The 230,686-nt window shown below is 38.5% G+C and carries 217 protein-coding genes, 5 tRNA genes and 1 pseudogene (2 of these 223 only partly in view); 175 read left to right on the top strand and 48 right to left on the bottom strand.

Features of this window, described 5'->3' with window-relative positions; translation table 11 throughout:
• From CEQ83_RS25665 to rlmH, 17 genes are all read left to right on the top strand, one after another.
• Positions 1-30, top strand: partial view of a YybS family protein gene (locus tag CEQ83_RS25665; protein ID WP_033580875.1) — the final stretch only. The gene continues 915 nt to the left of window position 1, outside the view; only the last 30 of its 945 coding nucleotides appear in the window; its start codon lies off the left edge, out of view; it ends in the stop codon at positions 28-30.
• A gap of 36 nt (positions 31-66) precedes the next feature.
• Positions 67-2,040 (top strand): DHH family phosphoesterase, encoded by a 1,974-nt coding sequence (locus tag CEQ83_RS25660; protein ID WP_025752414.1) that lies wholly within the window; start codon positions 67-69, stop codon positions 2,038-2,040.
• Positions 2,037-2,486, top strand: a complete 450-nt coding sequence (gene rplI / locus CEQ83_RS25655) for a 50S ribosomal protein L9 (protein WP_013059910.1) — start codon at positions 2,037-2,039, stop codon at positions 2,484-2,486. Before CEQ83_RS25660 ends, rplI begins: the two co-directional genes overlap by 4 nt.
• 116 nt (positions 2,487-2,602) lie before the next feature.
• Positions 2,603-3,967, top strand: coding sequence for a replicative DNA helicase (dnaB, locus tag CEQ83_RS25650; RefSeq protein WP_013059909.1), 1,365 nt, complete (start codon positions 2,603-2,605; stop codon positions 3,965-3,967).
• Between the two features lie 187 nt (positions 3,968-4,154).
• Positions 4,155-5,441, top strand: a complete 1,287-nt coding sequence (locus CEQ83_RS25645) for an adenylosuccinate synthase (protein ID WP_013085553.1) — start codon at positions 4,155-4,157, stop codon at positions 5,439-5,441.
• A gap of 167 nt (positions 5,442-5,608) precedes the next feature.
• Positions 5,609-5,681 (top strand) — tRNA-Lys (locus CEQ83_RS25640).
• A gap of 15 nt (positions 5,682-5,696) precedes the next feature.
• A tRNA-Glu gene (locus tag CEQ83_RS25635) sits at positions 5,697-5,768 on the top strand.
• A gap of 35 nt (positions 5,769-5,803) precedes the next feature.
• Positions 5,804-5,879 (top strand) — tRNA-Asp (locus CEQ83_RS25630).
• A gap of 4 nt (positions 5,880-5,883) precedes the next feature.
• A tRNA-Phe gene (locus CEQ83_RS25625) sits at positions 5,884-5,956 on the top strand.
• Positions 5,957-6,218: 262 nt separating this feature from the next.
• Complete coding sequence (yycF, locus tag CEQ83_RS25620; RefSeq protein ID WP_013085552.1) at positions 6,219-6,926, top strand: response regulator YycF; 708 nt, start codon at positions 6,219-6,221, stop codon at positions 6,924-6,926.
• Between the two features lie 6 nt (positions 6,927-6,932).
• Positions 6,933-8,840 (top strand): cell wall metabolism sensor histidine kinase WalK, encoded by a 1,908-nt coding sequence (gene walK / locus CEQ83_RS25615; protein WP_014457685.1) that lies wholly within the window; start codon positions 6,933-6,935, stop codon positions 8,838-8,840.
• Complete coding sequence (locus tag CEQ83_RS25610) at positions 8,837-10,198, top strand: YycH family regulatory protein (RefSeq protein ID WP_224357631.1); 1,362 nt, start codon at positions 8,837-8,839, stop codon at positions 10,196-10,198. The genes walK and CEQ83_RS25610 overlap by 4 nt, the downstream gene beginning before the upstream one ends.
• Positions 10,185-10,964 carry a two-component system regulatory protein YycI gene (locus tag CEQ83_RS25605; RefSeq protein ID WP_028411921.1) on the top strand — a complete coding sequence of 260 codons (780 nt, stop codon included), beginning with the start codon at positions 10,185-10,187 and terminating at the stop codon, positions 10,962-10,964. The genes CEQ83_RS25610 and CEQ83_RS25605 overlap by 14 nt, the downstream gene beginning before the upstream one ends.
• Before the next feature lie 18 nt (positions 10,965-10,982).
• Positions 10,983-11,777, top strand: a complete 795-nt coding sequence (locus tag CEQ83_RS25600; RefSeq protein WP_014457688.1) for an MBL fold metallo-hydrolase — start codon at positions 10,983-10,985, stop codon at positions 11,775-11,777.
• Between the two features lie 57 nt (positions 11,778-11,834).
• Entirely contained in the window at positions 11,835-13,067 is a 1,233-nt protein-coding gene (locus CEQ83_RS25595) for a S1C family serine protease (RefSeq protein WP_033580481.1), read from the top strand.
• Between the two features lie 73 nt (positions 13,068-13,140).
• Positions 13,141-13,299 (top strand): CxxH/CxxC protein, encoded by a 159-nt coding sequence (locus tag CEQ83_RS25590; protein WP_016765983.1) that lies wholly within the window; start codon positions 13,141-13,143, stop codon positions 13,297-13,299.
• 83 nt (positions 13,300-13,382) lie between these two features.
• Entirely contained in the window at positions 13,383-13,862 is a 480-nt protein-coding gene (gene rlmH / locus CEQ83_RS25585) for a 23S rRNA (pseudouridine(1915)-N(3))-methyltransferase RlmH (protein WP_028411923.1), read from the top strand.
• Positions 13,863-13,998: 136 nt separating this feature from the next.
• On the opposite strand, the gene CEQ83_RS25580 is transcribed toward rlmH, so the two are convergent.
• Together CEQ83_RS25580 and CEQ83_RS25575 are read right to left on the bottom strand one after the other, a co-directional pair.
• Positions 13,999-14,997, bottom strand: a complete 999-nt coding sequence (locus tag CEQ83_RS25580) for a tRNA dihydrouridine synthase (protein ID WP_028411924.1) — start codon at positions 14,995-14,997, stop codon at positions 13,999-14,001.
• Positions 14,998-15,389: 392 nt separating this feature from the next.
• Positions 15,390-17,288 carry a PhoX family protein gene (locus tag CEQ83_RS25575; protein WP_155017561.1) on the bottom strand — a complete coding sequence of 633 codons (1,899 nt, stop codon included), beginning with the start codon at positions 17,286-17,288 and terminating at the stop codon, positions 15,390-15,392.
• Between the two features lie 381 nt (positions 17,289-17,669).
• Here CEQ83_RS25575 and CEQ83_RS25570 point away from each other — a divergent pair, with 381 nt between their 5' ends.
• Entirely contained in the window at positions 17,670-18,512 is an 843-nt protein-coding gene (locus CEQ83_RS25570; protein ID WP_028411926.1) for a PepSY domain-containing protein, read from the top strand.
• Between the two features lie 40 nt (positions 18,513-18,552).
• On the opposite strand, the gene CEQ83_RS25565 is transcribed toward CEQ83_RS25570, so the two are convergent.
• Positions 18,553-20,001: a sensor histidine kinase gene (locus CEQ83_RS25565; protein ID WP_028411927.1), complete on the bottom strand. Its 1,449-nt coding sequence runs from the start codon at positions 19,999-20,001 to the stop codon at positions 18,553-18,555.
• A complete protein-coding gene (locus CEQ83_RS25560) occupies positions 19,998-20,681 on the bottom strand; it encodes a response regulator transcription factor (protein WP_028409748.1) in 684 nt (227 codons plus the stop codon). Before CEQ83_RS25560 ends, CEQ83_RS25565 begins: the two co-directional genes overlap by 4 nt.
• 228 nt (positions 20,682-20,909) lie before the next feature.
• Here CEQ83_RS25560 and CEQ83_RS25555 point away from each other — a divergent pair, with 228 nt between their 5' ends.
• From CEQ83_RS25555 to CEQ83_RS25545, 3 genes are all read left to right on the top strand, one after another.
• Positions 20,910-21,947 carry a PepSY domain-containing protein gene (locus CEQ83_RS25555; protein WP_098112272.1) on the top strand — a complete coding sequence of 346 codons (1,038 nt, stop codon included), beginning with the start codon at positions 20,910-20,912 and terminating at the stop codon, positions 21,945-21,947.
• Between the two features lie 193 nt (positions 21,948-22,140).
• Entirely contained in the window at positions 22,141-23,340 is a 1,200-nt protein-coding gene (locus CEQ83_RS25550; protein WP_098112271.1) for a class I SAM-dependent rRNA methyltransferase, read from the top strand.
• A 278-nt stretch (positions 23,341-23,618) separates the two neighbouring features.
• Positions 23,619-25,052: an anion permease gene (locus CEQ83_RS25545; protein ID WP_028411930.1), complete on the top strand. Its 1,434-nt coding sequence runs from the start codon at positions 23,619-23,621 to the stop codon at positions 25,050-25,052.
• A 28-nt stretch (positions 25,053-25,080) separates the two neighbouring features.
• Here the strand turns inward: CEQ83_RS25545 and CEQ83_RS25540 are convergent, their stop codons facing one another.
• Positions 25,081-26,532, bottom strand: a complete 1,452-nt coding sequence (locus tag CEQ83_RS25540; protein WP_028411931.1) for an alpha-amylase — start codon at positions 26,530-26,532, stop codon at positions 25,081-25,083.
• A gap of 238 nt (positions 26,533-26,770) precedes the next feature.
• Between CEQ83_RS25540 and CEQ83_RS25535 the strand changes: the two are divergent.
• Positions 26,771-26,971: pseudogene (locus CEQ83_RS25535) on the top strand (ATP-binding protein); the annotation flags it as partial.
• A gap of 325 nt (positions 26,972-27,296) precedes the next feature.
• Here CEQ83_RS25535 and katA read toward each other — a convergent pair.
• Together katA and cstA are read right to left on the bottom strand one after the other, a co-directional pair.
• Positions 27,297-28,757: a catalase KatA gene (gene katA, locus CEQ83_RS25530; protein WP_154974078.1), complete on the bottom strand. Its 1,461-nt coding sequence runs from the start codon at positions 28,755-28,757 to the stop codon at positions 27,297-27,299.
• A gap of 271 nt (positions 28,758-29,028) precedes the next feature.
• Positions 29,029-30,837, bottom strand: coding sequence for a carbon starvation protein CstA (cstA, locus tag CEQ83_RS25525; protein ID WP_014457699.1), 1,809 nt, complete (start codon positions 30,835-30,837; stop codon positions 29,029-29,031).
• Positions 30,838-31,090: 253 nt separating this feature from the next.
• Here cstA and proB point away from each other — a divergent pair, with 253 nt between their 5' ends.
• Both proB and CEQ83_RS25515 read left to right on the top strand, forming a co-directional pair.
• The gene (proB, locus tag CEQ83_RS25520) at positions 31,091-31,915 is read left to right on the top strand and encodes a glutamate 5-kinase (protein WP_013085533.1); all 825 of its coding nucleotides are present in this window, start codon (positions 31,091-31,093) and stop codon (positions 31,913-31,915) included.
• A complete protein-coding gene (locus tag CEQ83_RS25515) occupies positions 31,912-33,156 on the top strand; it encodes a glutamate-5-semialdehyde dehydrogenase (RefSeq protein ID WP_155017560.1) in 1,245 nt (414 codons plus the stop codon). The genes proB and CEQ83_RS25515 overlap by 4 nt, the downstream gene beginning before the upstream one ends.
• 273 nt (positions 33,157-33,429) lie before the next feature.
• On the opposite strand, the gene CEQ83_RS25510 is transcribed toward CEQ83_RS25515, so the two are convergent.
• On the bottom strand, positions 33,430-34,815 hold the full coding sequence (locus CEQ83_RS25510) for a sugar porter family MFS transporter (RefSeq protein WP_049166315.1): 1,386 nt from the start codon (positions 34,813-34,815) through the stop codon (positions 33,430-33,432).
• A gap of 191 nt (positions 34,816-35,006) precedes the next feature.
• Between CEQ83_RS25510 and CEQ83_RS25505 the strand changes: the two genes are divergently transcribed.
• From CEQ83_RS25505 to CEQ83_RS25465, 9 genes are all read left to right on the top strand, one after another.
• Positions 35,007-35,783, top strand: a complete 777-nt coding sequence (locus CEQ83_RS25505; RefSeq protein WP_033580373.1) for an alpha/beta hydrolase — start codon at positions 35,007-35,009, stop codon at positions 35,781-35,783.
• Positions 35,784-35,878: 95 nt separating this feature from the next.
• A complete protein-coding gene (locus tag CEQ83_RS25500) occupies positions 35,879-36,889 on the top strand; it encodes a LacI family DNA-binding transcriptional regulator (protein ID WP_033580374.1) in 1,011 nt (336 codons plus the stop codon).
• Positions 36,890-37,033: 144 nt separating this feature from the next.
• Positions 37,034-37,795, top strand: coding sequence for a threonine/serine exporter family protein (locus CEQ83_RS25495; RefSeq protein ID WP_013085528.1), 762 nt, complete (start codon positions 37,034-37,036; stop codon positions 37,793-37,795).
• Positions 37,796-37,809: 14 nt separating this feature from the next.
• Entirely contained in the window at positions 37,810-38,265 is a 456-nt protein-coding gene (locus CEQ83_RS25490) for a threonine/serine exporter family protein (RefSeq protein WP_013059882.1), read from the top strand.
• A gap of 300 nt (positions 38,266-38,565) precedes the next feature.
• Positions 38,566-39,972 (top strand): cytochrome ubiquinol oxidase subunit I, encoded by a 1,407-nt coding sequence (locus tag CEQ83_RS25485; RefSeq protein WP_028411940.1) that lies wholly within the window; start codon positions 38,566-38,568, stop codon positions 39,970-39,972.
• On the top strand, positions 39,959-40,975 hold the full coding sequence (cydB, locus tag CEQ83_RS25480; RefSeq protein ID WP_028411941.1) for a cytochrome d ubiquinol oxidase subunit II: 1,017 nt from the start codon (positions 39,959-39,961) through the stop codon (positions 40,973-40,975). The genes CEQ83_RS25485 and cydB overlap by 14 nt, the downstream gene beginning before the upstream one ends.
• Complete coding sequence (gene cydD, locus CEQ83_RS25475; protein WP_033580376.1) at positions 40,975-42,687, top strand: thiol reductant ABC exporter subunit CydD; 1,713 nt, start codon at positions 40,975-40,977, stop codon at positions 42,685-42,687. Before cydB ends, cydD begins: the two co-directional genes overlap by 1 nt.
• Positions 42,687-44,432, top strand: coding sequence for a thiol reductant ABC exporter subunit CydC (cydC, locus tag CEQ83_RS25470; RefSeq protein ID WP_033580377.1), 1,746 nt, complete (start codon positions 42,687-42,689; stop codon positions 44,430-44,432). Before cydD ends, cydC begins: the two co-directional genes overlap by 1 nt.
• Before the next feature lie 225 nt (positions 44,433-44,657).
• Positions 44,658-46,457 carry a cation:proton antiporter gene (locus CEQ83_RS25465; protein ID WP_028411944.1) on the top strand — a complete coding sequence of 600 codons (1,800 nt, stop codon included), beginning with the start codon at positions 44,658-44,660 and terminating at the stop codon, positions 46,455-46,457.
• A gap of 29 nt (positions 46,458-46,486) precedes the next feature.
• On the opposite strand, the gene CEQ83_RS25460 is transcribed toward CEQ83_RS25465, so the two are convergent.
• From CEQ83_RS25460 to CEQ83_RS25420, 9 genes are all read right to left on the bottom strand, one after another.
• Positions 46,487-47,863: an O-antigen ligase family protein gene (locus CEQ83_RS25460; protein WP_028411945.1), complete on the bottom strand. Its 1,377-nt coding sequence runs from the start codon at positions 47,861-47,863 to the stop codon at positions 46,487-46,489.
• 25 nt (positions 47,864-47,888) lie between these two features.
• The gene (gene murJ / locus CEQ83_RS25455; RefSeq protein ID WP_155017559.1) at positions 47,889-49,391 is read right to left on the bottom strand and encodes a murein biosynthesis integral membrane protein MurJ; all 1,503 of its coding nucleotides are present in this window, start codon (positions 49,389-49,391) and stop codon (positions 47,889-47,891) included.
• A 30-nt stretch (positions 49,392-49,421) separates the two neighbouring features.
• A complete protein-coding gene (locus tag CEQ83_RS25450) occupies positions 49,422-49,754 on the bottom strand; it encodes an EamA family transporter (RefSeq protein ID WP_014457712.1) in 333 nt (110 codons plus the stop codon).
• Complete coding sequence (locus CEQ83_RS25445; protein ID WP_013059873.1) at positions 49,747-50,082, bottom strand: EamA family transporter; 336 nt, start codon at positions 50,080-50,082, stop codon at positions 49,747-49,749. Before CEQ83_RS25445 ends, CEQ83_RS25450 begins: the two co-directional genes overlap by 8 nt.
• Positions 50,082-51,800: a DUF6020 family protein gene (locus CEQ83_RS25440; RefSeq protein WP_033580378.1), complete on the bottom strand. Its 1,719-nt coding sequence runs from the start codon at positions 51,798-51,800 to the stop codon at positions 50,082-50,084. The genes CEQ83_RS25445 and CEQ83_RS25440 overlap by 1 nt, the downstream gene beginning before the upstream one ends.
• Before the next feature lie 2 nt (positions 51,801-51,802).
• Positions 51,803-52,741 (bottom strand): glycosyltransferase family 2 protein, encoded by a 939-nt coding sequence (locus CEQ83_RS25435; RefSeq protein ID WP_028411948.1) that lies wholly within the window; start codon positions 52,739-52,741, stop codon positions 51,803-51,805.
• On the bottom strand, positions 52,738-53,838 hold the full coding sequence (locus CEQ83_RS25430; protein WP_098112260.1) for a glycosyltransferase family 4 protein: 1,101 nt from the start codon (positions 53,836-53,838) through the stop codon (positions 52,738-52,740). Before CEQ83_RS25430 ends, CEQ83_RS25435 begins: the two co-directional genes overlap by 4 nt.
• 290 nt (positions 53,839-54,128) lie before the next feature.
• Entirely contained in the window at positions 54,129-54,914 is a 786-nt protein-coding gene (locus CEQ83_RS25425; RefSeq protein WP_028411950.1) for an endonuclease/exonuclease/phosphatase family protein, read from the bottom strand.
• A 4-nt stretch (positions 54,915-54,918) separates the two neighbouring features.
• A complete protein-coding gene (locus CEQ83_RS25420) occupies positions 54,919-56,556 on the bottom strand; it encodes a PTS transporter subunit IIBC (protein ID WP_025752447.1) in 1,638 nt (545 codons plus the stop codon).
• A 275-nt stretch (positions 56,557-56,831) separates the two neighbouring features.
• On the opposite strand from CEQ83_RS25420, the gene pgmB reads away from it, so the two are divergent.
• Both pgmB and CEQ83_RS25410 read left to right on the top strand, forming a co-directional pair.
• Complete coding sequence (pgmB, locus tag CEQ83_RS25415; RefSeq protein ID WP_028411951.1) at positions 56,832-57,539, top strand: beta-phosphoglucomutase; 708 nt, start codon at positions 56,832-56,834, stop codon at positions 57,537-57,539.
• Positions 57,540-57,627: 88 nt separating this feature from the next.
• Positions 57,628-58,497 carry a Cof-type HAD-IIB family hydrolase gene (locus CEQ83_RS25410; RefSeq protein WP_155017558.1) on the top strand — a complete coding sequence of 290 codons (870 nt, stop codon included), beginning with the start codon at positions 57,628-57,630 and terminating at the stop codon, positions 58,495-58,497.
• Between the two features lie 33 nt (positions 58,498-58,530).
• Here the strand turns inward: CEQ83_RS25410 and pdxK are convergent, their stop codons facing one another.
• Positions 58,531-59,355: a pyridoxine/pyridoxal/pyridoxamine kinase gene (gene pdxK, locus CEQ83_RS25405; RefSeq protein ID WP_047749570.1), complete on the bottom strand. Its 825-nt coding sequence runs from the start codon at positions 59,353-59,355 to the stop codon at positions 58,531-58,533.
• A 793-nt stretch (positions 59,356-60,148) separates the two neighbouring features.
• On the opposite strand from pdxK, the gene CEQ83_RS27505 reads away from it, so the two are divergent.
• Positions 60,149-60,535 (top strand): hypothetical protein, encoded by a 387-nt coding sequence (locus CEQ83_RS27505; protein ID WP_224980621.1) that lies wholly within the window; start codon positions 60,149-60,151, stop codon positions 60,533-60,535.
• Between the two features lie 62 nt (positions 60,536-60,597).
• Here the strand turns inward: CEQ83_RS27505 and ald are convergent, their stop codons facing one another.
• The gene (gene ald, locus CEQ83_RS25395; RefSeq protein ID WP_013059863.1) at positions 60,598-61,731 is read right to left on the bottom strand and encodes an alanine dehydrogenase; all 1,134 of its coding nucleotides are present in this window, start codon (positions 61,729-61,731) and stop codon (positions 60,598-60,600) included.
• Positions 61,732-61,983: 252 nt separating this feature from the next.
• Positions 61,984-63,219 (bottom strand): PucR family transcriptional regulator, encoded by a 1,236-nt coding sequence (locus CEQ83_RS25390; RefSeq protein ID WP_028411954.1) that lies wholly within the window; start codon positions 63,217-63,219, stop codon positions 61,984-61,986.
• 396 nt (positions 63,220-63,615) lie between these two features.
• Here CEQ83_RS25390 and gndA point away from each other — a divergent pair, with 396 nt between their 5' ends.
• Positions 63,616-65,028, top strand: coding sequence for an NADP-dependent phosphogluconate dehydrogenase (gene gndA / locus CEQ83_RS25385; protein ID WP_013059861.1), 1,413 nt, complete (start codon positions 63,616-63,618; stop codon positions 65,026-65,028).
• 42 nt (positions 65,029-65,070) lie between these two features.
• On the opposite strand, the gene zwf is transcribed toward gndA, so the two are convergent.
• Positions 65,071-66,573 carry a glucose-6-phosphate dehydrogenase gene (zwf, locus tag CEQ83_RS25380; RefSeq protein WP_155017557.1) on the bottom strand — a complete coding sequence of 501 codons (1,503 nt, stop codon included), beginning with the start codon at positions 66,571-66,573 and terminating at the stop codon, positions 65,071-65,073.
• A 305-nt stretch (positions 66,574-66,878) separates the two neighbouring features.
• A complete protein-coding gene (locus CEQ83_RS25375; protein WP_013085507.1) occupies positions 66,879-67,325 on the bottom strand; it encodes a staygreen family protein in 447 nt (148 codons plus the stop codon).
• 177 nt (positions 67,326-67,502) lie between these two features.
• On the opposite strand from CEQ83_RS25375, the gene CEQ83_RS25370 reads away from it, so the two are divergent.
• The 3 genes from CEQ83_RS25370 (at position 67,503) to CEQ83_RS25360 (ending at position 68,985) form a co-directional block, all read left to right on the top strand.
• Positions 67,503-68,177 (top strand): uracil-DNA glycosylase, encoded by a 675-nt coding sequence (locus tag CEQ83_RS25370; RefSeq protein ID WP_028411955.1) that lies wholly within the window; start codon positions 67,503-67,505, stop codon positions 68,175-68,177.
• A gap of 103 nt (positions 68,178-68,280) precedes the next feature.
• Positions 68,281-68,598, top strand: coding sequence for a YwdI family protein (locus CEQ83_RS25365; RefSeq protein WP_028411956.1), 318 nt, complete (start codon positions 68,281-68,283; stop codon positions 68,596-68,598).
• 15 nt (positions 68,599-68,613) lie between these two features.
• Positions 68,614-68,985 (top strand): DUF423 domain-containing protein, encoded by a 372-nt coding sequence (locus CEQ83_RS25360; RefSeq protein ID WP_013059856.1) that lies wholly within the window; start codon positions 68,614-68,616, stop codon positions 68,983-68,985.
• A 24-nt stretch (positions 68,986-69,009) separates the two neighbouring features.
• On the opposite strand, the gene gerQ is transcribed toward CEQ83_RS25360, so the two are convergent.
• The 3 genes from gerQ to hemQ all read right to left on the bottom strand — a co-directional run bounded on the left by gerQ (position 69,010) and on the right by hemQ (position 70,841).
• The gene (gerQ, locus tag CEQ83_RS25355) at positions 69,010-69,492 is read right to left on the bottom strand and encodes a spore coat protein GerQ (RefSeq protein ID WP_028411957.1); all 483 of its coding nucleotides are present in this window, start codon (positions 69,490-69,492) and stop codon (positions 69,010-69,012) included.
• Positions 69,493-69,518: 26 nt separating this feature from the next.
• The gene (locus CEQ83_RS25350; RefSeq protein WP_016765947.1) at positions 69,519-69,941 is read right to left on the bottom strand and encodes a cell wall hydrolase; all 423 of its coding nucleotides are present in this window, start codon (positions 69,939-69,941) and stop codon (positions 69,519-69,521) included.
• A 156-nt stretch (positions 69,942-70,097) separates the two neighbouring features.
• Entirely contained in the window at positions 70,098-70,841 is a 744-nt protein-coding gene (hemQ, locus tag CEQ83_RS25345) for a hydrogen peroxide-dependent heme synthase (RefSeq protein WP_013059854.1), read from the bottom strand.
• A gap of 276 nt (positions 70,842-71,117) precedes the next feature.
• Here hemQ and pta point away from each other — a divergent pair, with 276 nt between their 5' ends.
• Positions 71,118-72,089, top strand: a complete 972-nt coding sequence (gene pta / locus CEQ83_RS25340) for a phosphate acetyltransferase (RefSeq protein ID WP_013059853.1) — start codon at positions 71,118-71,120, stop codon at positions 72,087-72,089.
• A gap of 31 nt (positions 72,090-72,120) precedes the next feature.
• On the opposite strand, the gene CEQ83_RS25335 is transcribed toward pta, so the two are convergent.
• Both CEQ83_RS25335 and CEQ83_RS25330 read right to left on the bottom strand, forming a co-directional pair.
• Entirely contained in the window at positions 72,121-72,972 is an 852-nt protein-coding gene (locus CEQ83_RS25335; protein ID WP_028411958.1) for an octanoyl-[GcvH]:protein N-octanoyltransferase, read from the bottom strand.
• Positions 72,973-73,100: 128 nt separating this feature from the next.
• Positions 73,101-73,775, bottom strand: coding sequence for an RsfA family transcriptional regulator (locus CEQ83_RS25330; protein WP_033580385.1), 675 nt, complete (start codon positions 73,773-73,775; stop codon positions 73,101-73,103).
• A gap of 201 nt (positions 73,776-73,976) precedes the next feature.
• On the opposite strand from CEQ83_RS25330, the gene CEQ83_RS25325 reads away from it, so the two are divergent.
• The 3 genes from CEQ83_RS25325 (at position 73,977) to CEQ83_RS25315 (ending at position 76,235) form a co-directional block, all read left to right on the top strand.
• Positions 73,977-74,201 (top strand): YuzB family protein, encoded by a 225-nt coding sequence (locus tag CEQ83_RS25325; protein ID WP_013059850.1) that lies wholly within the window; start codon positions 73,977-73,979, stop codon positions 74,199-74,201.
• A 193-nt stretch (positions 74,202-74,394) separates the two neighbouring features.
• Positions 74,395-75,702, top strand: a complete 1,308-nt coding sequence (locus tag CEQ83_RS25320) for an HD domain-containing protein (RefSeq protein WP_013059849.1) — start codon at positions 74,395-74,397, stop codon at positions 75,700-75,702.
• Positions 75,703-75,725: 23 nt separating this feature from the next.
• Complete coding sequence (locus CEQ83_RS25315; protein WP_013085498.1) at positions 75,726-76,235, top strand: YwgA family protein; 510 nt, start codon at positions 75,726-75,728, stop codon at positions 76,233-76,235.
• Between the two features lie 46 nt (positions 76,236-76,281).
• On the opposite strand, the gene CEQ83_RS25310 is transcribed toward CEQ83_RS25315, so the two are convergent.
• A complete protein-coding gene (locus CEQ83_RS25310; RefSeq protein WP_013085497.1) occupies positions 76,282-76,467 on the bottom strand; it encodes a 2-hydroxymuconate tautomerase in 186 nt (61 codons plus the stop codon).
• A 273-nt stretch (positions 76,468-76,740) separates the two neighbouring features.
• On the opposite strand from CEQ83_RS25310, the gene CEQ83_RS25305 reads away from it, so the two are divergent.
• Positions 76,741-77,388, top strand: a complete 648-nt coding sequence (locus CEQ83_RS25305; protein ID WP_155017556.1) for a site-2 protease family protein — start codon at positions 76,741-76,743, stop codon at positions 77,386-77,388.
• Between the two features lie 16 nt (positions 77,389-77,404).
• A complete protein-coding gene (locus CEQ83_RS25300) occupies positions 77,405-77,917 on the top strand; it encodes a YwhD family protein (protein ID WP_013085495.1) in 513 nt (170 codons plus the stop codon).
• A 38-nt stretch (positions 77,918-77,955) separates the two neighbouring features.
• Here CEQ83_RS25300 and CEQ83_RS25295 read toward each other — a convergent pair whose 3' ends face one another.
• The gene (locus tag CEQ83_RS25295; RefSeq protein WP_155017555.1) at positions 77,956-80,022 is read right to left on the bottom strand and encodes a transglycosylase domain-containing protein; all 2,067 of its coding nucleotides are present in this window, start codon (positions 80,020-80,022) and stop codon (positions 77,956-77,958) included.
• A gap of 266 nt (positions 80,023-80,288) precedes the next feature.
• On the opposite strand from CEQ83_RS25295, the gene speE reads away from it, so the two are divergent.
• From speE to argS, 4 genes are all read left to right on the top strand, one after another.
• On the top strand, positions 80,289-81,116 hold the full coding sequence (speE, locus tag CEQ83_RS25290) for a spermidine synthase (RefSeq protein ID WP_013059843.1): 828 nt from the start codon (positions 80,289-80,291) through the stop codon (positions 81,114-81,116).
• 75 nt (positions 81,117-81,191) lie between these two features.
• Entirely contained in the window at positions 81,192-82,070 is an 879-nt protein-coding gene (gene speB / locus CEQ83_RS25285; protein WP_155017554.1) for an agmatinase, read from the top strand.
• 189 nt (positions 82,071-82,259) lie between these two features.
• Positions 82,260-82,700: a YwiB family protein gene (locus CEQ83_RS25280; protein WP_014457736.1), complete on the top strand. Its 441-nt coding sequence runs from the start codon at positions 82,260-82,262 to the stop codon at positions 82,698-82,700.
• Entirely contained in the window at positions 82,697-84,367 is a 1,671-nt protein-coding gene (argS, locus tag CEQ83_RS25275; RefSeq protein WP_033580387.1) for an arginine--tRNA ligase, read from the top strand. Before CEQ83_RS25280 ends, argS begins: the two co-directional genes overlap by 4 nt.
• Positions 84,368-84,399: 32 nt before the next feature.
• Here argS and uvsE read toward each other — a convergent pair whose 3' ends face one another.
• Entirely contained in the window at positions 84,400-85,353 is a 954-nt protein-coding gene (uvsE, locus tag CEQ83_RS25270) for a UV DNA damage repair endonuclease UvsE (RefSeq protein WP_155017553.1), read from the bottom strand.
• 24 nt (positions 85,354-85,377) lie between these two features.
• Positions 85,378-86,571, bottom strand: a complete 1,194-nt coding sequence (cls, locus tag CEQ83_RS25265) for a cardiolipin synthase (RefSeq protein ID WP_155017552.1) — start codon at positions 86,569-86,571, stop codon at positions 85,378-85,380.
• A 198-nt stretch (positions 86,572-86,769) separates the two neighbouring features.
• On the opposite strand from cls, the gene CEQ83_RS25260 reads away from it, so the two are divergent.
• The 9 genes from CEQ83_RS25260 to CEQ83_RS25220 all read left to right on the top strand — a co-directional run bounded on the left by CEQ83_RS25260 (position 86,770) and on the right by CEQ83_RS25220 (position 100,029).
• Positions 86,770-88,881, top strand: coding sequence for a (Fe-S)-binding protein (locus CEQ83_RS25260; protein WP_155017551.1), 2,112 nt, complete (start codon positions 86,770-86,772; stop codon positions 88,879-88,881).
• Positions 88,882-88,985: 104 nt separating this feature from the next.
• On the top strand, positions 88,986-90,149 hold the full coding sequence (locus tag CEQ83_RS25255) for an acetyl-CoA C-acetyltransferase (RefSeq protein ID WP_155017550.1): 1,164 nt from the start codon (positions 88,986-88,988) through the stop codon (positions 90,147-90,149).
• Between the two features lie 15 nt (positions 90,150-90,164).
• Positions 90,165-91,019 carry a 3-hydroxybutyryl-CoA dehydrogenase gene (locus CEQ83_RS25250; protein ID WP_033580390.1) on the top strand — a complete coding sequence of 285 codons (855 nt, stop codon included), beginning with the start codon at positions 90,165-90,167 and terminating at the stop codon, positions 91,017-91,019.
• 12 nt (positions 91,020-91,031) lie between these two features.
• The gene (locus CEQ83_RS25245; protein WP_155017549.1) at positions 91,032-92,159 is read left to right on the top strand and encodes an acyl-CoA dehydrogenase; all 1,128 of its coding nucleotides are present in this window, start codon (positions 91,032-91,034) and stop codon (positions 92,157-92,159) included.
• 11 nt (positions 92,160-92,170) lie between these two features.
• Entirely contained in the window at positions 92,171-93,304 is a 1,134-nt protein-coding gene (locus tag CEQ83_RS25240; protein WP_048021714.1) for an acyl-CoA dehydrogenase, read from the top strand.
• Between the two features lie 27 nt (positions 93,305-93,331).
• Positions 93,332-93,976 (top strand): TetR/AcrR family transcriptional regulator, encoded by a 645-nt coding sequence (locus tag CEQ83_RS25235; RefSeq protein ID WP_014457745.1) that lies wholly within the window; start codon positions 93,332-93,334, stop codon positions 93,974-93,976.
• Complete coding sequence (icmF, locus tag CEQ83_RS25230) at positions 93,973-97,215, top strand: fused isobutyryl-CoA mutase/GTPase IcmF (RefSeq protein WP_155017548.1); 3,243 nt, start codon at positions 93,973-93,975, stop codon at positions 97,213-97,215. The genes CEQ83_RS25235 and icmF overlap by 4 nt, the downstream gene beginning before the upstream one ends.
• A 349-nt stretch (positions 97,216-97,564) precedes the next feature.
• The gene (gene rpoE / locus CEQ83_RS25225; RefSeq protein WP_033580392.1) at positions 97,565-98,101 is read left to right on the top strand and encodes a DNA-directed RNA polymerase subunit delta; all 537 of its coding nucleotides are present in this window, start codon (positions 97,565-97,567) and stop codon (positions 98,099-98,101) included.
• A gap of 320 nt (positions 98,102-98,421) precedes the next feature.
• The gene (locus CEQ83_RS25220) at positions 98,422-100,029 is read left to right on the top strand and encodes a CTP synthase (protein ID WP_048021718.1); all 1,608 of its coding nucleotides are present in this window, start codon (positions 98,422-98,424) and stop codon (positions 100,027-100,029) included.
• Between the two features lie 38 nt (positions 100,030-100,067).
• Here the strand turns inward: CEQ83_RS25220 and CEQ83_RS25215 are convergent, their stop codons facing one another.
• Positions 100,068-100,598 (bottom strand): DUF2529 family protein, encoded by a 531-nt coding sequence (locus CEQ83_RS25215; protein WP_033580394.1) that lies wholly within the window; start codon positions 100,596-100,598, stop codon positions 100,068-100,070.
• A 237-nt stretch (positions 100,599-100,835) separates the two neighbouring features.
• Here CEQ83_RS25215 and CEQ83_RS25210 point away from each other — a divergent pair, with 237 nt between their 5' ends.
• From CEQ83_RS25210 to fabZ, 40 genes are all read left to right on the top strand, one after another.
• Positions 100,836-101,210 carry a response regulator gene (locus CEQ83_RS25210; protein ID WP_087944205.1) on the top strand — a complete coding sequence of 125 codons (375 nt, stop codon included), beginning with the start codon at positions 100,836-100,838 and terminating at the stop codon, positions 101,208-101,210.
• A gap of 224 nt (positions 101,211-101,434) precedes the next feature.
• The gene (locus CEQ83_RS25205) at positions 101,435-102,292 is read left to right on the top strand and encodes a class II fructose-bisphosphate aldolase (protein WP_013059826.1); all 858 of its coding nucleotides are present in this window, start codon (positions 101,435-101,437) and stop codon (positions 102,290-102,292) included.
• 137 nt (positions 102,293-102,429) lie between these two features.
• Positions 102,430-103,074, top strand: a complete 645-nt coding sequence (fsa, locus tag CEQ83_RS25200; protein WP_013059825.1) for a fructose-6-phosphate aldolase — start codon at positions 102,430-102,432, stop codon at positions 103,072-103,074.
• A gap of 207 nt (positions 103,075-103,281) precedes the next feature.
• The gene (locus CEQ83_RS25195) at positions 103,282-104,568 is read left to right on the top strand and encodes a UDP-N-acetylglucosamine 1-carboxyvinyltransferase (protein WP_028411974.1); all 1,287 of its coding nucleotides are present in this window, start codon (positions 103,282-103,284) and stop codon (positions 104,566-104,568) included.
• Positions 104,569-105,093: 525 nt separating this feature from the next.
• The gene (gene rho / locus CEQ83_RS25190; RefSeq protein ID WP_014457752.1) at positions 105,094-106,368 is read left to right on the top strand and encodes a transcription termination factor Rho; all 1,275 of its coding nucleotides are present in this window, start codon (positions 105,094-105,096) and stop codon (positions 106,366-106,368) included.
• Positions 106,369-106,522: 154 nt separating this feature from the next.
• Complete coding sequence (gene rpmE, locus CEQ83_RS25185) at positions 106,523-106,723, top strand: 50S ribosomal protein L31 (RefSeq protein ID WP_013085477.1); 201 nt, start codon at positions 106,523-106,525, stop codon at positions 106,721-106,723.
• 204 nt (positions 106,724-106,927) lie between these two features.
• On the top strand, positions 106,928-107,542 hold the full coding sequence (locus CEQ83_RS25180; protein WP_153252841.1) for a thymidine kinase: 615 nt from the start codon (positions 106,928-106,930) through the stop codon (positions 107,540-107,542).
• Positions 107,543-107,680: 138 nt separating this feature from the next.
• Complete coding sequence (prfA, locus tag CEQ83_RS25175; RefSeq protein WP_013059820.1) at positions 107,681-108,748, top strand: peptide chain release factor 1; 1,068 nt, start codon at positions 107,681-107,683, stop codon at positions 108,746-108,748.
• Positions 108,748-109,599, top strand: a complete 852-nt coding sequence (gene prmC, locus CEQ83_RS25170) for a peptide chain release factor N(5)-glutamine methyltransferase (protein WP_028411975.1) — start codon at positions 108,748-108,750, stop codon at positions 109,597-109,599. Before prfA ends, prmC begins: the two co-directional genes overlap by 1 nt.
• Positions 109,600-109,720: 121 nt before the next feature.
• On the top strand, positions 109,721-110,614 hold the full coding sequence (spoIIR, locus tag CEQ83_RS25165) for a stage II sporulation protein R (protein ID WP_033580396.1): 894 nt from the start codon (positions 109,721-109,723) through the stop codon (positions 110,612-110,614).
• A gap of 85 nt (positions 110,615-110,699) precedes the next feature.
• A complete protein-coding gene (locus tag CEQ83_RS25160) occupies positions 110,700-111,146 on the top strand; it encodes a GNAT family N-acetyltransferase (protein WP_047749577.1) in 447 nt (148 codons plus the stop codon).
• A 193-nt stretch (positions 111,147-111,339) separates the two neighbouring features.
• Positions 111,340-112,380, top strand: a complete 1,041-nt coding sequence (locus CEQ83_RS25155) for an L-threonylcarbamoyladenylate synthase (RefSeq protein ID WP_028411978.1) — start codon at positions 111,340-111,342, stop codon at positions 112,378-112,380.
• Positions 112,381-112,447: 67 nt separating this feature from the next.
• On the top strand, positions 112,448-113,008 hold the full coding sequence (locus CEQ83_RS25150; RefSeq protein WP_028411979.1) for a manganese efflux pump MntP: 561 nt from the start codon (positions 112,448-112,450) through the stop codon (positions 113,006-113,008).
• Positions 113,009-113,239: 231 nt separating this feature from the next.
• Entirely contained in the window at positions 113,240-113,668 is a 429-nt protein-coding gene (locus CEQ83_RS25145; protein ID WP_028411980.1) for a low molecular weight protein arginine phosphatase, read from the top strand.
• Between the two features lie 79 nt (positions 113,669-113,747).
• Positions 113,748-114,209, top strand: coding sequence for a ribose 5-phosphate isomerase B (rpiB, locus tag CEQ83_RS25140; protein ID WP_028411981.1), 462 nt, complete (start codon positions 113,748-113,750; stop codon positions 114,207-114,209).
• A gap of 35 nt (positions 114,210-114,244) precedes the next feature.
• Positions 114,245-114,796, top strand: coding sequence for a TIGR01440 family protein (locus tag CEQ83_RS25135; protein ID WP_028411982.1), 552 nt, complete (start codon positions 114,245-114,247; stop codon positions 114,794-114,796).
• Between the two features lie 117 nt (positions 114,797-114,913).
• Positions 114,914-116,158 carry a serine hydroxymethyltransferase gene (locus CEQ83_RS25130; protein ID WP_013059811.1) on the top strand — a complete coding sequence of 415 codons (1,245 nt, stop codon included), beginning with the start codon at positions 114,914-114,916 and terminating at the stop codon, positions 116,156-116,158.
• Positions 116,159-116,372: 214 nt separating this feature from the next.
• Positions 116,373-117,002, top strand: coding sequence for a uracil phosphoribosyltransferase (gene upp / locus CEQ83_RS25125; RefSeq protein ID WP_013059810.1), 630 nt, complete (start codon positions 116,373-116,375; stop codon positions 117,000-117,002).
• 22 nt (positions 117,003-117,024) lie between these two features.
• Positions 117,025-118,176: a non-hydrolyzing UDP-N-acetylglucosamine 2-epimerase gene (gene wecB, locus CEQ83_RS25120; RefSeq protein WP_028411983.1), complete on the top strand. Its 1,152-nt coding sequence runs from the start codon at positions 117,025-117,027 to the stop codon at positions 118,174-118,176.
• 67 nt (positions 118,177-118,243) lie between these two features.
• Positions 118,244-120,436: a S8 family serine peptidase gene (locus tag CEQ83_RS25115; RefSeq protein WP_155017547.1), complete on the top strand. Its 2,193-nt coding sequence runs from the start codon at positions 118,244-118,246 to the stop codon at positions 120,434-120,436.
• Between the two features lie 297 nt (positions 120,437-120,733).
• Positions 120,734-120,955: an AtpZ/AtpI family protein gene (locus CEQ83_RS25110; protein WP_013085464.1), complete on the top strand. Its 222-nt coding sequence runs from the start codon at positions 120,734-120,736 to the stop codon at positions 120,953-120,955.
• 6 nt (positions 120,956-120,961) lie between these two features.
• Complete coding sequence (locus tag CEQ83_RS25105; protein ID WP_013059806.1) at positions 120,962-121,333, top strand: ATP synthase subunit I; 372 nt, start codon at positions 120,962-120,964, stop codon at positions 121,331-121,333.
• Positions 121,334-121,351: 18 nt separating this feature from the next.
• Positions 121,352-122,062: a F0F1 ATP synthase subunit A gene (atpB, locus tag CEQ83_RS25100; RefSeq protein ID WP_013059805.1), complete on the top strand. Its 711-nt coding sequence runs from the start codon at positions 121,352-121,354 to the stop codon at positions 122,060-122,062.
• 90 nt (positions 122,063-122,152) lie between these two features.
• Positions 122,153-122,365 carry a F0F1 ATP synthase subunit C gene (atpE, locus tag CEQ83_RS25095; protein ID WP_013059804.1) on the top strand — a complete coding sequence of 71 codons (213 nt, stop codon included), beginning with the start codon at positions 122,153-122,155 and terminating at the stop codon, positions 122,363-122,365.
• 102 nt (positions 122,366-122,467) lie between these two features.
• A complete protein-coding gene (locus tag CEQ83_RS25090) occupies positions 122,468-122,986 on the top strand; it encodes a F0F1 ATP synthase subunit B (protein ID WP_013085463.1) in 519 nt (172 codons plus the stop codon).
• Positions 122,983-123,528, top strand: coding sequence for a F0F1 ATP synthase subunit delta (locus tag CEQ83_RS25085; protein ID WP_028411987.1), 546 nt, complete (start codon positions 122,983-122,985; stop codon positions 123,526-123,528). The genes CEQ83_RS25090 and CEQ83_RS25085 overlap by 4 nt, the downstream gene beginning before the upstream one ends.
• A 15-nt stretch (positions 123,529-123,543) precedes the next feature.
• Positions 123,544-125,052: a F0F1 ATP synthase subunit alpha gene (gene atpA, locus CEQ83_RS25080; protein ID WP_013085461.1), complete on the top strand. Its 1,509-nt coding sequence runs from the start codon at positions 123,544-123,546 to the stop codon at positions 125,050-125,052.
• Between the two features lie 105 nt (positions 125,053-125,157).
• Positions 125,158-126,015: a F0F1 ATP synthase subunit gamma gene (locus CEQ83_RS25075; RefSeq protein ID WP_013059800.1), complete on the top strand. Its 858-nt coding sequence runs from the start codon at positions 125,158-125,160 to the stop codon at positions 126,013-126,015.
• 36 nt (positions 126,016-126,051) lie between these two features.
• A complete protein-coding gene (atpD, locus tag CEQ83_RS25070) occupies positions 126,052-127,473 on the top strand; it encodes a F0F1 ATP synthase subunit beta (protein WP_013059799.1) in 1,422 nt (473 codons plus the stop codon).
• A gap of 26 nt (positions 127,474-127,499) precedes the next feature.
• Entirely contained in the window at positions 127,500-127,904 is a 405-nt protein-coding gene (locus CEQ83_RS25065; RefSeq protein ID WP_028411988.1) for a F0F1 ATP synthase subunit epsilon, read from the top strand.
• 274 nt (positions 127,905-128,178) lie between these two features.
• Positions 128,179-128,415, top strand: coding sequence for a DUF1146 family protein (locus CEQ83_RS25060; RefSeq protein WP_013059797.1), 237 nt, complete (start codon positions 128,179-128,181; stop codon positions 128,413-128,415).
• 160 nt (positions 128,416-128,575) lie between these two features.
• Positions 128,576-129,316 carry a YwmB family TATA-box binding protein gene (locus CEQ83_RS25055; RefSeq protein WP_028411989.1) on the top strand — a complete coding sequence of 247 codons (741 nt, stop codon included), beginning with the start codon at positions 128,576-128,578 and terminating at the stop codon, positions 129,314-129,316.
• 31 nt (positions 129,317-129,347) lie between these two features.
• Positions 129,348-130,652 (top strand): UDP-N-acetylglucosamine 1-carboxyvinyltransferase, encoded by a 1,305-nt coding sequence (gene murA, locus CEQ83_RS25050; protein WP_028411990.1) that lies wholly within the window; start codon positions 129,348-129,350, stop codon positions 130,650-130,652.
• A gap of 161 nt (positions 130,653-130,813) precedes the next feature.
• Positions 130,814-131,836, top strand: coding sequence for a stage II sporulation protein D (gene spoIID / locus CEQ83_RS25045; RefSeq protein WP_028411991.1), 1,023 nt, complete (start codon positions 130,814-130,816; stop codon positions 131,834-131,836).
• Between the two features lie 160 nt (positions 131,837-131,996).
• Positions 131,997-132,827, top strand: coding sequence for a stage II sporulation protein SpoIIQ (locus tag CEQ83_RS25040; protein WP_028411992.1), 831 nt, complete (start codon positions 131,997-131,999; stop codon positions 132,825-132,827).
• 275 nt (positions 132,828-133,102) lie between these two features.
• Positions 133,103-133,366: a sporulation transcriptional regulator SpoIIID gene (gene spoIIID / locus CEQ83_RS25035; protein WP_013059792.1), complete on the top strand. Its 264-nt coding sequence runs from the start codon at positions 133,103-133,105 to the stop codon at positions 133,364-133,366.
• Positions 133,367-133,552: 186 nt separating this feature from the next.
• Complete coding sequence (mreB, locus tag CEQ83_RS25030; RefSeq protein WP_013059791.1) at positions 133,553-134,554, top strand: rod shape-determining protein; 1,002 nt, start codon at positions 133,553-133,555, stop codon at positions 134,552-134,554.
• 114 nt (positions 134,555-134,668) lie between these two features.
• Positions 134,669-135,493, top strand: a complete 825-nt coding sequence (locus CEQ83_RS25025) for a flagellar hook-basal body protein (protein ID WP_033580401.1) — start codon at positions 134,669-134,671, stop codon at positions 135,491-135,493.
• A gap of 23 nt (positions 135,494-135,516) precedes the next feature.
• A complete protein-coding gene (locus CEQ83_RS25020) occupies positions 135,517-136,338 on the top strand; it encodes a flagellar hook-basal body protein (RefSeq protein WP_028411994.1) in 822 nt (273 codons plus the stop codon).
• Between the two features lie 83 nt (positions 136,339-136,421).
• Positions 136,422-136,856 (top strand): 3-hydroxyacyl-ACP dehydratase FabZ, encoded by a 435-nt coding sequence (gene fabZ / locus CEQ83_RS25015; RefSeq protein WP_013059788.1) that lies wholly within the window; start codon positions 136,422-136,424, stop codon positions 136,854-136,856.
• A gap of 28 nt (positions 136,857-136,884) precedes the next feature.
• On the opposite strand, the gene CEQ83_RS25010 is transcribed toward fabZ, so the two are convergent.
• The gene (locus CEQ83_RS25010; protein WP_028411995.1) at positions 136,885-137,307 is read right to left on the bottom strand and encodes a helix-turn-helix domain-containing protein; all 423 of its coding nucleotides are present in this window, start codon (positions 137,305-137,307) and stop codon (positions 136,885-136,887) included.
• 523 nt (positions 137,308-137,830) lie between these two features.
• Positions 137,831-138,268 (bottom strand): YwpF-like family protein, encoded by a 438-nt coding sequence (locus CEQ83_RS25005; RefSeq protein ID WP_028411996.1) that lies wholly within the window; start codon positions 138,266-138,268, stop codon positions 137,831-137,833.
• Positions 138,269-138,364: 96 nt separating this feature from the next.
• On the opposite strand from CEQ83_RS25005, the gene ssb reads away from it, so the two are divergent.
• Positions 138,365-138,727, top strand: a complete 363-nt coding sequence (gene ssb, locus CEQ83_RS25000; protein ID WP_028411997.1) for a single-stranded DNA-binding protein — start codon at positions 138,365-138,367, stop codon at positions 138,725-138,727.
• A 282-nt stretch (positions 138,728-139,009) separates the two neighbouring features.
• Here the strand turns inward: ssb and CEQ83_RS24995 are convergent, their stop codons facing one another.
• The 3 genes from CEQ83_RS24995 to CEQ83_RS24985 form a co-directional block, all read right to left on the bottom strand.
• Entirely contained in the window at positions 139,010-140,056 is a 1,047-nt protein-coding gene (locus CEQ83_RS24995; RefSeq protein WP_028411998.1) for a C40 family peptidase, read from the bottom strand.
• 297 nt (positions 140,057-140,353) lie between these two features.
• A complete protein-coding gene (locus CEQ83_RS24990) occupies positions 140,354-142,984 on the bottom strand; it encodes a DEAD/DEAH box helicase (protein ID WP_028411999.1) in 2,631 nt (876 codons plus the stop codon).
• Positions 142,977-144,539, bottom strand: coding sequence for a hypothetical protein (locus CEQ83_RS24985; protein WP_028412000.1), 1,563 nt, complete (start codon positions 144,537-144,539; stop codon positions 142,977-142,979). Before CEQ83_RS24985 ends, CEQ83_RS24990 begins: the two co-directional genes overlap by 8 nt.
• Before the next feature lie 241 nt (positions 144,540-144,780).
• Between CEQ83_RS24985 and galU the strand changes: the two genes are divergently transcribed.
• The 3 genes from galU to CEQ83_RS24970 all read left to right on the top strand — a co-directional run bounded on the left by galU (position 144,781) and on the right by CEQ83_RS24970 (position 147,969).
• On the top strand, positions 144,781-145,665 hold the full coding sequence (galU, locus tag CEQ83_RS24980) for a UTP--glucose-1-phosphate uridylyltransferase GalU (RefSeq protein ID WP_028412001.1): 885 nt from the start codon (positions 144,781-144,783) through the stop codon (positions 145,663-145,665).
• Positions 145,666-145,911: 246 nt separating this feature from the next.
• Positions 145,912-147,195, top strand: coding sequence for a nucleotide sugar dehydrogenase (locus CEQ83_RS24975; RefSeq protein ID WP_028412002.1), 1,284 nt, complete (start codon positions 145,912-145,914; stop codon positions 147,193-147,195).
• 66 nt (positions 147,196-147,261) lie between these two features.
• Positions 147,262-147,969: a WecB/TagA/CpsF family glycosyltransferase gene (locus tag CEQ83_RS24970; protein ID WP_028412003.1), complete on the top strand. Its 708-nt coding sequence runs from the start codon at positions 147,262-147,264 to the stop codon at positions 147,967-147,969.
• Between the two features lie 36 nt (positions 147,970-148,005).
• On the opposite strand, the gene CEQ83_RS24965 is transcribed toward CEQ83_RS24970, so the two are convergent.
• The gene (locus CEQ83_RS24965; protein ID WP_028412004.1) at positions 148,006-149,535 is read right to left on the bottom strand and encodes a flotillin lipid rafts scaffold protein FloT; all 1,530 of its coding nucleotides are present in this window, start codon (positions 149,533-149,535) and stop codon (positions 148,006-148,008) included.
• A gap of 20 nt (positions 149,536-149,555) precedes the next feature.
• Entirely contained in the window at positions 149,556-150,089 is a 534-nt protein-coding gene (locus CEQ83_RS24960; protein ID WP_013059777.1) for an NfeD family membrane protein, read from the bottom strand.
• Between the two features lie 629 nt (positions 150,090-150,718).
• On the opposite strand from CEQ83_RS24960, the gene CEQ83_RS24955 reads away from it, so the two are divergent.
• On the top strand, positions 150,719-151,771 hold the full coding sequence (locus CEQ83_RS24955) for a glycosyltransferase family 4 protein (protein WP_013059776.1): 1,053 nt from the start codon (positions 150,719-150,721) through the stop codon (positions 151,769-151,771).
• Positions 151,772-151,809: 38 nt separating this feature from the next.
• Here the strand turns inward: CEQ83_RS24955 and CEQ83_RS24950 are convergent, their stop codons facing one another.
• A complete protein-coding gene (locus CEQ83_RS24950) occupies positions 151,810-152,808 on the bottom strand; it encodes an LCP family protein (RefSeq protein ID WP_028412005.1) in 999 nt (332 codons plus the stop codon).
• Positions 152,809-153,003: 195 nt separating this feature from the next.
• A complete protein-coding gene (locus tag CEQ83_RS24945; protein WP_028412006.1) occupies positions 153,004-153,639 on the bottom strand; it encodes a YigZ family protein in 636 nt (211 codons plus the stop codon).
• A 438-nt stretch (positions 153,640-154,077) separates the two neighbouring features.
• Here CEQ83_RS24945 and CEQ83_RS24940 point away from each other — a divergent pair, with 438 nt between their 5' ends.
• The 15 genes from CEQ83_RS24940 to cudC all read left to right on the top strand — a co-directional run bounded on the left by CEQ83_RS24940 (position 154,078) and on the right by cudC (position 165,923).
• Positions 154,078-155,226 carry a sensor histidine kinase gene (locus tag CEQ83_RS24940; protein WP_013059773.1) on the top strand — a complete coding sequence of 383 codons (1,149 nt, stop codon included), beginning with the start codon at positions 154,078-154,080 and terminating at the stop codon, positions 155,224-155,226.
• Positions 155,227-155,303: 77 nt separating this feature from the next.
• On the top strand, positions 155,304-155,987 hold the full coding sequence (locus CEQ83_RS24935; protein ID WP_013059772.1) for a response regulator: 684 nt from the start codon (positions 155,304-155,306) through the stop codon (positions 155,985-155,987).
• Positions 155,988-156,366: 379 nt separating this feature from the next.
• Entirely contained in the window at positions 156,367-156,798 is a 432-nt protein-coding gene (gene fliS / locus CEQ83_RS24930; RefSeq protein ID WP_081732844.1) for a flagellar export chaperone FliS, read from the top strand.
• Positions 156,799-156,918: 120 nt separating this feature from the next.
• Positions 156,919-157,356 carry a YaaR family protein gene (locus tag CEQ83_RS24925; protein ID WP_028412008.1) on the top strand — a complete coding sequence of 146 codons (438 nt, stop codon included), beginning with the start codon at positions 156,919-156,921 and terminating at the stop codon, positions 157,354-157,356.
• A 106-nt stretch (positions 157,357-157,462) separates the two neighbouring features.
• The gene (locus CEQ83_RS24920) at positions 157,463-158,308 is read left to right on the top strand and encodes a DegV family protein (RefSeq protein ID WP_028412009.1); all 846 of its coding nucleotides are present in this window, start codon (positions 157,463-157,465) and stop codon (positions 158,306-158,308) included.
• 97 nt (positions 158,309-158,405) lie between these two features.
• A complete protein-coding gene (locus CEQ83_RS24915; protein WP_028412010.1) occupies positions 158,406-159,896 on the top strand; it encodes an ATP-dependent helicase ComFA in 1,491 nt (496 codons plus the stop codon).
• Between the two features lie 95 nt (positions 159,897-159,991).
• On the top strand, positions 159,992-160,585 hold the full coding sequence (locus CEQ83_RS24910; RefSeq protein ID WP_224980623.1) for a ComF family protein: 594 nt from the start codon (positions 159,992-159,994) through the stop codon (positions 160,583-160,585).
• 61 nt (positions 160,586-160,646) lie between these two features.
• A complete protein-coding gene (locus CEQ83_RS24905) occupies positions 160,647-161,060 on the top strand; it encodes a TIGR03826 family flagellar region protein (protein ID WP_028412012.1) in 414 nt (137 codons plus the stop codon).
• Positions 161,061-161,219: 159 nt separating this feature from the next.
• The gene (gene flgM, locus CEQ83_RS24900; RefSeq protein ID WP_014457790.1) at positions 161,220-161,474 is read left to right on the top strand and encodes a flagellar biosynthesis anti-sigma factor FlgM; all 255 of its coding nucleotides are present in this window, start codon (positions 161,220-161,222) and stop codon (positions 161,472-161,474) included.
• 21 nt (positions 161,475-161,495) lie between these two features.
• Positions 161,496-161,957, top strand: coding sequence for a flagellar protein FlgN (locus CEQ83_RS24895; RefSeq protein ID WP_223546706.1), 462 nt, complete (start codon positions 161,496-161,498; stop codon positions 161,955-161,957).
• A gap of 18 nt (positions 161,958-161,975) precedes the next feature.
• Positions 161,976-163,499: a flagellar hook-associated protein FlgK gene (gene flgK / locus CEQ83_RS24890; RefSeq protein WP_028412014.1), complete on the top strand. Its 1,524-nt coding sequence runs from the start codon at positions 161,976-161,978 to the stop codon at positions 163,497-163,499.
• A gap of 2 nt (positions 163,500-163,501) precedes the next feature.
• A complete protein-coding gene (gene flgL / locus CEQ83_RS24885) occupies positions 163,502-164,383 on the top strand; it encodes a flagellar hook-associated protein FlgL (protein ID WP_028412015.1) in 882 nt (293 codons plus the stop codon).
• A gap of 81 nt (positions 164,384-164,464) precedes the next feature.
• On the top strand, positions 164,465-164,887 hold the full coding sequence (fliW, locus tag CEQ83_RS24880) for a flagellar assembly protein FliW (RefSeq protein WP_155017546.1): 423 nt from the start codon (positions 164,465-164,467) through the stop codon (positions 164,885-164,887).
• A 24-nt stretch (positions 164,888-164,911) separates the two neighbouring features.
• Complete coding sequence (csrA, locus tag CEQ83_RS24875) at positions 164,912-165,142, top strand: carbon storage regulator CsrA (RefSeq protein WP_028412017.1); 231 nt, start codon at positions 164,912-164,914, stop codon at positions 165,140-165,142.
• Between the two features lie 226 nt (positions 165,143-165,368).
• Positions 165,369-165,923: a choline uptake/conversion transcriptional regulator CudC gene (gene cudC, locus CEQ83_RS24870; protein WP_028409671.1), complete on the top strand. Its 555-nt coding sequence runs from the start codon at positions 165,369-165,371 to the stop codon at positions 165,921-165,923.
• Between the two features lie 42 nt (positions 165,924-165,965).
• Here cudC and CEQ83_RS24865 read toward each other — a convergent pair whose 3' ends face one another.
• A complete protein-coding gene (locus CEQ83_RS24865) occupies positions 165,966-167,168 on the bottom strand; it encodes a choline dehydrogenase (protein WP_016765895.1) in 1,203 nt (400 codons plus the stop codon).
• Between the two features lie 21 nt (positions 167,169-167,189).
• Complete coding sequence (betB, locus tag CEQ83_RS24860) at positions 167,190-168,680, bottom strand: betaine-aldehyde dehydrogenase (protein ID WP_176521382.1); 1,491 nt, start codon at positions 168,678-168,680, stop codon at positions 167,190-167,192.
• Positions 168,681-169,310: 630 nt separating this feature from the next.
• Here betB and CEQ83_RS24855 point away from each other — a divergent pair.
• Entirely contained in the window at positions 169,311-171,023 is a 1,713-nt protein-coding gene (locus CEQ83_RS24855) for a high affinity choline transporter 1 (protein ID WP_028412019.1), read from the top strand.
• Positions 171,024-171,062: 39 nt separating this feature from the next.
• Here CEQ83_RS24855 and CEQ83_RS24850 read toward each other — a convergent pair whose 3' ends face one another.
• Positions 171,063-172,460 (bottom strand): amino acid permease, encoded by a 1,398-nt coding sequence (locus CEQ83_RS24850; protein WP_028412020.1) that lies wholly within the window; start codon positions 172,458-172,460, stop codon positions 171,063-171,065.
• A 331-nt stretch (positions 172,461-172,791) separates the two neighbouring features.
• On the opposite strand from CEQ83_RS24850, the gene CEQ83_RS24845 reads away from it, so the two are divergent.
• The 5 genes from CEQ83_RS24845 to hpf all read left to right on the top strand — a co-directional run bounded on the left by CEQ83_RS24845 (position 172,792) and on the right by hpf (position 176,979).
• A complete protein-coding gene (locus tag CEQ83_RS24845) occupies positions 172,792-173,472 on the top strand; it encodes a hypothetical protein (protein WP_028412021.1) in 681 nt (226 codons plus the stop codon).
• Between the two features lie 202 nt (positions 173,473-173,674).
• On the top strand, positions 173,675-175,480 hold the full coding sequence (gene fliD / locus CEQ83_RS24840) for a flagellar filament capping protein FliD (protein ID WP_028412022.1): 1,806 nt from the start codon (positions 173,675-173,677) through the stop codon (positions 175,478-175,480).
• 16 nt (positions 175,481-175,496) lie between these two features.
• A complete protein-coding gene (fliS, locus tag CEQ83_RS24835) occupies positions 175,497-175,898 on the top strand; it encodes a flagellar export chaperone FliS (RefSeq protein WP_028412023.1) in 402 nt (133 codons plus the stop codon).
• A gap of 2 nt (positions 175,899-175,900) precedes the next feature.
• Positions 175,901-176,239 carry a flagellar protein FliT gene (locus CEQ83_RS24830; RefSeq protein ID WP_028412024.1) on the top strand — a complete coding sequence of 113 codons (339 nt, stop codon included), beginning with the start codon at positions 175,901-175,903 and terminating at the stop codon, positions 176,237-176,239.
• 188 nt (positions 176,240-176,427) lie between these two features.
• Positions 176,428-176,979 (top strand): ribosome hibernation-promoting factor, HPF/YfiA family, encoded by a 552-nt coding sequence (gene hpf / locus CEQ83_RS24825; RefSeq protein ID WP_013059750.1) that lies wholly within the window; start codon positions 176,428-176,430, stop codon positions 176,977-176,979.
• Between the two features lie 73 nt (positions 176,980-177,052).
• On the opposite strand, the gene CEQ83_RS24820 is transcribed toward hpf, so the two are convergent.
• Positions 177,053-177,457, bottom strand: coding sequence for a GNAT family N-acetyltransferase (locus CEQ83_RS24820; protein WP_028412025.1), 405 nt, complete (start codon positions 177,455-177,457; stop codon positions 177,053-177,055).
• Positions 177,458-177,683: 226 nt separating this feature from the next.
• Here CEQ83_RS24820 and secA point away from each other — a divergent pair, with 226 nt between their 5' ends.
• The 6 genes from secA (at position 177,684) to cccB (ending at position 184,897) form a co-directional block, all read left to right on the top strand.
• A complete protein-coding gene (secA, locus tag CEQ83_RS24815) occupies positions 177,684-180,200 on the top strand; it encodes a preprotein translocase subunit SecA (RefSeq protein WP_013059748.1) in 2,517 nt (838 codons plus the stop codon).
• 99 nt (positions 180,201-180,299) lie between these two features.
• Positions 180,300-181,398, top strand: a protein-coding gene (gene prfB / locus CEQ83_RS24810; RefSeq protein ID WP_114896991.1) for a peptide chain release factor 2 whose coding sequence is annotated in 2 segments (ribosomal slippage) — positions 180,300-180,362 and positions 180,364-181,398 — 1,098 coding nt in all. Because the reading frame shifts where the segments join, the coding sequence is not laid out codon by codon here.
• Between the two features lie 305 nt (positions 181,399-181,703).
• Positions 181,704-183,437: an alkaline phosphatase D family protein gene (locus CEQ83_RS24805; RefSeq protein WP_372454542.1), complete on the top strand. Its 1,734-nt coding sequence runs from the start codon at positions 181,704-181,706 to the stop codon at positions 183,435-183,437.
• Positions 183,438-183,463: 26 nt separating this feature from the next.
• Complete coding sequence (locus CEQ83_RS24800) at positions 183,464-183,682, top strand: twin-arginine translocase TatA/TatE family subunit (protein ID WP_028412028.1); 219 nt, start codon at positions 183,464-183,466, stop codon at positions 183,680-183,682.
• Between the two features lie 59 nt (positions 183,683-183,741).
• Positions 183,742-184,458: a twin-arginine translocase subunit TatC gene (gene tatC, locus CEQ83_RS24795; RefSeq protein ID WP_155017544.1), complete on the top strand. Its 717-nt coding sequence runs from the start codon at positions 183,742-183,744 to the stop codon at positions 184,456-184,458.
• A 124-nt stretch (positions 184,459-184,582) separates the two neighbouring features.
• Positions 184,583-184,897: a cytochrome c551 gene (cccB, locus tag CEQ83_RS24790; protein ID WP_013059743.1), complete on the top strand. Its 315-nt coding sequence runs from the start codon at positions 184,583-184,585 to the stop codon at positions 184,895-184,897.
• Positions 184,898-184,922: 25 nt separating this feature from the next.
• Here the strand turns inward: cccB and CEQ83_RS24785 are convergent, their stop codons facing one another.
• Positions 184,923-185,459 (bottom strand): flavodoxin family protein, encoded by a 537-nt coding sequence (locus CEQ83_RS24785; RefSeq protein ID WP_155017543.1) that lies wholly within the window; start codon positions 185,457-185,459, stop codon positions 184,923-184,925.
• Positions 185,460-185,797: 338 nt separating this feature from the next.
• Here CEQ83_RS24785 and ftsE point away from each other — a divergent pair, with 338 nt between their 5' ends.
• The 7 genes from ftsE to CEQ83_RS24750 all read left to right on the top strand — a co-directional run bounded on the left by ftsE (position 185,798) and on the right by CEQ83_RS24750 (position 193,185).
• A complete protein-coding gene (gene ftsE, locus CEQ83_RS24780; RefSeq protein ID WP_013085414.1) occupies positions 185,798-186,484 on the top strand; it encodes a cell division ATP-binding protein FtsE in 687 nt (228 codons plus the stop codon).
• Positions 186,474-187,364 (top strand): permease-like cell division protein FtsX, encoded by an 891-nt coding sequence (ftsX, locus tag CEQ83_RS24775; protein ID WP_014457813.1) that lies wholly within the window; start codon positions 186,474-186,476, stop codon positions 187,362-187,364. Before ftsE ends, ftsX begins: the two co-directional genes overlap by 11 nt.
• 160 nt (positions 187,365-187,524) lie before the next feature.
• Positions 187,525-188,733 carry a murein hydrolase activator EnvC family protein gene (locus tag CEQ83_RS24770; protein ID WP_033580413.1) on the top strand — a complete coding sequence of 403 codons (1,209 nt, stop codon included), beginning with the start codon at positions 187,525-187,527 and terminating at the stop codon, positions 188,731-188,733.
• A 173-nt stretch (positions 188,734-188,906) separates the two neighbouring features.
• Positions 188,907-190,346 (top strand): S41 family peptidase, encoded by a 1,440-nt coding sequence (locus CEQ83_RS24765; protein ID WP_028412032.1) that lies wholly within the window; start codon positions 188,907-188,909, stop codon positions 190,344-190,346.
• Between the two features lie 163 nt (positions 190,347-190,509).
• The gene (locus CEQ83_RS24760; RefSeq protein ID WP_028412033.1) at positions 190,510-191,700 is read left to right on the top strand and encodes a PDZ domain-containing protein; all 1,191 of its coding nucleotides are present in this window, start codon (positions 190,510-190,512) and stop codon (positions 191,698-191,700) included.
• A 24-nt stretch (positions 191,701-191,724) separates the two neighbouring features.
• Positions 191,725-191,955 carry a DUF2198 family protein gene (locus tag CEQ83_RS24755; protein WP_155017542.1) on the top strand — a complete coding sequence of 77 codons (231 nt, stop codon included), beginning with the start codon at positions 191,725-191,727 and terminating at the stop codon, positions 191,953-191,955.
• 315 nt (positions 191,956-192,270) lie between these two features.
• Positions 192,271-193,185 carry a proline dehydrogenase family protein gene (locus tag CEQ83_RS24750; protein WP_155017541.1) on the top strand — a complete coding sequence of 305 codons (915 nt, stop codon included), beginning with the start codon at positions 192,271-192,273 and terminating at the stop codon, positions 193,183-193,185.
• Between the two features lie 64 nt (positions 193,186-193,249).
• On the opposite strand, the gene CEQ83_RS24745 is transcribed toward CEQ83_RS24750, so the two are convergent.
• Positions 193,250-194,911 carry a sigma-54 interaction domain-containing protein gene (locus CEQ83_RS24745; RefSeq protein ID WP_155017540.1) on the bottom strand — a complete coding sequence of 554 codons (1,662 nt, stop codon included), beginning with the start codon at positions 194,909-194,911 and terminating at the stop codon, positions 193,250-193,252.
• A 335-nt stretch (positions 194,912-195,246) separates the two neighbouring features.
• Here CEQ83_RS24745 and uvrB point away from each other — a divergent pair, with 335 nt between their 5' ends.
• The 25 genes from uvrB (at position 195,247) to CEQ83_RS24620 (ending at position 218,827) form a co-directional block, all read left to right on the top strand.
• Complete coding sequence (gene uvrB / locus CEQ83_RS24740; protein WP_033580416.1) at positions 195,247-197,226, top strand: excinuclease ABC subunit UvrB; 1,980 nt, start codon at positions 195,247-195,249, stop codon at positions 197,224-197,226.
• A 6-nt stretch (positions 197,227-197,232) separates the two neighbouring features.
• The gene (uvrA, locus tag CEQ83_RS24735) at positions 197,233-200,109 is read left to right on the top strand and encodes an excinuclease ABC subunit UvrA (RefSeq protein ID WP_028412038.1); all 2,877 of its coding nucleotides are present in this window, start codon (positions 197,233-197,235) and stop codon (positions 200,107-200,109) included.
• A gap of 87 nt (positions 200,110-200,196) precedes the next feature.
• Positions 200,197-200,508: a hypothetical protein gene (locus CEQ83_RS24730; protein ID WP_013059730.1), complete on the top strand. Its 312-nt coding sequence runs from the start codon at positions 200,197-200,199 to the stop codon at positions 200,506-200,508.
• Between the two features lie 38 nt (positions 200,509-200,546).
• Entirely contained in the window at positions 200,547-201,638 is a 1,092-nt protein-coding gene (locus CEQ83_RS24725) for a DUF4097 family beta strand repeat-containing protein (RefSeq protein ID WP_028412039.1), read from the top strand.
• Positions 201,639-201,679: 41 nt separating this feature from the next.
• The gene (locus tag CEQ83_RS24720) at positions 201,680-201,874 is read left to right on the top strand and encodes a PspC domain-containing protein (protein WP_013059728.1); all 195 of its coding nucleotides are present in this window, start codon (positions 201,680-201,682) and stop codon (positions 201,872-201,874) included.
• 2 nt (positions 201,875-201,876) lie between these two features.
• Positions 201,877-202,242 carry a phage holin family protein gene (locus CEQ83_RS24715; protein ID WP_013059727.1) on the top strand — a complete coding sequence of 122 codons (366 nt, stop codon included), beginning with the start codon at positions 201,877-201,879 and terminating at the stop codon, positions 202,240-202,242.
• 191 nt (positions 202,243-202,433) lie between these two features.
• The gene (hprK, locus tag CEQ83_RS24710; RefSeq protein WP_028412040.1) at positions 202,434-203,369 is read left to right on the top strand and encodes an HPr(Ser) kinase/phosphatase; all 936 of its coding nucleotides are present in this window, start codon (positions 202,434-202,436) and stop codon (positions 203,367-203,369) included.
• A 16-nt stretch (positions 203,370-203,385) separates the two neighbouring features.
• Positions 203,386-204,219 (top strand): prolipoprotein diacylglyceryl transferase, encoded by an 834-nt coding sequence (gene lgt, locus CEQ83_RS24705; RefSeq protein WP_028412041.1) that lies wholly within the window; start codon positions 203,386-203,388, stop codon positions 204,217-204,219.
• A 60-nt stretch (positions 204,220-204,279) separates the two neighbouring features.
• Positions 204,280-204,927 (top strand): pyrophosphatase PpaX, encoded by a 648-nt coding sequence (gene ppaX / locus CEQ83_RS24700; protein ID WP_033580418.1) that lies wholly within the window; start codon positions 204,280-204,282, stop codon positions 204,925-204,927.
• Positions 204,924-205,451: an acyltransferase gene (locus CEQ83_RS24695; protein WP_013059723.1), complete on the top strand. Its 528-nt coding sequence runs from the start codon at positions 204,924-204,926 to the stop codon at positions 205,449-205,451. Before ppaX ends, CEQ83_RS24695 begins: the two co-directional genes overlap by 4 nt.
• A 183-nt stretch (positions 205,452-205,634) precedes the next feature.
• Complete coding sequence (locus CEQ83_RS24690) at positions 205,635-206,816, top strand: ATP phosphoribosyltransferase regulatory subunit (protein ID WP_028412043.1); 1,182 nt, start codon at positions 205,635-205,637, stop codon at positions 206,814-206,816.
• Positions 206,816-207,448, top strand: coding sequence for an ATP phosphoribosyltransferase (gene hisG, locus CEQ83_RS24685; protein WP_013059721.1), 633 nt, complete (start codon positions 206,816-206,818; stop codon positions 207,446-207,448). Before CEQ83_RS24690 ends, hisG begins: the two co-directional genes overlap by 1 nt.
• A 15-nt stretch (positions 207,449-207,463) precedes the next feature.
• Positions 207,464-208,732 carry a histidinol dehydrogenase gene (gene hisD / locus CEQ83_RS24680; protein WP_028412044.1) on the top strand — a complete coding sequence of 423 codons (1,269 nt, stop codon included), beginning with the start codon at positions 207,464-207,466 and terminating at the stop codon, positions 208,730-208,732.
• Positions 208,733-208,805: 73 nt separating this feature from the next.
• A complete protein-coding gene (hisB, locus tag CEQ83_RS24675; RefSeq protein WP_013059719.1) occupies positions 208,806-209,390 on the top strand; it encodes an imidazoleglycerol-phosphate dehydratase HisB in 585 nt (194 codons plus the stop codon).
• Entirely contained in the window at positions 209,391-210,038 is a 648-nt protein-coding gene (gene hisH, locus CEQ83_RS24670; protein WP_034264272.1) for an imidazole glycerol phosphate synthase subunit HisH, read from the top strand. It begins immediately after the preceding gene.
• Positions 210,025-210,759, top strand: a complete 735-nt coding sequence (gene hisA, locus CEQ83_RS24665; RefSeq protein WP_025752584.1) for a 1-(5-phosphoribosyl)-5-[(5-phosphoribosylamino)methylideneamino]imidazole-4-carboxamide isomerase — start codon at positions 210,025-210,027, stop codon at positions 210,757-210,759. Before hisH ends, hisA begins: the two co-directional genes overlap by 14 nt.
• The gene (hisF, locus tag CEQ83_RS24660; RefSeq protein WP_025752585.1) at positions 210,759-211,517 is read left to right on the top strand and encodes an imidazole glycerol phosphate synthase subunit HisF; all 759 of its coding nucleotides are present in this window, start codon (positions 210,759-210,761) and stop codon (positions 211,515-211,517) included. Before hisA ends, hisF begins: the two co-directional genes overlap by 1 nt.
• Positions 211,514-212,137 (top strand): bifunctional phosphoribosyl-AMP cyclohydrolase/phosphoribosyl-ATP diphosphatase HisIE, encoded by a 624-nt coding sequence (gene hisIE / locus CEQ83_RS24655; protein WP_013059715.1) that lies wholly within the window; start codon positions 211,514-211,516, stop codon positions 212,135-212,137. Before hisF ends, hisIE begins: the two co-directional genes overlap by 4 nt.
• Positions 212,138-212,318: 181 nt before the next feature.
• On the top strand, positions 212,319-213,821 hold the full coding sequence (locus CEQ83_RS24650) for a tetratricopeptide repeat protein (protein WP_099000234.1): 1,503 nt from the start codon (positions 212,319-212,321) through the stop codon (positions 213,819-213,821).
• Between the two features lie 111 nt (positions 213,822-213,932).
• Positions 213,933-214,886 carry a thioredoxin-disulfide reductase gene (gene trxB, locus CEQ83_RS24645; RefSeq protein WP_013059713.1) on the top strand — a complete coding sequence of 318 codons (954 nt, stop codon included), beginning with the start codon at positions 213,933-213,935 and terminating at the stop codon, positions 214,884-214,886.
• Positions 214,887-215,189: 303 nt separating this feature from the next.
• A complete protein-coding gene (locus tag CEQ83_RS24640) occupies positions 215,190-215,648 on the top strand; it encodes an 8-oxo-dGTP diphosphatase (RefSeq protein WP_013059712.1) in 459 nt (152 codons plus the stop codon).
• Between the two features lie 41 nt (positions 215,649-215,689).
• On the top strand, positions 215,690-216,583 hold the full coding sequence (gene rapZ, locus CEQ83_RS24635; protein ID WP_013059711.1) for an RNase adapter RapZ: 894 nt from the start codon (positions 215,690-215,692) through the stop codon (positions 216,581-216,583).
• The gene (locus tag CEQ83_RS24630) at positions 216,580-217,566 is read left to right on the top strand and encodes a gluconeogenesis factor YvcK family protein (protein ID WP_155017539.1); all 987 of its coding nucleotides are present in this window, start codon (positions 216,580-216,582) and stop codon (positions 217,564-217,566) included. Before rapZ ends, CEQ83_RS24630 begins: the two co-directional genes overlap by 4 nt.
• Positions 217,567-217,599: 33 nt before the next feature.
• The gene (gene whiA / locus CEQ83_RS24625) at positions 217,600-218,544 is read left to right on the top strand and encodes a DNA-binding protein WhiA (protein WP_013085390.1); all 945 of its coding nucleotides are present in this window, start codon (positions 217,600-217,602) and stop codon (positions 218,542-218,544) included.
• A 28-nt stretch (positions 218,545-218,572) separates the two neighbouring features.
• The gene (locus tag CEQ83_RS24620; protein WP_013059708.1) at positions 218,573-218,827 is read left to right on the top strand and encodes an HPr family phosphocarrier protein; all 255 of its coding nucleotides are present in this window, start codon (positions 218,573-218,575) and stop codon (positions 218,825-218,827) included.
• Between the two features lie 34 nt (positions 218,828-218,861).
• Here the strand turns inward: CEQ83_RS24620 and clpP are convergent, their stop codons facing one another.
• The gene (clpP, locus tag CEQ83_RS24615; protein ID WP_013059707.1) at positions 218,862-219,449 is read right to left on the bottom strand and encodes an ATP-dependent Clp endopeptidase proteolytic subunit ClpP; all 588 of its coding nucleotides are present in this window, start codon (positions 219,447-219,449) and stop codon (positions 218,862-218,864) included.
• Between the two features lie 220 nt (positions 219,450-219,669).
• On the opposite strand from clpP, the gene CEQ83_RS24610 reads away from it, so the two are divergent.
• The 12 genes from CEQ83_RS24610 to CEQ83_RS24555 form a co-directional block, all read left to right on the top strand.
• Positions 219,670-219,741 (top strand) — tRNA-Arg (locus CEQ83_RS24610).
• A gap of 201 nt (positions 219,742-219,942) precedes the next feature.
• Positions 219,943-220,617, top strand: coding sequence for a hypothetical protein (locus CEQ83_RS24605; protein WP_155017538.1), 675 nt, complete (start codon positions 219,943-219,945; stop codon positions 220,615-220,617).
• A 286-nt stretch (positions 220,618-220,903) separates the two neighbouring features.
• Entirely contained in the window at positions 220,904-222,214 is a 1,311-nt protein-coding gene (rpoN, locus tag CEQ83_RS24600; RefSeq protein WP_028412050.1) for an RNA polymerase factor sigma-54, read from the top strand.
• 12 nt (positions 222,215-222,226) lie between these two features.
• A complete protein-coding gene (locus tag CEQ83_RS24595) occupies positions 222,227-222,475 on the top strand; it encodes a glutaredoxin family protein (RefSeq protein WP_033580423.1) in 249 nt (82 codons plus the stop codon).
• Positions 222,476-222,607: 132 nt separating this feature from the next.
• Positions 222,608-223,636 carry a sugar-binding transcriptional regulator gene (locus CEQ83_RS24590; protein ID WP_014457838.1) on the top strand — a complete coding sequence of 343 codons (1,029 nt, stop codon included), beginning with the start codon at positions 222,608-222,610 and terminating at the stop codon, positions 223,634-223,636.
• Positions 223,637-223,681: 45 nt separating this feature from the next.
• A complete protein-coding gene (gene gap / locus CEQ83_RS24585) occupies positions 223,682-224,689 on the top strand; it encodes a type I glyceraldehyde-3-phosphate dehydrogenase (protein WP_014457839.1) in 1,008 nt (335 codons plus the stop codon).
• A 309-nt stretch (positions 224,690-224,998) separates the two neighbouring features.
• Positions 224,999-226,183: a phosphoglycerate kinase gene (locus CEQ83_RS24580; protein ID WP_028412053.1), complete on the top strand. Its 1,185-nt coding sequence runs from the start codon at positions 224,999-225,001 to the stop codon at positions 226,181-226,183.
• A 175-nt stretch (positions 226,184-226,358) separates the two neighbouring features.
• A complete protein-coding gene (gene tpiA, locus CEQ83_RS24575) occupies positions 226,359-227,114 on the top strand; it encodes a triose-phosphate isomerase (protein WP_013085385.1) in 756 nt (251 codons plus the stop codon).
• Positions 227,114-228,646 carry a 2,3-bisphosphoglycerate-independent phosphoglycerate mutase gene (gene gpmI / locus CEQ83_RS24570; RefSeq protein ID WP_098627040.1) on the top strand — a complete coding sequence of 511 codons (1,533 nt, stop codon included), beginning with the start codon at positions 227,114-227,116 and terminating at the stop codon, positions 228,644-228,646. The genes tpiA and gpmI overlap by 1 nt, the downstream gene beginning before the upstream one ends.
• A gap of 24 nt (positions 228,647-228,670) precedes the next feature.
• Positions 228,671-229,966: a phosphopyruvate hydratase gene (gene eno / locus CEQ83_RS24565; protein WP_028412055.1), complete on the top strand. Its 1,296-nt coding sequence runs from the start codon at positions 228,671-228,673 to the stop codon at positions 229,964-229,966.
• Between the two features lie 208 nt (positions 229,967-230,174).
• The gene (gene secG / locus CEQ83_RS24560) at positions 230,175-230,408 is read left to right on the top strand and encodes a preprotein translocase subunit SecG (protein WP_014457843.1); all 234 of its coding nucleotides are present in this window, start codon (positions 230,175-230,177) and stop codon (positions 230,406-230,408) included.
• A gap of 268 nt (positions 230,409-230,676) precedes the next feature.
• Positions 230,677-230,686, top strand: the beginning of a protein-coding gene (locus tag CEQ83_RS24555; protein ID WP_028412056.1) for an alpha/beta hydrolase. The gene runs 731 nt beyond the window's last position; 10 of the gene's 741 nt are visible here — the first part of the coding sequence; its start codon is at positions 230,677-230,679; the stop codon falls past the right edge of the window.

The following is a 230,686-nucleotide window of genomic DNA, read 5'->3' as shown; positions in this document are numbered from 1 at the left end:
TTAAGAAAACAATTAGACACAAAAAAGTAGATATTGTGGAACTTAAAAAAGTAGGAGCTGAAATGGATGCCTGTCTTTACAAAAAAGAATGTCATTCGCTATCCATTTTACTCATTGTATAGTATAGCCCTGATTTTAGTAGGTATCGTGACCTATCATAATTGGATCATAGGAATGATAGGCTTTATATTACTATTAGCCTGTCTTTTTCTATACATGAGAATGGAGCGAATGCTGTCCGATGAGTTTGAAACCTATATTTCAATGCTGTCTCATCGGTTGAAAAAAGTAGGCGAAGAGGCATTAATGGAAATGCCGATTGGGATTATGCTATTTAATGATGAATATCAAATTGAATGGACCAATCCTTTTCTAGCATCTTGTCTGGGTGAAGACACACTAGTGGGAAGATCATTATACGATGTGGCAGAGAGTATTATTCCACTGATCAAACAAGAAGTGGAAACAGAAGTTGTCACGTTGCATGATCGGAAATTCAAAGTGGTGATTAAACGAGACGAGCGCTTACTGTACTTCTTTGATATTACAGAGCAAATAGAAATCGAAAAATTGTATGAGGAAGAACGAACAAGTTTAGGCATTATCTTTTTAGATAATTATGATGAACTAACGCAAGGAATGGATGATCAAGTTAAAAGTAACTTGAATAGCCAAGTAACTTCTATGTTAAATAGTTGGGCTCAAGAATACGGTATTTTTATTAAACGTACGTCTTCTGAGAAATTTATTGCGATTATGAATGAACAAATCTTAATTCATTTAGAGCGAAGCAAATTTTCTATCTTAGACCAAGTTCGAGAAGAGACGTCTAAACAAAATATACCGCTTACATTGAGCATTGGTATCGGAGCTGGTGCTGCTGATTTACCTGAGCTGGGTGCTTTAGCTCAATCTAGCTTGGATTTGGCCTTAGGCCGAGGTGGAGATCAAGTAGCGATTAAACAGCCGAATGGAAAAGTGAAATTCTTTGGCGGCAAGACTAATCCAATGGAAAAACGGACGCGCGTGCGTGCCAGAGTTATTTCTCACGCGTTAAAAGAGCTCATTACAGAGAGTGGAAAAGTGATTATCATGGGTCATAAGTATCCGGATATGGATGCTGTAGGAGCTGCTATTGGGATATTAAAAGTAGCGCAAGTAAATCAGAAAGACGGTTTTATCGTATTAGATCCTGATCATATTGATACAGGTGTTCAGCGAATGCTAGAAGAGATTAAAAAGAAAGAAGGCCTGTGGGAACGATTTATTACGCCTGAAGAAGCCTTAAATCTTGTGAGTGATGATACTCTTTTAGTAGTAGTAGATACGCATAAGCCGTCGCTCGTTATTGAAGAAAGGTTATTAAATCGTATTGAAAATGTCGTGGTCATTGATCATCATAGACGAGGAGAAGACTTTATCGAAGACCCTCTTCTTGTCTATATGGAGCCATATGCTTCCTCGACAGCAGAACTCGTTACTGAGCTTCTTGAATACCAGCCAAAACGATTTAAAATTGATATGCTAGAAGCAACAGCACTTTTAGCCGGTATTATTGTCGATACAAAAAGCTTTACATTACGCACGGGATCTCGTACGTTTGATGCAGCGTCCTTTTTACGTTCTCAAGGCGCAGATACGGTTCTTGTTCAAAAGTTTTTAAAAGAAGATATTACGCAATATGTACAGCGAGCACGCTTCATTGAACATGCAGAGATTTATACAGCGGGTATTGCCATTTCACGCGCTGAACCGAACAAAATGTATGATCAAGTGTTAATCGCGCAAGCTGCAGATACGCTGCTTTCAATCAGCGGAGTGGTTGCTTCGTTTGTTATTTCTAAGCGACGGGATAATCTAATTGGCATTAGTGCTAGATCGCTTGGAGATATCAATGTACAAGTTATTATGGAAAGTCTCCAAGGCGGAGGCCACTTAACGAATGCTGCTACTCAGCTTCAAGACATTAGTTTGGATGAAGCTGAAGAAAGGCTTAAACAAGCAATTGATGAGTACTTAGATGGAGGTAAAAAATCATGAAAGTAATTTTCTTAAAAGATGTAAAAGGAAAAGGCAAAAAAGGTGAAGTGAAAAATGTTTCAGATGGTTATGCACATAACTTCTTATTAAAAAATGGTTATGCTGTTGAAGCTACAGGCGGTAATGTGAAAGTATTAGAAGCACAAAAAAATAGAGAGCAAAAAGATGCAGCTGCAGAACTTCAAGCAAACAAAGAGTTAAAAGCAACTCTTGAAGAACTGACAGTTGAATTAACAGCAAAATCTGGTGAAGGTGGCCGTTTATTCGGTTCTATCACAAGCAAACAAATTGCTGAAGAATTAAAGAAAAAACACAAAATTAAAGTAGATAAGCGTAAAATTGAATTAAATGATGCCATTCGCGCATTAGGCTACACAAATGTACCGGTTAAATTACATCCGGAAGTAACGGCTACTGTAAAGGTACACGTGACTGAACAAAAATAAACGTACGATTGAGAAATAAGTAAATAATATAAAGGGTTGGCGCGGACTTGTATTTGTTCGCGCCAACATTTATGATGAAAGAAAATACTGAAAGAATATAAGAGGGGCATAGAAATATGAGTGATCTTTTTGCTGATCGTCTTCCGCCTCAGAATATTGAAGCAGAGCAAGCGCTATTAGGGGCCATTTTCTTAGAGCCTTCTTCTTTAACCTTAGCATCTGAACTGCTGATACCTGAAGATTTTTATCGGGCATCGCACCAGAAAATCTTTACATGTATGCTGAAACTTTCTGACCAAGGTGAACCGGTTGATTTGGTAACGGTAACGTCTGAATTAGCTGACCAAAAAATCCTAGAAGAAGTTGGCGGCGTATCGTATTTAAGTGATTTAGCTAACTCTGTTCCAACGGCTGCAAACGTAGAATATTACGGTAAAATTGTAGAAGAGAAGTCGATTTTACGCCGTCTAATTCGTACTGCAACGCATATTGCTTCAGAAGGATATGCAAGGGAAGACGAAGTGGAAGTTTTATTAAATGAAGCGGAAAAAAACATTTTAGAAGTAGCACAGCGTAAAAACAGCGGTGTGTTTCAAAATATCAAAGATGTACTTGTACAAACGTACGATGATATCGAAGTTCTTCACAATCGAAAAGGTGACATTACAGGTATCCCAACTGGGTTTAGTGATTTAGATAGAATGACAGCAGGGTTCCAGCGAAATGATTTAATCATTGTAGCGGCGCGTCCATCGGTAGGTAAAACGGCTTTTGCCTTAAATATTGCGCAAAACGTTGCAACGAAAACGGATGAGAACGTAGCAATCTTCAGTTTAGAGATGGGTGCTCAGCAGCTTGTTATGAGGATGCTGTGTGCCGAAGGAAATATTGATGCACAAAGGCTGCGTACAGGCTCGCTTACAGCCGATGACTGGGGAAAGCTCACGATGGCAATGGGATCTTTGTCCAATGCAGGGATTTATATTGATGATACACCGGGTATTCGAGTAGGTGAAATTCGTTCTAAGTGTCGTCGCTTGAAACAAGAAGGCGGACTTGGGATGATTTTAATTGACTACTTACAGCTTATTCAAGGTAATGGACGAAGCGGAGAAAACCGACAGCAGGAAGTATCTGAAATTTCGCGTGCGTTAAAAGCTTTAGCCCGTGAATTAGAAGTTCCTGTTATCGCCTTATCACAGCTTTCCCGTGGCGTAGAGCAGAGACAAGATAAGCGACCGATGATGTCTGATATCCGTGAATCCGGAAGTATTGAGCAGGATGCCGATATCGTAGCTTTCTTATATCGTGAAGACTATTATGAAAAAGACACAGAAAATCAAAATATTATCGAGATTATTATAGCCAAGCAGCGTAACGGTCCAGTTGGAACCGTACAGCTTGCCTTTGTAAAAGAATACAATAAATTCGTTAATCTCGAGCGGCGCTTTGATGACGCAGGAGTGCCGCCTGGTGCATAAAACCTCTCAATATGAGAGGTTTTATTTTATTGTTATCGCATTCGTTCCGCAAAATACGATATATTTGTAATAACTTTTGTTAAATCGTTCGGATTTAATTGACTTTAGTGTGATAAATTGATACACTTATCCATGGTTAAATTATGTCGTAGTGAGCTGTTGCTTACTAAGCGGAGGTGCTTAAGATATGTCTTCAGTCGTTGTAGTAGGAACACAATGGGGAGATGAAGGAAAAGGGAAGATTACAGACTTCCTATCAGAAAATGCAGAAGTGATTGCACGTTACCAAGGTGGGAACAATGCAGGTCACACAATTAAGTTTAATGGTGAAACTTATAAGTTACATTTAATTCCTTCAGGTATTTTTTATAATGACAAAACGTGTGTAATTGGAAACGGTATGGTTGTTGATCCAAAAGCACTTGTTCAAGAATTAAAATACTTACATGATCGCGGTGTAACAACAGAAAACTTACGTATTAGTAACCGAGCTCATGTGATTCTTCCATATCATTTAAAATTAGATGAAGTTGAAGAAGAACGTAAAGGTGAAAATAAGATTGGTACAACGAAAAAAGGTATTGGACCAGCTTATATGGATAAAGCAGCACGTGTTGGTATTCGAATTGCCGATTTACTAGACCGTGAAGTATTTGAAGCAAAATTAACACAAAACTTAGCTGAAAAGAATCGCCTTCTTGAAAAAATGTATGAAGTAGAAGGCTTTACATTAGAAGAAATTTTAGATGAGTACTATGAGTATGGTCAACAAGTTGCAAAATATGTTGTTGATACATCAGTAGTATTAAATGATGCGTTAGACGAAGGACGTCGTGTACTATTTGAAGGCGCACAAGGTGTTATGTTAGATATCGACCAAGGAACATATCCATTTGTTACATCTTCAAACCCAGTAGCGGGTGGAGTAACAATTGGTTCTGGTGTAGGTCCATCTAAAATCAAACACGTTGTAGGTGTATCAAAAGCGTATACAACTCGTGTTGGTGACGGTCCTTTCCCAACTGAATTAACAAACGAAATCGGTGATCAAATCCGTGAAGTAGGACGTGAATATGGTACAACGACTGGTCGTCCTCGCCGTGTAGGTTGGTTTGACAGTGTAGTTGTACGTCATGCTCGCCGCGTTAGCGGAATCACAGACTTATCTTTAAACTCAATTGATGTATTAACGGGAATTGAGACATTAAAGATTTGTGTAGCTTACCGTTATAAAGGGGAAGTTATGGAAGAATTCCCTGCTAGCTTAAAAACACTTGCAGAATGCGAACCTGTATATGAAGAGCTTCCAGGTTGGACAGAAGATATTACGGGTGTGAAAACATTAGATGAGTTACCTGATAACGCTCGCCACTACTTAGAGCGCGTGTCTCAATTAACAGGTATTCCTTTATCTATTTTCTCTGTAGGTCCAGATCGTACACAAACAAATGTATTACGTGGTGTATATAGCTAAATAAAAAGAGTTAGCTCTTCGTGAGCTAACCTTTTTTATTTATAATTGGTGCTTTTTTAACAAGATTTTTAAAAAAGCTCAATAATAAAAAGAAAGTTTTAAAAAAACTATTGCATTCATATGAAATATCATGTTATTATAATAAGCGTCGCTAAGAGATATAACATGAGCCATTAGCTCAGTTGGTAGAGCATCTGACTTTTAATCAGAGGGTCGAAGGTTCGAGTCCTTCATGGCTCACTTTTGTTACAACGTGGCCCGTTGGTCAAGCGGTTAAGACACCGCCCTTTCACGGCGGTAACACGGGTTCGAATCCCGTACGGGTCATTTTTAATATTTTTAATACATAGCATATAGACTGAGGTCCCGTGGTGTAGCGGTTAACATGCCTGCCTGTCACGCAGGAGATCGCGGGTTCGATTCCCGTCGGGACCGCCATTTTGGCTCGGTAGCTCAGTTGGTAGAGCAAAGGACTGAAAATCCTTGTGTCGGCGGTTCGATTCCGTCCCGAGCCATCAAAAAGCATGACTTTATTTAAAGTCATGCTTTTTTCTTTTATTTACATTTAAAAGAAAACGTTATTTGCTTTGCATTTCTTTTATGGTAATATATTACTTTTGTATTTAGAGATGGTTGAAAATCATATATCTTCATGTATAGTAGAGGATGAACTTGTGACGTTTCAAGGGTTATCAAGTATAATAAAACTACGGTATTCAAACAGTATGAATACTATCTTTTATATTTTGCTTCAACTAATAAAGGAGAACGATGATCATGGATAAACGTATTTTAGTCGTAGATGACGAAAAGCCGATTGCAGATATTTTAAAGTTTAATTTGCAAAAAGAAGGTTACGAAGTATTTTGTGCTTATGATGGCGTAGAAGCACTTGAAAAAGTGGAAGAAGTACAGCCTGAAATGATTTTATTAGATATTATGCTTCCTCAGAAAGATGGAATGGAAGTTTGCCGAGAAGTGCGCAAAAAATATGATATGCCTATTATCATGTTAACAGCAAAAGACTCTGAAATTGACAAGGTTTTAGGTCTAGAATTAGGTGCAGATGATTATGTAACTAAGCCGTTCAGTACGCGTGAATTATTAGCACGTGTAAAAGCTAATTTACGTAGACATCAGCAGGTAGCTGTTCCAACAGAAGAAAGTGAAACGAATGAAATTACGATTGGAGCACTTGTTATTCATCCAGATGCTTATATTGTGTCTAAGCGCGGAGAAACGATTGAACTGACTCATCGTGAATTTGAGCTGCTGCATTATTTAGCGAAGCACATTGGACAAGTCATGACGCGTGAACACTTGCTTCAAACTGTATGGGGTTATGACTATTTTGGTGATGTGCGTACGGTAGATGTAACAGTTCGAAGATTACGTGAAAAAATTGAAGATAATCCAAGCCATCCAATGTGGATTGTAACAAGACGTGGAGTAGGCTATTATTTACGCAGCCCAGAGCAGGAGTAATTTTAGATGAAGAAAGTAAGGCTCCTGCAATCTATTCATTTAAAGTTTGTATTGATTTATGTGCTGCTTATTTTAATTGCGATGCAAATTATTGGGGTCTATTTTGCTCGACAATTAGAAAAAGAATTAGTTAACAACTTTCGAACGTCTCTTCAAGAGCGGACAGACTTGCTGACGTATAACATTGGACAAGAAATGGTGAAAAATCGTGATGATGATTCACCCACTCTTGAGGAAGACTTAAAGACTATTTTACGAGATTTTGCTTCAAGACCCAATTTAGCTTCAAATGATATGAATGACATCTCTGAAGTAAGAGTCATTGACCAAAATAGAAGAATCATTGCTACATCGAACTCAAATCCTCAACAGATTATAGGTAAAAAGACTAATGATTTAGCGATTACAAATGCGTTGTTAGCAGGAACGAACTCTGATAATGTATTTGTTGATCAAAGCGGACAGCGAATCAGAGTTATGATACAGCCTATTCGTTTACAGGATAAAGTAGGTGCCAGTCAATCAAATTCAACTAATAAAAATGGAAAAGTTCAGTCTAGCGAAGAAATCTTAGGCGCTATTTACTTAACAGCTTCCATGGAGCCTGTTTACGATCAAATGAGTAATATCAATCAGATCTTTAAAGCAGGTACGGTGATCGCTCTTTTTATTACAGCTATTTTAGGCGTGTTTTTAGCTCAGACGATTACTCGTCCAATGTCTGAAATGAGAAAACAAGCACTTGAGATGGCCAAAGGGAATTTTACGAGAAAAGCTAAGGTATACGGATATGATGAAATTGGTCAGCTAGCTCTCACATTCAACAACTTAACAAGAAAGCTTCAGGAAGCACAGGCAACGACAGAAGGGGAGCGCCGTAAGCTTAGTTCGGTATTAGCTCATATGACGGACGGCGTTATTGCGACGGATCGAAAAGGAAGAGTAATTTTAATTAATGATCCAGCCGCAGCTATGCTAAATGTTTCACGTGAAACGGTTTTGTCTGACCCAGTTGTTTCCCTATTAGATCTTGAAGAAACGCATACGTTTGAAAGCTTGCTCGCTAATCAAGAGTCATTAATTTTGGACTTTAGTACAAAATCGGATCCTTTTATTTTAAGAGCTACCATTTCTGCTATTCAAAAAGAGACCGGTTTTATTAACGGGATTATCATTGTCCTGCATGATATTACAGAGCAGGAGAAAATTGATCAAGATCGCCGAGAATTTGTAGCGAATGTTTCACATGAATTGCGTACGCCGTTAACAACGATGCGCAGTTATTTAGATGCGCTTGCAGACGGTGCTTGGCAAGATAAGGACTTAGCTCCAACATTTTTAAATGTAACGCAAACGGAGACAGAGCGAATGATTCGTCTCGTTAACGACTTGCTTCAATTATCTAAGCTAGATAGTCAAGACTACCGATTTAGTCGTGACCCAATCAATTTTGTAAAGTTCTATCATTACATCATTGATCGCTTTGAAATGACGATTGAACAAGGTATTTCGTTCGTGCGCGACTTGCCAAATGAAGCAATCTATGTCGCTATCGATCAAGATAAAATTACACAAGTATTAGATAACATTATTTCCAATGCAATAAAATATTCACCTGAAGGCGGAACCATTACATTTTCAATTGCTCAGCATACGCATGAAATTGTTGTGAGCATTAAAGACCAAGGTATGGGAATTCCAAAATCAAATTTAGCTAAAATTTTCGAACGCTTCTATCGTGTAGATAAAGCACGAACGCGTAAATTAGGCGGAACAGGATTAGGGCTTGCTATTGCCAAGGAAATTATTGAAGCACATGATGGACGCATTTGGGCAGATAGTCAGGAAGGAAAAGGAACAACGATTTACTTTACTCTTCCGATTGAAAGTGAGAATGATGACGAATGGGAATGAGATATGAACATATCAAAACGGCCATCTTAGTTGTTCTCGTCGCTTCCAGTTTAATTATGACGTATCATATATGGACGTATCAGCCTTCTTATAAGGTCATTTCAAAAAATCAACATTTGCAAGAAGTTGAAGTGAGTTCAAAAAGTAAAATAGAAGATCATATTCTTCCAACAGAAGTTCTCTATCATCGAAACGATAATCACTACATGTCTCACGATGAAGATGATGTAAACAAATGGGTAAATGAAATGAAAAAGTGGAAATTTTCGAATGTGACGGACGTTTCGGATGCTATTTCTCCTGATGGATTTTTAAATTATGTCCATGGAAGTAATTCTATTGAAGTGCTGTATCCAGACGCGCTACCTTTGAAAACATTTCAACAGCTTTTTTCATTTTCTCAAACGTCTTTGCCTAATCAAACATTTGACCGTGTACTCATTAAAATTAAGCGTACACCTTCCTTTTTCGTGAGCGTGTATCTTGTGAATTATGAGCAAAAAAAGATTTATTCGGTTACAGTCAAGAATTTGGCCAAAGATGATATCAAAGAATTAGAAGATAAAATGAAGCGTACGTATGCCCCGAGCCTTGTATATAAAGAAAACAAAAATCGGTATATCTTCCTTCCGGAAAATAATATTACGATGAATAGTGAAGTCTACTATACGAGCATGAGGCATTTAGATATTGAAAAATATAAAGAAGCGCTTTTTAACAACCCAGACTATGCACGGAAAGAAACGTCTACAAACCGAGATGTCTACACTGAAGGTACAAAAGTGATCAATGTCAATACGAAGACAGATGTGATGGAATATGTGAATCTTGTAAATTCCACGACCGAGGTAATGGAAGATTATAATTTAATAAATCGCAGCTTTAGCTTCGTTAATGACCACGGCGGCTGGACAGAATCTAATTACAGGTTCAACAGCTGGAATCGCATTACAAAAGAAATTAGCTATCGTTATTATAAAGATAACTATCCAGTGTACAGCAATCAGGGAATGACTGAAATATATCAAAGATGGGGAAATGCGGAGATTTTAAATTACCGTCGTCCTCTTTATCGTTTTGTAAGAGTACAGGACTCGAGTGTAGAAAAGCTGCAGTCATCTCAAAAGGTGATTCAATTAATTGAAAAACATCAAAACTTTGACCCGAATCTGTTAAAAGATATTTCAATAGGCTATCAGCTAGAAGAAGTGTCACAGCAGCCGAAAACCGGCGAAAAGACGGTTGAGTTTAATTCTAATTCTGTCAAACTCGTTCCTTCTTGGTTCTATTATTATAATAGCAAATGGTATCGAATTGCACCGCCGACCGAAGGAGGCGATAACGATGGATTGGAATAGAACAAAAACCATCTTTATTTTCACTTTCTTGATTCTTAATATTTACTTAGGCTATCAGATTTTTAAAACTCATCAAGAAGATCAGTACTCTCTATTTGTAGAGTCGAGCGTGGAAGAACAATTGACGAGTGAAGGCATTGAATATAAACATTTACCTGTAGATGTGAAGGAAGCTTCGTCGTTAAATGCTAAAAGTAAGCTGTTTAAAGATGAAGATTTAAAAAAGCTGAAAGAGCAAAAAGCAGCGCTGCTTGAGGAAAAAACAATTCGAAGCGTACTAGACAAACCTTTTTCAGTATCTGAAAAAAGTCCCGAAGCAAAGCTAAGTCAATTTCTAAAACGGTATGTTATCTCAGGTAAGGATTATGAGCTATGGAATGTTAACAAAGAGAAAAAAACAGTTACATTCTTTCAACAATATAAGAAGCATAAAATCTTTGATAATGAAAATGGCATGATCATTGCTCATTTAAATGATAAAGGTGAAATTATTTCGTATGAACAAACAATGCTAGGTTCTGTGAAAACGTTAGATGATGAGCAGGATGTTTTAACGCCTTTAAAAGCATTAGAAAATTTGTTTTTGAAGGGTGAATTGAAAAAGAAAGATTCTGTAACAAACGTAGAGTTTGGGTACTATACGTTTGATCTGCCGCTACTAAATTCTCAAGTTTTAGCACCAACTTGGCACATTGTTGTAAATGGAGATACGAGTTATTTTGTAAATGCCTTTGAAGGGCAGATTATTAAAAAAGGAAATAAATAAGTATTTGGAGTGAGATAAATGAGCCTGCATTTCAGCGTGCTAGCGAGTGGGAGCACAGGAAATGCGATTTTAGTAAGTGATGGAGAACATTCCTTACTAGTTGATGCGGGGCTGAGCGGAAAACAAATGGAAGCTCTCTTTCAACAAGTAAATCGCAATATCCCGGATTTATCAGGAATTTTAGTGACTCACGAACATAGTGACCATATTAAAGGACTAGGTGTTCTGGCACGTAAATATAAGCTCCCTATTTTCGCAAATGAAAAAACGTGGAACGCAATGGACGGCTTGATCGGCAACATTGATACGGAACAGAAGTTTCACTTTGAAATTGGCCAAACGAAATCGTTTGGTCAATTGGAAGTGGAGTCTTTTGGCGTTTCGCATGATGCCGCAGAGCCTATGTTTTATGTCTTTCATCAAGGGTCTAAAAAATTGACCCTTATTACGGATACCGGCTATGTAAGTGACCGCATGAAAGGTACGATTAAAAATAGTGATATGTACGTATTTGAAAGCAATCATGATGTTGAAATGCTGAGAATGGGGCGCTACCCTTGGAGCATTAAAAGACGAATTTTAAGCGACGTAGGACATGTATCAAATGAAGACGCGGCGCTTGCAATGGCAGATGTAATTGGAGATCAAACCAAACGCATTTACTTGGCGCATTTGAGTCAAGACAATAACATGAAGGAAATTGCCCGCATGTCGGTTGCACAAGTGTTACAACAAAAAGACATCAATGTAGAGGACAATATTCTCCTATGTGATACTGATCCAAAAAGACCAACTGATATTGTTTATGTATAGTCTCTAGAAAGGAAGCGAAAAATAACTTCATTTAGTACGTGAATGCAGACATTCACGATGATAAATGAAGGGTTCGGTGATAGTGTGGAACATTATGATGAAGGCCAAGAGCCGAATAGTCGGCCGCCTAAACGCCGCAGAGGATATTTCGCTTCTGCTCTGATTGGAGCTATTATAGGTGCACTTATTGTACTGCTTCTTATGCCAGCCTTGGTGAGGAACGGGATTTTGCCATACGGATGGATGAATGATGAAAACGGAGATGAACAAACAGGGTCTACGATACAAAAGTCAGTATCTCTTGACGTCACTACGGCCGTCACAAAAGCTGTTTCCGAAGCCAATGCAGCAGTTGTAGGAGTTGTAAACATTCAGAACTCTGAAAGCTTTTGGAATGATGAACGAACTGATGCCGGGACAGGCTCAGGTGTTATTTACAAAAAGCAAGGCAATAAAGCTTATATTGTGACAAACTATCATGTCATTAAAGGCGCTAACGAAATTGAAGTGAGCTTCAGTAACGGTACAAGGGTATCAGCTAAAATTCTTGGCAGCGATGATTTAATGGACTTAGCAGTTCTTGAAATTGATGCAGGTCACGTGACAAAAGTGGCTACCTTCGGAAATTCTGATAAGCTTAAAGCTGGTGAACCAGTGATTGCTATCGGAAACCCGCTAGGCCTTCAATTTTCTGGATCCGTTACACAAGGAGTTGTCTCAGGAGTTAACCGTGTCATTCCTCAAGATTTGAATGGCGATGGAAATCCTGATTGGCAATCAGAAGTCATTCAAACAGATGCCGCAATTAACCCTGGCAATAGCGGGGGTGCTCTTGTTAATATTGATGGTGAATTAATAGGCATTAATTCCATGAAAATTGCCCAAGAAGCAGTTGAAGGCATTGGTCTTGCAATACCAATTAACATGGCTAGGCCCATTATTAATGACTTAGAACGATATGGTGAAGTTAGACGTCCGTATCTTGGAGTTAGTACACTATCATTAAGTGAGGTATCAGGGTATCATTTAAAAGAAACCCTTAAGTTACCGCATGATGTAGTAAACGGAGTCGCTGTTCTAAAAGTCGAGCCAGGTTCGCCAGCCGCTAAAGCTGGGTTGAAGGAATATGATGTGATTGTTGAGCTAGATCACAGCAAAGTAAGGGATATTGCGACACTTCGCAAACACCTCTACATTGAAAAAGAAATTGGCGATAAAATGAATGTAACGTTCTATCGTGATGGCAAAAAGAAATCCACAGAAGTAAAATTAACTCGTCAAATGAAGTAAAAGAAAAGTTATCCACAGGGGATAAACTCCTGTGGTTTTTTAATGAAAAGAATAGAGAAAGGAAGATAAATACATGAAGATATATTGCTGTTTAGAACACACGGAACTAGCGCTGGATGTAATGGTAGATGAGATTGAGCTAGCACCGGTTTTTGAAAAAATAGAAAATTCAACTGACAAAAAAAGCTGCGAATATTGTGACAATGAAGCTATATATGTAGTAGGGAACTAATATTCTTATACAAAATGTGGATATAGCATGTGGATATGTGGATAATATCTGTGGATAAGGGATAAAGGAGAGGAGAATAGCCTGTGAATATCTCTATTATAACCATTGGGAAGTTAAAAGAAAAATACTTAAAACAAGGCATTGAAGAATATTTAAAGCGTTTATCAAGCTATGCAAAAGTAGAAATTATTGAGCTTGCAGATGAAAAAGCGCCCGAAAACTTAAGTGAATCTGAAATGGAACAGGTGAAACAAAAAGAAGGAGAGCGCATCTTAGCGAAAATCTCAGATGATACTCACGTGATCGCATTAGCTATCAACGGAAAACAAAAATCTTCCGAGGAACTGGCAAAAGAAATCGATTCATTAGCTACTTACGGAAAAAGTAAAGTAGCGTTTGTCATTGGTGGATCGCTTGGCTTAAGCAGCGAAGTAATGAAACGTTCAAACGCAGCTCTTTCTTTTTCAAAAATGACCTTTCCTCATCAGCTTATGCGCCTAGTATTAGTAGAACAAATTTACCGAGCTTTTCGTATTATTCGAAATGAACCTTATCATAAATAGAACGTGTGGATATTTTTTCATCAAAAGCTGAGGCAGAAGGAAATGTAAAACCTTCTGCCTCAGCTTTTATCATATGTGGATAAATAGCAAACGTCTATAAAATAGAACAATTGAGTTTAAGCAAACGAGCTCTTATTTAAGAAACAGAAAAACCTTCGTCTTCTTTCACTCCAGCTCTGTCTTTAAACTCATCAAGCAATGCACGCACTTCATCAGTCGTTTCCGTGCTCATGAGCAGATTTCTTAATTCACTTGCACCGCGGAATCCGCGAACGTAAATTTTGAAAAAGCGTCGAAGCGGTTTAAAAGGGCGCGGCTCTAGCTCTTCAGAATACTTGTCATGAAGGTCTAACTGCAGGCGAAGAAGTTCTAAGAGCTCTTCGCTTGTGTGCTCTTTCTTTTCTTTTTCAAACGCAAACGGATTATGGAAAATTCCGCGTCCAATCATAATTCCATCAACGCCGTACTTCTCCGCAAGTTCAAGACCTTTCTGGCGGTCAGGAATATCACCGTTAATTGTTAGTAGCGTATGAGGCGCAATTTCGTCACGAAGCTTCTTAATCTCCGGAATTAACTCCCAGTGCGCGTCAACATCGCTCATTTCTTTTTTCGTACGAAGGTGAATAGAAAGGTTCACGATATCCTGTTCTAGAATGTGCTTCAGCCATTCGTACCACTCATCAACTTGCGTATAGCCAAGACGAGTCTTTACGCTTACTGGAAGCCCTCCAGCTTTGGCTGCCTGGATAATCTCAGCCGCAGTATCTGGACGTCGAATCAGACCAGAACCTTTTCCGTTTCCTGCAACGTTCTGCACAGGACAACCCATATTAATATCAATGCCGCGAAAGCCCATTTCGGCCATGCCGATACTCATTTGACGGAAGTATTCAGGCTTGTCTCCCCAAATGTGCGCAACGATTGGCTGTTCATCATCTGTAAACGTCAAACGTCCTTTTACGCTATCTTTTCCTTTCGGATGGCAGTAGCTTTCCGTATTCGTAAACTCTGTAAAAAATACGTCAGGTCGTGCTGCTTCAGTCACAACATGGCGAAAAACGACATCCGTCACAGCTTCCATCGGTGCCAAAATAAAAAACGGACGCGGCAACTCATGCCAAAAATTATCTTTCATCTTATATCTAAACCCTTTCTTTTAGGGAAAACATCTTCCCAAAATTAAAAAGTGTAATTTCTTTTATAAGGTTGAATGCTAGTATAAACTTCAACCAATATATACTTTAATGGTATGGAACGAAAAGTGCAAGGGAACAAGACATTTTGTTTAGCTGGAAATACTTATTGAAACGAATTCTATATCTAGCATTAGTGGGGCATAAGGGAGCCTGAAGGGATATACCGGATACTTACCAATAAATATGCTAACGCGTTTGGGGCTAGGCACTTTCTTTAAGGATATTATAAAGTATTCACCATAATTGTGGTTGCGATAAGCGGTTTTATAAATAACTTCTACTATATAAAAACCACGTCTGTCACTCACAACAGACGTGGTTTCATTACGTATTAATGCTTTTTGTAAGGAGCGCCGTCCTTAGAAGGGAGTCCAGAAATGTATCCGACACCACCTGTTTCTTGAATGCCAATGCTTTCTTTCATCGCGTTAGCTAACTCTCCTTTATCAACAGCGGTAATATTTTTGTCGCTGATGTCCTCGCCCGGGTGCTGATAGTTGCTTAGTACGTAGCGAGAGTTTTTAATGTTTTCTACTGCACGAAGTCCCGTTGCTTCTGCTCCCACTGGAACCGAAAGGATGCGTGATAGTTTTTTGGTTTTTACATTATAGGCCCATACAAAGTTGTTTGTGTGCAGTGAGCTGTCTTCTCCGATAAACAGTGTATTTAAGTCATTTGAATACGTAAGGTTATCAGGGTTGGCAATTTTATTTGGATCCGCTGTATTGCCGTATGCATCTGCTTTTTCTAGGTCTTGTCCAATCAATAGCCCTTCCATACTTGCAGGAACGTAGCGGCTGTTAATCTTGCCTTTTGCTTGGTCTTTTTGATGCGAGCCTAAGTTCAGCTGGTAGGTCACACCAGACTCTAATTTTGGAAGCTGGATATCATCTTGTACAGCACCAGGCTCTTTTAGCATGGCACTATTTTGGTAAGAAATAGCCATATACGCTTTTTTGTCTTTTTTATTAACCGTTAGTCCTTCCATCTTGTTGAATTCAGACGTGGCACCTAGAATCGCACCGTATCTGCGTGATTCTAAAAAGGCAGCTGCTTTTTCCATGCCAGGCTTTACTTTTAAATATTCAACTTTTTTACTTGCGGCGGTTTTGACTGCTTTAAATCCTTTTGTAGGCTGGTCGGCTGTTTCAAAAATATCACTGAATTTTGTGCCTTTGTCGATTATTGTTTTCACTTCATTGTCTGTTGCATGGCCAAGCTTAATCCACTGAAGGTCGCCTTTCCCTCCATTTTTTGTGCTCGTTTGTTTAAACTTTGCGGCATAAAGAGTTCCTGCTGAGAAGTCTTTTTCCTTATCTGCTACATACATAAACATCATGGTATTAGACCCATCGTCTCCAAAAAGAGCGGTTTTATTATCTGGAAGTACCTGCATCATTTCATGTGAAAAACGGCCTGTGCTGTAATGTTTTACGACAGACGCATCGCCGCTTTCATCCACTGAAATTTCTGGAATCCAGCCGTAGTAGTAAGGGTTTGCTTTTGACGTGTCACCGAAATAAAGCTTAGCGAAGTTCGTAACGTCTTTATAAGAGCTAGATGCAGGGTCTTCAAAAGCGCGTGCATCAGGCTCGTATTCTTCTGAACCGAGGTGAGTACCCCAATCCGTTGTAGAGCCATTACACGGCGTCCACAAACCATTTACATTAGAAAAATCAATTTTTTTAGCATGGTTGACGGTTAGTTTTCCTGTTTTATCATCTCGGTCAACTTGTGTAAGCGTCATGGAAGCAGGAAGACCGGAAATCTCTTTTCCAGCATTATTAACAGATTCGTATTCATAATGTGAAATAATATAAGACTTACCGTTAATGGTAATAAAGCTGTTTGAATCCGGCGCGTCTGATACATACGGTGATGGCTGATCAGGAATGCTTCGGTCAATAATTGGATCCCCGTTTGCATCGATTGGTGTACCTGCGGCGATTAATTCTCCTTTATTATCGACAATTTTATCTTTTGAAAGAAAGAGTTGGTTATAGTTAAGCGGCGTTTCTTCCACACTTCCATCTTTATACGTTACTTTTACAGAGGCCTCTGTATACGTTTTAATCATATTCTCAATCGTAGTAGGTGCTTTCATTGGCTGAAACTCGACGCTTTTGATTTGTTTTGGATGTTGAACTGGATGATGCTCTGCTGCAAAAGCAGAAGCGGCGCTAGAAGCTAAGAGAGTGAGAGATAGTCCAAGAGATACTCGTTTTTTCATGGTTGATAACCTCCAAATCGTATTCATACATTTATTAAATCATTTGATTGTTGAGGAAATATGAAGAGAAGCATTGGATTTGTTGAGCTGTTGTTAAGAACGTTGAACATTTAGATGACAAGTTTAACTAGAAGTTATTCAGCTATCTTTCAGAATTTGTTCAGATAGCATTCAGCTGGGCTTCATAGTGAATTCATGTTCCGCTCTTAAAATAAACACATAGCTAAAGAGGACAAGAAGCGCTTTGGCTCGTACAGCAAAAGTGAAAGGTATTTTAGCAGAAAAAAACGTTACTCCAATGGCGCTATTTTGATAAATGACCGCTGCTAAAACCTTTAGCTTGTGCTGTAAATACATTGGAAATTACGCGGAGGTATAATCATGATTGGAAAAGTATTAGCAGGAAAAGCAGTAGTAGCAAAAGCCGTGGGAGGTGCCACAATTGGAACAGCTATCGCTCTTGGTTCAATGACAAGTGCATTTGCTTCAGACGGCCAGCACATTACTTCAATAAAAGCGTCAGCTCATACCGAAGCGGCCACATATACACAAGCTCAAGCAAAAACAATTGCCTTAAAGAACTGCGGAGGAACGGTTCAATCGGTTTCTTTTGAAAATAACGCCTATACGTTTTTAATTCACGGAAAAGATAATCAAGACCATCATGTGAAAGTAAATGCACACAGCGGAAAAGTGGTAAAGGTTGAAAAACTATCTTTTTCTCAAAGTGAGGCACAAGCAGTAGCGGTGAAAAACTGTGGAGGAACGGTTAAGTCGGTAGGCTTCAACGATGGAGTGTATACGTTCTTAATTCATGGAAACGATAGCCGTGACCACCACGTAAGAGTCAATGCACAAAGTGGAAAAGTGATTCAAATTCAAAGCGCTGCATTTACAAAAGCACAGGTTCAATCAATTGCATTAAAAAATTGCAGTGGAACGATTCAATCGAGTTCATATGTAAATGATGTATACACATTTTTAATTCACGGAAAAGATAACAAAGATCACCATGTGAAAATAAACGCTGAAACAGGAAAAGTAATCAAAGTCGAAGCGGTAAAGTTTACGCAAGAACAAGCTAAACAAGCTGCTCTTCAACAGCACAAAGGAACGGTTCAATCTGTTTCATTCAGTGAACAAGCGTACACGTTTGTCATTAAAGGAACAGACAACGTACAACATACTGTAAAAATCAGTTCTCAAACAGGAAAAGTGTGCTGATTTGATAAAAAAGACGATTGCTTCACGGCAATCGTCTTTTTTACGTCAAGGGCAATAGGATTTCAAAAGCAGTTCCTGCATTCAATTTGCTCTCTACACGTATTTTCCCCCCGTGCAGCTCTATAATAGATGCGCTAATGGCCAAGCCTAAGCCCGCTCCTCCATATGCCCGAGAGCGTGAAGCATCAGCTTTGTAAAATCGCTCAAATAAATGAGGAAGGTGTTCTTGAGGAATACCATGACCGTTATCTTGTATTATTAACGAAAGTTCTTTCTCATTTATTTTTCCTATCACTTGAATAACTCCTGTAGTTGGATTTGTATGCTGTACGGCGTTGGAAAATAAGTTTAAAACAACTTGTTTAAATTGATCTTTGTTAATGTCTGATGGTAAACGGCTTGGAAAGTCGAATAAAACCTTTCTGTTCCCCGCCAATAGTATGAGTTGAGGTTTCATATCTAAAATCAACTCATCTACAAAACAGTATTCTTTTTGAAACGGTGGAAGTTGATCAAGCTGAGCAAGAAGCAGAAGATCCTGAATAAGTTTGTGCAGCCTTTTGGACTCTCCATACATGCTTTTTAATGCGTCGTTTAATTGTTCTGGATTACTGCTAGCCCCTCTTAATAAAACTTCTAAAAAGCCGTGAATAGATGTAAGCGGCGTTCGCAGTTCATGCGAAGCATCCGCAACAAAACGCCGCATTTGTTCTTTGGCCTCTGTTTCTGCTTTAAATGCTTTTTCAAGACGTTCAAGCATTTCATTAATAGAAAGAGAAAGGCGATCCATTTCGATTTGTCCTTGATTAACAGGCAAGCGGTCATGTAAGCTTCCGGCATTAATATGCTCTACTTTTTTAGTAGTAGTAAACAAAGGGACTAACGTCTGTTTTAAAACAGAAGAAAAAACAAAAAAAGCAATGGTCATTGCGGTAAGTGAAAGCATTAAAAAGATGAGCATTTGTCTGATTAAGAGGTCTCTTAATGATTCTGTGGGAGTATTAATTTGAATAACTCCCTGTATTTCTCCATCAAAGATAATGGGTTTTAAAACAATGACTTGCTCTTGATGACCATCCATTTTTTTTATGAGGCTCGTCGTGTTGTCCGGCTGGTTGCTGTTTTTCATTACTTGTTTGTATGCAGATGCAGAAAGCTTAGGGAAGTAAGAATGATGTGGATCCTTAGCCAGCCGTAAAAAGGTGCTTTTTTGATTGATAAAGGTAATATTAACGCCCGGGAAATAAACCATTGGTCTTGATGATTGTTTTACGTTCTGGCTTGTTTCAATATCGTGCTTCCAGACATCATCGGGAATCAAGTGAATTTGGTCTTCGATGCTTCTAATTTTATTTGTATAAATAAATTGCTTCATAAATACGTATTGAAAAACGCCTATCAGCATCAGTAAACTCAAAATAACGAGTAAACTTCTAGATAAAAGCTGAAGGCGAAGAGAGTTCAAATGAAAGAAACGTTTGTGCTTCATGAAATATCAATCCGGTACCCTACACCGCGAAGCGTTCGAATAACGGTTCGGCTATGGTCCTGTAATTTTTCTCTCAGTGATCGAATGTATACTTCAACAATGTTTTCTTCTCCTCCAAAATCATATCCCCACACTCGATCTAAAATGGTGGATTTACTTAGTACGAGACCGTGATTAATAACTAAGAATTTTAAGAGTGCATATTCAGTAGGGGATAAATCAAGTATGTGATTAAGGTATTTAATTTCTTTGCGGCGGTCATCAATTTTAAATGGACCGATGGATACTTCGTCTAATAAGTTGGGAAATTGATTGCGGATTCTAGCTTGAATGCGCGCAAGAAGTTCTTCAAAACTGAAGGGTTTGACCATATAATCATCTGCTCCAATAGTCAGCCCCTTTACTCGATCGTCCACTTGATCTTTTGCTGTTAGCATGATGACAGCTATATTCCCCATTTTCTTTAACAAGCGGCATACTTCAAATCCATCCATTCCCGGAAGCATAACATCTACAATAGCGATATGAGGCTTGAATTCTTTGGCTATATTAATGCCTTCCATTCCGTCTTGGGCAGCTTTGATATCAAATCCTTCATTCGTTAACCCTAAAGATAAAAACTGTAAAATAGTTGGTTCGTCATCTATAAGTAAGACTTTAATTCCTTTTAGTTGATCCATCATGGTGAAAACTCCTTTGCTCCTCTACTTTCTATTATGCTTTTTTATCTGAAACAGCCCTGAATAATAGCTGAAAGCAAGCTGAAAAATAGTAGCTATTCTTATATCTTCAGCTAACTTTAAGCTTCTATTCGTCTTATTCTCAGAAATCTTTTGCATAATGAACGGCGTACTAGATAAAACGCCATAGACGGAAAGTCTAATGGTGAAAGAGGAGGAAATGTAAAGATGATTAAATGGGTAAAAGTATTGTCTACATCTGCTTTAGGAGCTGCAGTTGCATTTAGCTCTATTACAACGAGTCACGCTGCAGAAATGCAGACAGCGAAAGCAGAGACAACTGAACATGTGAGTATCTCGCAAGCTCAAGCAAATGGTATTGCTCTGCAAGATTGTAAAGGGACGGTCACATCTACGGAATTTAAGCAGGAATCAAGTGTGTATGTGATTACAATTGTAACGAATAACCTTGAGCAAAGAATCGTAGAAGTAAGCGCAAGCACTGGAAAAGTAGTGAAGAAGCAAGAAGTGAAGTTATGGACACAAAATCAAGTGAAAGAATCCATTTCTAAGCAGTATACAGGAGCGATTCAATCTATTACATTTAACAAAGAAATGCATGAATATACGTTAACTGTAGTAGATGGCAAAGTAGAATATACGCTAACCGTGGATGGTCTAACGGGGAAAGTCATTCATGAGAATAAAAAAGAGCCGCAGCTAATATCAGAGCAAAAAATAAAAGAAACAATTGTTAAACAATATAGTGGTTACGTATATAGTCTAGAGTTTAAAGAATCCGCTAGTCAGTATGTCGCAGTGATTCTTAAAGATAGCACTCAATATACGGTAACGTTAGATGCTTTAACAGGAAAAGTAGTTAATACTTCTCAGCAAGAAGTGAAGCTATTAACGAGACAAGATGCAAAAGATTTTGCATTGGCTACATATGCAGGTAAGGTGAGAATGGTAGAATATGATCAAAACGCAGCGATTTTCACAGTAAAAATAATCAAAGATAATACGGAATACACCATTACAATCGATGCGGTTTCGGGTGAAATCACACATGTAAAACATGATAAGCTTCAGCCGTTAACGGAGACCGCTGTAAAAGTTCTTGCTTTAAAACATCAAGAAGGAAAAGTAGAGCATATTGAGCTTATAACAGAAAACTCAATAACTGTATACGTGGTGACTTTAGTGAGCGGAAGCAAGCAGCAGACGCTTAAGTTCGATGCATATACTGGACAAGAGTGCTCATAATTTTTTATCTTAAAACATAAAACATACATTTCATTTTTCATTCATATCAAGCAGAGGGTGCTTCAAGGCATCCTCTGCTTTTCTATTTTGTAACTGGAAACATTACCGTTTATCTATGTTAAGATAAATGTAGATTATTCTCGTAAAATGGATAAAACTAGAATGAACTAAATTAAATAGATAGGGTGTACACATGAGAAAAGAAGTACAAGTTATAGCCAAAGAAGCTTTTATTAAAAAAGTGAATAAAGGTTATCCACTCATTGAAAAAGATGCGCTTGTTGATGGTCATAAACTGCAAGAAGAAGGCGTTATTATTAACTTAGTCACTCCAAAGAATCAATTCTTAGCCAAAGGCTATTATGGAAAACAAAACAAAGGCTACGGATGGATTCTGACGAAGAAGAAAAGTGAACAAATTGACGCGGCGTTTTTTGTGCGAAAAATTCAGCGAGCTATTACCTCTCGTCACGATTTTTATGCGTCTGAAGATACAACTGCTTTTCGTGTATTTAATAGTGAAGGTGACGGAATTGGCGGCTTAATCATTGATTATTATGACGGATATTACGTCACGAGCTGGTATAGTGAAGGAATTTATCAATTTAAAGAATACGTTATTGAAGCTTTAAAATCTGCGCCTAACTTTAAAGGGCTGTACCAGAAAAAACGTTTCAACGTAAAAGGGCAGTATATTGAAGAAGATGATTTTGTCACAGGAAATAAAGGTGAATTCCCTTTAATTGTAAAAGAAAATGGTATTCGTTTTGCCGTTTATTTAAATGACGGAGCGATGGTTGGGGTCTTTTTAGATCAGCGAGACGTCCGTAAAACGATTCGAGATAAATATGCAAAAGGAAAGACCGTTTTAAACATGTTTTCGTATACAGGCGCATTTTCAGTGGCGGCCGCTCTTGGAGGAGCTACGAAAACAACAAGTGTCGACTTGGCCAATCGCAGCTTGGCAAAAACAATTGAGCAATTTAGTGTAAATGGAATTGATCACGAAGCACAGGACATTATTGTGGAAGATGTTTTTAAGTATTTTAAATATGCGGTTAAGAAGAATATGACGTTCGATCTTGTGGTGCTAGATCCGCCGAGCTTTGCTAAATCGAAAAAGCATACGTTCAGCGCGGCAAAAGACTACAAAGATTTATTAAAAGAAGCCATTGCTCTTACAAAGCCAAATGGTGTCATTGTAGCTTCGACGAATGCAAGTAATTTTGATATGAAAAGATTTCATTCGTTTATTGAAAAAGCTTTTAATGAAAAAGGGGAACGTTACAAAATGATGGAGCAGTTCTCTCTTCCAGCTGATTTTAAAACAATAAAAGAATTTAAGTCAGGTGATTATCTCAAAGTCGTGTTTATTCAAAAAGTAAATCGTTAAATGCAAGGCTGCATGATGAACTCATGCAGCTTATTTATTTTGATGAAATAACGCTTACAAGCTATTTTGAAGGGAATAAAATGAAGGTGAAAGATAAAAATTGTCAATATGTATGATAAAATAATAAAGGAATTATGCTCAACACTTCACAAATTTACAATATCATCCTTATGAAACGTATTTTTACAATTATTTTATTTTAAATGGGACAAGTATTGGGTACGAAGGGGAAAGAGCATACTACTATTATTATTTAAAAACATGAAAGGAGAAAGATTATGGCTGAAACAACTAAAAAGCCTGCCGGCGAAGTGAAGTTTATTCCTTTATTAATTTGTCTGGCAATCGGACTTGTTTTATGGTTTATTACACCTCCGTCCGGACTTGATGTGAAGGCTTGGCACTTATTCGCTATTTTTGTGGCTACTATCGTAGGTCTTATCATTAAACCATTGCCATTAGGCAGTGTAGCTATTTTATCTTTAACCATTATTGTATTAACTAATACATTAACACTTGAACAATCGCTCAGCGGTTTTCAAAATACGACGATTTGGTTGATCGTTATTGCATTCTTTATTTCTAGAGGTTTTATTAAGACTGGTCTAGGAACAAGGGTTGCCTATATCTTTGTTCGTTTGTTCGGTAAAAAGACGTTGGGACTATCGTATTCTCTTATCGTAAGTGATTTACTTTTATCACCTGCAATGCCGTCTAATACAGCACGAGCTGGAGGAATTATTCTTCCAATCATTCGTTCTTTATCTGAAACATACGGATCGAGAACTGGAGACGGTACGGAGCGCAGAGTCGGTGCTTTCTTAACAAAAGTATCGTTTCAAGGAGATATGATTACATCGGCTATGTTCGTAACGGCAATGGCGGCCAATCCTCTTGCTGTTAAAATGACGGAACAAATTACAGGAAAGACTATTTCATGGGTTGGATGGGCAGCGGCTGCAATCGTACCTGGAATTATTAGTTTAATTGTTATTCCGCTCGTTATTTATAAGCTGTATCCGCCAGAATTAAAAGAAACGCCGGAAGCATCTGAAATTGCAGCAAAAAAACTAAATGAAATGGGTCCGCTAAAGAAAGAAGAATGGTACATGATTGGCGTATTTTTACTTCTTCTTGTGCTGTGGATTTTTGGCGCTAATTTAAATATTAATGCAACAACAACTGCTTTTATTGGTCTATGTGCGCTGCTTTTAACGCAAGTGTTAAGCTGGTCGGACATCAAAAAAGAACAGGGAGCATGGGATACATTAGTCTGGTTTGCTGTTTTGGTTATGATGGCAACTTTCTTAAATGATCTAGGCATGATTCCTTGGTTCAGTGATCTGATGAAAGGCACTGTTAGTCATATGTCTTGGATGACGGCGTTGATTGTACTAGCTATTGCATATTTTTATTCTCACTACTTTTTTGCGAGTAACACGGCTCACGTCAGCGCTATGTACGCAGCATTTTTATCTGTCATCGTGGCCGCTGGTGCGCCTCCGTTACTGTCAGCATTAATTTTAGCGTTCTTTAGCAATTTATTTGGCTGTTTAACTCACTACGGCAGTGGACCGGCACCGGTGTTCTTCGGTAGTGGATATGTAACGCAGCAAAAATGGTGGTCGCTCGGCTTTTTAATTTCAATTATTCATATTATCATTTGGATTGGAATTGGCGGCTTGTGGTGGAAACTGCTAGGTCTATGGTAAAAAAACAGTGGCGCAGGCCACTGTTTTTTTATGCTTCAGCCCAAACGGATACAGAGCCGCCATTTACAGGGAAGTGTCCGTAGCCGTCTTCTTCGATCACAACTTGGTCTTCTCGGTTCTTTGTGAAGTCGATCCACGTTTGTCCGCTTCGGTGTTCGCCGACGAACATTCTCTTTTCGCCGTCTTCGCCGTTTGACATCACCACAGCGCATCCAGACTTCTCAAATTCCTCTACACCATGCCTTACCCATCCAATGGTATTCGGGTGATCAAAATAATCGTCTTGCTGTCCGTATGCTTTGTCATAGCGTACGTGCAAGAGAGCAGAAATATCTTTTTCTTTTCCCTCAATTGGATGCTCTCCGCCTATCCCAAAATAGTCTCCGTAAAATACACAAGGATAGCCGTCTTCACGAAGTAAAATTAGAGCGTAAGCACTTTGTTTGAACCAATCTTCTACCCAAGATTCTAAAGATTCATTTGGCTGAGAGTCATGGTTATCTACAAATGTGACAACATTCAACGGATGAGTCTTAACCAATGTATCATCAAAAATTGTGGTTAAATCAAAATCTCTTCCTTGCTGAGAGGCTTCATGCAGTTTGTAATGCAGCGATACGTCAAACAAATCAATTTGATAATCAATAACGTCTAAAAATTCCTGACAGGCTGTTAATTCTGGATTCCAAAACTCTCCTACAAAATAAAATGGCTTTTCTTGAGAAGAGGACAATTCGTGAGCAAACTCTTTAATAAAATCATGGTTAATATGTTTAATGGCGTCTAATCGGTAACCGTCGCACTGCAGGGTGTCTGCTAACCATTTTCCCCATTTGATCATTTCTTCTCGAACTTCAGGGTGATCGTAATCAATATTCGCAAACATTAAATAATCGTAGTTGCCAAACTCTTGATCAACATTTTCGTTCCAGCTTTTGTTTTCCCCGGCAATACGAAACACACCTTCTTTTCCGTTTTTATCATCGTAATCAGTGCCATTAAAATGATTAAAGTTCCATTTGAAAGAAGAATATTGATCGCCGCGCCCTTCAAATGTAAACTTTGTCCACCCTTCAATTTCAAAGGGTTCAGAAATCTCTTCTGTTCGGTTCATGGGGTCTACTTCAATGACGTGGAAGGTTTCTTTTTCATCCGCTGCAGCTTTATGATTCATCACAATATCAACATAGACATTAATTCCGTGATTATGACAGGCATCAATTGCTTCATGGAGCTCTTGCTTGGTTCCATACTTTGTACGAACGGTTCCTTTTTGATCAAACTCGCCAAGATCATATAAGTCGTAAACGCCGTAGCCATTATCCTCTGATGAAACACCTTTTGTAACCGGGGGAATCCACACGGAATCAATTCCTTGTTCTTTTAGTTGAGGAGCGAGCTCTTTGAGGCGTTTCCAATGCTCGCCATCAGCTGGCACATGCCATTCGAAAAATTGCATAATTGTATGATTCCGTTCCAAGTTAAATCATCCTCCTTTTAAATAAAAAGATATAATCGCTCACGGATAGTTCTTTAGAATCAAATGAGGAATTGATTATATTTTTTCTTTTAACGTTCCTGTTATCCCTATTCCTTAAACCTTTTTCAATATATGTCGCTTAAGAAAATCTTAAAATTTTCTCTTCTTTTTTCTTAAAAAATGCAGTTTACAATAAAACCCATAGACGAAATGACCCATGACATACTTTTGAAAGGAGACTGAGAAAGCAATGGACGAATATGTAGTTTTAGTTGTAAACAATGAGCTGTTTGAACGATTTAAAAGAGGGGACGCCTCAAGACAAACCGATGGCTCTGGACTTGGTTTAGCTATTGCTAAGTCAATTATTGATTTGCACGGAGGAGAATTGAATATTGAAATTGACGGAGATTTATTTAAAGTAACGATTACTCTTTAATGTGAGTGAATATAAACAGCATATCTAGTAAAAAAGAGAAGCAACCTCATTATGCTGGTTGCTTCTCTTTTTTTAGCGTTCGTAATTTTATTCCGCAACCGCAAAGTGTACTGTGCTTTAGTACTTTTATTTCTCTATGACACTGATTACATCTTATTTCTTGTCCAATCATTTCTTCATCCCTTCCTCTTTTTACAAGAATTTAAATAAGTATCCATAAAATATGGATACTTATTTAGTGATAAAATGTTAAACTAATTGAGAATAAACGAAAATCTAAAATGAGAAAAACACCTTTATTTTCTCATTAGGAAAACTGATATCTTTATTTTACTTGCTGCGGAACAGACAATCCTAAACCGTCTGCAACGCGTGTTCCATACTCTGGATCCGCTTTGTAGAAGTGCTGAATTTGACGCAGTTTAATCTCTTCTTTTTCTACAGGCTTCATAGCTTCAACGATGTTTGCAACTAGTCGTGTACGCTCGTCTTCGCTTAGAAGGCGGTATAAGTCACCTGCTTGCGTGTAATGGTCGTTATGATCATATGCAACACTATCGGCAACGCCTGAAACAGGGTATGCCGCTTGTTTGTTTTCATGAGATTCTGTCGGACCGCCAAAGCTGTTTGGCTCATAGTAAACAGAACGGCCGCCGTTATCGTCAAAGCGCATTTGACCATCACGCTGATAGTTATTTACTTCATTGCGCGGACGGTTAATAGGTAGCGCTTGATGGTTAGCACCCACGCGGTAGCGATGTGCATCGCTGTATGCGAATAGTCGACCTTGCAGCATTTTATCAGGTGATACGTCAATTCCCGGTACAAGCGTTCCAGGTGAGAATGTAGCTTGCTCCACTTCGGCAAAATAATTTTCTGGATTTCGGTCCAAGACCATGCGACCTACTTCAATTAACGGATAGTCTTTTTGTGACCAAACCTTTGTTACGTCAAACGGATCAAAGCGGTACGTATCAGCGTCTTCTAATGGCATAATTTGAACGTACAGCTTCCATGAAGGGAAATCGCCTTTTTCAATGGCATTAAATAGATCTTCAGTATGATAATCTGGATTTTCACCAGCTAGCTTTGCGGCTACGTCTGGAGACAGATTTTTCACGCCTTGCTCTGTTTTAAAGTGATATTTTACCCAAACGCCATCTCCTTCGGCATTAACCCATTTAAATGTATGGCTGCCAAATCCATGCATATGGCGTAACGTTGCCGGGATACCGCGATCAGACATTAAAATAGAAACTTGATGCAAAGATTCAGGAGATAAAGACCAGAAATCCCACACGGCCGTCGGGTTTTTCAAATGCGTGCGTGGATCGCGTTTTTGTGTATGAATAAAATCGGGAAATTTAATCGCATCTCGGATGAAAAATACAGGTGTATTATTTCCGACTAAGTCGTAGTTGCCTTCTTCTGTATAAAATTTAACAGCAAATCCGCGAGGGTCGCGAACGGTATCTGCTGAGCCGTTTTCACCAGCTACTGTTGAAAAGCGAACAAATAGAGGTGTTCGTTTTCCTACTTCAGAAAGGAAAGCTGCTTTTGTATAGGCTGAAACATTGTTTGTCACTTCAAAATAACCGTGGGCACCGGCGCCTTTTGCGTGTACGACGCGTTCAGGAACACGCTCTCGGTTAAAATGGGCTAATTTCTCTAAAAGGTGAACATCTTGAATTAAAGTAGGTCCGCGTGAACCAGCGGTCATCGAATTTTGATTATCTCCAACCGGAGATCCCCAACTAGTCGTTAAGTTATTCTTGTTTGTTGTCATCTTAGAACCACCTCTTATTTTTATTATGTTAGAAATAATAATAACATTTTTAAATAAAAAATCAATACTAAATTATAATTATTATAATTTAAAGTGTTAATTTTGAGATGTAGTCAGTGGGGGTTATAAGCATGTGAAGTGTACGAACTATTTTAAAAATTTTCTGTATAGTATATTTAGTTTAATAATAAAAATGCCTGGTGTGCAATTATTTTGACCGGCTATTACCATATCAAAAACACGCTTGCTTATATAAGCAAGCGTGTTCGTTTTATATATTTTGTGATAAGTTTGCTTTCGCCGCTAGTTCAGCCTGAGGCGTGCGCCAAAGCTGCGTCCATTTTTGAATCGCGGCAATCATAATAATGAGACCGAGTATAAGCATGATGATTGAAAGAGTCGCATTTAATATGCTGTAACCTGCCGCAGCTTCATTTAAATACACATTCTTAACCATCCAATAACCCGCGTAGTTAACCGTTACGTAAAGGTAGGCTAGTGGAATAAGACAAGTAAGCATATAGGAGCGCTTATCTGCAATTCTAAGAATAACGGTTGCACCAATAATTAAACCAATGGATGCCATTAACTGATTCGATACGCCGAACAGCGCCCAAACTGAGCCAATATCTCCTGAGAACAATAAGTATCCCCACATAAAACAGGCTAGGGCACTTGCAAAAATGGACCCAGGAAGCCAGTCTACTCGCTTCAATGGCTTATAAAATTCACCGAAAAAGTCTTGAATTAAATAGCGGGAAACGCGTGTACCCGCGTCGATAGCAGTCAAAATAAACACTGCTTCAAACATAATAACGAATTGAAAAAAGTAAGAAGACAGGTGGCTGAACCAAGGAATTTCCGTGAAAATATACGTCATTCCTACAGCCAGTGTAACAGCGCCACCTGTGCGGCCTTCTAAGTTTAGGCCAATTTCTTGGCTAAGCTGAGGAAGAGCCGTTACGTTCATGCCAAGCGTTTTGAACACTTCAGGTGTAGAGTTGATTGCAAAATAGTCTCCAGGATGTAAAGCAGTTGCGGCAATTAATGCCATAATTCCTACTAAGCATTCGACTAACATCGCGCCGAAGCCTACAACTTTAATGTCACTCCAACGATCGAGCATCTTAGGAGTTGTTCCTGAACCAACAAATGCATGGAAGCCAGAAATAGCACCGCAGGCGATCGTAATGGAAATGAACGGCCACACAGGTCCTGCTAAAATAGGGCCGCCTCCGTGAATAAATTCAGTAACTGCAGGAAATGGAATTGCTGGATTTACGAAAAACACGCCTACAATCAGCGCGATAAAGACACCAATTTTCATAAAGCTGCTTAAGTAATCTCGAGGTGCTAAAAGCAGCCAAACGGGCAAGGCCGCTGCAAAAAATGCATAAACGGGAAGAATAATTGAAAGTGTTTTAATATCTAGCGTTAAAAAATCTCCTAAAGCTGTTCCTTGAATATAAGGACCGCTAAATACGGCGATTAAAATTAAAATGAAGCCGACGGTAGAAGCCGCTTTTAAATTACCTGTTTTTTTGTGGTAAATACCTACCCCCATTGCGATCGGAATGGTAATTCCAACAGCGAATGTACCCCAAGGATTTTTCTCAAGGGCGTGTAACACGACCATAGATAAACCGGCCATTGTAATGGTAATGATAAAAAGCATAGCTAAACCTGTACAAAAACCAGCGACGGGTCCTAGCTCTTTTTTAGCCACTTCTGAAAGCGACTGGCCTTTTTGGCGCATAGATGCAAATAACACAACTGCATCGTGAACGGCTCCTCCGATTACAGCTCCGATTAAAAGCCAGAGCAGTCCGGGCAAATAGCCAAACTGAGCTGCTAAAATAGGTCCAACAAGTGGGCCCGCAGCTGCAATAGCTGCAAAGTGATGACCAAATGTTACCCATCGATTGGTTGGCACGTAATCTTTTCCATCTTCAAGCTCATGTGCCGGCGTTTTTTGCGCATCGTTTAGTTTCAAGACCTTAACAGCCATGAATGTTCCATAAAGCCGATACGCAATCATTAAAATACAGATAGATCCAATAACAATCGTAACCGCATTCATTACAAATCCCCCTATCCCTTAGTTGTCTGATGTTTGTACTACTACACAACGTTATGTAATTGTGTGTTCCCCTTACAACTTTCATTATAAAAGAAGAAAGCGCTTTTATCACCAGTTTTTCCCTTAATTATTTAAAAAATTAGAAAGTTCAAATTCCCTTTGAAAAACTATAAGACTTTTCACATAATCTCTGCTATAATTTTTAAAAAAATTAGTACGCATTTAGGTGTTTTTAGTTAGGGAGATGAAATGAGTGAACCATCGTCAAGAGTTACAAAATAGCAAGCGTATCGTAGTCAAAGTAGGGACATCTACGTTGACCTATGATAACGGAGATATTAACTTAGCACGCATTGAAAAACTAGCGCGTGTGTTATCTGATTTAATGAATGCAGGAAAAGAAGTTGTGCTTGTTACATCAGGTGCCGTTCAAGTGGGAGTAAAAAAACTAAAGTTAAAAGAAAAGCCAACTTCTATTCGAGAAAAACAAGCAGCAGCCTCTGTCGGGCAGTGTGAGCTTATGCATATCTATAGTAAATTCTTTGGTGAGTATAGTCACATTGTTGGTCAAGTACTGTTAACAAAAGATGTAATCGAAGATGAACATGTGCGCAATAACGTTGTGAACACGTTTGAAAAATTAATTGAAGACAAAGTGATTCCTATTGTGAATGAAAACGATACAGTTGCCATCGATGAGATTGAAAACATCGTGCGTTTTGGAGATAACGATAATTTATCCGCCATTGTTTCAGTTTTGATTCACGCAGATTTACTTGTTATTTTATCTGATATTGACGGTTTCTTTGATTCAGATCCCACAAAAAACCCTAACTCTAAATTAATGAAAGTAATAGATGGCATCACGCCGGAGCTTGAGAATTTTGCTGGAGATAGTGGAACTGACGTTGGAACAGGCGGAATGGTCACAAAGCTGACCGCTGCTAAAACAGCTACAAGTGCAGGCGTGAGCTTAATCCTAGCAAATGGGAAAGAACCAAGTATTTTGCGAGATATTATTGAAGGCCAAGAAATTGGAACGTTATTCTTAAAACAAGCTGAAGGAGTAATGAAATGAGTGAATTGCAGCTTAAAGGAAAGCAGGCAAAAGAAGCCTCTTATTTCTTAGGAAATGTAACGAGCGAACAAAAACAGCAGGCACTTTATAAAATGGCGGCTGCTCTATTGGATCAACAAGAAACGATTTTAAAAGCAAATAAATTAGACGTAGAAAAAGCCGTTCAAAAAAGCACGTCAAAAGCGATGTTGGATCGCCTATCTTTAAATGAAGAGCGGATTCATGGAATGGCAGACGGCCTGCGCCAAGTAGCTGCGCTTGCAGATCCGGTAGGAGAAGTGCTGTCTATGGCTAAACGACCAAATGGCTTACAAATTGGGCAGCAGCGTGTACCTATTGGTGTCATAGGAATTATTTATGAAGCGCGTCCAAACGTTACATGTGATGCAGCAGGCCTATGCTTAAAAGCAGGAAATGCGGTTATTTTGCGCGGAGGCAGTGAGGCATTTTATTCGAATCAAGCGATTGTTTCTGTGTTATCTCAAGCTGCGGCAAGTGCAGGGTTGCCTGAGCATAGCGTACAGCTTATTGAAGATACGTCGAGAGAAACAGCACTGGACTTAATGAAGCTAAATGAATATATCGATGTATTAATTCCTCGAGGCGGTGCTGGTTTAATTGAAGCGGTGGTAAAAAATGCAACGGTTCCTGTTATTGAGACAGGAACCGGGAACTGCCACATTTATGTTGATGAAGAATATGACCGTGACATGGCAGCCAGTATTGTCATTAATGCAAAAACATCTCGTCCAGCGGTGTGCAACTCAGCCGAAAAGCTGATTATTCATCAGGGAGCGGCTCATGAATTTTTGCCGATTATTGTTCAAGCGCTACGAGAGAAAGATGTAGAAGTACGCGGTGATGAACGTGCGCTCACAATCGTTCCAGATCTTGTTCCAGCAGGGGATGAGGATTGGAAGAAAGAATATTTGGATTTCATCATGGCAGTTAAAATCGTAGATGATATCGATGAAGCGATTTCCCATATTAATGTTCATAGTTCACATCATTCTGAAGCGATTGTAACAACAAATTATGCTCATGCTCAGCGTTTTTTACAGCGCGTTAATTCAGCTGCTGTTTATGTGAATGCTTCGACGAGGTTTACGGACGGAGAAGAGTTTGGTTTCGGGGCAGAAATCGGAATTAGTACACAAAAGCTTCATGCGCGTGGACCAATGGGATTAAAGGAATTAACAACATTAAAATATATTATTTACGGAGATGGACAAATTCGATAAAAAGAAGAGGCTGGGACGAAAGTATTTTAGACAAAGTAAAACCGAACCATTGATCAAAATTTTTGATTAGTGGTTCGTTTTTTTTGTTAGGGTGAACATAGTTTTCATCTGTTTAAATTCTTCTAGTAGTTGATTGGAGGGCGAGATGAAGACTCCCGCGGAAAGCGAAGTCTTGCACGGAAATCAACTACGGTGTCATAAGCCATTTAGCTCATGTATCCCATTTGTTTTTCTTTAGATTGGATTCATTTAGTTATACCCCAACCTCTTCCCTTACTTCCATATATGTTCAATTTCTTCAAGTGACTTTCCTTTTGTTTCTGGCACCCACTTCCATATAAACAAAAATGAAGCGATACACATAATCATAAAAGATAAAAAGGTAAAAGATCCTCCAGCTTTGTTCCAAAGAATAGGAAAAAACTGAGACACAAACCAATTAGCTATCCACAAGAAAAAGGTAGAAATAGACATTGCATAGCCTCTCGCATGATTAGGAAAAATTTCAGAAATCACAACCCATACAACAGGTCCCATAGAAATATTAAAAAGAAATAAATAAAAAACAATAAGTAAACTAGTAGTCAAGCCTTCAGTACCCTGTGAATGAAATCCAAAAGAAACGAGAAGCTGCGTAACGGCCATACCGGCTGTGCCAATAAGTAATAAAGCTTTGCGGCCAATCCGGTCGATAAGCCACATGGAACAAAGAACGCCTAAAAAGGCAGCTACACCAATCATAGACGTAACAAGGAGCGATAAATCTCCTCTAGCTCCAGCTGCTTCAAAAACTTGCGGGGCGTAATAAATAATGGCATTGATTCCGACAAGCTGTTGAAAGGCTGCAAGTAGAATACCAATAAGCAACGCTTTTCGAAGGCCTGCCTCTTTAAAAAGCGAAAGAGAAGCCGGTTGATTTTCTTTTAACGATTGCTCAATATGATACAGCTCTTGGCGTGCAATGTGTGTACCATTGATTTTAATTAAAATGTCCATAGCTTCTACAGTGCGGTTTGCTTTTACTAGCCACCTCGGACTTTCAGGAACAGGAGAAAGGATAAGAAGAAATAAAAGAGCTGGAATCCCAGAAGCACCGATAATGTAGCGCCATCCTGTGGAATTCTGCCATGCGTCTTCCCCAATAGATAAAATGTAGTCATTTACAAAATAGACAGAAACAATCCCAACGGCAACAGCAAATTGATAAAGAGAGCCTAAGCGGCCGCGCATGTGCGGAGGGGCTATTTCAGAAATATAGGTAATAGAAAGAACGGAGGCCATACCAATGCCTAGCCCTCCAATAATTCGAGAAATAATCACAAAAGAGATGGCTGAAGATAGCGCTTGCATAATTGCGGATACGATAAATAAAGAAGCTGCTAAAAGCAAGATACCTTTTCTACCGAATCGATCACTCAGTTTTCCTGAAGAAAGTACCCCAACGGCACCCCCGAGCAGCAAACTAGATACAACAAAACCTACCATCGTTGGACTGAGATTAAAATGCACTTCCATTAACCCAATAGCCCCTGAAATGACGGCTGTGTCATAGCCGTAAAGTAACCCTCCAAAAGCAGCTGCACATGAAATGAAAATAACAAAAAATAGATTTCCTTTTTGCTCCTTATACTCGTCAGAAGTTACTTTTACTATCCCCATATAAATTCCTCCTTTGAATCGCGTTCACTATTTTAATTTAAAAAAACGTTATACGTAAAACGTTTTCATAAAAGATGTTTTTATGTTAAACTAAAAATTGTAAATAATCAAACTATTTTTTAACTTTTATATGAATTATGTACGTTTTGTTATCAATCAATAGGGAAGAAAAAGTAAGGGGGAAGAGAAATATGGCGTTTATTCAATGTGATTTTTTTTCAGAAGTATTGCAAATAAGTACTTCAATGAACGTTTTGATACCGCAGCAAACAAAATCTCAGATTGGTTTACAAACCAATACAAGAAGTGAGAAACACCCTACGCTCTATTTATTACACGGTCTTTCTGATGATCATACGATATGGATGAGAAGAACTTCGATTGAACGCTACGCATCAGAATTAGGACTTGCAGTTGTAATGCCAAATGTAGATCGTAGCTTTTATAGAGATATGGCTTATGGAAAGAAGTATTGGACGTTTGTAACAGAAGAACTTCCTCAATTGGCTAGGTCATTCTTTCCGTTATCGGAAAAAAGAGAAGATAATTTTGTGGCTGGTCTTTCTATGGGAGGGTACGGCGCTTTAAAATGGGCGTTTCGCAAACCACATCAATTTTCTGCAGCTGCCAGTTTATCAGGAGTGATGGACATTGAAGGGCTTGGAGAACGAGGGGAAGTTCAGTTCCTAGATTATCCTTTGATTTTTGGCATGCCGCCTGTTATTAGACCTGAGGATGATCTTTTCTGGCTGCTTGAAAATCGCCGGCGCTATGGAGAAGTGACTCCGCGTATTTATCAATGCTGTGGAACGGAAGATTTTTTATATCAGGAAAATAAACGTTTTTCCGAGCGATGTAAGCAAGAGCCTATTTGTTTTACATATGAAGAAGGAAAAGGAAGTCACGACTGGGCATATTGGGATCAAAAAATTCGAGATGTGTTAAAGTGGCTGTTTAGTGAAAAGTAGGGAAGGTAGTTTTGGGTGGTTCCGACTTCTAGTAGTATAATAAAGAAAAATGTTTACTTGGTCGATAGACTAAAAGGAAATAGGAGTCGGTACGAATGGGGAGAAAAAAAGTCACGATTACAGAAGTAGCAAAAGAAGCGGGTGTTTCATTAGCTACGGTATCAAGAATTTTCAATAATAAAGACGGTAAAATTAAAATCAGTGAAAAAACAAAACAAAAAGTACTAAAAGCAGCAGCTCATTTAGGGTATCAGACAAATCCATTTGCGGCAGCTCTGCGGGCCCAAAAAACAGGGATTATCGGGATATTAATTAGAGATTTAAAAGACCCATTTTTAATCGAGCTGTTAAAAAAGGTACAGCAGCAAGTTCAAAGTCGAGGGATGGACGTTCTTATTGGACATACGGATTACCAAGAAACAACGGCTGAGCGTCAATTAAATGTGATGATGAATCATTGGTTTGATGGAGTCATTTTATTAGATTATGTAGCCGCTCCGCATCCGTTTGTAGACGTATTAAAACAATATCAAACGCCTTACGTTTCTCTTACAGGAGACGGCTCTTCTGCACTTTGGCCAATTGTACATGTAGATGATGCGGAGGGAATGCAATTAGCTGTTGCTCACTTAACGGACCTTGGCCATAAGAATATCGGGTTCGTTGGAAAAGCTGTAAGCGGAGTCGAGCACCGTCTGTCTCTTTTTTATCAGTATGTACCGTCAGCAAACGCAAAGTTTGTGAAAGAAGATATGAATAACTCAGATGAACTATATCAGTTTATAAATGAGCTAGCTCATCATCCAGAGCCCCCAACTGCGCTTATTTGTGCTACGGATTACATTGCTCTGAAAGTGATACACTGTGCGTGGCAAAACGGACTTCACGTTCCAGCGGATTTGTCTGTTATAGGGTTTGATGATATTACAGAAGCTAGTGAAGCGCAACCTCCGCTAACAACCATCCGTCAACCGATGGAAAAAATGGCTGAAAAAGCAGTAAACCTCTTACTTCAGCAAATTCAGGATCAGCAAGAAATAGATCAGGTACAGTATAAAATGGCACCTGTATTAGTAGAGCGTGAGACCACAAAACGTATGAATTGATAAGGAATGTATATACTATTCCTGAAAGTGTGAGACAAAAAGTCCACACTTTTTTGCATTAACCATTGCGTCCACTTCCCTCTTTCTTATACACTGTATGCTGTAGGGGAAAAAACCAAGCTTTAATATGTTTGGAGCGATTTGATGACACAACAAAAATTAGATAAATATGAAATTATGGACGTTAGCTTACTAGCAGGTAAAATTATGTTAGAAAGCGGAGCAGAAACGTATCGAGTAGAAGACACAATGATGCGGATTGCAGCGTCTTACGGTATAAAAAAATCCCACAGCTATGTGACGCCAACAGGGATTATGTTTTCACTTGAAACGAAAGAACCGACGAAAACGAAGTTAATTCGTATTTCCGAACGAACGACCGATTTAAAAAAAGTAACTATGGTAAATAGCGTCTCAAGAACCATCAGTCAAGGAAACATCTCCTTGGAGGAAGCGTATGAAATGCTACAAGAAATTGAAGCAACGAACGTAGCTTTTCCACTATGGGTTCAACTTGCAGCTGCATCCATTTCTAGCGGATGCTTTTTAATCATGTTTCAAGGTTTATGGACGGACTTTATTCCAGCGATGTTTTCAGGAGGTCTCGGATTTTTAACCGTGGTGTATTTCCACCGTCTTATTCCGATTCGCTTTTTTGCTGAGTTTACCGCTTCGTTAGTTATTGGACTTTTATCAGCTCTTTTAGTCGCTTCAGGACTAGGAACGCAAATTGATAAAATTATTATTGGATCCGTTATGCCTCTCGTTCCTGGGTTATCGATTACCAATGCAGTGCGAGATTTAATGGCGGGACATTTACTGTCTGGATTATCAAAAGGAGCAGAAGCGTTTCTGACGGCATTTGCTATTGGTGCAGGTATTGCCATTGTATTTACGCTTCTATAGAAGGGAGGCATCATATGCATATCGTAGAGCAGATAATTACAAGTTTTATTGCTTCAGCAGCGTTTGGGATTATTTTTAATGTTCCACGTGAATCATTATTAAAAAGTGGCTTTGTCGGAATGATTGGCTGGCTCATTTACTATTTGCTAACGTTCTATGGTGTAGATGAAATTCCAAGCACTGTAGCATCGGCCTTTTTTATTGCTATTATTAGTCAAATTTACGCAAAAATTTATCGTACGCCGATCATTATTTTCACCGTAGCAGGTATTATTCCGCTCGTTCCAGGGGGAACAGCATACGATGCCATGCGTAACTTTGTAGAAAATAATTATAATGAAGCGATTAGTCTTGCAGCAAAAGCCTTTATGATTTCAGGTTCAATTGCCATTGGTATTGTATTTTCTGAAGTCATTAACCAAATCATTCGTCAATCTAAATTAAATGCGAAAGCAAAATATCGACCGTAGAGAAGCAAGCTCAAATCAGAGCGTGCTTTTTTTATGAAAAAATAAAGAGATCCTGCCCTTTTTTGTCACAAGAAAGTCACGTTTTAGTCTAAAAACGTTCAAAAAATGTACGTGCACAGCTAAAAAAATAGACTATACTATGTAAATAGAAAGAGAGACATTACATATGTTTGTGAAACATTGAGCATATTTCTCGAATTGTTATGCTCAATGTTTCACAATATAAGTAAAAGATGCTCAGAAATGAGCAAAGTATCTATGGAAATGATGAATGTTCTTATATATGAAAGGAGAAAGAAGATGGATACAGTCATACTATCACGTATTCAATTTGCATCAACGACGCTGTTTCATTTTATCTTTGTACCGCTGTCTATCGGCCTTGTCTTTTTAGTAGCGATCATGGAAACGATGTACGTAGTAAAAAAAGATGAACAGTATAAAAAGATGGCAAAGTTTTGGGGGCACTTATTCCTGATTAACTTTGCTGTCGGAGTCGTAACAGGTATTTTACAAGAATTTCAGTTTGGCATGAACTGGTCAGAGTACTCAAGATTTGTAGGAGATGTATTTGGTGCGCCGCTTGCTATTGAAGCACTGCTAGCGTTTTTTATGGAGTCCACGTTCCTCGGGCTGTGGATTTTCGGGTGGGATCGTTTGCCTAAATGGCTGCACTGTCTATGTATTTGGCTTGTTAGTCTAGGTACTATCTTTTCAGCGTTCTTTATTTTAACGGCTAATTCTTTTATGCAGCATCCGGTCGGAATGGAGCTAAATAATGGCCGTTTGGAAATGAATGACTTCTTTAAATTGTTAACGAACGGTCAGCTGTGGGTCGAATTCCCTCATACAATTTTAGGTTCGTTTGCAACAGGCGCCTTTTTTATCACGGGTGTCAGCGCTGTTATGCTCTTGAAGAAAAAACATGTGGCTTTTGCTAAAAAATCATTTCAAGTTGCTATCCTTGTAGGGCTAGTTTCAGGTGTAGGAATTGCACTATCTGGGCATGAACAGGCCGGATATTTAGTTAAAACACAGCCGATGAAAATGGCCGCAAGTGAAGGATTATGGGAAAACAGCGGAAGTCCAGGTGCTTGGACAGTAACAGCAAATATTCACCCTGATGAAAAGAAAAATACGAGTGAAATCAAAATACCTTACTTATTAAGCTTCTTATCATACGGTAAGTTTTCAGGCTCTGTTCCTGGAATGAATGAGCTGCAGCAGCAGTATACGGCGAAATATGGAGAAGGAAATTATATTCCACCCGTTCGAACAACGTTTTGGAGTTTCCGCATTATGGCTGGTCTAGGTGGCGTATTATGTGCATTAGGCATTTGGGGTACGTACTTGCTTTCTCGTAAAAAACTTCAAGAAAGCAAACTATTTTTACGTATTATGACGATTGCCATCGCCTTTCCGTTCCTTGGAAGCTCAGCAGGTTGGATTATGACAGAGATTGGCCGTCAGCCTTGGGTTGTATTTGGCTATATGAAAACCGAAGATGCCGTGTCTCCTGGTGTAACAGCAGGTGAATTGCTATTTTCTATTATCTCGTTTTCGTTCTTTTACTTAATTTTAGCTGTGATTATGGTGTTTTTGTTCGTTAAAGAAATTAAAAAAGGTCCAGATCACGATCACGAAGCACATACAAAAGTAACATCAACTGATCCGTTTACAAAGGAGGGATACAATGTTTTCTCTTAATGAATTCTGGTATTTGCTAGTATCCATTCTGTTTGTTGGTTTTATCTTTTTAGAAGGCTTTGATTTTGGGATTGGAATGGTGTCTCGCTTTTTAGGAAGAAACGACTTAGAGCGACGAGCTTTTATTAATACAATCGGTCCTTTTTGGGATGCAAATGAAGTTTGGTTAATTTCAGCAATCGGTGCTATGTTTGCCGCTTTTCCAAACTGGTATGCAACGCTATTAAGCGGGTCATATGTTCTTTTTGTTCTTCTGTTGCTTTCGCTTATCGGACGCGGTGTAGCATTTGAATTTCGAGGAAAAGTTGAAAAACAAGCGTGGAAAAATGCGTGGGATTGGGTTATCTTCTTTGGAAGTCTTTTTCCACCGCTCATTTTCGGCATCTTATTTTCAGCACTAATGAAAGGATTGCCTGTTGAGCGCAACATGCAAATGAATGCCGGCTTTTCGGATATTGTGAATCTATATACCATAACGGGCGGCGTGACGCTAACGATGCTTTGCTTATGGCACGGACTTATTTTTGCGACGATCCGTACGATGGATGACATTAGAGATCGTTCACGAAAAGTTGCCATGAAGCTTTTGCCTGTTAATGCCTTGCTGCTTCTTATTTTTTCAGGCATGACGTTTTTTGAAACAAATTTATTCAGCAATCATAGCCGCTTGATGCTATACACATTTTTTATCGGTATTTTCGTGTATTTACTAGCAGGATTTTTCCTTACACGGAAAAAAGACGGATGGGCCTTTGCTATGTCTGGCTTAATTTTAATTTTATCAATTTCCTCTATATTTGCAGGATTGTTTCCAACCGTTTTGGTTAGTTCAGTCAATGAAAGCTATAGTTTAACGATTCATAATGCAGCATCAGGGAATTATTCCTTGAAAATTATGTCTTACGCTGCTATTGCGTTACTGCCTTTTGTGTTAGGTTATCAAATTTGGAGCTACTACGTTTTTAGAAAACGTGTAGATCATAAGGAGCATATGGAGTACTAATGGGTAGAAATTTAATGGTTTACAACGGAATAAAAATGGTTCTTGCCGTGTTAATAGGGCTTATTACTATTCAAAGTGTAGCCATTATTTTTCAAGCTAAGTGGCTTGCCGAAGTAATTACTGCTCTTTTTCATGGTGAAAGTTTAACTTCGCAGACAAAAGCAATCGGATTGTTTTTGTCTGCCTTTATGGTTCGTCAGATCGTAAGTTTTATAGTGAAAAAAACAGCATATCAATTTGGAGTCAAAACGACTCAGGAACTTCGTTTGACGGTCATGAAAAGCATTTTTGCACTCGGACCGCGCTTTACCAAAAATGAAGGGACAGGAAACTTGGTGACGCTCATCACCACAGGCCTACAGAAGCTTCGCGCTTATCTTGAGCTGTTTTTGCCTAAACTGGCCGCCATCAGCGTTACACCTTGGCTAGTGCTCGCTTTCGTTTGGTATCAAGATCGGCTTTCAGGCATTATTTTGCTTGTAACTATGCCAATTTTAATTTTATTTATGATTTTACTTGGACTGGCTGCCCAGAAAAAAATAGATAGCCAATGGGAGACGTATCATGTGCTGTCCAATCACTTTGTAGATTCGCTTCGAGGATTAGAAACGTTAACATTTCTCGGGAAAAGTAAGGAGCATGCTGAAACGATTGGAAGAGTCAGTGACCGCTATCGAAAAGCGACAATGGGAACGCTCCGAATTGCTTTTTTATCTACGTTTGCTTTAGATTTCTTTACGATGTTATCTGTAGCCATCGTGGCTGTTATGCTCGGTTTGCGGCTAGTGAACGGTTCGATGACGTTAGAGCCTGCACTTATGATTTTATTGCTGGCGCCTGAATACTTCCTGCCGATACGGGAAGTCGGAAACGATTATCATGCAACATTAGACGGAAAAGAATCCGGAGATGCATTAATTAAGATTGTAAAGCAGGCTGAAAAACCGTCGGCTAAAGAAGAAGATGTTCCTGATTGGACGGAAAACAGTGAAATTCAATTGCGTCATATCACCGTAAAATATGACGAAGAGCAGCCGCCTTCTCTTGAAGATGTGTCACTTCATGTTAAAGGAAGTAAAAAAATTGGGATTATAGGAAAAAGCGGAGCTGGAAAATCGACGCTTATTGATATACTGAGCGGCTTTGTACAATTTACAGAAGGGTCTGCTGAAGTAAACGGCGTGCCGGTTGATTTACGCTCAGATGCTTGGCAAAAGCAGATTACGTATATCCCTCAGCACCCATTTATTTTTAATGGAACAGTGAAAGAAAATATTGAATTTTATCAGGATAGAGGCGGTTCTTATGATTATGAAGATGCTTTAACGAAAGCAGGACTTTTATCTACGATTCAACAGATGCCTAAGAAGGAAAATGAAGTGATAGGAGATGGAGGACGGCAGCTTAGCGGCGGCCAAGCTCAAAGGATTGCCCTAGCTAGGGCGTTTCTGAGCGATCGCCCTATTATTATGCTTGATGAACCAACGGCGCAAGTAGATATTGAAACGGAATATGAATTAAAGCAAGATATCTTAACGATGTTTCAAGACAAGTTATTTATTTTAGCTACGCACCGTCTGCATTGGATGAAAGATATGGACCTCATTGTTGTAATAGAGAACGGAAAGGTTGCAGAAGTCGGCAATCATCAAGAACTGATTCGAAAAAAAGGAGCTTACTATCAATTTTTACATGAAGAGGAGGAGATATGATGAAATATAAAAGTTGGATATGGCCCTACTTTAAAACGTATAAATATCGTATCTTTTCTATCTTATTACTAAGCTTGTTAACGATTGGTTCTGCTTGTGCGCTAATGTTCACATCAGGTTACTTGATTTCAGCTTCTTCCTTACGGCCAGAAACAATCTTACTGGTGTACGTTCCCATTGTGCTTGTGCGTACATTTGGTTTAAGTCGAGCAGCCTTTCGTTATGCGGAGCGTCTTGTTAGTCACGATTTTATTCTTCGCATTTTAGCTAAAATGCGTACACGTCTTTATCATTTGATTGAACCGTTAGTTGCTACATCCCGCTATCGAACGGGAGATGTTTTAGCGGTTCTCGCTGAAGATATTGAAAGTTTACAAGACTTGTTCTTGCGTACCATTCTTCCAACAATCTCAGCTGTTATTTTATACGTTATTTCGATTGTAGCTTTAGGATTCTTTAGCCTAAAGTTTGCATGTTTGATTGCCATCTATTTATTTTTGTTAGTAGTAGTGATGCCGCTTTTTTCCCTTTGGCATATGAAAGCGGCCAATCAGCGATATAAATCAAGCAAAGCACAGTTATATGCTAAGGTCACAGACGGGTTTTTAGGAGTTGCTGATTGGGTATTAAGCGGTCAGCAGCAGTCATTTTTTCATTCGTATAACAAAACAGAAGATGAGCTAGACCGCATGGATCGTAAGCTTAAACTATGGACGTATTACCGAGAATTGATTGGCCAATTTATTGTAGCAGGTTTAATTGTCACAATGATTTGGTTTGGGGCTTCTCTTTTTGCAGACAAAGAGCTTGCAGGTGTTTTTATTGCTGCTTTTATTTTAGTAGTATTTCCTTTATCTGAAGCACTGCTGCCGGTATCTAATGCAGTAGAAAAAATTCCTCAATTTGAAGAGTCATTAAATAGAGTGCAGGAAATGGAAAATAACTGGGAATCTGTGAATGAAAAGAAAAAACATACTCTTTCCCTACCTTACAAAGGTTCATGGGACTCGGTCAGCTTAAAAGTCGAGCATGTAAGCTTTCGCTATAGCAATGAGGAAGAGTCAGTCATTCATGATCTTTCATTTCAAGTCGAGCAAGGGAAAAAAATTGCGATTCTTGGCAAGAGCGGAGCTGGAAAGTCGACTCTGTTAAAGCTGCTGCAAGGCTCCTTATTGCCTACAGAAGGTACAGTTCAACTAAACGGTCAGTCTGTTGCTGAAGTTCGTGAAGATGTACCAAAACTCATCTCTGTATTAAATCAAAATCCTTATTTATTTAATACAAGCGTAGCAAACAATTTATTACTAGCTAATGAAGAGGCTACAAAAGAAGAGGTAATTGAGGCAATGAAGCAAGTCAATATGCACTCCCTTGTGGAAGGTTTGCATCAAGGATATCAAACGTCCATGCTCGAAACAGGTCAGCGCTTTTCAGGAGGAGAACGTCAGCGGATTGCGTTAGCACGTGTTCTACTTCAGCGTACGCCAATTGTTATGCTGGATGAGCCAACTGCAGGGTTGGATACCGTGACTGAAAAGAGTTTGTTATCCACTATCTTTGAAACTCTTCACGACAAAACTTTAATTTGGGTTACACATAATTTAGTTGGGATGGAAAAGATGGATGAAATCTTATTCCTACAAGATGGAAAGATAGCCATTCGCGGAACGCATGAGGAATTACTTGCTACGAACAGTCACTATCAAAAGCTATATGAATTGGATCATCCGGTAAAAAGCCTTTAGCAGCAGCTAAAGGCTTTTTAATATTTTATACTAAAGTGAAATTCGACAAACATGAGTAAGATATGTGTCGAACGAAGGAAAATAGCTTGGATTCAAAGAGGGGAGAGGCGTTTAGCATTTTTGAAAAAGTGGTAAAACAAGGTAGTGTTTGTTTCTTCCTGTATAACATCGGTTTATTTTAGGGAAAATATATACACATTATGCGAACGAGAGAAGGAAGATACAATGGAACCTATGCTTGTACATATCACACTTGTAGTGGGACTAGGAGTTCTATCTCAGTGGCTGGCTTGGAGATTTAAGCTACCAGCAATTGTCGTGATGTCGATTATCGGACTGCTAACAGGCCCTATTTTAGGTTTAATTGATCCTAAAGCACAGTTTGCTCAGCTTTTTGATCCTTTTGTATCGATTGCTGTAGCTGTTATTTTATTTGAAGGCAGCTTGAACTTAGACATGAGAGAGGTAAGAGGAATCGAAAAGCCCGTGTTTCGCATTGTGACACTGGGAGCCATGCTAGCTTGGATGTTAGGCTCTTTAGCTGCTCATTATATAGCGGATTTATCCTGGGCGGTGGCAATTGTTATCGGAGGGCTTTTTATTGTGACGGGTCCAACCGTAATTTTACCTCTTTTACGACAAGCTAAATTAAAACCAAAACCAGCAGCGATTTTAAAATGGGAAGGTATTATTGTCGATCCATTTGGTGCACTGTTGGCCGTTTTTTCGTTTGAAATTGTTCAATTTTTAGTGCTGAGAGAAGTGAGTGGAAAAACAATTCTCTTTTTCTTCGTAGCCTCTATTATTGCCGTTTTAATAGGATGGATTCTTGGCCGCGGAATAGGATGGATGTTTCAAAAGGGGCATATTCCAGAGTATTTAAAATCTCCGGTCGTATTTATTGTCGTTATTGCCTGCTTTACAGTAGCTGATGAAATTAAGCATGAAACAGGTCTTCTAGCAGTAACAGCGATGGGGATTACCCTTGCTAATATGCATATTTCGTCTATTAGTGATATGCGACACTTTAAAGAGAATATTTCGGTTCTATTAACTTCTACTATTTTTATCATGTTAACGGCTGGACTGACGATGAAGACCATTACTGAAATTTTTCATTGGAATATTATTTTGTTTGTTTTACTTATGCTGTTTATTGTCAGACCTGTCTCCATCTTTTTATCAACGGTAGGCACAGATTTATCTATAAAAGAAAAAATACTGATTGGCTGGATTGCCCCGCGCGGAATTGTGGCGTTAACGGTCTCAAGCTACTTTGCGAAAGTACTAATTGATGAAGGATTTAAAGATGCTTCGATCTTAACAACGCTGACATTTGCTTTAGTGTTTGCTACGGTTTGTGCACACGGTTTTTCCCTTTCATGGCTAGCTAAAAAGCTGGATTTATCGATTGGCGAAGAACCTGGTATTTTGCTTGTGGGAAGCAATGATTTTACGGTTGCCTTTGCAACGAAGTTAAAACAGCTGGGCTATCCAGTATTAGTTGCTGATTCTTCGTGGGAGCGGTTAAGAGTTGCGCGCAGAGCGGAGGTAAATGTTTATCACGGAGAAGTACTAGCTGAGCAAACGGAATATCATCTAGACTTAACTCCTTATGAATATGTGATTGCTGCAACTGAGTTAGATGCATATAATGCGCTTGTTTGTACTGCTTTTCTTCAAGATATGGGGCGGAACAATGTTTTTCAATTGAGCATTCGTGACCAAGAAGATTCAAGAGAAGATGTCGATGAAATTATGCACACAGTAAGAGGACGTATGCTCTTTAAGAAAGGAATTACGTGGGAGTTTCTGCATCATAAAATGGAGCACGGCTATACGATTTACAATACAAAAATTACGGATGAATATACGTATGAAACATATGTTGAGGAGAAAAGCGATGATTCTCTTTTACTAGCAGTGAGCAAGCAAGGAAAGGCATTGAGTTTTTTTGCTCATGATCAAGAAATAAACGTTAATGCGGGTGACACGGTGTTAAGCCTTCAGCCATTAAAAAGATAAAAAAACAGGCCTTTAATGACCTGTTTTTTTTATGCTTGTCTTTGTTTAAAATGAATGACGAACAGATAAGCAGCAGCTGCTGCAAAATAGATGGTAACGGCTGGTGCTGTAAAGACATGCCCAGCTACAAAAGCAATTCCAAGAGCTAATACAATTGCTGTACTATACATCATAAAGCTTTCATCAAGAAGCTGTGATGGCTCTTTAAATAATCGAACCAATACGGTTAAACCAACTACTAGAAGTGGAAGAACCCATAGTAAAAATCCGATGATACCTAAAGAGAAAAACAAATCATAAAAATCCATTTCAATCATCTTTGGCGGAAGCTGTTTTGTATAGTCACCAGAAAAGCCCATACCTATCATTTTTCGTGCAATAGGTGCTTTTGCATACTCTTCCTTATGATGAGCTAAGAATTGCTCACGGCTGCTTAGAATCAGATTTTGAATATCTTTATCATCTAAATTTGATTCCTTTTGTTTTTTCTTTTTAGCCGGCTTTTCTTTTTCTTTCTTTTCCGGCTTTTCTTGCTTTGTTTTCTCTTTTTTAGCCTCTAACATATCGATGTGCGTATATGTGTTTTTATAAGCTGGAGAAATCGGAGTAGTTGCTCCGGTTACAATTAAAAGCAGAATTGAGATTACTAAGTTGGCTTTAATTAAGCTGCGTTTATTCGTAAATAATTTAGCAAATAAGACAACTGTTGCTACAACTAAAGAAAGAATAACGGCACCTAAGCCTACTTTCGTTCCAAGCATGATGGACGAAACGGCTAACAAGATAAAAGGAATCCAGTAATAAGCTTTTGAAAACGAACGTACTTTATCTAAAGCTAAAAGCAGTGTGAGAGGAAGCAAAATAGCAATGGTTGCGCCTAGCTCATTCGCTGCATAAAACCAGCCTTTAAACCCAATTTTATTATACTGATAACTCTCTAGTGCTGTACCCGTTAGCATTGTACCGATAAAAACAATACTGATGATGAGTGAAGCAGTTAATAAGTTTTTGCTCAGTATTCTTTTTACATCCACAGATGATCGATAATGTGAAAACATCACAATCATTCCAAGCAGCGTAACGTTCATATAAACAACTTTATTGAAAAATTTAATTTCTTGCCCAATATAATAAGGATCTTTCCATTGATGATTTAAGTAGATGTTGAGTCCAAGAAAGAGTGCAAAAACAATAAGGTAGATAATCGAATATCTAGCCCATTTTGATTGTTTGGCAAACACTAAAAGTAGGACACCTGCAAAAATCATATATAGAAAGCGAATAACAACCCCAATTGAGAGACCACTATCCATGTTCAAAACCATGTACGTCGTTAGCATATCAATAATCGGCTGAATTGAAATAAAACCAACGAACAGAAAAAATAACCAGTATGTGTTCTTCATATAGTACTCTCCTGTTTTACGTGAATTAACGTTTTCTTTTAACTAAAAGCATAACACCTTCTACTCTGCATAATAGCGTCGACATTAAGTATACTAAACCACCTGCAATACAGACAATACCAAATCGTAAGATAACATGTAATGAATTCAAAAATGCGATGTCCTTTAAGAAGAACATGACGATCGCAACAGGTACGGAAGCTAAAAGAATTTTTCCTGTTTCTTTCACTAGATATCCGTAATGGAAGTGATTGATTTGTTTTGCCAGCATAACGAATACGATAGCCGTATAGAAAAAGGCAACTACTGACATGGAAAGTGCTAATCCTTGGTATCCCATAAATTTAGTGAAAATCATGTTAAAGATGATATTTAACACAATGGATAATAAGCCTGCTCTCATAATAAGATAACCTTTTTGAAGAGAATAAAATCCTTTTGCAAGAACAGCTTGCAGGGAATAGAAAAATACCGAACCTAGGTAATAATAAGATACATCCGTTGTTTTTAGCGTTGATTGTGCGTCAAATGCACCGCGCTGATAAGCAATCATTACAATGTCTTTCATATAAAAGATCATAATAACAATCGTCGGAATCAGCAGCATCAGCATAAACGTAATCCCTTTTTCAATTCCTGATTTAAAGCGCTCTTCATCTTTTTCAGCAATGGCTCTTGCAATCAGCGGGTAAATAATGGTTGCGACCGTAACCCCGAATATTGCCTGGGGAATACTTACAAGTCTGAAAGCATAATTTAAGTATGAAATAACACCTTCACCAAAGGAGCCAGCAAAGAAGAAGTTTACAGTTAAATTAATTTGACCGACCATAATGGTCACACCAACAGGGATGAATACTTTATAAAAAGCCACCACTTCATCACGGTCAATTTTTTGCTTCCATAACAGCAGATGCTGCGGTTTAAAATAGACAACTTTAATTAAGAAAGAAGCAATCGTTCCTACAAAGTAGCCAAGAGCAATTGCATAGCCGCCCATAATTGAATGTAATAGGATTGTACTTAAAATTGTAAATAATACAACAACCGTTTGAGAAAACACAGAGAAAGAATATTGACTTCGTGCATCAAATACACCTTCGTATACGGCATTCACTCCAACTAGTGAAAGAGATAAGAAGTACATAACGCCCGTATAAATTCCTAGTTCAATTGCTGCTTTAGAAAAATTAGAATACGAAGCGGGAAAGTAAAAGAAAGCCGCAATTGATCCGAGAACCGAAATAATGAAACAAATAAGAAAGGTTGATTTAACAATATTAGTCAAATGAACCTTTCCTTTATTTTCTTTTTCATAACGTAAATAACTAGGAATAAACGCATCCTTCATCCCCGTTAACATAAATAAAATAAAAGCATTTGGAATAATCATTGCTGCGTTGTATGAATCGACAATATAACTTGTACCGAAATAGTTAGCAATAACTAAATCACGAATCATACTAGAAAATTTCAAAAATAATGTTGATATGAGCAGTAAAATGCTCGCGAATTTTAAGTTTTTCATGCGAAACTCCTACCTTTTCAAGTTATCTCATCAACTATTAGCAATAAAGAAGCATCCGACAATTAGAAGAATACAGCCGATAACTTGTTTTGTTGTAACTTTTTCTTTAATTAAAAAGTAACCGAATGTTAATGTCCAAATATACGTAATAGACGTAAGCGGAAATACAATAGAATAAGGTAACAGCGTTAAAACATACACATTAAGCAGAGCTGCCGCCCCGTAAAAAAGGCCGCCGCCTACAAAGCAAATAAGCGCTAGTTTTATCTTTTTTTCGTTTAAATACGTAGAAATATACTTGAAAAAGACAGCTCCAACTGAACCTAAAAGGGTCATAATAATTAAAAGTGGGATACTATTCATCTTGGCCACCTACTAAAATTACACCTACGATAATAATAAGAGTACCGACCAGCTTCATAGGGCTAATGGTTTCATTTAATAGAAAGAAACCAAGAGCAATGCTGATGACATATCCTAGGCTTAAAAATGGATGAAGCAAGGAAACTCTTTCAAATTTAAAAGCGGCAATCATAAACACCGCTCCTAATCCATAAAGAAAAAAACCAATAATTAAATTTAAGTTAAATGAAGCTTCGGACAACTTCCAAAAAAGTTGTCCAACAGCTGTAAACAGGGAAGCCACAATAATGAGTGTGATTCCTAGCTTTTTGTTGTAATTGCTCTCCATCAGGAGGTCACATCCTTTTCTTTCTGATCAAATCGGATAAAAGGAAGACCAATAAAGAAGAAAGACACAAATACGCTTGCTAATAAATATCGGAAATCTTGAGCCGGCAATGCTGCAAGAACAGAAAGCGTGTTAAGAGCCCACGGAATGACGATAATGAGTGACGTAATTCCTCTTCGAATCACTAGCATTAATGAAAATAATAAAATGACACAGTGATAAAAAGCTGGTTTCCATAAGAATGTAAAAACAGGGTGCTTAAAAATAGCTAAGTAAGCATTAGCAGTATGTGTAATAAACGGCTCGATTACTTTATTTTTAAGACCTAAATCATTGCCGTAATAAATGTTGGTTACGTACGTATCCGTGTAGCCATCTTTAAAAGGGTTGATTTGCCATACTAAAGCCGTTTGTTTGAGAAAGCCTTCCGTTGCTAGATAAGGATTTTTGATGACAATGCTAGCATAGTTCTTAAAGTAAAGACCTAAATCATTAAAAATAAATTCGCGGTCATAGTATTTCCACGTGAATTTAATTGGATCACTTTTGTATGGATTATACTTTTCTTTCCACAATTCAATAGGAAGCACTTTATTAAAATATTCGCGCTCTTCTTTTGACATCTCCCCATCATTTGAAATGATATTTGCAATTTGTTGAGTTGGAATAGACAAAGCTTCATTTGGATCTGAAGGTTTTACATCAAGCCACGTGAACACAGGGCCTGTAACAATCTTTTGTAAAATAAAGACGACTAAGAAAATCGTGACAAGAGGTTTCCAATTTTTTCTGAATAAGACAATCATTAAAAGGAAAGTCAAAACAAATACAGGAAAACCATTATGTCTAAAGAAAGCTACTCCAAATGCGGAAAGTAAAAGTAAGAAAAAGCTCGCTTTACTTTTAACCCAAGCGCCTTTTGACAGATAAATTTTTGCAATGTTAACCGTAAAAAACAGCAGAAAAGCACTGTATAAAATGTCTTTCCAAATAATAATTGAAAAGATTAAAAAGCTTGGAATAATGACAATAATGGCTGTTAAAAGTCCAATCATAACAGGATGTGCTTTGCGTTTAATGAAAAAGTCAAATGTATAGGCGTATATGCTCACTACAACAACAATTTGCGTGAACGCTACAATTCCTGGGTTATCCCATATTTTTGTCAGCAGCATAATGAGCCACGTAATCATAATAGGGTGCCAATCGTTAAATTCTCCGTTATGTGCCTGTCTCCACTGTGCTAATGAATCAGGAGTCATGGCCGCTGGGAAAAAGGCGAACCAGTAATATAGACTAACAGTTAAAATAAGAATCGTAACAATTCCTAGATAACGCTTTGGGTGTGCAAATGTATAGTGAAAATCGTTTATCTGTTTGATAGCGCTGAGTACAGCGGCCGTCAGCAGCATTGCCAATAAAGTACGGCTGATGGCATACAAAACGAGTGAAAAAATAGTTGAGCTCGTCATATGTAAGTTATCTAAAAGTGAAAACTGTACGATAAACGAAAAAACAATCAGCAATAGCCATTCTAGCGGTTTAAATGAAGCATAAGCTCTATTTTTATAAATAAAAATAGAGCTTATGATGGTAAATACAAGTGCAGCAAAAAGGGAAAGATAGTGAACACCGTCTGGATTACCAATACTTAAACCGATAAGAATAATTAAAGCTGTTACTGTAAGCAGTAAAATACTTTTTTTATTCTTCATCATTGTTATTCTCCTACTTGTTCAATCTGTTCAATTTTTTTATTTAGTTCTAATTCATATTGCTTGCGATTTAATGAAGCGATTGTATCTAGAATTAATCCACAGACGAAAGATAAAACACCTAACACCATCAATCCAGTTGCTAAGATAGATGAAGGTACTTTGGTAATAAAGCCTGTATCAAAAAATTCATAAAGTACCGGAGCACCAACAGCTAATCCTGCGACAATAAACAACACTGTCCAAATGGAGAAGAACTGAAGCGGCTTGTACTCTTTAAATAACGTAAAAATCATTCGTAACACTTTAAATCCATCAGAGAACGTATTAAGTTTCGATTCGCTGCCTTCAGGTCGATCGCGATAATCGATCGCGATTTCTTTTAGGCGGAATCGTTTATCTAACGCGTGAAGACTCATTTCTGTTTCAATCTCAAATCCTGGGCTCATCACAGGAATTGATTTTACAAATAATTTATCGTACGCACGATAACCTGTCATGATATCTTTAATGTTACTTTTGTACAGGCCGTTAATTAAAGAACGTACTAAGTTGTTACCAAAATTATGGAAAGCACGTTTGTTTTCTTCGAGATACGTTCCGTTTGATAAACGATCTCCAATGACCATGTTAGCTTCTCGATTTCTAATAGGGTCAATTAATTGATGAACAAATTCTGCAGGATACGTATCATCCCCATCTACCATGACATAACAATCTGCATCAATTTCTTGAAACATTGAACGTACAACGTTTCCTTTTCCTTGCTTAAATTCTTTTTTGACGATTGCGCCGTGTTCAAGTGCAATTTCACTTGTACGATCTTTTGAATTGTTGTCGTATACATAAATATCTGCACTAGGCAGTTCGCGTTTGAAATCGTCAATTACTTTTCCAATTGTTACTTCCTCGTTATAACAAGGAATTAAAACTGCGACTTTCATTTTTCCACCTCATCAAAAAAAATTGTTGGGAGTTGTTCAGCAATTACATCTACTGTGTAGCGGTTTGCTGTTTGTAACGCCTGTTGAGACATTTGCTGTTTCACATCTTCAGGAAGATTAATAAAAGCCTGTAGCTGTGAAGCTAGTTCATCTACATTTTTAGGCTCAAAGAATAGACCATTCTTTCCGTCTATAATGTAATCTTTTAGACCACCAATCTGACTCCCAATCACGGGTGCTCCGCAAGCCATAGCTTCGAGGCCGACTAAGCCCAAACTTTCTCCTTTTCTTACGGTCGGAAACACGAATGCTTCAATCGCATTATATACGTAAGCAAGAGACGACTGAGGAAGCAGAGGAAAATGGATGACTTTTCCCTCTAGGCCCAGAGTCTTGATCATTTCCTTAAATGCAGCTTCGTCTTTTCCGCTTCCAACGTATAAGTATTTGTAAGAAGTGGGCGTTTGTTGTTCAGCTTTTGCAATGGCTTGAAGGTAGTATTCCCATCCTTTACCCACATCAATGCGGCTTACACATCCAATATAACGGATAGTAGGGTCCAAGTTTAGTTCTTGATAAGCTTTGCTTTTATCTGCATAAGGATGAAACAGATCTTTATTCACTCCTCCGCTTGGAAAAATATAGATTGGATTATGAACCTTATATTTCTCTTCAACGAGCCCTTTATAGTAGGGAGAAGGAGTAATAATTTTAGTGGAATGGTGCAATAAGTCATTTACTCTAGGCTGATATTTTTCCTGTGAAGCTACTTCAGGTACAACATCTGAACCATGCACGTTTGTCACAATCTTCACATTCTTCTTTAGCTTTTTGAGAATCAGCAGCGGAAGAGCATTATGAGATGCATAATGTACGTAAAGATAGTCGTAATTTTTTGTTAAGCCCGTCACAATGACATTAGCATAATGAGAAGCATAGCTAAAAAGCTTGCTTAATTTGCTTGTCTTTTTTTGCATGACAATTTTATCAACTTGAATACCATATTGAACTAAAATTTTTTCAGTGTTTTGAACAAATACACCATAGCTCGGGAATTGTTCAGAAGGATACATATTTGAAATCAACAAAATTTTCATGATTGTTTCACACCTATTTTTCTTTATTAGTTTATGATAATGACAACGGGTGTTCATTTAAATAGAGCTTACATGTATCATCTTACTATTAAGTTGAGCGATTTCATTGATAAACATGCAAAAATGGGTTGCATATCGTCAACATCACAATATTATAGCACACCTACTTTTTAAAATGCGAAAGTTTATCGGACACTTCTAAAACGATAGATAAAGCAGTAAAGAAGATGATTTTTACATAATCATAATCACAAGAAAAAAGCGAACGCTATTCGTTCGCTTTATGTCACTTATTTCACTTCAACGCTTACCCCAAAATGGTCAGAAACAACGGGATAATGTATGCCGTTAAAAACTACAGTCGATGATTGAATATCCTGCGCATGACTCGATAGAATGAGATCAAGGCGAAGCGCCCGTTCATTATCATCCCATCCAGCGATGTTCCCTTGAACTGTAATACCGCTATCTTTTTTGTTCGATAGAGTATACGTATCATAGAGGCCTTGGCTCAACAGGTAGTCGTAACCTTCATGTCGTCTATGAGCGTCGTTATTGAAGTCTCCAAGTAAGAAAAATGGGTTATCTTTGTGTACATGAGCTAGCAGCGTATCAACTTGCTGCTTGAATGGCTCTTCCTCGTCATCCCACCAGCCAAGATGACAAGAATAAAAAGTGAGGAGTTCTTTTTCATATTCGATTGTTGCTCCAACAATTCTTCTCGTTTTCCAATAGTCAATATTTGACGTTTGTGAAACAAAAAATGAATGCTCTTCAATAATCGGGTGTTTCGTTAAAATGGCAATTCCTTCTTCATACACTTCATAGCCTATATGAGATAAATCCCATACCAATTGATAGTCTTCACCTTGCTTACCCAGTTCTTTTGCTAAAAGCCAAGCGTAATTATCGCTGCGAATGTAGTCATATACATAAGGCGCGTCTATTTTTTGGCTTACTTCCTGTAAAGCAATGACATCATATTTTTCTTTTTTAATTACTTCAGCTAGACAAGATAACTTGTCTAGCTGATTTTCCTCTTGCCAAGAGTGGCAATTTAACGTTAATAGCTTCATTATGTTAAGCTCCTAACAAATCTTGAATGTCGGATTTCAAAACATCCGCTTTAGGTCCATAAATAGCTTGTACCCCTTTATCTTTCAAGATTAAACCAAGGGCTCCGTTTTGTTTCCATTCACTTTCTCCTGCAACGGCATGTATATCTTTTACCGTTACACGTAAGCGAGTCATACAAGCATCCACGTCTTCAATATTGTTTTCTCCGCCAAGCAGTCCAATAATGACTGGGGCAAGCGAATCATTTTTCACCTGCTTGCTGCTTGTTGCAGTTGTTTCTTCATCGATATAGTTTCCGTTACGTCCCGGTGTTGGGAAGTTAAAACGTTTAATTAAGAAGTTTGCCACTCCAAAATTTAAGCCAAAAAATACAAGGCAGGCGATGACAAAGTTCATTAAGTCAGCCCATAGTCCGGCTTTGATAATCATTGGTGTACGTGTTAATAGTTCAATTACGCCAAATGAGTGTACGCGAACATGAACAATATCAACAATGGCAAAAGCCAGTCCTGTCATAATGGCGTATACGACGTATAGAAGAGGCGCCGCGAACATGAACATAAATTCAATCGGCTCTGTTACGCCTGTTAAGAAAACAGCTAGTCCAGCTGAAAAGAACATTGAACGATATTTCGAACGTTTGTCAGGATCTACGTTGCGATACATTGCTAAAGCAATTCCAATTAATGACGCACAAGATAAAATCATCTGTCCTACTTTAAATCGTGCAGGTGTAACGTCATGTAAGAGCTGCTTGTAGCTGTCCATATCTCCTGCAGCACGGAAGTTATTTAAGTCTGCAATCCAAGCAAGCCACAAAGGATCTTGACCGGCAACAGTGGAACCTGCTCCAGAACCCGTTAAAATTTTGTACGTACCGCCTAGCTCCGTATAGTTCATAGGAACTGTCAGCATATGATGAAGACCAAACGGAAGAAGGAGACGCTCTAATGCTCCGAAAATAAATGGTGCCAGAATAGGAGCTGTATCTCTAGATGTTGCAATCCACTGTCCGAAGCTGTTTAGCGAACCTTGGATGAACGGCCACACAATGGATAAAAGCAGTGCCGTTACAACTGAACCACCGATGACTACAAACGGTACGAAGCGCTTGCCGTTAAAAAACGAAAGAGCTTCAGGCAATTTATCATAATTGTAATATTTGTTGAATAAATTTGCGCCTAAGAAACCAGCGATAATTCCTACGAATACTCCCATGTTAAGAGCGGGAGATCCTAAAATAGATGTGAAGTAGTCTTTTACAACTAATTCTTGTCCAAACAGTGATTGCACCGTTGCTTTTGAATCTGAGAGCATTTCTGCTTTAACTCCAAAAATGGCTCCTGTAATTCGATTAATAAGAATGAATGCAATGAGTGCAGCAAATGCACCGCCAGCACGTTCCTTTGCCCAAGATCCCCCGATGGCAACAGCGAACAAGATGTGAAGATTTGTAATGATACCCCATCCTATATCTTCCATCACTCGTGCAATTGTTTGTACAGCAGTGATGTCTCCCCCAGTCATTGCAACTAGTTTTCCAAGTGAAATCATGATACCAGCTGCGGGCATAACCGCTACTACTACTAATAAAGCCTTACCAAACTTCTGCCAAAAATCAAATGAAAAGAACTTCTTCATAGTTTTTCCCCTTCCCCTATGTATGGGTTTTCATTTTATTTTTTGATAAACTATATTTTTAAGATAGTGCAACCGTTTGCATAAACCTATTGTAATAAAAGGGCTTTCATAATGCAATACTGTAATTTCTCTTTTTTTGAAAAATTTATTCATAAATTATAAATGATGAAAAAATTTTTATGATAAAGTGAACAATATCAACGGTATTTTAACATGGTGGGATGTAATAAAAGCATTTAAGTAATGGCATAAAGATAGGTACAGAGGAGGATAATATGAAAAAAGAAGAGCTACAAGCGATTATTTTTGATTTAGACGGTGTTATTGCAGATACAATACATTTATATTATAGGGCAAATAAAAAAGTAGCAGATCAACTTAACGTTTCGTTTTCTGAAGAACTAAATCAACAGCTGCAGGGAATCAGCCGGATGAGAACTGTAGAGCTCATTGCTGCGCAAGGCAATGTACACCTGACAGTGGAACAAAAAGAAGAGCTTGCTTATGAAAAGAATAAGCATTATCAGGCTTTAATAAGAGAAATGACAGAAGATCATTTACTTCCAGGCATTAAAATGTTGTTAGAAGATTGTAAAAAACAAGGCATTAAAATGGGAATTGCTTCTTCTAGTTCGAATGCAAATACTGTAATAGATGCGCTAGGAATACGCTCTTTTTTTGATTGTATTGTGGATGTAAGGAAAATCAAGAAGGGAAAACCAGATCCAGAAATATTTTTGACAGCTGCCGATCAATTAAAAGTAAAACCCGATGCATGTGTGGCAATAGAAGATGGAGAGGCAGGTATAAAAGCTATTAATCAAACAGATATGGTTTCTATCGGCGTTGGTAAGCATCTGAGGGAAGAGGATGTGAATTTTCGCGTATATTCAACAGCTGATTTGCATGTAAAGACGATCAAAGAGGTTTTCGAGAAAGCAAGAAAAGGAACAGATTATAACAGCGCGTATACAAAAAATTAGTAAATCTTTTACATGCAAGTAGCAAAGCGCTAAAAAACATATGCTAGAATAAAATAAGAGAGCAAAGATACATAGGAAGGGGTACATCATGATTAAATGTATTGCGATCGATATGGATGGAACGCTAGTAAATAGTGAACAAGTTGTAAGTAAAGAAAATGCCCAAGCGATTAAGACAGCTCAAAAGGCAGGGGTGGAAGTTGTTGTTGCTACGGGACGTTCTTATGAAGAAGCGCGTTATGTTTTAGAAGAAGCAGGACTTCATACATATTTAATTTGTGCAAACGGAGCAGAGCTTCGCAATCCACAAGGGGAAAAACAATATTCAGTAGGCATGACGATGGAAGCTATTCGTGAAGTAGAAGATATTTTTAAGAAGTTTCAGCTGTACTTTGAAGTCTATACAAGTGAAGGTACGTATTCAAATGACTATGAAAAAGCTTTGTCCGTATTAATGGATATTTATTTAAGTGCTAGCTTAAAAGATAATTATGAAAAATCGTTAGAAGCGGCAAAAGAGCGTTTCAATAGCGGCAGAGTAAAGCTTATTGAAGAGTATGAAGCGCTGTTTCAAGATCCAAACAAGGACATTTATAAGCTGCTTGCTTTCTCTTTTGATGAAGGAAAGTTAGAACAGGCAAAAGTAGAACTTGCGAAGTTAGATTCTATTGCAGTCAGTGCATCTGGTAAAGAAAATATTGAAATAAATGATGAAAATGCTCAAAAAGGAATTGCGGTTACATCATTTGTTCAAGAACGCCATATTTCTTTAGAAGAAACGATGGCCATTGGAGACAATTATAACGACGTATCGATGTTTCAGCGAGTTGGACGTGCCGTAGCGATGGGAAATGCCCCTCAAGAAATTAAAGAGTTTGCCCATATCGTAACAGGAACAAATGACGAGCACGGCGTAGCTCAAGCTATCTTAAATGCGCTTGAAACAGTCAAACAATAAGCAAAATAGAAAAGCATGCCTTTAGGCATGCTTTTAGTTTGTTACTTTTTCTTTGTTACGACGGTATGCACCGTGATTTGTTGGTCCGACATATTGATTTAAAGCAAATGAATGGCGAATTGCTTCTGTAATAAACTCTTTTGCTGTATAAATAGCTTGTTTGACGTCACTGCCTTTTGCCAATTCAGCAGCAATCGCAGCTGAGTATGTGCATCCAGCACCATGTGTAAATGTCGTTTCAATACGTTCAGACTCTAAGATCTCAAATGTCTTTCCATCATAAAGCAAATCGATTGCTTTTTCGTGTGCTAATTTACTTCCACCTTTAATCAATACATATTTGGCACCAAGTTCAGAAATTTTCACGGCTGCTTCTTTCATTTGATCAACCGTTTTGATAGGGCCAAGTCCGCTTAATTGACTAGCTTCAAATAAGTTAGGCGTTACGACTGTTGCTTTTGGAACTAGTACATCACGCAAGCTGACAGTTGTTTCCGGATGAAGCGCTTCGTCTTCTCCTTTACATACCATCACAGGATCTACTACAACATTTTTTAAATCGTATTCTTCAATTGTTTTTGCCGCTAGTTCAATAATTTCCACTGAGCCAAGCATACCCGTTTTTAGAGCCTGTACGCCTACGCCTTTTACAATTGTTTTCAGCTGCTGTTCAACAGTGGAAGCTTGTTGTGGAAATACGTTATGAGACCAGCTGTTATCGGGATCCATTGTTACAATTGTTGTTAAAGCTGTCATTCCGTAAACACCAAGTTCTTGGAATGTTTTTAAATCCGCTTGAATGCCAGCTCCGCCGCTGCTATCAGAACCAGCAATGGTTAATGCTTTATTCATTGTCATAAAAAATCCTCCCGTATTTTAAGTTCATAGAGAAAATAGAGTAAAATTTCTACCGGGCGGCTTTTAGTTGCCCAATGTGTTTTAGATAAATTTCTTCCATTCACTTTTTCTTCTATTTTATCGCTTTTAATGTAGATATTCAATTTCTAAAAACTGTATGAATCCTACGTGTAATTTAGAATTATCATGACTGACTGTGAAGCATGAGTTAAATGAACGTTAGCGAATGAGATATAAGGTGATTTGAACATTTACTTTACATAAACTTAAGAGTAACCACCTTCACAAGTAATCGGATGCTAAAAAACTTCTTATTAAAAGGCTTTTTACCTTATTGTACAAGCACTCTTTTTCTTAATGAATAAAATGAATAGAAACTTAAGAAAGGGTGATTCACATAAAAAAACATTATAATCATGACAGTTATAAAGATGCCCCGGATTCTTCTAATCAATCACAACTTCAAAAGAGAAATCACAAAGAATGTTATATGAAATCGAATTTAATGAGCGATAACTTCAAAACTGTTAAGACAGGTACTTTAAATGTTTGTATAATCGTATTACCAGGAGCTAAAGTTGATTGAAACTCTAAAGATAATCCGTCTACAGTTCCCAACCGTGTAAAAAGAGACATAGCGGCTGCTAATAGGATATGGAAACAATATGAGAAAAACCAATTAATCCAGGGGGTTACATTTACTATTACACGTTCATTTGTTTTTTTGGAAAACATCAGTGGCATTGTAAGTAATGCGGAAAATTTTCCAATTAGAGGAGCTAGTCATCTTACAATGGTACAAGCAATGCTTGAAACTGGCCGAAAAGTTTGTCAAGACGCTGATGTATACGTATTTTATATGAATGGAAATAGATTTGGGCCTGTTAATTTTGACTATTCATCGACTCTTGCTGTAACTTATAACTCTTTTCCACTTGTGATTATGACAAATGCAAGTACAGATGAGTATCTTCTTGCACATGAATTAGGTCACTTTATGTTTATTACGAATCGGTTTAACGAGACAGATGATCCTGAACCATTTCATGAATTAGATGGTAATCATAATAGAACGCCTAGCAACCTTATGTTTCCTACTCCTGAATTCTGGCCAATGGTACCGGAGATTACCGGTGAACAGATACACAAAGCTTTAAATAGTCGTGTTTTTTACAGCTAATTGCTGTTTATTCAAAATAAAAACGCCCTTAACAGAGGGTTAAGGACGTTTTTTACTATCTATTAAATAGAAGCTAATTCTTTTTCCAGAGCTACGTCTACTGATACATAATCATAACCTAAATCATGTGCAACTGCTTCGTACGTAATAGCTCCGTTTGCAACGTTCACTCCTAATTTTAACGCTTCGTTTTGAGCGATTGCTTTGTGAACACCTTTAGAAGCAATTTGAAGTGCGTAAGGTACCGTTACATTTGTTAAAGCAATCGTTGATGTGCGTGGAACTGCTCCTGGCATGTTCGCAACTGCATAGTGTACAACACCGTGCTTTTCATAAGTAGGCTGATCGTGTGTTGTAATGTGGTCAATTGTTTCAACGATACCACCTTGGTCGATTGCTACGTCAACAATAACAGAACCTGGCTTCATGGTTTTCACCATTTCTTCTGTTACGAGTTTTGGAGCTTTTGCACCTGGGATTAATACTGCACCAATCACTAAATCTGACTCTGCTACTGCATCCGCAATGTTATAGGGATTTGACACTAGCGTATTGATTTGGTTGCCAAAGATATCGTCTAATTGACGTAGGCGTTCAGGACTTAAATCAATAATTGTTACATCAGCACCGAGGCCGATTGCGATTTTTGCAGCATTTGTACCAACACCGCCGCCTCCAATAATCGTTACTTTTCCGCGGCTAACTCCAGGAACACCCGCTAATAAAATTCCTTTTCCGCCGTTTGATTTTTGAAGGAATTGTGCACCAATTTGAGCAGCCATACGTCCTGCTACTTCGCTCATAGGTGTTAATAGAGGCAATGTACGATTGACTGCCACTGTTTCATAAGCAATAGCCGTTACACCGCTATCTTTTAATGCTTTTGCCAGTGCTGGTTCAGCTGCTAAGTGAAGGTAAGTGAATAAGATAAGACCTGGTCTAAAATAGCCGTATTCACTTGCTAATGGTTCTTTTACTTTCATGACCATTTCAGCTTGTGCCCACACGTCAGCTGCTGTCTCAACAATTTCAGCTCCGGCTTTTACATAATCTTCGTTTGTGAAGTTACTTCCAATACCCGCTTCATTTTCAATTAATACACGATGACCTGTACCAACAAATGATGCTACGCCTGCTGGTGTAATCGCTACTCGGTTTTCGTTGTTTTTGATTTCTTTTGGTACGCCAATAATCATGATTAATTTCCCCCTTGGTCGTTTGTGTATCTTTAGTATAAAGAAAGTTTTGTGAAATTTCTTTGTCTAGAAAGAAGAATTGAAGAAGCGGTTTTTGTTTAAACACACAAATGTAACCGCTTACTTATCAGAATTTTTAATTTTTATGTCAGGTTATCTAACATTGTTAAGGGAAGAAAACATAAAAAAAGAGCTATTTATTTATCGGAAAATAAATAAATAGCTTTCTGTTAAAAAATATAACATTATCTGTTATTTTTTATATTTCATTAACTTAATATCAATATAAAGAGTCATTTTTTGATTAACATCCTTTAAGTTGATATCACCAATCTCTGAAATTCGCTTTAATCGATAGCTAAGTGTATTCATATGCACATTTAATTCTTTGGCTGCTTCATTAATATTGTTATCATTATTTAAAAATACTTCAAGAGTCTCCACCAAGTTACTGTTATGACGAAGGTCATAATCAGTTAGCTTCTTTAAAGAATGGTTTTCAAATTGATCTTGAACGCGCTTGTCTAAAATAACATCTAGAAATTGATAAATACCTAATTCTTGATAGTTAATAATCTCTTTTGTTTCTTCTGGAAACTTACTTTTCATATCTAATACGTTCAAAGCTTCTTTATAGCTTTTTTCGATATGATCGTGCGATGAATAAATACTGCTGCAGCTGGCTTTAATTTGAGTAACATCAAAGCGTTCATGCATGTTTCCTCTAAAATAGTCTACAAAATCTCGCTGTTCATCAAGAGGATTTTCAACCGCATCCAAAGAAAGCAGTAAGATTAAATCATTGCAATCAATCGTATAAAGAACGATTTTTAAGCGGTGCATTGTTTTCAACATATACGAAATTTGGCGTTCAGCTTCAGGCGTAATATCTTCTTGGAAGCGGAAGATAGCAATGGAAAACGCTGATGGAGCCGTAATTTGAGCTTCATAAAACGCTTCTGAAATTTCTTGGCGAGACTTAATGTGGCCAGTTAATAATTTCCAGAAAAATTCCTGTGAGCGCTCCTCTCGTTTGTATTTTCGAATTTGAAGCTGCAGCAATTTGTTTTTTAATACATTCGCAGCTTTTTTTAATAGCTCCACTTCTTCATCGCCTAAGGCTTTCTCAATTTCCACAGCCCAAATGAATCCTAGAACTTCTTCATTTTTCCAGATAGAAATGGCTATACGATCTCCAAGCCCGATTTCATTTATATTTTTCACACGCACAGGTTCATTTGTCTCAAGCAGTTTCGGAATAATGCCTTCTTTCCATAAGTTGTTAATGACTTTTTCCGGAACTCTTCTTCCAATAATCGTAGCAATACGCGCTTGGTCCGTTCTTTCATCATGGGTGCTGTAAGCTAGTAAGCGATGATTAGCATCTTCAATCGTAATAGGGCAGTTCAATACCTCGCTAATGCGATCAGCAAATTCTTCAAGCGTATCAAAATTTTCTTTGAACGGATCTTTGATTGGTTTTGTCATATATAAAATCCCTCTTCGTAAAACAAAATAAGTACTAGTGCAGCTTTTTTAGCTGCAGTAAATATAGTAAAACGGTAACAACCGTGTTGATCATCAATTCATTGAAATGATTAACTGCTTAATATTTTAACAAAAGTAATTGTTTAAGAAAATGTTAAAATGCGTCTAAAGGTAGTTAAGAATGTACGGATGATTAGTAACTGCGTTCATTTCACTTATTTTATCGAAATTTTCTTCAAAATAATCAATGTTCGGTGAGCATGATTCTTTTCAAATGTGTATAATAAAACGTATGATTATGGTTATATCAAACTTGAATCTGTAACTTTCTTTATGATATGTTCAGTTACGATTAGGTTGACCAATTCATATTACACATGAAGGGAAGAATTTAACATGGCAAAACAACAAATCGGTGTTATCGGTTTAGCGGTTATGGGGAAAAACTTGGCGCTAAACATTGAGAGCAGAGGCTATTCTGTTTCAGTTTATAACCGCTCTCCTGAAAAGACAGAAGAGTTCCTAAAAACAGAAGCAGAAGGTAAAAATTTTGCAGGTACATACAGTGTGGAAGAGTTTATTAATTCTCTTGAAAAACCGCGTAAAATTTTATTAATGGTTAAAGCTGGTGCTGCTACAGATGCAACAATTGATTCGTTAAAACCATACTTAGAAAAAGGCGACATTTTAATCGATGGCGGAAATACATTCTTCCAGGATACAATTCGTCGTAACAAAGAGCTAGAAGAATTAGGTATCCATTTCATCGGTACAGGCGTATCCGGCGGAGAAGAAGGCGCATTAAAAGGACCTTCAATCATGCCTGGCGGACAAAAAGAAGCATATGAACTTGTAAAACCAATCTTAACAGCTATTTCAGCGAAAGTTGAAGGCGATGATTGCTGCACATACATTGGACCAAATGGTGCAGGTCACTACGTAAAAATGGTTCATAACGGCATCGAGTATGGCGATATGCAGTTAATTTGTGAAGCATACTTCATCATGAAAAACGTATTAGGCTTAGAAACAGATGAATTACATGAAGTATTTGCTGAATGGAATAAAGGCGAGCTAGATAGCTACTTAATTGAAATCACAGCTGATATCTTTACGAAAAAAGATGAAGAAACAGGTAAAGCACTTGTAGACGTTATTTTAGATACTGCAGGTCAAAAAGGTACAGGTAAATGGACAAGCCAAAGTGCGCTTGATTTAGGTGTACCACTACCAATCATTACAGAATCTGTATTTGCACGCTTTATTTCAGCTATGAAAGAAGAACGTGTAAAAGCAAGCAAAGTATTGAGCGGTCCAAATGCAGCTGCATTTGAAGGCGATAAAACCGAATTAGTAGAAGCAATTCGTAAAGCATTGTACATGAGTAAAATTTGTTCATATGCGCAAGGGTTTGCTCAAATGAAAGCAGCTTCTGAAGAATATGACTGGAATTTACAGTATGGTGATATTGCAATGATCTTCCGCGGTGGTTGTATCATCCGTGCACAATTCTTACAAAAAATTAAAGAAGCTTACGATCGCGATGCAGATCTAACAAACTTATTGTTAGACCCATACTTCAAGGATATCGTAGAAGGCTATCAGTCGGCTCTTCGTGAAGTTATTTCAATTGCGGTTAAACAAGGTATTCCTGTACCAAGTTTCTCAAGTGCATTAGCTTACTATGACAGCTACCGTACAGAAACGCTACCAGCGAACCTTTTACAAGCGCAACGTGACTACTTCGGAGCTCACACATATCAACGTGTTGATAAAGAGGGCGTATTCCATACTGAGTGGTTAAAATAAAAAACAAGAAAAGCAGCTGTATACTACAGCTGCTTTTTTTATTTACTTTTTAGGTGAGAAGTTGTCTTCTCCGACTGGCCACCAGTGGAAACCGTCTTCAGCAAGCAATGCGTCTGATTCTTTTGGTCCCATTGAACCTGATTCGTAGTTCGGGAAGTTTTGTGCTTTTGTGCTTTCCCATGCTTCTGAGATAGTATCAACAAATTTCCAAGAAAGGGCTACTTCATCCCAGTGAGTAAAGTTCGTTGCATCTCCAAGCATGCAATCATAAATAAGGCGTTCATAAGCTTCCGGTGTATTCATTTTATCTCCACAGTTATTGCAATAGTTCAAGTTAATCGGTGTGGATGATGTGGCACCTGGCGTTTTACGCGCGTTCAAGTGAAGCGTAATGCCTTCTTCCGGTTGGATATGAATGACAAGCAAGTTTGGATGAATTTCTTTATCTTTATTGAAGTACAGGTTCATTGGTAAGTCTTTGAACTGTACAACAATTGTCGTTGCTTTTTCTTTCATGCGTTTACCTGTACGGATATAAATCGGTACGCCAGCCCATCTGAAGTTATCAATCATAAGCTTACCAGATACAAATGTAGCGGTATTAGACTCAGGATCAACCGAGTTTCCTTCGCGATAGCCGATAACTTCTTCTCCTTCAAGTACACCTTTGCCGTATTGACCTCGTACAAAATAATCATCTACTTCATCCACTGATAAAGAGCGAAGAGCACGCAATACTTTTACTTTTTCACTGCGAATTTCTTCCGGTGTTAATTTAATCGGCGGTTCCATTGCAAGTAGGGCCACCATTTGAAGCATATGGTTTTGTACCATATCTCGAAGGGCACCTGAAGATTCATAGTAACGGCCACGGTCTTCTACACCAAGCGTCTCACTAGACGTAATTTGGATGTTTGAAATGTATTGGTTGTTCCACATCGGTTCAAATAGAGCATTTGCAAAACGGATAACTTCGATATTTTGCACCATTTCTTTACCGAGATAGTGGTCGATACGATAAATTTGATCTTCCTTAAATGCATGGCGAATTTGTTCATTTAATTCTTTAGCAGAAGGATAATCATGGCCAAACGGCTTTTCAATGACTAGGCGGCTCCAGCCTTCTGTTTGTGTTAAACCTTCATTTTTTAAATTCGAAGCAATCGTTCCGAAAAATTCAGGTGCCATTGCTAGATAGAAAATACGATTTCCAGGCACGTTGTATTGCTCATCAAGGCTTTCTGTTAGGCTTTTTAATTCTTGATAAGAAGCGACATCTGTTACGTCAAACGGTTGGTAATAAAAATGTGAAGCAAACTTTTCAATGTCAGCGTCACTGTTTTTGAAACTGCTCACTGATTTTTTTACATTTTCGCGTAATTCGTCATTAGTCCAAGGTCTTCTTGCGACACCAACAACAGCGAAATCTTCCGATAGTTTGTTCGCTTTATATAAGCGGAAAATAGAGGGGAATAACTTACGTTTTGCTAAATCACCTGTAGCGCCAAAAATTACGATAATGGATTTTGGTTGTACATTTGTCATTACTTCTAGGACCTCACTTTGTCGTAGTTACGTTCAATTTTTTTCCGCTTTAACAGACAACACTTAAATGAAATCTGGGGATTCATTGCCCGTTAAACTCGGCCTTTATAAACAAACGAATGATTGCTTGTTTACCTTTTCCTTTATGTATAGAACTACTAATAAATTGTAACGATTTTAAAGGGTTAACGCAAATAGATTAAAACAATTTGTAGTTATTATTCCATGTTTTTAACAAGTTTAAAAGTATTTTGTTTCGAATACGGAGAAAAAGCTACCGTTATTTTAACAGTAGCTTTTCTCATTTATTTATATTGATACAGGGAACCGATAGATTTTTTTGTTGAAAATGGCAGCTCAGGGCTATCGGCAATGATAAAAATAGGACAGTGCATTAAAAGTGGATGTTTTTCGAAAAAGGAAGCATCAGCGTGATAGATAGACGATAGAATAACAGGGAGCTGTTCTAAAAAGTGAAGGTAGCGTGTAATGGTTTCATCTGTTGATGTATGCGCACCGATGTAATAATACACAGTAAGGGAATAAAAACCTTTATCGAAGACGAAGGATGCTAAATATTCGTTCCGCTCTTTTTGCATATGATCGTAGGCAAATTCAATGCCGATTTGAATGGAAGGAACAGAAGTGTGTTGACCTGGGAAAACGGTGTATTTTCTTGGTATCATTGGTTCAACGGGTGTAACACCCAGGCTGTAGGTTACGTCTATTTGGTGGGGATTGCTGATGATCATATGGAATCCCTCCTTTAATATAAAAATACACTCTTTATAAGTGTATACAAAGTTTCATTGAACATGACAATATTAAAATATGCCCAGGCTCTCAGCGTATTTAAAGCAGGCAACGTTTGAGCAGGCGGCAGAGTTTACGATAAAATAACAAAAAAGATTATTATGAGGTGATAAGCAATGAGTATTTTAAAAAATGACTGGGCTCCTTTATTAGAAGAAGAATTTCAAAAAGACTATTACATACAGCTTCGAGAATTTTTAGTGGATGAATATAATCACCACACCATTTATCCTGATAAATATGATATTTTTAACGCTTTACACTATACGGATTATAAAAATGTAAAAGTTGTCATATTGGGACAAGATCCTTATCATGGACCAAATCAAGCGCATGGACTGAGCTTCTCTGTTCAACCAGGAGTCAAAACACCGCCTTCTTTAGTGAATATTTACAAAGAGCTGAAAAATGAAATGGACTATCACATTCCGAATAACGGTTATTTAGTCAAATGGGCAGAACAAGGTGTTCTTTTGCTTAACACTGTTTTGACGGTTAGAAGAGGGGAAGCGAATTCTCACAAAGGAAAAGGATGGGAACAGCTGACGGACCGCATTATTGAATTAGTGGCACAAAAAGAGGAGCCGGTCGTGTTTTTGCTGTGGGGCAAACATGCACAAGCTAAAAAAGAGCTCATTCATCATTCACACCATTTAATTTTGGAAAGCCCGCATCCTAGCCCATTTTCAGCTAATCGAGGCTTTTTTGGCAATAATCATTTTCAACGAGCAAATGAGTTTTTGCTCCAACACGGACGTCAATCCATCGATTGGCAAATTGATGATGTGTAAAAGTGAGCATTTCATGAAGATTAGCTTCAGACATAGCCTCCTATTTCATCTTTTGATAAAATAGCTGTATAAAGTCATATTGAATGTAAGATGAGGTGTCTACATGGATATAAAAATGGCGCAGCTCCTTGATAAAATTAGTGCAGAAGTACAAAAAGCGAAGCACCATTCGAATAGTGGGAACGTTCGAGATCAATTGGTTGCTATCAAAGCACTGTGTGAGCTTGCATTAGATCAAAATGAAGAGGTTTCAGCATCGAAACCTGTCTCGGTTTCAAAACCTGTTGTCATGTCTTCACCGGAAATTATGCAATCGCCTGAGATTATGCAGCAACAGATTATTCAGTCATCCAAACCTAATTTTGAAGGAACGAAATTGAAATCAGATGATGCAAACGGCGATAGTTTGTTTGATTTCTAAAGTGAGGAGAAAAACATGAAACTATTTTTAATAATCGGTGCAATCAATGCGATGTTAGCGGTTGCTCTTGGTGCCTTTGGAGCACACGGGTTAGAAGGGAAAATCTCAGAGAAGTATTTAGAGGTATGGAAAACAGGAGTGCAGTACCAAATGTTCCATGCAATGGGGCTGTTCGTTATTGCGTTTTTATTAAGCAAATTTCCTCAGTCTTCTTTGTTAACAGCTTCGGGCTGGATTATGTTTGCAGGGATTGTGCTGTTTTCAGGCAGTCTCTATGTATTAAGTACGTCCGGTATTAAAGTTCTCGGCGCGATTACTCCCCTAGGTGGAGTTGCTTTTATTGTAGCCTGGATTTTAATTGTTGTTGCAGCTGTAAAATGGCTATAAAAAAACCCCTGAAAAGGGGTTTTTTTAACGCGGAGAATAATTGCTCAACTGTTGGCCTCCACCGCCAAATGGATAATTGTATTTAATTTCTTCATCGAAGGTAATGTAATCAAGATAAACCATAAGCAGTACATAGCGCGTTCCAGTCTGTGGATCGCTTAAAATGATATGATCGCGTCCGGCCGCTTCAATAATACCTCTAAAGACCTTCGCGTTCCACTGCGTATTATTTTCAAACGTCATATATACAGTCGCTATTTTTCCTCGATTTAAACGTAAAATATTTTCAATATATGATTCTTCAATAGGCAGTTGATTTGGGTCTTGCGGGGCACCACTGCCTCCAGAAGAGGTAGGGGGTGGCCCTCCTTGGCTTTGCCCTTGAACCTGCGGCTGGCCGCCTGGCTGGGGCTGCTGCGGCTGAGGCATATAATAAGGGTAGTTTGGACTCATATACGGATTTTGCATATATTGCTGTTGCGGTTGATTAGACTTTGGTTTTTTCATAGGAACCTCCTTCAAACAAAAAGAAATTAGTAAACTCCTGGACAATCAGCTTGAGTTGGTGCAAAGAAACAGTGAGATTTAAATCGTCCTGTGTTATTTTGGTTATACCATTGAGCAGGACAGTCGCCGCTGGGCTTGAAAAACCACAGTGAGTTTTCCGCGGGGTTAAAACGTTCCCCTCTTAATACACGTCGTGCAAGTGTAATTTCAGACTGGCGGGCACGCTGATAAAAGTAGCCTTTTTGAGTTGCTTCAAATCCGCCTGGGTTTTGAAATACCATCTGACGAATGGTTCTTATATTTCTAAAATCCAAACAGGGAGCTTTAGCGCGGTTCACGCCTACATTTCCTACCAGTAACATCCCTTGTTTTCCTTCACTTTCAGCTTCAGCTCGAATGAGTCTGGCTAGGAGCTTAACATCTTCTTCGTTGTGTGCAACGACTGCCATTATCCCACCTCGCTTACTTGTGACACTGTTGTATATATATGGTCCTGTAGATGCGAATATGCCATGGGTAGAAAATAAAAAAACCTGTTTCCAAGTGGAAACAGGTTTTTTATATACTAAATTTTATAAAAGAGATGAACGCTTTTGCAGCTTAGTTTAAACGTGTAAAAAGCGTGCAATAGCTTCTTCTTTTAATAAATTTCCGACAAAGAAGCTGCCAAATTCCCCGTAGCGAGCACTTACTTCGTCAAAACGCATTTCGTATACTAATTTTTTAAATTGAAGAACGTCATCTGCAAAAAGAGTAACGCCCCACTCATAATCATCAAACCCAACAGAACCCGTAATGATTTGCTTTACTTTTCCAGCGTATTGACGTCCAATCATTCCGTGGCTGCGCATTAAGCTGCGTCGTTCTTCCATAGGAAGCATGTACCAATTGTCATTTCCTTGACGACGTTTATCCATTGGATAAAAGCAAACGTGACTAGCTTTTGGTAAAGTTGGATATAGTCTAGCTTGGATTTGAGGATTTTCATAAGGATCCTCCCCAGCAGGTAAGTAGTTGCTTAATTCAACTACTGATACATATGAATAAGTAGGAATGGTAAACTCAGCAAGCTTTGTTTTGTTAAATTCTGTTTCAATTTCATTTAGTTCTTCCATAGTAGGACGAACAAGCATTAGCATAAAATCTGCTTTTTGGCCGACAATGGTATATAAAGCATGACTGCCTTGCTTTTCAGCTTCAGTTCCTTTCCATTTCTCAATCAAACCTAAAAATTCATGGATGGCCGCTTGGCGATCGTCGCTTGATAACTGCTTCCAAGCGCCCCAATCGATTGAACGGAAATCATGAAGTGCATACCAACCGTCTAATGTTTGTGCTGCTTCTGCCATTTCGTTTCACTCCTATTGTCCGATTATGATAAATTCCAATTCTACTATATCATAGTTTGTCCGAAGAACTGGAATGAAAAACCTGTGATTTTGTGACTAAACTTTAAACAATTGTTGCAAAGTAAAAACAGGTTTTATTTTGAGTGTTAGCGGAAAATTAAGAATTAAAAGACTTTTTCGTAATCATGGATTCTTGAAGGACATGCCTTTGATTTTTAAAAAAAGTGGAGTATCCTATTATGAGAAAAGTTTTTTACATATCGAGGAGGATTTACTTTGAGTGATTTATTTACAGGTTTAAAACAAAAAGTATCAGCTAGCGATGTATCAATCGTATTCCCAGAGGGATTAGATGAGCGCGTATTAGGTGCTGTTTCTCGTTTAGCTGCCGACAATATCTTAAAGCCTATCGTTGTTGGAAATAAAGACGCGGTAGCATCAAAAGCAGCAGAATTAAACGTAAAATTAGACGGTGTTGAGGTTTTAGATCCTCAAAGCTACTCTGAATTTGATGAAATGGTGGCAGCATTTGTTGAGCGTCGTAAAGGCAAAGCAACAGAAGAAGATGCTCGCAAAATTTTATTAGATGAAAATTATTTTGGCACAATGCTTGTTCATATGAACAAAGCTGACGGTCTTGTAAGCGGAGCTGCTCATTCTACAGCAGACACGGTGCGACCTGCTCTACAAATTATCAAAACAAGACAAGGTGTTAAGAAAACATCTGGCGTATTTATCATGGTTCGCGGCGATCAAAAATACGTATTTGCTGACTGTGCAATTAATATTTCACCTGACAGCCAAGATTTAGCTGAAATTGCTATCGAAAGTGCTCGTACAGCTGAAATGTTCGATATCGATCCTCGTGTTGCTATGCTAAGCTTCTCAACAAAAGGATCAGCAAAATCTCCGGAAACAGAAAAGGTAGCAAACGCAGTAGAAATTGCAAAAGAATTAGCACCAAGCGTAACATTAGACGGCGAATTCCAATTCGACGCAGCATTTGTTCCTTCTGTAGCTGAAAAGAAAGCACCAGGTTCAGTGATCAAAGGAGATGCAAACGTATTTGTATTCCCAAGCCTTGAAGCAGGTAACATTGGTTACAAAATTGCACAGCGCTTAGGAAACTTCGAAGCAGTAGGTCCAATCTTACAAGGTCTAAACAAACCGGTAAACGATCTATCTCGCGGTTGTAACGAAGAAGATGTGTACAAGCTTGCTTTAATCACAGCTGCTCAAGCACTTTAATAAAAAAACTCCGTCCTAGGGCGGAGTTTTTTTATTCGGCTAATGAACCCAACGCTTTTTCATTGCGGTCATACATGCGCTGCAGCTGCGTCTCAAACAGCATTTGTTCGGTAGCATTTAAAGGCATATTTACAAGAGAAGAGCTCATGCTATTCAGTGTTTGCAATAAAAGCAGCATGACATCAGAAACGGTTAAATCAATCTGTAATAGTTCAGATAGAGAAGCCATTGTATGAGGCTCGATATCTGGGTATGAAAATTTAGTTTCTGTGTTTTGGAGCCCTTTTTTGTAAAACTCTTGAATGAGAGAAGCGCGTTTAGAGCCGCTTCCGTTAACGCATAAGTAAATTTGTACGGCCACACCGCCGCGAACGCGTCGCTGTGAAATGCCTGCAAATTTTTGATTGCGAATGCTCAAATCAAAGCTGCCGGGACAATAGGATCCTACGATTTCCTTCGCTTCAATTGCGGTACCGTAAGATGCAAACATGGCCTTAATCAAATCAAACATGGCTTCATAGCCACGATCAATATCAATTCCTTTTTCTGCATCTGGAAAAATTAAAGAAATGTTTAGAACATCTTGATCAAGTACGACAGCGAGGCCGCCTGAATTGCGGACGATTGTTTTATACCCTTGTTCATGTAAATAAGCTGCACCTTCAGCCAGGTGAGGGAGCTTTGTATCTTGAATGCCTAATACAATCGTATCGTGATGCACCCATGAGCGCATGACAGCTGGAGATTCACCTCTTCCAACGGTTGTACAAAGCGTGTCATCGATGGCAAAAGAATGACGGGCATCAAAATGAGGACCTAGACTGGATTGATCAATAATACGCCAAGCGGGCTGTGCTAAAAGTTTCAAACTATTCTGCTGCATATCTCAAACCCCTTTATAAACAGTAAACGAACATATTATAGCATAAAGGCGTCAGGTCATTGTCTGTAAAATAGAAAAAGAAGAAAGCAGAGCCAAGTTTGACATCCCTCTTTCTTCGTTCGTGTAGCTTATTCAGCCATTTTCTCAAGATTTCCGTTACGATCCATTTTAAACGTAGTAGAAGAACGCTCTTCTTCATCAAATAGAGCTAACTTTCGCGCACGGTTCATGATTTGCATTAATGTTTCATAGTCTTCTTGAATAGTAGTAGCATTAGCTTCGAGATGTTTAATTTGTTTTTCCAACTCTGTGTTTTTCTTAGCTAACTCTGCATTTTCTTGCATCAAGCGTTTGTTTTCGCTTTGCAATGCTTGTAAATTGCTCGCTTGATTTGGCATTGTTTGCAAGAAGCGAATAACATCAGCCATTGAAAGCTCCTCACTGCTGCTTCTTTCTACGTGTGTTTCAGGTAAGCTATATGTTGCTGTAGGCGCAGACATCATTTGTTCCACATGCTCTACAGATGCTGGTGGCGTATATAATAATTTCTTTTTGCCTTGCTCTTGTCCAAGTGCACGCATACGCTGTTTTCGCTGTTTTTTAGCTAGCTGCAGTGCTTTTTCATACTGATGGCGTACAACAGCATTCCATCTGAATCCACATGCTGCTGAAGTTCGATTTAATTCATCTCCAACTTCTTCAAACGCATTCAACTGCGTACTTCCTTCGCGGACATGGCGCAATACTGTTTCAGCTAATAATAAGTCGTTTTCTTCTGTCCAAGCATCTTGTCTATCTTTCACTTTGTTCACTCCTCTATTTTCCATGACTCATAGTAATCATGTTTTGTAGTATCATCATGTACAAAAAATCCATACTTTATACCATTTCTTCTAGGAGTATGATAGATTTTGCTTCCTTCTTTAACTTGCATCGGACTTCAAATAGGGGTAAAATACCCCTTAGACAAAATGATGAACCAATTTTGAAAGGATTGTGTCAACATGGCAAATGAGTTTAGAATTTGTGATGATTGTCAGGCAACAAACGTCAAAACGTTGTTACCTCGACTTAAAAAAATAGATGAACAAGCTGAAGTACAAATCGGTTGCCAGTCTTACTGTGGACCCGGACGTAAAAAGTCATTTGCATTTGTAAATAACCGTCCTGTAGCAGCGCCAACAGAGGACGAATTAATCGAGAAGATTGAAAAAAAAGTAAAAAAATAGATAGTGAAACAATAAATAGCTGCTTTTCTGCTACTTATTTGTCGAACGAGCTTCTTACAAACAGAATCGCCTTGTTTGTTAGGTAAATCACCTTGGTTGCTTGACAAGGTGATTTTTTATTCTGAATAGGAAAATAGGAAGTGAGTGTCGAAAAATTATAGCAACAACAAAGTGAAGATAGAGAGGTATGTAAATGACATATCCTAATGAAAAACTCAGTGAAGAAAAAGTATTTAAAGATCCTGTTCACCGCTATATCCATGTAAGAGATCGTGTTATTTGGGAGCTAATTGGGACAGCCGAATTTCAAAGGCTGCGTCGTATTAGACAGCTAGGAACGACATACTTAACGTTTCATGGGGCTGAACACAGCCGTTTTAGTCATTCCTTAGGTGTTTATGAAATTGTGCGCCGTATTATTGATGACGGTTTTCAAGGACGCCCTGAATGGAATGAAGATGAGCGTCTTCTTTGTCTTTGTGCTGCTTTACTGCACGATTTAGGTCACGGTCCGTTTTCACATTCATTTGAGAAGGTTTTCCACTTAGATCATGAAGAATTTACACAAGCCATTATCGTAGGTGACACGGAGGTAAATCAAGTGTTGACGAAAGTGGGAAAGGATTTTCCTAAAAAAGTGGCCGAAGTAATCGCGAAAACATATGAAAATAAGCTTGTCGTTAGTTTAATTTCCAGTCAAATTGATGCAGATCGCATGGATTATTTGCAGCGTGATGCGTATTACACAGGAGTAAGCTACGGTCACTTTGATATGGAACGAATTCTTCGTGTTATGCGTCCTCGGGAAGACCAAGCCGTGATTAAACACAGCGGTATGCATGCGGTTGAAGATTATATTATGAGCCGCTACCAAATGTACTGGCAAGTGTATTTTCATCCTGTTACGAGAAGTGCTGAAGTTATTTTGACAAAAATTTTACATCGCGCGAAAGAGCTCCATCATCATTACTATGAGTTCAAGCAGGAGCCCACTCATTTTTATTCGATTTTTGAAGAAGAAATATCGCTAAAAGAGTATTTGAAATTAGATGAATCTGTTATTTTATTTTATTTTCAAGCATGGGAAGAAGAAGAGGATGAAATTTTATCTGATCTATGCCGAAGATTTATGAATCGTCAGCTTTTTAAATACATTGAGTTTAATCCAAATTCACAAATGAAAATGTGGATGGAGCTTACAACACTTTTTAAAAAAGCGGGCATTAACCCAGATTATTATTTAGTCGTCGATTCTTCAAGCGACCTACCATACGATTTTTATCGACCGGGTGAAGAGGAAGAACGTTTGCCGATTCATCTGTTGATGCCAAATAATGAAGTGCGTGAATTATCACGTCAGTCGGAGATTGTTGAAGCAATTTCAGGGAAAAAGAGAACCGATCATAAATTATATTTTCCACAAGATCTCATTGATCAATTGTCGTCTAAGCGAAAAGTTAAAGATCAGATTATAAACTTACTAAAAGGAGATCAGAGTTAAATAGTATAGGAGTTGAAGGGGCTGTGTTAAACGATCACGCAAAGATTGTGAAAGTATTTTCCGCGGCGGGAGAAGTTGTTGGCAGAAAAAAGTTACAAAAGATGATATTTATCGGAAAAAAACTGAAGTTTCCTTTTTATGAAAAGTATAATTTTCACTTTTTTGGACCTTATTCTGAGGAATTAACGCTTCGAATTGAGGAGCTGTGTAACTTGGGCTTTTTAAGTGAAATTAAAGAGAAAAAAGGCGGGTATATGCAGTATCGTTACGTATTAACAGAAGCGGGAGAAGGATTTTTAAGTCACTATGACTTAGAGCTTCCTCACTTGCAGGAATGTATGAAGGATATGAACGAGCAAAGCTCTAAATTTTTGGAGCTCGTCTCTACGATTTTATATTTTGATAACTTACCTAAAGAAGAAGTAAAAGAAAAAGTGTTTACGTTAAAGCGTAAGCAAAACTATACAGAAGAAGACATTGCAGAAGCATACGAATATATTGAAAAACTTCAGGCAACTCTGTCTGTACATTAAAAAGATGCCATAGGTCAACTCCTATGGCATCTTTTTTATGTAGGCGTTATTGATCGCTCATGCGCTTGCCCGCTACAGCGTAATGGTTTTTAGACATTTCTTCGATGATAATGGATACTTTTTCAGGTGATGCACCTGTTGTTTCTACAACAGCATCCGTTACTTTTTCAACAAGAGCTCTTTTTTGATCATCTGTACGGCCCTCAAGCATCTTAACAGTTACAACTGGCATAATGTGTACACTCCTTTTTGGTCAGTATATGATTAGTGTACCCGTTTTCTGAATAAAATGACAGTATGAGGTAGTGATGCAGGTCATAATCTGTAGTATACTTTTTATCATAACATCGATGCTAAAAACCAGGTGGGGCCATAGGGAGCCCATGTCTGGTTTTTGAGACCTTTGAGGCCATATTCAAGAAGTCTTGTATCCTTCTTCGTAAGCAAACGGTTTATTTAGTAGATATGATGTGTAGAAATTATTTTAAAATAAAGGAGATAAAGAGTGGAACATTTTTTAGCTTTTTCATTGCAAGACCTTCCTTACGTGGTGATGACCCTTATTGTTGCATTCACACTGCATGAGTTTGCACATGCGTATGTAGCTTATTTATTTGGAGACCACACGGCTAAAAAGCAAGGAAGGCTAACGCTTTCTCCGCTGGCACATTTAGATCCATTTGGAACGCTTTTGTTAATTATCGCAGGTTTTGGGTGGGCGAAGCCGGTTCCTGTTAATCGCTATTTCTTTAAAAAGCCTCGTTTAGCTGGTATTCTAGTATCGATAGCGGGACCGTTTAGCAACTTGTTGTTGGCATTTATCGGCTTGCTTATTTACTATTTGATGAACAATGCCGCAGTGGACAACGATGCGCTTTATCGTTTTTTTACATTATTTATTCAAATAAACCTAACACTAGGTGTATTTAACTTGTTGCCTTTTCCGCCTTTAGACGGCTACCGCGTGATTGAAGATCTCGTTCCGCCGTCTACGCGAGCCAAAATGACGCAGTATGAGTCTTGGGGTATTTTTGTATTTTTGATTCTTGTGATTACACCTCTGGATCGAATTGTAATCTGGCCGCTTCTAAACGGAGTAGCAACGTTTGTGATGAATATCTTTCAGCAGATATTAGCACCACTGATTTACTAAATAGAGGAGGCTTACTATGACTCAGCCAAAAAAGAAAAGTATAGGATTTAATATCATAAAAGACGATTCAACCGACGGCCACGGCGGCTACGGGGTTGGAGCGTTAAGTTTAGAAAACATTTCACCGGTTTTTGTTTGCCCAAGTGATGAAGAAGTATTTGTCGATATTGGTGCGATGCATGCCAGAAGTGTAGTAGAAAAAGGAATTAAGTTCTTACCGAATAAAGACGAGGTGCCAAACGGCAAGTTATATTGGCTTGTATGGGTAACAATTGATCGCAAGCAAGAAGGACCTTACTACGCAGGTATGACAGCATGTGAAATGACCGTTGATCGTGAAATTCGCCGCGGCTATAAGTCACTTCCTGAACATGTAAACAAAATGGATAAATCCTTAAAACGACGCATTATGGTAGAAGAAATGGATAACAAGTCTAAGGCTTTGCTTCGTGAGTTTTTGAAGTCTCATAATGAAGAAATCTGGACGTTATCTAATGATGACTTAAAAGAAGCGCTTCAAACATCGTAATGCTAAAAAAAGCTTAAGGCCAAGGCCTTAAGCTTTTTTTAATCAAACCATTTTGGGAACCAGTGAAATTTTTTACCTTCTGTTTCACGCTCTTTTTTCTTCGTTTTTGTTGCATGATCGATGTGATCAGTACAATATGTTTTAGGCTGTGTTCCAGTTAAATAATAAGCTTTATATTGAACAGGACATGATTTGGATGCTAACTTTCCATTTTGAGGATTAATGTTGACGCTCATTAATCCGTTTGGTGCTTTAAACTTTTCTTTTTTCTTCCCTTTTAAAGCATCTTCCATAAATAGCGCCCACATTTTTTTTGCGTATCCTTTTTCAGCTACATCATCCATTGTCCTTCCTTGATCATATCCAACCCAAACGCCTGAAACGAGCTGAGGAGAGTAGCCAATCATCCAGCTATCCGTAGAGGTTGTGCCGGATTTTCCCGCGTAAGGACGAGATACATATTTAGAAATAGGCTTTCCTGTGACGGTTGTATAGCCATTTAGCTTTTGATTAAACATGCCTGTCATTAAATGGGTAGTAAGAAAAGCATAGCGTTTATCAATGACTTGTTTCCGTTCAGAAGGAGCTTGATAAACAACTTCTCCGTCATGGGTTTCAATTCGTTTAATAAATGTTGGACGAATTTCTTTTCCGCCATTAGCAAAGATGCCGTACGCATTAACCATATCAATGACTTTGACAGGTGAAGTTCCAAGAGCTAAAGATGGAACTTTCTTTAAAGGTGATGATATACCAAGTGTTTTAGCGGTTTCGATCAAGCGATTTTCCCCAATGAACAAATGCGTTTTTACCGCATAAATATTGTCTGAAAGTGCGATGGCTTGAGCCATTGTAATAGGCGCATCTGCATAATAATTGTGATAGTTACTAGGCGTGTATGTCGAAACACCATCTTCTAATTTGAACGTCGTTTCTTCACTTTTCATTGGAGTGGATTCAGTAAAACCATCTTTTAATGCCGCATAGTATAAAAATGGCTTCATCGTTGAGCCCGGCTGTCTTACTGCTTGAGTAGCGCGGTTAAACGGGCTCTTTTCATAATCTCTTCCACCAATAAGAGCTTTCACTTGTCCATTTTTAGGATTCATCGCAACAAATGCACTTTGTACGTCTGAAGAGCTGCTGATAACATCTTTCATTTTTTCTTCTGCCGTTCGCTGCATCTTTTCATCCAGCGTTGTATAAACGCGAAGTCCATTTGTATAAATCATGGTTTCATCAATGCCTAAATCTTGCTTTAATTCTGCTAGCGCTGCATCCATAAAGTAAGAAGCGTCTTCTTTGTTAGGATCTTTTTCAGCAGGCTTTGAAAATGCTAGGGGAGTTACCAGCGCTTTTGTTGCTTGCTTCGACGTAATAATTCCATCCTCTTTCATGAGAGATAAAATGATATTTTGTCGTTTTTTTGCATTTTCCTGATGAATAAGAGGAGAGTAGTAGCTAGGGCCTTTTGGAATACCGGCTAACATACTCGCTTCACTTAACGTCAAATTTTTAGCATGCTTATCAAAATACAGCCTCGCTGCCGCTTCAATTCCGTAAGCTCCATGGCCGTAGTAAATCGTATTCATGTAGCCTTCTAGGATTTGGTCTTTGCTATAATTCATTTCTAACCGAATCGTATACAGAGCTTCTTGAAGCTTTCGAGTCCACGTTTTGTCGTGCTCTAGAAACAAGTTTCGTGCATACTGCTGAGTAATGGTACTCGCACCCTGTACTTTTCCCATAGCTTTTATATCAGCTACAATTGCTCCAGCGATTCGATGCATATCAAAGCCGTGATGCTCATAGAAGCGCTTATCTTCAACGGCTAAAGTCGCATCTTTTACGTAAGGTGAAATTTGATTAAGTGAAACCCAGTAGCGCTTTTGTCCATTATGAACTTCATCAAGAACTTTACCGTTTGCTGAGTAGAAAACAGCTGTTTGAGAAACGTTTAGCGGAGGAGGGCCAGCGATTTTGGCGTAGAGAAAGATACTTATGTAGGCAAACAACAATAAAGCCCCCGCTAATATACCAAGGACGAGAAGAATTCGGAAGATGCGTCTTGCCTTTTTTAAATGTTCGGTTAATACCGTTTCCATTTCTATTCACCACCAATATGTGTCACTATGCACCGTACATGTTGCTTTCAACGCAACAAAATTCTATTAAAAGAGCGGTGCAAGTAGATTCTAAAGCTTGTATCTATCATCAGTATGAAATAGAAAAGGTGGTTTTAAACCTCCATTGCTAAAAATTTTACTTGCTTTTTTGCTGAATTCATCTATACTTTTTTCATGTTTGTATAAATTATGTTAGGGTAATCTATGCATAGGTTAATTCTCAAAATAGAAGGGAAGAGTTTGGAATGGAATTATGGTTCACAGAAAAGCAAACAAAGAACTTTGGTATTACAGCTAAAATTAATCGCACTTTACATACAGAGCAAACGGAGTTTCAAAAATTAGACATGGTTGAAACAGAAGAGTTTGGTAACATGCTCCTACTTGACGGTATGGTTATGACAACAGAAAAAGATGAGTTCGTTTATCATGAAATGGTTGCGCATGTACCGTTATTTACGCACCCAAATCCAGAAAATGTACTAGTTGTAGGTGGAGGAGACGGAGGCGTAATCCGTGAAATCTTAAAACACCCAAGCGTAAAAAAAGCGACGTTAGTTGATATCGATGGAAAAGTTATTGAGTACTCAAAAAAATTCTTACCTTCAATTGCGGGCAAATTAGAAGATCCTCGTGTTGATGTACAAGTAGATGACGGATTTATGCACATCGCTAAAAGCGAGAACGAATACGATGTCATTTTAGTGGATTCAACAGAGCCAGTGGGTCCAGCTGTGAATTTATTTACAAAAGGATTCTATGCAGGTATCTCAAAAGCACTTAAAGAAGATGGTATCTTTGTTGCTCAATCGGACAACCCTTGGTTCACGCCAGAACTTATCTCAAATGTTCAGCGCGATGTAAGAGAAATCTTCCCGATTACACGTCTATACGTAGCAAATATTCCAACGTACCCAAGCGGTTTATGGACATTTACAATGGGCTCAAAGAAACATGATCCATTGGAAGTAAGCGAAGATCGTTTCTTTGATATTGATACAAAATATTACACAAAAGAATTGCACAAAGCGGCATTTGCCTTACCTAAATTTGTGCAAGATCTTATTAAATAAGTTATCACATACAAGTAAGATGCCAGAGGTTTAAGGCTGGCATCTTTTCTATGAGTAATGAAGGAGGAACAAAATATGCGTTTTGATGAAGCTTATTCAGGTAATATATTTATTGGCAGTCACCCTGTTTTTGAAGAAAGTGAAGCGGTTCTTTACGGAATGCCAATGGACTGGACAGTTAGCTATCGTCCAGGTTCACGATTTGGCCCAACTCGTATTCGTGAAGTATCAATTGGATTAGAAGAATACAGCCCGTATTTAGATCGGGAGCTAGAAGAAGTGAAATATTTTGATGCAGGAGATATTCCACTTCCATTTGGGAATCCTCAGCGCAGCTTGAACATAATTGAAGAGTATATCGACCAGCTTTTAGCAGCGGACAAGTTCCCATTAGGCATGGGCGGAGAGCATTTGGTTTCTTGGCCTGTTATGAAAGCTATGTATAAAAAATACCCAGATTTAGCCATTATCCATATGGATGCTCACACAGACCTTCGTGAAGAGTATGAAGGAGAACCACTTTCTCATTCCACTCCAATTCGTAAAGTTGCTGAACTAATCGGACCGGAGAATGTTTATTCATTTGGTATTCGTTCAGGAATGAAAGAAGAATTTCAATGGGCAAAAGAAAACGGTATGCATATTTCAAAGTTTGAAGTTCTAGAGCCGTTAAAAGAGATTCTACCAACACTTGCAGGTCGTCCTGTTTATGTAACAATTGATATCGATGTATTAGATCCAGCGCACGCTCCTGGTACAGGAACAGTAGATGCAGGCGGTATCACATCAAAAGAGCTTTTAGCTTCTATTCACGCAATTGCTAAATCAGATCTTCGCATTGTCGGAGGAGATTTAGTCGAAGTAGCTCCAATTTATGATCCGTCTGAACAAACAGCTAATACAGCAAGCAAGCTTATTCGCGAAATGATCTTAGGCTGGGTTCAAAAGAAATAAATAAAGTAAAAAGGCGGCCGCCTACGGCCGCCTTTTTTGTTTGAAATATGTGAGTACGTCAAACACAGTGAAAAAAGGAATTCTCGGCTTATCTATCATATTTCCTTTGAAGTATTATTGAATTCTTTCTTTAGAATGTTTATACTATTTAAGTTATAACGTATTCATTTTAATAAGGAAGTGTCTTTTGTGAGTAACGCTTCAGAAGTCAAAAAACCCATTGAAGTTAAAATTGTGACAGATATCCGTGATGGTCACCGAAAAGAGACAACATCGGTAAATGCAAAAGGTATGTATTATGAAAAAGGATCGAAAATTTATCTTACATACACAGAGCGCCAAGAGGAAATCGGAGATATTAGAACAATGGTAAAAATTAGCGAAGACGAAGTATCAATTAACCGAACTGGTGCTGTTCAAATGAAGCAATCGTTTCGTAAAAAGGTACAGATCGAAGGAACTTATATAAGCCCTTATGGACGTATGGATTTACTAACATTCGCTCATAACATTGAATATAAACAAATGACTCAAAAGGGTCGGTTATTTTTAACGTATGATCTAGAAGTACAGGGTCAGCCTACCGGGAAATATGCGTTAACCATTACATTCAAGGAGGAGAAAAAATGAACATCGTCGAACAAGTGCAGCAAAAATTAAAAGCTGAAATTCAAGATGCTGTGGTCAAAGCAGGACTTGCTGAAAAAGCAGAACTTCCAGAAGTTCTATTAGAAACCCCAAAAGATAAAACACATGGTGATTATTCTACCAATATGGCTATGCAGCTAGCTCGTATTGCCAAAAAAGCACCGCGTGTTATCGCTGAAGAGCTTGTAGCAAACTTCGATAAATCAAAAGCATCTATCGAAAAAATTGACATTGCAGGCCCTGGATTCATCAACTTTTATATGAATAACTCTTATTTAACAGAGCTTATCCCAACGATTATAAAAGCTGGTGAAGCATACGGTGAGACAAACGTAGGGAACGGACAAAAAGTACAGGTTGAGTTTGTTTCAGCTAATCCGACAGGAGATTTACATTTAGGACATGCCCGCGGTGCTGCAGTTGGAGACTCATTATGTAATGTTCTTGAAAAAGCAGGTTACGATGTGTCACGTGAATACTATATCAATGATGCTGGTAACCAAATTAATAACCTGGCTTATTCAGTAGAAGCACGCTACATGCAGGCTCTTGGTTTAGAGAAAGAAATGCCTGCAGACGGCTATCATGGTGCTGATATTATAAACATCGGAAAAGAGTTAGCAAAAGAGCACGGAGACAAGTATGTAAACGCCTCTGAAGAAGAGCGTTTTGAATTCTTCCGTCAATACGGATTAGATTATGAGTTAGCTAAATTAAAGCGTGATCTTGAACAGTTCCGTGTGAAATTTGACGTATGGTATTCTGAAACGTCTCTTTATAAAAATGATAAAATTTCAGTTGCACTTGAAACGTTGAAAAAACAAGGCCACGTATATGAAGAAGAAGGTGCTACGTGGTTCCGCTCTACAACATTTGGTGATGATAAAGACCGTGTGTTAATTAAAAATGACGGTTCATTTACGTACTTAACGCCAGATATTGCGTATCACCAAGACAAAATTCAACGCGGATTTGATAAGCTAATTAATATTTGGGGAGCCGACCACCATGGATATATTCCTCGTATGAAAGCGGCGATTCAAGCGCTTGGTTATGAAAAAGATACGCTGGAAGTAGAAATTATTCAAATGGTTCAACTGTATCAAAATGGCGAAAAAATGAAGATGAGCAAACGTACAGGTAAAGCAGTAACAATGCGTGACCTAGTAGAAGAGGTAGGCCTTGATGCAACTCGCTACTTCTTTGCGATGAGAAGTGCGGATACACATTTAGACTTTGATTTAGATTTAGCTGTTTCTCAATCTAATGAAAATCCTGTATACTACGCGCAATATGCTCATGCCCGTATTTGCAGTATTCTTCGTCAAGGTGAAGAGATGGGGATTCAATCAACATCTGGCGCCGACCTTTCATTAATTAGTGCAGAAAAAGAAATGGAACTGCTGAAGAAAATCGGAGAGTTCCCTCAGGCCGTAGCGGAAGCAGCAACAAAACGTATTCCGCACCGCATTACGAACTATGTATTTGATCTTGCTTCTACGTTCCATAGCTTCTATAATGCAGAAAAAGTATTAGACAGCGATAATATAGAAACAAGTAAAGCGCGTATTGAACTAGTGAAAGCTGTTCAAGTAACGCTTCAAAACTCCTTAAAACTAATTGGTGTTTCAGCACCTGAAAAAATGTAAATAAAAAAAGAGCCTCTTGGCTCTTTTTTTATTTAAAAAACAAGCGTGGCGCCTCCCGTACGCTTTACTCCTCTCATTGATGCTAAATCTTCCACTAATTTTAGCAGCGCTTTATCTTTTAACTTTGCTTCAATCATTACGTCAAAATCTTGTCCCATATCTTTAGCTATTTGCAAAAAAGGTGCGATGAAATCAGTTGAGACATAATCAGAGTGACTTCTAAATTCTTTTTCAGATTTAGGAGAAGAGATATGTACTTTTGGTTTTAATCCGATATGTTTCCACGTGTCAAAGATACGAGGGAGCAATAGGTCAAGAGGTTCTTCTCCTTCATTTGCTTTATGGTGGTGATAATCAAAGAGGAGAGGGACTTTCTCTTTTTCGCATACGGCTAATGTTTCTTCAGTTGTGTATGTTTTATCATCGTTTTCAAGAGTCATGCGCTTTTTAATTGCAGGCGGCAGCGTTTGAATGTTTTCATGAAATCGACCAATCGCTTTTTCTTTATTGCCGTAAGCTCCTCCTACATGAATATTAATAAGAGCTTGATCAGCTACTCCCATCGCTTCAAGCATTCTATAGTGATAATCCATATCTTTTACCGCATTTTCTGTAATGTGTTTTTTGTCGCTTGTAAATAATGTGAACTGGTTGGGGTGAAAACTCACGCGCAGCTGATGATTCCGAATCAATTCTCCTATCTCTGACCAGTCTTCTTGGAACGCATCAATGTAATTCCAAGCTACTTCAGGATGAGTAGCTAAAGGGACAAGAGAAGATGACAATCGATACAGCATAATTTCGTGGGCAATATTAAAATGCAACGCGCGCTTAGTATGATTCAAATTTTGTTTTGTGACGTAATGAAGCTTATCCAGCCTCTCATCTTTTTTCATTTTTCCCCATCTAGTAAACGTGAGGGTTTTAGCAGGTGAGCAGTCCCAAAGCGACAGGGCATGTGATACATAGCCAAATCTAATTTTCATGATAAATCTTCCTCTTTTCGTTCATTAAAGTAACGGAGAAATAAAGGTTGCAAATCCTTGCTTTAGTTTTTCACTCCATTTTCGGTTTTTGACATCTTCTAAAGACAAAATTGGGCATTCCCCCATACAAGCTTTAAAGCTGTTCTTTACTTCTTCAATATACGTTGCATCATAGATTAAACAGTTGATTTCAGCATTTAAGAACAAGCTTCTTTTATCAAAATTAGCCGTTCCTACATCGCAGATAACATTGTCTGCAATTAATACTTTGGCATGGTAAAAACCGTAATAATATTGATAAATCATACAACCTGCTTGAAGTAATGTGGGAAGATAAGCAAACGCAGCATGATGAACAAGCGGTTGATCTGCACGCATTGGAATTAAAATATGAACTTTTACTCCCCGTGCACGAGCTTGGAGTAAAGCATTCATCAAAGGTTCACTTGGAATAAAATAAGGAGTACCTATGTACAATTCCCTATTGGCTTGGTTGATAATCGATAAAAAGCTTTCTTCAAGTGAAAAACCTTCAGTCGACTTTAGCTGAATAACATAGTCTCCTTCAGAGGTTGGTGGAAAGTATCTTTCCACTTTACGCAGGTCTAAGCCGGTAGCAGCATACCAGTCACTCAATAGTTGCATTTGAAGGTCTTGTATACCTTCCCCTTCCATACGCAGGTGGTAATCTTTCCACACCCCAAGCTTGGCGTCGAGTCCTAAATATTCTCTTCCAATATTAAAACCGCCAATGTAGCCAACTTTCCCATCAATAACGGCCATTTTACGGTGATTGCGTGCGTTGAGTGTATAAAACAAATAAGGCCACCGTAGCGTTCGACTGTAAGCAAAATGAACACCTTGTTTCTTTAAAAATGTAATTTTGTTTTTCTTGATTTTATAGCTTCCTACACGGTCTACCAATAATCTGACTTCAACATTTTGCTGTGCTTTTTGGACTAGTAAATCTAAAAATTCTTGGCTAATTTCATCATTTTGTACAATGTAAAACGATAAATGGATAAATGAAGAGGCATTTTCTATTTCGTGAAATAAATCTTTATACAAGACATTCCCGTCTGCGAACAAAAAGAGAGAAGCACGGCGTTTTGGAAAAGTATTTTCAGCCTGGGAAAATACTTTCTTTCCAACACCAAGGTCAATTGCAAGCCAAGCAATAAAAATAATAAAAAGTAAAATCACAATCATGCCGCTCATCATGTCACCTCTTTTCCCGATGTAAATACATTTTATGTTGTTCTTAGTGTCACCTTGTTTAAATAGAATATGAACAAAAGAACGAAAAGATATTGACTGAATGCTCATTCATTATATACAATGAAAACAGATATATTATCAGAAAATTTAGTCGTCAGGAGGAAAGAAAGGTAACAAATTATTCAAGGAGGGGACGAGATGACAGGGTTGCTGTGGGTGAATTTTCTCTTTTTTATTATTGTAACCGCTTACGCTATCTCTTTGTTTGTATATTTAATTCGCACACGCATTGAGTACATTCAATTAGGAAAAAAAGTTGAATTTGATCAGCGGTTAAAAGAAAGGCTGCAAAAAATTTGGGTGAATGTGTTTGGACAAAAGAAACTGTTAAAAGATAAAAAAAGTGGAATTATGCACGTCATGTTTTTTTATGGGTTTATTTTAGTTCAGTTCGGCGCGTTAGACTTCATTATAAAAGGTTTGCTTCCAGGTAAACATTTGCCGCTTGGACCTTTATATCCCGGCTTTACATTTTTCCAAGAAATTGTGACGTTTTTGATTTTAGTAGCAGTTGTCTGGGCTTTTCACCGTCGCTATGTAGAAAAGCTTGTGCGTTTAAAAAGAGGATTTAAATCTGGTTTAGTACTGATTTTTATTGGAGCACTTATGCTGTCAGTGCTTGTTGGAAACGGCATGTCAATCATCTGGCATAATCATGAACCAGCATGGACAGAACCGATTGCGTCATCTATTGCCATCTTGTTTAAGGGAATCAATGATACTGCCGCTATCTCCATTTTTTATGTTTCATGGTGGATTCACTTAGCCGTGTTATTGACGTTTTTAGTATATGTTCCTCAATCAAAACATGCTCATTTACTGGCTGGACCGGCTAACGTATTTTTTAACCGTGTTTCTAAGCCAGGTAAGCTTGAAAAGATTGATTTTGAAGATGAGACGCAGGAGACGTTTGGGGTTGGTAAGATTGAAGAATTCACGCAGCATCAGCTCATTGATTTATATGCCTGTGTAGAATGCGGTCGATGTACGAATATGTGTCCGGCAACGGGTACGGGGAAAATTTTGTCTCCAATGGATTTAATTTTGAAGATGCGCGATCACTTAACAGAAAAAGGAGCGGTTGTGACATCTAAGGCTCCTTGGGTTCCTACGTATGCATTCTCTAAAACAAAAGGAAATCAGCTGGCGATGATGGCGGCCAGCCAAGGCGGAGCAGAAGCCGCAGCAACAGCGGAATATAATCCCGCCCTAATTGGAGATGTCATTACGGAAGAAGAAATTTGGGCATGTACAACGTGCCGAAACTGTGAAGATCAATGTCCCGTAATGAACGAGCATGTAGATAAGATCATAGATTTACGACGTTTTTTAGTATTAACCGAAGGAAAGATGGACGCGGATGCTCAGCGTGCCATGATGAATATTGAGCGTCAAGGAAACCCTTGGGGATTAAACCGAAAAGAGCGTGAAGAATGGCGACATGTAAGAGAAGATGTTCACATTCCGACTGTTAAAGAAGTAAGTAAAGCGGGTGAAACGTTTGAGTATTTGTTCTGGGTAGGTTCGATGGGATCTTATGATAACCGCAGTCAAAAAATCGCTCTATCGTTTGCTAAGCTTCTCAATGAAGCTGGTGTTTCATTTGCGATTTTAGGAAATAAAGAAAAAAATTCTGGTGATACGCCCCGCAGGTTGGGCAATGAATTTTTATTCCAAGAGTTAGCTTCTAAAAATATCGCTGAATTTGAAAAAAATGAAATCAAAAAAATTGTTACGATTGATCCACATGCTTACAATATCTTCAAAAATGAATATCCAGATTTCGGTTTTGAAGGAGAAGTGTATCATCACACAGAATTATTAGCTATGTTGGTGAAAGAAGGTAACCTGACACCAAAACATGCGGTTAATGAAAAAATTACCTTCCATGATTCCTGTTATTTAGGAAGATATAACGAAGTATACAGTCCACCAAGAGAAATTTTGAAAGCGATTCCAGGTGTTAGTTTGATTGAAATGGATCGCAACCGTGAAAATGGTATGTGCTGTGGAGCAGGAGGAGGGTTAATGTGGACGGAAGAAACGACCGGCCAGCGCATTAACGTAGCGCGCACGGAACAAGCCTTAGCCGTTAATCCAAGCATTATCAGTTCAGGTTGTCCGTACTGCTTAACGATGCTAAGTGACGGAACAAAAGCAAAAGAAGTAGAAGAAAAGGTTCATACGTATGACGTAGCAGAACTGCTTGAAAAGTCAATTTATGGTGACGTGCAAGAACAGGTTTCATAAAGGAGAAGTAGAGATGGTATTCATCTCTACTTTTTAAAGAAAGGAAATTGAGCAAGCGTTCAATCGGCAAGGACAAAGAGTAGGAAAAAGGGGAGGAAACAATAGTGGGGAAAACAGTTATTGTGAGTGCAGTTCGAACACCTTTTGGAAAATTAGGTGGCAGCGTAAGCGGACTAAAAGCGGCAGAACTAGGCGGGAAAGCGATTCAGGCAGCGTCAAAGGGACGTACAGAAATTGATTCCGTTATTATGGGGTGCGTGCTGCAAGGGGGCCAAGGACAGCTACCTTCTAGGCAAGCCATGCATTATGCAGGTTTACCGTGGCAAGTAGAGACGGAAACCATTAATAAAGTTTGTGCATCGGGTATGCGCAGTATCACAACTGCTGATCAGCTGATTCGATTAGGAGAAGCAAAAACAATCATTGCAGGTGGAATGGAATCGATGAGTAACGCGCCGTATCTTCTTCCAAAAGCAAGATGGGGATTCCGGATGGGAGATAGCGTGGTGACGGATTTGATGGTTCATGACGGTTTGACATGCAGCTTTACAGGGGTGCAAATGGGTACGTATGGAAATGAAATAGCTTCTGAAATGAATATTTCCCGAAAAAAGCAGGATGAATGGGCGCTTCGCAGTCATCAATTAGCGGTAGAGTCAGAAGAAAAAGGGAGATGGGGTGCAGAAAGAATTTCAGTTGATATTCCGTCTAAAAAAGGAACGATAACGGTTCAAAAAGATGAAGGACCAAGAAAAGATACGTCGTTAGAAAAACTCTCGTCTCTTCGGCCTGTATTTGGCCACAGTGGAACCATTACAGCAGGAAATGCACCTAGCGTGAATGACGGAGCAGCTGCGCTCATGCTAATGGATGAAGATGTGGCGAAAGCAAATGGCTATGAGCCTTTGGCTACGATTATAAACCATACTTCTCTTGCGATGGAGCCAAGGGAATTTCCGAAAACGCCTGGGTTTGCTATTAACAAGCTACTGCAAAAAACAAAGAAGACAGTAGACGATATTGCGCTGTTTGAAATCAATGAAGCTTTTTCAGCAGTAGCATTAATGAGTATGGAGATTGCAGGGCTTCCGGCTGAAAGAGTAAATGTGAACGGCGGGGCAGTGGCACTTGGACATCCGATTGGAGCAAGCGGCGCCCGTATTGTTGTAACGCTCATTCATGAATTAAGACGACGAGGCGGCGGACTAGGCATTGCTTCTATTTGCAGCGGCGGCGGCCAAGGTGATGCCATCATGGTAGAAGTGTAAAAGGGGGAGATCAACTTGAATATTGAAACAGTTATGGTTATTGGAGCAGGTCAGATGGGAGCAGGCATTGCGCAAGTATTTGCTGCGAGCGGATATCAAGTTTCTTTGTATGACGTTGATCAAAAAAATACACAAAAAGGAATAGAAGGTATTGATAAACGTCTGAAAAAACAGGTGGAAAAAGGTTCTCTCTCAGCTAAGGAATATGAAGGGATTATGGAGCGCCTTCACTTGGCAAATGAAATAACAGCAGCACAAAAAGCAGATTTAATCGTCGAAGCGGTTGTGGAAAAGATGGAAGTCAAGCAAGCCATTTTTGCAGAGTTGGATTCGTTAGCCCCGAGTCATACTATTTTAGCAACCAACACGTCTTCGCTTCCTATTACTGAAATTGCAGCTGTGACCACTCGACCTGAAAAAGTAATTGGCATGCACTTTATGAATCCTGTTCCCGTGATGAAGCTCGTTGAAATTATTAGAGGGCTGGCTACTGCTGATGAAGTGTATCAAGCAGTCTATGAAACAACAAAAAAATTAAATAAAACCCCGGTGGAAGTTCATGATTTTCCAGGGTTTGTTTCAAATCGAATTTTAATGCCAATGATTAACGAAGCTGTGTTTACGCTCTATGAAGGTGTGGCAAACGAAGAGGATATTGATCAAGTGATGAAACTAGGAATGAACCATCCAATGGGACCTTTGACATTAGCAGATTTCATCGGCCTCGATACATGTTTGTTTATTATGGAAACGCTCCATAAAGGGTTTGGTGATGACAAATATCGTCCTTGTCCATTGCTTAGGAAATATGTAAAGGCAGGATGGCTTGGTCGAAAAACAGGAAAAGGATTTTTTACGTACGAAACATAAAGGAGTGGCAAAATGATCTTTTTTACGTCTGAACAACACATGATTAAAAAGATGGTAGCTGATTTTAGTGAAAAAGAAGTCGCTGCGGCTGTGCCAAACATGGAAAAGGGTGAATTTCCTCGAGGTTTATTAAAGCAGATGGCTGATCTTGGCCTGATGGGCATTCCCGTTCCTCAAACATACGGAGGAGGTGGACTGGACTTTGTGTCGTACATGATTGCCATCCACGAAATATCAAAAGTAAGTCCAGCCCTCGGCGTCATTTTGTCTGTTCATACTTCTGTAGGTACGAATCCTATTGTCGTATTTGGGACGGAAGATCAAAAACAAAAGTATGTAAAAAAACTTGCGACAGGTGAGTATTTAGGTGCTTTTTGCCTAACAGAACCTAGTGCAGGGTCTGATGCCGCAAGCCTAAAAACAAAAGCAGAACGAAAAGGAGACCACTATCTTTTAAATGGGTCAAAGCTTTTCATTACAAACGGGGGAGAAGCGGATACATATATTGTATTTGCTAAAACGAATCCCGAACGCGGGTCGAGAGGGATGAGCGCTTTTATCGTTGAAAAGACGATAGAGGGATTTTCAGTAGGAAAAGATGAACATAAGATGGGTCTTCACGGTTCTCGAACGGTTCAACTGCACTTTGAAAATATGCAGGTGCCTGTAGAAAATCGTCTCGGAGAAGAAGGTGAAGGATTTCGAATTGCTATGGCTAATTTAAATGCTGGAAGAATTGGTATTGCTGCTCAGGCGGTAGGAATTGCTGAAGGTGCGTTAACGGCAGCCAAAAACTATGCAAATGAACGATATCAATTTGGAAAGCCGATTTTATCTCAGCAGGGAATTGCCTTTAAGCTGGCTGATATGGAAACGGCTGTTGAATCAGCGAAGCTTTTAATGTACAGAGCCGCTTTTTTATATGACCAAAAACTTCCTTGCAAAAAAGAAGCCTCAATGGCGAAATTGTTTGCTTCCCAGACGGCTATGAATGTAGCAATCGATGCGATTCAAGTTTTGGGAGGCTATGGTTATATGAAAGATTATCCAGTAGAGAGGTATTTTCGTGACGCCAAAGTGTGCGAAATCTACGAAGGTACAAGCGAAATTCAGCGCATCGTCATTAGCAGTCAACTATAGGGGGAATAATCATGTTTTTTAAACTTTCAGAAGAGCACGAAATGATTCGAAAAATGGTGCGAGACTTTGCCAAAAACGAAGTGGCTCCGACAGCTGCACAACGAGATGAAGAAGAGCGTTTTGACAGAGGAATCTTTACGCAAATGGCTGATCTAGGATTAACAGGTATTCCATGGCCAGAGCAATACGGAGGAATCGGCAGTGACTATCTAGCTTATTGCATTGCCGTTGAAGAACTATCTAGAGTATGTGCATCAACAGGCGTTACGTTGTCGGCTCATACTTCTCTTGCCGGCTGGCCAATCTATACATTCGGAACAGAAGAACAAAAACAAAAATACCTGAAACCTATGGCAACGGGTGAGAAAATAGGTGCTTATGGTTTAACGGAACCGAGTGCTGGATCAGACGCAGGAGGAATGAGAACGCTCGCTGTAAAGGACGGAGAAGATTATATTTTAAATGGTTCTAAAATCTTTATTACAAACGGCGGCGAAGCGGATATTTACGTCGTATTTGCTCGCATCGATCCTAATGAAAAACGCACGAGCGCTTTTATTATTGAAAAAGATATGCCGGGATTTTCAGTTGGTAAAAAAGAAAAGAAACTGGGCATTCGCTCTTCACCTACCACAGAAATTATTTTCGAGGACTGCCGTGTTCCAAAAGGAAATTTGCTAGGAAATGAAGGAGAAGGATTTAAAGTTGCCATGATGACGCTAGATGGCGGCCGAAATGGTATTGCAGCGCAGGCGGTAGGAATTGCTCAAGGAGCGTTAGATGCGGCGGTGGCTTATGCAAAGGAACGTCAGCAATTTGGAAAGCCGATTATTTCTCAGCAAGGAATTGCTTTTAAGTTAGCCGACATGGCCACGAGTATAGAAGCTGCCAGACTGTTAACCTATCAAGCTGCTTGGCTCGAGTCTCAAGGGCTGCCATACGGCAAAGAATCAGCCATGTCAAAATTATATGCTGGGGATACAGCAATGAAAGTAACGACAGAAGCTGTTCAAGTATTTGGAGGGTACGGTTATACAAAAGATTATCCAGTAGAACGTTTTATGAGAGATGCAAAAATCACGCAAATTTATGAGGGTACACAAGAAATTCAGCGTCTCGTCATTTCTAGGTATCTTGCTAAATAAAACACTTGTTGTAGGAGAGGTGAAAAAATGAAAAAGAGAGAAGTTCTCACATCCATTAAAGATGAAAAGCTGATTGTAGAGCGTCGTAATCAAATGATTAAAGGGGCCGTCACGCTATTTAAGGAAAAAGGTTTTCACCGAACAACAACAAGGGAAATTGCCAAAGCCGCTGGGTTCAGTATCGGTACACTTTACGAATATATTCAATCTAAAGAAGATGTTTTATATCTTGTATGTGACAATATTTACGATGAAGTGAGAGAGCGATTAGAAGAGATGGTAGTGGATCGTTATACAATCGCTGAGCTTCAACAAGCGATTCAGCACTATTTTAAAGTTGTGGATGAGCTTCAAGATGAAGTATTAGTCATGTACCAAGAAGCGAAATCGCTGTCTAAAGATGCGCTTCCATATGTATTAAAAAAAGAGCTGGATATGGTTGAAATGTTTAAGGTTATTATCGAAGGCTGCGTAGAAAACAATCAATTTGCACTTACGGATAAAGAAATTTCGCTGTTTGCTCATCATTTATTTGTTCAAGGTCAGATGTGGGCATTTCGCAGATGGTGGCTGCAAAAGCATTATTCACTAGAAGAATATACAAATATGCAGTTGGATTTTTTACTTAAAAATTTTTCATTTCAACAACTGTGTGAGGGGGAGACAGTTTGAATACAAGCAAAAGACCGCTTCGTTTTTTAACCGCTTCTAGCCTGTTTGACGGCCACGACGCGTCTATTAATATTATGAGACGGATTCTTCAAGCCAAGGGGGTAGAAGTCATTCATCTGGGGCATAACCGATCTGTCGAAGAAATTGTTAACGCTTCCATACAAGAGGATGTTCAGGGGATCGCCATTTCTTCTTACCAAGGCGGCCATGTAGAATATTTTAAGTATATGTACGATTTACTCCAAGAACAACAGGCTTCTCATATTAAAATTTATGGCGGCGGCGGCGGGGTAATTATTCCGAGTGAGATTCAAGAGCTTCATGATTACGGCATCTCTAAAATCTTTTCTCCGGAAGATGGACGAAAAATGGGGTTAGAAGGCATGATTCAATTCATGATCGATGATTGTTATTACACAAATCCCCCTGCACTGCCGAATGATCGAACCTTAACGCCGGCTAATGACCGTTTAATTGCCCAGCTTATTACATGTGCTGAAAATGAAGCCTATGAATACACAAAAGAGCATGCAGCCGCTCTTGAAGAAATACGAGAAAGTGTAATCGACAGCGAGACAGATCAAAAAATACCGGTTATTGGAATCACAGGAACAGGAGGAGCGGGGAAAAGTTCGCTTACGGATGAATTAGTAAGAAGGTTTATTGAACATATTCCAGATATTCATGTAGCTGTTTTATCCGTTGATCCAACTAAACAAAAGACCGGAGGAGCGCTTCTTGGGGATCGAATTCGCATGAACATCGCAGCGTCTCCTCGTGTGTATATGAGAAGTTTGGCCACGCGTTCATCTGGACATGAGCTATCGGCGGCCATTCGAGATGGAATTGCCGTCGTGAAAAAAGCGGGCTTCGACATTATCATTGTCGAAACAAGCGGCATAGGGCAAGCTGATGCTCAAGTTAAAGATATTGCAAACGTCTCTCTTTATGTCATGACAAGCGAATTTGGCGCGCCGTCGCAGTTAGAAAAGATTGAAATGATTGATTACGCAGACTTTATTGTCATCAATAAATTTGAAAAAAAAGGTTCCGAAGACGCAAAAAAACAAGTGCAGCGTCAATATCAGCGCAATCATCAGCTGTTTGAAAATAGTCTCTCTACGATGCCAATTTACGGAACAATCGCGAGTCAGTTCAACGACGGGGGAACAAATATTTTATTTGAAGATCTTGTAAATCATCTGCATCAAACATGCCGTACGTCTTGGCACGTAGAAAAATCATCAGAGCGCGTAAGTGAAAAGAAATATACCATCATTCCTAATGATCAACAGCAATATTTACAGGAGATTGTAAACAGCGTTCGCTCTTATCACCGCAATACGGACGTTCAAGCGCAAACAGCGCGTAAATTTTATCAGCTAGAGGGTGCTCTCGAAGAAGTGGAAACAGAAACAGCCAAGCAAGAGCTCACTCAGCTAAAGGAGAAATATCAAAAACAGCTAACGGCCGAATCGATTGAAAAGCTGGAAAACTGGCCTAAATTAAAAAGTCAGTATCGGCAAGAAGAACTTATTACAAAGGTAAGAAATAAAGAAATTAAAACGTCTTTGCAAGTTGATACGCTATCAGGACTGCGTATTCCGCGCGTGGCCCTTCCAAAGGTTGATGAATACGGGGAAGTTCTTCGTTTTCTTTATAAAGAAAACGTGCCAGGTGTATTTCCATACACAGCAGGTGTTTTTCCGTTCAAACGAAAAGGTGAAGATCCTAAGCGTCAATTCGCAGGTGAAGGAACACCAGAACGAACCAATCGCCGCTTTCACTATTTGTCAAAAGATGATGAGGCCAAGCGTTTAAGTACAGCGTTTGATTCTGTAACGCTTTATGGAGAAAATCCGGATCCAAGGCCGGATATCTTCGGGAAAATTGGCGAAAGCGGCGTAAATGTCTGTACGCTTGATGATATGAAACTTTTGTATAAGGGATTTGATCTTTGCCATCCTTCGACTTCCGTTTCGATGACGATTAATGGGCCGGCTCCGATATTATTAGCTATGTTTATGAATACAGCTATCAGCCAGCAGGTAGAAAAGAAAGAAGAAGAATTAAAGCGTCCTTTAACGGAACAGGAATACGAGGAAGTAAAATCGGGTACGTTGAAACAAGTGAGAGGAACCGTTCAAGCGGATATTTTAAAAGAAGATCAAGGCCAAAATACGTGTATTTTTTCCACAGAATTTGCGTTAAAAATGATGGGAGATATTCAGCAGTACTTTATTGACGAGAAAGTGCGCAACTATTATTCTGTGTCTATTTCAGGCTATCATATTGCTGAAGCAGGGGCGAATCCAATTTCTCAGCTCGCGTTTACATTAGCCAACGGTTTTACGTACGTGGAATATTACTTAAGCCGAGGGATGCATATTGATGATTTTGCTCCTAATTTATCGTTTTTCTTTAGTAATGGACTTGACCCTGAATACACGGTTATTGGACGTGTGGCGAGAAGAATATGGGCAATTGTGATGCGTGATAAATACGGCGCAAATGAACGCAGTCAAAAGCTTAAGTATCATATTCAAACATCCGGCCGATCGCTTCATGCACAGGAAATTAATTTTAATGATATACGTACGACGCTGCAAGCCTTAATGGCTCTTCATGACAACTGCAACTCTCTTCATACCAATGCGTATGATGAAGCAATTACAACACCGACAGAGGAATCTGTACGTAGAGCGATGGCCATTCAACTAATCATTACAAAAGAGCATGGACTCACTAAGAATGAAAATCCATTACAGGGCTCTTTTATTATTGATGAACTAACAGACTTGGTAGAAGAAGCGGTATTGGCTGAATTTCAACGCTTAAATGATCGAGGCGGCGTTTTAGGTGCGATGGAAATGCAGTATCAGCGAGGTAAGATTCAAGATGAATCGATGGAATACGAGATGCAAAAACATACGGGAGCTTTACCTATTATAGGAGTAAATACGTATATTAATCCAAATGAAGAGGAAAGTTCCTCAGTTGATGACATGCAGTTGGCCCGCGCATCAAAAGAAGAAAAAAATCATCAAATTAATCAGCTTCAGAAGTTTCAACAGCAGCATGAAGAAAAAAGAGAAGACGCGCTGAAAAGGTTAAAGAAAGCTGCAACAGAAGGAGAGAACATTTTCAAAGAGTTAATGGAGACTGTTAAAGTAGCCAGCTTAGGAGAAATTACGCGAGCTTTATATGAATGCGGTGGGCAATATCGTCGAAATATGTAATAATGTATCGTTAGTATATAGTGATATATTAAAAGCCGCGATGACTATTTTTGGTCATCGCGGCTTTTATAGACTTAACCCTAACGGACTCAGAATAACTGATGGTGAATTCCTTTTGGTCAAAGGATGCTGTTGGTGTATCAAGTAGAATGTATTATAGTAATAAAATGTCTATTTTTTCGTTGTTTTATGCGAAATTCTCGAGAATTTTAGAAACGAGGCTAGCATAAATGTATTGAATTTGTTTATAATGAATGGTATGTATTTATTCGTTTCCATCATTTACACATATGATGAATTGATTTAATAGATTTTCGATATACATAGCCATAGAAAGGATGTGCCAGATTTGAGTTTAGCACAGTACTCAAAAACGGATTTAAAAGAAATGTCGATGATTGAGATTGCTTACGCGCTTCTAGAAGAAAAAACAGATCGTCAAGCAATGTCATTCCAAGAAATTATTGCTGAAATTAAAGCAGCAGCGGAAATGTCAGATCAAGAATTAAAAACGAGATTAGCTCAGTTTTATACAGATATTAATATTGATGGTCGCTTTTTAACAGTAGGGGACAACCATTGGGGTCTTCGTGGATGGTATCCTTTTGACCAGGCTGAAGAAGAAGTTATTCCGGTTGCAAAACCTAAAAAGAAAAAAGCGAAAAAAGCTGTTGTTGAAGAAGTTGAAGACTTTGATGATCTAGAAGAAGATTTAGATTATGAAGATGTTGACGATCTAGACGAAGAAGAAGATTTTGAAGACATCGACGAGCTAGAAGAAGATGAAGATGATCTTGCAGAAGACGATTTTGACGATTTAGAAGATGATCTAGACGATGATGAGGAAGATGAAGAAGACGATTATGAGGACGAAAAAGAAAAATAATCCTTCTTGACTTTTTCAAGCGAAGTAGGTAGAATCTTTTTTGGGCTCTTTAAACAAGCATTTAAAAAGTTTTTATTTAAAATAGACTATTGCTCCCAATCCAGTTTTGGTATTGGGAGCAATTTTTTTATTTTATTTATCAATGTTTTACACCCCGATATGTTCTTATAAATCCTTGATAGAAACTTTCTTTTGGTTCTTGAACGTTTCACATTCATAAGGTTTCTTATAATTTCGCATGCACAATGAATGAATTGTGATTGTTTATGTGAAAACTTTTAATATTGTACAGTTCAAATTATTTAGAGGGGGAAGTATAGATGACAAAGTATATTTTCGTAACAGGCGGTGTTGTATCATCTCTAGGAAAAGGGATTACAGCAGCTTCTTTAGGCCGTTTATTAAAAAACCGTGGGTTGAACGTAACGATTCAAAAGTTTGATCCATACATTAACGTAGACCCAGGAACAATGAGTCCATACCAACACGGTGAGGTATTCGTAACAGATGACGGCGCGGAAACAGACTTAGACTTAGGTCACTATGAGCGTTTTATCGATATCAACTTAAATCGCTACAGCAATGTAACAACAGGTAAAGTATATTCAACAGTATTGAAAAAAGAGCGTCGCGGTGATTATTTAGGCGGAACAGTTCAGGTTATTCCGCACATCACAAATGAAATTAAAGAACGCGTTTTCCGTGCAGGCAAAGAAACAAACGCAGATGTTGTTATTACTGAAATCGGCGGAACGGTAGGAGATATTGAATCACTTCCTTTCCTAGAGGCTATTCGTCAAATCAAAAGCGATATTGGCCGTGACAACGTTATGTATATTCACTGTACACTTGTGCCATATTTAAAAGCGGCTGGTGAAATGAAAACAAAACCAACACAGCATAGTGTAAAAGAATTACGTAGCTTAGGTATTCAGCCAAACGTGATTGTTGTTCGTACAGAAATGCCAATTTCTGAAGATATGAAAGATAAGCTAGCTTTATTCTGCGACATTGATCCAAAAGCAGTTATTGAGTGTGCAGACGCTGAAACATTATATGAAATCCCACTATCTCTACAAGAGCAGCACTTAGATCAAATCACATGCGATCACTTGAAATTAGATTGCAAAGAGGCAGAAATGACTGAGTGGAAAGCACTTGTTGAGAAAGTAAAAGGACTTTCAAACACAACAAAAATTGCATTAGTTGGTAAGTATGTAGAACTTCAAGATGCTTATATTTCTGTTGTAGAAGCAATGAAACATGCTGGATATGCATTCGATGCAGATGTAAATATCAAGTGGGTAAATTCTGAATTTGTAACAAAAGAAAATGTTCAAGATTTACTTGGTGATGTAGACGGTATCTTAGTTCCAGGTGGATTTGGGGATCGTGGAATCGAAGGTAAAATTGTGGCAACACAATATGCACGTGAGCAAAAAGTTCCATTCTTAGGTATTTGTTTAGGTATGCAGCTAGCATCAGTTGAGTTTGCACGCAATGTATTAGGATTAGAAGGCGCACATTCAGCAGAAATTGCACCTGAAACAAATTATCCAATTATCGACTTATTACCGGAACAAAAAGACGTAGAAGACTTAGGTGGTACATTACGCTTAGGATTATATCCTTGTAAATTGTCTGAAGATACGCTTGCATATGAAGCATATCAAGATGAAGTGGTGTATGAGCGTCATCGTCACCGCTATGAATTTAACAACGAATATCGCCAGCAAATGGAAGAGAAAGGTTTTATCTTCTCTGGTACAAGCCCGGACGGCCGTTTAATTGAAATTGTAGAGCTAAAAGATCACCCATGGTTCTTGGCTTCACAATTCCACCCAGAATTCACGTCTCGTCCAACAAGACCGCAACCATTGTTCAAAGAATTTATTCGCGCATCAATGGAGTCAGGCCAAAACAAATAAGTGAAATAAAAACACGCTGTCTTTAGACAGCGTGTTTTTTATTCATATTCTTCTACGATTTCTTTTAATGTAAAAATTAAACCGTAGTACGCGTATAAAGCGACCATCATTGCTGGAAAACCAAATCTTGAGCCGTCTTCTCCAGGAATAAGGGGCTTTAACAATTTTGTATCAATATGAGCATCTGCGAGTGCTGTTAAAGAAGGTTCAGTTATTTCTTTAGGGACAGCAGCAATGCTGACAAATGGAATATCGCGTTTCTTTAAACGTTCAGCTATTTCCACAGCTTTGTGATCTGTTGAAAATCGAGAGACAAGCAGTACGCGATCGACGCTAGTCAGCTGATCCAATTCATGTAAAGGCAAAGGCTTTGCCTGACTTAAAGGTTCTGCACTGCTTAGTGCTTCTAGTGTAACGGCATGCATTTCTTCTACACCATAAATATAGATAAATCCTTCTCCGACAGAGGCCTGTGCTAAAATACGCGCGGCATCTTCAAATTGGAATTCTTCTTGTTCTTCAATTCGTTTAAAAAAACCTGAAAGTTGAGTTGTGAAAATTTTAAGCATAGAATCTCCCTTCGATTTAAGCGGCTAAAGCCGTCTATCTACACATTATAACGAAAAAAGCTATCTGTATTCTATATTGAAATGAGCTACAATGAAAGTAAAGTGCAATGAAGTTAGATGGATGACAAAAAAAGCTATGTTTTGTAACAATTTCTCTAATTAGCAGGGATTTTTGTTTTAAAGGCGAAATACATATGTTAGTTTTGTCTGTAGAAGAGGAATATAAAAGGTGGGATTATATTGGCAGAGAAAATTTTAATTGTTGATGATCAGTATGGTATACGTATTTTATTAACGGAAGTGCTGCAAAAAGAAGGCTATACGACATTTCAAGCGGCGAACGGCTTCCAGGCGATTGATATTACAAAAGAGCAAGCACCGGATCTTGTCTTATTAGATATGAAAATTCCAGGAATGGATGGAATCGAAATTTTAAAAAGGTTAAAGCAGCACGATGAAACGATTAAAGTCATCATTATGACCGCTTATGGTGAATTGGATATGATTCAAGAAGCAAAAGATCTAGGAGCGTTAACTCACTTTGCAAAACCTTTTGATATTGATGAAATCCGCAAAGTTGTTAGGGAATATATACCAGTAAAGTCGAATTAAGGTTTTGGTAGGGTTTTCATACTAACAAATTTTGAATATCAGCCTAAAAATGTTGCTGTTTTCATTGTTAGTTGGTATCCTAATTACTGTATTCATAATTCGACAATCTATTATGTAAAGATGCGCGTTGTTTCTACATGAAACACTCAATTCAAGAGCATACTATTTGAGTGTGCCTTTTGGTTAGCATCTAATCTAAGGTTGATTTTAAGGAGGATTTCAATATGCCTTTAGTATCAATGAAAGAAATGCTTATTACAGCAAAAGAACAAGGCTATGCAGTAGGTCAATTTAACTTAAATAACTTAGAGTTTACTCAAGCTATTCTTCAAGCAGCAAAAGAAGAAAACTCTCCAGTTATTCTTGGTGTATCTGAAGGTGCAGCACGCTACATGGGCGGTTTCAAAACTGTTGTAGCAATGGTTGAAGCTCTAATCGAAGATTACGACGTTCAAGTACCAGTTGCAATTCACTTAGACCACGGTTCAAGCTTTGAATCATGTGCAAAAGCAATCCATGCTGGATTCACTTCTGTAATGATCGATGCTTCTCACCACCCATTTGAAGAAAACATTGCAATTACTTCTAAAGTAGTTGAACTAGCTCACTTCCACGGAGTATCTGTAGAAGCAGAACTAGGAACTGTTGGTGGACAAGAAGACGACGTTATTGCTGAGGGTGTTATCTATGCAGATGCTAACGAGTGTGAAGAACTTGTTAACCGTACAGGTATCGATTGCTTAGCTCCAGCATTAGGATCAGTTCACGGACCATACAAAGGTGAACCAAACCTAGGTTTTGCTGAAATGAAAGAAATCGGAGATCGTACAGGCTTACCATTAGTTCTACACGGTGGAACTGGTATTCCAACAAAAGATATCCAAAAATCAGTTTCTTTAGGTACTGCTAAAATCAACGTAAACACTGAAAACCAAATTGCTTCAGCTAAAGCTGTTCGTGAAGTATTAGCTGCGCAACCTGAACAATATGATCCACGTAAATACTTAGGACCTGCTCGCGAAGCAATCAAAGAAACGGTTCAAGGTAAAATGCGTGAATTCGGTTCTTCTAACAAAGCATAATTTGAAATCTTCGGATGGCCTGTTTGCAGTTAGTTGAGTCTGAAAAATAAAACCGTCTTATTTTTATTGTAAGGCGGTTTTATTTTTACTATAATTTTCTTATCATTCTGAATACATAACACAGGGGGATGGCATTCATGAAGTTTTTTATTGATACGGCTAATTTAGACGAGATTAAGGAAGCGCATTCATTAGGTTTGTTAGCGGGGGTTACAACAAATCCTAGTTTAGTAGCTAAAGAGAACATCACGTTTGAAGATCGTCTTCGTGAAATTACAGAGTTCGTTGAAGGATCTGTAAGTGCAGAAGTGATTGCGCTTGATGCAGAAGGCATGATTCGCGAAGGAAAAGAGCTTGCTGCGATTGCGCCGAATATTACAATCAAGGTACCGATGACTCCAGATGGCTTAAAAGCAGTAAAAGAATTTACTAGTTTAGGTATTAAGACAAACGTTACGCTTATTTTCTCAGCTAACCAAGCGTTAATGGCAGCAAGAGCAGGTGCTACTTACGTATCGCCTTTCTTGGGAAGGTTAGACGATATTGGTTTTAATGGCCTCGATTTAATCTCAGATATTGCAGATATTTTTGCAATTCATGACATTCCATCCGAAATTATTGCAGCATCTATTCGTCATCCGATGCACGTAACAGAAGCTGCAAAAAATGGAGCACATATTGCGACAATTCCTTACAAAGTTTTAATGCAATTGTTCAAACATCCGTTAACAAATGCAGGAATTGACCAATTTTTAGCAGATTGGGAAAAACGAAATGTCTAAACATGTATAAATTTGTGTGGCATTTACCATCCTGACAGGTGAATGCCATATTTTTCTTTTATCTTGTCGAAACTATACATGATTTTTTCATTTTCGTGTACACTAGTAGGTAATAGGAAAAATAACCATTCTTTTAGGTATTCTTTGTACCAAAATTTTCCTCAATTACTAGGTGAGAAACTTTCTTTCACTAGAAGGGAGCTATAAATGGAAAAGTTAAAAATACAAGGTGGCTTTACCTTAAGTGGATCCGTCCGCGTCAGTGGTGCTAAAAATAGTGCCGTTGCGCTTATTCCAGCAACAATTTTAGCCGAGTCACCTGTTACAATTGAAGGTCTGCCTGATATTTCAGACGTGCAGTTATTAGGGGATTTAGTTGAAGAAATTGGTGGGAAAGTAACCATTGATAACGACGAATTAACAGTAGATCCATCCGGAATGGTTGCAATGCCTTTACCGAACGGAAAAGTAAAAAAATTACGCGCTTCTTATTATTTAATGGGGGCGATGTTGGGACGCTTTAAAAAAGCGGTAGTTGGTCTTCCAGGAGGCTGTTACCTTGGTCCAAGACCAATCGATCAGCACATTAAAGGCTTTGAAGCTCTTGGTGCGAAAGTAACAAATGAGCAAGGAGCTATTTACATTCGAGCTGATGAACTGATTGGTGCTCGAATTTATTTAGACGTTGTGAGCGTAGGAGCAACAATCAATATCATGCTAGCTGCTGTGAGAGCAAAAGGGCGTACCGTTATCGAGAATGCTGCTAAAGAGCCTGAAATTATCGATGTAGCTACGTTACTGACAAGTATGGGTGCCCGTATTAAAGGTGCAGGGACGGACGTTATTCGAATTGATGGCGTAGATCAATTAAAAGGATGCCGTCATTCCATCATTCCAGACCGAATTGAAGCAGGCACGTATATGATTATGGGAGCGAGTATGGGAAAAGAAGTTGTTGTTGACAACGTTATCCCTCAGCACCTAGAGTCATTAACGGCTAAAATGCGGGAAATGGGTATTCATATCGAAACAAGCTCAGATCAGATTCTCGTAGCGACTCGTCAGCTGTTGAAGCCCGTAGATATTAAAACGTTAGTATATCCAGGTTTTCCAACTGATTTACAGCAGCCATTCACGACGCTTCTAACAAGAGCATCAGGTACAAGCGTTGTGACAGATACAATTTACGGTGCAAGGTTTAAGCATATTGACGAGCTGAGACGAATGAATGCATCTGTTAAGGTAGAAGGACGTTCAGCTATTATTAATGGTCCCATTCACTTACAAGGTGCACGTGTGAAAGCGTCGGACTTACGAGCAGGAGCAGCCCTTGTAACCGCAGGCTTAATGGCCAAAGGGATTACAGAAGTAACTGGTTTAGAGCACATTGACCGAGGTTACAGCCATTTAGTAGACAAGCTATCGGATTTAGGGGCAATGATTTGGCGTGAAGAGATGACTCAAGAAGAAATTGAACAATTTCAAAATTCATAGAGGCAAATTGCACAACAGTCAGGAAAGCAAATTCTAGAAATGAGCCGTTAAATAAGCTACACAGGTGTAGGAACGTTCTTCTATGTCTGTGTAGCTTATATATTTATGAATAGGGTAAATAGATAAAAAGGGGAAGCTAAAAGATAAATTTCACTTCTTATTTTAACGTCCAGTTTATTTCCTTTAATGTGAAATTATGAAAAGGTTTTCCTTGCTTCTCTTAAGCTATTAAATTTCCTTTTTTTTATTCATCTTCTAAAGTAAAAAAAGATTGATTAAAAAGATAGAAAAAGGTTAGAATATAAATTGCTACGTTAAATTTATCAAGATAATATAAATGGTTTTATGTCGGAATTATTCTTCTAAAAGTGTATGGTTAATCAATTGATTCTACTTATTATACTTCAAAGGTTATATTCTCCATTTTCACAGATTTATTCCATCCATATCATCTCTCAATTTTATATTTGAATTTAATATGGGAGGAACGGTTAAAAATTATTCATTATAAAGCGTGGTGTCCTAATGAACTTAACATTATCCAGTTTAGAAAATATGAAATTAAAAGAGCTATATGAACATGCTCGTGAGTATAAAGTTTCGTACTATAGTAAATTAACGAAAAAAGAACTTGTCTTTGCTATTTTAAAGGCTCAAGCTGAACAAGATGGGCTTTTATTTATGGAAGGCGTTCTTGAAATTATTCAGTCAGAAGGATTCGGTTTCTTACGACCAATTAACTATTCACCGAGTTCAGAAGATATTTATATCTCAGCTTCACAAATTCGTCGCTTCGATCTGCGTAATGGAGACAAGGTATCGGGGAAAGTTCGTCCTCCGAAAGAAAATGAGCGCTACTACGGGTTACTGCATGTAGAAGCAGTAAACGGAGAAGACCCAGAAACGTCAAAAGAACGCGTACATTTTCCAGCACTAACCCCGATTTATCCAAATGAGCAAATGCTGCTGGAAACTCAGCCAAGAAGTTTCTCTACGCGTATTATTGACTTGATTTCACCAATTGGATTTGGGCAAAGGGGACTAATTGTTGCGCCGCCAAAGGCAGGTAAAACGATGCTGTTAAAAGAAATTGCCAATAGCATTACAACCAATCATCCTGATGCGGAATTGATTGTTCTTCTTATTGATGAGCGTCCTGAAGAAGTAACGGACATTGAGCGTTCGGTTGACGGTGATGTTGTCAGTTCTACATTTGACGAAGTGCCAGAAAATCACATTAAAGTAGCGGAACTTGTCCTTGAACGTGCGATGAGACTTGTCGAACACAAAAAAGATGTTGTCATTTTGATGGATAGCATTACAAGACTTGCTCGTGCTTATAACTTAGTTATTCCACCGAGCGGTCGTACACTATCAGGGGGTATTGATCCAGCTGCTTTTCATCGTCCAAAACGCTTCTTTGGAGCTGCGCGTAACATTGAAGATGGAGGCAGCTTAACCATTCTAGCAACAGCCTTAATTGATACAGGCTCTCGTATGGATGATGTTATTTATGAAGAATTTAAAGGTACAGGTAACATGGAACTGCATCTAGATCGTTCACTAGCTGAAAAACGTATCTTCCCTGCGATTGACATTCGTCGTTCAGGCACACGTAAAGAAGAGCTGTTAATTCCAAAAGAGCATTTAGACCACTTATGGGCAATTCGCAAATCAATGGCAGATGCTCCTGATTTTGCAGAAAAATTCTTAAAACGTTTACGTCAAACAAAGACAAATGAAGAGTTCTTTTCGATGTTAACGGAAGAGAAAAAAACGCTTCTAGCAAATAAACGATAAGTTATAAAACATGTGGTTGCAAAAGCATACAACCCTTGTTATAATTTCATCATGTGTGTTGATAAAGTACACAGTGAAATAGTTATTATTTCATCACTATCTTTATCAATAAACTCTGTTTCAGAATGATTCAGGGCGGAAGGAGATGAAACGAATGAAAACAGGAATTCATCCAAACTATAAAACAGTTATGGTTAAATGTACTTGCGGAAACGAATTTGAAAGTGGTTCTGTAAAAGAAGAGATCCGCGTTGAGACTTGTTCTGAATGTCACCCATTCTACACTGGTCGTCAAAAATTCGCTGAAGCTGGTGGCCGTGTTGATCGCTTCAACAAAAAATACGGTCTTAAATAATCACATTGTCGAAACAAACAGGCAAGTAGCTTAACTTCTTGCCTGTTTTTTTGCTTAAAAAAGTAGAAAAACAGTGTCTGCTTGATAAAAAAGTGGGTACTTTATCATAGGAATAAGATCTACATAGAAGACGTAGATTAAGTTAGTAGCGGTTCGCTCAGAAACGGAACGAGAAGAAGGGAGAGTCCCGCAGTGGTGTACGTAATGAAACAAAGCGGTTGGATAGAAGTAATTTGTGGCAGTATGTTTTCAGGGAAATCAGAAGAGTTGATTCGACGTGTGCGCCGTACGCAGTTTGCTAAACAAAAAGCACAAGTGTTCAAGCCTGCAATTGATAATCGATATAGTGAAGAAGCTGTCGTTTCACATAATGGTACATCTGTTATGGCTTATTCAATCTCAGCATCGCGCGATATTTTAAAGCGAGTAAATGAAGAGACAGACGTAGTAGCGATAGATGAAGTACAGTTTTTTGACACAGATATTTTAGAAATTGTTCAATCTTTAGCAGATCAAGGCTTTCGTGTGATTGTAGCAGGGTTAGACCAAGACTTCAAAGGTGAACCTTTTGGACAAATGCCCCAGTTAATGGCTATTGCAGAATCGGTAACAAAGCTACAGGCCGTATGCGCTTCATGTGGCTCTCCTGCGAGCCGTACGCAGCGTTTGATTAACGGTGAGCCTGCTTCTTATGACGACCCTATTATTTTAGTCGGTGCGTCTGAATCGTACGAACCAAGATGTCGTCATTGCCACGTTGTGCAAAAGTCCAAAGGACAGGCTGTGTCTGTGGACTCAAGCGAAATGGTCGAAAAATAAAGCAAGAATTTTATGATGATAAAAACAGAACGCGCAGTTCTGTTTTTTTGTTCATATACGTGTATTAACAAGGTTTTGACTCTATTTTAAAGCTATACTATAATTACAATGTTATGGATAAAGAATGAGGTGAATGACGTGTTTGATCGTTTAGAAGCGGTAGAGGCGCGCTATGAGAAGTTAAACGAACTTCTGAGTGACCCTGAGATCGTAAACAACCCCTCTAAGTTGAGAGAATATTCGAAGGAACAATCAGATATACAACAAACGGTAGCCGCTTATCAGGAATACAAAGATGTAAAAGAGCAGTTATCAGAAGCGAAAACGATGCTTGAAGATAAGCTTGATGCAGATATGCGCGACATGGTCAAAGAAGAAATTGCCGAGTTAGAAACGCAGCAAGAAGAGCTAGTTGAAAAGCTACGTATTTTATTAATTCCAAAAGATCCAAACGATGATAAAAACGTAATCATGGAGGTTCGTGGAGCGGCTGGTGGAGATGAAGCAGCGTTATTTGCAGCTAATTTGTACCGCATGTATTCTCGTTTTGCTGAATCACAAGGCTGGAAAACAGAAGTAATGGAAGCAACGACTACTGGAGTAGGCGGTTATAAAGAAATTATCTTTATGATTAACGGTAAAGGTGCGTACTCAAAGATGAAATTTGAAAACGGTGCACACCGTGTTCAGCGAGTTCCTGAAACAGAATCAGGCGGTCGTATTCATACATCTACAGCAACGGTAGCATGTCTTCCTGAAGCGGAAGAAGTTGAAGTGGACATTCATGAAAAAGACATCCGTGTAGATACATTTGCTTCAAGTGGACCTGGTGGCCAAAGTGTTAATACGACGATGTCGGCAGTTCGTTTAACACATTTACCAACAAATACAGTGGTATCATGTCAAGATGAAAAGTCTCAAATTAAAAATAAAGAAAAAGCAATGAAAGTATTGCGTGCTCGCGTGTACGACAAATTCCAGCGAGAAGCACAAGCAGAGTACGATGCAACGCGCAAACAAGCAGTTGGATCAGGAGATCGCTCTGAGCGTATCCGTACGTATAATTTCCCGCAAAATCGCGTAACGGACCACCGTATTGGTCTGACGATTCAAAAGCTAGATCAAATCTTAGAAGGCAAGCTTGATGAAATTATCGATGCATTAGTAATGGAAGACCAAGCGCGCCGAATGGAAGATTCGAACTAATGAAAGTATTTGAAGCCCTTAAGTGGGCTTCTTCTTTTTTGAAAGAGGCAAAGCGAGATGAAAACGCGGGAGAACTCTTGCTTCGCCATCACTTACAGATGACGAGAACTCATTTGCTAGGTGCTCTGCAGGAAGAACTAGAAGAAGAAACGCTAAAAAGGTTTGAACAAGATGTCCATGCTCATAAAGCAGGGATGCCTGTACAATATCTCATCGGGACAGAAGAATTTTACGGACGTTCATTTATTGTAAACGAACATGTATTAATTCCAAGACCGGAAACAGAAGAGCTCGTATATGGAATGATTTCTCGAATGAAAAAAGAATTTCAACACCAGTCTATTGAGCTTGTCGATATTGGAACGGGAAGTGGGGCGATTGCTATCACTTTAGCGTTGGAGCTTGACAGCGTCAATGTTACAGCAACAGATATAGCTATAGAATCTTTAAATGTAGCCAAGGAGAATGCTCAAAATCTGGACGCTGCTGTCACGTTTATACAGGGAGATTTATTACAACCATTCCTATCATCAAATCAGAAATTTGATGTAATTGTGTCTAATCCGCCTTATATTCCAGCAGATGATGAATTGTCCACAGTGGTAAAAGATCATGAGCCAAATCGAGCTCTTTTTGGTGGAAAAGATGGTCTGGATTTTTATCGACGTTTTATGGAAGAGTTGCCATATGTGACGAAGTCAAACAGTATTATTGGATTTGAGGTCGGGGCCGGACAGACAAAAGATGTAGCTGAGATGCTGCAAAAAACGTTTCCGACAGCTTTTGTAGAATGTGTATATGATATTAATGGAAAAGATCGAATGGTTTTTGCACAACTTCGTGATAACTAAAAAAATCAGAGGGAATGATTTTCCCTTTGGTTTTTGAAAATCATGCATTTTTTTACTAAATTACTAGTTTAAGATATCTTGCTTTCGGCCATACTGTTCCTATGAAAGGGCGGTGGCCGAAATGAAGAAATATGCTATCATTTATTTTATTTTATTAATTATTGGAGCAAATGCTCAACTTATATATACACATAACCAAGTGCAGGCAGATCAGCCTGCAGTCATTCCAGACGAGGCAATTCGACTGCGTATTTTAGCAAACAGCGACGGTGAAAAAGATCAGTACGTAAAACGTCTGATTCGTGACCGTGTGAACGAACAAATTACAGAATGGGTAAAAGATTTAACATCTGTAACTGTAGCTCGAAAAACAATTAAAGAAAATTTGCCAGCGCTTGAGACAATTGCGAAAGAAGTGCTAAAAGAAGAAGGCGTAAATGAATCTGTTCACGTTAAATTCGGAAAAGTAGAGTTTCCTACTAAGTTGTACGGTCAGTTTTTATATCCAGCAGGTGAGTATGAAGCCGTGCTTATTACTCTTGGTAAAGGAGAAGGAGCAAACTGGTGGTGTGTACTATTTCCTCCTTTATGCTTCTTAGATTTTTCAAACGGTGAAGCGGTAAAAGCGCCAGAGCCATCTGAAGAAGAACCAAAGGCAGAAAAAGAAAAACCAGCAGCTTCTGAATTAAAATCTGCAGACAAAACAGATGATACGTCGGCTGAAAGTAAAGAACCCGCAGTGAAGACAGAAATTCAATCTGCAACTATTACATCGGATTCTATTAAGCAGAAAGCTGAGGAACCTTCTCAACCAACGGCATCTTCTAAAGAAGCAGCTGCAAAGGATACAAGCAACACAGCGAAAGAAGAAACAAGCGCTAAGGCTGAGAAAAAGGAAAGTAAGGAAGCTGAAAAGTCTGTTTCATCTAAGAAAAAAGCTGATGCTAAATCGAAAGAAGATTCTGTAGAAGTTAAGTTTTTTGTAGTAGAATGGGTATCGTCCGTATTTAATTAATAGAATCATTAAAAATAAAATTCAGTTCTACTTTTTTTAACCATCTCATAGATTTGTTACTAGAAAACAAGTTGAGGTGATTAAAATGAGAGAACAATTAAAAATTGCCAGTAAAAATGATTATATTCGAATTCAGAAGTTTTTACAAAAAGCGGGTATTAGCACAGCGGGTGTAGAAGAACATATTCATCAATTTGTCATCATGGAAAGTGATGAAGGCGAGCTGCTAGCAACAGTTGGGTTTGAAAAAGAAGGCATGGACGGAATTCTTCGCTCCCTTGTCGTGTCACCTTCTTTGATGCAATCTGATATTCTGCTGCTATTTAAAAGTATCGTTCAGCTGGCTCAAAAGCATGGTGTGAAGCAACTATATTTACTAACAAATAAGGCATCCTCTCTGCATTTTTTTCAAATGATGAATTTTCAGCAAACATCTTATAGTGCGCTACCTGATTTGTTAAAAGAACATTCGTATTTAAAACAGTTACCAAATCCTAAGGATGTCTACGTGATGTTTTATGCAGCTAGTTAAAAGGAAATGTGGATAAATCATTTTAATGGGGTATCCACAATGTTATTCACAAAAATCTAAGCTTTATCCACATTTTGTGGATAAAGCTTGTTTGCTGATATAATGAATGCATGTATTTTACTGTTTTTGATACATATTGTACTTTTAAAGTAAAAAAAAACCTAGATATAGAAAGAAAAAGGAGTTGAAGAAGATGGAAACTAAGTTATGGGTTGTGGATAATTTTATGAACGAAAAAGATATTTATCCACAGATAGAAGAAGCAGCAGATTTGCTGCGCAACCACGAAGTGGTTGCTTTTCCTACAGAGACGGTGTATGGATTAGGAGGAGATGCAACATCGGATAAAGCTGTGGATAAAATTTTTGCAGCGAAAGGACGTCCTAGTGATAACCCTCTTATTGTTCATATTGGAGATAAAGAGCAGCTGCATACATTTGTAGAGTCAATTCCTTCAAAAGCAGAGAAAGTGATTGATGCTTTTTGGCCAGGTCCTCTTACCGTGATATTACCTAAAAAAGATCAAGTTTCAGATAAGGTTACGGCTGGTTTAAACAGCATTGCAGTGAGAATGCCATCACATCCGGTAGCTCTTGCATTATTGAAAAAAGTGGCTTTGCCTATCGCGGCTCCTAGTGCAAACCTCTCCGGCAAGCCAAGCCCCACTTTAGCTCACCACGTGATGAATGATTTAGAAGGGCGTATTAGCGGAGTTGTAGACGGAGGAGCGACAGGGGTAGGAGTAGAGTCGACTGTCCTTGATTGTACTGAAGAGATTCCTATTATTTTACGTCCAGGCGGCATTACTCAGAAAGAGTTAGAAAGTGTAATTGGTCCCGTAAAAGTAGATCGAGCGTTAATAAGTGATAAAGAAGCGCCAAAATCTCCAGGTATGAAATATACGCATTACGCACCTGATGCACCGCTTGTCATTGTTGACGGCAGTTCAGATTTTTTCCAATCTATTATTGATCACTATCAAGATCAGGGTAAGCGAGTAGGGGTATTAACGACATCTGAACATGAAAATGTGTATAAAGCCGATGCCGTCATTACATGTGGATCTCGCTCAAATTTAGAGACGGTTGCTAGCCACTTATATGAGTCTCTTCGTTCATTTAATGAGTGCGATGTAGATATTATCGTTAGTGAAAGTTTTTCTGAAGAAGGAGTCGGTCATGCCGTTATGAATCGATTAATGAAAGCTGCAGGACATCACGTGATTAAGCAATAAAATTCATCTTCTAAACCTTTTCGAATGTGCATATTTTGAAATAGGAGCACGTCCGAGGAGGGTAAAGATGAATGTATCTCAGTTAATTAGTGAAATGATCACGTTAGTCATTATGGCGTTTGCCTTAGGAATGGATGCTTTCTCAGTTGGTTTGGGAATGGGGTTAATTCGTTTACGCTTTCGCCAAATTTTCTACATTGGTGTTGTTATCGGTATATTTCATATTTGGATGCCGCTATTGGGCATGTTTATTGGACGACTTTTGTCTGATAAACTTGGAATGTTTGCTACCTATGGCGGTGGAATTTTATTGCTGATTCTTGGGGCGCAGATGATTTATTCCTCCTTTAAGCATGACGATACGCCGTTTATCAAACCAGTTGGCTTTGGACTGTTATTTTTTGCGCTCAGCGTGAGTCTAGATAGTTTTTCTGTTGGACTTAGCTTAGGTATTTTTGGGGCAAGAACGTTTTTGACCATTATTGTTTTTGGCGTAGTGAGTATGCTATTAACTTGGTTAGGACTGTTGCTCGGCAGAAGAGTACAAGGCTGGCTTGGTTCATATAGTGAGGCACTGGGCGGGAGCATTTTATTAGCTTTTGGCATCAAATTGCTATTACCTTTTTAACTATATATAAATAGGTAAAGGATCATGACCATGCAGGTTATGGTCTTTTTTTGCTTCTTTTAAATTACAGCAATAAAAAAAGGAAAGCGAAGGTGTTTTTTTCAAGATAAATAAAGAGATCATGGATAAAAAACACCCAAAAAAGCTAACTGGATTTATGCAAGCAATAGAGATACAATAGGGTGGAATATCAACATAGTCGCACATAGTGAAAGCAAGGGAGGATGTATCTTGAAAAACATCTTATTTGTATGTACAGGAAACACGTGCCGCAGCCCTATGGCAGAAGCGTTGCTGAAAGCTAAAAAAATAGATGGAATAAACGTGAAGTCTGCAGGTGTATTCGCTTCAAATGGAAGTGAAGCTTCTGTTCATGCACAAGTTGCCCTTCAACAGAAAGGCATAGCTTGTTCTCATGCTTCGGCAGCATTAACGGAAGAACAATTGATGTGGGCTACTTATATTTTTACGATGACGGAGCAGCATAAAATGCTAATTTTGAACCAAGCTCCATACGTAAGTGATAAATTATTTACGCTAAAAGAATTTGCCGGCGAGCAAGGTGAAGTATCTGATCCGTTCGGCGGATCATTACAGACGTACGAACAGACTTTAGAAGAGTTAGAGCGTATGATTAACAAAATAGTCGACAAATTATAAAAGGTCCCATAAATTTTTGCAGACTTAAACTGAACAAAAATTAATAGAAGATGAAGGTATGTATGAGGAGGAAACAAAGATGAAAGTAGCTATTGCATCTGACCACGGCGGTATAAATTTACGACAGGAAATTATCTCTTTAATGGAAGAATTAAATATTGAATATGTGGATTTAGGGTGTGAATGCTCAGCATCTGTCGATTATCCGGATTATGCACTTCCCGTTGCTCAAAAAGTGGCGAGCCAAGAAGTAAGTCGAGGCATTCTTATTTGCGGAACAGGCATCGGTATGAGCATAGCAGCTAATAAAGTAAAGGGAATTCGCTGCGCTCTAGTGCATGATACGTTTAGTGCAAAAGCCACAAGAGAACATAATGATAGCAACATTTTAGCAATGGGTGAACGCGTCATTGGGCCGGGACTTGCACGTGAAATTGCGAAAATTTGGTTAACGACAGAATTTGAAGGCGGGCGACATGAAAATCGCGTGAATAAAATTAAACAGTATGAGCAGCAAAGTGATGCAACAGTAACGGCATAATGTGAACGTATTCAATGGAAGAAAGGAAGAAAAACGTGTCTGAACTTACGAAATGGAAAGAGCAGTTGGAAACAGTTTTATCTGATTTTTCAGCACAAGTGCAGTTATCTTCAGAACATACACTTGTCATTGGATGCAGTACAAGCGAGGTAATTGGTGAAAAAATAGGAACCGCAGGCGCAATGGAAGTTGCAGAAATGATCTTTGATACACTAGCAGATTTTCGAAAAAAAACGGGTGTCCACTTAGCATTTCAATGCTGTGAACATCTTAATCGAGCACTGGTAGTAGAAAGAGAATTAGCTCGTAAAGAACGCTTAGAAATCGTTAGTGTTGTTCCTATTCATAAAGCAGGTGGAGCGATGGCTACACAGGCCTATGGCCAGCTTAAAGATCCTGTTTTAGTAGAGTTTATTAAAGCTGATGCTGGGATTGATATTGGAGATACATTCATTGGTATGCATTTAAAGCATGTCGCAGTACCCGTTCGTTGTACGTTGAACGCAGTTGGACACGCTCATGTTACTTTAGCAAAGACGCGTCCAAAACTAATCGGTGGAATGAGAGCGTTTTACGAACTTTCGTAATTAAATATATTAAAATAATACACATTTTTTCTTTTTTATTCTAAATAAATCATGTTACAATGTAGTTGAATTAACAAATAACGAACATTGCGAATACGAAACGAGGAGAGGATTTTGATGGAGAAACAACTAATGCAACAAGATCCAGCAGTTTATAATGCGATCAAGGATGAATTACAAAGACAACGTACTAAGATTGAGCTAATTGCTTCAGAAAACTTTGTAACAACAGCGGTAATGGAAGCACAAGGTTCAGTTTTAACAAATAAATATGCTGAAGGCTATCCAGCTAAACGTTACTACGGTGGTTGTGAACACGTGGATGTAGTAGAAGACTTAGCTCGTGATCGTGCAAAAGAAATTTTCGGAGCAGAGCACGTGAACGTTCAACCTCACTCAGGTGCACAAGCAAACATGGCTGTATACTTCACTGTTTTAGAGGCTGGAGACACAGTACTTGGTATGAATTTATCGCACGGCGGTCACTTAACGCACGGAAGTCCTGTTAACTTTAGTGGTGTTCAGTACAATTTCATCGAATATGGTGTAGATCGCGAAACACATCGCATTAACTACGATGACGTATTAGAAAAAGCTCGTACACACAAACCAAAATTAATTGTGGCTGGTGCAAGCGCATATCCACGCGCAATCGACTTCAAGCGTTTCCGTGAAATCGCTGATGAAGTAGGCGCTTATTTAATGGTAGACATGGCTCATATTGCTGGTCTAGTAGCTGCAGGACTTCATCAAAATCCTGTGCCACATGCTCATTTCGTTACAACTACAACACATAAAACACTACGCGGACCACGCGGCGGTATGATTTTATGTAAAGAAGAATTTGCGAAAAAGATTGATAAGTCGATCTTCCCTGGTATTCAAGGTGGTCCATTGATGCACGTTATCGCTGCAAAAGCAGTAGCATTTGGTGAAGCATTACAAGATGAGTTTAAGCACTATGCTCAAAATATCATCGACAATGCTAATCGTTTAGCAGAAGGATTAAAGAAAGAAGGATTTGCTCTTGTATCTGAAGGAACAGACAATCACCTTGTGTTAATCGACGTAAGCTCAATGAATTTGACAGGTAAAGTAGCTGAAAAAGCGCTTGATGATGTAGGTATTACAACAAACAAAAATACAATTCCTTATGATGAGCAAAGCCCATTTGTAACAAGCGGTATCCGTATTGGTACAGCTGCGGTTACAACTCGCGGATTTGGCTTAGAAGAGATGGATGAAATTGCTTCTATCATCGGATTAACGCTTAAAAATATTGAAGATGAAGAAAAGTTAGCTGAAGCTAAAACACGTGTTGAAGCTTTAACAAGCAAGTTTGAAATGTATAAATCACTTTAAGAGAGACAGGCCTTTGTGCCTGTTTTTTTTATGGAGAAAGTGGTAGCAATTCAATCATTTTTTGAATAATGCTTGAACTCAAAAACTTTTTTCTGTAAAATGAATGCAATGTATAAATTTAATTAGCAAGAGATATGTTTTTACTAGTACGTACCATTCAATTCGTTGAATGGTATTTTAATGTGTACATCTTTATATATAAGGAGAGATATCAATGGGCAAAGTATACGTATTTGATCACCCGCTTATTCAACACAAATTAACTTACATACGCGATGTAAAAACGGGAACGAAAGAGTTTCGTGAATTAGTTGATGAAGTGGCAAGCTTAATGGCTTTTGAAGCAACACGTGATTTACCGCTAGAAGATGTTGAAATTGAAACACCGGTTTGCAAAACAAAGTCAAAAGTTATTGCAGGGAAAAAGCTTGGTATCGTTCCAATTCTTCGTGCTGGTATCGGCATGGTAGATGGATTTTTAAAACTAATGCCAGCTGCTAAAGTTGGACACGTTGGCTTATATCGTGATCCAGAAACATTACAGCCTGTTGAATATTATGTAAAGCTACCTAATGATGTAGAAGAGCGTGACTTTATTGTAGTAGATCCTATGCTTGCAACAGGAGGGTCAGCTGTAGAAGCAATCAACTCTCTGAAAAAAAGAGGCGCTAAAAACATTAAATTTATGTGTTTAATTGCTGCTCCTGAAGGCGTGGAAATTGTAAAAGAAGCACACCCTGACGTAGATATTTACATTGCAGCATTAGATGAAAAATTAAATGACCATGGATATATTGTTCCAGGTTTAGGTGATGCAGGGGATCGTTTATTCGGTACAAAATAATTTGTAGATTTGGGTGATGAACATGAAGCAGCCAATTAAAGTAATGACGATATTCGGGACAAGACCAGAAGCAATTAAAATGGCTCCTCTAGTATTAGAGCTTAAAAAGCGACCAGAAGAGTTCGAAGCAATTGTTACAGTAACGGCTCAGCACCGTGAAATGTTAGACCAAGTATTGAGCATCTTTGACATTCAGCCTGACTATGACCTGAACATTATGAAGGATCGCCAAACCCTTATGGACGTAACGACCAGAGGATTACAAGGCTTGGACGACGTAATGAAAAAAGTAAAGCCGGACATGGTACTTGTACACGGTGATACAACTACGACGTTTATTGCTGGGCTAGCAGCTTTTTATAATCAGATTCAGGTCGGGCATGTTGAAGCAGGTTTGCGCACATGGAATAAATATTCTCCATACCCGGAAGAAATGAACCGTCAGCTTACAGGTGTTCTCGCTGATTTGCACTTTGCTCCAACAGATAAGTCTGCAGCTAATTTGCAAGTAGAGAACAAAAAAGAAGAGCGAATCTTTGTGACTGGAAATACAGCTATCGATGCGTTAAAAACAACAGTAAAAGAGACATATGAGCATGAAGTGTTAACGAAATTGGGAGATGATCGTCTTATTTTGTTAACGGCACATCGCCGCGAAAATTTAGGCGAACCAATGAAAAATATGTTCCGTGCTGTTAAGCGTATTGTAGATGAACATGAAGATGTGCAAGTTGTGTATCCTGTTCATTTGAATCCAGTAGTTAGAGAAACAGCAAACGATATCTTAGGAAATGACCCGCGCATTCATTTAATTGAACCGTTAGATGTAATTGACTTCCATAACTTCGCTGAGCGCGCTCATATTATTTTGACAGATTCGGGCGGTGTTCAAGAAGAAGCTCCTTCATTAGGCGTACCTGTATTGGTACTTCGCGATACAACAGAGCGCCCGGAAGGAATTGAAGCAGGAACGCTCAAACTAGCAGGCACGGAAGAAGAAACGATTTATACGCTAGCAAAAGAGCTGTTAATAGATGAAGGCGTATATAAGCAAATGTCACAAGCATCGAATCCTTACGGAGACGGCTTAGCTTCTAAACGCATTTGTGATGCTATTAGCTACTATTTCAACCGCCGTGAAAACAGACCGGAAGCTTTTAATCCGCTTTCGTAAGATTTCTAAACACCTTTCACATGAAAAGCGTCTCTTTGAGACACGATAGTGTGAGAGGTGTTTTTTTATGTGGATTAAATGGTTAATGATTAGCTTTATATTGGGGAGTGGGGGAGGGCAAATGTCGCTCAATCCGACATTTCCTTCTATAAAACAAGAAATGAATCATCAGGAAAAATCAATCATTGTGATGATTAAAAAAGAAAAATTCACGAAATTTAAAAGTCAGCTACAAAAAAATTATCCTAATATAAAGATTAAGAGCGAATTTCACACGGTGTTTACAGGACTTTCATTAAACGGCTCCATCTCGGATTTGGAAAAACTATCTCAGAATCCATCTATTATTAGTTCACATTCTATTAAAAACTATCAGGTTACAGAAGAAAATAGCGTAACGTTCATTGGCTCAGAACAGGTAAGAGGCTTGTTTGATACTCACAATCAGCGCTTAACAGGAAAAGGGATCAAAGTAGGCGTTATTGATACGGGGGTTGATTATTCTCATCCTGATTTAAAACAAACCTACAGAGGGGGTTACGATGTAATAGATGAAGATTATGAGCCGATGGAAACCACTCGTGAGCAAGGAGAACCGACTCTGCACGGTACTCATGTAGCTGGTATTATTGCAGCGAATGGGAATATTACAGGCGTAGCACCCCAAGCGGAAATCTATGCATACCGAGCTCTTGGACCTGGAGGAGCTGGAACGTCTGAAAGTGTTATCCTAGCTATTGAAAAAGCAATTCAAGATGATGTAGATATTATTAATTTATCATTAGGAAATGATGTGAATGGCCCTGATTTACCAACAAGCTTAGCGTTAGATCGAGCTGTTGAAAAAGGAATTGTAACGGTTACATCTAGCGGCAATTCAGGTCCAGGTTTATGGACGGTGGGCTCTCCGGGTACAGCGGGAAAAGCTATTTCCGTTGGCGCTTCTGTTTCTCCGACAACAGTTCAATTTCTAACAATTGGATTTAACAAAGAAAAAATTATGATGGCGCCAGTAGAAGGGTCTCGTCCATGGACGTTTAATCAAACGCTGCGTGTAATAAATGAAGAAGATTCCAAAGAGCAAAAGCATGCGTCGGGTAACGTCATTTTGCTAAAAGCAGAAGGAAATGTGGTTCAAAAAAAGATTAAACAAGCTGAACAGGCGGGAGCAAAAGCGGTTATTTTATATAGCCCGACAGAAAAAAGCATAGTCAGTAAACTAAAAGAGTCAGTAAATATTCCCGTGATATGGGTAAGTAAAAAAAGCGGTGACACCATTACCCAACACATTCAGTCTCAACAACCGTACTTACGCACTGGCCAGCAAGTGGTGCAAGACTTGCTCACATCTTTCAGTTCAAGAGGGCCTGTAACGACTACTTGGGGAATCAAACCAGACGTCGTCGCACCAGGTTACTTCATTAATAGTACAGTTCCTGGAGGATATGAACGCATGCATGGCACAAGTATGGCTGCGCCCCATGTAGCTGGAGCGTGTGCGCTGATTTTACAAGCTCACCCGAACTGGTCTCCTGAACAAGTCAAAGCTTCATTGATGAACACCAGTAAAGTAATGCAGCAGCTAAACGGTCAAACGTATCGCGTATATGAACAAGGAGCGGGAAGAATTCAAATAGCAAAAGCCGTCACAGCAGAATCTTTGTTTTATCCATCTTCTTTATCTTTTGGTATTTTTACGCGTCCATCAAAGAAAGTTTTATCTTTTAAAATTGATAACCAGTCTGATAAAGCAAAAACGTATCGCTTAAACGTTCCAAAAAGGGATGAAGGAGTGAACTGGGATGTTCCATTACCCGTCACGGTGCCACCCCGTCAGACAAAAGAGATAGCTGTCACTTTATCGGTGCAGCCCCGTTTTAAAAATAAAGGTATATATGACGGATATTTGGAAATAAATGATTCACGTGAAACATTTTCGCTTCCCTATATGTACATGATTAGCATTCCAGATTATCCTCGTGTCATGGGATTGCAAGTAGCAGCGGAAAAAGAGAAAAATACGTATAGCTATGAACTGTTTTTGCCTGAAGGAGCAGATCAGTTAGGCGTCGCTCTTTTTGATAAGCAGTCTTTACAGTTTGTATCGTATTTAGATGTTGACGTGGATGTAGAAAGAGGCATGAGAAAACGAAAAATAACGATTGATGAATCGCTTGTACCAGGAGTGTACCAAATATTTGCATTTGTGAAAAAGCATAGACAAGAGCAGGTTGTACACAGTACAATAACGATTGAATGAACCTCTTTAAATGTTTTCATTTGAAGAGGTTTTATGTGTGGCAGAAATGTGAACAATAAGAAGAGATTGTGAAGTTTTTAGCTTAAACACATTGACATTAAATATACGCTATTGTATGCTTACAGGGAATATAAATGATAAGGTTTTCAACCTGTGAAAACCGTTGATATTTCTGCGTATTTTATTAGCTGTTTTTACCTTTTTTAGCAATTTTTTTTGCCTTTCTATCATATATTGAGCTATGAAAACGATAGAGAATTCGGAAAAAAGAAAATTTTGCAAAAGGGGTATGAGCTTATGAAAGATCGCAACCGTCATCCTTTGCAAGCGATGGCATTAGTGTCAATCATTCTATCACAGTTAGCAGGTTCAGTCTTAATTGGCTTATTCTCTGGAAGATGGGCTGATCAATGGCTTGACACCGAACCACTATTTTTGATTTTAGGCCTTCTTTCAGGGCTAGCAGCAGGTGTTTTTATGATGCTGCGGACAGTCCACCATTTTTTTTCAGGAGATTAATAATTCATGCAGGATTTGCAGCACGTTTTTCCAAGACTTCGTTCATACATATTGTATTTGTTAGCATTATACGTTCTCGGCTGGGGATTTACAAGTTATAAGGCTGTTTTTGCAGGTTTAATTTTAGGAACCGCCCTGAGTTTGTATAATTTGTGGAACTTAGTAAGAAAGTTTGAACAGTTTGGACAGGCGTTGGATGAGGGGAAAAAGCCCCGTTCAATTGGGACTGTTGTAAGATTTGCAACAGCTGCTCTCGCAGTTGTGATTACCATCTCTTATCCAAAAACCTTTCATATTATTAGTGTAGTTGTGGGATTAATGACGTATTATGTTGTCATTATCATAGATTTAGTTGTTCAAAATATGCGTAGAAGATAGAAAGAGAGGTGAACACAGTTGGGTCATGAATCACCAACTATAGAGTTTCTAGGCCTTACTTTTAGTCAAAGTAACTTGCTTATGGTTACCGTAGCTTCTGTTATTGTATTCTTAATTGCAGTTTTATGTACTCGTACTCTTGCTATGAAGCCAAGCGGTGCACAAAACTTTATTGAATGGGTCTTAGATTTTGTTAAAGGACTCGTTAATAGCAATATGGATTGGAAAACAGGTGGCCGCTTTTTGACGCTAGGTGTAACTTTACTTATGTACATTTTTGTGTCAAATATGTTGGGTCTTCCATTCGCCATCGTGATTGACCATAACTTATGGTGGAAATCGCCAACCGCTGATCCAGCAATTACGCTGACGTTAGCCGTTATGGTAGTTGTACTATCACATTATTATGGTATTAAAATGCGAGGTTTCTCTGCATACACGAAAGATTACTTCAAGCCAATGGCATTTTTATTCCCGCTTAAGATTATCGAGGAGTTTGCCAATACGTTAACGCTTGGCCTTCGTCTTTACGGTAATATTTATGCTGGGGAAATTTTGTTAAGCTTGCTAGCTGGTTTAGCAACAACAGGCTTCCTAGGTACAATTGGAGCTGCTATCCCAATGCTTTTATGGCAAGGATTCAGTATTTTTGTAGGCGCAATTCAGGCCTTCATTTTCACAATGTTAACGATGGTTTATTTATCTCACAAAGTGAGTAGCGACCATTAATTTATAAAGCTTTGTTCAAGTAATACCCAATTTGGACAAAACAAAACTTAGTTAAACAAAATCATATATATTAAGGGAGGACTTTATAAAATGGGTTTAATAGCATCTGCAATTGCGATTGGTTTAGCGGCACTAGGTGCTGGTATTGGTAACGGTCTTATCGTTTCTAAGACGATTGAAGGCACAGCTCGCCAACCAGAAGCACGTGGTACATTAACTTCAATGATGTTCGTTGGGGTTGCCTTAGTTGAGGCGCTTCCAATTATCGCCGTAGTTATTGCATTCATGGTACAAGGTAAATAATAATGTGTTACATGTGGCGAAGATCATTCAAAAGAACCTTCGCCATTACTTTATGTCTTTAAGAAGTAAATTATATATGTGGAGTCTCTGAAGGGAGTGAACATGGCCGTGTCGAACATGTTTGTGTTAGGAGCAGCAGGCATTAATGGTGGAGATATTCTTTTCCAATTAGTGATGTTCCTTATCCTACTTGCGTTACTTCAAAAATTCGCGTTTGGTCCTGTAATGGGAATCATGAAAAAACGTGAAGAGCATATTGCCGGTGAGATTGATGAAGCAGAAAAGCAAAATGAGGAAGCGAAGAAGCTTGTTGAAGAGCAGCGTGAAATCTTAAAGCAATCTCGTCAAGAAGTGCAAGTAATGATGGAAAACGCTAGAAAGTCTGCAGAAGATAAAAAAGAAGAAATCATTGCAGCAGCACGCGAAGAGTCTGAGCGTCTAAAAGCTGCAGCAAAACAAGAAATCGAACAGCAAAAAGATCAAGCAGTTGCTGCGTTACGTGAGCAAGTTGCTTCATTATCTGTTTTAATTGCGTCGAAAGTTATTGAAAAAGAACTTTCTGAACAAGATCAAGAGAAGTTAATTCATGAATATATCCAAGAAGTAGGGGATGTACGATGAGTCAACCAGCTGTAGCCAAGCGCTATGCACTAGCTCTTTTTCAATTAGCAACAGAAAAACAGATGATCGATGAAATGCAAGACCAGCTACAAATCGTTGAAGAGGTGTTTGCTAAAACACCTGAATTAATGGATGTATTAACTCATCCAAAAATTACAATTGAGCGAAAAAAACAGTTTGTAAGTGAGGCATTTGCTGAACTTTCACCAACTGTTCAACATACGGTTCTTCTATTATTAGAGCGTCACCGCATTCAAATTGTTAGCCAAATGGTGCAAGAGTATCGTTTCCTAGCGAACGAAGTACGTGGCGTGGCAGACGCAACTGTTTATTCTGTCAAACCTTTAAGCGCAGATGAGAAACGAGCAATCTCGCAATCATTTGCTTCAAAAGTTGGAAAACATACGTTAAATATTTCAAATGTAGTAGATAAAAGCCTAATCGGCGGCGTGAAGCTTCGCATTGGTAATCGTATCTATGATGGCAGCATTAGCAGCAAATTAGAAACGATCCACCGAGGACTTCTTGCACACAGATCGTAGATAGGGGTGAAATTCATGAGCATCAAAGCTGAAGAAATTAGTGCGCTGATCAAGCAGCAAATTGAAAACTATCAGTCTGAGATTAAAGTGAGTGATGTAGGTACTGTTATCCAAGTTGGGGATGGTATCGCACGTGCTCATGGCCTCGACAATGTCATGGCTGGAGAACTGGTTGAATTTTCAAATGGTGTCATGGGAATGGCACAAAACTTAGAAGAAAACAATGTAGGTATCATTATTTTAGGACCATATACAGAAATTCGTGAAGGTGACGAAGTTCGCCGTACAGGACGCATCATGGAAGTTCCAGTAGGGGAGCAGTTAATCGGTCGTGTTGTTAACTCATTAGGTCAGCCAGTAGACGGCTTAGGCCCGGTAGAAACAACAAAAACACGTCCAATTGAAGGTGCTGCACCTGGCGTTATGGATCGTAAATCAGTACATGAGCCGCTTCAAACAGGTATCAAGGCGATTGACGCACTTGTGCCGATCGGCCGTGGACAGCGTGAGTTAATTATCGGTGACCGTCAAACGGGTAAAACATCGGTAGCAATCGATACAATCTTAAACCAAAAAGATCAAGATATGGTATGTATCTATGTAGCGATTGGCCAAAAAGAATCAACAGTTCGTAACGTAGTAGAGACATTACGTAAACACGGTGCTCTAGATTACACAATCGTTGTAACAGCATCAGCTTCACAACCAGCTCCACTATTATTCTTAGCACCATACGCTGGAGTAACAATGGGTGAAGAGTTTATGTATAACGGTAAGCACGTACTTGTTATTTACGATGACTTAACAAAACAAGCATCAGCTTATCGTGAACTTTCATTACTATTACGCCGTCCTCCAGGTCGTGAAGCGTACCCAGGGGATGTATTCTATCTGCACTCTCGTTTATTAGAGCGTGCGGCAAAGTTATCGGACGCAAAAGGTGGAGGTTCATTAACAGCTCTTCCATTTATTGAAACGCAAGCAGGAGACGTATCTGCTTATATCCCAACGAACGTAATTTCGATTACAGACGGACAAATTTTCTTACAGTCAGATCTATTCTTCTCAGGCGTACGTCCTGCGATTAATGCTGGTCTTTCTGTATCACGTGTAGGGGGATCTGCACAAATTAAAGCGATGAAAAAGGTAGCAGGTACACTGCGTCTAGACCTTGCATCTTATCGTGAGCTTGAATCGTTTGCTCAGTTCGGTTCTGATCTTGACCAAGCAACTCAAGCAAAATTAAATCGAGGAGCGCGTACAGTTGAAATCTTAAAACAAGGTTTACACAAACCGCTTCGCGTAGAAAAACAAGTAGCTGTGCTTTACGCATTAACAAAAGGCTTCTTAGATGATGTTCCAGTATCAGATATTACACGCTTTGAAGACGAGTACTTAACATGGTTAGAATCAAACCGTAAAGAAGTACTTGAATCAATCCGTACAACTGGTGGCCTTCCTGAAGCTGGCGTATTCGAATCAGCACTTGAAGAATTCAAGAAAACATTTATTGCATCTGAATAATATATTGTCAGCATGGTATGTTAAGACAATCTTTCAATAAGGTGAAGGTGAACATTTGTTCACCTTTCATACCACGTGATCTTCTAAAACAAGGTGGTGAAACCTTTGGCATCATTACGTGATATACAAACTCGAATCACATCGACGAAAAAAACGAGCCAGATTACGAAAGCAATGGAAATGGTTTCAGCTGCAAAGCTGAATAGAGCGGAACAAAATGCAAAATCGTTTGTTCCATATATGGAAAAAATTCAAGAGGTAGTCTCAAGTGTAGCCCTAGGCAGCAGAGGCGCTTCACATCCAATGTTAACTGCGCGCAGCGTGAAGAAGACTGGTTATATCGTAATCACTTCAGATCGCGGTCTAGCAGGAGCATATAACAGTAATATTTTGCGAAAAGTATCTCAAGCTATTGAAGAACGCCATCAATCACCTGATGAATACGGTGTGATTGCAATTGGACGAGTAGGGAGAGATTTCTTCGTAAAACGCGGTATTCCGGTTTTGCTTGAAATCACAGGCTTAGCAGATCAGCCAGCTTTTGCTGACATTCAAGGAATTGCTTCACAAACAGTTCAAATGTTTGCGGACGGTACGTTTGATGAACTTTACTTATACTACAATCACTTTATCAATACGATTTCACAAGAAGTGACGGAGAAGAAGCTATTGCCTCTAACAGATCTTCAACCTTCTGGTAAACTTGTTGGTTATGAATTTGAACCATCACAAGAAGAGATTTTAGAAGTATTACTTCCTCAGTATGCAGAGAGTTTAATTTACGGCGGCCTGCTTGATGGAAAAGCAAGTGAGCATGCTGCTCGTATGACAGCGATGAAAAGTGCAACAGACAATGCAAAAGATCTTATCAATAATCTTACATTGTCATATAACCGTGCACGTCAAGCGGCAATTACCCAGGAAATTACGGAAATTGTTGGCGGAGCGGCAGCGTTAGAATAGAAAGTTTAATGGAAAAGCAAGTTAGGAGGGAACACGATGACAAAAGGACGCGTTACTCAAATCATGGGTCCAGTTGTAGACGTAAAGTTTGACAACGGACACCTTCCGGCAATTTATAACGCCCTTAAAATTTCACATAAACCGAGCAGTGCAAGTGAAGTTGCAATCGAATTAACATTAGAAGTTGCGATTCACTTAGGTGATAACACAGTTCGTACAGTAGCAATGTCATCCACTGACGGCTTAGTTCGTGGATTAGAAGTAGAAGATACAGGTGCAGCAATCTCAGTACCAGTTGGTGACGTTACGTTAGGTCGTGTATTTAACGTATTAGGTGAAAAAATCGACTTAGACGCCCCAATCGATGCAGGTGCACGTCGTGATCCGATCCACCGTCAAGCACCAAAGTTCGAAAATCTATCTACACAAGCTGAAATTCTTGAAACAGGTATTAAAGTAGTAGACTTATTAGCTCCTTACATTAAAGGTGGAAAAATCGGTCTATTCGGTGGTGCCGGTGTAGGTAAAACAGTATTAATTCAAGAGTTAATCAATAACATTGCTCAAGAGCACGGCGGTATTTCGGTATTCGCTGGTGTAGGTGAGCGTACGCGTGAAGGTAATGACTTATACCATGAAATGACAGACTCTGGTGTTATTAAGAAGACGGCTATGGTATTTGGACAAATGAATGAGCCGCCTGGTGCACGTCAGCGTGTTGCATTAACAGGATTAACAATGGCAGAATACTTCCGTGACGAACAAGGTCAAGACGTATTATTCTTTATCGATAATATCTTCCGTTTCACACAAGCGGGTTCAGAAGTATCAGCATTACTTGGCCGTATGCCATCAGCAGTAGGTTATCAGCCAACATTAGCGACAGAAATGGGTCAGCTTCAAGAGCGTATCACGTCAACAAGCGTAGGTTCTGTAACATCGATTCAAGCGATTTACGTACCAGCCGATGACTATACGGATCCAGCTCCAGCGACAACATTTGCTCACTTAGATGCAACAACAAACTTAGAGCGTAAATTATCAGAGATGGGTATTTACCCTGCGGTAGATCCATTAGCATCTACATCTCGCGCTTTATCTCCTGAAATTGTTGGAGAAGAGCACTATGCAATTGCGCGTCAAGTTCAACAAACGTTACAGCGTTATAAAGAGTTACAAGATATCATTGCAATCCTAGGTATGGATGAGTTATCTGATGAAGATAAACTTGTTGTACAACGTGCTCGTCGCGTTCAATTCTTCTTGTCTCAAAACTTCCACGTAGCAGAACAATTTACAGGTCAAAAAGGTTCTTATGTTCCTGTAAAAGAAACTGTTAAAGGATTTAAAGAGATCTTGGAAGGTAAATACGATCATTTACCTGAAGATGCGTTCCGTTTAGTTGGTCGCATTGAAGAAGTTATTGAAAATGCGAAACGTATGGGAGTAGAAGTTTAATTTAAGGGACATAGGAGGTTTTTTAAATGAAGACAATCCATGTCAGTGTAGTGACTCCTGATGGCCCAGTTTACGAATCAGAAGTGGAAATGGTAAGTACCCGAGCACAGAGCGGTGAGCTTGGTATTTTACATGGCCATATTCCGATGGTTGCTCCTTTACAAATTGGAGCCGTCCGCTTGAAGAAAGCAAGCAGTACAGAACTTGTGGCTGTTAGCGGAGGATTTCTTGAAGTAAGACCTGACAAAGTAACAATTCTTGCACAGGCTGCTGAAACAGCTGAAGCGATTGACGTAGCTCGTGCAGAAGAAGCGAAAAAGCGCGCTGAAATGCGCCTTGATAGCAAACAAGACGACGTTGATGTTAAGCGTGCTGAAATTGCCTTAAAACGGGCAGTCAATCGTTTAGATATTAGTCAACGTAAGTTCTAAAAAAAGCCCTCTCAAACGAATGAGAGGGCTTTTTTGCTCTATTATATAAAAGAGGAAGAGCAAATAGCATTCGTCTATGATTATATATTCTATTTAACTAAGCGTATCCGTCTTCTTTATTTTTCTTAATAATGGAAAAGGATCTTAAAATAGGGAATAAAATAAATGTTTTTCATGTTACCGTTTACGAATTTGCATAAGTGTGCTTTAATATGAAAAGAAGAGACGATGATCGTCTCTTCTTTTCATATGGTGTTTAAAAGGAGTGCTTTTATTGTTTGGAGGAATTGAGCAGCAAACGTTACTAACCATGATTTCACATTTGATTTTTATTGTGATTACTTGGTATGCTTTGCAAGGCTTTCAAATTGAAAAGCTGATGAAACCTAATCATGTGTTTCAAGCAAAATTAATGCTTATTTTATTGACCATTACTATTTCATCAACAGTAAGTAATTTCTTTTTGGATTATTTATTTTGGTCACAGCGCATTCCCTCATTTTTTCAATGATTGGCAAGCTATGAGTCTATGATAAAATAGACGTTCATTCGTTGAAGATATACGAATTTATACGCTGATGTATGTCGCTATGTCTAAATATGACGACCCTTTTCATGTATGTATCATCGCCTTCTGGAAAGACTGATGAGTACGGAGAGGGAGTGGCGAAATGTTTAAAAAAATTAGTGTCTTTTTGGCTATTTTCATTACTGGCTTATTCGTATATCATGGAAGTTATGTGAGCAATGCCCAAAACAATGAAACTACTATTGAGAAGATTGTTCACACCTTAAATAAGCAGCATGTTTCGTTAACTGAAGTATCGTTGTATGCAAGAGAAGAAGTAAAAGCTGTTACTGACCAAAAAACCTTCTATTCGCAAGCTGAAAGTATTAAAAGTAATTTTAGAGGTTTTAAATGGGAAGTGAAGAGGGAAAGAGACCTATGGAAAGCAATAGGTACACGCAAAAGTGAAGATGTGAACGAAGTCATTCTGTTAACTTATGCGATCGATGAACACAGCAATGCGTACATATCGTATCATGTAACGGGACAAGGTTTAAAAGAAAAAAATATGACCCATTTTCAAAATGTATTTCAGACAAATTATGAAAAAATTTTCCTGTCAGAACCCATAATTTTCTCTTGTGCAACAGGGGAAATCAATGATAAGATGGAAAGTGTTTTGTCTGTTGAAATTCAAGACCTATTACGAGCTTTCAATGCTAAACCAGTGGAATCTCTAGTGGAAGAGTCATTTACCTCTGTTTCAGCATATACTGGACTGTGGAAAGAAGCTCTTCAAACGAAAAAGCAGGAAATGAACTTACAAATTGCATTACGCAAGACAAGAATGGGCGGTCAAACAACCATAGTTGTTGGCACACCTATCATTACGTCTGAATATTAATATAGAGAAAATGGACGCGGAGGGGAATACCTTGGAAAAAATCATCGTCCGCGGTGGAAATAGATTAAGCGGTACAGTTAAAGTTGAAGGAGCAAAAAACGCCGTTTTACCTATTATCACTGCAACCTTATTAGCTAGTGAAGGAAAAACAATTCTAAATGATGTACCAGCTCTCTCCGATGTATTTACGATTGGCGAAGTTTTAAGACATCTGAATGCAGAAGTAGATTTTGAAACAAATCGTGTAGTTGTAGATGCATCAAGAGAGTTAAAAACAGATGCACCTTTTGAATATGTAAGAAAAATGCGCGCTTCAGTACTTGTAATGGGTCCTTTATTGGCGCGTATGGGTGAGGCTCGTGTAGCTTTACCTGGTGGATGTGCGATTGGATCAAGACCGATTGATCAGCACCTTAAAGGATTTGAAGCAATGGGTGCTAAAGTTCAAGTAGGAAATGGTTTTATTGATGCAAAAGTTGAAGGAAGACTAAAAGGTGCTAAAATTTATTTAGACTTCCCAAGTGTAGGTGCCACAGAAAATATTATGATGGCAGCAGCATTAGCGGAAGGCACTACAATTATGGAAAACGTAGCAAAAGAACCTGAAATTGTCGACTTAGCAAACTTCTTAAACGCAATGGGCGCTAAAGTTCGCGGTGCAGGAACTGGTACGATCCGTATTGAAGGTGTTAATAAATTATATGGTGCAGAACATGCAATTATTCCAGATCGTATCGAAGCTGGAACATTCATGGTAGCAGCAGCTATTACAGGTGGAAACGTACTTGTACGCGGTGCAGTAGCAGAGCACATCAGTTCACTTGTTGCTAAAATGGAAGAAATGGGTGTTGAAATTACTGAAGAAGGCGACGGCTTACGTGTTGTAGGACCTGAAAAGCTAAAATCAGTAGATATTAAAACAATGCCTCATCCAGGGTTCCCTACGGATATGCAATCTCAAATGATGGCATTATTATTAGCAGCAGAAGGCACAAGTATGATTACAGAAACAGTTTTTGAAAACCGCTTTATGCACGTAGAAGAGTTTCGCCGCATGAACGCTGATATTAAAATTGAAGGACGCTCTGTTATTATTAACGGACCTTCTCAACTACAAGGCGCTGAAGTAGCAGCAACAGATCTTCGTGCAGCAGCAGCGTTAACATTAGCAGGACTTGTAGCAGACGGTTATACGCGTGTAACGGAATTAAAACACCTTGATCGTGGTTATGTAAATTTCCACAATAAATTAGCCGCTTTAGGCGCTGATATTGAACGTGTAAATGACGAAACAAAGCAGGTAGAACAAACTCAACAGGCTTCAGACGTCAAGTAAATATGTCATAAAAAAGCATCTCATAGCGAGATGCTTTTTTTGTCGTTGGACGACCCTTATGGCCGGTTTGCTGTCATAAAAGGTTGTCCACCTCCATACATATGGAATATAGGGATATAGGTGTTCCTTGTCAAAATAATAGATATGGAGGCTAGGCGTTCATGAAACAAGCAAAGCCAATCGTCGTACTAGGAGTCATCTTTTTTTTCGTTGTGTTACTCATCCCAACACTTCTCGTTGTTCCTTTTACTGAAAAGACAGATGGAAAGCTACATGAAAATGTCAAACAGACCCCAAAAACCGAAAAACTACAAAAAGTGACAGCGTCTCCTCTTGATGTCAGTGTTTATCGTACGGAAACGAAAAAAGTAGAAAAACTGCCGCTCGAAGACTATCTTGTAGGGGTAGTAGCAGCTGAAATGCCTGCTACTTTTGAACTTGAAGCACTTAAGGCTCAAAGTTTGGCAGCCAGAACCTATATTGTGCAAACTATGATGAATGGAAATAGTCATCTTCCCCAAGGAGCGGATGTGACTGATACCGTAGAGTACCAAGTATATTTAAATAAAGATGAGCTAAGAAGCCGATGGAACAAAGACTATGATTGGAAAATCAAAAAAATTCAAGAAGCAGTGAAGGACACCCAAGGTCAAATTCTTACGTATAAAAATAAGCCAATTAATGCTACGTTCTTTTCTACCAGCAATGGTTACACTGAAAATTCAGAAGCGTATTGGAAGAATTCCATTCCTTATCTAAAAAGTGTAGCTAGTCCATGGGATAAAAAGTCTCCTGAATTTACAAATCAGAAAGTAATGTCTGTTGCTAGCTTTGAACAGAGGCTTGGAGTGAAATTAACAAACAGTGGATCAGTAGGTGAAATCGTCTCTAGAACGCCGGGGCAGCGCGTAGATTACGTAAAGATAAACGGTAAAGAACTGTCGGGAAAAGATGTTCGGGAAAAACTGGATTTATCGTCAGCCGACTTTCATTGGACAAAAAAAGGGAACGAAATTATCATCAATACAAAAGGATATGGACATGGTATTGGGATGAGTCAGTACGGAGCAAATGGTATGGCACTGGAAGGAAAAACGTATAAAGATATTGTTACTCATTATTATACAGGTGTTGCGATTACTCCTAACGATCAGTTTGTTGCACAATTGACAGCTAAACGCTAATTCAACGACCCTTATAGCAGGGTCTTTTTTATGTTTTTCACTTTTTTTAAATAAAATGTATATTTTAGATTCATCTGTTGAAAAATAATCGAAAAAATTTTTTATCGCTGTGTATATATTCATTCAATTGTGTTCAGACTGATTGCTGAGGTGATGATATATGAGAGAGGAAGAAAAGAAACGTACTTCTCCAAAATCGAAAGTTCAAAAATTAGTTAGAAAGCGTTGGGTGTTCCCGGCTATCTATTTAGCGAGTGCAGCAATTATTCTTACAGCAGTCCTTTGGTTTCAAGCTAATGGAAATGATATTAGCAAAGAAGACAAAAGCGGCTATAGCCAAGACGGTACGGCTTATCGAGACGACGCTGTAGAGGTAAATGCTTCGCTTGAAAATTTAAAAATGCCAGTTGCTAGTGAAGCATCAGCTATCGTGAAAAAGCCTTTCTACGACGATCAAGCATCTGAAAAACAACAAGAAGAAGCACTAGTTTTCTACAACAATACGTATCATCCAAACACAGGTGTTGATTTAGCTGTTAAGGGAGATAAATCATTTGATGTTGTAGCAGCAGCTAGCGGTACAGTAACAAAAGCAACAAAAGATCCTTTACTAGGTTATGTAGTAGAAATTGATCACAAAGATGGTTTAGTAACACAGTATCAATCTCTTGAGAAAGCTGATGTAGAAGTAGGAGATATTGTTAAACAAGGCCAAACGATCGCAAAAGCTGGAAAAAGCTTATATAATCAAGAAGCAAAAACACATGTGCACTTTGAAGTTCGTAAAGATGGTGTAGCAATTAATCCAAGCAGTTATTTTGGAAAATCGGTTAGTTCTATCAAAGAAGTCAAAGCAACTGAAGTGACAGAACCAAAAGACGACTCTTCTTCTGAAGAATCAAAGGATAGCGAAAAATCATCTGATGAAAAGACTAAAGAAGATAAAGATTCAAAACAACCTTCAACAGATACGTCTAAACCAAATGCATAAAGCAAGACCATAAATACGAAAAGAAGCTGGATAAAACCGAGCTTCTTTTTTTATGAATTTTTCTAAAATGAGATGCATTATGTTAAAAAAGTAAATAAAAAACACTAAATTTTCAAAAAAATATAAGAAATCACTTGTCCTTACTGACTTTTCTAGCATATATCTGCACACAAGCTAATAAACTGTTACAAACCTATAAAGAGAATGTTAGAAAAGGGATAATATATACATTCCCTTGGATACTTCTCATATCCAATTTGGGGAGGGCGAGTAGTGTGCACGATTACATCAAAGAGAGAACTATCAAGATTGGAAAGTATATTGTAGAAACAAAGAAAACAGTTCGTGTAATTGCGAAAGAATTTGGCGTTTCGAAAAGTACTGTCCATAAAGATTTAACAGAGCGTCTACCAGAAATAAATCCTGAGTTAGCAAATGAAGTAAAAGAAATTCTTGATTACCATAAATCTATTCGGCATTTGCGTGGAGGAGAAGCAACAAAATTAAAGTACAAAAAAGAAGAAGAAACTGTAAAGTAAAAGAATGCCCGATATTGCCTTTTTTATAGAGGTAGTATAGGGCATTTTAATTTTTGGATAAAATAGGTATATAATAAATATTTTTGCTAATAACAACATACATATACAAATTGTGATAAAATAGTAAATTAGGAAAAAAGAATGGTTATCATGCAAAGATATGTAAATAGAAGGAGGATTTAAGGTATGTTAGCAAAAGACATTGGTATCGATTTAGGTACAGCTAACGTCTTAATTCACGTTAAAGGCAAAGGAATTGTGTTAAATGAACCGTCTGTTGTGGCGATTGATAAAAATACAAATAGAGTGCTAGCAGTAGGGGAAGAAGCGAGACGTATGGTAGGAAGAACGCCCAGTAATATTATTGCCATTCGTCCATTAAAAGATGGCGTTATCGCTGACTTCGAAATTACCGAGTCTATGCTCAAACACTTTATTAATAAATTAAATGTAAAAGGTTTTTTATCCAAGCCTCGTATTTTAATTTGTTGTCCAACAAATATTACCTCTGTTGAACAAAAAGCAATTCGCGAAGCTGCTGAAAAAAGCGGTGGAAAAACCATTTATTTGGAAGAAGAACCAAAAGTCGCGGCTATTGGCGCTGGAATGGATATCTTTCAGCCGAGCGGAAACATGGTCGTAGATATTGGTGGAGGTACAACCGATGTGGCTGTCCTTTCAATGGGCGATATTGTAACAGCAGCTTCTATTAAGATGGCTGGTGATCGTTTTGATGCGGAAATTTTGCAGTACATTAAGCAAAAATATAAGCTCTTAATTGGAGAGCGTACAGCAGAAGAAATTAAAGTGAAAATTGGCACAGTGTTTCCTAAAGCTCGTAATGAAGAGCTGGACATTCGAGGGCGAGACATGGTTTCAGGCTTACCTCGTACGGTTACTGTTTATTCTGAGGAAGTAGAGGAGGCACTTAGAGAGTCTGTCAGCGTCATTGTACAAGCTTCGAAAAGTGTATTAGAGCGTACACCTCCCGAACTTTCTGCCGATATTATAGACAGAGGCGTTATTTTAACTGGCGGTGGAGCATTGCTTCACGGTATGGATCAGCTGTTAGCGGAAGAATTAAAGGTGCCTGTGCTAATTGCAGAAAATCCAATGGGTTGTGTAGCTGTTGGAACAGGTATTATGCTTGATAATATTGATAAACTATCTCGTCGCAATATTGTTTAAATAAATGAAGACTCCTCTATTGGCTCGTTTCATACAGAGGAGTCTCTTCTTTTATTTATTATACTCTGTCAGCCGGCTATAACGAACAACGTTTACTTGTAAGGAGGATGAAGTATGTTTAAAGGGTTTTACACGGCAGCAGCGGGTATGCTGTCTCAGCAGCGTCAAACTGACTTATTAACGAATAACATAGCAAATGCTAATACGCCAGGATTTAAAGCAGATCAAGGTACGTTAAAGGCATTTCCTGATATGTTACTGCAGCGAATGGAATCTGAAGATTTACCCACTGACCGTAACATCTCTGTTCAGAACAAAAAAGACATAGGTACAATTAATACGGGTGTGTATATGCAAGAAACAGTTCCAAATTTTACACAAGGTGATCTTCAGCAAACGTCTCAATCAACTGATATTGCATTGATGGAGCAAAATATGCCTACAAAAGAGGGCGGCCTATTTTTTGTGGTACAAAGCCCTAATAATACGCCTCAATATACAAGAAACAGTAATTTTACATTAGATCAAGAAGGGTTTTTAACTACGTCTACGGGAGCTTATGTATTAAATACAAATAATCAGCCAATTCAACTGAAAAGTGAAAACTTTACAGTTGATTCACAGGGTAACGTAACGGAAAATAATCAGCAGATTGCACAAATCGGTATTGCTTATTCTAGTGATTTACAAACGATTAAAAAGGCAGGGAATGGATTGTATGAAACGTTGAACAATCAGTCCTTGCCTTCAGCAAGAAATAATCCAGGCATTTCTTATCAGTTAAAGCAAGGATTTGTTGAACGTTCCAATGTAGATGCTGCTCAAAGTATGACGGATTTACTAACAGCTTACAGAGCTTTTGAAGCAAATCAAAAAATAATGCAAGCTTACGATAGAAGCATGGATAAAGCGGCAAATGAAATTGGACGTGTGCGCTAAAAGCAACAGGGGAGATGAAGAGAATGAACCGTACAATGATAACAGCGGCTAATACAATGGGGCAGCTACAGCAGCAGCTTGATGTCATCAGTCACAATTTATCTAATACAAATACGACAGGATATAAATCGAGAGACGCTTCATTTAACGATATGCTGTATCAACAAGTAAATAATCAAGTAGACCAGGGAACAGAAAAGCGGCTTACACCGTCTGGAATTCGACAAGGTTCAGGAGCTTATCTAGACCAAACACGCTTAAATATGACGCAAGGTGCTTTTGAAAGTACAGACAAACCATTAGATGTAGCTGCATCAAATCCAAACGTTTATTTTCAAGTTGCCGTAAACGATTCCGAACAGCCTGTACAATATACGCGAGATGGTTCATTTCACCTTAGGCCTGAAGGCCCCAACAATGTTAAATTAGTAAACGGTTCTGGCCAGGATGTGCTGGGGGAAAATGGTCAAGCTATTATTTTCAGTAACGCATTTAAAGATATACAGATTGATGGAAGTGGAACGATAACGGTTACTACGAATACGGGCGTTGACCAGTTTACCCTTGGGTTAACAAATGTCCAAAAGCCGCAGGAGCTAGAAGCTAAAGGAGAAAATCTATTTGCTTTTCCAGCTGGGATGAACCAACCGAATATGTTTACAGATCTGACTGGAAAAGCTCGAGAAACAGCAGGCGTAGATCAAGGGAAATTGGAACAGTCAAATGTAGATTTGAGCAAAGAACTCACTGATATGTCCATTGCCCAACGTGCGTATCAGTTTAATTCCCGCTCTATTTCAATTGCAGACCAAATGATGGGCTTGGTGAATGGAATCAGAGCTTAAGCAAGTAGTTGCTTCTCAATTGAGCATTCTGTATATTGATAATAGTATCGTATGTTACATGCGGTTTGAAAGGAGACTTATTTATGCTTGATATTGAACAAATTAAAGAAATTATTCCACACCGATATCCATTTTTATTGGTCGATCGTATTTTAGAAGTGGAAGAGGGAAAGAAAGCAGTTGGTTTAAAAAACGTATCTGCCAATGAAGAATTTTTTAACGGGCATTTCCCTGACTATCCTGTGATGCCAGGGGTTTTAATTGTAGAAGCTTTGGCTCAGGTAGGAGCAGTAGCTATGCTAAAAAAAGAGGAAAATCAAGGACGTTTAGCATTTTTTGCAGGCATTGACAACTGCCGTTTTAAAAAGCAAGTAAGACCTGGTGATCAACTGCGTTTAGAGGTTGAAATTGTACGTGCGCGTGGATCTATTGGCAAAGGAAAAGGTATCGCAACTGTAGATGGAGAGTTAGTCTGCGAAACAGATATTATGTTTGCTTTAGGCGATAAAAAAGAATAGTACATAAGAGCTGCTGATGCAGCTTTTTTTATTGGCGCTGCAAAGCAGAAAAAAGTTTCTTTAATAAAGGTATAATATCCGTTAGCAACTCTTTTTGAAGAGTTGGTGACAGAGATGAAAATTGTAAGAGCACATGTTTTAATAAGGGCTGTTTATCTATGAGGGTTAAAATGGTATTTTCCTGTGAATCCGATTCACGTTTTCTTGTTAAGTAAAGAAGTTGGAAGTCATGTAAATAATCTTGTTTATAAGAGGAAGGCTCAATAAGTTGGTCGAGCGTAATTTGAAAACAATTACATAGAGATAGAAAATCAAAAATGGAAGGCGTTTGTTTCGAACATTCCCATTTTGAAATAGTTGTACGAGAAACATTCAACTGATTTGCTAATTCTTCTTGTGAAAATCCTCCTTTTAGTCTGAAATGTTTAATTCTTTCTCCAAAATCTTTCATATGCATCACCTGATTTCGTAAAGATAAGTATATGTCTTATTGTTCGAATGTAGTTCATGTTCTTTGTAACATGCTTAATTTGCACAATATGAAACATATACACTTTACTTTCTGCAATAGAGGGAATAAAACCTGTTTTTATTTCTTTTTTTTCTCTAAAAAGATTCATTTTTCTGCATGGATATAAAAAAAAGAACAAAAATAGAGGTTTTTATAGTAAAAAAATCCTATTTTTTGTTCGGTATATTGAAAAAAATGGTTGAATAACGGGGAAAAATGCATTAATATACGAATTACAAAGAAAAAGGAGTGAAAAAATGACAAATTTTTATTTGAAAAGGCAAGGTGCTCGCATAAGAGATAATCGCTTCAAACGTTCTAGTCATGCACATTTATTTTTAGGAAAAAAAGAAAGGTACCTCTCCAGTGAGTTCTCTTTTCTTTACCCTTCTCATGGACCAACGAAAAAGACCTCAAACAATAATCCTCTCTTTTAAATCCAGATACCTTGAGATGACTTGACTTATTTTTTAGATGTACTTTTTACCGGTCTGTTTCGAAGCTGCAGTTTGAACTGTTGAAGTAAATCTTGACCTGATAACCCTTGGTTAATTAAATCCTCTAAGAGCATTTCAGCATAATGAAGTCTCCGTTCTTTTAAAACACCTTTCATCAACAAACTAATACGATTTTCACCAATTGAAGTAATGGAAGCCACGGTAGCTATAAAGGTAGCTGGATCATTTGTTTCTTTCGTAATTTTAGCTTCTACCGTCACTTTTTGTTTATCTTTCAACAAAACATGAAATTCATCGTACCATTTCTTATCGATAACTGCTTCTAAAATCCAGTTATTTTCGCCGTCTTCTTTATTAATAATAAGGCCATTAGTTAGTGAGACAGACTGACGCTTTTCTTGATCATCAACCAATTGAAATGACACAAGTTTAAATGTTTTCATTGATGTTTCCTCCTTTACGTAAATAGTAGGTTATCCATATTATAACATGAATGAGCTTAAAGATTCCCATTATTCAATCAGTTGGAGTGGTAGACTATGATTAACCATATTGTTCTTGTAGGAAGACTGACAAAAAAGCCGGAGCTTCGATATACCCATGAAGGGATTGCCGTATCTACTATTACGTTAGCAATTAATCGAACGTTTCGAAATGTTGAAGGTGAATATGATGCTGATTTTGTCAACATTACTCTGTGGAGAAAAAATGCAGAAAATACAGCTGCTTACTGTGATAAAGGAGCGGTTGTAGGCGTGGTAGGGCGTGTACAAACGCGCACATTTGAAAATAATCTTCAGCAACGAGTATATATGACCGACGTTGTGGCTGATGCGGTTAAATTTTTAAGTGGAAAGCCATCTGATTCTTCTTCATTTGGTTCAAATCAACAAGAAGAATAAAGTGATCTAGTATGAAAGGGGGTGATTAGTTCAGCTAAGGTTTTAATTCCCCTTATCTATCATAATAGAAGATAGATCCTCCTTAAGAGCAAGGCTCTTTCTATATTCTCAAGAGAGAAAATTAAAGTATTCACTATCCCCGAATTATTCCTCTATTTCAGCCGTTAAATTATTTAACGGTTTTTTTAATGAAAAGATCCGAACGAGTTTGATTCTCCATCAAGAATCAAACTCATTCGGATCTTCCTTCAGCTAACATACTCTTGTCTCAGCTTCTATCAGTTATTTAGCAAACCTTTTTGCACCTAAGTAGCGCTTGCTCCAGTAGCTGTTATCTAAGCTTGCAATGGTTACACCGGTAGAAGATCCAGCATGAATAAATTGACGATTACCAAGGTAAATGCCCATATGTGTAGGGCCGCTAGAATATGTATTAAAAAACACTAGGTCACCAGGCTGTGGATTACTTACGGGTGTTGATACACTCCAATAACCAGCCGTCGTATAGCGCGTTGTAGAAATTTGTTGTTTCATTACGTAATAAATGAATCCGCTGCAGTCGAAACCAGAAGGAGTTGTGCCACCCCATTTGTAAGGAACACCCATATAACGTTTTGCATCTGAAATCATTTGCGATACATTTAATGTTCCGCTAGAAGTTGAAGGTGTTGATGTACTTGGTTTTGTTGTTGGCGTAGTTGTTTGAGCGCTTTTTGATACCTTTAATTGTTGATTTACATAAATCGTATTAGACGTTAATCCATTTATTTGTTTTAATTCGCTCACGCTCATGTGAAATGCCGAAGCTATTTTAGACAGGCTATCTCCACGCTGAACTTTGTAAGTTCCGTTTGCATCCTTAGAAGGAGTTTCTGCTGGTTTACTCGTAGTTGGAGTCGATGCGCTGTTGCTTCCATTTACTTTTAACGTTTGGTTAATATAAATGATGTTGGAAGAAAGAGTGTTCAAACGTTTTAATTCTTCTACGCTCATATTAAAACGAGTAGCCACTTTCCAAAGGGTATCGCCGCTTTGAACTTTATAGGTTGAACCAGTAGCAGGAGCTGAAGGCTTTTCTTCCTTATTAGATGGTTGAGAGGTTGAAGCAGAAGGAATCGATAACGTTTGTCCTATGCGAATTGTATTTGAAGATAACTTATTTACGCTTTTTAAAGCTTCTATCGTTGTATGATATTTAGTAGATAACGACCAAAGTGTATCTCCAGCTTTCACTTGAACAGTTGAAGCAGATGCTTCAGCTGAAGCTTGATATAAGAATGTCCCGCCAACAATGGCGCCTAGAGATAAAGCGAGCTGCCTTTTTTTCATTAATAAATCCCCCTAATTATGTAAATGTTTCGTGTTTATTTTTCCAATATGTCTATTAAATTACAAAAATATTATATGTATAAATATGCTGGAATTTAAAGAGAAAGTAAAGGGTCTTTTTCGCTATAAAAATACCTTTTTATTCAAAAAACGATATTTATCGCGTTTTTTGTATCTTTATCAGTAGTTGAAGAACGATTTACACTTATTTTTTTGTGTCGAATGATCTAATAAAAAAAGAGGACAAGTAAAAAAGTCCTCTTTTTGGTAACGGTGTAACACATTTTATAATTTTTCTTATTCATTTCTGTAAGCAAGAAGCTCTTGTAGCTCTTTATTCGAAAGTTCTGTTACCCATTGATCTCCTTGGATGAGTTCATTGTTGAGATGTTGTTTTTGATTGATCACTTCATCAATTTTTTCTTCAATCGTTCCTCTTGTAATGAATTTATGAACATGAACAAATTTATTCTGACCAATGCGATGGGCCCGATCGGTTGCCTGGTTTTCAACGGCTGGGTTCCACCATCGGTCAAAATGAATAACGTGATTTGCAGCTGTTAAATTCAATCCAGTTCCACCTGCGCGAAGAGAAAGGATAAAGATGGCTTTTTTCCTTGCTTGAAATTGAGCAACCATTTCATCTCTTTGCTCTTTTGACAAACTTCCGTGAAGGAATAAAACCGGCTCGTTGATTTCTTTTTCTAAGGTTCGTTGTAGCATGAGTCCTGTTTCAATATACTGAGTAAAGATTAAACAGCTTTCTTGCTGTGTGCGAATGCTCTCTACGAGTTCAATAATTTTTTCACTTTTATGAGATCGCCGTACCGTTTGTTTAGCTGCACTTTCCTTTAAGTACAAAGCTGGATGATTGCATAATAATTTTAGCTTATTTAGTGTTTGCAAAATCATGCCTTTTCGTTCAAATCCTGTTTTTTCCTCTGTTTCTTGAAGCATTTCTTGAACTAGCTCCTGGTAAAGTGAAGCTTGTTCCGCTGTCAGCGGGATATATTCTTTTTGTTCTTGTTTATCAGGCAGTGAGCGGGCGATGCTTTTATCTTGTTTTGTTCTTCTCAATAAGAAAGGTTGAATGAGTGCTTTAAGCTCAACAGTTCGTTCAGGTTTCTCGCCTTTTTCAATGCCGGCTACAAATCGGTTTTTAAATGAATTGATTGTTCCTAAGTAACCGGGATTGATGAATTCAAATAATGACCATAGTTCCAGCAGACGGTTTTCAATTGGAGTTCCAGTAAGCGCAATTTTGTGTCTTGCTTGCAGCTGACGGATGGCTCTCGCCTGTTTAGTCTGCGGGTTTTTAACATGTTGCGCTTCGTCTAAGGAAATGCTGTTCCATATAAACCCTTTCAACAATTCGACATCCAAAAGGGCAACTTGATAAGTCGTAATCACCACGTCAGTACTTTCACATATCTTCTCAAATGCATCTCCGCCGGTTCTTTTCGGCCCGTAATGAACATGAACACGAAGAGAAGGGGCAAATTTCTGTAATTCTTTTTCCCAGTTTCCAATTAAAGAAGTTGGGCAAACGATAAGAGAAGGAAAGCTATGTAACTGATGAATGTTTGTTAAATAACTAATTAATTGAATGGTTTTACCTAGCCCCATGTCATCTGCTAGACATCCTCCTAAGTTAAACTTTCTCAAAAACATGAGCCAATTCAAGCCTTGCTGCTGATAAGGTCTTAATATCCCTTTAAATTCAGAGGGAGGCAGCACTTCCGGCAGCCGTTCTAAATCCGTTAAGGATGTAATAAATGATTGAAAGGAAGCGGGGAGTTGGAATTCAACTTTTACCTCTTCTTCATCAGTTTTACTGTCTGCCATGTAGGTTAGCTTCGTTTTTAAAATTTCATGAATTGAGACGCCTTTTTTACTAGCTTCTTTAACAATTTTCTGCGCTTGTTTAATTAATCTAGAATCCAGTTGAATCCACTGTCCGTTAATAGATAATAATCGGCGTTTTTGTTCGACTAATTTCCGAAACTCTTCTTCTGAAAAAGTTTGATCGCCAATAGAAAATGACCAGCGGAAGCTGCTGATAGCTTGTTTACCAAACAATGCAGATGAAGTATTTTCTATAGCGCCAGATACTTTTATGGTGGCTTTTTTTAATGATTCCCACCAGCTTGGCAAATGGATAGAGACACCTTGTTCAATCAATGCTGCACTATCTTGAGTTAGAAATTCCCATACTTCCTCATCTGTTAGGACAGACTGAATAAACGCTCCTTTTTGGTATAAAGTAGGAGCCAATGCTTTCCATCGTTCGTGTTCGTAAGCGATATATGATTCGTAGTGATTCCACTCTTTAGGAAGTGTTCCTCCCAGTATAAAAGGTTCTTTGGCTTCATCGTGGGGAATCACAAATGTTTCAGCCGTCCATACATCTCCATCGGTCGTTGGCTCTACAACACGCAATGAAAGGTCAAAGGGAGGATTATAGCTCTCGCCTCCTATGCTTATTAAAAAGTCTTTTCCTTCTTTTTTTAATAGGCTCTCTTTAATTTGTGCTCGCCACTCTTGCTCATCAGCTTGTGAAAGCGATCCAGTCATTTGTTTTTTTAAAGGAAGAGAATGAAATTTCCCTTGGATAATCTTCTTTGTCATATCGACTGCAATTTGCTGATAATCTTCCGCTGAAGCGGACAAAGCCGGTTTCAACACATGCTGTTGAATAGGTGATTGTATGAAAGTGAACATTTGCCATGCAGAAAGAAGAATTCCTTTTTTTCCATTAATCTCAACCTGTGTAGCTTCACTTCCGTAATAGGTCTGTTCATGCCATAGAAACAGCGCATCTTTCCATGTATCAGGGAGCAAAATTTGGCCGCTAGGTGATACACAGTAGAGAAAAAAGTCATCGTGTACAGGTTCGACTTCAAGTGTTAAATGAAACAAATCAAACATTCAGTAAATCTCCTTTTTCTAATAGTTGTTGAAATGCGCGCTGTTTCTTCGTTTTTATCGCTAATTCTTCTATATAATGTTCCCATAGTAGAGAGCGATTCATTTGTAGATAAAGTCTTTTTAATTCTTGTAAGTAGATATAGGCTTCTTGATAACTGCTTTTCTTTTTTTCATAAATCAGCTTTGAAATCATTTGATGATAAAGAGGAATAACCAGCTTTTCATCTTTTTGTTTTAAGGCCTCTATCGTTTGCTCGTCATATTTAATGCTGTCATATTGAAGAAGCACCTGTAATTCAACCCATTTTTTTAATTGGTTAGAAGCATATAGAAAATCACTGTATTCAATAAAACTATAGGGAAGTAATGTTTGCAATGCTTCAGTATACAAAGTTTGCTCGTTCGTTAAGTCTTTATAGTGCTGAAATAAATTTACAATCATGGAGACCATATTTCGGCTTCCTTGATAAGTAGTTGGAACGGTGCGTACGTAATCTCCTATATAGGTCATTATATAAGAGCCCCACTGAGCAAAGCGGTCAGTTTCTTTTTCGTGCAATAAATCATTTAACCAAGGGATAAGATAGGGAATCATTTGTAATGTTCCATCGCTCAAACGTTCTTTTGCTTCTCTATCTTTTTCTTGAAGAAATAAAAGATAGGAAAGAGCTGTATTATTTATAAAAGAACCATGCTTGGCTTTTAATTCGCGTTCCTCATTTTTTCGCCATCTTTCTAACGTGAAGACTTTTTGCCAAATAACGCGATAAATTTCAATACGCTCATATTGTAAAGGCATATCATTATGCAATAATTCTCGGATGTATGGGATGCTGTCCTCTATAATAGATAATGCATCCCGATCGTATTTCGTTTGCTTTAATGAATCAGCGGTAGCATAAATTTCATTTGTTATTTTGTAGACGTGACTATATACGAATGATTCCTCGATGTTAGTAGAAAGCTGATGTGCCTGTAATTGAGCTGATAGTTTATAAAATGTATGAACCGCTCCATACATACAAAATAAAGCATAAAGCAATGGATGCTCAGGAGCTTTTTTCACTAAAGAACGGTAATAGTACTGATAATATTCATGATAAATGGACCGGTCATTTTCGTTCCGCCCCTGCATAAAAAGCGTATACTGCTCCTCAAAAGTTTGTCTCCACTCTTGAAAAGTTGCCTTGGGTTTTTTTAACACTTGTTTGGCAGATAGCATAGTCAAAGCTTCTTTCTCATGGTTTCGCCATTCTTTGAATAGGGGCGAAAGCGGTTCTATTAATGAATACATATAAAAAAACGCTGCAAAGCAGTGTTCACAAAATCCGTTATGCTGACAAGAACAGGTACTTTCAGGGAGTAGCTGTTTGTTTAGTTCAACATAAAACGAATCGATTTTAACGTTTAATATCTGTTCATCATTGTGCAAAATGAAGAATGAATGGGTACGGTAAAGGTCTAGTCCTGCTTGGGCATTTGTACGATAGCGTGCATCACTGTACGGGAAATGATGTATAAATTGGTGCTGTAAGTGATCTGAAAACGAACTCATAATCCCATTCCTTTCTATACATAAATGGAACATAAAATTATATTTATAAGTGATTAATTTTCTTTTCATTATAAATGATAAAAATAGAATTATACAAAATCTTTTGTTATGATAAAGCAGAATCCAACATGACTCTTTATAAAAAGAAATGGATTCAACATGACTTTGTGTACATACTCAATCGAAGACTTACTATACTATAACCAATAAGCACGATTGACATTGACAGGAGGAAAAGTAAGTGAAAATTCGTAAAGCTATTATTCCAGCAGCTGGATTAGGGACACGCTTTTTGCCGGCTACAAAAGCACAGCCTAAAGAAATGCTGCCAATTGTAGATAAACCAACGATTCAATACATTGTGGAAGAAGCAGTAGCATCAGGTATTGAAGATATTTTAATTGTAAGCGGTCGCGGAAAACGAGCAATCGAGGATCATTTTGATAAATCATATGAGCTAGAAGAAACATTAGCGGCAAAGGAAAAGTGGGACATGCTTGAAGAAGTGCAGGGGATTTCGAATTTGGCTAATGTTCACTACATTCGTCAAAAGGAACCTAAAGGATTAGGTCATGCCATTCACTGTGCAAGAAGTTTTATCGGAGATGAACCGTTTGCTGTTATGCTAGGGGATGATGTAGTCCAATCAGAAACACCTTGTTTGAAACAGTTAATGGACGTATACGAAAAATATGAATGCGCTGTAGTTGGTGTACAGGAGGTGCCTAGGAAAGAAACCTCAAAGTACGGAATTGTAGGTCCTAAAGGAGAGCCTCTTGAAAAAGGATTATTAGACGTAGAAACGCTCGTTGAAAAACCGAATCCAGAAGATGCCCCTTCAGGCTATGCAATTATGGGGCGCTATATTTTAACACCGGAAATTTTTGATATCTTAAGCAGAGAAGAGATTGGTGCAGGTGGAGAAATTCAATTAACAGATGCTATTTTACGTCTGAATGAATTTCAACGTGTTCTTGCTTATTATTTCGAAGGAAAACGTTATGATGTTGGAGATAAATTTGGATTCATTAAAGCAACAATTGATTTAGCCTTACAAAGAGAACCGCTGCGAGAAGAGTTAGTGAGCTATTTTAGAGAAATTGTCGAAAAAGAAGGGCATATGTAAAAATAGATTTACTAGGAGAACTATTGGGAATCATGGAGATTTTCAATAGTTCTTTTGGGTTAGAGCCCGTTGTACAAAAGATGGTTATATCGTTTATTGATGAATTCTCATAAAATGTTACATAATAATAAGTAAAAGAAATTATTTCATGTTTTTATATAAATGCTATCATGAAATGACATTTTTCGATATAATATCAGATAGGTTTTATTTATTAAGCATGTCATATAAAGGAGATTTTCTGCAATGACAAAGAAATTGTGTGTAGTTGGTTTAGGATATATAGGTTTACCGACAGCTGTTATGTTTGCCAATCACGGCTTATATGTACATGGTGTTGACGTAAATGAAAAAGCAGTAGAATTAATTAAAAATAAGCAACTTCATATAGAAGAAAATGGCTTACAAGAACGTTTAGAATCAGCAGTTGACAACGGCCACTTTACGGTAGGCACAACAGCTGAAGAGGCGGATATTTTTATTATTGCTGTACCATCACCAATTAATGAAGATAAAACGGCAAACTTGAACTATGTTCGAGAAGCGACAAAATCAATTGTTCCTTACGTTCGTAAAGGAAATTTAGTTATTTTAGAATCCACAGTTCCTCCGCGTACAGTAGAAGACGTTATGCTACCTGTGCTAAAAGAAACTGGTTTAGAATTAGGCAGTGAGTTATTTGTTTCTCACTCACCTGAACGTGTTATTCCAGGAAAAGTATTTGAGGAACTAGTAAATAATGACCGTATTGTCGGTGGTATTAACGAAGAGTCCAGTCGCTTGACTGTTGAGCTTTATAAAACATTTGTAAAAGGAAATATTCACGTAACGGATGCTACAACAGCTGAAATGGTGAAAGTAATTGAAAACACATATCGTGATGTGAACATTGCCTTTGCAAATGAGCTGGCAAAAATCAGTGAAAAAATTGGTGTAAATGCGTGGGAAGCGATTAAGTTAGCGAACTATCATCCACGTGTAAACATCCATTTACCAGGTCCTGGTGTAGGCGGCCACTGTATTGCTGTTGACCCTTGGTTCTTAACGGAGCTTCAGCCAGAACTTGCGAAAATTATTTCTCTTTCTCGTCAGACAAATGATTCAATGCCTGAATATACAGCATTAAAAACGAAAAGCCTACTAGATGAGAAGGGCATTCAACATGGACGTGTAGCTGTTTTAGGTTTAGCTTTTAAAGGAAATATTGATGATATGCGTGAAAGTCCATCAACGGATGTGCTTCATCACTTAGAAAAGCTAGGTGTTGATTACACAGCATTTGATCCTCATATCAAAGAGAATAAAATCGAACGTCAGACGCAAAGTTTGGATGAAGCTGTTGCACATGCAGATGTGATTCTTATTTTAACAGATCATAATGAGTTCAAAGAGCTTCTTCCATCAGCTGTTGAAAATCATATGCGTACAAAGATTATTTTTGATACGAAAAACTGCATTCAGCGTGATCAATGGAAAGCAGCAGGCTTTGACGTAGTGTTACTTGGTGATTCAAAAGTTTCTACTTTATAAAAAGACGGGCTGAACAGCCTGTCTTTCGTTTGTAAAAAACTAAAAAATCAACATACGGGTGATTTAATGAAGGAAAACATCTTAGGAATAGACGTTTGTAGCGACACGTACGATGAGCTAGCGGCAAAGTTACTTCAGGATATAGATAAAGGCCGAAAATCATTTATTGTAGCAATCAATCCTGAAAAAATTATGAAAGCACAAGAAGATCAGGAACTAAAGTCACTGTTAAATCAAGCGACTTATCAAATTCCAGATGGAATCGGTGTGATTTTAGCTTCAAAGCTCAAAAAGGGACGTATTCGTGAGCGTGTAACGGGTATTGATATGATGCTGAAGCTGTGCAAAGAAGCAACTAATAACGGTAAAAGAATTTTTTTATACGGAGCCAAGCCTGGCATTGCAGATGAAGCCAAAGCTAAATTGGAAGAGATGTTTCCAGGGATTTTAATTGTTGGAACATTAAATGGCTATGAAAAAAATGAAGAAGTTATTGAACGTACGATTAATGATTCAGGAGCAGAAATTGTGTTTGTCGCTTTAGGCAGTCCAGCGCAAGAAAATTGGATTATTGCTCATAAAGAAAAACTCAATCCTTCTGTTTATCAAGGCGTAGGCGGCTCGTTTGATGTTATTTCAGGACGATTGAACCGGGCACCGGCTGTTTTTCAAAAATTTGGTTTAGAGTGGCTTTATCGACTATTAAAAGAACCATGGAGATGGAAGCGTCAGTTAGAATTGCCTAGGTTTCTTCTTCGAGTGTTAAGAGGTTAAAAAAGCATGCGGATTATATCCGCATGCTTTTTATTTTTAGATATCTTCTTTTTTGTTTTGTTGCTTGATTTCATCCGTTAGTTCGTGCAAGCTCTGGCGCACATTTCCTTTTCCAGAAAAGTTCTCAATCAATTCCTTTACATCTATACCTGAGGATGCTTTCAGCGATTCTTGAAGAGAAGACATTAAGTTTGTTGCATAACCAGTCACTTTATTAGCTCCGCTGTTTTCACCGTTGCTTCCTGTATCCACAACCGTAATTTTATCGATATTTGCTAAAGGACTTGCAACTTGTTTTGCATATTCAGGAAGCATTTTGATAATCATATCTAAAATAGCCGCTTGACCAAACTGCTCGAATGCTTCCGCAACTTTTTGTTTAGCCTCTGCTTCTGCTAAACCTTTTAAGCGGATAATCTCAGCTTCAGATTCACCTTGGGCACGCTGAGCGTCAGCTTTTGCTAAACCATCAATTCGAACGCGTTCAGCTTCAGCTTTAGCCATTGCTTCAATTCGATATTTGTTGGCGTCAGCTTCCGCAAGCTGTTTTGCTTTTTCAGCTTCTGCGGATTGCTCAACAGAGTAACGATCTGCATCTGCTTTCTTTTTTACTTCAGAATCGTATTGACGCTCACGACGAAGAATTTCTTTTTCTTCTAATTCAATTTGTTTCTGACGTTCAATAATGCGGATTTGCATTTCTTGTTCTGTTACATCTTGTTTCGCGCGAGCTGTTTCTAGATCATACGCTTGGTCAGCACGAGCTTTGGCAATATCTTGTTCGCGACGATATTCAGCGGTTTTTAATTGATTCATTTTTTCAGCTTCCGCGATTTCTGTATTTCGCTCAAGCTCCGCTTTTTGGGCATCTTTATGAGCCTCGGCACGCTTGATTCTTGTTTCTTTTTCAGCTTCCGCTGTTGCAATGTCAGCATCTCGCTTAACTTGAGCAATACGAGGCTTCCCTAGCGATTCTAGATAGCCGTTCTTATCCCGAACGTCTTTAATTGTAAACGATACAATAATTAATCCCATTTTAGCTAGATCTTGTGAAGCTACGCGCTGTACTTCTTGAGAGAATTTTTCACGGTTTTTATAAATTTCTTCGACCGTCATAGAACCAAGAATCGAACGAAGGTGACCTTCTAAGACTTCTCTAGCTTCGGTTTCACGATCTTCTTTTGCTTTGCCCAAAAACTGCTCAGCGGCCGTTGCGATTTCTGAAATAGAACCTCCAATTTTGATGATTGATACCCCATCAGCCATAACAGGAACACCTTGTTCTGTATATACTTCAGGTGTAGATACTTCCAGTTTGCTTGACAGCAAGCTCAGAGGCTCAGCCTGCTGAAAAACTGGCAGTACAAACGTACCGCCGCCGCGAACAATTTTAATGCGGTTTCCGGATTCATCGACGTGCACGTTTTTATTTCCGAGATAGCTCCCTGTTACAATTAACGCTTCATCTGGACCTGCTGTACGGTATTTTGTAATAAATACGGCAATCAGCGCAATTAATAAAAAAACAACAATTCCAACGACAACTAATATAGGTGTTGAAAACATAAAACTCCCCCTAATACTATTTATAATGAGTGATTGGTCATAACTTCTTCGTAAATCACAACGAGTGCGTTGCCCCTTTGTATATCTACCACAAGCACTTTGCTGCCTAAAGGTATAGCAGTGTTTTTAAAGCTGGCAGCGGGTTTGGAGATCGTGCCGCTAACCCCTTCGATAAATACTTCTCCATAACCATCTGCAGGAACGGAAGTAATAATGGTACCAAGTCTTCCTTTTAACGAATCTTCAGTAAAAGCAAGAGACTCTTCAGCCGATGATAAAGGAATCAATACGAAAACGTTGAGCAAAATAACGAGTAGAAGGGCAATAAGAGCGGAAATCGAAATAATCCAATAATTTTGCAATGACGTATAGGTGAACAAATATCCACTGGCACTAAAGAATGTTAAAAAAGAAAAAAGAAGAGTGGGGTTAAAAAAAGGTATCGCTTCGGATAATCCATCTAACAAATCGCTAAATAAAATGTATAAGAAGGTGAGACTTCCGCAGATAATTAATCCATACAAATACACTGTTTGAACAGATAGACCGAACATAGTTCATTCAACACCCCCTTTATGTAAGATGATTGATACTGTTTCTACTATGTATTACGAACCGCATCAAAAAAAGTTTCATTTTTTTGATAAAATTCCTTTTTTTGTTTAATTTTATCTCTGTCCATTTCACTATATTTTAACTTTTAAATGATATAAGATAAGGACAACGATTCAGCGAATGTGGTTTGAAGTAGTGGACATGCATAGGTCAAAAGTTTGTTCATATAATGAGTGGGGCCATGTGAAATAAAAATAAAGGTTTAAATATGCTTAATAAAAAGGAAAAAGAGTTAAAGATGACGAATAAATTAGACGAAAAGGGGGGAGTTCGCTTATATTTTAATAAAATACAGTAAAGAAAATGTTCTACATAAAATAACCACATAAGAATAAAGTAAATCAGCTGTTTATACACCAAAAAATACAGTTCTTTTCTATTAATAGTTTGTAAATGTGCTAATTTTTGAGAATAAATTTCTATTTAAGTAGTAGAATCATTGTGATATAATCCATTTTGGGAATAAGTAAGTAATTATTGTTATACGCAATTTGAAATACTATCCAATTATATAAAGTTGGATACATTTTTTATGGTTTTGGTTAACATAAACCTGAGGAGGGTCTCCATGCTATATTTGACCTTGTTTATTTGTTTTATTACATCTATTCTGATCACTCCGCTGGTTAAGAAGCTGGCGTTTAAAATAGGTGCAACGGATAAACCAAATCAACGAAAAGTTCATCAAAAAATTATGCCTCGCCTTGGAGGTTTGGCGATATTTTTTAGTTTTCTTATTGGATACCTCGTTTTACAGCCTGACAGTAAATATGCGCTGCCGATTTTAATCGGAAGCATCATTATCATCATTACCGGTGTCTTAGATGATATGATTGAGCTATCCGCTAAAATCAAATTAGGCGGTCAGCTAGTAGCGACATTAATTGTTGTTGTATACGGTGGAGTCCAAATTGACTTCATTAACTTGCCGTTTGGCGGAAAATTAGAATTCGGAATGTTAAGTATTCCAATTACGGTATTATGGATTGTAGGAATTACCAATGCTATTAATTTAATTGATGGATTGGATGGATTAGCTGCCGGCGTTTCCTCTATTGTATTGATTACCATCTCTGGTATGGCTATTATGATGGGTAATGTGTTTGTGACAAGCATGGGTTTCATCGTATTGGGAAGTACGCTCGGATTTTTGTTTTACAACTTTCACCCCGCTAAGATTTTCATGGGCGATACAGGAGCACTATTTTTAGGCTATATGATTTCTGTATTGTCTCTGTTAGGATTTAAAAATGTAGCGGTTATTTCCTTCATTGTTCCAGTTATTATTTTAGGGGTACCAATTTCAGATACGTTCTTTGCTATTATTCGCCGAATCGTAAAAAATCAACCGTTATCGGCTCCTGATAAATCTCATTTGCATCATTGCTTGTTGCGCTTAGGGTACAGCCATAGACAAACGGTTTTAATTATTTATGGAATGAGTGCGATATTTGGTTTAGCGGCAGTTATCTTTTCAAAGGTACAAACAATGTGGGGGTCTTTTCTTGTACTAGCTATCCTCCTTGTGGCGATTGAAATTATCGTTGAAAAAATAGGATTAGTTGATAAGACATATAGGCCAATTCTTAACATGGTTCGTGGGCTTCGTTTAAAAAATTAATTAAAAAGACCTCTTGGATATCCAAGAGGTCTTTTTAATTATTCTGTTGTATCTGAAGTTGATTCAATGCCTAAATGCTTGCGGAGCTTTTCACTTACTTTTTCCACTGAATCATTGTCTAGTTTGAAGTAGTAAACGCCGTTAATTTTTTCATCGCTACCGTCTAAGTTAATGGTTTCGATGTCTACTTTTTTCGAAGCGTAATCATAAAACGAAAGCATTTCACCGAACATTAAATTCGTTTTCATATTATCGCCAACCGCTTCGATAAGATTGCCATATTTATTAAGTGATCCAATGGAAGCAGCTTTTTTAATCATGGCTTCGATCAACTGCTGTTGTCTTTTTCCTCGCTCAATATCGTTGTCTTGTTTTCGTGTTCGAGCAACAGCTAACGCTTCTTCACCATTCAAATGTTGGTTTCCTGGTTTTAAGACAATAGCATTATGACGATCTTTTGAGTCCTTTTCACTCATCGCATAAGGTACATCAAAATCGATTCCCCCAAGTGAGTCTACAATGTCTGTGAAAGCTTTAAAATTCACTTTAACATAGTAATCAACAGGGACATTAAACAGCTGTTCTACCGTTTCTACAGTTGCTTTTGGACCTCCGTACGCATGCGCATGCGTAATTTTATCTTTTTTGTTCACTTCAGGTATATAAACCCGCGAATCTCGAGGTATGCTTACAAGCTTTACGGTTTTATTTGTTTCGTTAAAGGTCGCCAAAATCAAAGCATCTGTACGGGCTGATTTTCCGAACTTCCTGGTTTCACTGTCATCTACGCCCATAAATAAAATGGATATATCATCTTTTTTGGGATCGATTTTACGATCACGCATAGGAGAGTTATCGCGATCTCCAAGTCCTTCATAAGAATCAGAAGCTACTGTTTTAGCCTTAACAAATAAATAAGAGCCATAAGCGGTTGCAGAAAGCCCTAAAATAAGGATAGGTAACAGAAAAAATGTAAAAAGCCTTCGTTTTCTTTTCCGTTTGTTTACTCTTTTTTGAAAACGTCTATATTGAGCCATACGGTTTCTCCTTTTATTCGTATATTCGAACACTTATTGTGACACTTAGTATGTGTTATAAATTGGAATGTATGAATCAAACTCGTCAAAGCTATGCGTCTTTACGAGGTTTTTACTCATTGACAAGTAGCGCAACCATCAGAATAGTTGCGCTATTTATCAATTGTACAATGTTTTTTAATAAGAGTAAATAATTCATTCTACATCTTCTTCTAAATAGGTCGTCTCACCTGCTCGAATATCTGCTTGGCCGTTTGTTAGCTCGGTCATCCATTCAATAAATGCTTCTGTTTGAGCTTCCTCTACAAATGTTTCAATCTCTACCATGTCTGCGTAGTGGATTTCTTTTAATAGATAAACGGAACTGCGAAGCTCATTTTCTAATTTTCCAAGCCATGTATAGTCGACGGTTGTATGCATAACCGCCATGAGAGTTCGTTTGACTGTACCTAATTCATTTAACGCTTCGGAAACGGATTTTCCATACGCGCGCACCAATCCACCTGCGCCCAATTTAATACCTCCGAAATAGCGCGTAACGACGACTACCGTATCTTTTAAGCCTCTCTTTTTAAGCACTTCTAACATTGGTACGCCTGCTGTTCCACTTGGTTCTCCATCATCGTTTGCTTTTTGAAATTGATCTCGTTCTCCAATTAGGTAAGCTGAACAGTTATGAGTAGCATTCCAGTGCTGTTTTTTAATGTCTTGAATAAATTGCTGAGCTTCTTCCTCAGTTGTTACACGTTTCATATGACAAATGAATCTAGATTTTTGAATAGTGATTTCATGTGAACCTTCTTGTTTTACGGTATAATATTGTGATAACAATCAAAAAATCCTCCTTAGCGTTATAAATAGAAGAAAAACGGGTATTTACGTACTGTTTACTTGCTATTAGTATAAAATGTTTATGAAAAGACATCAATTAATCAAATTCAACATCACTTAAACAACCCATACAGAATATACGTTATAATAAAATAGTGTGCAGGCTTGTATAGCTAAATAATGAAATGATTTAAACAGGCAGTTAGTCACTGTTGAAGAGTGAGCGTAAATGGTAATCTATTCAAATAACGCGAGTCAAGCGTCGATTGATGTCGAGTTTGAGGGTACTAAAACAACCGTTACTTTTTGGATATAAAAAGTCAGATAGGGAGAAAATATGGATCTTATCCTCACAATTCAGATAGGTCATACGAATACTATATATAGCATGAACGTATAGACATTTCTCCGAATGTGAGTATAGTTTGGGGTGAGTAAATGTCGAAACATAAATTAACAAGCAAGGCACTTGATGAAATTTTTGAGAAGATTATTGGCACAGTGGGAGATAGTAAAAATGAAGTCTATCGCCTTTCTGAAGATGCCAGACAAGAATATCAGCAAATTAAAGAAGAGTTAGAAGTGTTAAAAGGAAAAGTTCTTGAGACGATAGAGCAAGGTGATAAATTGGAAACTCAGGCAAGGTTGGCTCGAAAGCGTTTGTCTGATGTGAGCCGACATTTTCAAATTTATTCAGAGCCTGAAGTAAAAGACGCTTATGAAAAAGCACACGAATTACAAACTAAGCTGCTGATGAATCAGCAAAGCGAATATCAGCTGCGTAATCGTCGAGATGAACTAGAAAGACGCTTGCTTACATTGGAAGAAACGATTAAACGTGCAGATCACTTAGTAGGTCAAATTTCCGTTGTGTTAAATTATTTAACAAGTGACTTAAAACAAGTAGGGGAAATAGTAGAAGATGCTATTCAAAAAGAGTATTTTGGCTTTCGGATTATTGAAGCTCAGGAAGAGGAACGGAAACGTTTGTCAAGAGAGATTCATGACGGCCCAGCTCAAATGCTTGCAAATGTTATGATGAGATCAGAATTAATTGACCGAATTTACCGGGAACGTAGTGCAAAAGAAGCAATGGAGGAAATTCGAGATTTACGAAAAATGGTTCGTTCTGCCCTATACGAAGTACGTCGAATTATATATGATTTAAGACCGATGGCACTTGACGACTTAGGTCTAATTCCGACGCTGCGTAAATATCTTGATACAATCGAAGATTATAACGAAGGCAAGCCTCGGATTACGTTTATTTCCATTGGACAAGAGAAGCGAACTGCTTCAAAATTAGAAGTAGCACTGTTTCGTCTAGTGCAAGAAGCTGTAACGAACGCATTAAAACATGCAGACGCGACGGAAATCCAGGTGAAGATAGAGTTCAACAATGAACACGCTATTTTGCTGGTCAAAGATGACGGCTGTGGTTTTAATCAAGAAGAGAAAAAAGAGAATTCGTTCGGCTTAATAGGAATGAAAGAGCGTGTTGATTTGTTAGATGGGACTATTTCTGTTCATTCGAAAATTAACCAAGGCACGCTTGTTATGATTAAAGTACCGATTATAGCCGCTTAAAAAGGCAGAGATATGTATATAAATAGGGGTCAATATAGAGTAAAACATTTGTTGTTCGATTTGGGGAGGAATCAAACATGCAGACAAGAATTATCATAATCGACGATCACCAATTATTCCGTGAAGGAGTAAAAAGAATTTTAGATTTCGAAAAAGATTTTGAAGTAGTTGCAGAAGGTGACGACGGTAGCGAAGTTATTGACCTTGTAGAAGAACATCAACCTGATGTTGTAATCATGGATATTAACATGCCGGCTGTGAATGGTGTAGAAGCTACGAAAAAGCTTGTAGAAGTAAATCCGGATGCTAAAGTTATTATCTTATCTATTCATGATGATGAGACGTATGTAACTCATGCCTTGCAAACAGGGGCACGAGGCTATCTGCTAAAAGAAATGGATGCGGATGCGTTAATTGAAGCGGTGAAAGTAGTTGCAGAAGGTGGTTCATATTTACACCCTAAAGTAACGCATAGTTTAGTAAAAGAGTACCGTCGACTAGCAGCTCAAGGACAGTCGTCTTCTTATCCGCACGAACCAATTGAGATTCGCCGTCCACTGCATTTGCTAACACGTCGTGAGTGCGAAGTGCTACAATTGTTGGCTGATGGTAAAAGTAACCGAGGAATCGGAGAAGCATTATATATTAGTGAAAAAACCGTTAAAAACCATGTGAGTAATATTTTGCAAAAAATGAATGTAAATGATCGCACGCAAGCTGTTGTTGTGGCAATCAAAAACGGTTGGGTAGAAGTAAGATAAGTTCAAAAGTCCGATATACCGCTAGGTATATCGGACTTTTTTTTTTCTTTTTATAACTTTTTTTGAAATTGTGGGTAAAAAGTCATGTGTAATGAGAGAGGAAACCAACCGATAAGTTAAGGGAAGAAGATATCTTCTAGGAAGGCGAAGGGTGATAGCTCTGTGCATTTACTCGTCCTTCAACTTTCGACAAAAGCATCCATACCTCAAAACAATGTCCATCCATTTGATGCAAGCTCTTGTAAAGGAAGGTCTTCAATACATTCAGATACATATGAGGTCGTAAAAGAATTTATTCAAACCTCAACTGGTATACTTTAAAAATTTAAGAGTTATAGCGCAACACATAGAAAATGGATTTAAAGAAGGCAAGAAGGTGATGAAGCTGAATTTTATAACGGAAGAATTAATCTATCATAAATCTCCTCAAGAGCTAACAGCTATGATGTATGAAAAATTTATTCAAAATATTGATGAAGCTGTTAGAGCAATTCAACACAGCGATTATTTTACAGCGAATGAAAAAATTAAACAGTGCAACGATATTTTATATCGTCTAGGAATTGGCTTAACATATCAAGCAGGTATTATTGCAGAGCAGTTAGATACCCTTTACAACTATATGTCTGAGAGATTAATTATGGCTAATTTAAAAAAAGATACGTTTATTTTATGTGAAGTTCAACAAATGATGAAGAAGCTTTCTAACGCTTGGAATGAAGTGTTAAAAGAGACGCCTAAAGTTACCTCTTCGCCCCGCAAAAACAAGCTGTCTTCTTATGAACAGCACATACGTATTACTCTTAGCTAAAGGATAATCATCATATCCACGCATCAGATGCCTCTCGAAACTTTTCAGCTAATCAAGCAAGCACATCTAAAAGTCTAAACTGAATGAAGTGTATACTAACAGAGAAAGGAGAGATACATAGTGGAGTTACAGCGAATTAACGGTCTTTCTTCTTCCGTGAATCTCATTAGAGAAAAAGAAGTAAGTAGTTCGGCTTCATTTACAGGAGTAATGGTAAAGAAACAAAAAGAACTGACCTATGAACATTTAACTCAAGTGATAAATAAAATTGAAGAACAGGGAAAGCAGTTAGTAAAAAGTCAAACTATTGATTCTTTGCGGAAATACAAGACGCTTGTGAAGCAGTTTATGAACGAAGTCGTTAAAAATAGTTTTGAACTGCATGAAGAAAGAGGATTTAACCACAGAGGAACGACTAAAGTATATAAGCTAGTGAAAGAAGTGGATACGAAACTAGTTGACTTGACAAATGATATCCTTCAAAAAGAAAAAGACAGTTTAAATTTACTCAAGCAGGTAGGGGAAATTCAAGGTTTGTTAATTAATATGTATACGTGAAGGAGCTTTTACTAATAGGTAAACCTCTCGTTACATGCATTTTAATCCTAAATGTTGTAGAATAGAGTGAAATTATTTTATATAACAAAGGATGGATCCCTATCTTATGAAAACAGCAATTATTACAGATAGTACCGCCTATATATCAGAGGAAATTCGATCAAACTATCATATACATATGGTACCGCTAAGCGTTATTTTTGGTGAAGAAACATATCGTGAAGAAGTAGATATGACTGCAAAACAATATTTTGAAAAAATTAAAGAAGCAAAAAATCTTCCAACCACTTCTCAGCCTGCTATTGGAGAATTTGTAGAGTTGTTTGAACAGTTAAAACGAGATCAGTTCGATGCTGCTATCGTTATTACGTTATCTAGTGGAATTAGCGGAACGTATCAGGGTGCTTTGACGGCAGGTAGCATGGTAGAAGACTTTGATGTGCACGTATTTGATTCAGAAATCAGCTGTATGGTTCAGGGCTTTTATGCGATTGAAGGAGCCGAGATGGTCCGATTAAATAAACATCCTGACGAAATCATTGCGCGTTTCGAAGAGATGAAACTATCAATGCGTGCTTATTTTATGGTAGATGATTTATCTCACTTACAGCGCGGAGGTCGCCTAAATGCTGCTCAGGCTATTATTGGCAGTCTTCTTCAAGTAAAGCCCGTGCTCCATTTTGAATCTAAAAAAATCGTTCCGTTTGAAAAAATTCGTACGCGTAAGCGAGCATTAAAACGAATTACCGAGCTTCTTGATGAAGATGCAAAAGAAAACGTACCTATGAAAGCTGTAGTTATTCATTCTAATCGTGAAAATGAAGCAAAAGAAATTCAACGAGACTTAGAACAAGAATATCCTCATATTGAATGGAGCCTTTCTTATTTTGGGGCTGTCATTGGCACGCATTTAGGTGAAGGTGCCATCGGTATAGGCTGGTATAAAAAGTAATCGAAAACCAAATCATTTGATTTGGTTTTTTTGCAGGAAAAAACACCTTTTTTTGCGTATATAGATGTGTACGATAAAAATGGAAAGGAATGAAGAGATGCTTTTTACTGTTAAACAAGAACTGCTAGATCCCGTTCAAGTGCCTAGTCCTGATGCTTTTCCTCTCTCTCAAATCGATACGTGGAGAACTCCACCTTTAAATCCTTCATACCCTTACTCTTTAGATCTTCAGCGCTCTTTAAGCGGAAAGCAGCTGCTACTCAATCAGACTCCCTATCCTTTACCCCTCATTCATGAACATTACCTAAACGGATATATTTCCTATCAAAAAGCAATTACCCAAAAAGAAAATCGATACAGATGCAACCGGTGTGGAAGTGATAGCCCTTTTTATTTCGCTTCATTTCCATGCAGTAGATGTCACCAGAACTGCTACTATTGCCGAGCATGTATTGTAATGGGCAAAGTAAGTGAATGCACACCCTTTATAAACTGGGAAGGGCCAGCAAGTAATGTCCTGCCAAAAAGCAGCGTGATGAATTGGAAAGGCACGCTGTCTAAAGCTCAAGAACGTGCTTCAAATGAACTCATTCAAGCTATAAAAAAGGATGGAGAGCTGTTAATTTGGGCTGTTTGCGGAGCAGGAAAAACGGAAATTTTATTTAAAGGTATTGAATCCGCGTTGAACAGCGGAAAGAAAGTCTGTATTGCTACTCCAAGAACAGACGTGGTTATTGAGTTAAAGCCAAGAATTCAATCGGCATTTCCGGATATATCTGTGCTGGCTATGTATGGAGGCAGCGAAGACCGTTTTCATGAATCCTCTCTTATTATTTCCACCACTCATCAACTTTTGCATTATTATCAAGCATTCGATGTGCTGATTATTGACGAAGTAGATGCATTCCCGTATTCAACAGAGCCTATGCTGCACTATGCTGTTGCAAAAGCAGCTAAACACGTTGCGTCAAAGATTTATTTAACAGCGACTCCAAGTGAATCATTAAAAAAAGACGTTGAGCAAGGAAAAAAACAAGTAGTTAAAATTCCAGCCCGCTATCACCGAATGCTTATTCCTGTTCCTCGGTTTGAATGGTGTGGCAATTGGAAGAAAAAAATAAAAACAGATACCTTGCCTGCTAATGTTGAGAAATGGGTAAAAAAAAGAATAGATGAAGGGAAACAATGCTTTGTCTTCGTCCCGCAAATTAAGTGGATTGCTCCGATCACAGACATGATTCGAAAGCTGACCGAAAAGGTAGACGGTGTCCATGCTGAAGATTCCCAGCGAAAAGAAAAAGTAATGAAATTTAGAGAAGGGCAGCTCGTTATTTTAGTAACGACAACCATATTGGAGCGAGGCGTAACGGTTCCCAACATAGATGTTGCAGTATTGGGAGCAGAAGAAACGATTTTTACTGAAAGTGCTCTTGTGCAGATTTCAGGAAGGGTGGGGAGGAGTGCTCAATTTCCAACGGGAGACGTGGTCTTTTTTCATTATGGACAATCTCTGTCTATGCGAAAAGCAAAAGGACATATTGAACATATGAATGCTCTAGCTTATAAGGAAGGGCTGATTGATCGATGACAATATGTCTGATTTGTTTTGAACCTCTTGTCTCTTCTTTCGATTGGAGGTCATTGTTAAAATCTTCTTCAACGGATAGGATTTGCACTGTTTGCTTGCAAAGATGTCCCATCATCACCAGTAGCGTTTGCAGGGGATGCGGCCGCTCTCTTGCAGACCTGGCTCCTTCTCATTATGAGCTAGACACATGTAAGGACTGTCAGAAATGGAATGATGCTTCTTTTTTTAACCGTTCTCTTTATACGTACAGTGATTTTATGCAAAGCATAATAGAGCGTTTTAAATTTCAAGGAGACTATGAAATTATCCAAGCATTCAAGGAGCAGTGGTATAAGTTCTATAAAAAAGAATGTAACCCAAAAGCTATACTAGTTCCTGTACCTTTAACGGAGGAGAGATTATACGAAAGAGGGTTTAACCAATCTTTAGCACTAGCTGAACTGATCAGTGACAACATAGAAATGCCTCTTGTTCGTTGTTCAGGAACAAAGCAATCAAAGAAAAATAGGCGAAGTCGGCTGACAGAAAGGCTGGAATTTAAAGTAGTCGACTCCTCAATGGTTACGAATCAAGAATTTCTCTTGATTGATGACATTTATACAACAGGAGCAACCGTGCGCCAAGCGGCAAAGTGTTTGCAGGAAGCTGGGGCACGTTCAGTTCGTTCGCTCACTTTAATTCGTGCATGAAGATGTATAATTTAAAACTTTGACCGATAGTAAAATAAAAAACAAATGAGGAGTTTCGAATATGGGAACGTTAGATAATTGCAGGGAATGCGGTCATTTATTTGTGAAAATTGGATCAATAAGTATATGTAAATCATGTTTTGACAAAGAAGAAGCTCTGTTTCAACGTGTTTCTTCATTCTTGAAGAAAAGAGCAAATCGTACAGCAACGACTTACGAAGTGATGAAAGAAACGGGCGTTTCAGATTTGTTAATTCATCAATTTATTCGACAAGGTCGCTTAGTGTTAGCTAACTTTCCAAATATAAGCTATCCATGCATGCAATGCAACGCTCAGATTCGGGAAGGGAAACTTTGCCATTCATGCTCTCAAGAAATTAAACATGGGTTAGAAAAGCATAATCGTGAGATGATTCGTTCAAATGAAGAGCCCACGCGTCCCACCTATCGTTCTAACGAAAGGAAAAAAGAGTAAAAGTGTGCTGAATGTTTGCAGACTCTCTATCTATAGACCTATGTTTAAGGTGGACTGTGAAAATGGTCTCAACTTCCTTGCGGATGCTAAAGGTTTAGGTGGAAATTCCGATATAATGAATAGAGATAACGGATACAAATATAAAAAGAGGTGAGAGAGATGAAGATTAACCCATCGAACTTATTTGGAATAAATCCGTACAAAAAACAATCAGAAAAAACAGAACAGGTCTCTAAAAAAAATCCACAAGATCAGATTCATATTTCATCTGAGGCGAAGAAACTTCAGGGAAATGAACCATCTCCAGAAAGACTTGAAAAATTGGAGAAGCTCAAACAGCAAATTAACAGCGGAACATACGAAATTAACGGAAAAGAAATTGCTAAAAGTATTGTAGATTTCTATAAAAAATAAAAGGACTGACATTGATTGAACGTGCAAGAAATTCAAACGATACTAGAAAAACAAGTAACGCTTCATAAAAGTTTGTATGTCATTGTTAAAGAGAAAACGAATTTTATTATTAAACAAGATGTAAAGGCATTGACGGCTTCTTTGCAAAAAGAGCAATCTCATATAGCTGCTATTTCTGCACTGGAAACAAAACGTATAGAAGCAATGGAAAAAAGCGGACATACTGCTCGCTCCATTGAAGAAATAGCAGGCTCATTCTCTGAATACTCCATCTTGATACCCTTTCAAAAACAGCTAATAGATATCATTCAAGATATAAAGTATGCAAATGACTTAAACAATCAGCTGCTCACACAGTCTTTACAGCTGATTCATACCGAACTAGACCTTCTTGTTCCATCGAAGCGAGAGGATTCGTTCAATTACACAAAAACAAATAATAGATCGTTTCAGTCCAACTCTATTTTTAATTCGAAGGCATAAAGAACGGAGGAAAGCAGAATGAGTTCAACATTTCATGGTTTGCAGGTGGCTAAACGAGGAATGGACGCCCAACAAGCGGCTCTTTACACGATTGGCCATAACGTATCTAATGCAAATACGCCGGGCTATACGCGTCAGCGAGTAAGTTTAGAAACGTTCCCAGCTTATCCGGCCCCAGGGATGAATCAGACTGGGACTGCGGGTCAAATAGGAATGGGAGTAGAAGCCAGCACGGTAGAGCGAATACGTGATACATTTTTAGATACCCAGTATCGAGATGAAACCATTAAAGTGGGGTATTGGGATGCACGCGCTGGTGCTCTTGAAAAAATGGAGGAAATTATGAATGAACCTACTGAAGATGGACTTTCAGCTGTTTTTAATCAATTCTTTGAGGCCATTCAAGATGTAGCTTCACACCCTTCAGAAGCAGGAGCCAGGTCTGTTATGATTGAACGAGCTGAAGCAGTAGGCGATACTTTCTCTTATTTATCTACTTCTTTAAAAACGATTCAAGGTGATTTACAAAACGAGCGTGACGTAGCCGTAACACAAGTAAATTCGTTGCTAGAGCAAATAAATAATGTGAACCAACAAATACAAAACGTAGAACCAAATGGCTATTTACCTAATGATTTGTATGATGAAAGAGATCGGCTGCTAGATGAGATTTCTAAATTTATGCCGGTTTCTTTAGAGTATACAAAAAGCAGCGGGAACGCTTCTGCAACGTCAGAAGGAGTGGTAACGGTTCAGCTTCAAACGTCTCAAGGACCTATTACTCTTTTAGATGGGAAAACTCATCAAATAAATGCCATCAGTTTGACAACAAATCAAGATTCCTATGTGACGGGCATTCATATAGGGGATGAGATACGGAACCCTGAGTCATTTCCTCAAGGAAAACTTAAAGGGTTAATTGAGGCTTCTGGATATATAGATAATAGTGGTAATAGAACTGGTGTTTACGCTTCAATGATTGATGATTTAGATGAAATGGCATATGAATTTGTGAACTGGTTTAATGATAAGCACGAACAAGGTGTCACGCTAGATGGTGAGAATGGTGTGTCCTTTTTTAATGAGATTTCTCAGAAAGAAGGAGCTGCAACTGGAATTGTTATTGCTGATAAAATCAAACAAAACACAAACAATATCGCTGCTGCTTCTTCGGCCTCTTCTGAAGATGATGGAACTGGCCGCAAAGGAGATGGACAAAATGCTCAGCTGTTGTCTCAATTTCGTCAAAAGGTGCTTATTAATTCCGGAAACGGAGCTGTTTCATTAGATGGATTTTATCAATCTGTCATTGGCCAAATGTCAGTAGATGCCCAACAAGCCAACCGCTTAAAAAGTAATTCAGAAACTCTCCAAGGAGCTGTGGAGCAAAGGCGCCAGTCTACCAGTGCAGTTTCATTGGATGAAGAGATGACCAATATGATTCAGTTTCAGCATGCATATAACGCTAGTGCCCGTATGGTGACGATGATTGATGAAATGCTTGATAAAATTGTAAACGGTCTTGGAACTGGAGGAAGGTAAAGATGCGTGTCACACAAGGAATGTTAGCGGCTAATTCGTTAAAACAGATTAGCAATAGCTATAATAAGCTGGAAACCCTTCAAAACCAATTATCAACGGGAAAGAAAATTACTCGTCCTTCCGATGACCCGGTAGTCGCTACGAAAGGAATGGCGTATCGGTCTAATCTTTCTGAAGTAAATCAATATAAACGTAATTTAACAGAAGCTCAGTCTTGGTTTGATAGTTCAGAATCAGGACTTGAACAAGTCAATTCCATTCTTCAGCGCACTAAAGAGCTGGTCGTGCAAGGGTTAAACGGTACGAATGAAAGTGATGACCGACAAGCGATTGCACGTGAAATTGAACAGTTAAAGCTGGATTATATGCAAGTCGGCAATACGCAGGTGGCAGGAAACTATATCTTTAACGGTGTAAATGTGGGAGCACCGCCGATTAGTGAGAATGCAAGCGGTATGATAGAATCGAATATTAATCTGGATCCTTTTTCGGTTGAGGTATCAAAAGGTATCCAGCTGAGAGTCAATATTCATCCTGAAAACATCTTTGGACAAGGTGCATTCGACTTAATGAACAATGTTCAAACAGCTTTTGAACAAAACGATGTAAACTCACTAAAAGATCTTTCTACACAGGTAGACACGCAGCTGTCTACGCTATTAGCGGAGCGATCTGAATTGGGAGCAAGGAGCAATCGGCTTGAGCTGATCGAAAACCGCCTTGATTCACAGGAAATTACGGCTACTAAGATGCTTTCAAATAATGAAGATGCAGATATTGAAAAAGTCATTACGGATTTAACCGTACAAGAAAGCGTGCATCGTGCTGCTTTGGGAGTAGGGGCTCAAATTATTCAGCCTACGCTGCTAGATTTCTTGCGTTAAAAAGCTCCTTCTACACAGAAGGAGCTTTTTTATAATGAAAAAAGATAACAAGAAAAAATTAATTAGCAAAGGTGTGATGAGATGAAAATTTTCACAAGCTATCATGGAGATATAGAAATAGATAATCAGCAAACACTGACATTTAATCAAGGGATTCCAGGTTTTTTGGAAGAAACTGAATTTGTTATTTTACCACTTCCGGAAGCCGAAGCTTTCCAAGTTCTGCAGTCTACTCAAACCAAAGAATTAGCTTTTATTATCACGGATCCATTTCAGTTTTTTTTAGATTATGATTTTCAACTAGAACCTCAGGAAATCGAAAAGCTTCAATTACAACAAGCGGAAGATGCAGCTGTTTACGTATTGCTTACGATGTCAGATTCTGTGGAAAAGATAACGGCTAATTTGCAGGCTCCTGTTATTATTAATACAAAGCAACAGCTTGCTAAGCAAGTGATTTTAATGAATACAGCTTACGAAACGAAGCACAGGTTATTTGAGTAAGAGGAATAGATAAGGAGTGAGTCCATGCTTGTTTTAACACGAAAGTTATATGAAACAATCAAAATAGGTGATGAAATTGAAGTGACCGTCCTTGCAGTTAATGGTGATCAAGTAAAGTTAGGAATTCAAGCTCCAAAGTCTGTAGATATTCATAGACAAGAGATTTATGAAGAAATACGTAATGAAAATAAAAGTGCTTCTCAAATTACATTACATGCTATTGATATGCTGAAACAATTACCGAAAAAGAAATAAAACAATCAGATTGAAAATAATTAAAAATATACCGTATAAATAATATCTAAATCGGGAAAGATAAACATATAGTATTCCCCACTATGTCTTAAGCCTTTCTCTTTAAGAGAAGGCTTCTTTTTTATCAAAAAATTGAACTGAATTTCTGTTTTTTTCCTTTTTATCGTGTATCATTAAATTTATTAAGTATAATTCAAATAAATTTAACAAAAGAGGAGAAGAGTAAATGAGTGATGTTCAAGAGTATCATGATTTATTAAAAGAAGCCGAAGATGTGGTTGTCAGTGCTTTAGCTGATACGATGGATTTATATGGTGTTACACCTTCAGTAGGAAGGCTGTATGGCATGCTTTATTTTATGGATGAACCTGTTACATTAGATCAAATGAGTGAAGAATTGGGTATGAGTAAACCAACGATGAGTACATCTATTCGTTCACTTCAAAATATTGACATGGTCCACAAAGTGTGGAAAAAAGGTGTTCGAAAAGACTTATATGAAGCAGAAAAAGATTTTTCTAAGTCCTTTTTTTCATTTTTCTGTAAGAAGTGGCAAAGAGAAATTTCAGTTAATTTAGAGGCAATCGAAGAAGCGGAAAACAAGCTGCAGATTCTTTTAAATGATGAAGATGTACCTGAGGAGATCGCAGTAAAAGCAAAGCGTAATTTAGCGCAGATTATAGAGTCCAAACATTATTATCATTTCTTGAAAAAAGTAGTGAAAGTTTTTGACGACCGAAGAATCATCGATATTTTAAATGAAGAATTAGCGAAAGAGTAACATAAAAAAGGCTGTTGAAAAATCAACAGCCTTTTATCATTTTTATACGGTTAATGGTGTAGCTTCAAAACAGCGGTTATAAATCCATTCGTAACTTTTTACAGTTAAATCACGAGGATTCCCAACTGTTTGAGGATCATTAAATGCTTCTTGCGCTAAGCGAGAAACCGCTTCTTTTGGAACACCTTGTTCTTCTAAAGAAGGGATTTGTACATCTTTAACTAATTGATATACTTCACGAACAGCTGCTTGAGCTGCTTCTTCAAGTGTTAGTTCATGTGTATTAACCCCTAGAGCTTGAGCTATGCGCGCAAATTTCTCAGGCTCACCCATCCAGTTATACTCCATTACAGGACCTAGCATTGCTGCTACGCAAGGGCCATGGGCAATTGGATAAATGCCTCCTAATGTTTGAGCCATCGCGTGAGCTGCTCCTGCAGATTCACTTCCATATGAAAGGCCAGCAAGCATAGCTGCATGCGCCATTCCATAGCGTGCTTCGATATCCTGTCCATTTGCAACTGCACGTCGTAAGTATTTTCCAACGTACTCAATAGCCAATAAAGCAACAGAGTCTGTCATTGGTTGCGCAAAGTGGCATGTATAACACTCAATTGCATGAGCTAATGCGTCAATTCCTGTACCGGCCGTAATATGTGAAGGCATAGATACGTGCAGTTCTGGATCAATAATTGTTAAGTGAGCAGCAATTAAAGGTCCACCTGTATTAAACTTAAACTCACGAACAGGATCCGTAATGACGGCCCATTGTGTGACTTCGCTTCCTGTACCCGCAGTTGTAGGGATTGTTGTTAAAGGAGGGATACGTTTTGTTAAAGGTTTTTTTCCTTCAGCTGCTTCATAATCTAAGACGGGAGCATTATGAGCTACTTCTACACCAATAGCTTTTGCCGTATCCATTGAACTTCCGCCTCCAACAGCTACTAGTCCGTTGCATCCATTTTCCTTGTACATTTTTGTGCCGTCTGCTACTACGTGAATAGAAGGGTTGGCTTCTACTTGGTCAAATAGAATAACGTCTACGTCCGCTTCTTTTAAACTAGCGATTACGGGATCTGCTAAACCTACTTTTTTTACACCAGGATCTGTTACTAATAAAACTTTAGACACACCTAGGTTTTTTACTTCCTCTCCAGTATGTTTTACAGCACCAATTCCATGTTTTACAACCGTTGGCATCTCAAAACTTTTTAAACGTTCCATTCTTTCAAATCGCATAAACATCTTTAAATTCCCCCTTAATTTTTATTGAAACCAGCGCATTGGCTGTGGATTTGTATTGGTATAAATATGTTTAATTTCCGTATACTCTTCTAGACCGATATGGCTAAGCTCTCTTCCAATCCCAGATTGCTTATAACCTCCCCAAGGAGCCTGCGGGAAGTAGGGATGATAATCGTTAATCCAAGTTGTTCCCATACGGAGTGCTTTCACTACACGTTCAGCTCGGTTCATATCACTTGTCCAAACAGCTCCAGCTAATCCATAGATCGTATCGTTAGCAAGTGCGACTGCTTCTTCTTCAGTACTGAAGCGCTCAATTGTCATAATCGGACCAAATGACTCTTCTTGGACAACTTTCATGTCTCCATGACAGTTTGTAAAAATAGTTGGTTCGATAAATAAGCCTTTTTGTAAAGAATCCTGAGTTGGACGCTTGCCTCCTAAAACAAGAGAAGCACCTTCTTGTTTCCCTAGCTCAATATAATGTTCCACTTTAGCTAGATGTTCTTTTGAGATAACGGGTCCCATTTGAGTGGCTTCGTCCATGCCGTCCCCTAGCTTAATTTTTTTGGCTTGTTCAATAACTGCTGAAACAAATTTATCGTGAATATCATCTTGAACGAGTAATCTCGCACCAGCTGAACAAACTTGACCAGCATGAAAGAAGACCGCATTTAATGCATAGTCAACCGCAGTGTCAAAGTCAGCGTCAGCAAAGACGATATTCGGATTTTTCCCTCCGAGTTCAAGAGCAATTTTTTTAAAGTTGCCTGCGGCAGCCTGCATGACTTTACGTCCAGATACTCCGCCACCTGTAAAGGAAACTAAATCTACTAAGTGACTCTCTGCCATTTCTTGTCCAACGGTCGCACCTGGACCGAGTACAATGTTAATGACGCCTGCTGGAAAGCCAACTCTTTCAAAAATTTTCATCATATGAATAGTTGTTAAAGGGGTGATTTCGCTTGGTTTAATAACAATTGTGTTCCCAGCAGCAAGTGCGGGAGCCAATTTCCAAGAGGCTTGCAATAACGGGTAATTCCAAGGAGTAATTTGGCTGCACACGCCTACAGGCTCACGGACAACGCGGCTAACAGAATCAGGATTAGGTGACTCAATCATCTGTCCGCCATCTTTATCTGCTAATCCAGCATAGTATTGAAAGACATCAGCAATTCCATCCATGTCTGCTAGGCTTTCAACGAGGGTTTTTCCGGTATTTAAGGTTTCAAGCTTTGCTAGTTCCTCGCGATCATTGCGAATTTCTTCCGCTACTTTAAATAACAAAGAACCTCTTTCGGCCGCTGTAAATTTAGACCATTCACCTGCATCAAAAGCTTTTCTAGCTGATTCAATGGCTTCTATGGCATCAGCACGATTTCCTTCTGTAACGACAGCGATAACCTCTTGATTAAAGGGGTTTACAATTTCTCTTTTCTCGCCGCTGCGTGCTTCAACCCATTGGCCGTTTATGTGCATTTTCTCAAGCATAAGTGTTTGTTCCAATAGCATCGACCTCCAAATAATAGAATTTGTTAAATTTATATTTAACGTTCTTAACAATTTGAATTATAGCATCGGCCATTTAATTTAGTCAAATTCAAAAACTTTAAATGTTCTGAATTTAAATTGATTTTCTTCTCTATTAAGAGCTGATTATTCGGATATTAAGAAAAAATTTAACAAAAAGCAATTAAAAAATACTGATTGCTATGTCCCTTGATACAAAAGGTTTTTTTATGTATGAGCTATGAGAATATTATTCTTTTTTTATATGAAAACCCTTAAACTTTTTTGACAATATCCTAAACATTCAGATATATTAACCATAGTACGATATCTGCTTGCATACAAACCTTGAGAAACAAAGGATTTTGAATGTGGAAATTAAGAAAGGAGTTTAGAGAGAAGATGAAAATAATTATGAATTTTTAGCTGAATAATAAAATAAGTCAATTTAAATTATTTTAATATAATTATATAAACGTAATTTCTCCCCTTCGTATTGGTATTTATAATCCAACTATTTATAGTTTATTCTAAAAAAATCTATTTTTAGGTTTAATTGTATGCTGGTAGGAAAAAGGAATAGAGGACAGTTATGTCTTTAGATTTCTTTATCAATTTAAAGGATGTGAGACGATGCAAAATGCTAAAAAGCCATTTCGTTCAGACACACAACAAGCCAGGCCTGAAAAGTCGAATGAGACTTCTGACTTTTCAGGGAAATCAAACAGAAACAACCGTCTACTAACCCCCTTATGGACAACTATTATAGGATTTTTCATCTTTATGGTTGTCGCATTTATCTATTCTCTCTATAATCCAGATCTCTATTGGCCAGGCCTCATTTTAATGTTCATTATGTATGGTGTTATTTACTTTATTGGTGCTCGAGCTGCTGCAAGTAAAAAAGGAAAATCAGATGATATGCTTGTTGCGGGAAGATCTATGCCGCTATGGATTTCAATGTTCACAATGACCGCTACTTGGGTAGGTGGAGGGTATATTGCTGGAACGGCCGAAACTGTTTATTCCTCAGGACTGACTTGGACGCAAGCGCCATGGTGTTATTCAATCAGCTTAATTTTAGGCGGTATCTTTTTTGCTAGAAAGATGAGAAGGTTTGAGTTTATGACAATGCTCGATCCTCTAGAATCTCGTTTCGGTAAGAAAATGGCTACGGTTCTTTATTTTCCAGCTATATTAGGAGAGCTGTTTTGGAGCGCAGCTATCTTAACTGCTTTAGGAACAACATTCGGTGTGATTTTAGGCCTCAGTTTTTCAATTTCCATCATTCTTTCCGCACTTATTGCCATTGCATACACCGTGATTGGCGGCTTGTGGGCAGTAGCACATACCGATATCTTACAGCTTTCTATTATGTTTTTAGGATTATTTCTGGTGCTTCCTTTTGCATTTTCGAATACGGGAGGGGTGGGAGCCGTTTTTTCTACTTATTCAGAAGGTATGACTGGTTCTCTTCATTTATTTCCTCCATTAAAAGGCTGGGAAGATCCAAAATGGGGAAATACATATTGGCAATGGTGGGATAGCACATTTTTACTTATTTTTGGTGGTATTCCATGGCAGATTTATTTTCAGCGCGTGTTATCTGCTAAAAATGAAAAAGCAGCAATGTGGCTATCTATTACAGCCGGCATTTTTTGCGCTCTAGCGGCCTTGCCTCCAACTTTAATAGGAATGATTGGTTACAGTGCGGACTGGTCTTCATTTGGAGCGTCAAGCCCTGAGAGCGCGTCTATGATTTTAACATACGTATTTAAATATCTAACGCCTGATTTAGTAGGAGCGATTGCGCTTGGAGGACTAGCTGCTGCCGTCATGGCTGCAGTAGCGGCTTCGTTACTTTCAGCTTCGGGAATGGCAGCTTGGAACGTGTATCGTCCGATTGTAAAACCAAATGCGACACAGGCGCAGTTAGATAAAGTTATTAAACGTTCTATCATTATCATTGGAACTGGAGCAACTTTAATTGCTTTAAACTCTGAGAGTGTCTACTCCTTATGGTATTTATCAGGGGACCTAGTGTATTGTATTCTTTTTCCACAATTGGTTTGCGCTTTGTTCTTTAAAGGAGCAAACTGGTACGGATCTTTGGCTGGATTCATTGTGTCTCTTGTTCTTCGAATCGGTGGAGGGGAACCGCTGCTTCATTTAAAAGCGCTGCTTCCGTATCCGATGATAGAAGACGGGGTGGTCATGTTTCCATTTCGTACATTTGCGATGGTAGGCGGGTTGTTAACTATTTTTATTGTTTCTTACGCAACGCGACGTATTTGCCCTCCTCAGCCGCTTCGAAACCTTCATCGTGACATATCGGTTGAGAAATAATCAAAAACAAAATAAAAAAAGCCGCAGATGCGGCTTTTTTTATTTTGCAATATTTTCTGACTCGGAAAATTGATCGTCAGGTCGCTTGTTATTTGTTTTTTTGATGAATGAGTATGAAAGAAGAACAACAGCGGTTAATCCAAGAGTTAAGAAAAACTGTGAGCGCATCGAATCAATAAATGCCATTGATAAGAAGATCACGGTAATAACAGCAATTGTTACGTATGTTAAATACGGGAACAACCACATTTTCATTCCTTTAATTGGCTGGTTGGCTTGAATCATTTTCTTACGCAGGCGTAAATGCGAAATAGCGATAGCTAAGTACACAATAAGAGCAATGGCTCCTGATGCATTAACTAAGAATAAAAAGAGTTTATCCGGCGAAACGAAGCTAAAGATAGCACATACATATGCGGCAGCTGTGCTAATCCATACGGCTCTTGCCGGCACGCCTGATTTGCTTACCTTTGCTAAAGCACGAGGAGCTTGTCCTTTTTGAGCTAATGATAAAATCATTCGCGAGTTCGTATATAAAGCAGAGTTTAAGCAAGACAAAACGGATACTAATACGACTAAATTCATAATTTGTGCAGCTGCTGGAATGTTGACCATTTCTAACATTGTTACGTACGGACTTTTTAGTAAATCAGCTGAGTTCCAAGGTAAAAGAGTTACTAAAATAGCAACTGAACCAATATAGAAAATTAAAATTCGCCATACGACACTGCGAATAGCAGTTGTAATAGCTTTTGCTGGATTTTCTGATTCACTAGCTGCAATAGCCGCAATTTCAGCTCCAAAATAAGAGAAAATAACGGTAATAACTCCTAAAAAGATAGAGTTCGTACCTTTTGGCATAAAGCCTCCGTGCCCCGTTAAATTAGCTAAACCAGGTGAAGATGTACCTGGGATTAATCCGAAAATAATAGCTAAACCGATTCCCATAAAAGCAACGATTGCCACAATTTTAATCATTGCAAACCAATATTCAAATTCTCCAAATGATTTGACAGAGAATAAGTTTGTTAAGGTTAATGCAAAGGTTAAGATTAAGCTTAAAAGCCAAATTGGTACGGAAGGGAGCCATTCATGAACAATTGCTCCTCCTGCAGTGGCTTCGATTGCAATTACAATTAGCCAGAAAAACCAGTAAAGCCATCCAACAGCATAACCTGCCCACGGGCCAATTCCTTGCTGAGCATATGTCGCGAATGAACCTTTATCTGGATTTACCATAGCCATTTCACCGAGCATACGCATTAATAGAACGACTAACAGTCCGGCTGCTGCATATGAAACTACTGCTGCTGGGCCTGTTGCGTTAATAACGGATCCGCTTCCTACAAACAAGCCGGCCCCGATAATACCTGCAATGGAAATCATGGAAACGTGACGTTGCTTTAACTTTCCGTGTGATTCTGTTTTGTTTCCCATCGTATTCACTCCTTTAAAATTATCGAAAGACTATTAGAAAATAAAGTAAATTCTGAAAATATAAATAGAAATTCCTCCCCTTACCTTTATAATAAGCAAGAAGTGTGCCAATTATCAAATTCCTATAAAAATCGACTTTAAGTTACTAAAATCGACGCATTTTAAGTCGAACAAGACTCGTTTTATTCACTATAGACTTATTCGCCATTTGGGATGTCGAGTATATACGTACATTTTATACAAGTTTTCGACATACATCTTATTTATCTTGTATGATAAAAGATAAATCGGTATTATGTTCCAAGAAGAATGTTTGAAAGGGTGCGTGTGTTTGAGAAAATTTATAGCTGTTATTTTTCTATTTATTATCCTTTTATTTGGGTTGTATTTTTTCGTTAGTCCAGTTAGAAATGTTGAAAAGCTTGATCAGACTGCTTCATTATCTTCACTAGCACAAGAAAAGTCCGCTCGTGCGACGTCGCTAGAACTGAACGGAGGCTCCCCTATTTTAGGCTACCGATTGAGCGAGAGCGATGTTAACGATTATTTGCGCAGCTACCTTTATGAAAATGATGAAACGGTTGAGGGAGCAGAAGCGGAGTTGCTTCCGGAACATATAAAATTTTATATTAATAAACATGTAGTATCTTTTATGGAATCACAGTTTGTAGTTGATGTAACACCAAATGCCGAGAATGGAAAGCTTGTTTTGAAGGTGAATAGTGTGCATTTAGGAAGAATGCCGATTCCGAGGTCTCTTGTATGGGATCGCTTAAATATTAACGAGTCTTCTGATGTCACGGTCGATAAAGAAATGAATGAAATTACTCTGCTCAATAATTTGCCAGATTCCATTTCGTTTGAGCAAGCAGATACAACGGATGAATATATAAATTTATCTGCCTCTGTAACCATTGATTCGTTACGAGATATTATAAATCTAGCACCATACCTTATTCCTAAGGATATTCAAAGGAATTTATCCCAGAAACTGAACTTGTTTGGCCAATAATAAAAAGCTCACTTATTGTAAAAAAATAAGTGAGCTTTTTCTATCTTGCACCCTTTGACCTATGAAAAAAATGTTCGTTTTACCGATACAAAATAGAGAAGTGGTGAACCTATGAACGAATAGGGAGATTCGAAAAAATATACTTATATTTTATGGCTAGCAGTTGATGGATAGATGAATAAAAAAACGGTGGTGATGGTAAGTGGTAAGAGTAAGTGGATTAGCAAGTGGGATGGATATTGATCAAATCGTCAGTGATTTAATGAAGGCTGAACGAATGCCTATTGATAAGATGAAAAAACAAAAGCAAACGTTAGAGTGGCAGCGCGACGATTATCGCTCTATGAATTTGCTGTTATCAGACTTTAATAATCTTGCTTTTAATATGACCTTGCAGTCTTCTTATTCGTCCAAAACGGTATCTTCAGCAGATGAAACAAAAGTAAAAGCAGCAGCTACTTCCTCAGCAGGAAATGCGTCTTATACCCTTTCAAACGTGACAATGGCGACTGCTGCTCAGACTATTAGCACCAGTATTGATTCTAGTATGGATCCGACGAAAAGCTTGTGGTCTCAACGCGGGTCGATGGATTCAAGTGTTTGGACTGAGAAAACAGTGGAACAAGCCGCCATAACATTAAGTGCGGATACTAGTACAGTGAAATTAGCTAAAGGTGCTGTTTCTGCTGTAAATCAGAACACAGGCACTTTAAACTCTATATCCGTTACCACGGATGGTACAAGTAAAGCGTATACCGTAAGAATAGGAACAGCGGCGGGAACTATAAATTCTAATGAAGTATTTATTAACGAAGACACAGGTGAAATGACGTTTGGTACCACATTAACAAGCGGCAGTACAATTGAAGCGTTCTCGTATCAGCAAAATGTGCTGAACTTTTCTATGACAACTTATGATAGTACAGGCAAAGCAACAGGAAATATTCAAGATGGGGGAAGTACGCCATTTGAATTTGATGGTTCCACCTCATTAAACACCCTTCTCACACAAATCAGTAATTCAAAAGTAGGCATTTCAGCTTTTTTTGATGAAGGAACGAATAAAGTTGTCATGACTCGTAAAGATACGGGGAATTTATCTTCTGTTGACAGTCCAGATGGATCCAATATGGTTTTTTCAGGAGCATTTTTGACAACGGGGTTTCTACAGCTTGCCGGTAATGCGAAAGGAACAGACGCAAAATTTACGCTAAACGGTCTAGAAACAACTCGTAAGTCTAATACATTTACAACGGGAGGCGTTACCTATACCCTTCAAAATAATTTCACAGGAGATGTGCGCGTTAACGTAAGCAATGATACGCAAAAAGTATTTGATACAATCAAAGATTTTGTGACTAAATATAATGAGCTGATTGAGAAAATTAATGGAAAGATTACCGAAGAAAGAGACCGAAACTATCAGCCTTTGACGGATCAAGAAAGAGAAAAGCTAACGGACAAACAAGCTGAGCAGTGGGATGATAAAGCAAAAAGCGGTTTGTTAAAAGGAGACACAATTTTATCAAGCGGGCTGAATCAAATGCGTTCTAACTGGTATGCCTCTGTATCAGGAGTGAGCGGAGCATTTTCACAGCTAACGGACATCGGTATTTCAACTAGCGCAAACTATAGTGATCGAGGCAAGCTAGTGATTGAAGGTGACGGGACTAAATTAAAAGAAGCAATTGAAAAAGACCCGCAGTCTGTTATGGATTTATTTATGAAAAGTGGAAGTACAACAAGTGAAAAAGGGATTGTACGACGTTTACGAGATACGATTACTCAAACCGTATCCAAAGTTGAGCAGCGCGCTGGCCGTTCAACATGGACAAGTGAACAATTTTTGCTTGGGCGGAATTTAAAAAGCGTAAACAGCCAAATTACTAGTTTTGAAAGCAGGCTCACACAAGTAGAGGACCGGTATTATCGTCAGTTTACAGCAATGGAGAAAGCCATTCAAAATGCAAATGCTCAAAGCGCGCAGTTATCGCAATATTTTAGTTAAGAAGGAGTGAACGTTTATGGCAGCAAATAATCCATATCAAGCGTATCAGCAGGGAGCTGTTCAGACTGCCTCTCCAGGAGAGTTAACGCTTATGCTGTATAACGGGTGTTTGAAATTTATCAAACTTGCACGAACAGGCATACAGGAAAAAAATATTGAGCTAAAAAATACGAATTTGTTAAAAGCACAAAATATTATTCAAGAATTAATGATTACCCTTGATACAAACGTGCAAGTTGCTAAGTCTATGATGACTATGTATGACTATATCAACCAGTGTTTAATTGAAGCGAACACAAAAAATGACATAGAGAGCTTGGATGAAGCCGAACAATATGTAACAGAGTTCCGCGATACGTGGAAGCAAGTTGTGCAGCTTCACCGCCAGCAAGTCCATGGAAGCGGCGGCCAAGCATAAATATGATAAACGAACTGTATCAGATAACTGACGAGATTTACCGACTTACTCAAATATTTTCTGACAAAAATCGAGAAGAGGACATTCAGAAATTAGAGTATCTTCTATTAAAAAGACGTGACCTCATGGAGAAGCTGCCGCCAAAAAGTAGAGATCATGAATGGATGGGTAAGAAAATTGTCGAAATGAATAAGACGATTGATCAAAATCTGATCTTCATCCGGCATCGAATCATGGAAGATCTCCGTTTGCTAAAAGTGAAAAAAAAGCATAATAACAGCTATGTAAACCCTTACGAAATGAAATCGTTTGATGGGATGTTTTACGATAAAAAAAATTAATTTTGCGTAAAAAATACAACCCTTCTTCTTATGAAGAAGGTCTATTTTTTTGGTTTTTTCATAAACTTTTCTCAGGTTCCAAAAATTTTCACTAAATTTTCTAAAAATTTTAATAGTTTAGGAAGGGATTGTGTCGGGTATTGTAGAATTGTAGAGGTATAGCAATGGATTAAAGGAGGAGTTCGAACATGATGTATAACATTCGCGGTGAAAACATTGAGGTGACTCCAGCAATTAGGGAATACGTAGAGAAAAAGCTTGGTAAGTTAGAGCGTTATTTCGACGAGACACCAACTGCTGACGTAAATGTAAACTTAAAAGTCTACAATAACGATCAAAAAATAGAAGTCACAATCCCAATGAATGATCTCGTATTGAGAGCTGAAGAGACCCACAGTGATTTATACGCAGCTGTCGATCTTGTCCTAGATAAATTAGAGCGTCAAATTCGTAAACATAAAACAAAAGTGAATCGAAAAATGCGTGAAAAAGGTGCTGAGAAGTATCTATTTGCAGCATTAGAAAGTGAAGCGAACGTAGCTGTTGCAACTGAAGAGGATGAATTAGAGCTAGTTCGTACAAAACGATTTAATTTAAAACCAATGGATAGCGAAGAGGCTATTTTACAAATGAATATGTTAGGACATAGTTTCTTTGTATTTACAAATGCTGAGACAAACATTACAAACGTTGTGTACCGAAGAAAAGATGGCCGATATGGATTGATTGAACCAAACTAAAGGTTACAGTCTTTCTTAAATAAGAGCAGTAAAATAAAAGCAGCGTGCTTCCGCACGCTGCTTTTTTAGCTGTTTAAAAAAATAGTTCCATAACTACATAGCGTGTAGAAGATTTGGTGAATACACGCGTGGTTTCTTTCATTTTGAATGCCTGATAAAAAGATACTTTATTTTCTCGTGCGTTACACCAGACCCTTCGTATCCCAAGATTCTTGAGTTTGAACAAAACCTCTTTTAGCAAATGACTGCCGTACCCTTTTCCTTGTTCTTCTTTGAGCGTAGCAAATTTCCGGAATTGAGCTTCATCACCTGTTATAAATAAGGAAACAACTGATTTTAACTCTCCTTTTTCAAACAGTCCATAGTGCATGCCTGATGGATCCTCTTTCAGCTGAACATAACTGAAATCTTTATGAGGCCACATGACGATATGTCGGACTTCCCAAGCTTGTTCTTTCGTAATCGTTTGAACGTTCATTCTACATTCCCCTTTTTTATTGTAAGAGTGAGGCAGGGAAAATCACAATAGAAAATAACTCCTTAATAGAGTAGTACTAGTAAAGAGACAGACGAAAAAGGGTACAAGTTGCTACTTGTTTAGCTGCAATGTTACAATTTTACTCAGAATGTTTTATAATGAAAGATACAGATATGAATGAAAATAGTATAAAATGTACTGATTATAAATAGAGGAGCGTTTTAATATGCTTGGATTATTTAAAAAAGTGTTTGACGGCAATCAGCGCCAAATCGGCCGTTTAGAAAAAATGGCGGACCAAATTGATGCGTTAGGTCCTGAAATAGCGTCTTTAACGGACGATCAGCTTCGTGAAAAAACAGCTGAATTTCAACAACGCTACCAAAATGGTGAATCGCTCGATAACCTATTAGATGAAGCTTTTGCGGTTGTACGTGAAGCAGCGAAACGTGTGTTAGGCATGTATCCGTACAAAGTTCAGCTAATGGGGGGTATTTCTCTGCATGAAGGGAATATCTCGGAAATGAAAACGGGTGAAGGTAAAACGTTGACAGCTACTATGCCTGTATACTTAAACGCCATTACAGGCAAAGGTGTACATGTAGTAACAGTCAATGAATACTTAGCGAGCCGTGATGCTAGTGAAATGGGTCGTTTATATGAATTCCTAGGCTTGAAAGTAGGGTTAAACTTAAACCATTTAACGCGTGAAGAAAAACAAGAAGCATATGCAGCGGATATTACGTATAGTACAAATAATGAACTAGGATTTGACTATTTACGTGATAACATGGTGCTTTATAAAGAACAAATGGTTCAACGTCCGCTTCATTTTGCTGTAATCGATGAAGTTGACTCTATCTTAATTGATGAAGCACGTACGCCGCTTATTATATCCGGCAGCGCACAGAAATCGACTGCGCTTTATATTCAAGCTAATGCATTCGTTCGCACGCTTGATAAAGAAACCGATTTTACTTTTGATATCAAAACAAAAAGCGTTCAGCTAACCGAAGAAGGTATGTCAAAAGCCGAGCGCGCATTTGGCATTGAAAACTTATTTGATATTTCACACGTAGCGCTAAACCATCACATCAACCAAGCGCTTAAAGCACATGTAACGATGCAAAACGATGTGGATTATGTAATTGATGAAGATCAAGTCGTAATCGTTGACCAATTTACTGGTCGTTTGATGAAAGGAAGACGTTTTAGTGACGGCTTGCATCAAGCTATCGAAGCTAAAGAGAACGTTGAGATTCAAAATGAAAGCATGACGTTAGCTACAATTACATTCCAAAACTACTTCCGTATGTATGAAAAATTATCAGGTATGACGGGTACAGCTAAAACGGAAGAAGAAGAATTCCGTAATATCTACAACATGCACGTTGTCGTTATTCCGACAAACAAGCCAATTTCACGTGATGATAAAGCGGATTTAATTTACAAGTCAATGGAAGGCAAGTTTAATGCGGTAGTGGAAGATATTGCCGAGCGCCACGCAAAAGGACAGCCTGTTCTTGTTGGTACAGTTGCGATTGAAACATCTGAAGTTTTATCAGCATTATTAAAGAAAAAAGGCATTCGCCATCACGTTTTAAATGCAAAACAGCATGAGCGTGAAGCGGATATTATCGAGAATGCGGGTCACAAAGGTGCGGTAACAATCGCAACGAATATGGCCGGTCGTGGTACGGATATTAAACTAGGTGAAGGTGTCGTTGAAGCTGGAGGTCTTGCTGTAATTGGTACAGAGCGTCATGAATCACGCCGTATTGATAATCAGCTCCGCGGACGTGCTGGACGTCAAGGGGACCCAGGGGTGTCTCAATTCTATCTATCCATGGAAGATGAATTAATGCGCCGATTTGGTTCTGATAATATGATGGCGATGATGGATCGTCTTGGTATGGATGATTCACAGCCAATTCAAAGTAAAATTGTAACAAGAGCTGTTGAATCCGCTCAAAAACGCGTTGAAGGTAATAACTTTGATGCGCGTAAACAATTGCTTCAATATGATGATGTTCTTCGTCAGCAGCGTGAAGTTATTTACAAACAGCGCTTTGAAGTGCTTGATTCAGACAACTTACGTGCGATTGTAGAACGTATGATTGAATCAACGCTACAGCGTGTGGTTGAGGTAAATACACCGCGTGAAGAATTAGAAGAAGAATGGAATTTACAAGCGATTATTGATTACGTAAATGCTAATGTTCTTGAGGAAGGTGAAGTCACAGAAGAAGATCTTCGCCGTAAAGAGCCTGAAGAAATGGTAGAACTGCTGGTAGATCATGCAAAAGCTCGTTATAATGAAAAAGAAGAGCAGCTCCCTGAAGAACAAATGCGTGAATTCGAAAAAGTAGTTGTTCTTAGAGCAGTTGATTCTAAATGGATGGATCATATCGATACGATGGATCAGCTTCGCCAAGGTATCCACCTTCGTGCGTACGGCCAAACAGATCCTCTTCGCGAATACCAAATGGAAGGTTTTGCGATGTTTGAAAATATGATTGCAACCATTGAAGAAGAAGTGACGAAGTATATCATGAAAGCAGAAATTAACAACAACCTTGAGCGTCAAGAAGTAGCGCAAGGTCAGGCGGCTGTTCATCCAAAAGAAGGAGACGCGCCGGCTAAGAAGAAGCCAAAAGTAAATGCGATAGAAGTTGGCCGAAATGATCCTTGTATCTGTGGAAGTGGCAAAAAGTATAAAAACTGCTGCGGTAAAGAATCATAAAATAAGAGTCAATTAGTATAGAATGAACTAGTACAGGAAGGAAATGAGTCTTCTCATTTCCTTCCTGTGCGTCAAAAATAAAATAGAGGTGTTTAACTCATGGATTTAGTAGAAATTAAGCAAGAACTTGACAAAACAGCTAAGCGATTAGCGGACTTTAGGGGGTCTCTTTGACCTCGATACAAAACAAGCTCGTATCGATGAATTAGATGAGACTATGGCTGATCCAAATTTTTGGAATGACCAGCAGGCAGCTCAGACTGTTATTAATGAAGCCAATGGTTTAAAAGATGCAGTAAATCAATTTAACCACTTAGATGAAACATACGAAAATTTACAGATATCTCATGAACTTGTAAAAGAAGAATACGATGAAGATTTAGCAGAAGAACTAGTTAGTGAACTAAAAGAGCTTATTTCAGGCATGAACGACTTTGAATTACAGCTGCTTTTAAGCGAGCCGTATGATAAAAATAACGCCATTTTAGAATTGCACCCAGGTGCTGGTGGAACAGAATCACAGGATTGGGGTTCAATGTTACTACGTATGTATACGCGCTGGGCGGAGAAAAAAGGTTTCAAAGTAGAAACACTTGATTACTTACCTGGGGATGAAGCTGGTATTAAAAGTGTAACGCTTTTAATTAAAGGCCATAATGCGTACGGGTATTTAAAAGCTGAAAAAGGCGTTCATCGTCTCGTTCGTATTTCTCCGTTTGATTCATCAGGCCGTCGTCATACGTCATTCGTATCGTGCGACATAATGCCGGAATTTAACGATGAAATTTCAATTGATATTCGTACGGAAGATTTGAAGGTTGATACGTACCGTGCAAGCGGTGCCGGAGGTCAGCATATCAATACAACAGATTCAGCTGTTCGTATTACTCACCTCCCAACTAATGTAGTCGTATCTTGTCAGACGGAACGTTCACAAATTAAAAACCGTGAGCAAGCAATGAAGATGTTAAAATCTAAGTTGTATCAGTTAGAAATTGAGAAGCAGCAAGAACAGCTAGCTGAAATCCGCGGAGAACAAAAAGATATTGGATGGGGAAGTCAAATTCGTTCTTACGTATTCCATCCGTATTCGTTAGTAAAAGATCACCGCACAAATACGGAAGTCGGAAACACGCAAAGTGTAATGGATGGAGATCTAGATCCGTTTATTGATGCGTATTTACGTTCTCATATTTAATCAAAAGGCAGTATACCTCGGTATGCTGCCTTTTTTTAGTTGTTAGGACTTTGTAAAATTTGAATGAAGAAAAACGAGCGTAAAGAACTATTTGTAGATAGAAAATTAAGAAAATGCAGAAATTTAAAGGTTGCTGTCGTCCGTTCGCTTATTTTGTCAATGAAATAAAATGGTTTAAAATACCTATTTTATGGTAAATGCTTCTTTACAATCCTTTATACCTCTTTTACAAACAGCTTTTATAATTTGAGTTAAATCAAGAGGAAGGGGCATGTGCAGTGGCAAATAAATCGTTACACGAATTAATAGAGCAAGTAAAACAGAACAGTTTTTCTTCGAGTAAAGGGTTTGATAGAAGGCGTTTTTTACAAGGAGCTGGAAAAGTAGCAGGAGTATCACTTGGCTTAACAATTGCTCAGTCTATCGGTTTAAATGCAGTAGAAGTTTCAGCGGCAGCGCCTAAATTTTCAAGTTATCCGTTCACTTTAGGCGTCGCATCGGGAGATCCTTTAGCAGATAGTATTGTTCTTTGGACAAGATTAGCACCAGACCCATTGAATGGCGGGGGAATGCCTAATCAACCCGTTCCAGTAAAATGGGAGCTTGCCGAAGATGAAGATTTTCATCGAATTGTCAAACGAGGAACAGAAATAGCTAGACCTGAACTTGCTCACTCTGTTCACGTTGATGTAAAAGGATTAAAGCCAAACCGTATTTATTATTATCGATTTAAAAGCGGTCATGAGTTAAGCCCGGTTGGAAAAACAAAAACACTTCCTTCAGCAAATGCAGAAGTAGCCAGCATGACGTTTGCATTCGCTTCGTGTCAACAGTATGAACATGGTTACTTTACAGCCTATGAACATATGGTTAAAGAACAATTGGATTTTGTGGTTCATTTGGGCGATTACATCTATGAATATGGACCAAACGAGTATGTGGCTGCAAGCGGAAATGTTCGTACTCACAGCAGCGCAGAAATTCAAACGCTTCAAGACTATCGAAACAGGCATGCTCAGTACAGGTCAGATGCCAATTTGAAGTCTGCTCATGCTGCTTTTCCGTGGATTGTGACGTGGGATGATCATGAAGTAGAAAACAATTATGCAAATGTAATTCCTGAAAAAGGACAATCAGTAGAAGCATTTATTCAACGCCGCGCGGCAGCTTATCAAGCTTATTACGAACATATGCCTTTGCGTCAAACATCCTTGCCTCACGGAACGGATATGAGATTGTATCGTGACTTTTCATATGGGAAACTAGCTTCCTTTCAAGTGTTGGATACGCGTCAATACAGAGACGATCAAGCAAACGGAGACGGAACAAAGCCGCAAACGCCAGAATCTCTTGATCCTAAACGTACGCTATTAGGGATTGAACAAGAAAAATGGCTTTTTACTAATCTTGAAAAATCAGCGTGTCATTGGAACGTACTGGCTCAACAAATTTTCTTTGCTCCCAGAAAATTTGGAACGGCGGCTAAGCCTACATACAGCATGGATGCATGGGATGGGTATACGGCGAATCGTCAGCGTGTTATTGATTTTATTGAAAAGAAAAAGTTGGACAACGTCATTGTACTAACTGGAGATGTGCACGCTAACTGGGCTTCTAATTTACACACGGATTTTGCCAATCTTAATTCAAGAATTATTGGTGCAGAGTTCGTCGGCACCTCCATCACTTCCGGAGGGAACGGAGCAGATAAACGAGCTGATACGGATAAAATTTTAAGTCAAAATCCACATCTCACATTCTTTAATGATTACAGAGGATATGTAAGGTGTACGGTCACTCCTGATATATGGCAAGCTGATTATCGCGTTGTGCCTTTTGTAACAGAACCTGGTGCGGAAATTTCAACTCGAGCTTCCTTTCAATATAAAAAAGATGGAAAAGGTATGACAGAAGTTGAAGTAAATAACGTGCCGCGTGGGCTAAAGATTTCTAAGGAAGTAGAGGAAGATCGTATGCGGGCACACGGGAAAGCACATGAAAAACAAGAGTTGAAAAAGAAAGAAAAAGTACAGCAGTAAATTGAGTAAGGGAAAGGAGGTCAAGTATGCTTTCTAATATTGGAATTCCTGGTTTAGTTATTATTTTGGTCATTGCGTTAATTATTTTTGGGCCGTCTAAGCTGCCGGAAGTTGGACGGGCGTTTGGGCGAACATTAACTGAATTTAAAGGAGCAGCAAAAGGGCTCGTATCAGATGATGAAAGTGTTAAAGAAAAGCAGGCAGCAACCGTTTCTGAACAAAAAAGGAATGAATCGACACTGTAAGTAAGGAAATAGACGAGGAAACTCGTCTATTTCTACTTGTCAGAAAGGAGAAATAGACAATGGGAGAAATGAGCTTGATGGAGCACCTTGAAGAATTGCGTGTTCGTATTATTAAAACACTTTGTGCATTTGTAGTTTTACTTATTGTCAGTTTTGTATTTGTACAAGATATTTATCAGTGGCTAGTGAAAGATTTGGACGGCAAGCTTGCTGTACTTGGACCAAGTGAAATTGTATGGATTTATATGGTGCTTGCATTTGTTTTTGCGCTTGCTTTTACACTTCCAGTAGCTGCTTATCAAGTATTTCGGTTTGTTTCACCGGGATTAAAAAAGGAAGAGTATAAGATTATGATTACCTTCATTCCATTCTTTTTTCTCTTATTTGTAAGTGGCTTGGGGTTTGGTTATTTTGTTTTATTTCCAATGGTTTTAGCATTTTTAACAGGTTTGTCGAATGATCAGTTTTCACTCATGTTTACGGCGGAGCATTATTTCCGTTTTATGCTTAATCTGTGTTTACCATTTGGTTTTTTATTTGAAATGCCTTTAGTTGTCTTATTTTTAACGCGTTTAGGGGTTCTAAATCCAGTGAGGTTAGCTAAAGCAAGGAAGTTATCTTATTTTGCTTTAATTGTGATATCTGTGCTTATTACTCCTCCTGATTTTATTTCCGATATTTTAGTCATTGTCCCGCTTCTGCTCTTATATGAGCTCAGTGTGACAATTTCACGCGTAGTATACAAAAAACGTTTAGGAAACGAATCAATTGCTTGACCTCATACATAAATACGATGAGAGAATTCATGAAATTGAAACAAAGTCCTTGTAAACAGAGTGTTTTAAACATTCTTGAGTAGGTTATAATAGAGTGAAAACTCTACAGCAAGGGGGAGAAGGCTTGAAAAAAGTATTATTAACGTTAACAATTGGCCTAGCGCTTGTTTTGTCCGCGTGCGGCGGAGGCAGTTCCAAAAATGAATCTGCCGGTGAATCTTCAGCGAGTGCAGAAGATATTGTGAAGAAAAACTGTACAGGCTGTCACGGTGTAGATTTAGGAGGAGCAAATGGGCCAAGCTTGCAGCATGTAGGCAGCAAGCACTCAGAAGCTGAAATTGAAAACATTATTAACAATGGTCAAGGCGGTATGCCAAAAGGACTGATTAATGAAGAAGATGCCAAAAAAGTTGCGGCTTGGCTGGCAAAGAAAAAATAAGACGGTTATCCGTCTTATTTTTGTGTTAAAGCTGCTTTAATTGTTCATTTAAGACAATAGCTTGCTGTTGAGCTTTGACATCTTTTGTTATGTCTCCAGGTGCATTGGCTTCTCCAATGATGTATCCGCTAAAGGAAGAACCAATAAAATCGACAATGTATTGAAATTGCATAATAAGAGGAAGGGCCTTTACAGATGCTCCTGTGCCCCCGACTACTAATACATAGACGCGCTTACTTTTCATTTGTTCTTTAAAGTTGATTGTCGAATCTCTAAGGCTTTCAGACCAACGATCCACAAAGTTCTTCATCAATCCGCTCATACCGTACCAGTAAAGAGGCGTAACAAATAAAATAGTATCGTGCGCTGCCATCTTTTTCGCTATATCATAATAATCATCTTGTTGATTGGTAAATCCATGTTCATCGTGACGCATATCAGTAATGGGGTTAATGGTATGCCTACGTAAGTAAACTTCTTCAGTATTGATATCTTTTAAGACTGCTTTAGCCAATTCTTCCGTATTTCCGTTTTCCCGTGAACTTCCATAAATAGTGATCATGTTATCTCTCCTCATCGTTTTTCTTATTTATCATACCTCGTTTGTAAAAAAGTAGACATGAATGTGCTTTGTCTAACGATATTCGTAAAAAAATGAACAGCAAAAAACAACAGAATTAAAAATAAGGATAAATTCTCATACCCTGCTAAAAATATCCTACTTATGTCATATTTGAAATAAAAATGTAATATTTTTGGGGCTTATTTTCACGAAGAGTGATGTTATAATGAGAAAGCGCGTGAGAAGAGTCGAATTTTTGGTTTGAATTGTAGAGTTTTGTCGTATTTTGACAAGTTTTACATAGTATTAAAATAACACACTTGATTAGGTGATTACTTATGATTGAAATGCAAAATGTATATAAAACGTATCCGAACGGTGTAAAAGCAATCAATGGCATTAGCATCAAGATTAATCAAGGTGAGTTTGCTTATATCGTAGGACCAAGTGGAGCAGGAAAATCCACTTTTATTAAAATGATGTATCGTGAAGAAAAGCCTTCTTCAGGAAATATCATTGTAAACGGTGCAAATGTAGCAAAAATAAAAGATAGCAGAGTTCCTATCTTTAGACGTCATATTGGTGTAGTCTTTCAAGATTTCAAGCTGCTTCCAAAATTAACGGTCTATGAAAACATTGCTTTTGCACTAGAAGTAATTGAGCAAAGTCCCGAAGAAATTAAAAAGCGAGTGCTAGAGGTGCTAGAGCTTGTTAAGTTAAAGGGTAAAATGGATTCTTTCCCTGATGAATTATCTGGAGGAGAGCAGCAGCGTGTGTCTATTGCGCGTTCAATTGTGAATAGTCCTAAGGTTGTCATCGCCGACGAACCGACAGGGAACCTTGATCCGGAGACTTCATGGGAAATCATGGATATTTTTGAGGAGATTAATAAACGCGGTACGACTATTTTAATGGCAACGCATAACCGTGAAATTGTAAATACAATTCGAAAGCGCGTAATTGCGATTGAAAATGGAAATGTTGTGCGTGATGAAGTAAGAGGTGAATACGGATATGAAGGCTAGGACATTCGGTCGCCACTTACGTGAAGGATCTAAAAGTTTAGGAAGAAACGGCTGGATGACATTCGCATCTGCAAGCGCGGTTACCGTGACGCTCTTGCTTGTAGGCGTATTTTTTATGTTGATGATGAATTTAAACCACATTGCTAAATTGATTGAAAATGATGTGGAAATTCGCGTTCACGTTGATGCTGCAGCGACAGCGGATGATCGAAAAGCAATGAAAGAAAAGCTAGATGCAATTAAGCAAGTTGATACGGTGACGTTTTCTTCTAAAGATAAAGAGTTAAAAGATTTAATTAATAGTATGGGTGATGAAGGACAAGCTTTTGAACCGTTTGAGCAGCAAAACCCATTAAATGATGTGTTTGTTGTTAAAACAAAAGAGCCGACTGATGTCGCAAAAGTAGCTAAACAAATTGAGAAATATCCGTATGCAGCAAAAGTTCAATACGGACAAGATCAAGTTGAAAAGTTATTTAAAGTGCTGAAAGTAGCTCGTAATATCGGAGTAGTACTGATTTTAGGGCTTCTATTTACAGCGATGTTCCTCATTTCAAATACAATTAAAATTACGATTGTAGCTCGCCGTGAAGAGATTGAAATTATGCGCTTAGTTGGAGCCACAAACTCCTTTATTCGCTGGCCGTTCTTTATTGAAGGTCTGTTTTTAGGAGTGCTTGGTTCTATTGTGCCAATTGCTGTTATTATCGGTGTGTACAGCGTTTTATATAATGAAGTTCAGCCTAAGTTCGATGGATTCTTTGAACTTTTACCTGCCTTTCCATTCGTGCTTCAAGTATCGCTATTATTACTAGTAATCGGCGGTCTAATTGGGATGTGGGGAAGTACATTATCCATCCGTAAATTCTTACGAAAATAAAGATAGATTTTTAACATAATAGATTATAACAACCTCACATTTGATGTTTATCAGATGTGAGGTTGTTGTGTAATTACAGATAAAAATAGAAAAAAGTGCTAATGGGGGTCTTGCTAATGCCCGTTTATACGGGGAAATATGTGCAAATGGGGAGAAACAAATGACACGTAAGACATTAGTAATGACAGCAGCAGTCTTAGTTGGACTAGGTACAGCTTGGATAGGTAATGAAAAAGTTGCTTATGCAGAAAGTGCCAGCACTACTAAACTCAGTGATTTAGAGAAAAAAAGTAACGATGTGAACCAAAATATTAATCAAAATAAAGAGAAATTAAAAGAAGTTCAAGAACAGCAAAAAAACGAAGAAGCTGAGATTGCGCGTTTGGATTCAGAAGTCGGACAGACAAATGCAGACATCCGCAGCCGTGAAGCTGAAGTAGAAAAAGCAAAGCAAGACATCGAAAAGCTGAAAAATGAAATTGACGTTGTAAAAAAAAGAATTGAAAAACGAAATGAGCTATTAAAAAAGCGTGCTCGTGCTTTACAAGAAAACGGCGGGTCTGTGGATTACATAGATGTACTGCTAGGCTCTGAAAGCTTCGGAGACTTTATTAGCAGAGTGAGTGCGGTTTCGACAATTGTAGGGGCTGACCGCGATTTGTTAATGCAGCATGAAGCTGATAAAAAGGCAAAAGAAGAGAAAGAAACAAAAGTTCAAAACAAGCTAACGGAAGTAAATCAAGCGCTTGAAGAACTTAAAAATCTTCGTGCGCAGCTGCAAAAACAAGTGGATGAAAAGAATCACCTCATGCAAACGCTCAAAGATCAGGAAAAAGAATTTAATGAAGAAGCGGTTGGATTAGAAGAGCAAGCTTCTATTTTAGCCGATCAAAAAAATGCAGCACAAGCTCAACAGCAAGAAATTGAAAAAGCCGGGGCAACAGAGGAGGCACCACCTGTTACAAGCGGGTCGTTTATGAGGCCGGCAAAGGGCCCGGTAACATCTCATTTTGGATATCGAGAAACGTTTGGAAGAGGACATTACGGTATTGATATTGGAAAGCGAGGAGAAAGTGTGCCAGTTGTAGCCGCAGCAAGCGGAAAAGTAATTAGAGCATATCATTCTTCTTCTTTTGGTAATGCCGTATTTATTCGTCACAATGTCGAAGGTCAGACGTGGGTTACAGTTTATGCTCACTTAGAGAGCTACAGCGTCTCAAGTGGTCAATCTATCAATAAAGGTCAACAATTAGGTTATATAGGGAACACAGGACGTTCGTTTGGTGCTCACCTGCATTTTGAATTGCATAAGGGCGATTGGAAAGGCAAAAGCTCTGCTGTAAACCCTGAACGTTATATTAAATTTTAAGTTCCTAGCATACGTGGTACAAGCTCAACATATAGTTTAACAAAAAGGCATCGCACTTGATTTGTGTGGTGCCTTTTGCTACAAATAACACATGCATCCTTTTTATTACATAGTTTTGGTTGTATCTATTATAATAAGAAGAGATGGCTTAAGGTTGAGGAGGATGAAAGAACTTGAATCGGAAAATCGTTGCACTATTAATGGCACTCTCCTTAGTTGTTGGAGCAGCAGGTACATATTTTGGCATTCAGTATGCAAATGCTGGAACGGTCAGTACCCCCCTTACAACTTCTTCAAATGATAGTAAAGTGGAAAAGGAAGAGCTAGACAAAATCAAGCAGGCTTACGAACTGATATCTTCAAAATATTACAAAGATGTAGATGACAAAAAATTATTAGATGGCGCAATCCAAGGAATGGTACAAACCTTAGGAGACCCTCACTCATCTTACATGGATAAGAAAACGGCACAGCAATTCACGCAGTCTCTTGATTCATCGTTTGAGGGGATTGGTGCTGAAGTAAGCATGGTAGATGGAAAAGTAACAATCGTAGCTCCGTTTAAACAATCTCCTGCGGAAAAAGCAGGATTAAAACCAAATGATCAGATTTTAAAGATCGATGGTAAAAGTATCGCGGGTCTTGAATTGAATGAAGCGGTATTAAAAATTCGAGGTAAAAAAGGCTCTACCGTGACATTAGATGTTCAAAGACCAGGCGTGAAAGAAACGATGAAAGTAAAAGTTGTAAGAGATGAGATTCCAATTGAAACCGTCTATTCTTCTGTTAAAAATGTAAACAATAAAAAAATTGGTTACATGGAAATTACGTCATTCTCTGAATCAACGGGAGACGAATTTACGAAACAGTTGAAAAAACTTGAAAATAAACATATTGATGGTTTAGTTCTAGATGTTCGTGGAAATCCTGGTGGCTATTTAACGAGTGTTGAAAAAATGCTCGATAAATTAGTAACGAATAAAAAGCCATACATTCAAATTGAAGATCGTAACGGTGAACGTCAAAAAGTGGTTTCTTCAATGAAAAAGCAAAAGGATTATCCAATTGTGGCCTTGATTGATGGAGGAAGTGCATCTGCTTCTGAAATTCTTGCCGGGGCATTAAAAGAAGCAGGCGGATACAAGCTAGTCGGTGAAAAATCCTATGGAAAAGGAACGGTTCAACAAGCTGTTCCAATGGAAGACGGCAGTAATTTAAAATTAACGTTCTATAAATGGCTAACGCCTGATGGAAACTGGATTAACGAAAAAGGTATAAAACCAACGGTAGAAGTCAAGCAGCCGGATTACTATTATGCAAATCCAATTCAAGTTGATAAAAAGCCATTAACACGTGATATGACAGGTGACCAAGTGAAGAATGCTCAAGTGATGCTAAAAGGCCTTGGCTTTGAACCTGGACGTACAGACGGATATTTTAGTAAAGAGACAGAAACAGCTGTAACTGCATTCCAAAAAGCCAATAAGCAAAAAGCTACAGGTGAAATTGATGAAGATACAGCAGCGCTTTTACAAACAAAACTATTAGAAAAAATTAAATCCAAAGATGAAGATCGTCAGCTTCAAACGGCTTTAAAGCTAGCTAGTCAATAAGAAGCAGAAAAAGTTCCGTGCTTTTCCAAAGCACGGAACTTTTTTTAGTAAAAACAACATTGTCGGTTAGTGATGCATTTTGATAAAATAAAGAAGCCTATGATACATAACAATCAATCGTAAATGTTGTAATAAAAATGTGAAAAATACAGGTGGTGAAAAAATGGATTTTGCATTAGAGCTTTTAAAAGGTATCGGGCGTTTATTTTTGCACCCGTTAACTTATTTATTTCTGCTCGTCTCGTTTTTTGTAGGTCTTTCTCGCGTCAAGAGAGAGCGTCAGAATTTTCATGTTCGCGTGTTTGATTTTATTTTAGAAGCAAAATATTTATTTTTTCCAGGTATCATTATTGGTTTGATTTTATCCGTTGTTACCGTGTTGCTAGGTGTCTATGTATCTATAGGAACGATTGTACTTGTAGCTGTTTTAACTTTTATCATAAGCGGCCCGTGGACGTTTAAATGGCTTTCTCCTTCTTATACGGTAGGACTGGCTGTGCTTGCGACCTTGCTTATTCCTGCAGCTGGTTTCGGTGAAGGATTTATTCAAACGTGGTCTGTGCAAGCTCATAACGCAGATTTACCTTCTCTTACTATTTTAATGTCGCTGCTTGTATTAGCAGAAGGATATTTAATTTGGAAGTTTGGAGCAAAAGGTACGTCTCCAGCCATTGTGAAAAGTAAAAGAGGGCAGGAAATTGGGGCTCATTATTCTCAAAAATTATGGGTTGTTCCGCTTTTTGTCTTAATTCCAGGCAGCGCCATTACGTCTGTGTTTCCATGGTGGCCTGTGTTATCTATTGACGGAACATCATTTAGCCTGTTTTTTGTTCCTTTTGCTATCGGTTTTTATCAGCGAATTCAAAGTATGGTTCCGTTTAAATCTATTGAATTTACCGGTAAGCGTGTATTAGCATTAGGCGTGGGATTAACGATTATTACAATTGCTGCTATTTTTTATCCTCCTGCCGCTGTCGCTGTTGTTATTCTAGCGATCATAGGAAGAGAGTGGATTCGTTTGCAGCAGCGTCGAAGCGATGAAAAAGCGCCCGCACTATTTACTAAGCGTACACAAGGTTTGGTTGTGTTAGGAATCATCCCTCATTCTCCGGCAGAGAAAATGGGTTTGAAAGTAGGAGAAGTGATTATTAAAGTAAATGGAATCGCTATATCTGAAGTCCATAAATTTTATGAAGCATTACAAGTGAATAACCGTGCTTTTTGTAAGCTAGAAGTTATTGACGAAAATGGAGAAGTTCGCTTTACTCAGCGAGCATTGTATGACAACGAACATCATGAACTAGGTATTTTGTTTGTACACAATTATACAAAACGTAATTCACAAGCTGGTTAAAAGACGGATAAAAAGGAGAAATGTTTGTGGAAGTCAAAACAAACGATTGCCGCAGTTTTTCTACCCGCCATATTGCTTGTTCTGTTTGCTAGAGTAACATATAACCTATATGTTGCCACAGCGCTGACGCTTTTGTTGATAGCTGTTTCTGTATATAAAGGGTACGCAGATTATCCGCTTATTATTTTAATAGATTTACTTTCAGCAGCCATTGGTTTTATATATGCAAAAGGCATGCTAGCAGCTGGAAAATAAAGATTGTTGCTTTGATGATAAGTGAATCGTCCTATTATCAAAACGTACGCAAAAGCTCTCTACGAAATGTGGAGAGCTTTTTTATGTCGAAAAACGAGTTAGAACTCATAACACTGTTGTTACGGTTCCATCGATAAATGAGTATAATTAAATTAATTATACAAATATGTTTGTAAATAAAATAACTTAAACAATTTTGTGTAAATTATTTTAAATGTGTGTACAAATATGTAGTTGGGGTATAGAAAAACAAAGAAATTAATCTGAAAATTATATTTATTTTGATTTTTAAAAATAGAAGGAGGTTTAGTATCGATGGAAGTGTTAATGAGAACGATGTTTCAGTCGCTTGGCAAAAATCATTCAATGAATAAATTAGCTAAAAAGTATGGATTGCGGATGGGGGCAGCTCGTTTTGTTGCTGGAGACTCAATTGAATCAGCAATTCAAACATCCAAGGAGCTTAACAATGGTGGGAAAGTTGTGACACTCGATCATTTAGGCGAATTTGTTTTTACAGAAGAGGAAGCTAGGTTATCTACGGCCATGTGCATTCAGACACTAGAAGCCATTGCAGCATCGGGCGTTCAATCAAATTTATCATTAAAGATGACTTCTTTAGGATTGGATATTAGCAAAGAGCTTTGTATGGAAAATATGCGCAGAATTCTACACACAGCCAGAGTGAATGATATTTTTGTTCGAATTGATATGGAAGACTACTTGCACTGCCAAATCTCCCTTGATATGTATAAAGAATTACGCAAAGAATTTGATAATATTGGAATTGTGATTCAAGCGTATCTTTATCGTACAGAACAAGATATGAATGACTTACATCAATATCAAGCCAATTTACGTCTGGTAAAAGGAGCTTACAAAGAATCGCCAGAAGTATCGTTTCCGGAAAAGAAAGACGTAGATGAAAACTATAAAAAAATCATTAAAATGCATTTATTAAATGAACACTATACAGCTGTAGCAAGTCATGATGAGGAAATGATTCAGTATACAAAACGATTAGTAAGGGAAAACGGCATTTCAAATGATCAGTTTGAGTTCCAAATGCTTTATGGAATTTGCGTAGAGCTACAGGATCGTCTGGTCAAAGAAGGATATAAAGTCAGGGTTTATGTTCCTTACGGAATTGATTGGTTTGGGTATTTCATGAGACGCCTAGCCGAACGCCCCGCCAACGTATGGTTCGTATTAAAAAATTTCTCCAAATAAGTTCAGTCCAAGAAACATAAAAAATTCGACACAAGTATCCTGAGCTTCGTGTCGAATTTTTTAATTAGTTTAATCCGTATTCTTTGATTTTGTTATAAAGGGTGCCGCGCGAAATGCCAAGCAGATCTGCTGCTGCACTTTTGTTTCCATAGGTTTTTTGAAGAGTCTCTTCTATTAGCCTAGCTTCTTGGAGAGACTCTTCTTCTTTTTGAACTTCTGTGAAAGAACTGGCATCCTTCAGATTGTCAGGAAGGTGCGTAAGGGTAATCAACGACTGATCACTAAGAAAAATCATTCGTTCAATCGTATTTCTCAGCTCGCGAATATTTCCTGGCCAATCGTATTGCATAAAGGCTTCGAGAACTTCAGAGCTGATGAAAGGAGCCTTCTTTTTATACTTTTTACTAAATTCCTGTACAAATTGCTGCGTTAATGCTTCAATGTCTTCTTTATGGTCTCGAAGCGGCGGAATGATAATATTAATGACGGTCAGCAAATAGTAAAGATTTTCATGGAATTCACCGGCTTTTAGCAACTCTTCCAAAGGCGTCGTAGTAGAGGCTACAATTCGGGTTTGGACTTGAATTTCTTCCGTGCCTCCAACGTGATAAAAGGCTCGTTCTTCCAAGTAACGGAGAAACTTAACTTGAATTTCAAGAGGCATTTTATCAATTTCTTCAATAAATAACGTCCCGTTATGAGCCTGCTCCAGTTTTCCTGCAATGGTCGTTGGATCTTCTGAAAAGACGTCTTTTTGATGACCAAAGAGTTCAATTTCCAGAAGTCCAGATGGAATAGTGGCGCAATTTAAAGATAAAAAAGGTTCTTTATGTTTGGATCCCCCGTAGTGGATGGCCTGAGCCAGCATTTCTTTCCCAGAACCAGGTTCTCCTGTTAATAAAATAGGCATATCTGTAGATGCCACTTTTTTGGCAATGTCAACGGCTTGCTTAATTTCAGGACTGATACCCGCAAAAGAAGAAAATGGATTATCTTTCGGAATGAGAAGAGATACATCAATTTCTTCATTTAGTCTTACAATATTGGTAATGTCATGTTCGGTTGCGACTCCACCTATGACTCGGTTGTTTCTTATAATAGGAGATGCATTGATGAGCACGTGAGTTTGTTCATTAGGACGATGATACGTTCCGCGCACAGGACGCCCTTCATTTAGAATCGTATGTAGAATGATGGATTCATCTTTAAAATGCTCTCCGATTTTTCTACCAATAATATCATCTCTCTGAATCTTATACGTATGTTCCGCAGCAGTATTCCACAAGATTACATTTCCTTCATGATCGACCGCTGTCACTGCATCATTAATGGTTTCTGCCAATGTATCAAAATAGGAAGCTAATATCTCATTTTGGCTATGCAAATGTGTAATCCACTGTGAAGGTGTTACAAGTCCTATTGTGGTTTCTTGGTTTTCTGCTTGAATGAGGACTGGTCTATTCCAGTTTGTGTTGGCTTGTAAATTGGCTAACGTAGAAGTAGAAGATGAAGGCCAATTTGTGTCCGCTATTACTTTTTTAATGGACGATGCCTCGTCATGACCTGTTAAAAGGTATCGTTCATCTTTTTGTATTACATAAAAGGTACTTGCTGTGACTACAACGAAATCATAGTTGGAAAGTTCAGATTTCACTTTAGCTAAAGAAGTTGATTCTTCAACTGTTATAAAGGAGTTATTTATAAGAACTTGATCAACGCTTGCCATACTAAACCCCTCTCAGTACATATTTTTTATACTGTATCATAATTTAGAAATTGGCGCAAAAGCCTATCTTTTTCAAACAATTAGGCAGCTTACTTTCTTTTATTGCTTTCATCTAAAGAGTTGTATTCCCCTCGAAAAGGGTAGTATAAGAATTTAGTGGGTAATAAAGTAACAGGGTAAAAAATCAAAACAAACAAACACTATATAAGATTAATACTCATTAGTTTCATTTATGAGTATAAAGTGATAAAATACGAATATCAGTTCGTGTTTTCGGTTTTTACATATCGTAATAAAAATAGATAAAACAAGAAAATAGAAACGGAGGCCTTCATTTGAAAGATCAGTTTGAATTAGTATCCCCATATCAACCGCAAGGTGATCAGCCAAAGGCAATTGAAAAGATTGTGAAAGGAATTAAAGAAGGTAAGCAGCATCAAGTATTATTAGGTGCTACAGGAACGGGAAAAACCTTCACTATGTCTAATGTTATTAAGGAAATAAATAAGCCGACATTAATAATGGCTCATAACAAAACGCTTGCTGGTCAATTGTACAGTGAGTTTAAAGAGTTTTTTCCTAATAATGCAGTCGAATACTTTGTCAGTTACTATGATTACTATCAGCCTGAAGCTTATGTACCTCAAACAGATACATTTATTGAAAAAGATGCAAGCATTAATGACGAGATTGATAAACTTCGTCACTCGGCAACTTCTGCTCTTTTTGAACGAAAAGATGTCATTATTATTGCCAGCGTATCCTGTATTTATGGATTAGGGTCTCCGGAAGAATACAAAGAAATGGTCGTATCTCTTCGAGTAGGAATGGAAAAAGAACGCAATCAGCTGCTTCGTACGCTAGTGGATGTACAGTACGAAAGAAACGATATTGACTTCAAGCGCGGAACGTTCCGCGTTCGCGGTGATGTTGTTGAGATTTTTCCTGTGTCTCGAGATGAACACTGTATTCGCGTGGAATTTTTCGGGGATGAAATTGACCGCATTCGCGAAGTCGACGCCTTAACAGGAGAAATTATTGGAGATCGTGAACACGTGGCTATCTTCCCGGCATCTCACTTCGTCACGAGGGAAGAAAAAATGCGTGTGGCCATTCAAAACATTGAAAAAGAACTAGAAGAACAGCTAGAGAAGTTAAAAGAAGCAGGAAAGCTTTTAGAAGCGCAGCGCTTGGAGCAGCGCACTCGCTACGATCTAGAAATGATGAGAGAAATGGGATTTTGTTCAGGAATCGAGAATTATTCTCGTCATTTAACGCTTCGTCCGGCTGGTTCTACACCTTATACACTGCTGGATTTCTTCCCGGAAGATTTCCTTCTTGTGGTGGATGAATCCCACGTTACCATTCCTCAAGTTAGAGGAATGTATAATGGAGACCAAGCGCGTAAACAAGTGTTGGTGGACCATGGTTTCCGCTTGCCGTCTGCATTAGATAACCGTCCGCTTAAATTTGATGAATTTGAACAGCATATTAAACAAATCGTCCATGTTTCAGCAACACCAGGTCCTTACGAACTTGAGAAGGCGCCTGAGGTGATTGAACAAATTATCCGTCCAACGGGATTATTAGATCCAAATATTGAAGTTCGACCAATTGAAGGGCAGATTGATGATTTAATTGGAGAAATTCACGACCGGATTAAGCGAAATGAACGAGTGCTCGTCACGACGTTAACAAAGAAAATGTCTGAGGATTTAACGAACTACTTAAAAGAAATTGGCATTAAAGTTCAATATCTTCACTCTGAGGTGAAGACGCTCGAGCGTATTGAAATTATCCGAGAGCTGCGGCTTGGAAAATATGATGTGCTCATAGGGATTAACTTACTCCGTGAAGGTTTAGATATTCCAGAAGTTTCGTTAGTAACCATATTAGATGCGGACAAAGAAGGATTCTTGCGTTCAGAACGATCGCTTATTCAAACCATCGGACGTGCTGCGCGAAATGCTAATGGACATGTCATTATGTATGCAGATCGCATCACAAACTCCATGGACATTGCTATCAATGAGACCAAGCGTCGTAGAAGTATTCAAGAAGCTTACAACGAAGAGCATGGTATCACACCGACAACGATTCAAAAAGAAGTTCGAGGCTCAATTCGTGCAACAGTAGTAGCAGAAGATACAGAAACGTATGAAGAAGCACCGGCATTTGATAAACTCAATAAAAAAGAAAAAGCAAAGCTCGTAGAAGAAATGGAACAAGAAATGAAAGAAGCAGCCAAAGCGCTTAACTTTGAACGCGCAGCTGAGCTTCGTGACTTGATTCTAGAATTAAAAGCGGAAGGGTGATAAAACATGGCGATGGAAAAAATCGTGGTAAAAGGTGCACGAGCCCACAATTTGAAAAATATCGATATTGAAATCCCGCGAGACAAATTAGTGGTATTAACAGGGTTGTCAGGTTCTGGTAAATCTTCTTTAGCTTTCGATACAATCTATGCTGAAGGACAAAGACGTTATGTCGAGTCACTTTCGGCGTATGCAAGACAGTTTTTAGGTCAAATGGATAAGCCAGATGTAGATTCGATCGAAGGATTGTCGCCTGCTATTTCAATCGATCAAAAAACAACGAGCCGAAACCCTCGTTCAACCGTCGGAACTGTGACCGAAATCTATGACTATTTGCGCCTTTTGTTTGCTCGTGTAGGAAAGCCGATTTGTCCTAATCATGGAATTGAAATTACGTCTCAAACGATTGAGCAAATGGTAGATAGAATTTTAGAGTACCCTGAACGTACAAAACTTCAAGTACTGGCCCCTGTGGTATCTGGCCGAAAAGGCACCCATGTAAAAGTATTAGAAGATATTAAAAAGGAAGGGTACGTTCGCATTCGAGTAGACGGAGAAATGCGTGAAATAACAGAAGAAATTGAACTGGAAAAAAACAAAAAGCACTCCATTGAAGTAGTGATTGATCGCGTTGTTGTCAAAGAAGGTGTAGCCGCTCGTTTGTCGGACTCTTTGGAATCAGCTCTTCGCCTTGGAGATGGGAAAGTAATTATTGATGTAATAGGTGAGGAAGAATTACTTTTTAGCGAGCATCATGCTTGTCCAAAATGTGGCTTCTCCATTGGAGAACTTGAGCCCCGCATGTTTTCATTTAATAGTCCGTACGGGGCGTGTCCAACGTGTGACGGTTTAGGAACGAAATTGGAAGTGGATAAAGATTTAGTGATTCCTAACTATGACTTAACACTTCATCAGCACGCAATTGCACCTTGGGAGCCAACAAGTTCTCAATACTATCCGCAGCTGCTTGAAGCCGTATGTACACATTACGGCATCGACATGGATGTGCCGGTTCGAGATATCCCGGAACATTTATTTGATAAAGTATTATATGGCAGCGGTAAAGAAAAAATTTATTTTCGCTATGAAAATGATTTTGGCCAAGTAAGAGAAAATCATATCGAATTTGAAGGTGTGCTTCGGAACGTAGAACGCCGTTATCATGAAACAAGTTCTGATTATATCCGTGAGCAAATGGAAAAATACATGGCTCAGCAAGCTTGTCCAAAATGTAAAGGAAATCGTTTAAAACGCGAAAGCTTAGCGGTGCTTATTGACGAAAAGCATATAGGAGATACAACACGCTTTTCAGTAAAAGAAGCATATGACTTTTTTGAAAGTCTCAGTTTATCTGAAAAAGACATGAAGATTGCGGATATGATACTGCGTGAAATTCGTGAGCGTCTAAGCTTTCTCATTAACGTGGGACTTGATTACTTAACATTGAACCGCTCTGCTGGAACTCTTTCAGGAGGGGAAGCGCAGCGCATTCGCTTGGCTACTCAAATCGGTTCTCGTTTGACGGGGGTTCTTTATATTTTAGATGAACCTTCTATCGGTCTTCATCAACGTGACAACGATCGCTTAATTCGCACAATGCAAGACATGCGCGATATTGGAAATACGTTGATTGTTGTAGAGCATGATGAAGATACGATGATGGCAGCTGATTATTTAATTGATATCGGACCAGGAGCCGGCGTACACGGGGGTGCCGTTGTTTCTCAAGGCACGCCTCAGGAAGTGATGGATGATGAAAATTCCTTAACGGGTCAATATCTATCAGGAGAGAAGTTTATTCCACTTCCAGCCGAAAGACGTTCGATAGATAAAGATCGGATGATTGAAATTATAGGAGCAAAAGAAAACAATTTAAAAAATGTAAAAGCAAAGCTTCCGTTAGGTGTATTCACAGCTGTTACAGGTGTATCTGGATCAGGTAAGAGTACGCTTGTAAATGATATCCTTCACAAATCATTGGCGCAAAAGCTGCATAAAGCAAAAAGCAAAGCAGGAGAACATAAAGAAATCAAAGGCATTGAACATTTAGATAAAGTCATTGATATTGATCAGTCTCCCATAGGCCGTACGCCTCGTTCAAACCCTGCAACCTATACAGGTGTATTTGATGACATTCGAGATGTATTTGCCCAAACAAACGAAGCAAAAGTGCGCGGATATAAAAAAGGCCGCTTTAGCTTTAACGTGAAAGGCGGCCGATGTGAAGCTTGTCGAGGAGACGGTATTATTAAAATCGAAATGCATTTCCTGCCAGATGTATACGTTCCTTGCGAAGTCTGCCACGGCAAACGATATAACCGGGAAACTTTAGAAGTAAAATACAAAGATCAAAACATTTCAGATGTGTTGGATATGACAGTTGAAGACGCGCTTCACTTCTTTGAAAACATTCCAAAGATTAAGCGGAAGCTGCAGACCATTTACGATGTAGGACTTGGCTATATCACGCTTGGACAGCCGGCCACTACTTTATCGGGTGGAGAGGCCCAGCGTGTAAAGTTAGCTTCAGAGCTTCACCGTCGCTCAACAGGAAGAACGCTGTACATTTTAGACGAACCGACTACCGGTCTTCATGTCGATGATATCGCACGTTTATTAAAAGTGCTTCAGCGTTTAGTTGAAAATGGAGATACAGTTCTAGTGATCGAACATAATTTAGACGTGATCAAAGCAGCTGATTATCTACTTGATTTAGGGCCTGAAGGTGGAGATAAAGGCGGACAAATTGTGGCTACGGGTACGCCAGAAGAAGTGGCGAAAGTAAAAGAATCCTATACGGGCCATTATTTGAAGCCAATTTTAGAACGTGACCGTAAGCGTATGGAGAAAAAAGTTGAAAAAGCAGAGGCATTAACTCGTTAAAAGACACCAGCATTGGTGTCTTTTTTATAAAGAATGAAACTTTTTAACTCATTAAAACGTAATACATGATATAAGGAGCTGATTATTATGGAAGGAAATCGCATACTATCTTCCTTAAATTATTTTAGCGTTTTCTTTGCACCATTTTTATTACCTATTATTATTTATTTTGTTGTTCATAACATAGAAGTAAAGAAACATGCAAAAACTGCATTTTTGTCACATTTATTACCTATCGCTACAGCGATCTTGTTCTTATTTTTCTTGCTTCCTGCTCTTACTGGCTCTAGTGGAACGGTATTTATTCTTTTAATTGTAGCTTTAGTTGTTGTTTCTTTAGTTAATGTTGTTGTGTTTGTATGGAATATTGTAAAAGGGATACAAATATTAAGCAGATAAAAGTTAAATGACTAAAACGTAAAGAGGAGATGGAAGGTATGAGTGAAAAGCGCAAACAAATTTTACAGATGGTAGAAGAAGGGAAACTTAGCGTAGATGAGGCTTTAACCCTGCTGAATTCACTGGAAAAAGACTCAGCTAATGACTCTTACTATGCTACGCCTGATAAAGCTGAGCTATCCCCTTATGTAGGAGGAAAACAGAAAAAAACGTACGCTTCTAAGTCATCTCAAAGCTCTTTAAAGGAAAAATTATTTACATTTGTAGATCAAACGGTAAAAAAAGTAAAAGAAGGAGATTTAGATTTTAACTTTGGTCCTTCGATTGACGTTCAGCACATCTTTCAGCAATCAGAAGCATATATTCAAGAGATTGACGTAGATTTAGCAAATGGAAGCGTTCAACTCCGACCTTGGGGAAGTACAGAAGTACGAATAGAGTGTGAAGCTGCTATCTACAAAGTAGAGAATTCGGATGAAGCGCGCCGCACTTTCTTGCAGCATACCGCATTTTCCATCGAAAATGGCAAACTGCGCTTTGCAATTCAGCAAAAGCAAATGAAGGTGAAAGCGATTATTTATATTCCAGAAATGGAATATGAACGCGTCAAGCTCCGTATGTTTAATGGTTCAATCGATGGGGAAAGACTAAGCGTACGAGACCTAAAAGCCAAAACAGCTAATGGCACCATCCGCTTTTACGATGTGAATAGCCATTCTCTTGAAATGGAGACATCAAACGGGCATATGGAACTTTCTCGAATACTCGCTTCGAAATGTGAGCTTGAAACAATCAATGGAACGGTTAAATTTGATGGAGATACAAAAAAGATTGATGTTCAGACATTTAACGGGGATATTGATACGTATTTAAAAGGAGAGCGCATTGAAAAAGCATTTTTCAAAACGACTACAGGAAGCATTACGCTCTATACGCCGTCCCACCTCTCCGTTGATGGAGATTTGAAATCTAACTTTGGGAATTTTACGTGTACACTTCCTGAGATGGAAATAGTAGATGAGAAAAAAGAAACGGTGATGAAACAACTTCGTTTCAAAGCAAATGTCGCTTCGCCGAAAGGCTATAAATTGTTAGCTGAATCCAAAACGGGCTCAATTGTTATAAAATAGAAAATGCTTGTTTTAGTAAAAAAACAAAGGAGATGATTAACGTGCGAAAGTTGTATCGTTCGCGAACAAATCGCAAGCTTGCGGGTGTTATCGGCGGTATTTCTCAGTATATCGGAATAGATGCTTCACTACTCCGCGTATTGTTTATCATCAGTTTATTTTTTACAGTAGGTACTCCGGTCATTTTATATATGATTTTTGTGTTTTTAGTTCCAAATGAAGAAGGAGATTTCTAAAAATGTTATTGCGTGGAATCATTAGTATTTTAATCAATGCCCTCGTATTAATCGTAATCGCAGGTTATATTGACACCTTTCACTTGGAATCGGTCAGTGCAGCTATTATCGCGAGCTTAATTCTATCGATTTTGAATGTGTTTGTTAAGCCGATTTTAATTTTACTTACCCTGCCGGTGACATTTCTTACGCTTGGCCTATTCTTATTCGTCATTAATGCCATTACGCTGATGATTACACAAAGTGTTATGGGAGATTCTTTTAATATTGACGGGTTTGGTACAGCGCTTTTAGCCTCGGTAATTATGTCGCTTCTAAATGCGCTTATTCAACGAGTGATTGTTGAACCGCTTCAAAATAGAAGATAACTTTCTTGCAATATTTAATTTTCTAAAAAAGATGGTAAGGCGATGCAGCCTATGCCATCTTTTTTTTCTTTTCTTTCTGTATTAATGATAAAATAAAGTGGCTAGTAGAACCAAACGCGACATAAAAGCGAGAGTTGGATATACTGTAGACATGAACAGGTATATGACTGTTTATAAAAGGAGGATGCACGGTGGTTAAAGTACGTACAAAAGACATCATTGAGAAATTTAAATTAGAGCTTATTAGCGGAGAAGAAGGAATCGACCGCCCTATTTCAACAAGTGATATTTCACGTCCAGGTATTGAAATGGCAGGTTATTTTACATACTACCCAGCAGAACGTATCCAGCTGTTAGGTAAAACAGAACTATCATTTTTTAAACAGTTAGATGAGGAACAAAAAAAAGTTCGAATGGAAAAAATGTGTACAGATATCACGCCGGCTATCATTGTTTCCCGCGAAATGGATGTACCGAAAGAACTTATCGAAGCTTCAGAGCGTGAATCAGTTCCCGTGCTGCGTTCAAGCTTTAAAACAACGCGACTTTCCAGCCATTTAACGAATTTTCTTGAAAGCAGGCTAGCACCTACGACTGCCCTGCACGGCGTATTAGTTGATATATACGGAATTGGTGTATTAATCATGGGAAAAAGCGGCGTTGGTAAAAGTGAAACAGCTCTAGAGCTTGTTAAGAGGGGTCATCGTCTAGTAGCCGATGACTGTGTGGAAATCCGTCAAGAAGATCAAGACACCCTTGTAGGAAATGCGCCTGGTTTAATCGAGCATTTGCTTGAAATTCGAGGACTAGGGATCATCAATGTGATGACGCTATTCGGCGCAGGAGCTGTACGAAGCTATAAGCGAATTTCACTTGTTATTCAGTTAGAGACATGGGATCAGCAGAAACATTATGATCGCCTTGGTTTAGAAGAAGATAAAATGAAAATTATTGATACAGACGTTACAAAAATTACATTGCCAGTACGTCCGGGACGAAACTTAGCTGTTATCATTGAAGTGGCAGCAATGAACTTCCGCTTAAAGCGTATGGGTATTAACGCAGCAGAACAATTTTCTGCACGTCTAACAGATGTAATTGAAGAAGGAGACCGTGAAGATTTATAAGAAAGGGTGTTAACTTGTGGAAGCAACTATTCAGCCGTTAGATCGCGTTTTCCTTGAAATTGGCCCTCTAACGGTCTACTGGTATGGTGTCATTATCGGTGCAGGTGTTCTGTTGGGTCTTTATATTGCGACAAGAGAAAGCGTAAGAAGAGGCTTATCAAAAGATACATTTGTTGATCTTATTCTATTTGCTGTGCCAATAGCTATTATTTGTGCACGAATTTATTATGTATCCTTTGAATGGGGATACTATTCAAAGCATTTGAACGAAATACCTCAGATTTGGCAAGGCGGGATCGCCATTCATGGTGGCTTAATCGGAGGCGTATTAACTGCCATTGTGTATTCGAAAGTAAAAAAGATTTCATTTTGGAAGTTGGCTGATATTGCTGCGCCTAGTTTAATCCTTGGCCAAGCCATTGGGCGCTGGGGCAACTTTATGAATCAAGAGGCACATGGGGGGCCGGTTACCCGTGCTTTTTTAGAAGGGTTGCACCTTCCAAATTTTATTATTAACCAAATGTATATTAATGGTACATATTATCACCCTACGTTTTTATACGAATCATTATGGGATTTTGCCGGATTTATCCTGTTGATGGTACTTCGCCGCACCAGTCTGCGAAAAGGAGAAATTTTCTTATCTTATTTAATCTGGTACTCAGTTGGACGCTTCTTTGTAGAAGGGCTTCGCACGGATAGTTTAATGCTGACGCATACACTCAGAATCGCTCAAGTTGTTTCACTTGCACTGATTGTCATCGCCATTATTTTAATTATTATCCGCCGCGTGACGGGAATGAGTAAACAGAAATACTTAGAGAATGAAGAAGCACAATCTAAGGCGTAAATGAAGAAAAGCTACAAGGTTTAGACAAACTTGATTTGACGCAAGGGAAGGAAATGAATAATGACGATTAATACGGTTTTGTTTGATTTAGACGGTACGTTAATTGATACAAATGAATTAATTATTGCTTCGTTTACTCATACGCTTAATCACTATTATCCTGAACAATACACTCGTGAAGATATTTTACAGTTCATGGGTCCGCCTTTATACGACACGTTTGTAGAAATGGATAAAACGAAAGTAAACGAAATGATTGAGATGTATCGCACGCATAATCTAGCCAATCATGATTTGCTTGTGAAAGAATTTGAAGGCGTACTTGAAACAGTTAAATGGCTGCACGAGCAGAATTATAAATTAGGTATTGTCACAACTAAGCAAAGAAATACGGTCATGATGGGGCTTAAGTTAACAAAGTTAGATCAGTTCTTTGATACGATTGTCGCAATTGAAGACGTAACAAATGCAAAGCCGCATCCTGAGCCGGTCGAAAAAGCGCTGAATCTGCTTGATGCTAAACCTGAAGAAGCGCTGATGGTAGGAGATAACCATCACGATATCGTTTCCGGCCAAAGAGCTTACACGAAAACAGCTGGAGTTGCTTGGAGTGCAAAAGGAAGAGATCATATCGCTTCTTATAACCCTGATATTATTTTAGAAAATATGACGGATTTAATTGATATATTAAAAGGAGAACGTCAGTGAGAAAAACAACGCGCTATCCGGTTAAAGGAGCTAACTCCCTTTGGCATGTCTATAAGACCGTGCCTTTTTGGAAAGTAGTGCGCAACTTCCTCATCATTCAATGCGCTCGTTATACGCCTTTTCTTTCGATGAAAAACTGGCTGTATAAAGCGTGCTTAGGGATGAAAGTAGGACCTCAAACATCCTTTGCCCTTATGGTGATGCTTGATATTATGTTTCCTGAAAAAATACAAGTAGGACGCAATACGGTCATTGGATACAATACCACTATTCTCGCTCATGAATATCTGATAACGGAATATCGTCTTGGAGATGTCATCATTGGGGATGAAGTGATGATTGGAGCAAATAGCACCATCCTTCCAGGTGTAACAATCGGCAACGAAGCGGTTGTAGCGGCTGGAACGGTGGTTCATAAAGATGTAGCACCCGGTTTCTTTGTTGGAGGTAACCCTATGCGTGTCATCTATACAAAAGAAGAAATGGAAAAGCGCAGGGAAGCAGAACCTAAAGCCACAACTTAGCAAGAACTAAGCTGTGGTTTTTTTTGTAAATTTGAACAGCTGGCGGTTGACGGCTGACTTTATCGGGTGTAAACTATCAATAACTTTAATTTGTTATTTCGCTAATACATTAGCGTGATAAAGTAAAATCAACCTATCAATGGTTCCTTAATAGATAAAATCAAGCTTAAAGGACGTGTCAGAATGTCAAAGTTATTTATGTTTGAAAAACCCCTTGGAATGAGAGATACCCTGCCAGCTCTTTTTGAAAGAAAAAAACAAGTTCGCAGTCAGCTGGCAGATGAAATCAGCAGCTGGGGCTATCAATATATGGCAACACCTACTGTGGAATACTACGAGACGGTAGGAAGCGCATCAGCTATTTTAGATCAACAATTGTTTAAACTTTTAGATAAAGAAGGGCATACGCTTGTGCTGCGACCGGATGTAACAACGCCATTTGCACGTGTGGCCGCTTCAAAACTTTTAAATAATTCTCCTTTGCGCTTAGCTTATGAAGCAAATGTATTCCGAGCTCAGCAGCGTGAGGGTGGCCGCCCGGCGGAGTTTGAACAAATAGGCGTTGAGCTAATTGGAGACGCTACGATGAGCAGCGATGCTGAAGTCATTGCTCTCATGATCGGCGCATTAAAAAGAGCGGGACTTAAATCATTTAAAGTCGCAATTGGCCACATCGGGTTCGTTAATTCGCTTTTTTTAGAGATTGTCGGAAATGAAGAACGTGCTAACGTGCTTCGCCGCTTTTTATATGAGAAAAATTACGTGGGTTATCGTAATCATGTAAAAGATTTGAATCTATCTTCTATCGATAAACAGCGTCTCCTTCAGCTGCTTAACCTGCGTGGAGATGAAAAGAAGATTGAAGAAGCGGTTGAACTCGTTGAAAACGAAGCTGGGCAAAAAGCAGCCGGTGATTTGAAAAAGCTATGGAATATGCTTGATGCGTACGGTGTAACGGATGAAATTAAAATTGATTTTAACTTAGTCAGTCATATGAGCTATTACACAGGTATTTTATTTGAAGTTTTTGCTGAAAACGTTGGTTTCCATATCGGTAATGGAGGACGTTATGACCAGCTTCTTGAAAAATTCGCGTCTAAAACACCAGCTACAGGATTTGGAATTCAGCTCGACCGCTTAATTGAAGCGCTGGGCGAAGAAGTATATGAGCCTTCAGTAGTATACGGCATATTATATAGTCAAGAGCGTTTAGATGAGGCATTAGCTTTAGCTGCTGAACAGCGCAAGCAAGGATACCGGGTAGTGACTCAGGAAATTGCGGGCGTTGATGATGTTGATGTATTTACTGCACAGTTTGAAGAAGTCACGTTTCTAATTGGAAAACGAGGCAAGGGGGGACAATAATGAGTGAACTATTAACAATTGCAATGCCAAAAGGACGTATTTTTGAAGAAGCAGCTGAACTTTTGCGTCAAGCAGACTTTCAATTGCCGCCAGAATTTGACGATTCGCGCAAGCTGATTGTAGACATTCCTGAAGAGAACATGCGCTTTATTTTAGCGAAACCAATGGACGTTACTACTTATGTAGAATACGGAGTAGCGGATCTTGGTATTGCAGGCAAAGACGTAATGTTAGAAGAAGAACGAGATGTCTATGAGCTGTTGGATTTAAATATTAGTAAATGTCATCTGGCCGTTGCCGGCTTGCCTAATGCTAAAAAATCAGAAATTGCTCAAAAAGTGGCAACCAAATATCCAAATGTAGCATCTACTTATTTCAGGGAGCAAGGAGAGCAAGTAGAGATTATTAAATTGAATGGTTCGATTGAATTAGCGCCTTTAATCGGCCTTGCTGATCGGATTGTTGATATTGTATCAACAGGACAAACACTAAAAGAGAACGGACTTGTTGAATTGGAGCACATTGAAGATATTACATCGCGTTTGATTGTGAACCCTGTAAGCTATCGTTTAAAAGACGAACGAATTGATGATTTAGTGAATCGTTTAGCCCAAGTGGTTCAACCTGTATAAAAGAGGTGACATACATTGAAAATTACACGTGTAACAGAACAAGTGAGCTTAAAGCGTACGATTGATCAAGGGACGAGTGCCCAAAGAGAAATTGTCGTAAATATTTTAAAGCAAGTGCAAGAGCAAAAAGACGAAGCTTTAAAAAGATATACAGCCCAATTTGACGGCGTTGAGCTTTCTTCTTTGCTTGTGACAGAACAAGAAAAGAAGCGTGCTTATGAGCTGGTTGATGCAGATATGCTGTCAATCATTCGTGAAGCTGCTGACAACATTCGTGATTACCACGAAAGAATGGTCGAGCAGTCTTGGATGACAACAAAAGAAGACGGCACCATTTTAGGGCAGAAAGTAACGCCTTTAGATGCAGTAGGTGTTTATGTACCGGGAGGTCTTGCAGCGTATCCTTCTTCCGTTTTAATGAATGTCATTCCTGCTCAAGTGGCAGGTGTAAAACGTATCGTGATGGTTTCACCTCCAGGAAAAGACGGCGCGCTTCCTGCTGGAGTAGTTGTAGCAGCGAGTGAGCTTGGGGTCGAAGAGATTTATAAAGTAGGGGGAGCTCAGGCAGTAGGAGCACTTGCCTATGGAACAGAAACAATTCAACCCGTCGATAAAATTGTAGGGCCTGGTAATATCTTTGTTGCATTGGCGAAGAGAGAAGTATATGGCTTAGTAGACATTGACTCAATTGCTGGACCTAGTGAAATTGTCGTACTAGCAGACGATACGGCTAAGCCGAACGAAGTGGCCGCTGATTTATTGTCTCAAGCAGAACATGACAAATTAGCTTCAAGTATTTTAGTTACGCCTTCTATGAAGTTAGCCGAAGCTGTTAAAGAAGAAGTGGAAAGGCAAGTAGAATCTTTACCACGTAAAGAAATTGCCAAACCTTCTATTGATAACCATGGCGCTATTTATGTGACCGGGTCATTAGAAGAAGCGGTTGAAGCTGTGAATCAATTAGCCCCTGAGCATTTAGAAATTATGACTGAAAGTCCGCTTGAACTTTTAGGTTCCATTCGTCATGCCGGTGCTATTTTTCTAGGAAGATACAGTTCAGAACCTGTTGGCGATTATTTCGCTGGACCAAACCATGTTCTTCCAACCAATGGGACAGCAAAATTCTCAAGTCCTTTATCAGTTGATTCATTTGTAAAAAAGTCTAGTATTATTTCATACAGCCAACAAGCCCTGCAGAAAAATGTCTCAAAAATCGCAGCGTTTGCTCGTTTAGAAGGGCTAGAAGCTCATGCAAGGGCAGTTGAAGAACGCTTTAAAAAATAAGGCGGAGATTAAAAAAAGAGTAGAAATGTTCTTTTCTTTACTTATTACATGCACAGTTGAAAGGAGTTTCACAATGAGAGAGTCAAGTATTAAACGTACAACAAACGAAACGGATATTGCATTAGCGATTGGAATCGATGGAGAAGGAAAAGCGAACATTGATACAGGCGTTCCTTTTTTAAATCATATGCTCGATTTATTTACAAAACACGGACAGTTTAACCTTGATGTAAAAGCAGATGGAGACACGGAGATTGATGATCACCATACAACGGAAGATATCGGTATTTGCCTTGGTCAAACGTTCAAAGAAGCGCTCGGTGATAAAAAAGGAATTAAACGCTATGGAAATGCGTTTGTACCAATGGATGACGCGTTAGCCCAAGTCGTAGTAGATTTAAGCAATCGTCCTCATTTTGAATTTAAAGGTGACATTCCCGCTTCGCGCGTCGGTACATTTGATACAGAGCTTGTATATGAATTTTTATGGAAATTTGCATTAGAATCTCGCATGAATGTACATGTAATCGTACACTACGGTAAAAATACGCACCACATTATTGAAGCGGTATTTAAGGCATTAGCACGTGCTTTGGACGAAGCGACAACGATTGATCCGCGTGTCAAAGGTGTGCCTTCGACGAAAGGGATGTTGTAAATGATTGGCATTATTGACTATGGGATGGGAAACTTATACAGCGTAAGTAAAGCTCTTGAACGATTAAACTATGACTATATCATCTCCGCAGATCCTGCAGAACTAAGAAAGGCAAAAGGGCTGATTCTTCCTGGAGTTGGAGCATTCAAAGATGCGATGGAACAGCTGAATCAAACAAAGCTGACGGACTTTATTAAAGAAGAAGTAGAAAAAGGAATGCCTTTGCTTGGAATTTGTTTAGGTATGCAGCTTTTATTTGAAGAAAGCGATGAGAACGGTGTAACAAAAGGGTTGGAACTGTTAAAAGGGAGAGTCGAGCGTATTCCCGGCATTACTGCCGAAGGACAGACATATAAAGTTCCGCATATGGGCTGGAACTCTTTAGATTTTCATCAGCAGTCCGCTCTGCTTGATGGAATCAGTGCAGGTCACGTGTACTTTGTTCACTCTTATTACGTAAAAACAAACGACCAAGACGTGCTTTTAGCAACAAGTCCTTATGATGTTGAAGTTCCAGCAGTTGTTGGAAAAGAACACGTATTTGGCACTCAATTCCACCCTGAAAAAAGCAGTGCAATCGGAATGCAAATGCTTCAAAATTATGCAAACTTCGTAGAGAAAAGGAGCCCATCGTATGAGCAAATTTGAAATATATCCAGCCATTGATATGCGCGGAGGGAAGTGCGTCCGTTTGCTTCAAGGAGATTACACAAAAGAAACGGTGTACGGAGACTCTCCGGTAGATATGGCCACACAATTCGCAAGTGAAGGCGCTCAGTGGATTCACATGGTTGATTTAGACGGCGCAAAAGCGGCTAAGCGCGTGAATGATGAATTTGTGCTAGGCGTGAAAAAGAAATTAAATGTACGTGTGCAAATTGGAGGAGGCATTCGCTCAGAAGCTGACGTTGCTTACTATTTAGAAAACGGAATTGACCGCGTTATTTTAGGAAGTGCAGCTATTTCAAATCCTGAATTTGTGAAAAAAATGTTGAAGGAATATGGTGCGCGTATTGCTATTGGTATTGATGCACGTGATGGCTATGTTGCGACGGAAGGCTGGGTGGAAACATCTACAATCAAAGCGACAGAACTAGGAAAAGAATTGGCTAATGCTGGTGCGGAAACATTTATTTTCACGGATATTTCTACAGATGGTATGCTGTCTGGTCCTAATGTGGAAGGAATTGTTGAAATGGCTAAGGCTACTGGAAAAGGTGTGATTGCATCAGGGGGAGTTAGTAAGCTTGCTGATCTAGATGCACTAAAGAAATATGAAGCTGACGGCGTTATTGGTGCGATTGTAGGGAAAGCACTTTATACAAATAAGTTTACAGTAGCTGAAGCACTTCAAGAGGTGAAAGCGTAATGATTACAAAACGAATCATTCCTTGTTTAGATGTAAAGGACGGCCGTGTGGTAAAAGGAGTTCAGTTTGTGGAACTTCGAGATGCAGGAGATCCTGTAGAGTTGGCGAAATTTTATGATGAAGAAGGCGCAGATGAATTAGTCTTTTTAGATATTTCTGCTTCTCATGAAGGACGCAAAACAATGGTACATGTTGTAGAAGAAGTAGCATCTCAGCTAGCGATTCCTTTTACGGTGGGCGGAGGAATTAATGCATTAGAAGATATGAAGAGAATGCTTCGTGCTGGTGCAGACAAAGTGTCATTAAATACAGCGGCCGTACTCAATCCAGCACTGATTACAGAAGGGTCCGACTTTTTTGGAGCTCAGTGTATTGTGGTAGCAATCGATGCTAAGTACGATGAAAGCTTACAATCATGGCGAGTCTATACACACGGAGGCCGCAATGCAACGGACTGGGAAGTAATCGACTGGGCAAGAGAAGCAGTGAAGCGCGGTGCGGGTGAGATCTTGTTAACGAGCATGGATAAAGACGGCGAAAAGTCAGGGTTTGATTTAGCGTTAACCAAAGCAGTCAGCCAAGCGGTGAGCGTTCCTGTTATTGCTTCTGGCGGCGCAGGAAATGGTCAAGATTTTGTCGATGCGTTTGAAAAAGGAGAAGCTGACGCGGCTTTGGCGGCTTCAATCTTTCACTATAAAGAAACATCTGTAAAAGAAATTAAAAGCTATGCAAAACAACAAGGAGTGAGCATTCGATGACGATTGAAAACATTAAATTCAACAGTGATGGACTTGTGCCAGCTATTGTACAAGATGCTGTGAGTAAAGAAGTTTTAACATTGGCTTATATGAACGAAGAATCACTTCAAAAATCAATTGATACACGTGAAACATGGTTTTACAGCCGTTCTCGACAAGAGTTATGGCACAAGGGCGCAACCTCTGGGAACACACAAAAAATTGTGAGCATGGCATATGACTGTGATGCTGATTCTCTTGTTGTAAAAGTGGAGCCTCAAGGTCCTGCTTGTCATACGGGGGCTTACAGCTGTTTTAATGAAACAATTCTTGGCGAAAATAAACAAAATGATAATCGGTTTGCTATTATTAATGAGCTAGAAGAAGTGATTGCTAAGCGTGAAGCTGAAATGCCAGAAGGAGCTTATACGACGTACTTGTTCGATAAAGGCGTAGATAAAATCCTCAAAAAAGTAGGAGAAGAAGCAGGTGAAGTGATTATTGCAGCAAAAAATCGTGACCATGATGAGCTGAAGTGGGAAGTTGCGGATTTACTGTACCACGTACTTGTTTTACTTCGTGAGCAAAAGCTGCCTTTGGACGATGTCCTATCAGTATTAAAGGAACGTCACTCTAGCTAATAGCTACATAGTGAAAGGAGAGAAGGAGTTGTCTCATTTTAGATAAAAGAGGCAAAACCTTCTCTTATTTGCGTCAAGAAACGACTGCTTGCAGGCTCCTTTTTTGAATAGAGGTATTAAACTTCTTGGCAAATGTGATATACTACGAACGTCGAAATTATCAACTTATTTGGAGGGCTTAATGGAAAAACACTCAAAAGTAATTCAAAAAATGGCACAAGTAATTCCATTTTCGCAAACGGGTGACTTCTATTTCGAAAAAGCGCTGCAGGCGTTTGAAGAAGAGGAGTCAGATAAAGCGCTCAAGTATTTAACGCGTGCAAACAAAGAAAATGCCCGTAATCCACAGCTTCTTACAAACGTTGGAGTAGCTTTAACGGAGCAGGGAGATTATCAAGATGCCAACGAGCTTTTTCTCCATGTGATTCATCATATGGACGATACATTAGGAAGCTGTTACTACTATATAGCCAACAGCTATGCGCATCTTGGACTGTTTGAAGAATCAAAAAAATACGCGATGTATTACATTGAGCATTTTCCAAATGGTGACCTCTTTCGATCGGCTACAGATCTGTTAGATTTACTATCAATTGATGTGGATGAAGAAGATGAAGAGCCTAAAAATCAGCTAGGCGACATGCTGATTATAAAACAAGAACAAGCAAAACGACTGCTTGAAGCAACGAATTTTGAAGAAGCAGTGGATTTGTTAACTGAAATAATTGATGAGTATCCAGAATTCTGGTCTGCATATAATAATTTAGCGTTAGCTTATTTTTATTTAAATAAAATTGATGAGGCAATGGATTTGCTGAATGAAGTATTGGAGAAAAACCCTGGAAATCTTCATGCGTTATGCAATCAGCTGATTTTCTATTATTATTGCCATAAGCATAAAGAAGTTGAGGAGCTTACAGACGGGCTTAGCCGCGTTTATCCGATGTCATTTGAACACCGCTATAAGCTTGGAGCAACATTTGCGTTGATTGGTCAATACAAACTATCATACAGATGGTTAAAAAAGCTTTATACACAAGGTTTTCAAGGAGACAACTCATTTCATTATTGGCTTTCATACGCCTCTTACTATACTGGACATGAAGCCTTCTCTAAAGAAATGTGGAAGCTGGCATTGGAAGACGTTCCTGATAAAGAAGGAGAGGAGCCTTGGCGCATCAGTCAAAAAGCTGCGAAGGTTTTTCAATCGAAAGTGGATGTTACAGCGAAAAAGAAGTGTGCAACAAACAATGTTCACGATCAGCTTTACAGCTTGTATATGGCAAAAAAGCTTCCTGAACAGCAGCGTCTGCTTCTTTTAGAAGAAATCAAATCGTCCATACATATGAGTACACTTTTGGATGAAGTATATACGTATGTATGGCAGGATAAACAACATGTGATTTTTGAGGTGGCAGATGTTATTGAACTGGAGATGGAATCGCAGACTGAAAGTGATACCCAGGATCTTTTAAGCTTTTGGTTTTATGTATATGTACAGGTATATAAACAATCCTATGATTTTCAGCATGTGAACGTAAATGCATGGGCTGCAGCCGTCACATATATATGGGCGAAAGAACAAAACCAGTCTATTACTCAAGCCGATGCGGCAAAACAATATTCCATTTCGGCTGCAACAGTTAGAAAGTACAGTAAAATTGTGAATACGTTATTAAATTGAGCAAAAAAATAGACGATAATAGGAAGAACATATTAGGATAGTGGTAACGAAATAATTATCCATAAATTTGGAATCAACTACGAAGGAATTTCCTAGAAGGAGTGTAAAGAAATGACAGAAGAAAAAATTTATGATGTCATTATTATTGGGGCAGGTCCAGCAGGTATGACTGCTGCTGTATATACATCTCGTGCAGATTTATCAACACTAATGATTGAACGCGGAATTCCAGGCGGTCAAATGGCTAATACGGAAGATGTAGAAAACTATCCAGGTTATGATCATATCCTTGGTCCTGACCTTTCTAACAAAATGTTTGAGCATGCAAAAAAATTCGGTGCGGAATATGCGTACGGTGATATTAAAGAAATCATCGACGGAGAAGAATACAAGACAGTTCGTGCAGGCAGCAAAGAATATAAAACACGTTCAGTAATCGTTGCTACTGGTGCTGAATATAAAAAATTAGGTGCGCCAGGAGAAAAAGAACTAGGCGGCCGCGGCGTATCTTATTGTGCTGTATGTGACGGTGCATTCTTTAAAGGTAAAGAGCTAGTCGTTGTAGGCGGTGGAGACTCTGCGGTTGAGGAAGGCGTATATTTAACACGCTTCGCAACAAAAGTAACAATTATTCACCGACGCGATGAGCTTCGCGCGCAGAAAATCCTACAGCAGCGTGCATTTGACAACGAAAAAGTTGATTTTATTTGGAATACAACAGTCAAAGAAGTAAATGAAAAAGACGGTAAAGTAGGCAGCGTAACGTTAGTAGACACAAAAACAGGTGAAGAGCGCGAGTTTGGTGCGGACGGCGTATTCATTTATGTTGGAATGGTTCCACTAACAAAACCATTCGAAAGCCTAAACATCACGAATAAAGAAGGATATATTGAAACGAACGAGCAAATGGAAACAAAAGTACCAGGTGTGTTCGCAGCTGGAGACGTTCGTGAAAAGGCTCTTCGTCAAATTGTAACAGCTACAGGTGATGGCAGCATTGCTGCTCAAGCGGCTCAGCACTATGTAGAAGAGTTAAAAGAAAAGTTAAAAGCTATTCAGCAATAAGGCTGAAATCAATCGTTTACAAAACGTAATTCGGTTTTAACTGTTCTGTAACACCTGTGAAACATTGATGGGGTACTATATAGATAGTAATTGACCCCCTTTTATAAAATATATGTATGTCGGGCATAGGACGTGTTCCTATGCCTCTTTTTTTTGACTATAACAGATTGAATTTACGTATATAACAGCAAGTTTTTATTTTCAGAAAATTTAGTAATAGTTAGTTCATCTCCGTTGTGAGAGAAGTTTGTTTCGTAGTATAATAAAAGAAAATGTCAGTATACATATGATGAGGTGGAAAACATGCAAAGGGTCACAAATTGTGTATTAATGAAAGACGATAAAGTATTGTTGCTTCAAAAGCCACGAAGAAACTGGTGGGTGGCCCCGGGTGGGAAAATGGAGCAAGGAGAATCTGTAAAAGACTCTGTTGTAAGAGAATTTCGTGAAGAAACAGGAATTTATTTGAAAAATCCCACTGTAAAAGGTATTTTTACATTTACGATGAAAGAAAACGATCAAATTTCATCTGAGTGGATGATGTTTACTTTTTTTGCTACAGATTTTGATGGGACAAATGTGCTAGAATCAGAAGAAGGCAAACTCGGTTGGCATAATTTGAGTGAAGTAAGTGAATTGCCGATGGCCCCGGGAGATCATCACATTATCGATTATGTAGCAAAAGGGTCGGGTGTTATTTATGGCAACTTTACGTATACAACGGATTTCGAGTTATTATCTTATCGAATTGATCCTTGTTAATGATAAATAGACATGTATGCATAGATTGAGGGGGATGAAAAATGAGTACTGGGTCTGTAAGCGATATTCAATTAGTGATTATTACTGGAATGTCAGGTGCAGGAAAAACAGTAGCAATTCAGAGTTTTGAAGATTTAGGGTTCTTTTGTGTAGATAATTTACCCCCTACATTGCTACCGAAATTTTTGGAACTCATGAAAGAGTCAGGGAATAAAATGAATAAAGTTGCTCTTGTTATGGATTTGCGAGGCAGAGAGTTTTTTGAAAGCCTATTTGAAGCATTAGATAACATGAGTGAAACAACGTGGGTCACGCCACAAATTTTATTTTTAGATGCAAAAGATTCTGTACTGGTGACGCGCTACAAAGAAACGAGACGTTCACATCCGCTAGCTCCTTCGGGTTTACCGTTAGAAGGAATTGGTATGGAACGGGAGCTACTTGAGGAGTTAAAAGGAAGAGCTCAGCTTATTTATGAGACATCAGAGTTAAAGCCAAGAGAGCTTAGAGAAAAGATTTTAACTCAGTTTTCTTCGCACGCTTCACAAGTTTTTACTGTTAATGTGATGTCATTTGGTTTTAAATACGGGGTGCCTATTGACGCTGACTTAGTCTTTGATGTGCGCTTTTTGCCAAACCCTCACTATATTGACCATATGCGTCCTAAAACAGGGCTTGAAGAAGAGGTCTCTTCTTACGTATTAAAATGGACGGAAACTCAAAAGTTCATTGAAAAAGTAGTAGACCTACTTTCGTTTATGCTTCCGCAGTACAAGCGAGAAGGTAAAAGCCAGCTGGTCATCGCTATAGGGTGTACAGGGGGACAGCATCGCTCCGTCACATTAGCTGAATATTTAGGTCACCATTTCCAGAATGAATACAAAACTCATATTTCTCATCGTGACATTGAGAGGAGAAAGGAAAATCATAGATGAGCAGTGAACAGCTTCCAAAAGTTGTCGTCATTGGGGGAGGAACGGGTTTACCAGTGCTGTTAAGAGGGTTGAAGGAATACCCTCTTGATCTTACAGCCATCGTAACCGTAGCAGACGACGGGGGAAGTTCTGGCCGATTGCGCGATGAACTTGAAATCCCTGCTCCTGGTGATATTCGAAATGTGCTAGCTGCTTTATCTGATGTAGAGCCACTAGTTGAAGAGCTTTTTCAACATCGATTTGATACAGGAAATGAGCTTACAGGCCATTCTCTTGGCAATTTGTTGCTTGCAGCTATGACGTCTATTACTGGCGATTTTGTGCATGCTATACGAGAAATGAGCAAAGTACTAAACGTCAGAGGGAAAGTGCTTCCGGCAGCTAATCAAAGTGTTGTGCTGCATGCGGAGATGCAAGATGGATCCATCGTAACAGGTGAATCTAAAATTCCAGAAGTTAATAAAAAAATTAATAAAGTGTTTTTATCGCCTGCCGATGTGAAACCGCTTATCGAGACAATAAAAGCTATTCGACGCGCTGATTTAATTGTATTGGGGCCGGGAAGTCTTTATACAAGTATTTTGCCGAATTTACTGGTGCAAGATATTTGTAATGAGCTTTGTTCGACAAAAGCAAAGAAAGTGTACGTGTGCAACGTGATGACGCAGCCGGGTGAGACATTGGATTTTAAGGCAAGTGATCATATTAAAGCGCTTTACAACCATATGCCGTGTGCGTTTTTAGATGCGATTATTGTCAATAATGCACCTATTCCGGCACCTTTAAAAAAGAAATATCAAGTAGAGCAGGCTCAGCCTGTAGAATATGACCGTGAAGTATTGCTAAAATTAGGTTTAGAAGTGATTGAAGATCAAATTATTCAGTATGACGGCAGCGTAATTAGGCATGATACAAAAAAAGTAGCAAAGCTTGTGTATTCTATGCTGACATCGCTGCAAGGTAAAGCGAATACTGGTGTTTAACACTATTTCTGTATGTAGATTGGAGGTGAAGTTATGTCATTTGCATCAGAAACAAAAAAAGAGTTAACGAATTTAGAAGTCAAGGATTGCTGTGCAAAAGCAGAGCTCTCTGCATTAATTCGAATGAATGGTTCACTTTCTTTTTCGAATAAAAAATTCACAGTTGATGTCCAAACTGAAAATGCAGCGATTGCTCGACGCATTTATGTCCTGCTTAAGAAAAATTATGATGTGTCAGTAGAACTGCTTGTACGTAAGAAAATGCGGCTGAAGAAAAACAATGTGTATATTGTTCGATTAGTAGAGAAAACAAGAATGCTTTTGGAAGACTTAAAAATTGTAGAAGAAGGATTCACGTTTACACATCGTATTTCACCAGAGCTAGTACAAAAGAAATGCTGTAAGCGATCCTACTTAAGAGGCGCATTTTTAGCCGGCGGCTCTATTAATAACCCGGAGACATCATCGTACCATCTTGAAATCTTTTCATTGTATGAAGAGCACAACGAAGCTTTATGCAATTTAATGAACGAATTTCAATTGAATAGTAAAACATTAGAACGAAAAAAAGGCTATATTAACTATTTGAAAGAAGCTGAAAAAATTACGGAGTTTCTAAATATCATTGGAGCCCATAACGCTCTTTTACGGTTTGAGGATGTAAGAATTGTCCGAGATATGCGAAATTCCGTTAATCGCTTAGTTAATTGTGAAACAGCTAACTTAAACAAAACAATCGGAGCGGCCATTCGTCAAGTGGAAAACATTCGTTATATTGATGAAACAGCTGGATTAGATATCTTACCAGAAAAGCTGAGAGAAATTGCTCGTTTGCGTGTGGAATATCAAGACGTTACGTTAAAGGAGCTTGGTGAGATGGTATCTGGAGGTCAAATTAGCAAATCAGGCATTAACCATCGATTGCGTAAAATTGACCAAATAGCAGACAAGCTTCGCGCCGGTCAGCCAGTCACATAAGGGGAATTGCAAGGGGGAGGATTTTATCATGGAAAAACAAGTAGAAGTAAAATTAAAAACGGGATTACAAGCTCGTGTTGCGGCACTATTCGTGCAAGAAGCAACTCGTTTTACATCTGATGTGTACTTGAAGAAAGATGAGAAAGTAGTCAACGCTAAAAGTATCATGGGGTTAATGAGCTTAGCGATTAATAACGGTTCTCTTATTACGCTCATTGTTGAAGGGGTAGATGAAAAAGAAGCAATGGATGCGTTAGTCGCTTACGTAGAGAACGATGCATAAAAAAGCCTTTCCCAAAGTGGGAAAGGCTTTTTTCTTATTTAGGGTCGTTTTCTAATACTTTGTCAATTAGACCGTATTCTAAAGCGCGTTCAGCAGTCATGAAATTATCACGATCTGTATCACGTTGTAGCACTTCTAACGGTTGACCTGTACGCTCAGCTAAAATTGAATTTAGTTTTTCACGTAAGAATAGAATACGTTTTGCCGCAATTTCGATTTCAGTAGCTTGTCCTTGAGCACCACCAAGAGGTTGATGAATCATTACTTCGCTGTTTGGAAGAGCAAAACGTTTGCCCTTTTCACCAGCAGCCAGTAAGAAAGCACCCATTGATGCAGCCATACCGATACAAATTGTAGAAACTTTTGGCTTAATGAATTGCATCGTATCATAGATAGCCATTCCAGCTGTAATAGAGCCACCTGGGCTGTTGATATAAAGTGAGATATCTTTTTCTGGGTCTTCAGCAGCTAAGAATAGAAGCTGAGAAACGATCGAGTTAGCTACATTATCATCAATAGCACTACCTAAAATAATAATGCGGTCTTTTAATAAACGTGAATAAATGTCATAAGCACGTTCACCACGGTTTGTTTGTTCAATAACTGTAGGAATTAAGTTCATATTAAATTCCTCCTTAACAAGAATAATTTGTTATGTACCTATAATACACGTATGGTCAATAAAGGTCAAACAAAAGAACCTCTACTACACATATTCGCTTAAAAGACTATGTATTCCTCTTTGACATTATTAAAATTTTTCCCCCTTCTTAAAAAAATAAACGTAGTATTCTATTGAAAAGAGAAGTTTTCTCTCCTATAATGGAAGTTGTGACAAATATGCCCTCGTAGTGTAGTGGATAGCACAAGAGATTCCGGTTCTCTTAGGGTGGGTTCGAATCCTGTCGAGGGCGTCTTAAAACGTTGCGGATTACGCAACGTTTTTTATTTTGAGTAAAAAGGCTCATCTTCTCAAAAAATAATATTTATTTTCCTTCTATAACCCTTTATACGCGTAAGGAAGCAAGAAATTAATTCCATTGTACCGGTTGCGGAATTTGTCAGAATACTATAAAACAGTATATAAGGAAAAGAAACACGGAGGAGGAATAAATATGAAATACATGAACAAACTTTTCATTGTCAGTGCATCGGTAGCCCTATTACTATCTGCATGCGGGACGAACGAAGATTCTGCTCAGCCGAAGTCTAATGATCAAGCAGAAAATGTTCAGCAGGATACAGCTTCTAAATCTGATCAAACATCAGGCGCTGCAAAAGAAGAGTCGAAAAAAGATGCGGATTCTGCTGAGGTCTCAGCCGAACCTTCAGGAAGTCAATCATCGACTAGCGAAACGGCGGAAGGTGGGCAGTCAAGGTCTTCTTCAGAAACAAAACTAACAAAAAGCCCAGAACAAGATTATTCTATTCAAGTAATGGACGGCTATAAACTAACGGGTGAAGAACCTGGAAAAGATGCGTTAGTGTTAACTTCAGATGATTCTCAATTTATGCGTATTGAAATGCTTTCATCAGAAGCATCGCTGGATGACGCTGCTCAATCTGTTAAACAAACGGCAACAGCAGTTAATAAAAATGCAGCAGAGAAAAAGAATTTTGAAGAGAATGGAATCTTCAAAGATTCTGTCTGGTATGAAGCCACATCTGGCGATCATACGGTAAACGCCGTGTTGGTTAAAGGAAAGAAACCAATGAAGCTAACCATTTTTACGAAAAATGACGCAGAAAACTTAGACAAGTTTATGCAAATGGCACAAACTATTCAATAAGCAATTCTTCTATATATTATACAAATGCAGAAAATTCGACATGACGCAGAAAACGTCATGTCGAATTAGTACTCGGATCATGTAGTAGGCGCGAATTATAATGAAAAGTTATAAAGGTGTATAGCTCTATTACTTTTTTGATGGTTAGTAACTAAAAATAGGATGAAATGCTTCGTTAACAAAGGTTGACGGAGATTTTTTGATGAAAAAATTACATATAAAAAATAGTTACATGCTCTTTGAAAGCGTTTTTATAGTAAAATAGATGAAGGGGAGGGGAGAAATAATGGAAATTGGATTATTTCAGCAGCAGTCGTTAAAACTGACGATGTCAAAAGAATTATCACAAGCTATTTCTCTTTTACAATATTCATCGATGGATATTGTAGCGTTTTTACATGAGCAGGCGCTTCAAAATCCGCTTATAGATTTTTCAGAGCTGCCCGTCAATACATCTCACAATCAAAAAAATCATGCAACTTCTGATTCAACAGATTATATGAGCAGTATACCAGCTCCTAAAGAAACGCTGTACGAACATTTAATGAATCAATCCGCATTATTAAAATTAGATGAATGTGAGCAGGCAGCCGTTGAGTTTGTTATTCATAGTCTGGATGATGCTGGCTATTTGCACGATGAGTTAATCATACTTGCTAACCAGCTTGGCCAAGATCAAGAGCAGGTTGAAAAGGCTCTTCAACTTGTGCAGCAGATGGACCCGGCAGGAGTAGGGGCGAGAAGTTTACAGGAGTGCTTAATGCTCCAATTAAAAAGAAGTAATCAATGGACAGAAAAAATAGAGCAAATTTTGACACATCACTTTGAGGAATTTGCTTATAAAAAATGGATGAAAATCTCAAAGTTATGTCAAATCTCACTTGAAGCTCTTCAACAATTACATGAACAGATTAAGAAATTAAATCCTCGTCCTGGATCATTTTATATGAAGTCCAATGAACGATTCATTGTACCGGATTTTATTGTGAAAATTGAAGATGGAAATGTCGTTGCTTATGCAAATGAGGATTTGGAACCTCGTCTTTCAGTGAACGAACAATACAAACTTCAGCTGAAAAATAAGCAGAACCAAGAAATGTTTTCTTATTTGCAAGAGAAATATCGTGAATTTCAATGGATTATGAAAAGTTTACACACACGCAAAGACACATTAAACGCATTAATGAATACTTTACTCGTTGAACAAGAAGCATTTTTTAAAAAGGGCCCTTCGTATTTGAAGCCGTTAACGATGAAGGAAGTAGCGGAACAAACCTCTGTGCATGAATCAACGATTAGCCGTGCTACTCGGCACAAATATATTCAAACGCCTTTTGGCACCTTTTCAATGAAATCTTTTTTCTCAACTAGTATTCAACTGGGCAACAACGAAGCGACTTCTACAACTCACGTAAAAGAACTGCTTAAAAAGCTAGTATCAGAAGAAAACAAACAGCGTCCGCTTTCAGATCAGCAGTTGGCTAACGTCTTGCAAAGCAATTATAACGTTACTATTTCAAGAAGAACGGTAGCCAAATATCGAGACCAATTAAACGTTCTACCATCCAGTCAACGAAAACTTTTTGTCACGCAGTAAAGGAGTGGGAATGTGGAAGTCGTACTATATACCAAAAATGGCTGTCATTTATGCGATGATGCAAAGAAGCTGCTTGCAGAGATGCAGTCTGAGTTTCCCTTTCAGCTTATGGAACGAGATATTTACAAAAACGATGAGTGGCTGGAAAAGTATCACCTTGCGATTCCTGTAGTAGAAATGGATGGAGAAGAAGTGGAATATGGAAAAATAACAGGTATCCCATTAAGAAAACGCTTACTTTTAAAAATAGGCAACACATGAGTTGAATAAAGGATTCACTCCTGTTAGAATAGATTTTGTAGCAGGGTGAATTTTTTTGCGCAAGGTGGGACATAATATGTCTATATGGGACAAAATATGTCCAGCGAGTTTATGCCTTAAGGGGATTTTAACATGCGTTCTTTAATAGAAGTACAACGAAAATTATTACCTGAACTTCTCTCAGTTATGCAAAAGCGCTATCAAATCTTGCAATACATACGTTTAATGCAGCCGATTGGCCGCAGAAACTTAGCTGTAAGCCTTGGGCTAACAGAGCGTGTGTTACGAAGCGAAGTAACATTCTTAAAAGAACAAGATTTGATTGACATTTACCCTAGTGGGATGACGCTTACAAACGAGGGAGAACTACTTCTAGCTGAGTTAGAAGAAGTAATGAAGGAAGTTTCAGGACTTCGATTATTGGAAACAACATTAAAAGAGGCGTTTTCTTTATCAGAAGTTGTTGTTGTATCTGGAGATAGTGATCAGTCTCCTTGGGTCAAAAATGAAATGGGTCGAGCATCTGTTTCGTGTATCAAGGAGCGCCTTGTTGGTGAAAAAAATACCGTTGCTGTTACAGGTGGTACAACGCTTGCCGCCGTTGCCGAAATGATGACACCTGATTCAAAACACCCTGATGTACTTTTTGTACCTGCTCGCGGAGGGCTAGGTGAAAATGTACAAAACCAAGCAAACACGATTTGTGCTAAGATGGCTGAAAAGTCCATGAGTCACTATCGCTTGCTTCATGTTCCAGATCAGCTTAGTGATGAAGCATACCGATCCATTATCGGTGAGCCATCTATTAAAGACATGCTTCATTTAATCAAGTCCGCTGGTATGGTTGTTCACGGAATAGGAGACGCTATGACAATGGCAGAACGCCGTAAAACACCACAAGCTGACTTAGAAAAAGTGAAAAATGGACATGCTGTAGGTGAGGCATTTGGATACTATTTTAATCATCAAGGCGAAGTTGTTCATAAAGTTAAAACAGTTGGCATACAACTCGATGATTTAAAGAACAATAAATGTGTTATCGCTGTTGCAGGAGGTTCATCAAAAGCAAAGGCAATTAAAGCGTTTATGCAACAAGCGCATGATTCGATTCTCATTACAGATGAAGGCGCCGCAAAAGAGTTAGTAAGGGATTTTAATTAATCCCTCATATAAAAAATACTTTTTACATTCAAGGAGGAAATACCCATGGCAGTAAAAATTGGTATTAACGGATTTGGTCGTATCGGCCGTAATGTATTCCGCGCAGCTTTAAAAAATGATAACGTTGAAGTAGTAGCAATCAACGACTTAACAGATGCTAACATGCTTGCTCACCTTTTAAAATATGATTCTGTACACGGAAAATTAGATGCAGAAGTAGTAGTAGATGGTAGCAACTTAGTAGTAAACGGTAAAACAATCGAAATCTCTGCTGAACGCGACCCAGCTCAATTATCTTGGGGCAAACAAGGCGTAGAAGTTGTTGTTGAATCTACTGGATTCTTCACAAAACGCGCTGACGCTGCAAAACACTTAGAAGCAGGAGCTAAAAAAGTAATTATCTCTGCTCCAGCATCTGATGAAGACATCACAATCGTAATGGGTGTTAACGAAGACAAATACGATGCAGCTAACCACAACGTAATTTCAAATGCTTCTTGTACAACTAACTGCTTAGCGCCATTTGCTAAAGTGTTAAACGACAAGTTCGGTCTTAAACGCGGAATGATGACAACAGTTCACTCTTACACAAACGACCAACAAATCTTAGACTTACCACACAAAGATTACCGTCGTGCTCGTGCAGCTGCTGAAAACATCATCCCAACTTCAACTGGTGCTGCTAAAGCTGTATCTCTAGTATTACCTGAATTAAAAGGTAAATTAAACGGTGGAGCTATGCGTGTTCCAACTCCAAACGTTTCTTTAGTAGACTTAGTTGCTGAACTTGATAAAGAAGTAACTGTTGAAGATGTAAACAACGCTCTTAAAGAAGCTGCTGAAGGCGATCTTAAAGGCATCCTTGGTTACAGTGAAGAGCCACTAGTATCTGGTGACTACAATGGTAACATCAACTCTTCTACAATCGATGCATTATCTACAATGGTAATGGAAGGTAACATGGTTAAAGTTATCTCTTGGTACGATAACGAGAGCGGATATTCTAACCGTGTAGTAGACCTTGCTCAATACATCGCTGCTAAAGGACTATAAGAATAACTTAAAATTCGCTTCTATTTGATTCAATAAGACAGAAATCGACTAGACTTTCCTTTTTTATTGGATATCTGAAAATAGAACGACTATAATAAGACTTGCTAAGGAAGAGAGGGGCATACCCCCTCTTCCTTGATTTATGTATTGGCTTCTACATGAAAAAGCGTCATAAACAGCTAACTCGAGTTTCACTTTATATAGAAAGGCGCCAATATATAAAATGAAATGTACGTTGGTTTGTGGATTGATGATTACATAGAAGCCTACTTGCTTAGTACCATAAATACTTAAGGAGGCCTTTTAACGATGAACAAAAAAACGTTGAAAGACATCGATGTAAAAGGAAAGCGAGTATTTTGTCGCGTAGACTTTAACGTACCAATGAAAGACGGAAAAGTAACAGACGAAACTCGTATTCGTGCAGCTGTTCCTACTATTCAATATTTAGTAGAACAAGGTGCAAAAGTAATTTTAGCTAGCCATCTTGGACGTCCAAAAGGCGAAGTTGTTGAAGAATTACGTCTAAATGCTGTTGCAGAACGTTTACAAGCTCTTCTTGGTAAAGACGTTGCAAAAGCTGACGAAGCTTTTGGTGAAGAAGTAAAGAAAACAATCGACGGCATGAGCGAAGGCGATGTTTTAGTACTTGAAAACGTACGTTTTTACCCAGGCGAAGAGAAAAACGATCCTGAATTAGCAAAAGCGTTTGCTGAATTAGCAGATGTATACGTAAACGATGCATTCGGTGCAGCTCACCGTGCGCATGCTTCAACAGAAGGAATTGCTCAACACATTCCAGCAGTAGCAGGTTTCTTAATGGAAAAAGAGCTTGATGTGCTTTCAAAAGCATTATCGAACCCAGAACGTCCATTTACTGCAATCGTTGGTGGAGCAAAAGTTAAAGACAAAATCGGTGTAATTGACCACTTACTTGATAAAGTAGATAACTTAATCATCGGTGGAGGACTTTCTTACACATTTATTAAGGCACTAGGCCATGAAGTAGGTAAATCACTTCTTGAAGAAGACAAGATTGAACTTGCAAAATCTTTCATGGAAAAAGCTAAGAAAAACGGAGTAAACTTCTACATGCCAGTGGACGTGGTAGTAGCAGATGACTTCTCAAATGATGCTAATATTCAAGTTGTATCAATTGAAAACATTCCAAGCGATTGGGAAGGCTTAGACGCAGGACCGAAAACGCGTGAAATCTATGCTGACGTAATCAAAAACTCTAAGTTAGTTATTTGGAATGGACCAATGGGTGTATTTGAATTAGACGCATTTGCTAATGGAACAAAAGCAGTAGCTGAAGCTTTAGCAGAAGCAACTGACACATATTCAGTAATCGGCGGAGGAGACTCTGCAGCAGCTGTTGAAAAATTCAACCTAGCTGATAAAATGAGCCATATTTCTACAGGTGGCGGTGCGTCACTAGAGTTTATGGAAGGTAAAGAACTTCCAGGCGTAGTTGCACTAAACGATAAGTAAGTTTATGTTTCAGTAAGACGGAGGACCGACCTGACGACTGATAATATAAATAATTATCAAGCAGCGAAGAAGGATGACCAAGAGATAAAAGGGACCGAATCACTTTTAACAGCACCCTCTTGGACATCTAACGCGTGAAGTGAAAACCCACAATAAACAAAGGACGGTGTTACACATGCGTAAACCAATTATTGCAGGAAACTGGAAAATGAACAAAGTACTTTCTGAAGCAACTAGCTTTGTTGAAGAAGTAAAAGGAGCAGTACCATCTCCTGAAAGCGTAGATTCAGTAGTATGTGCACCTGCACTATTTTTAGATCGTTTAGTAGAAGCGACTAAAGGCACAGACTTAAAAATTGGTGCACAAAACATGCACTTCGAAGAAAACGGTGCGTTCACTGGAGAAGTGAGCCCTGTTGCATTAGCAGACCTAGGTGTGAACTACGTAATTTTAGGACACTCTGAACGTCGTGAAATGTTTGCTGAAACGGACGAAACAGTAAACCAAAAAACAATTGCTGCATTCAAACACGGTTTAACACCAATCGTTTGCTGCGGTGAAACAAACGAAGAGTATGAACAAGACCAAACAAAAACAGTTGTAGCTAATCAAGTACAAAAAGCATTAGCTGGTCTAACTGATGAGCAAGTAAAACAAACGGTTATCGCATATGAGCCAATCTGGGCAATCGGTACAGGTAAATCTTCAACTGCTGAAGGTGCAAACGAAGTTTGTGCATACATCCGTAGCGTTGTTGCAGAACAATTCTCTCAAGATGTTGCAGATGCTGTACGTATTCAATACGGCGGTAGCGTAAAACCTGCTAATATTAAAGAATATATGTCTCAATCAGACATTGACGGAGCTTTAGTAGGTGGAGCAAGCTTAGAAGCAGATTCTTTCTTACAGCTTTTGGAGGCTGGTAAGTAATGAGTAAAAAGCCAGTAGCATTAATCATCTTAGATGGTTTTGCATTACGCGATGAAGATAAAGGTAATGCGGTAACACATGCAAAAAAACCAAACTTCGACCGTTTCTGGAACGAGTATCCTCATGCTACACTTCAGGCGTCTGGAGAAGCTGTAGGCTTACCGGAAGGCCAAATGGGTAACTCTGAAGTAGGTCACTTAAACATCGGTGCAGGCCGAGTTGTGTACCAAAGCTTAACTCGTGTAAACGTAGCAATTCGTGAAGGCGAGTTTGAACAAAACGAAACGCTTGTAGCAGCTGTAAAGCACGCAAAAGAAAAGGGTACAAACCTTCATCTTTTCGGACTTTTATCTGATGGCGGTGTACACAGTCATATCGAACATCTTTATGCATTATTGCGTCTAGCTAAGAGTGAAGGCTTAGAAAAAGTCTACATTCATGGCTTCTTAGATGGTCGTGACGTAGCACCTCAATCTGCTGAAACGTATTTAAAAGAACTTAATGAAAAAATTGAAGAGTACGGCGTTGGTGAAATTGCAACACTTTCAGGACGTTACTACTCAATGGACCGCGACAAACGCTGGGAGCGCGTAGAGAAATCATACCGCGCAATGGTGTACGGTGAAGGTCCATCATATACAAGCGCTGAAGAGTGCGTAAAAGATTCATATGAAAATGGAATCTATGACGAATTCGTTTTACCTTCTGTTATTACAAAGGAAGACGGATCGCCAGTTGCGACAATTCAAGACGAAGATGCAGTCATTTTCTACAACTTCCGTCCCGATCGCGCAATTCAAATTTCAAATACGTTCGCAAACGAAGATTTCCGCTCATTTGATCGCGGTGAGAAACATCCGAAAAACTTACATTTTGTATGTCTAACTCACTTCAGCGAAACAGTTGACGGATATGTAGCCTTTAAGCCAATTAACTTAGATAATACGCTTGGTGAAGTATTATCTCAAAATAACTTAAAGCAGCTTCGTATTGCTGAAACGGAAAAATATCCTCACGTAACGTTCTTTATGAGCGGTGGACGTGAAGCAGAGTTTCCTGGTGAAACACGTATCTTAATCGATTCACCAAAAGTAGCAACATATGACTTGAAACCTGAGATGAGTGCTTATGAAGTGACGGACGCGTTGCTTGCAGAAATCGAGGGCGACAAGCAGGACGCTATTTTATTAAACTTTGCAAACCCTGATATGGTAGGTCATTCAGGTATGTTAGAACCAACGGTAAAAGCGATTGAAACAGTAGATGAGTGCTTAGGCAAAATTGTAGATGCAATTTTAGCTAAAGGCGGTACAGCAATTATCACAGCAGACCATGGTAATGCTGATGAAGTGATTACACTTGAAGGTAATCCAATGACGGCTCATACAACGAATCCTGTTCCGGTAATTGTAACAAAACAAGGCTTAGAGCTTCGTGAAGACGGTATTCTAGGGGATCTAGCTCCTACAATGCTTACTCTTCTAGATGTAGCACAGCCAAAAGAAATGACAGGTAAAACATTAATTAAATAATTAATTATAAAGGAGAGTTTTAAAATGCCAACAATTCTTGACATTTATGCACGCGAAGTATTAGATTCTCGCGGTAACCCAACAGTTGAAGTAGAAGTATATACTGAATCAGGCGCTTTCGGACGCGCAATCGTACCAAGTGGTGCTTCTACTGGTGAACACGAAGCAGTAGAATTACGCGATGGTGACAAATCTCGCTACCTAGGTAAAGGTGTATTAAAAGCAGTAGAAAACGTAAACGAAATTATCGCTCCTGAATTAGTAGGTATGGACGCAACTGATCAAATCGGTATCGACCGCCTTATGATTGAGCTAGATGGTACGGAAAACAAAGGTAAATTAGGTGCTAACGCTATCCTTGGTGTATCTATGGCAGTAGCTCACGCAGCAGCTGATTTCGTAGGTCTTCCATTATATCGTTACCTTGGTGGATTCAACGCGAAGCAATTACCAACTCCAATGATGAACATCATCAACGGTGGTTCTCATGCTGATAACAACGTTGACTTCCAAGAGTTCATGATTTTACCTGTAGGAGCTCCTACATTCAAAGAAGCAATCCGTATGGGTGCTGAAGTATTCCACGCGTTAAAATCTGTTTTATCTGCAAAAGGCTTAAACACAGCTGTAGGTGACGAAGGTGGATTCGCTCCAAACCTTGGTTCTAACCGTGAAGCATTAGAAGTAATTGTTGAAGCAATCGAAAAAGCTGGCTACAAAGCTGGTCAAGACATCCAATTAGGTATGGACGTTGCTTCTTCTGAATTCTTCAACAAAGAAACTGGTAAATATGACTTAGCAGGCGAAGGTCGTACAGGCGTAACTTCTGCTGAAATGGTAGATTTCTACGAGCAGTTAGTTAACGAATTCCCAATCGTTTCAATCGAAGACGGTTTAGACGAAAATGACTGGGATGGTCACAAGCTATTAACTGAGCGCATTGGCGGCAAAGTACAGCTTGTTGGTGACGATTTATTCGTAACAAACACGAAAAAACTTTCTCAAGGTATCGAACAAGGCGTAGGTAACTCTATCCTTATCAAAGTTAACCAAATCGGTACATTAACTGAAACGTTCGAAGCTATTGAAATGGCTAAACGTGCTGGTTACACAGCAGTAGTTTCTCACCGTTCTGGTGAAACTGAAGATGCAACAATCGCTGATATCGCTGTTGCAACAAATGCTGGTCAAATCAAAACTGGTTCTATGAGCCGTACAGACCGTATTGCGAAATACAACCAATTACTACGCATCGAAGACGAGCTAGGTGTTCTAGCTGTATACGATGGCGCTAAATCTTTCTACAACTTAAAAAAATAAGTTGAAATCATAAAAAACGGATGACGATTGTCATCCGTTTTTTTATGTTAAAATCCGGCGTATTTCGCTGTCATTACTTGTATGAGAGGGTTTTTTATGATAAATTAACCTTAGCGTAGTGCGCGTACTTTATCCCCGGTAATGCCAATCAGAAGGGATGAAGAAACCCCGCTGATTGACTATTACTTGGTGTAGGAGGTGTGTCTTAGTGCATACATTGCTGATTACTTTGCTAGTGATTGTTTCAATTGCATTGATTGTTGTGGTCGTTTTACAATCAAGCAAAACTACTGGATTATCTGGAGCTATTTCCGGTGGAGCTGAAACGTTATTTGGAAAACAAAAAGCACGTGGAATTGACTTAGTTTTACACCGTTTGACAGTAGTGTTATCTATCTTATTCTTTGCGTTAACACTTGCTGTATCTTATTTCAAACTTTAATATGTTACTGGATAGACTGCCACCTAATGCATACGTACTTGGTGTATACCAACTTATGTATTAGGTGGCTTTTTTAATGGGCGTGTTGAATACTTTAATTTCATTTTTAAGTAATGATATAATATAGCTTTAGAAAAAAGTACTAAATATAGTATAAAAGCGTAAAAGTTGACGGACACATCTCTTGTTATGTGATGACCGTCACATAAATACATGTTTTTTTCTATTATGACTGCAGATATTATAACTAAAAGGAGTTAAATGATATATGAAAATTG

The sequence above is a fragment of the Priestia megaterium genome (assembly GCF_009497655.1).
Taxonomy (GTDB): domain Bacteria; phylum Bacillota; class Bacilli; order Bacillales; family Bacillaceae_H; genus Priestia; species Priestia zanthoxyli.
The sequence above is the reverse complement of the archived record's forward strand: the minus strand, read 5'-3'. Positions and strand labels throughout refer to the sequence as shown.

Coding starts and splice junctions, on each gene's coding strand:
- hisG (WP_013059721.1), top strand. CDS start 206,816: ATGAGTGAACTATTAACAATTGCAATGCCAAAAGGACGTATTTTTGAA.
- CEQ83_RS25320 (WP_013059849.1), top strand. CDS start 74,395: ATGACATATCCTAATGAAAAACTCAGTGAAGAAAAAGTATTTAAAGAT.
- CEQ83_RS25110 (WP_013085464.1), top strand. CDS start 120,734: ATGAAAGATCGCAACCGTCATCCTTTGCAAGCGATGGCATTAGTGTCA.
- CEQ83_RS25570 (WP_028411926.1), top strand. CDS start 17,670: ATGATTGGAAAAGTATTAGCAGGAAAAGCAGTAGTAGCAAAAGCCGTG.
- CEQ83_RS25465 (WP_028411944.1), top strand. CDS start 44,658: ATGGAACCTATGCTTGTACATATCACACTTGTAGTGGGACTAGGAGTT.
- CEQ83_RS25420 (WP_025752447.1), bottom strand. CDS start 56,556: ATGAAGAAGTTCTTTTCATTTGATTTTTGGCAGAAGTTTGGTAAGGCT.
- CEQ83_RS24820 (WP_028412025.1), bottom strand. CDS start 177,457: ATGAACGTTCAAACGATTACGAAAGAACAAGCTTGGGAAGTCCGACAT.
- CEQ83_RS25370 (WP_028411955.1), top strand. CDS start 67,503: ATGAGTATTTTAAAAAATGACTGGGCTCCTTTATTAGAAGAAGAATTT.
- CEQ83_RS24650 (WP_099000234.1), top strand. CDS start 212,319: ATGGAAAAACACTCAAAAGTAATTCAAAAAATGGCACAAGTAATTCCA.
- rpiB (WP_028411981.1), top strand. CDS start 113,748: ATGAAAGTAGCTATTGCATCTGACCACGGCGGTATAAATTTACGACAG.
- fliS (WP_028412023.1), top strand. CDS start 175,497: ATGGCAGCAAATAATCCATATCAAGCGTATCAGCAGGGAGCTGTTCAG.
- CEQ83_RS25085 (WP_028411987.1), top strand. CDS start 122,983: ATGAGTCAACCAGCTGTAGCCAAGCGCTATGCACTAGCTCTTTTTCAA.
- CEQ83_RS25360 (WP_013059856.1), top strand. CDS start 68,614: ATGAAACTATTTTTAATAATCGGTGCAATCAATGCGATGTTAGCGGTT.
- CEQ83_RS24850 (WP_028412020.1), bottom strand. CDS start 172,460: ATGGGAAACAAAACAGAATCACACGGAAAGTTAAAGCAACGTCACGTT.
- flgK (WP_028412014.1), top strand. CDS start 161,976: ATGAGTTCAACATTTCATGGTTTGCAGGTGGCTAAACGAGGAATGGAC.
- CEQ83_RS24830 (WP_028412024.1), top strand. CDS start 175,901: ATGATAAACGAACTGTATCAGATAACTGACGAGATTTACCGACTTACT.
- fsa (WP_013059825.1), top strand. CDS start 102,430: ATGAAGTTTTTTATTGATACGGCTAATTTAGACGAGATTAAGGAAGCG.
- hisB (WP_013059719.1), top strand. CDS start 208,806: ATGAGAGAGTCAAGTATTAAACGTACAACAAACGAAACGGATATTGCA.
- CEQ83_RS25445 (WP_013059873.1), bottom strand. CDS start 50,082: ATGGAGAGCAATTACAACAAAAAGCTAGGAATCACACTCATTATTGTG.
- atpA (WP_013085461.1), top strand. CDS start 123,544: ATGAGCATCAAAGCTGAAGAAATTAGTGCGCTGATCAAGCAGCAAATT.
- rpmE (WP_013085477.1), top strand. CDS start 106,523: ATGAAAACAGGAATTCATCCAAACTATAAAACAGTTATGGTTAAATGT.
- betB (WP_176521382.1), bottom strand. CDS start 168,680: ATGCTATTGGAACAAACACTTATGCTTGAGAAAATGCACATAAACGGC.
- tatC (WP_155017544.1), top strand. CDS start 183,742: ATGGGAGAAATGAGCTTGATGGAGCACCTTGAAGAATTGCGTGTTCGT.
- hisF (WP_025752585.1), top strand. CDS start 210,759: ATGATTACAAAACGAATCATTCCTTGTTTAGATGTAAAGGACGGCCGT.
- cstA (WP_014457699.1), bottom strand. CDS start 30,837: ATGAATGCGGTTACGATTGTTATTGGATCTATCTGTATTTTAATGATT.
- fabZ (WP_013059788.1), top strand. CDS start 136,422: ATGCTTGATATTGAACAAATTAAAGAAATTATTCCACACCGATATCCA.
- yycF (WP_013085552.1), top strand. CDS start 6,219: ATGGATAAACGTATTTTAGTCGTAGATGACGAAAAGCCGATTGCAGAT.
- wecB (WP_028411983.1), top strand. CDS start 117,025: ATGAAGCAGCCAATTAAAGTAATGACGATATTCGGGACAAGACCAGAA.
- CEQ83_RS24785 (WP_155017543.1), bottom strand. CDS start 185,459: ATGATCACTATTTATGGAAGTTCACGGGAAAACGGAAATACGGAAGAA.
- CEQ83_RS25590 (WP_016765983.1), top strand. CDS start 13,141: ATGAAGATATATTGCTGTTTAGAACACACGGAACTAGCGCTGGATGTA.
- CEQ83_RS25025 (WP_033580401.1), top strand. CDS start 134,669: ATGTTTAAAGGGTTTTACACGGCAGCAGCGGGTATGCTGTCTCAGCAG.
- CEQ83_RS24620 (WP_013059708.1), top strand. CDS start 218,573: ATGGAAAAACAAGTAGAAGTAAAATTAAAAACGGGATTACAAGCTCGT.
- gerQ (WP_028411957.1), bottom strand. CDS start 69,492: ATGAAAAAACCAAAGTCTAATCAACCGCAACAGCAATATATGCAAAAT.
- CEQ83_RS24965 (WP_028412004.1), bottom strand. CDS start 149,535: ATGTTTTCAACACCTATATTAGTTGTCGTTGGAATTGTTGTTTTTTTA.
- pgmB (WP_028411951.1), top strand. CDS start 56,832: ATGAAAAAAGAAGAGCTACAAGCGATTATTTTTGATTTAGACGGTGTT.
- CEQ83_RS25440 (WP_033580378.1), bottom strand. CDS start 51,800: ATGATGAAGAATAAAAAAAGTATTTTACTGCTTACAGTAACAGCTTTA.
- hemQ (WP_013059854.1), bottom strand. CDS start 70,841: ATGGCAGAAGCAGCACAAACATTAGACGGTTGGTATGCACTTCATGAT.
- flgM (WP_014457790.1), top strand. CDS start 161,220: ATGAAGATTAACCCATCGAACTTATTTGGAATAAATCCGTACAAAAAA.
- CEQ83_RS24730 (WP_013059730.1), top strand. CDS start 200,197: ATGGAAGGAAATCGCATACTATCTTCCTTAAATTATTTTAGCGTTTTC.
- mreB (WP_013059791.1), top strand. CDS start 133,553: ATGTTAGCAAAAGACATTGGTATCGATTTAGGTACAGCTAACGTCTTA.
- hisA (WP_025752584.1), top strand. CDS start 210,025: ATGAGCAAATTTGAAATATATCCAGCCATTGATATGCGCGGAGGGAAG.
- cls (WP_155017552.1), bottom strand. CDS start 86,571: ATGAGCGGCATGATTGTGATTTTACTTTTTATTATTTTTATTGCTTGG.
- CEQ83_RS25055 (WP_028411989.1), top strand. CDS start 128,576: ATGTTTAAAAAAATTAGTGTCTTTTTGGCTATTTTCATTACTGGCTTA.
- prmC (WP_028411975.1), top strand. CDS start 108,748: ATGAAAGTATTTGAAGCCCTTAAGTGGGCTTCTTCTTTTTTGAAAGAG.
- CEQ83_RS25515 (WP_155017560.1), top strand. CDS start 31,912: ATGAGTGAATTGCAGCTTAAAGGAAAGCAGGCAAAAGAAGCCTCTTAT.
- gap (WP_014457839.1), top strand. CDS start 223,682: ATGGCAGTAAAAATTGGTATTAACGGATTTGGTCGTATCGGCCGTAAT.
- CEQ83_RS25160 (WP_047749577.1), top strand. CDS start 110,700: ATGAGAGAACAATTAAAAATTGCCAGTAAAAATGATTATATTCGAATT.
- cudC (WP_028409671.1), top strand. CDS start 165,369: ATGAGTGATGTTCAAGAGTATCATGATTTATTAAAAGAAGCCGAAGAT.
- CEQ83_RS25335 (WP_028411958.1), bottom strand. CDS start 72,972: ATGCAGCAGAATAGTTTGAAACTTTTAGCACAGCCCGCTTGGCGTATT.
- whiA (WP_013085390.1), top strand. CDS start 217,600: ATGTCATTTGCATCAGAAACAAAAAAAGAGTTAACGAATTTAGAAGTC.
- CEQ83_RS24990 (WP_028411999.1), bottom strand. CDS start 142,984: ATGTTTGATTTGTTTCATTTAACACTTGAAGTCGAACCTGTACACGAT.
- CEQ83_RS25565 (WP_028411927.1), bottom strand. CDS start 20,001: ATGAAGCACAAACGTTTCTTTCATTTGAACTCTCTTCGCCTTCAGCTT.
- ppaX (WP_033580418.1), top strand. CDS start 204,280: ATGACGATTAATACGGTTTTGTTTGATTTAGACGGTACGTTAATTGAT.
- CEQ83_RS24995 (WP_028411998.1), bottom strand. CDS start 140,056: ATGAAAAAAAGGCAGCTCGCTTTATCTCTAGGCGCCATTGTTGGCGGG.
- CEQ83_RS25260 (WP_155017551.1), top strand. CDS start 86,770: ATGACAGGGTTGCTGTGGGTGAATTTTCTCTTTTTTATTATTGTAACC.
- CEQ83_RS24580 (WP_028412053.1), top strand. CDS start 224,999: ATGAACAAAAAAACGTTGAAAGACATCGATGTAAAAGGAAAGCGAGTA.
- argS (WP_033580387.1), top strand. CDS start 82,697: ATGAACATCGTCGAACAAGTGCAGCAAAAATTAAAAGCTGAAATTCAA.
- csrA (WP_028412017.1), top strand. CDS start 164,912: ATGCTTGTTTTAACACGAAAGTTATATGAAACAATCAAAATAGGTGAT.
- CEQ83_RS25425 (WP_028411950.1), bottom strand. CDS start 54,914: ATGAAGCTATTAACGTTAAATTGCCACTCTTGGCAAGAGGAAAATCAG.
- CEQ83_RS25090 (WP_013085463.1), top strand. CDS start 122,468: ATGGCCGTGTCGAACATGTTTGTGTTAGGAGCAGCAGGCATTAATGGT.
- hisH (WP_034264272.1), top strand. CDS start 209,391: ATGATTGGCATTATTGACTATGGGATGGGAAACTTATACAGCGTAAGT.
- CEQ83_RS25005 (WP_028411996.1), bottom strand. CDS start 138,268: ATGAAAACATTTAAACTTGTGTCATTTCAATTGGTTGATGATCAAGAA.
- spoIIR (WP_033580396.1), top strand. CDS start 109,721: ATGAAGAAATATGCTATCATTTATTTTATTTTATTAATTATTGGAGCA.
- uvrA (WP_028412038.1), top strand. CDS start 197,233: ATGGCGATGGAAAAAATCGTGGTAAAAGGTGCACGAGCCCACAATTTG.
- CEQ83_RS24605 (WP_155017538.1), top strand. CDS start 219,943: ATGAAATACATGAACAAACTTTTCATTGTCAGTGCATCGGTAGCCCTA.
- CEQ83_RS27505 (WP_224980621.1), top strand. CDS start 60,149: ATGGTACAAGCAATGCTTGAAACTGGCCGAAAAGTTTGTCAAGACGCT.
- CEQ83_RS25550 (WP_098112271.1), top strand. CDS start 22,141: ATGAGAAAAGAAGTACAAGTTATAGCCAAAGAAGCTTTTATTAAAAAA.
- CEQ83_RS25215 (WP_033580394.1), bottom strand. CDS start 100,598: ATGCTTAAAATTTTCACAACTCAACTTTCAGGTTTTTTTAAACGAATT.
- CEQ83_RS24715 (WP_013059727.1), top strand. CDS start 201,877: ATGTTATTGCGTGGAATCATTAGTATTTTAATCAATGCCCTCGTATTA.
- ftsE (WP_013085414.1), top strand. CDS start 185,798: ATGATTGAAATGCAAAATGTATATAAAACGTATCCGAACGGTGTAAAA.
- CEQ83_RS25375 (WP_013085507.1), bottom strand. CDS start 67,325: ATGATCATCAGCAATCCCCACCAAATAGACGTAACCTACAGCCTGGGT.
- CEQ83_RS25490 (WP_013059882.1), top strand. CDS start 37,810: ATGCATATCGTAGAGCAGATAATTACAAGTTTTATTGCTTCAGCAGCG.
- fliW (WP_155017546.1), top strand. CDS start 164,465: ATGAAAATTTTCACAAGCTATCATGGAGATATAGAAATAGATAATCAG.
- trxB (WP_013059713.1), top strand. CDS start 213,933: ATGACAGAAGAAAAAATTTATGATGTCATTATTATTGGGGCAGGTCCA.
- CEQ83_RS25150 (WP_028411979.1), top strand. CDS start 112,448: ATGAATGTATCTCAGTTAATTAGTGAAATGATCACGTTAGTCATTATG.
- CEQ83_RS24865 (WP_016765895.1), bottom strand. CDS start 167,168: ATGTTTATGCGATTTGAAAGAATGGAACGTTTAAAAAGTTTTGAGATG.
- CEQ83_RS24985 (WP_028412000.1), bottom strand. CDS start 144,539: ATGAGTTCGTTTTCAGATCACTTACAGCACCAATTTATACATCATTTC.
- CEQ83_RS24630 (WP_155017539.1), top strand. CDS start 216,580: ATGAGCAGTGAACAGCTTCCAAAAGTTGTCGTCATTGGGGGAGGAACG.
- CEQ83_RS25115 (WP_155017547.1), top strand. CDS start 118,244: ATGTGGATTAAATGGTTAATGATTAGCTTTATATTGGGGAGTGGGGGA.
- CEQ83_RS25610 (WP_224357631.1), top strand. CDS start 8,837: ATGAGATATGAACATATCAAAACGGCCATCTTAGTTGTTCTCGTCGCT.
- cydD (WP_033580376.1), top strand. CDS start 40,975: ATGGGTAGAAATTTAATGGTTTACAACGGAATAAAAATGGTTCTTGCC.
- CEQ83_RS24760 (WP_028412033.1), top strand. CDS start 190,510: ATGGATTTTGCATTAGAGCTTTTAAAAGGTATCGGGCGTTTATTTTTG.
- CEQ83_RS25065 (WP_028411988.1), top strand. CDS start 127,500: ATGAAGACAATCCATGTCAGTGTAGTGACTCCTGATGGCCCAGTTTAC.
- CEQ83_RS24800 (WP_028412028.1), top strand. CDS start 183,464: ATGCTTTCTAATATTGGAATTCCTGGTTTAGTTATTATTTTGGTCATT.
- murJ (WP_155017559.1), bottom strand. CDS start 49,391: ATGAAAAACTTAAAATTCGCGAGCATTTTACTGCTCATATCAACATTA.
- CEQ83_RS25040 (WP_028411992.1), top strand. CDS start 131,997: ATGAGAGAGGAAGAAAAGAAACGTACTTCTCCAAAATCGAAAGTTCAA.
- CEQ83_RS25435 (WP_028411948.1), bottom strand. CDS start 52,741: ATGAAAGTCGCAGTTTTAATTCCTTGTTATAACGAGGAAGTAACAATT.
- CEQ83_RS25390 (WP_028411954.1), bottom strand. CDS start 63,219: ATGACAAAACCAATCAAAGATCCGTTCAAAGAAAATTTTGATACGCTT.
- CEQ83_RS25155 (WP_028411978.1), top strand. CDS start 111,340: ATGGAAACTAAGTTATGGGTTGTGGATAATTTTATGAACGAAAAAGAT.
- CEQ83_RS25020 (WP_028411994.1), top strand. CDS start 135,517: ATGAACCGTACAATGATAACAGCGGCTAATACAATGGGGCAGCTACAG.
- CEQ83_RS25235 (WP_014457745.1), top strand. CDS start 93,332: ATGAAAAAGAGAGAAGTTCTCACATCCATTAAAGATGAAAAGCTGATT.
- CEQ83_RS25240 (WP_048021714.1), top strand. CDS start 92,171: ATGTTTTTTAAACTTTCAGAAGAGCACGAAATGATTCGAAAAATGGTG.
- CEQ83_RS25500 (WP_033580374.1), top strand. CDS start 35,879: ATGGGGAGAAAAAAAGTCACGATTACAGAAGTAGCAAAAGAAGCGGGT.
- CEQ83_RS25205 (WP_013059826.1), top strand. CDS start 101,435: ATGCCTTTAGTATCAATGAAAGAAATGCTTATTACAGCAAAAGAACAA.
- CEQ83_RS25295 (WP_155017555.1), bottom strand. CDS start 80,022: ATGGAAACGGTATTAACCGAACATTTAAAAAAGGCAAGACGCATCTTC.
- gndA (WP_013059861.1), top strand. CDS start 63,616: ATGGCAAAACAACAAATCGGTGTTATCGGTTTAGCGGTTATGGGGAAA.
- CEQ83_RS24935 (WP_013059772.1), top strand. CDS start 155,304: ATGCAGACAAGAATTATCATAATCGACGATCACCAATTATTCCGTGAA.
- CEQ83_RS25430 (WP_098112260.1), bottom strand. CDS start 53,838: ATGAAAATTTTGTTGATTTCAAATATGTATCCTTCTGAACAATTCCCG.
- CEQ83_RS25365 (WP_028411956.1), top strand. CDS start 68,281: ATGGATATAAAAATGGCGCAGCTCCTTGATAAAATTAGTGCAGAAGTA.
- CEQ83_RS25505 (WP_033580373.1), top strand. CDS start 35,007: ATGGCGTTTATTCAATGTGATTTTTTTTCAGAAGTATTGCAAATAAGT.
- rplI (WP_013059910.1), top strand. CDS start 2,037: ATGAAAGTAATTTTCTTAAAAGATGTAAAAGGAAAAGGCAAAAAAGGT.
- upp (WP_013059810.1), top strand. CDS start 116,373: ATGGGCAAAGTATACGTATTTGATCACCCGCTTATTCAACACAAATTA.
- eno (WP_028412055.1), top strand. CDS start 228,671: ATGCCAACAATTCTTGACATTTATGCACGCGAAGTATTAGATTCTCGC.
- clpP (WP_013059707.1), bottom strand. CDS start 219,449: ATGAACTTAATTCCTACAGTTATTGAACAAACAAACCGTGGTGAACGT.
- CEQ83_RS24915 (WP_028412010.1), top strand. CDS start 158,406: ATGCTTTTTACTGTTAAACAAGAACTGCTAGATCCCGTTCAAGTGCCT.
- CEQ83_RS25310 (WP_013085497.1), bottom strand. CDS start 76,467: ATGCCAGTTGTAACTGTTAAGATGCTTGAGGGCCGTACAGATGATCAA.
- CEQ83_RS25130 (WP_013059811.1), top strand. CDS start 114,914: ATGGAGAAACAACTAATGCAACAAGATCCAGCAGTTTATAATGCGATC.
- cydC (WP_033580377.1), top strand. CDS start 42,687: ATGAAATATAAAAGTTGGATATGGCCCTACTTTAAAACGTATAAATAT.
- CEQ83_RS24745 (WP_155017540.1), bottom strand. CDS start 194,911: ATGGCAAGCGTTGATCAAGTTCTTATAAATAACTCCTTTATAACAGTT.
- CEQ83_RS25180 (WP_153252841.1), top strand. CDS start 106,928: ATGAAACAAAGCGGTTGGATAGAAGTAATTTGTGGCAGTATGTTTTCA.
- CEQ83_RS24750 (WP_155017541.1), top strand. CDS start 192,271: ATGGAAGTGTTAATGAGAACGATGTTTCAGTCGCTTGGCAAAAATCAT.
- CEQ83_RS25595 (WP_033580481.1), top strand. CDS start 11,835: ATGATAAATGAAGGGTTCGGTGATAGTGTGGAACATTATGATGAAGGC.
- atpD (WP_013059799.1), top strand. CDS start 126,052: ATGACAAAAGGACGCGTTACTCAAATCATGGGTCCAGTTGTAGACGTA.
- walK (WP_014457685.1), top strand. CDS start 6,933: ATGAAGAAAGTAAGGCTCCTGCAATCTATTCATTTAAAGTTTGTATTG.
- CEQ83_RS25010 (WP_028411995.1), bottom strand. CDS start 137,307: ATGAAAGATTTTGGAGAAAGAATTAAACATTTCAGACTAAAAGGAGGA.
- CEQ83_RS25410 (WP_155017558.1), top strand. CDS start 57,628: ATGATTAAATGTATTGCGATCGATATGGATGGAACGCTAGTAAATAGT.
- CEQ83_RS25510 (WP_049166315.1), bottom strand. CDS start 34,815: ATGGGGATAGTAAAAGTAACTTCTGACGAGTATAAGGAGCAAAAAGGA.
- CEQ83_RS25325 (WP_013059850.1), top strand. CDS start 73,977: ATGGCAAATGAGTTTAGAATTTGTGATGATTGTCAGGCAACAAACGTC.
- katA (WP_154974078.1), bottom strand. CDS start 28,757: ATGACAACAAACAAGAATAACTTAACGACTAGTTGGGGATCTCCGGTT.
- CEQ83_RS25495 (WP_013085528.1), top strand. CDS start 37,034: ATGACACAACAAAAATTAGATAAATATGAAATTATGGACGTTAGCTTA.
- CEQ83_RS24970 (WP_028412003.1), top strand. CDS start 147,262: ATGAAGGAAAACATCTTAGGAATAGACGTTTGTAGCGACACGTACGAT.
- CEQ83_RS24590 (WP_014457838.1), top strand. CDS start 222,608: ATGCGTTCTTTAATAGAAGTACAACGAAAATTATTACCTGAACTTCTC.
- zwf (WP_155017557.1), bottom strand. CDS start 66,573: ATGACAAATGTACAACCAAAATCCATTATCGTAATTTTTGGCGCTACA.
- spoIID (WP_028411991.1), top strand. CDS start 130,814: ATGAAACAAGCAAAGCCAATCGTCGTACTAGGAGTCATCTTTTTTTTC.
- CEQ83_RS24950 (WP_028412005.1), bottom strand. CDS start 152,808: ATGGCTCAATATAGACGTTTTCAAAAAAGAGTAAACAAACGGAAAAGA.
- CEQ83_RS25555 (WP_098112272.1), top strand. CDS start 20,910: ATGATTAAATGGGTAAAAGTATTGTCTACATCTGCTTTAGGAGCTGCA.
- atpE (WP_013059804.1), top strand. CDS start 122,153: ATGGGTTTAATAGCATCTGCAATTGCGATTGGTTTAGCGGCACTAGGT.
- CEQ83_RS24640 (WP_013059712.1), top strand. CDS start 215,190: ATGCAAAGGGTCACAAATTGTGTATTAATGAAAGACGATAAAGTATTG.
- uvsE (WP_155017553.1), bottom strand. CDS start 85,353: ATGAAAATTAGATTTGGCTATGTATCACATGCCCTGTCGCTTTGGGAC.
- flgL (WP_028412015.1), top strand. CDS start 163,502: ATGCGTGTCACACAAGGAATGTTAGCGGCTAATTCGTTAAAACAGATT.
- hpf (WP_013059750.1), top strand. CDS start 176,428: ATGATGTATAACATTCGCGGTGAAAACATTGAGGTGACTCCAGCAATT.
- rho (WP_014457752.1), top strand. CDS start 105,094: ATGAACTTAACATTATCCAGTTTAGAAAATATGAAATTAAAAGAGCTA.
- CEQ83_RS25460 (WP_028411945.1), bottom strand. CDS start 47,863: ATGAAGAACACATACTGGTTATTTTTTCTGTTCGTTGGTTTTATTTCA.
- cydB (WP_028411941.1), top strand. CDS start 39,959: ATGTTTTCTCTTAATGAATTCTGGTATTTGCTAGTATCCATTCTGTTT.
- CEQ83_RS24725 (WP_028412039.1), top strand. CDS start 200,547: ATGAGTGAAAAGCGCAAACAAATTTTACAGATGGTAGAAGAAGGGAAA.
- ssb (WP_028411997.1), top strand. CDS start 138,365: ATGATTAACCATATTGTTCTTGTAGGAAGACTGACAAAAAAGCCGGAG.
- tpiA (WP_013085385.1), top strand. CDS start 226,359: ATGCGTAAACCAATTATTGCAGGAAACTGGAAAATGAACAAAGTACTT.
- rapZ (WP_013059711.1), top strand. CDS start 215,690: ATGAGTACTGGGTCTGTAAGCGATATTCAATTAGTGATTATTACTGGA.
- pdxK (WP_047749570.1), bottom strand. CDS start 59,355: ATGACAATGAATAAAGCATTAACCATTGCTGGTTCTGATAGCAGCGGC.
- CEQ83_RS25545 (WP_028411930.1), top strand. CDS start 23,619: ATGGCTGAAACAACTAAAAAGCCTGCCGGCGAAGTGAAGTTTATTCCT.
- CEQ83_RS25220 (WP_048021718.1), top strand. CDS start 98,422: ATGACAAAGTATATTTTCGTAACAGGCGGTGTTGTATCATCTCTAGGA.
- CEQ83_RS25645 (WP_013085553.1), top strand. CDS start 4,155: ATGTCTTCAGTCGTTGTAGTAGGAACACAATGGGGAGATGAAGGAAAA.
- CEQ83_RS25105 (WP_013059806.1), top strand. CDS start 120,962: ATGCAGGATTTGCAGCACGTTTTTCCAAGACTTCGTTCATACATATTG.
- CEQ83_RS24770 (WP_033580413.1), top strand. CDS start 187,525: ATGACACGTAAGACATTAGTAATGACAGCAGCAGTCTTAGTTGGACTA.
- CEQ83_RS25560 (WP_028409748.1), bottom strand. CDS start 20,681: ATGGATCAACTAAAAGGAATTAAAGTCTTACTTATAGATGACGAACCA.
- CEQ83_RS25575 (WP_155017561.1), bottom strand. CDS start 17,288: ATGAAAAAACGAGTATCTCTTGGACTATCTCTCACTCTCTTAGCTTCT.
- CEQ83_RS25195 (WP_028411974.1), top strand. CDS start 103,282: ATGGAAAAGTTAAAAATACAAGGTGGCTTTACCTTAAGTGGATCCGTC.
- CEQ83_RS25660 (WP_025752414.1), top strand. CDS start 67: ATGCCTGTCTTTACAAAAAAGAATGTCATTCGCTATCCATTTTACTCA.
- CEQ83_RS25450 (WP_014457712.1), bottom strand. CDS start 49,754: ATGAATAGTATCCCACTTTTAATTATTATGACCCTTTTAGGTTCAGTT.
- CEQ83_RS25350 (WP_016765947.1), bottom strand. CDS start 69,941: ATGGCAGTCGTTGCACACAACGAAGAAGATGTTAAGCTCCTAGCCAGA.
- CEQ83_RS25580 (WP_028411924.1), bottom strand. CDS start 14,997: ATGAAAGATAATTTTTGGCATGAGTTGCCGCGTCCGTTTTTTATTTTG.
- CEQ83_RS24940 (WP_013059773.1), top strand. CDS start 154,078: ATGTCGAAACATAAATTAACAAGCAAGGCACTTGATGAAATTTTTGAG.
- CEQ83_RS25300 (WP_013085495.1), top strand. CDS start 77,405: ATGACTCAGCCAAAAAAGAAAAGTATAGGATTTAATATCATAAAAGAC.
- CEQ83_RS24955 (WP_013059776.1), top strand. CDS start 150,719: ATGCTATATTTGACCTTGTTTATTTGTTTTATTACATCTATTCTGATC.
- CEQ83_RS24905 (WP_028412012.1), top strand. CDS start 160,647: ATGGGAACGTTAGATAATTGCAGGGAATGCGGTCATTTATTTGTGAAA.
- ftsX (WP_014457813.1), top strand. CDS start 186,474: ATGAAGGCTAGGACATTCGGTCGCCACTTACGTGAAGGATCTAAAAGT.
- ald (WP_013059863.1), bottom strand. CDS start 61,731: ATGATTATTGGCGTACCAAAAGAAATCAAAAACAACGAAAACCGAGTA.
- rpoN (WP_028412050.1), top strand. CDS start 220,904: ATGGAAATTGGATTATTTCAGCAGCAGTCGTTAAAACTGACGATGTCA.
- CEQ83_RS25605 (WP_028411921.1), top strand. CDS start 10,185: ATGGATTGGAATAGAACAAAAACCATCTTTATTTTCACTTTCTTGATT.
- CEQ83_RS25600 (WP_014457688.1), top strand. CDS start 10,983: ATGAGCCTGCATTTCAGCGTGCTAGCGAGTGGGAGCACAGGAAATGCG.
- fliS (WP_081732844.1), top strand. CDS start 156,367: ATGAAGCTGAATTTTATAACGGAAGAATTAATCTATCATAAATCTCCT.
- gpmI (WP_098627040.1), top strand. CDS start 227,114: ATGAGTAAAAAGCCAGTAGCATTAATCATCTTAGATGGTTTTGCATTA.
- hisIE (WP_013059715.1), top strand. CDS start 211,514: ATGACGATTGAAAACATTAAATTCAACAGTGATGGACTTGTGCCAGCT.
- speE (WP_013059843.1), top strand. CDS start 80,289: ATGGAATTATGGTTCACAGAAAAGCAAACAAAGAACTTTGGTATTACA.
- dnaB (WP_013059909.1), top strand. CDS start 2,603: ATGAGTGATCTTTTTGCTGATCGTCTTCCGCCTCAGAATATTGAAGCA.
- CEQ83_RS24960 (WP_013059777.1), bottom strand. CDS start 150,089: ATGTTCGGTCTATCTGTTCAAACAGTGTATTTGTATGGATTAATTATC.
- secA (WP_013059748.1), top strand. CDS start 177,684: ATGCTTGGATTATTTAAAAAAGTGTTTGACGGCAATCAGCGCCAAATC.
- CEQ83_RS24690 (WP_028412043.1), top strand. CDS start 205,635: ATGTCAAAGTTATTTATGTTTGAAAAACCCCTTGGAATGAGAGATACC.
- CEQ83_RS25485 (WP_028411940.1), top strand. CDS start 38,566: ATGGATACAGTCATACTATCACGTATTCAATTTGCATCAACGACGCTG.
- CEQ83_RS24920 (WP_028412009.1), top strand. CDS start 157,463: ATGAAAACAGCAATTATTACAGATAGTACCGCCTATATATCAGAGGAA.
- CEQ83_RS24975 (WP_028412002.1), top strand. CDS start 145,912: ATGACAAAGAAATTGTGTGTAGTTGGTTTAGGATATATAGGTTTACCG.
- speB (WP_155017554.1), top strand. CDS start 81,192: ATGCGTTTTGATGAAGCTTATTCAGGTAATATATTTATTGGCAGTCAC.
- CEQ83_RS24855 (WP_028412019.1), top strand. CDS start 169,311: ATGCAAAATGCTAAAAAGCCATTTCGTTCAGACACACAACAAGCCAGG.
- CEQ83_RS25245 (WP_155017549.1), top strand. CDS start 91,032: ATGATCTTTTTTACGTCTGAACAACACATGATTAAAAAGATGGTAGCT.